This is a genomic window from Martinezella sp. CNPSo 3795, assembly GCF_057784475.1.
Genome location: NZ_JBXSOQ010000008.1, coordinates 57,486 through 282,519, shown reverse-complemented (window position 1 = coordinate 282,519; position 225,034 = coordinate 57,486). Strand labels below are relative to the sequence as shown.

At 60.4% G+C, this 225,034-nt stretch carries 220 protein-coding genes, 2 pseudogenes and 1 riboswitch; of the genes and pseudogenes, 94 read left to right on the top strand and 128 right to left on the bottom strand.

What is annotated here, in order from left to right:
• The first annotated feature begins 87 nt into the window (after window positions 1-87).
• The gene (locus AC13QY_RS22375; RefSeq protein ID WP_113331934.1) at window positions 88-390 is read left to right on the top strand and encodes a cupin domain-containing protein; all 303 of its coding nucleotides are present in this window, start codon (window positions 88-90) and stop codon (window positions 388-390) included.
• On the top strand, window positions 387-1,295 hold the full coding sequence (locus AC13QY_RS22370; RefSeq protein WP_113331935.1) for an MBL fold metallo-hydrolase: 909 nt from the start codon (window positions 387-389) through the stop codon (window positions 1,293-1,295). Before AC13QY_RS22375 ends, AC13QY_RS22370 begins: the two co-directional genes overlap by 4 nt.
• A gap of 6 nt (window positions 1,296-1,301) precedes the next feature.
• Here AC13QY_RS22370 and AC13QY_RS22365 read toward each other — a convergent pair whose 3' ends face one another.
• A complete protein-coding gene (locus AC13QY_RS22365; RefSeq protein WP_145633056.1) occupies window positions 1,302-2,234 on the bottom strand; it encodes a DUF1499 domain-containing protein in 933 nt (310 codons plus the stop codon).
• Window positions 2,235-2,475: 241 nt separating this feature from the next.
• On the opposite strand from AC13QY_RS22365, the gene AC13QY_RS22360 reads away from it, so the two are divergent.
• A complete protein-coding gene (locus AC13QY_RS22360; protein WP_113331985.1) occupies window positions 2,476-2,892 on the top strand; it encodes a hypothetical protein in 417 nt (138 codons plus the stop codon).
• 91 nt (window positions 2,893-2,983) lie between these two features.
• The gene (locus AC13QY_RS22355) at window positions 2,984-3,265 is read left to right on the top strand and encodes a hypothetical protein (RefSeq protein ID WP_113331937.1); all 282 of its coding nucleotides are present in this window, start codon (window positions 2,984-2,986) and stop codon (window positions 3,263-3,265) included.
• A gap of 24 nt (window positions 3,266-3,289) precedes the next feature.
• Here AC13QY_RS22355 and ppdK read toward each other — a convergent pair whose 3' ends face one another.
• The 7 genes from ppdK to AC13QY_RS22320 form a co-directional block, all read right to left on the bottom strand.
• Complete coding sequence (ppdK, locus tag AC13QY_RS22350) at window positions 3,290-5,956, bottom strand: pyruvate, phosphate dikinase (protein ID WP_488493936.1); 2,667 nt, start codon at window positions 5,954-5,956, stop codon at window positions 3,290-3,292.
• Between the two features lie 168 nt (window positions 5,957-6,124).
• Window positions 6,125-7,450, bottom strand: a complete 1,326-nt coding sequence (locus AC13QY_RS22345) for a hemolysin family protein (protein ID WP_488493935.1) — start codon at window positions 7,448-7,450, stop codon at window positions 6,125-6,127.
• Window positions 7,451-7,575: 125 nt separating this feature from the next.
• On the bottom strand, window positions 7,576-11,037 hold the full coding sequence (gene smc / locus AC13QY_RS22340; protein WP_488493934.1) for a chromosome segregation protein SMC: 3,462 nt from the start codon (window positions 11,035-11,037) through the stop codon (window positions 7,576-7,578).
• Between the two features lie 186 nt (window positions 11,038-11,223).
• Window positions 11,224-11,913, bottom strand: coding sequence for a DsbA family protein (locus tag AC13QY_RS22335; protein WP_069613791.1), 690 nt, complete (start codon window positions 11,911-11,913; stop codon window positions 11,224-11,226).
• Between the two features lie 183 nt (window positions 11,914-12,096).
• Complete coding sequence (locus tag AC13QY_RS22330; RefSeq protein WP_112724546.1) at window positions 12,097-12,369, bottom strand: type II toxin-antitoxin system RelE family toxin; 273 nt, start codon at window positions 12,367-12,369, stop codon at window positions 12,097-12,099.
• A complete protein-coding gene (relB, locus tag AC13QY_RS22325) occupies window positions 12,353-12,577 on the bottom strand; it encodes a type II toxin-antitoxin system RelB family antitoxin (protein WP_069613789.1) in 225 nt (74 codons plus the stop codon). The genes AC13QY_RS22330 and relB overlap by 17 nt, the downstream gene beginning before the upstream one ends.
• An 83-nt stretch (window positions 12,578-12,660) precedes the next feature.
• Window positions 12,661-13,155, bottom strand: coding sequence for a DUF721 domain-containing protein (locus tag AC13QY_RS22320; RefSeq protein ID WP_113353934.1), 495 nt, complete (start codon window positions 13,153-13,155; stop codon window positions 12,661-12,663).
• 95 nt (window positions 13,156-13,250) lie between these two features.
• Here AC13QY_RS22320 and mutY point away from each other — a divergent pair, with 95 nt between their 5' ends.
• From mutY to AC13QY_RS22305, 3 genes are read left to right on the top strand one after another with little or no spacing between them, the layout of a single operon-like run.
• Window positions 13,251-14,366 carry an A/G-specific adenine glycosylase gene (gene mutY, locus AC13QY_RS22315; RefSeq protein WP_173004620.1) on the top strand — a complete coding sequence of 372 codons (1,116 nt, stop codon included), beginning with the start codon at window positions 13,251-13,253 and terminating at the stop codon, window positions 14,364-14,366.
• A complete protein-coding gene (locus AC13QY_RS22310) occupies window positions 14,363-14,977 on the top strand; it encodes an HAD family hydrolase (protein ID WP_113353932.1) in 615 nt (204 codons plus the stop codon). The genes mutY and AC13QY_RS22310 overlap by 4 nt, the downstream gene beginning before the upstream one ends.
• 4 nt (window positions 14,978-14,981) lie before the next feature.
• Window positions 14,982-15,347 (top strand): nuclear transport factor 2 family protein, encoded by a 366-nt coding sequence (locus tag AC13QY_RS22305; protein WP_113353931.1) that lies wholly within the window; start codon window positions 14,982-14,984, stop codon window positions 15,345-15,347.
• Between the two features lie 130 nt (window positions 15,348-15,477).
• Here the strand turns inward: AC13QY_RS22305 and AC13QY_RS22300 are convergent, their stop codons facing one another.
• The 3 genes from AC13QY_RS22300 to AC13QY_RS22290 form a co-directional block, all read right to left on the bottom strand.
• Window positions 15,478-16,608 (bottom strand): site-specific DNA-methyltransferase, encoded by a 1,131-nt coding sequence (locus tag AC13QY_RS22300; RefSeq protein ID WP_113353930.1) that lies wholly within the window; start codon window positions 16,606-16,608, stop codon window positions 15,478-15,480.
• 157 nt (window positions 16,609-16,765) lie between these two features.
• Complete coding sequence (locus tag AC13QY_RS22295; RefSeq protein ID WP_488493933.1) at window positions 16,766-17,113, bottom strand: antibiotic biosynthesis monooxygenase family protein; 348 nt, start codon at window positions 17,111-17,113, stop codon at window positions 16,766-16,768.
• A complete protein-coding gene (locus tag AC13QY_RS22290; RefSeq protein ID WP_113353928.1) occupies window positions 17,110-17,439 on the bottom strand; it encodes an NIPSNAP family protein in 330 nt (109 codons plus the stop codon). Before AC13QY_RS22290 ends, AC13QY_RS22295 begins: the two co-directional genes overlap by 4 nt.
• A gap of 72 nt (window positions 17,440-17,511) precedes the next feature.
• Between AC13QY_RS22290 and AC13QY_RS22285 the strand changes: the two are divergent.
• Window positions 17,512-18,192: pseudogene (locus AC13QY_RS22285) on the top strand (ArsR/SmtB family transcription factor); the annotation flags it as partial.
• Between the two features lie 56 nt (window positions 18,193-18,248).
• On the opposite strand, the gene AC13QY_RS22280 reads toward AC13QY_RS22285, so the two are convergent.
• The 3 genes from AC13QY_RS22280 to AC13QY_RS22270 form a co-directional block, all read right to left on the bottom strand.
• Window positions 18,249-18,674: a DUF1284 domain-containing protein gene (locus AC13QY_RS22280; RefSeq protein ID WP_152095975.1), complete on the bottom strand. Its 426-nt coding sequence runs from the start codon at window positions 18,672-18,674 to the stop codon at window positions 18,249-18,251.
• The gene (locus AC13QY_RS22275) at window positions 18,671-19,261 is read right to left on the bottom strand and encodes a biotin transporter BioY (RefSeq protein WP_145633078.1); all 591 of its coding nucleotides are present in this window, start codon (window positions 19,259-19,261) and stop codon (window positions 18,671-18,673) included. The genes AC13QY_RS22280 and AC13QY_RS22275 overlap by 4 nt, the downstream gene beginning before the upstream one ends.
• Before the next feature lie 264 nt (window positions 19,262-19,525).
• Window positions 19,526-20,194, bottom strand: a complete 669-nt coding sequence (locus tag AC13QY_RS22270) for a GntR family transcriptional regulator (protein WP_152095974.1) — start codon at window positions 20,192-20,194, stop codon at window positions 19,526-19,528.
• Between the two features lie 243 nt (window positions 20,195-20,437).
• Between AC13QY_RS22270 and AC13QY_RS22265 the strand changes: the two genes are divergently transcribed.
• Complete coding sequence (locus AC13QY_RS22265; protein ID WP_113331986.1) at window positions 20,438-21,130, top strand: HAD family hydrolase; 693 nt, start codon at window positions 20,438-20,440, stop codon at window positions 21,128-21,130.
• 96 nt (window positions 21,131-21,226) lie between these two features.
• Here AC13QY_RS22265 and AC13QY_RS22260 read toward each other — a convergent pair whose 3' ends face one another.
• Window positions 21,227-21,847, bottom strand: coding sequence for a hypothetical protein (locus AC13QY_RS22260; RefSeq protein ID WP_113331952.1), 621 nt, complete (start codon window positions 21,845-21,847; stop codon window positions 21,227-21,229).
• A gap of 313 nt (window positions 21,848-22,160) precedes the next feature.
• Between AC13QY_RS22260 and thrC the strand changes: the two genes are divergently transcribed.
• From thrC to AC13QY_RS22240, 4 genes are read left to right on the top strand one after another with little or no spacing between them, the layout of a single operon-like run.
• Window positions 22,161-23,558 carry a threonine synthase gene (gene thrC, locus AC13QY_RS22255; protein ID WP_152095973.1) on the top strand — a complete coding sequence of 466 codons (1,398 nt, stop codon included), beginning with the start codon at window positions 22,161-22,163 and terminating at the stop codon, window positions 23,556-23,558.
• A 20-nt stretch (window positions 23,559-23,578) separates the two neighbouring features.
• Window positions 23,579-24,877 (top strand): M16 family metallopeptidase, encoded by a 1,299-nt coding sequence (locus tag AC13QY_RS22250; RefSeq protein WP_113353923.1) that lies wholly within the window; start codon window positions 23,579-23,581, stop codon window positions 24,875-24,877.
• Window positions 24,878-24,927: 50 nt separating this feature from the next.
• Window positions 24,928-25,542 carry a GNAT family N-acetyltransferase gene (locus AC13QY_RS22245; protein WP_113331954.1) on the top strand — a complete coding sequence of 205 codons (615 nt, stop codon included), beginning with the start codon at window positions 24,928-24,930 and terminating at the stop codon, window positions 25,540-25,542.
• Window positions 25,539-28,451, top strand: coding sequence for a sensor domain-containing phosphodiesterase (locus AC13QY_RS22240; protein ID WP_371864889.1), 2,913 nt, complete (start codon window positions 25,539-25,541; stop codon window positions 28,449-28,451). Before AC13QY_RS22245 ends, AC13QY_RS22240 begins: the two co-directional genes overlap by 4 nt.
• A gap of 39 nt (window positions 28,452-28,490) precedes the next feature.
• Here AC13QY_RS22240 and AC13QY_RS22235 read toward each other — a convergent pair whose 3' ends face one another.
• From AC13QY_RS22235 to AC13QY_RS22225, 3 genes are all read right to left on the bottom strand, one after another.
• Window positions 28,491-29,546 (bottom strand): zinc-binding metallopeptidase family protein, encoded by a 1,056-nt coding sequence (locus tag AC13QY_RS22235; protein ID WP_145320884.1) that lies wholly within the window; start codon window positions 29,544-29,546, stop codon window positions 28,491-28,493.
• A 137-nt stretch (window positions 29,547-29,683) separates the two neighbouring features.
• Window positions 29,684-29,875: a CsbD family protein gene (locus AC13QY_RS22230; RefSeq protein ID WP_069613771.1), complete on the bottom strand. Its 192-nt coding sequence runs from the start codon at window positions 29,873-29,875 to the stop codon at window positions 29,684-29,686.
• Window positions 29,876-29,970: 95 nt separating this feature from the next.
• Entirely contained in the window at window positions 29,971-30,576 is a 606-nt protein-coding gene (locus AC13QY_RS22225; protein WP_069613770.1) for a YqgE/AlgH family protein, read from the bottom strand.
• A 140-nt stretch (window positions 30,577-30,716) separates the two neighbouring features.
• Between AC13QY_RS22225 and AC13QY_RS22220 the strand changes: the two genes are divergently transcribed.
• Both AC13QY_RS22220 and AC13QY_RS22215 read left to right on the top strand, forming a co-directional pair.
• Complete coding sequence (locus AC13QY_RS22220; RefSeq protein ID WP_113353920.1) at window positions 30,717-31,544, top strand: protein-disulfide reductase DsbD domain-containing protein; 828 nt, start codon at window positions 30,717-30,719, stop codon at window positions 31,542-31,544.
• Between the two features lie 83 nt (window positions 31,545-31,627).
• Window positions 31,628-32,113, top strand: coding sequence for a peroxiredoxin (locus AC13QY_RS22215; RefSeq protein ID WP_113353919.1), 486 nt, complete (start codon window positions 31,628-31,630; stop codon window positions 32,111-32,113).
• Between the two features lie 86 nt (window positions 32,114-32,199).
• On the opposite strand, the gene AC13QY_RS22210 is transcribed toward AC13QY_RS22215, so the two are convergent.
• On the bottom strand, window positions 32,200-32,568 hold the full coding sequence (locus tag AC13QY_RS22210) for a VOC family protein (protein WP_113353918.1): 369 nt from the start codon (window positions 32,566-32,568) through the stop codon (window positions 32,200-32,202).
• Window positions 32,569-32,663: 95 nt separating this feature from the next.
• Here AC13QY_RS22210 and AC13QY_RS22205 point away from each other — a divergent pair, with 95 nt between their 5' ends.
• From AC13QY_RS22205 to AC13QY_RS22190, 4 genes are read left to right on the top strand one after another with little or no spacing between them, the layout of a single operon-like run.
• Entirely contained in the window at window positions 32,664-32,900 is a 237-nt protein-coding gene (locus AC13QY_RS22205) for a hypothetical protein (protein WP_152095972.1), read from the top strand.
• Window positions 32,897-33,679, top strand: coding sequence for a metal ABC transporter ATP-binding protein (locus AC13QY_RS22200; RefSeq protein WP_113353917.1), 783 nt, complete (start codon window positions 32,897-32,899; stop codon window positions 33,677-33,679). Before AC13QY_RS22205 ends, AC13QY_RS22200 begins: the two co-directional genes overlap by 4 nt.
• Window positions 33,676-34,548, top strand: coding sequence for a metal ABC transporter permease (locus tag AC13QY_RS22195; protein ID WP_113353916.1), 873 nt, complete (start codon window positions 33,676-33,678; stop codon window positions 34,546-34,548). The genes AC13QY_RS22200 and AC13QY_RS22195 overlap by 4 nt, the downstream gene beginning before the upstream one ends.
• Window positions 34,549-34,567: 19 nt before the next feature.
• Window positions 34,568-35,470: a metal ABC transporter solute-binding protein, Zn/Mn family gene (locus AC13QY_RS22190; RefSeq protein ID WP_113353915.1), complete on the top strand. Its 903-nt coding sequence runs from the start codon at window positions 34,568-34,570 to the stop codon at window positions 35,468-35,470.
• A gap of 56 nt (window positions 35,471-35,526) precedes the next feature.
• Here AC13QY_RS22190 and AC13QY_RS22185 read toward each other — a convergent pair whose 3' ends face one another.
• Together AC13QY_RS22185 and AC13QY_RS22180 are read right to left on the bottom strand one after the other, a co-directional pair.
• A complete protein-coding gene (locus AC13QY_RS22185; RefSeq protein ID WP_113331963.1) occupies window positions 35,527-35,835 on the bottom strand; it encodes a Dabb family protein in 309 nt (102 codons plus the stop codon).
• A 120-nt stretch (window positions 35,836-35,955) separates the two neighbouring features.
• Complete coding sequence (locus AC13QY_RS22180; RefSeq protein WP_113353914.1) at window positions 35,956-36,855, bottom strand: LysR family transcriptional regulator ArgP; 900 nt, start codon at window positions 36,853-36,855, stop codon at window positions 35,956-35,958.
• Between the two features lie 100 nt (window positions 36,856-36,955).
• On the opposite strand from AC13QY_RS22180, the gene AC13QY_RS22175 reads away from it, so the two are divergent.
• Window positions 36,956-37,564 carry a LysE/ArgO family amino acid transporter gene (locus AC13QY_RS22175; protein WP_113353913.1) on the top strand — a complete coding sequence of 203 codons (609 nt, stop codon included), beginning with the start codon at window positions 36,956-36,958 and terminating at the stop codon, window positions 37,562-37,564.
• Window positions 37,565-37,675: 111 nt separating this feature from the next.
• Window positions 37,676-38,566: a dihydrodipicolinate synthase family protein gene (locus AC13QY_RS22170; RefSeq protein WP_488493932.1), complete on the top strand. Its 891-nt coding sequence runs from the start codon at window positions 37,676-37,678 to the stop codon at window positions 38,564-38,566.
• 45 nt (window positions 38,567-38,611) lie between these two features.
• On the opposite strand, the gene rnhA is transcribed toward AC13QY_RS22170, so the two are convergent.
• The 5 genes from rnhA to AC13QY_RS22145 all read right to left on the bottom strand — a co-directional run bounded on the left by rnhA (window position 38,612) and on the right by AC13QY_RS22145 (window position 42,400).
• Window positions 38,612-39,052, bottom strand: a complete 441-nt coding sequence (gene rnhA / locus AC13QY_RS22165; protein ID WP_113353911.1) for a ribonuclease HI — start codon at window positions 39,050-39,052, stop codon at window positions 38,612-38,614.
• Window positions 39,049-40,014: a homoserine kinase gene (locus AC13QY_RS22160; protein ID WP_113353910.1), complete on the bottom strand. Its 966-nt coding sequence runs from the start codon at window positions 40,012-40,014 to the stop codon at window positions 39,049-39,051. Before AC13QY_RS22160 ends, rnhA begins: the two co-directional genes overlap by 4 nt.
• Window positions 40,015-40,047: 33 nt before the next feature.
• Window positions 40,048-41,055 (bottom strand): 4-hydroxy-3-methylbut-2-enyl diphosphate reductase, encoded by a 1,008-nt coding sequence (gene ispH, locus AC13QY_RS22155; protein ID WP_112722479.1) that lies wholly within the window; start codon window positions 41,053-41,055, stop codon window positions 40,048-40,050.
• A gap of 171 nt (window positions 41,056-41,226) precedes the next feature.
• Complete coding sequence (locus AC13QY_RS22150) at window positions 41,227-41,988, bottom strand: SURF1 family protein (RefSeq protein WP_488493931.1); 762 nt, start codon at window positions 41,986-41,988, stop codon at window positions 41,227-41,229.
• Window positions 41,981-42,400, bottom strand: a complete 420-nt coding sequence (locus AC13QY_RS22145; RefSeq protein ID WP_069613871.1) for a DUF983 domain-containing protein — start codon at window positions 42,398-42,400, stop codon at window positions 41,981-41,983. Before AC13QY_RS22145 ends, AC13QY_RS22150 begins: the two co-directional genes overlap by 8 nt.
• Before the next feature lie 148 nt (window positions 42,401-42,548).
• Between AC13QY_RS22145 and AC13QY_RS22140 the strand changes: the two genes are divergently transcribed.
• Window positions 42,549-43,199 carry a chloramphenicol phosphotransferase CPT family protein gene (locus AC13QY_RS22140; RefSeq protein WP_152093603.1) on the top strand — a complete coding sequence of 217 codons (651 nt, stop codon included), beginning with the start codon at window positions 42,549-42,551 and terminating at the stop codon, window positions 43,197-43,199.
• Between the two features lie 61 nt (window positions 43,200-43,260).
• Here the strand turns inward: AC13QY_RS22140 and AC13QY_RS22135 are convergent, their stop codons facing one another.
• The 6 genes from AC13QY_RS22135 to coxB form a co-directional block, all read right to left on the bottom strand.
• On the bottom strand, window positions 43,261-44,139 hold the full coding sequence (locus AC13QY_RS22135) for a cytochrome c oxidase subunit 3 (RefSeq protein WP_113331971.1): 879 nt from the start codon (window positions 44,137-44,139) through the stop codon (window positions 43,261-43,263).
• Between the two features lie 63 nt (window positions 44,140-44,202).
• On the bottom strand, window positions 44,203-44,814 hold the full coding sequence (locus AC13QY_RS22130; RefSeq protein WP_488493930.1) for a cytochrome c oxidase assembly protein: 612 nt from the start codon (window positions 44,812-44,814) through the stop codon (window positions 44,203-44,205).
• Between the two features lie 9 nt (window positions 44,815-44,823).
• Window positions 44,824-44,961: a hypothetical protein gene (locus AC13QY_RS22125; RefSeq protein WP_085999192.1), complete on the bottom strand. Its 138-nt coding sequence runs from the start codon at window positions 44,959-44,961 to the stop codon at window positions 44,824-44,826.
• Window positions 44,961-45,920 (bottom strand): heme o synthase, encoded by a 960-nt coding sequence (locus tag AC13QY_RS22120; RefSeq protein WP_488493929.1) that lies wholly within the window; start codon window positions 45,918-45,920, stop codon window positions 44,961-44,963. Before AC13QY_RS22120 ends, AC13QY_RS22125 begins: the two co-directional genes overlap by 1 nt.
• A gap of 58 nt (window positions 45,921-45,978) precedes the next feature.
• Window positions 45,979-47,673, bottom strand: coding sequence for a cytochrome c oxidase subunit I (gene ctaD, locus AC13QY_RS22115; protein WP_113331974.1), 1,695 nt, complete (start codon window positions 47,671-47,673; stop codon window positions 45,979-45,981).
• A 14-nt stretch (window positions 47,674-47,687) separates the two neighbouring features.
• Window positions 47,688-48,578 (bottom strand): cytochrome c oxidase subunit II, encoded by an 891-nt coding sequence (gene coxB / locus AC13QY_RS22110; protein ID WP_113353905.1) that lies wholly within the window; start codon window positions 48,576-48,578, stop codon window positions 47,688-47,690.
• A gap of 336 nt (window positions 48,579-48,914) precedes the next feature.
• Between coxB and AC13QY_RS22105 the strand changes: the two genes are divergently transcribed.
• Window positions 48,915-49,538, top strand: coding sequence for an invasion associated locus B family protein (locus AC13QY_RS22105; RefSeq protein WP_069613870.1), 624 nt, complete (start codon window positions 48,915-48,917; stop codon window positions 49,536-49,538).
• 63 nt (window positions 49,539-49,601) lie between these two features.
• Entirely contained in the window at window positions 49,602-51,017 is a 1,416-nt protein-coding gene (gene tldD / locus AC13QY_RS22100) for a metalloprotease TldD (RefSeq protein ID WP_113353904.1), read from the top strand.
• 13 nt (window positions 51,018-51,030) lie between these two features.
• Here tldD and AC13QY_RS22095 read toward each other — a convergent pair whose 3' ends face one another.
• Window positions 51,031-51,336 carry a nucleoside triphosphate pyrophosphohydrolase family protein gene (locus AC13QY_RS22095; RefSeq protein WP_113331988.1) on the bottom strand — a complete coding sequence of 102 codons (306 nt, stop codon included), beginning with the start codon at window positions 51,334-51,336 and terminating at the stop codon, window positions 51,031-51,033.
• Window positions 51,337-51,442: 106 nt separating this feature from the next.
• A complete protein-coding gene (locus AC13QY_RS22090; RefSeq protein WP_113353903.1) occupies window positions 51,443-52,762 on the bottom strand; it encodes a D-alanyl-D-alanine carboxypeptidase family protein in 1,320 nt (439 codons plus the stop codon).
• 227 nt (window positions 52,763-52,989) lie between these two features.
• Here AC13QY_RS22090 and AC13QY_RS22085 point away from each other — a divergent pair, with 227 nt between their 5' ends.
• Entirely contained in the window at window positions 52,990-54,042 is a 1,053-nt protein-coding gene (locus tag AC13QY_RS22085) for a polysaccharide deacetylase family protein (RefSeq protein WP_113353902.1), read from the top strand.
• A 3-nt stretch (window positions 54,043-54,045) separates the two neighbouring features.
• Here AC13QY_RS22085 and pdxH read toward each other — a convergent pair whose 3' ends face one another.
• The gene (pdxH, locus tag AC13QY_RS22080) at window positions 54,046-54,666 is read right to left on the bottom strand and encodes a pyridoxamine 5'-phosphate oxidase (RefSeq protein ID WP_112605952.1); all 621 of its coding nucleotides are present in this window, start codon (window positions 54,664-54,666) and stop codon (window positions 54,046-54,048) included.
• 64 nt (window positions 54,667-54,730) lie between these two features.
• Between pdxH and AC13QY_RS22075 the strand changes: the two genes are divergently transcribed.
• The 4 genes from AC13QY_RS22075 (at window position 54,731) to AC13QY_RS22060 (ending at window position 58,223) form a co-directional block, all read left to right on the top strand.
• Window positions 54,731-55,189, top strand: coding sequence for an RT0821/Lpp0805 family surface protein (locus tag AC13QY_RS22075; RefSeq protein WP_069613743.1), 459 nt, complete (start codon window positions 54,731-54,733; stop codon window positions 55,187-55,189).
• Between the two features lie 315 nt (window positions 55,190-55,504).
• Window positions 55,505-56,668, top strand: a complete 1,164-nt coding sequence (locus AC13QY_RS22070) for a DnaJ domain-containing protein (RefSeq protein WP_113353901.1) — start codon at window positions 55,505-55,507, stop codon at window positions 56,666-56,668.
• 122 nt (window positions 56,669-56,790) lie between these two features.
• Window positions 56,791-57,609: an enoyl-ACP reductase FabI gene (fabI, locus tag AC13QY_RS22065; protein ID WP_069613741.1), complete on the top strand. Its 819-nt coding sequence runs from the start codon at window positions 56,791-56,793 to the stop codon at window positions 57,607-57,609.
• Between the two features lie 17 nt (window positions 57,610-57,626).
• Window positions 57,627-58,223: a histidine phosphatase family protein gene (locus tag AC13QY_RS22060; RefSeq protein WP_113353900.1), complete on the top strand. Its 597-nt coding sequence runs from the start codon at window positions 57,627-57,629 to the stop codon at window positions 58,221-58,223.
• A gap of 217 nt (window positions 58,224-58,440) precedes the next feature.
• Here AC13QY_RS22060 and AC13QY_RS22055 read toward each other — a convergent pair whose 3' ends face one another.
• The gene (locus AC13QY_RS22055; protein WP_015339036.1) at window positions 58,441-58,701 is read right to left on the bottom strand and encodes a DUF1344 domain-containing protein; all 261 of its coding nucleotides are present in this window, start codon (window positions 58,699-58,701) and stop codon (window positions 58,441-58,443) included.
• Between the two features lie 309 nt (window positions 58,702-59,010).
• Between AC13QY_RS22055 and aroC the strand changes: the two genes are divergently transcribed.
• Together aroC and ribB are read left to right on the top strand one after the other, a co-directional pair.
• Window positions 59,011-60,108: a chorismate synthase gene (gene aroC / locus AC13QY_RS22050; protein ID WP_113354078.1), complete on the top strand. Its 1,098-nt coding sequence runs from the start codon at window positions 59,011-59,013 to the stop codon at window positions 60,106-60,108.
• A gap of 10 nt (window positions 60,109-60,118) precedes the next feature.
• The gene (gene ribB, locus AC13QY_RS22045) at window positions 60,119-61,222 is read left to right on the top strand and encodes a 3,4-dihydroxy-2-butanone-4-phosphate synthase (RefSeq protein ID WP_069613738.1); all 1,104 of its coding nucleotides are present in this window, start codon (window positions 60,119-60,121) and stop codon (window positions 61,220-61,222) included.
• 98 nt (window positions 61,223-61,320) lie between these two features.
• On the opposite strand, the gene AC13QY_RS22040 is transcribed toward ribB, so the two are convergent.
• The 3 genes from AC13QY_RS22040 to AC13QY_RS22030 all read right to left on the bottom strand — a co-directional run bounded on the left by AC13QY_RS22040 (window position 61,321) and on the right by AC13QY_RS22030 (window position 64,276).
• Entirely contained in the window at window positions 61,321-61,857 is a 537-nt protein-coding gene (locus AC13QY_RS22040; RefSeq protein WP_488493942.1) for a GNAT family N-acetyltransferase, read from the bottom strand.
• A gap of 84 nt (window positions 61,858-61,941) precedes the next feature.
• Complete coding sequence (locus AC13QY_RS22035; protein ID WP_113353898.1) at window positions 61,942-63,000, bottom strand: dipeptidase; 1,059 nt, start codon at window positions 62,998-63,000, stop codon at window positions 61,942-61,944.
• Window positions 63,001-63,085: 85 nt separating this feature from the next.
• On the bottom strand, window positions 63,086-64,276 hold the full coding sequence (locus AC13QY_RS22030; protein WP_186450301.1) for a winged helix-turn-helix domain-containing protein: 1,191 nt from the start codon (window positions 64,274-64,276) through the stop codon (window positions 63,086-63,088).
• A gap of 107 nt (window positions 64,277-64,383) precedes the next feature.
• Between AC13QY_RS22030 and AC13QY_RS22025 the strand changes: the two genes are divergently transcribed.
• Genes AC13QY_RS22025 through AC13QY_RS22015 form a run of 3 tightly spaced genes read left to right on the top strand, consistent with a single transcriptional unit; the run spans window position 64,384 to window position 66,249 of the window.
• Window positions 64,384-65,061, top strand: coding sequence for an energy-coupling factor ABC transporter ATP-binding protein (locus tag AC13QY_RS22025; protein ID WP_113333627.1), 678 nt, complete (start codon window positions 64,384-64,386; stop codon window positions 65,059-65,061).
• On the top strand, window positions 65,061-65,663 hold the full coding sequence (locus tag AC13QY_RS22020; RefSeq protein ID WP_113333628.1) for an energy-coupling factor transporter transmembrane component T family protein: 603 nt from the start codon (window positions 65,061-65,063) through the stop codon (window positions 65,661-65,663). Before AC13QY_RS22025 ends, AC13QY_RS22020 begins: the two co-directional genes overlap by 1 nt.
• A gap of 28 nt (window positions 65,664-65,691) precedes the next feature.
• Complete coding sequence (locus tag AC13QY_RS22015) at window positions 65,692-66,249, top strand: biotin transporter BioY (protein WP_069613734.1); 558 nt, start codon at window positions 65,692-65,694, stop codon at window positions 66,247-66,249.
• Between the two features lie 7 nt (window positions 66,250-66,256).
• On the opposite strand, the gene AC13QY_RS22010 is transcribed toward AC13QY_RS22015, so the two are convergent.
• Complete coding sequence (locus tag AC13QY_RS22010) at window positions 66,257-66,658, bottom strand: acyl-CoA thioesterase (RefSeq protein WP_113353896.1); 402 nt, start codon at window positions 66,656-66,658, stop codon at window positions 66,257-66,259.
• Window positions 66,659-66,825: 167 nt separating this feature from the next.
• On the opposite strand from AC13QY_RS22010, the gene AC13QY_RS22005 reads away from it, so the two are divergent.
• Both AC13QY_RS22005 and AC13QY_RS22000 read left to right on the top strand, forming a co-directional pair.
• The gene (locus AC13QY_RS22005; RefSeq protein ID WP_113353895.1) at window positions 66,826-67,767 is read left to right on the top strand and encodes a histone deacetylase family protein; all 942 of its coding nucleotides are present in this window, start codon (window positions 66,826-66,828) and stop codon (window positions 67,765-67,767) included.
• A gap of 2 nt (window positions 67,768-67,769) precedes the next feature.
• On the top strand, window positions 67,770-68,021 hold the full coding sequence (locus AC13QY_RS22000; protein ID WP_069613731.1) for an exodeoxyribonuclease VII small subunit: 252 nt from the start codon (window positions 67,770-67,772) through the stop codon (window positions 68,019-68,021).
• Between the two features lie 75 nt (window positions 68,022-68,096).
• Here the strand turns inward: AC13QY_RS22000 and AC13QY_RS21995 are convergent, their stop codons facing one another.
• The gene (locus AC13QY_RS21995) at window positions 68,097-68,630 is read right to left on the bottom strand and encodes a hypothetical protein (RefSeq protein ID WP_113353893.1); all 534 of its coding nucleotides are present in this window, start codon (window positions 68,628-68,630) and stop codon (window positions 68,097-68,099) included.
• Between the two features lie 150 nt (window positions 68,631-68,780).
• Between AC13QY_RS21995 and AC13QY_RS21990 the strand changes: the two genes are divergently transcribed.
• On the top strand, window positions 68,781-69,704 hold the full coding sequence (locus AC13QY_RS21990) for a pirin family protein (protein ID WP_152095963.1): 924 nt from the start codon (window positions 68,781-68,783) through the stop codon (window positions 69,702-69,704).
• 125 nt (window positions 69,705-69,829) lie between these two features.
• A complete protein-coding gene (gene dxs / locus AC13QY_RS21985) occupies window positions 69,830-71,746 on the top strand; it encodes a 1-deoxy-D-xylulose-5-phosphate synthase (RefSeq protein WP_113353892.1) in 1,917 nt (638 codons plus the stop codon).
• Window positions 71,747-71,818: 72 nt separating this feature from the next.
• Here the strand turns inward: dxs and AC13QY_RS21980 are convergent, their stop codons facing one another.
• Together AC13QY_RS21980 and AC13QY_RS21975 are read right to left on the bottom strand one after the other, a co-directional pair.
• Entirely contained in the window at window positions 71,819-73,801 is a 1,983-nt protein-coding gene (locus AC13QY_RS21980; protein WP_152093615.1) for a methyl-accepting chemotaxis protein, read from the bottom strand.
• A gap of 224 nt (window positions 73,802-74,025) precedes the next feature.
• Window positions 74,026-75,033: a DUF4424 domain-containing protein gene (locus AC13QY_RS21975; protein ID WP_488493928.1), complete on the bottom strand. Its 1,008-nt coding sequence runs from the start codon at window positions 75,031-75,033 to the stop codon at window positions 74,026-74,028.
• A 112-nt stretch (window positions 75,034-75,145) separates the two neighbouring features.
• Between AC13QY_RS21975 and AC13QY_RS21970 the strand changes: the two genes are divergently transcribed.
• Window positions 75,146-75,886 (top strand): TlyA family RNA methyltransferase, encoded by a 741-nt coding sequence (locus AC13QY_RS21970; RefSeq protein WP_269244411.1) that lies wholly within the window; start codon window positions 75,146-75,148, stop codon window positions 75,884-75,886.
• Complete coding sequence (locus AC13QY_RS21965) at window positions 75,883-77,133, top strand: class I SAM-dependent RNA methyltransferase (RefSeq protein ID WP_152093618.1); 1,251 nt, start codon at window positions 75,883-75,885, stop codon at window positions 77,131-77,133. The genes AC13QY_RS21970 and AC13QY_RS21965 overlap by 4 nt, the downstream gene beginning before the upstream one ends.
• A gap of 392 nt (window positions 77,134-77,525) precedes the next feature.
• On the opposite strand, the gene AC13QY_RS21960 is transcribed toward AC13QY_RS21965, so the two are convergent.
• Together AC13QY_RS21960 and AC13QY_RS21955 are read right to left on the bottom strand one after the other, a co-directional pair.
• Window positions 77,526-78,278 carry a crotonase/enoyl-CoA hydratase family protein gene (locus AC13QY_RS21960; protein ID WP_488493927.1) on the bottom strand — a complete coding sequence of 251 codons (753 nt, stop codon included), beginning with the start codon at window positions 78,276-78,278 and terminating at the stop codon, window positions 77,526-77,528.
• 10 nt (window positions 78,279-78,288) lie between these two features.
• Entirely contained in the window at window positions 78,289-80,067 is a 1,779-nt protein-coding gene (locus AC13QY_RS21955; RefSeq protein WP_488493926.1) for an acyl-CoA dehydrogenase family protein, read from the bottom strand.
• A gap of 289 nt (window positions 80,068-80,356) precedes the next feature.
• Between AC13QY_RS21955 and AC13QY_RS21950 the strand changes: the two genes are divergently transcribed.
• Window positions 80,357-81,358, top strand: coding sequence for a transporter (locus AC13QY_RS21950; RefSeq protein WP_113330486.1), 1,002 nt, complete (start codon window positions 80,357-80,359; stop codon window positions 81,356-81,358).
• Between the two features lie 70 nt (window positions 81,359-81,428).
• On the opposite strand, the gene AC13QY_RS21945 is transcribed toward AC13QY_RS21950, so the two are convergent.
• Window positions 81,429-81,896 (bottom strand): BA14K family protein, encoded by a 468-nt coding sequence (locus AC13QY_RS21945; RefSeq protein WP_113354077.1) that lies wholly within the window; start codon window positions 81,894-81,896, stop codon window positions 81,429-81,431.
• A 306-nt stretch (window positions 81,897-82,202) separates the two neighbouring features.
• On the opposite strand from AC13QY_RS21945, the gene AC13QY_RS21940 reads away from it, so the two are divergent.
• Complete coding sequence (locus tag AC13QY_RS21940) at window positions 82,203-83,153, top strand: glycoside hydrolase family 25 protein (protein ID WP_233788610.1); 951 nt, start codon at window positions 82,203-82,205, stop codon at window positions 83,151-83,153.
• A 94-nt stretch (window positions 83,154-83,247) separates the two neighbouring features.
• Here AC13QY_RS21940 and AC13QY_RS21935 read toward each other — a convergent pair whose 3' ends face one another.
• On the bottom strand, window positions 83,248-84,336 hold the full coding sequence (locus AC13QY_RS21935) for an FAD-binding oxidoreductase (RefSeq protein ID WP_113353883.1): 1,089 nt from the start codon (window positions 84,334-84,336) through the stop codon (window positions 83,248-83,250).
• 2 nt (window positions 84,337-84,338) lie between these two features.
• Window positions 84,339-85,583 carry an aromatic ring-hydroxylating oxygenase subunit alpha gene (locus tag AC13QY_RS21930; protein ID WP_113353882.1) on the bottom strand — a complete coding sequence of 415 codons (1,245 nt, stop codon included), beginning with the start codon at window positions 85,581-85,583 and terminating at the stop codon, window positions 84,339-84,341.
• A 96-nt stretch (window positions 85,584-85,679) separates the two neighbouring features.
• A riboswitch (cobalamin riboswitch) is annotated at window positions 85,680-85,883 on the bottom strand.
• 348 nt (window positions 85,884-86,231) lie between these two features.
• Here AC13QY_RS21930 and AC13QY_RS21925 point away from each other — a divergent pair.
• From AC13QY_RS21925 to AC13QY_RS21915, 3 genes are read left to right on the top strand one after another with little or no spacing between them, the layout of a single operon-like run.
• Window positions 86,232-86,849, top strand: a complete 618-nt coding sequence (locus AC13QY_RS21925; protein WP_113353881.1) for a DUF6656 family protein — start codon at window positions 86,232-86,234, stop codon at window positions 86,847-86,849.
• A gap of 59 nt (window positions 86,850-86,908) precedes the next feature.
• Window positions 86,909-87,883, top strand: a complete 975-nt coding sequence (locus tag AC13QY_RS21920; protein WP_113353880.1) for an L-threonylcarbamoyladenylate synthase — start codon at window positions 86,909-86,911, stop codon at window positions 87,881-87,883.
• Between the two features lie 33 nt (window positions 87,884-87,916).
• On the top strand, window positions 87,917-89,347 hold the full coding sequence (locus tag AC13QY_RS21915; RefSeq protein ID WP_113353879.1) for an FAD-binding oxidoreductase: 1,431 nt from the start codon (window positions 87,917-87,919) through the stop codon (window positions 89,345-89,347).
• Window positions 89,348-89,350: 3 nt separating this feature from the next.
• Here AC13QY_RS21915 and phnF read toward each other — a convergent pair whose 3' ends face one another.
• Window positions 89,351-90,085, bottom strand: a complete 735-nt coding sequence (gene phnF / locus AC13QY_RS21910) for a phosphonate metabolism transcriptional regulator PhnF (protein WP_113353878.1) — start codon at window positions 90,083-90,085, stop codon at window positions 89,351-89,353.
• A gap of 72 nt (window positions 90,086-90,157) precedes the next feature.
• Between phnF and AC13QY_RS21905 the strand changes: the two genes are divergently transcribed.
• The gene (locus tag AC13QY_RS21905; RefSeq protein ID WP_113353877.1) at window positions 90,158-90,709 is read left to right on the top strand and encodes an MOSC domain-containing protein; all 552 of its coding nucleotides are present in this window, start codon (window positions 90,158-90,160) and stop codon (window positions 90,707-90,709) included.
• A gap of 299 nt (window positions 90,710-91,008) precedes the next feature.
• Here the strand turns inward: AC13QY_RS21905 and AC13QY_RS21900 are convergent, their stop codons facing one another.
• Both AC13QY_RS21900 and AC13QY_RS21895 read right to left on the bottom strand, forming a co-directional pair.
• On the bottom strand, window positions 91,009-93,693 hold the full coding sequence (locus AC13QY_RS21900) for a DNA translocase FtsK (RefSeq protein WP_442967289.1): 2,685 nt from the start codon (window positions 93,691-93,693) through the stop codon (window positions 91,009-91,011).
• A gap of 511 nt (window positions 93,694-94,204) precedes the next feature.
• Window positions 94,205-96,721, bottom strand: a complete 2,517-nt coding sequence (locus AC13QY_RS21895; protein WP_152095496.1) for a DUF1217 domain-containing protein — start codon at window positions 96,719-96,721, stop codon at window positions 94,205-94,207.
• Window positions 96,722-97,039: 318 nt separating this feature from the next.
• Here AC13QY_RS21895 and AC13QY_RS21890 point away from each other — a divergent pair, with 318 nt between their 5' ends.
• Window positions 97,040-97,606 (top strand): DUF6101 family protein, encoded by a 567-nt coding sequence (locus tag AC13QY_RS21890; RefSeq protein ID WP_069613709.1) that lies wholly within the window; start codon window positions 97,040-97,042, stop codon window positions 97,604-97,606.
• A 69-nt stretch (window positions 97,607-97,675) separates the two neighbouring features.
• On the opposite strand, the gene AC13QY_RS21885 is transcribed toward AC13QY_RS21890, so the two are convergent.
• The 3 genes from AC13QY_RS21885 to AC13QY_RS21875 form a co-directional block, all read right to left on the bottom strand.
• Complete coding sequence (locus AC13QY_RS21885) at window positions 97,676-98,131, bottom strand: GNAT family N-acetyltransferase (RefSeq protein WP_488493925.1); 456 nt, start codon at window positions 98,129-98,131, stop codon at window positions 97,676-97,678.
• A 40-nt stretch (window positions 98,132-98,171) separates the two neighbouring features.
• Complete coding sequence (gene ubiA / locus AC13QY_RS21880; RefSeq protein WP_152095498.1) at window positions 98,172-99,134, bottom strand: 4-hydroxybenzoate octaprenyltransferase; 963 nt, start codon at window positions 99,132-99,134, stop codon at window positions 98,172-98,174.
• A 74-nt stretch (window positions 99,135-99,208) separates the two neighbouring features.
• Window positions 99,209-99,994, bottom strand: coding sequence for a MipA/OmpV family protein (locus AC13QY_RS21875; protein ID WP_371864869.1), 786 nt, complete (start codon window positions 99,992-99,994; stop codon window positions 99,209-99,211).
• A gap of 294 nt (window positions 99,995-100,288) precedes the next feature.
• On the opposite strand from AC13QY_RS21875, the gene AC13QY_RS21870 reads away from it, so the two are divergent.
• On the top strand, window positions 100,289-100,723 hold the full coding sequence (locus AC13QY_RS21870) for a hypothetical protein (RefSeq protein WP_152095499.1): 435 nt from the start codon (window positions 100,289-100,291) through the stop codon (window positions 100,721-100,723).
• Between the two features lie 89 nt (window positions 100,724-100,812).
• On the opposite strand, the gene AC13QY_RS21865 is transcribed toward AC13QY_RS21870, so the two are convergent.
• Window positions 100,813-102,072 carry a cyclopropane fatty acid synthase gene (locus AC13QY_RS21865; protein WP_488493924.1) on the bottom strand — a complete coding sequence of 420 codons (1,260 nt, stop codon included), beginning with the start codon at window positions 102,070-102,072 and terminating at the stop codon, window positions 100,813-100,815.
• Between the two features lie 144 nt (window positions 102,073-102,216).
• Complete coding sequence (locus AC13QY_RS21860) at window positions 102,217-104,526, bottom strand: Tex family protein (protein ID WP_269244416.1); 2,310 nt, start codon at window positions 104,524-104,526, stop codon at window positions 102,217-102,219.
• 246 nt (window positions 104,527-104,772) lie between these two features.
• Between AC13QY_RS21860 and purD the strand changes: the two genes are divergently transcribed.
• From purD to AC13QY_RS21845, 3 genes are all read left to right on the top strand, one after another.
• Window positions 104,773-106,041: a phosphoribosylamine--glycine ligase gene (gene purD, locus AC13QY_RS21855; protein ID WP_269244417.1), complete on the top strand. Its 1,269-nt coding sequence runs from the start codon at window positions 104,773-104,775 to the stop codon at window positions 106,039-106,041.
• 214 nt (window positions 106,042-106,255) lie between these two features.
• Window positions 106,256-106,684, top strand: coding sequence for a plant virulence effector HPE1-like domain-containing protein (locus tag AC13QY_RS21850; protein WP_488493923.1), 429 nt, complete (start codon window positions 106,256-106,258; stop codon window positions 106,682-106,684).
• Between the two features lie 359 nt (window positions 106,685-107,043).
• Window positions 107,044-108,858: a methyl-accepting chemotaxis protein gene (locus AC13QY_RS21845; protein ID WP_145322679.1), complete on the top strand. Its 1,815-nt coding sequence runs from the start codon at window positions 107,044-107,046 to the stop codon at window positions 108,856-108,858.
• A gap of 75 nt (window positions 108,859-108,933) precedes the next feature.
• On the opposite strand, the gene AC13QY_RS21840 is transcribed toward AC13QY_RS21845, so the two are convergent.
• The 10 genes from AC13QY_RS21840 to AC13QY_RS21795 form a co-directional block, all read right to left on the bottom strand.
• Window positions 108,934-109,428, bottom strand: coding sequence for a 2-thiouracil desulfurase family protein (locus AC13QY_RS21840; protein ID WP_113330466.1), 495 nt, complete (start codon window positions 109,426-109,428; stop codon window positions 108,934-108,936).
• Window positions 109,429-109,442: 14 nt separating this feature from the next.
• A complete protein-coding gene (gene glyS, locus AC13QY_RS21835) occupies window positions 109,443-111,557 on the bottom strand; it encodes a glycine--tRNA ligase subunit beta (RefSeq protein WP_488493922.1) in 2,115 nt (704 codons plus the stop codon).
• Window positions 111,558-111,642: 85 nt separating this feature from the next.
• A complete protein-coding gene (locus tag AC13QY_RS21830) occupies window positions 111,643-113,577 on the bottom strand; it encodes a DUF2207 domain-containing protein (protein WP_145322673.1) in 1,935 nt (644 codons plus the stop codon).
• 94 nt (window positions 113,578-113,671) lie between these two features.
• Window positions 113,672-114,928, bottom strand: coding sequence for a 3-phosphoshikimate 1-carboxyvinyltransferase (locus tag AC13QY_RS21825; RefSeq protein ID WP_488493941.1), 1,257 nt, complete (start codon window positions 114,926-114,928; stop codon window positions 113,672-113,674).
• A gap of 87 nt (window positions 114,929-115,015) precedes the next feature.
• The gene (locus tag AC13QY_RS21820) at window positions 115,016-115,567 is read right to left on the bottom strand and encodes a LemA family protein (protein WP_113330989.1); all 552 of its coding nucleotides are present in this window, start codon (window positions 115,565-115,567) and stop codon (window positions 115,016-115,018) included.
• 126 nt (window positions 115,568-115,693) lie between these two features.
• Window positions 115,694-116,653 carry a glycine--tRNA ligase subunit alpha gene (locus AC13QY_RS21815; protein WP_047627810.1) on the bottom strand — a complete coding sequence of 320 codons (960 nt, stop codon included), beginning with the start codon at window positions 116,651-116,653 and terminating at the stop codon, window positions 115,694-115,696.
• 119 nt (window positions 116,654-116,772) lie between these two features.
• Entirely contained in the window at window positions 116,773-116,964 is a 192-nt protein-coding gene (locus AC13QY_RS21810) for an NfeD family protein (protein WP_113330988.1), read from the bottom strand.
• A gap of 16 nt (window positions 116,965-116,980) precedes the next feature.
• A complete protein-coding gene (locus AC13QY_RS21805; protein ID WP_145322663.1) occupies window positions 116,981-117,841 on the bottom strand; it encodes a S49 family peptidase in 861 nt (286 codons plus the stop codon).
• A 109-nt stretch (window positions 117,842-117,950) separates the two neighbouring features.
• Window positions 117,951-118,727 (bottom strand): tRNA1(Val) (adenine(37)-N6)-methyltransferase, encoded by a 777-nt coding sequence (locus tag AC13QY_RS21800; RefSeq protein WP_113353861.1) that lies wholly within the window; start codon window positions 118,725-118,727, stop codon window positions 117,951-117,953.
• Window positions 118,728-118,735: 8 nt separating this feature from the next.
• Window positions 118,736-118,966, bottom strand: coding sequence for a putative signal transducing protein (locus AC13QY_RS21795; RefSeq protein ID WP_069612438.1), 231 nt, complete (start codon window positions 118,964-118,966; stop codon window positions 118,736-118,738).
• A 108-nt stretch (window positions 118,967-119,074) separates the two neighbouring features.
• Here AC13QY_RS21795 and AC13QY_RS21790 point away from each other — a divergent pair, with 108 nt between their 5' ends.
• From AC13QY_RS21790 to moaB, 4 genes are all read left to right on the top strand, one after another.
• Window positions 119,075-120,091, top strand: a complete 1,017-nt coding sequence (locus tag AC13QY_RS21790) for a polyprenyl synthetase family protein (protein WP_069612437.1) — start codon at window positions 119,075-119,077, stop codon at window positions 120,089-120,091.
• A 124-nt stretch (window positions 120,092-120,215) separates the two neighbouring features.
• On the top strand, window positions 120,216-122,072 hold the full coding sequence (locus tag AC13QY_RS21785; protein ID WP_113353860.1) for a tetratricopeptide repeat protein: 1,857 nt from the start codon (window positions 120,216-120,218) through the stop codon (window positions 122,070-122,072).
• 7 nt (window positions 122,073-122,079) lie between these two features.
• Window positions 122,080-122,994: a 4-(cytidine 5'-diphospho)-2-C-methyl-D-erythritol kinase gene (locus tag AC13QY_RS21780; RefSeq protein WP_113330984.1), complete on the top strand. Its 915-nt coding sequence runs from the start codon at window positions 122,080-122,082 to the stop codon at window positions 122,992-122,994.
• Window positions 122,994-123,548 carry a molybdenum cofactor biosynthesis protein B gene (gene moaB / locus AC13QY_RS21775; protein ID WP_113353859.1) on the top strand — a complete coding sequence of 185 codons (555 nt, stop codon included), beginning with the start codon at window positions 122,994-122,996 and terminating at the stop codon, window positions 123,546-123,548. Before AC13QY_RS21780 ends, moaB begins: the two co-directional genes overlap by 1 nt.
• A 31-nt stretch (window positions 123,549-123,579) precedes the next feature.
• Here moaB and AC13QY_RS21770 read toward each other — a convergent pair whose 3' ends face one another.
• Window positions 123,580-123,888 (bottom strand): hypothetical protein, encoded by a 309-nt coding sequence (locus AC13QY_RS21770; RefSeq protein ID WP_069612433.1) that lies wholly within the window; start codon window positions 123,886-123,888, stop codon window positions 123,580-123,582.
• A gap of 278 nt (window positions 123,889-124,166) precedes the next feature.
• A complete protein-coding gene (locus AC13QY_RS21765) occupies window positions 124,167-124,685 on the bottom strand; it encodes a glycosyl transferase (RefSeq protein WP_113354075.1) in 519 nt (172 codons plus the stop codon).
• A gap of 240 nt (window positions 124,686-124,925) precedes the next feature.
• On the opposite strand from AC13QY_RS21765, the gene AC13QY_RS21760 reads away from it, so the two are divergent.
• Together AC13QY_RS21760 and rnhB are read left to right on the top strand one after the other, a co-directional pair.
• The gene (locus tag AC13QY_RS21760) at window positions 124,926-126,083 is read left to right on the top strand and encodes a PA0069 family radical SAM protein (RefSeq protein ID WP_113330981.1); all 1,158 of its coding nucleotides are present in this window, start codon (window positions 124,926-124,928) and stop codon (window positions 126,081-126,083) included.
• Window positions 126,084-126,188: 105 nt separating this feature from the next.
• The gene (rnhB, locus tag AC13QY_RS21755) at window positions 126,189-126,848 is read left to right on the top strand and encodes a ribonuclease HII (protein WP_113330980.1); all 660 of its coding nucleotides are present in this window, start codon (window positions 126,189-126,191) and stop codon (window positions 126,846-126,848) included.
• A gap of 4 nt (window positions 126,849-126,852) precedes the next feature.
• Here rnhB and AC13QY_RS21750 read toward each other — a convergent pair whose 3' ends face one another.
• The 12 genes from AC13QY_RS21750 to AC13QY_RS21695 form a co-directional block, all read right to left on the bottom strand.
• A complete protein-coding gene (locus AC13QY_RS21750; protein WP_113353858.1) occupies window positions 126,853-127,617 on the bottom strand; it encodes a phosphotransferase in 765 nt (254 codons plus the stop codon).
• A 117-nt stretch (window positions 127,618-127,734) separates the two neighbouring features.
• Window positions 127,735-128,226 carry a F0F1 ATP synthase subunit B gene (locus AC13QY_RS21745; protein ID WP_069612429.1) on the bottom strand — a complete coding sequence of 164 codons (492 nt, stop codon included), beginning with the start codon at window positions 128,224-128,226 and terminating at the stop codon, window positions 127,735-127,737.
• A gap of 3 nt (window positions 128,227-128,229) precedes the next feature.
• On the bottom strand, window positions 128,230-128,823 hold the full coding sequence (locus AC13QY_RS21740; RefSeq protein ID WP_069612428.1) for a F0F1 ATP synthase subunit B: 594 nt from the start codon (window positions 128,821-128,823) through the stop codon (window positions 128,230-128,232).
• 78 nt (window positions 128,824-128,901) lie between these two features.
• Window positions 128,902-129,129, bottom strand: a complete 228-nt coding sequence (locus tag AC13QY_RS21735) for a F0F1 ATP synthase subunit C (RefSeq protein ID WP_015338972.1) — start codon at window positions 129,127-129,129, stop codon at window positions 128,902-128,904.
• A gap of 66 nt (window positions 129,130-129,195) precedes the next feature.
• The gene (locus AC13QY_RS21730) at window positions 129,196-129,948 is read right to left on the bottom strand and encodes a F0F1 ATP synthase subunit A (protein ID WP_092709533.1); all 753 of its coding nucleotides are present in this window, start codon (window positions 129,946-129,948) and stop codon (window positions 129,196-129,198) included.
• 78 nt (window positions 129,949-130,026) lie between these two features.
• Window positions 130,027-130,371 (bottom strand): AtpZ/AtpI family protein, encoded by a 345-nt coding sequence (locus AC13QY_RS21725; protein ID WP_113353857.1) that lies wholly within the window; start codon window positions 130,369-130,371, stop codon window positions 130,027-130,029.
• A gap of 313 nt (window positions 130,372-130,684) precedes the next feature.
• Window positions 130,685-131,863, bottom strand: coding sequence for a cell wall hydrolase (locus AC13QY_RS21720; protein WP_113353856.1), 1,179 nt, complete (start codon window positions 131,861-131,863; stop codon window positions 130,685-130,687).
• Window positions 131,864-132,032: 169 nt separating this feature from the next.
• Window positions 132,033-133,898: a potassium transporter Kup gene (locus AC13QY_RS21715; protein ID WP_371864861.1), complete on the bottom strand. Its 1,866-nt coding sequence runs from the start codon at window positions 133,896-133,898 to the stop codon at window positions 132,033-132,035.
• Window positions 133,899-133,951: 53 nt separating this feature from the next.
• The gene (locus AC13QY_RS21710; RefSeq protein WP_113330975.1) at window positions 133,952-134,929 is read right to left on the bottom strand and encodes a magnesium transporter CorA family protein; all 978 of its coding nucleotides are present in this window, start codon (window positions 134,927-134,929) and stop codon (window positions 133,952-133,954) included.
• Between the two features lie 414 nt (window positions 134,930-135,343).
• A complete protein-coding gene (gene apbC / locus AC13QY_RS21705) occupies window positions 135,344-136,504 on the bottom strand; it encodes an iron-sulfur cluster carrier protein ApbC (RefSeq protein WP_113353855.1) in 1,161 nt (386 codons plus the stop codon).
• Window positions 136,505-137,126: 622 nt separating this feature from the next.
• Entirely contained in the window at window positions 137,127-137,867 is a 741-nt protein-coding gene (locus tag AC13QY_RS21700) for a helix-turn-helix transcriptional regulator (protein WP_442966469.1), read from the bottom strand.
• A 321-nt stretch (window positions 137,868-138,188) separates the two neighbouring features.
• Window positions 138,189-139,004 carry an IclR family transcriptional regulator gene (locus tag AC13QY_RS21695; protein WP_113330973.1) on the bottom strand — a complete coding sequence of 272 codons (816 nt, stop codon included), beginning with the start codon at window positions 139,002-139,004 and terminating at the stop codon, window positions 138,189-138,191.
• Window positions 139,005-139,123: 119 nt separating this feature from the next.
• On the opposite strand from AC13QY_RS21695, the gene AC13QY_RS21690 reads away from it, so the two are divergent.
• The 5 genes from AC13QY_RS21690 to AC13QY_RS21670 all read left to right on the top strand — a co-directional run bounded on the left by AC13QY_RS21690 (window position 139,124) and on the right by AC13QY_RS21670 (window position 143,377).
• Entirely contained in the window at window positions 139,124-139,894 is a 771-nt protein-coding gene (locus AC13QY_RS21690; protein ID WP_113353854.1) for an SDR family NAD(P)-dependent oxidoreductase, read from the top strand.
• A gap of 37 nt (window positions 139,895-139,931) precedes the next feature.
• Window positions 139,932-140,864, top strand: coding sequence for a 2-dehydro-3-deoxygalactonokinase (locus tag AC13QY_RS21685; RefSeq protein ID WP_113353853.1), 933 nt, complete (start codon window positions 139,932-139,934; stop codon window positions 140,862-140,864).
• Complete coding sequence (locus AC13QY_RS21680; protein WP_113353852.1) at window positions 140,864-141,499, top strand: 2-dehydro-3-deoxy-6-phosphogalactonate aldolase; 636 nt, start codon at window positions 140,864-140,866, stop codon at window positions 141,497-141,499. Before AC13QY_RS21685 ends, AC13QY_RS21680 begins: the two co-directional genes overlap by 1 nt.
• 3 nt (window positions 141,500-141,502) lie before the next feature.
• A complete protein-coding gene (locus tag AC13QY_RS21675; RefSeq protein WP_113353851.1) occupies window positions 141,503-142,390 on the top strand; it encodes an SMP-30/gluconolactonase/LRE family protein in 888 nt (295 codons plus the stop codon).
• 351 nt (window positions 142,391-142,741) lie between these two features.
• Complete coding sequence (locus tag AC13QY_RS21670; RefSeq protein ID WP_113330968.1) at window positions 142,742-143,377, top strand: PRC-barrel domain-containing protein; 636 nt, start codon at window positions 142,742-142,744, stop codon at window positions 143,375-143,377.
• An 87-nt stretch (window positions 143,378-143,464) separates the two neighbouring features.
• On the opposite strand, the gene AC13QY_RS21665 is transcribed toward AC13QY_RS21670, so the two are convergent.
• Both AC13QY_RS21665 and AC13QY_RS21660 read right to left on the bottom strand, forming a co-directional pair.
• A complete protein-coding gene (locus AC13QY_RS21665; protein ID WP_113330967.1) occupies window positions 143,465-144,820 on the bottom strand; it encodes a putative bifunctional diguanylate cyclase/phosphodiesterase in 1,356 nt (451 codons plus the stop codon).
• A gap of 127 nt (window positions 144,821-144,947) precedes the next feature.
• Window positions 144,948-146,681: a response regulator gene (locus AC13QY_RS21660; protein ID WP_113353850.1), complete on the bottom strand. Its 1,734-nt coding sequence runs from the start codon at window positions 146,679-146,681 to the stop codon at window positions 144,948-144,950.
• 344 nt (window positions 146,682-147,025) lie between these two features.
• On the opposite strand from AC13QY_RS21660, the gene mutL reads away from it, so the two are divergent.
• A complete protein-coding gene (gene mutL, locus AC13QY_RS21655) occupies window positions 147,026-148,858 on the top strand; it encodes a DNA mismatch repair endonuclease MutL (protein WP_113390230.1) in 1,833 nt (610 codons plus the stop codon).
• Between the two features lie 162 nt (window positions 148,859-149,020).
• Window positions 149,021-149,251 carry a DUF2093 domain-containing protein gene (locus AC13QY_RS21650; protein ID WP_069612411.1) on the top strand — a complete coding sequence of 77 codons (231 nt, stop codon included), beginning with the start codon at window positions 149,021-149,023 and terminating at the stop codon, window positions 149,249-149,251.
• A 29-nt stretch (window positions 149,252-149,280) separates the two neighbouring features.
• On the opposite strand, the gene lpxK is transcribed toward AC13QY_RS21650, so the two are convergent.
• The 6 genes from lpxK to AC13QY_RS21620 all read right to left on the bottom strand — a co-directional run bounded on the left by lpxK (window position 149,281) and on the right by AC13QY_RS21620 (window position 155,150).
• Complete coding sequence (gene lpxK, locus AC13QY_RS21645; RefSeq protein ID WP_113390231.1) at window positions 149,281-150,330, bottom strand: tetraacyldisaccharide 4'-kinase; 1,050 nt, start codon at window positions 150,328-150,330, stop codon at window positions 149,281-149,283.
• Window positions 150,331-150,414: 84 nt separating this feature from the next.
• The gene (locus tag AC13QY_RS21640) at window positions 150,415-151,146 is read right to left on the bottom strand and encodes an HAD family hydrolase (protein ID WP_113353848.1); all 732 of its coding nucleotides are present in this window, start codon (window positions 151,144-151,146) and stop codon (window positions 150,415-150,417) included.
• Window positions 151,147-151,158: 12 nt separating this feature from the next.
• Window positions 151,159-152,478: a lipid IV(A) 3-deoxy-D-manno-octulosonic acid transferase gene (waaA, locus tag AC13QY_RS21635; RefSeq protein WP_113330962.1), complete on the bottom strand. Its 1,320-nt coding sequence runs from the start codon at window positions 152,476-152,478 to the stop codon at window positions 151,159-151,161.
• Between the two features lie 178 nt (window positions 152,479-152,656).
• Window positions 152,657-152,902 carry a DUF4170 domain-containing protein gene (locus tag AC13QY_RS21630; protein WP_015338950.1) on the bottom strand — a complete coding sequence of 82 codons (246 nt, stop codon included), beginning with the start codon at window positions 152,900-152,902 and terminating at the stop codon, window positions 152,657-152,659.
• Between the two features lie 61 nt (window positions 152,903-152,963).
• Complete coding sequence (locus tag AC13QY_RS21625; RefSeq protein ID WP_113390232.1) at window positions 152,964-153,770, bottom strand: 3'(2'),5'-bisphosphate nucleotidase CysQ; 807 nt, start codon at window positions 153,768-153,770, stop codon at window positions 152,964-152,966.
• A gap of 27 nt (window positions 153,771-153,797) precedes the next feature.
• On the bottom strand, window positions 153,798-155,150 hold the full coding sequence (locus tag AC13QY_RS21620; protein WP_113330960.1) for a TldD/PmbA family protein: 1,353 nt from the start codon (window positions 155,148-155,150) through the stop codon (window positions 153,798-153,800).
• Window positions 155,151-155,300: 150 nt separating this feature from the next.
• Between AC13QY_RS21620 and AC13QY_RS21615 the strand changes: the two genes are divergently transcribed.
• On the top strand, window positions 155,301-157,121 hold the full coding sequence (locus AC13QY_RS21615) for a monovalent cation:proton antiporter-2 (CPA2) family protein (RefSeq protein ID WP_488493921.1): 1,821 nt from the start codon (window positions 155,301-155,303) through the stop codon (window positions 157,119-157,121).
• Between the two features lie 54 nt (window positions 157,122-157,175).
• Here AC13QY_RS21615 and AC13QY_RS21610 read toward each other — a convergent pair whose 3' ends face one another.
• The 3 genes from AC13QY_RS21610 to AC13QY_RS21600 are packed head-to-tail and all read right to left on the bottom strand — an operon-like array spanning window position 157,176 to window position 160,556.
• Window positions 157,176-158,042, bottom strand: coding sequence for a patatin-like phospholipase family protein (locus AC13QY_RS21610; RefSeq protein WP_113330958.1), 867 nt, complete (start codon window positions 158,040-158,042; stop codon window positions 157,176-157,178).
• Between the two features lie 18 nt (window positions 158,043-158,060).
• The gene (gene rsmD / locus AC13QY_RS21605; protein WP_113330957.1) at window positions 158,061-158,627 is read right to left on the bottom strand and encodes a 16S rRNA (guanine(966)-N(2))-methyltransferase RsmD; all 567 of its coding nucleotides are present in this window, start codon (window positions 158,625-158,627) and stop codon (window positions 158,061-158,063) included.
• A 6-nt stretch (window positions 158,628-158,633) separates the two neighbouring features.
• Window positions 158,634-160,556 carry a pseudouridine synthase gene (locus AC13QY_RS21600; RefSeq protein ID WP_269244422.1) on the bottom strand — a complete coding sequence of 641 codons (1,923 nt, stop codon included), beginning with the start codon at window positions 160,554-160,556 and terminating at the stop codon, window positions 158,634-158,636.
• A 72-nt stretch (window positions 160,557-160,628) separates the two neighbouring features.
• On the opposite strand from AC13QY_RS21600, the gene AC13QY_RS21595 reads away from it, so the two are divergent.
• Window positions 160,629-161,087 carry a nucleoside deaminase gene (locus AC13QY_RS21595; protein WP_113421452.1) on the top strand — a complete coding sequence of 153 codons (459 nt, stop codon included), beginning with the start codon at window positions 160,629-160,631 and terminating at the stop codon, window positions 161,085-161,087.
• A 95-nt stretch (window positions 161,088-161,182) separates the two neighbouring features.
• On the opposite strand, the gene AC13QY_RS21590 is transcribed toward AC13QY_RS21595, so the two are convergent.
• The 8 genes from AC13QY_RS21590 to AC13QY_RS21555 all read right to left on the bottom strand — a co-directional run bounded on the left by AC13QY_RS21590 (window position 161,183) and on the right by AC13QY_RS21555 (window position 171,066).
• Window positions 161,183-161,812, bottom strand: a complete 630-nt coding sequence (locus tag AC13QY_RS21590; RefSeq protein WP_113330954.1) for a hypothetical protein — start codon at window positions 161,810-161,812, stop codon at window positions 161,183-161,185.
• 134 nt (window positions 161,813-161,946) lie between these two features.
• Window positions 161,947-164,829 (bottom strand): isoleucine--tRNA ligase, encoded by a 2,883-nt coding sequence (gene ileS, locus AC13QY_RS21585; RefSeq protein WP_488493940.1) that lies wholly within the window; start codon window positions 164,827-164,829, stop codon window positions 161,947-161,949.
• 299 nt (window positions 164,830-165,128) lie between these two features.
• Complete coding sequence (gene mctP / locus AC13QY_RS21580) at window positions 165,129-166,604, bottom strand: monocarboxylate uptake permease MctP (protein ID WP_113330953.1); 1,476 nt, start codon at window positions 166,602-166,604, stop codon at window positions 165,129-165,131.
• Window positions 166,594-166,791: a DUF3311 domain-containing protein gene (locus tag AC13QY_RS21575; protein ID WP_068391887.1), complete on the bottom strand. Its 198-nt coding sequence runs from the start codon at window positions 166,789-166,791 to the stop codon at window positions 166,594-166,596. Before AC13QY_RS21575 ends, mctP begins: the two co-directional genes overlap by 11 nt.
• 267 nt (window positions 166,792-167,058) lie before the next feature.
• Window positions 167,059-167,700 (bottom strand): two-component system response regulator MctR, encoded by a 642-nt coding sequence (gene mctR / locus AC13QY_RS21570; RefSeq protein WP_113330952.1) that lies wholly within the window; start codon window positions 167,698-167,700, stop codon window positions 167,059-167,061.
• Entirely contained in the window at window positions 167,697-169,073 is a 1,377-nt protein-coding gene (mctS, locus tag AC13QY_RS21565; protein WP_113330951.1) for a two-component system sensor histidine kinase MctS, read from the bottom strand. The genes mctR and mctS overlap by 4 nt, the downstream gene beginning before the upstream one ends.
• Before the next feature lie 145 nt (window positions 169,074-169,218).
• Window positions 169,219-170,202, bottom strand: coding sequence for a bifunctional riboflavin kinase/FAD synthetase (locus AC13QY_RS21560; RefSeq protein WP_113330950.1), 984 nt, complete (start codon window positions 170,200-170,202; stop codon window positions 169,219-169,221).
• Between the two features lie 15 nt (window positions 170,203-170,217).
• Window positions 170,218-171,066 carry a TIGR01459 family HAD-type hydrolase gene (locus AC13QY_RS21555; RefSeq protein ID WP_488493920.1) on the bottom strand — a complete coding sequence of 283 codons (849 nt, stop codon included), beginning with the start codon at window positions 171,064-171,066 and terminating at the stop codon, window positions 170,218-170,220.
• A gap of 424 nt (window positions 171,067-171,490) precedes the next feature.
• Here AC13QY_RS21555 and groES point away from each other — a divergent pair, with 424 nt between their 5' ends.
• The 3 genes from groES to AC13QY_RS21540 all read left to right on the top strand — a co-directional run bounded on the left by groES (window position 171,491) and on the right by AC13QY_RS21540 (window position 174,526).
• Complete coding sequence (groES, locus tag AC13QY_RS21550) at window positions 171,491-171,787, top strand: co-chaperone GroES (protein WP_004109735.1); 297 nt, start codon at window positions 171,491-171,493, stop codon at window positions 171,785-171,787.
• 74 nt (window positions 171,788-171,861) lie between these two features.
• Window positions 171,862-173,502: a chaperonin GroEL gene (gene groL, locus AC13QY_RS21545; RefSeq protein WP_113330948.1), complete on the top strand. Its 1,641-nt coding sequence runs from the start codon at window positions 171,862-171,864 to the stop codon at window positions 173,500-173,502.
• Between the two features lie 577 nt (window positions 173,503-174,079).
• Window positions 174,080-174,526, top strand: a complete 447-nt coding sequence (locus tag AC13QY_RS21540) for a hypothetical protein (protein WP_233788597.1) — start codon at window positions 174,080-174,082, stop codon at window positions 174,524-174,526.
• Window positions 174,527-174,583: 57 nt separating this feature from the next.
• Here AC13QY_RS21540 and AC13QY_RS21535 read toward each other — a convergent pair whose 3' ends face one another.
• A complete protein-coding gene (locus AC13QY_RS21535) occupies window positions 174,584-175,291 on the bottom strand; it encodes a glutathione binding-like protein (RefSeq protein WP_113353839.1) in 708 nt (235 codons plus the stop codon).
• 214 nt (window positions 175,292-175,505) lie between these two features.
• On the opposite strand from AC13QY_RS21535, the gene AC13QY_RS21530 reads away from it, so the two are divergent.
• Window positions 175,506-175,949 (top strand): DoxX family protein, encoded by a 444-nt coding sequence (locus AC13QY_RS21530; RefSeq protein ID WP_113353838.1) that lies wholly within the window; start codon window positions 175,506-175,508, stop codon window positions 175,947-175,949.
• Window positions 175,950-176,025: 76 nt separating this feature from the next.
• Here the strand turns inward: AC13QY_RS21530 and hisG are convergent, their stop codons facing one another.
• The 3 genes from hisG to hisS all read right to left on the bottom strand — a co-directional run bounded on the left by hisG (window position 176,026) and on the right by hisS (window position 179,558).
• On the bottom strand, window positions 176,026-176,721 hold the full coding sequence (gene hisG, locus AC13QY_RS21525; RefSeq protein WP_113353837.1) for an ATP phosphoribosyltransferase: 696 nt from the start codon (window positions 176,719-176,721) through the stop codon (window positions 176,026-176,028).
• The gene (locus AC13QY_RS21520) at window positions 176,721-177,839 is read right to left on the bottom strand and encodes an ATP phosphoribosyltransferase regulatory subunit (RefSeq protein ID WP_113353836.1); all 1,119 of its coding nucleotides are present in this window, start codon (window positions 177,837-177,839) and stop codon (window positions 176,721-176,723) included. The genes hisG and AC13QY_RS21520 overlap by 1 nt, the downstream gene beginning before the upstream one ends.
• A gap of 195 nt (window positions 177,840-178,034) precedes the next feature.
• The gene (gene hisS, locus AC13QY_RS21515; protein ID WP_113353835.1) at window positions 178,035-179,558 is read right to left on the bottom strand and encodes a histidine--tRNA ligase; all 1,524 of its coding nucleotides are present in this window, start codon (window positions 179,556-179,558) and stop codon (window positions 178,035-178,037) included.
• A 126-nt stretch (window positions 179,559-179,684) separates the two neighbouring features.
• Here hisS and AC13QY_RS21510 point away from each other — a divergent pair, with 126 nt between their 5' ends.
• The 3 genes from AC13QY_RS21510 to copM all read left to right on the top strand — a co-directional run bounded on the left by AC13QY_RS21510 (window position 179,685) and on the right by copM (window position 181,094).
• The gene (locus AC13QY_RS21510) at window positions 179,685-180,212 is read left to right on the top strand and encodes a 2'-5' RNA ligase family protein (RefSeq protein ID WP_113353834.1); all 528 of its coding nucleotides are present in this window, start codon (window positions 179,685-179,687) and stop codon (window positions 180,210-180,212) included.
• Between the two features lie 30 nt (window positions 180,213-180,242).
• On the top strand, window positions 180,243-180,653 hold the full coding sequence (locus AC13QY_RS21505; protein ID WP_233788598.1) for a hypothetical protein: 411 nt from the start codon (window positions 180,243-180,245) through the stop codon (window positions 180,651-180,653).
• Window positions 180,654-180,725: 72 nt separating this feature from the next.
• The gene (gene copM / locus AC13QY_RS21500) at window positions 180,726-181,094 is read left to right on the top strand and encodes a CopM family metallochaperone (RefSeq protein ID WP_113353833.1); all 369 of its coding nucleotides are present in this window, start codon (window positions 180,726-180,728) and stop codon (window positions 181,092-181,094) included.
• Window positions 181,095-181,133: 39 nt separating this feature from the next.
• On the opposite strand, the gene AC13QY_RS21495 is transcribed toward copM, so the two are convergent.
• Window positions 181,134-182,018, bottom strand: a complete 885-nt coding sequence (locus tag AC13QY_RS21495; protein ID WP_246661100.1) for a LysR family transcriptional regulator — start codon at window positions 182,016-182,018, stop codon at window positions 181,134-181,136.
• 84 nt (window positions 182,019-182,102) lie between these two features.
• Between AC13QY_RS21495 and AC13QY_RS21490 the strand changes: the two genes are divergently transcribed.
• A complete protein-coding gene (locus AC13QY_RS21490) occupies window positions 182,103-182,399 on the top strand; it encodes a YciI family protein (protein ID WP_113330149.1) in 297 nt (98 codons plus the stop codon).
• Between the two features lie 20 nt (window positions 182,400-182,419).
• Here the strand turns inward: AC13QY_RS21490 and AC13QY_RS21485 are convergent, their stop codons facing one another.
• The gene (locus AC13QY_RS21485) at window positions 182,420-183,319 is read right to left on the bottom strand and encodes a LysR family transcriptional regulator (protein ID WP_113353832.1); all 900 of its coding nucleotides are present in this window, start codon (window positions 183,317-183,319) and stop codon (window positions 182,420-182,422) included.
• Between the two features lie 110 nt (window positions 183,320-183,429).
• Here AC13QY_RS21485 and AC13QY_RS21480 point away from each other — a divergent pair, with 110 nt between their 5' ends.
• Window positions 183,430-184,455 carry a zinc-dependent alcohol dehydrogenase family protein gene (locus tag AC13QY_RS21480; protein WP_113353831.1) on the top strand — a complete coding sequence of 342 codons (1,026 nt, stop codon included), beginning with the start codon at window positions 183,430-183,432 and terminating at the stop codon, window positions 184,453-184,455.
• A 48-nt stretch (window positions 184,456-184,503) separates the two neighbouring features.
• Here the strand turns inward: AC13QY_RS21480 and AC13QY_RS21475 are convergent, their stop codons facing one another.
• Entirely contained in the window at window positions 184,504-185,553 is a 1,050-nt protein-coding gene (locus AC13QY_RS21475; protein WP_113353830.1) for an aldo/keto reductase, read from the bottom strand.
• Window positions 185,554-185,855: 302 nt separating this feature from the next.
• Here AC13QY_RS21475 and AC13QY_RS21470 point away from each other — a divergent pair, with 302 nt between their 5' ends.
• Complete coding sequence (locus AC13QY_RS21470; protein WP_015338919.1) at window positions 185,856-186,560, top strand: HAD family hydrolase; 705 nt, start codon at window positions 185,856-185,858, stop codon at window positions 186,558-186,560.
• Between the two features lie 3 nt (window positions 186,561-186,563).
• Here the strand turns inward: AC13QY_RS21470 and AC13QY_RS21465 are convergent, their stop codons facing one another.
• Together AC13QY_RS21465 and AC13QY_RS21460 are read right to left on the bottom strand one after the other, a co-directional pair.
• Window positions 186,564-187,058, bottom strand: coding sequence for a hypothetical protein (locus tag AC13QY_RS21465; RefSeq protein WP_173002507.1), 495 nt, complete (start codon window positions 187,056-187,058; stop codon window positions 186,564-186,566).
• Between the two features lie 29 nt (window positions 187,059-187,087).
• On the bottom strand, window positions 187,088-187,717 hold the full coding sequence (locus AC13QY_RS21460; RefSeq protein ID WP_113353829.1) for a DNA-3-methyladenine glycosylase I: 630 nt from the start codon (window positions 187,715-187,717) through the stop codon (window positions 187,088-187,090).
• A 302-nt stretch (window positions 187,718-188,019) separates the two neighbouring features.
• Here AC13QY_RS21460 and AC13QY_RS21455 point away from each other — a divergent pair, with 302 nt between their 5' ends.
• The 4 genes from AC13QY_RS21455 to AC13QY_RS21440 all read left to right on the top strand — a co-directional run bounded on the left by AC13QY_RS21455 (window position 188,020) and on the right by AC13QY_RS21440 (window position 191,115).
• On the top strand, window positions 188,020-188,802 hold the full coding sequence (locus tag AC13QY_RS21455) for a L,D-transpeptidase (RefSeq protein WP_113330142.1): 783 nt from the start codon (window positions 188,020-188,022) through the stop codon (window positions 188,800-188,802).
• A gap of 217 nt (window positions 188,803-189,019) precedes the next feature.
• Window positions 189,020-189,718, top strand: a complete 699-nt coding sequence (locus AC13QY_RS21450; RefSeq protein WP_113353828.1) for a L,D-transpeptidase — start codon at window positions 189,020-189,022, stop codon at window positions 189,716-189,718.
• Between the two features lie 302 nt (window positions 189,719-190,020).
• A complete protein-coding gene (locus AC13QY_RS21445) occupies window positions 190,021-190,692 on the top strand; it encodes an outer membrane protein (RefSeq protein WP_113353827.1) in 672 nt (223 codons plus the stop codon).
• A 75-nt stretch (window positions 190,693-190,767) separates the two neighbouring features.
• A complete protein-coding gene (locus AC13QY_RS21440) occupies window positions 190,768-191,115 on the top strand; it encodes a DUF6881 domain-containing protein (RefSeq protein ID WP_113353826.1) in 348 nt (115 codons plus the stop codon).
• 48 nt (window positions 191,116-191,163) lie between these two features.
• Here AC13QY_RS21440 and glcF read toward each other — a convergent pair whose 3' ends face one another.
• The 3 genes from glcF to AC13QY_RS21425 form a co-directional block, all read right to left on the bottom strand.
• The gene (gene glcF, locus AC13QY_RS21435) at window positions 191,164-192,483 is read right to left on the bottom strand and encodes a glycolate oxidase subunit GlcF (protein WP_113353825.1); all 1,320 of its coding nucleotides are present in this window, start codon (window positions 192,481-192,483) and stop codon (window positions 191,164-191,166) included.
• Window positions 192,484-192,714: 231 nt separating this feature from the next.
• Window positions 192,715-193,914, bottom strand: a complete 1,200-nt coding sequence (locus AC13QY_RS21430; protein WP_113353823.1) for an FAD-binding protein — start codon at window positions 193,912-193,914, stop codon at window positions 192,715-192,717.
• Window positions 193,911-195,350, bottom strand: a complete 1,440-nt coding sequence (locus AC13QY_RS21425; RefSeq protein WP_113353822.1) for an FAD-linked oxidase C-terminal domain-containing protein — start codon at window positions 195,348-195,350, stop codon at window positions 193,911-193,913. The genes AC13QY_RS21430 and AC13QY_RS21425 overlap by 4 nt, the downstream gene beginning before the upstream one ends.
• A 120-nt stretch (window positions 195,351-195,470) precedes the next feature.
• Here AC13QY_RS21425 and AC13QY_RS21420 point away from each other — a divergent pair, with 120 nt between their 5' ends.
• Window positions 195,471-196,367: a LysR family transcriptional regulator gene (locus tag AC13QY_RS21420; protein ID WP_112409939.1), complete on the top strand. Its 897-nt coding sequence runs from the start codon at window positions 195,471-195,473 to the stop codon at window positions 196,365-196,367.
• Between the two features lie 28 nt (window positions 196,368-196,395).
• The gene (locus AC13QY_RS21415) at window positions 196,396-196,959 is read left to right on the top strand and encodes an O-acetyl-ADP-ribose deacetylase (protein ID WP_113353821.1); all 564 of its coding nucleotides are present in this window, start codon (window positions 196,396-196,398) and stop codon (window positions 196,957-196,959) included.
• Window positions 196,960-196,962: 3 nt separating this feature from the next.
• Here AC13QY_RS21415 and AC13QY_RS21410 read toward each other — a convergent pair whose 3' ends face one another.
• Together AC13QY_RS21410 and AC13QY_RS21405 are read right to left on the bottom strand one after the other, a co-directional pair.
• Window positions 196,963-198,126 (bottom strand): adenosylhomocysteinase, encoded by a 1,164-nt coding sequence (locus AC13QY_RS21410; protein ID WP_113353820.1) that lies wholly within the window; start codon window positions 198,124-198,126, stop codon window positions 196,963-196,965.
• 127 nt (window positions 198,127-198,253) lie between these two features.
• Window positions 198,254-199,162: a LysR substrate-binding domain-containing protein gene (locus tag AC13QY_RS21405; RefSeq protein WP_113390235.1), complete on the bottom strand. Its 909-nt coding sequence runs from the start codon at window positions 199,160-199,162 to the stop codon at window positions 198,254-198,256.
• Between the two features lie 302 nt (window positions 199,163-199,464).
• Here AC13QY_RS21405 and AC13QY_RS21400 point away from each other — a divergent pair, with 302 nt between their 5' ends.
• The 3 genes from AC13QY_RS21400 (at window position 199,465) to AC13QY_RS21390 (ending at window position 202,364) form a co-directional block, all read left to right on the top strand.
• Window positions 199,465-199,923 (top strand): NUDIX hydrolase, encoded by a 459-nt coding sequence (locus tag AC13QY_RS21400; RefSeq protein WP_113390236.1) that lies wholly within the window; start codon window positions 199,465-199,467, stop codon window positions 199,921-199,923.
• 96 nt (window positions 199,924-200,019) lie between these two features.
• Complete coding sequence (locus AC13QY_RS21395) at window positions 200,020-201,555, top strand: inorganic phosphate transporter (protein ID WP_113353819.1); 1,536 nt, start codon at window positions 200,020-200,022, stop codon at window positions 201,553-201,555.
• Between the two features lie 71 nt (window positions 201,556-201,626).
• Complete coding sequence (locus AC13QY_RS21390; protein WP_113353818.1) at window positions 201,627-202,364, top strand: 16S rRNA (uracil(1498)-N(3))-methyltransferase; 738 nt, start codon at window positions 201,627-201,629, stop codon at window positions 202,362-202,364.
• A 4-nt stretch (window positions 202,365-202,368) separates the two neighbouring features.
• On the opposite strand, the gene AC13QY_RS21385 is transcribed toward AC13QY_RS21390, so the two are convergent.
• Window positions 202,369-202,983 (bottom strand): LysE family translocator, encoded by a 615-nt coding sequence (locus tag AC13QY_RS21385; protein ID WP_269244430.1) that lies wholly within the window; start codon window positions 202,981-202,983, stop codon window positions 202,369-202,371.
• 243 nt (window positions 202,984-203,226) lie between these two features.
• Between AC13QY_RS21385 and AC13QY_RS21380 the strand changes: the two genes are divergently transcribed.
• From AC13QY_RS21380 to AC13QY_RS21370, 3 genes are all read left to right on the top strand, one after another.
• Complete coding sequence (locus AC13QY_RS21380) at window positions 203,227-204,600, top strand: glutamate--cysteine ligase (RefSeq protein WP_269244431.1); 1,374 nt, start codon at window positions 203,227-203,229, stop codon at window positions 204,598-204,600.
• 247 nt (window positions 204,601-204,847) lie between these two features.
• Window positions 204,848-205,717: a DUF937 domain-containing protein gene (locus tag AC13QY_RS21375; RefSeq protein WP_113395715.1), complete on the top strand. Its 870-nt coding sequence runs from the start codon at window positions 204,848-204,850 to the stop codon at window positions 205,715-205,717.
• Between the two features lie 127 nt (window positions 205,718-205,844).
• Window positions 205,845-206,723: an aldo/keto reductase family oxidoreductase gene (locus AC13QY_RS21370; protein WP_269244432.1), complete on the top strand. Its 879-nt coding sequence runs from the start codon at window positions 205,845-205,847 to the stop codon at window positions 206,721-206,723.
• A 7-nt stretch (window positions 206,724-206,730) separates the two neighbouring features.
• Here the strand turns inward: AC13QY_RS21370 and AC13QY_RS21365 are convergent, their stop codons facing one another.
• Window positions 206,731-208,329 (bottom strand): ABC-F family ATP-binding cassette domain-containing protein, encoded by a 1,599-nt coding sequence (locus tag AC13QY_RS21365; protein WP_488493919.1) that lies wholly within the window; start codon window positions 208,327-208,329, stop codon window positions 206,731-206,733.
• On the opposite strand from AC13QY_RS21365, the gene AC13QY_RS21360 reads away from it, so the two are divergent.
• A complete protein-coding gene (locus AC13QY_RS21360) occupies window positions 208,328-208,465 on the top strand; it encodes a hypothetical protein (RefSeq protein WP_488487098.1) in 138 nt (45 codons plus the stop codon). The genes AC13QY_RS21365 and AC13QY_RS21360 overlap by 2 nt on opposite strands.
• Window positions 208,466-208,478: 13 nt before the next feature.
• On the opposite strand, the gene AC13QY_RS21355 is transcribed toward AC13QY_RS21360, so the two are convergent.
• Together AC13QY_RS21355 and AC13QY_RS21350 are read right to left on the bottom strand one after the other, a co-directional pair.
• Window positions 208,479-209,057, bottom strand: coding sequence for a dienelactone hydrolase family protein (locus AC13QY_RS21355; RefSeq protein WP_145633240.1), 579 nt, complete (start codon window positions 209,055-209,057; stop codon window positions 208,479-208,481).
• A gap of 191 nt (window positions 209,058-209,248) precedes the next feature.
• Window positions 209,249-209,548, bottom strand: a complete 300-nt coding sequence (locus AC13QY_RS21350; protein ID WP_488493918.1) for a YjiS-like domain-containing protein — start codon at window positions 209,546-209,548, stop codon at window positions 209,249-209,251.
• A 201-nt stretch (window positions 209,549-209,749) separates the two neighbouring features.
• Here AC13QY_RS21350 and AC13QY_RS21345 point away from each other — a divergent pair, with 201 nt between their 5' ends.
• The gene (locus AC13QY_RS21345; protein ID WP_069612360.1) at window positions 209,750-210,703 is read left to right on the top strand and encodes a LysR substrate-binding domain-containing protein; all 954 of its coding nucleotides are present in this window, start codon (window positions 209,750-209,752) and stop codon (window positions 210,701-210,703) included.
• 34 nt (window positions 210,704-210,737) lie between these two features.
• Here AC13QY_RS21345 and AC13QY_RS21340 read toward each other — a convergent pair whose 3' ends face one another.
• The 5 genes from AC13QY_RS21340 to guaB form a co-directional block, all read right to left on the bottom strand.
• A complete protein-coding gene (locus tag AC13QY_RS21340; RefSeq protein WP_145633244.1) occupies window positions 210,738-211,370 on the bottom strand; it encodes a TetR/AcrR family transcriptional regulator in 633 nt (210 codons plus the stop codon).
• Between the two features lie 209 nt (window positions 211,371-211,579).
• Complete coding sequence (locus AC13QY_RS21335; protein ID WP_488487099.1) at window positions 211,580-212,461, bottom strand: dienelactone hydrolase family protein; 882 nt, start codon at window positions 212,459-212,461, stop codon at window positions 211,580-211,582.
• A gap of 144 nt (window positions 212,462-212,605) precedes the next feature.
• Window positions 212,606-213,028, bottom strand: a complete 423-nt coding sequence (locus tag AC13QY_RS21330) for an MAPEG family protein (protein WP_113353810.1) — start codon at window positions 213,026-213,028, stop codon at window positions 212,606-212,608.
• A gap of 98 nt (window positions 213,029-213,126) precedes the next feature.
• On the bottom strand, window positions 213,127-213,717 hold the full coding sequence (locus AC13QY_RS21325; protein WP_113390245.1) for a hypothetical protein: 591 nt from the start codon (window positions 213,715-213,717) through the stop codon (window positions 213,127-213,129).
• A gap of 3 nt (window positions 213,718-213,720) precedes the next feature.
• Window positions 213,721-215,205, bottom strand: coding sequence for an IMP dehydrogenase (guaB, locus tag AC13QY_RS21320; protein WP_488493917.1), 1,485 nt, complete (start codon window positions 215,203-215,205; stop codon window positions 213,721-213,723).
• A 326-nt stretch (window positions 215,206-215,531) separates the two neighbouring features.
• Between guaB and AC13QY_RS21315 the strand changes: the two genes are divergently transcribed.
• The 3 genes and pseudogenes from AC13QY_RS21315 (at window position 215,532) to AC13QY_RS21305 (ending at window position 217,607) form a co-directional block, all read left to right on the top strand.
• The gene (locus AC13QY_RS21315) at window positions 215,532-215,903 is read left to right on the top strand and encodes an NIPSNAP family protein (protein WP_113390246.1); all 372 of its coding nucleotides are present in this window, start codon (window positions 215,532-215,534) and stop codon (window positions 215,901-215,903) included.
• Between the two features lie 15 nt (window positions 215,904-215,918).
• Window positions 215,919-216,590: a glycerol-3-phosphate 1-O-acyltransferase PlsY gene (gene plsY, locus AC13QY_RS21310; RefSeq protein ID WP_113390247.1), complete on the top strand. Its 672-nt coding sequence runs from the start codon at window positions 215,919-215,921 to the stop codon at window positions 216,588-216,590.
• Between the two features lie 99 nt (window positions 216,591-216,689).
• A pseudogene (locus AC13QY_RS21305) lies at window positions 216,690-217,607 on the top strand (alpha/beta fold hydrolase).
• 29 nt (window positions 217,608-217,636) lie between these two features.
• Here the strand turns inward: AC13QY_RS21305 and AC13QY_RS21300 are convergent.
• On the bottom strand, window positions 217,637-218,509 hold the full coding sequence (locus tag AC13QY_RS21300; RefSeq protein ID WP_113353805.1) for an MBL fold metallo-hydrolase: 873 nt from the start codon (window positions 218,507-218,509) through the stop codon (window positions 217,637-217,639).
• Between the two features lie 347 nt (window positions 218,510-218,856).
• Between AC13QY_RS21300 and AC13QY_RS21295 the strand changes: the two genes are divergently transcribed.
• Window positions 218,857-220,287 carry an MFS transporter gene (locus AC13QY_RS21295; RefSeq protein ID WP_113353804.1) on the top strand — a complete coding sequence of 477 codons (1,431 nt, stop codon included), beginning with the start codon at window positions 218,857-218,859 and terminating at the stop codon, window positions 220,285-220,287.
• Between the two features lie 77 nt (window positions 220,288-220,364).
• Here AC13QY_RS21295 and AC13QY_RS21290 read toward each other — a convergent pair whose 3' ends face one another.
• The 5 genes from AC13QY_RS21290 to AC13QY_RS21270 all read right to left on the bottom strand — a co-directional run bounded on the left by AC13QY_RS21290 (window position 220,365) and on the right by AC13QY_RS21270 (window position 224,867).
• Window positions 220,365-221,102, bottom strand: coding sequence for an RlmE family RNA methyltransferase (locus AC13QY_RS21290; RefSeq protein ID WP_113353803.1), 738 nt, complete (start codon window positions 221,100-221,102; stop codon window positions 220,365-220,367).
• Window positions 221,099-222,676: a Ppx/GppA phosphatase family protein gene (locus tag AC13QY_RS21285; RefSeq protein WP_113330115.1), complete on the bottom strand. Its 1,578-nt coding sequence runs from the start codon at window positions 222,674-222,676 to the stop codon at window positions 221,099-221,101. The genes AC13QY_RS21290 and AC13QY_RS21285 overlap by 4 nt, the downstream gene beginning before the upstream one ends.
• 145 nt (window positions 222,677-222,821) lie before the next feature.
• Window positions 222,822-223,625 carry an anti-sigma factor family protein gene (locus tag AC13QY_RS21280; RefSeq protein ID WP_113354069.1) on the bottom strand — a complete coding sequence of 268 codons (804 nt, stop codon included), beginning with the start codon at window positions 223,623-223,625 and terminating at the stop codon, window positions 222,822-222,824.
• A complete protein-coding gene (locus AC13QY_RS21275) occupies window positions 223,618-224,262 on the bottom strand; it encodes an RNA polymerase sigma factor (protein WP_113330114.1) in 645 nt (214 codons plus the stop codon). Before AC13QY_RS21275 ends, AC13QY_RS21280 begins: the two co-directional genes overlap by 8 nt.
• Before the next feature lie 62 nt (window positions 224,263-224,324).
• Window positions 224,325-224,867, bottom strand: coding sequence for a tetratricopeptide repeat protein (locus AC13QY_RS21270; RefSeq protein WP_069612348.1), 543 nt, complete (start codon window positions 224,865-224,867; stop codon window positions 224,325-224,327).
• Window positions 224,868-225,034: the final 167 nt, after the last annotated feature.

Here is a 225,034-nt window from a genome sequence, read left to right as displayed (position 1 = left end):
TAAGTGATGTGCGGATGCATATTTCTGTGTGCTTTCTGCGCGGCTATGATAGGTCTTGTTGCATCGCATTTGAAGTGAAGAGGTCCGATGAGCCAGTTTCGCGCCCGCCCTCCGGCCATGCCCACCGTGCTTCTCGACGACGCTGTCTGCCGCATCACGCGCTGGGATTTCGAGCCTGGCGCCGATACCGGGCATCATGTTCATGGCCTTGGCTATGTCGTGGTGCCGATGACGGATTGCCAGTTTCTGCTGGAGGAGCCCGGCGGTATCAGGCGGGTCGATATCGCCAGGGGCGCTGCCTACCGGCGCGAGGCGGGCGTGGAGCACAATGTCGTCAATGCTGGCTCCGAGCCGATGTCATTCATCGAAATCGAATACAAGCAATCATGAGCACGCCTGACTTCGACCTCGCCTTCGAACCCGCCTATGGCCGCGCCATCCCCGTCGTGCCTGGCATCGAGCGGATGACGGTCAACAATCCCAGCGCCTTCACGTTCCACGGCACCAACAGCTACATCGTCGGCGGCTCTTCCGTCGCCATCATCGACCCGGGCCCGGAGAATGAAGAGCATTTCGCTGCCCTGATGGCGGCGCTGAAGGGGCGCGAGGTCACGCATATCTTTGTCAGCCATACTCATCGCGATCACTCTCCGCTGGCGAAGCGGCTGAAGGAGGCGACGGGGGCGCTGACTGTCGGCGAAGGGCCGCATCGGGCTGCGCGGCCGCTGCATCAGGGCGAGATCAATCCCTTTGCCGAAAGCTCCGACATGGAGTTTCAGCCCGATATCGTGCTCGCCGATGGTCAAAACGTCTCTGGAGACGGTTGGACGATGACGGCGCTGCTGACGCCTGGCCATACGGCCAACCACGCTTGCTTCGCGCTCGAGGGCACGGGCATCGTCTTTTCCGCCGATCATGTCATGGCCTGGGCGACCTCGATCGTCGCGCCTCCTGACGGATCGATGGCGGATTACATGGCCTCGCTGGAGCGGCTTCTCGCCCGCGACGACCGGCTGTTCCTGCCCGGACATGGCGGGCCGGTGAAGGAGCCGGCCTCCTTCATGCGCGGCCTCAGAACCCACCGGCGCATGCGCGAGCGCGCCGTGCTGGAACGCATCAAGGCCGGCGACCGGCTGATCCCGGACATGGTGAAGGCCATCTATCGCGATACGGACCCGCGCCTGCATGGCGCAGCAGCACTTTCGGTGCTGGCGCATCTGGAAGACTTGGTGGAGAAGGGGCAGGTGGAAACCGATGGGCCGCCGGCGCTGTTGGGAACATATCGACCGGCTTGAGCCGTCTCAGCTTCCGGCGATACCGAGCAGTTCGGCATCCAGCGCCTTCAGGTAGCCATCGGCCAGATCGGCGCTGACCCCGAGATCATCCTGGCCGTAGCGGGAGGCAACACGGATATCGACCAGCGTCGTTTCCGCCTCCTCGCGAATGCGGATCAATATATCGCATGGCAGGCCGAAGATGCGGGTTCGCACCTCGCCCTGCAGAATGACGTCGGTATTCTGGCGGATGAGTTCCGCCACTCCGTCACGGAAGGGACGTGGCGTCGGCACAGGAACGATAGCGGGCACATCGCCGGCGGCGCTGTCATCCTGGGCTGGATTGACGGTCTGCGGGCGTCCACGCCGCTTCGGCCTCACATTGCCATTCGGATCGGCCACATCGGCGCCTTCGGCCTTGACGATGGTGATGTGATAATCATGCGCAACCTTGCGCACCGCCTCCAACACACGGTCGGCAGCGCCCTCGTAGCGGCGGCTGATCAAAGCGGGATAGGCATCGAACTGCGCCTCGCGTTCCTGCTGCGTCACCAGATGGCGCGGCGGCAGCCACAACTGCCGCGCATCCGGCGTCGCCAGCCATTCCGGCGGATCGTTGAGATCGGTCGAAATCTCGTAGATATGCGGCCGGGTCCAGTAGCGCTCGGCACCGAAACCGAAAATCGCCAGCGGCAGGGCGGCATAGACGAGCGCCTTGACGGCGGAGACACCACCGATGGCGGCACTCTGCCAGAGCTGAGCAAGACCGACCAGCGCGAGCAGCACCGCCAGGATGGCGCAGCCGGCAGAAATCAGGAGCAGCAGAACGAAGTAAGGCGTTTCCAGCGGGCCGAAACGGTGGCCGATCAGCGTCACTCCGCAGAGAACCAATGCAAACGAAGCGATCAAACGCGCGGCGCGGGCGGCATGTGAAACAGGACGGTCGAAACGAATGGTCATCAAAGGCTCGTCGGCGCGTCGGATCGGAAGCCGGATGCACCGAATCCCAGAAAGCGACTTATGTTTAGATCAAGAAATGCCGAAAATAAATCGAATGTCACGGCATCGGTGTCCAATGTTTTGTCCAAGCTCAAACCAGTAACGCCTAGACCAAAAACGTGAGCACTTGCTTAAATTCCTAAAAAAGGCCATTCTTTAGCGTTTTATCGAGGCTGTGAAAGGACTTGATGAGATGGAACCGATGCTTTCTCAAGACGTCACTGCCAAATCAGTGCCGGGAGCGGCGATTGCCGGAACCGATACGATCGACCCGTTCCTGCCGCTGGAGCTGCTTGAACTGGAGCTTTCGCTTGAGGGTTTTTCCGGCGGCGAACCTGGCTTCTGCGAAGCCGTGCGCAAGGCCGCTTCGGCCGTGCAGGGCGACTTCCTGTTCGATCTGCCGGCTGAAGGGCTGATACCCGATTGCCGCAGATTGGCGGTGCTGCGAATTCCCGAAGGGAATGCAACGATGCGCACCCTCTTTGCCGCTCTGGACGAAGACGGTGCGGAAATCCGCCTGCTGCAGCCGGATGAAGACACCGCGCACCTGCTGCGCTTCGCCGATGCCTTTGTCGATCTCTTGCAGCGGATGCCGACAAAGCCAAAGGAAGCGGCCTAAGCAACCTGGCTGCGGCGGTAATACGTCTTTCGCGCCACCACGCGCGACGCTATAGTCTGTGCCTGTAAATCCGCATTCAGGATAACATGTCATGCGTATCGCAGCTTCCGCACTATCTCTTCTCGCCATCGTGCTTGCACTCTCCTCCTGCCAGACGGCCGAAGAAATCCGGGCGGCCGATGCGTCAAGATGCAGCGGCTATGGCTTTAAACCAGGCACCCAGAACTTTGCCAATTGCCTGATGAATCAGGATCTTAGCCGGCGCGCGGATCAGCGGGCTTTCATGGAAAGCAATGACGACTTCTTCTGGGGTCCGACCATCGTCGTCGGCGGTCCGGGATATTACTACCATCGCGGCTACTGGCGCCACTGACCTGCATATTTCAGAATTTGAGAATCAGGCTCGCCCCTTGATCGCGGCTTGCGCCGCCGCAAGCCGCGCGATCGGCACGCGGAACGGCGAACAGGATACGTAATCCAATCCGATATCCTCGCAGAAATGGATAGACGCGGGATCGCCGCCATGCTCGCCGCAGATGCCGAGCTTCATGTCGTTGCGCGTGCGGCGGCCGCGCTCCGACGCGATGCGGATGAGTTCGCCGACCCCGTCGAAATCGAGCGATATGAAGGGGTCATGCTCGATGATGCCCTTGCGCTGATAGGTCGGGATGAAGGCGGCAGCGTCATCGCGTGACATGCCGAATGTCGTCTGCGTCAGGTCGTTCGTACCGAAGGAGAAAAATTCGGCAGCCTCCGCGATGATATGGGCACGCAAGGCCGCGCGCGGCAGCTCGATCATCGTGCCGACGAGATAGTCGATCTTCATTTTCGCTTCGGTCATCACGGCGCGCGCCACCTCATCGATGCGGGCCTTGACGTAATCGAGCTCCGAGCGCAGACCGACGAGCGGCACCATGATTTCGGGCACAACGGCAGCCCCCGTCTCGCGTGCAGCGAGGACCGCCGCCTCGAAGATGGCGCGGGCCTGCATTTCGACGATCTCCGGATAGGAAATCGCCAGGCGACAACCGCGATGGCCAAGCATGGGATTGAACTCGTGCAGCGCATCCACCCGCTGACGCAGCGCGGCCGGCTCCATACCCATGATCCCGGCCACTTCGGCGATTTCCTCATCCGTCTTCGGCAGGAATTCGTGCAGCGGCGGATCGAGCAGGCGGATCGTCACGGGCAAGCCATGCATGATGGTGAAAAGGCCGGTGAAATCAAGCCGCTGCATGGGCATGAGCTTGGCGAGGGCGGCACGGCGCCCCGTTTCGTCCTCCGCAAGGATCATCTCGCGCATCACATGAATACGGTCGCCTTCGAAGAACATATGCTCAGTGCGGCAAAGGCCGATGCCTTCGGCGCCGAAGGAACGGGCCGCGCGCGCATCGGCAGGTGTGTCGGCGTTGGTGCGCACCGTCATGCGGCGCGAGCGGTCCGCCCAGGCCATGATGCGCCCGAAATCACCTGACAATTCCGGCTGTATCATCGGCACTTCGCCCTTCAGGACCTGGCCGGTAGAGCCGTCTATCGTGACGATATCGCCCCTCTTCAAGGTGACGCCAATACCGATCAGCTTCTCATTACGCATGTCGATGCGCATGGTGCCGGCGCCGACGACGCAAGGAATGCCCATGCCGCGGGCAACGACGGCCGCGTGACTGGTCATGCCGCCGCGCGTGGTCAGGATCGCCTCAGCGGCATGCATGCCGTGAATATCTTCGGGGCTCGTCTCGATCCGTACGAGAATGGCTTTGCGGCCTTCTTCCTCGGCAATGATCGCCTCTTCGGCGGTGAAGACGATTTCGCCCGTGGCAGCCCCTGGAGATGCGGGCAGGCCGGAGCCGATGACCTCGCGGTGGACGCGCGGGTCGATCGTCGGATGCAGAAGCTGGTCCAGCGACGTCGGATCGATGCGGGAAACAGCTTCGTCTTCGGTGATCAGTCCCTCATCGACCATGTCGACGGCGATCTTCATCGCCGCCTTGGTGGTTCGCTTAGCATTGCGCGTCTGCAGCATCCAAAGCTTGCCGCGCTCGATGGTGAATTCCAGGTCCTGCACGTCTTGGTAATGCGCTTCCAGCTGCGCGCAGATGTTCCGGAACTCGGCAAAGGCTTCCGGCATCAGCTTTTCCATCGACGGCTTGTCATAGCCCGACGCGATCCGGGCGACTTCCGTGATGCTTTGCGGCGTGCGGATGCCGGCAACGACATCCTCCCCTTGCGCATTGACGAGGAATTCGCCGTAAAGCTCCTTCTCGCCCGTCGACGGATTTCGCGTGAAGGCGACGCCTGTCGCGGACGAATTGCCGAGATTGCCGAACACCATCGCCTGGATATTGACGGCGGTACCCCAGGCCTCTGGAATATTATGCAGATTGCGATAGGTGACGGCGCGCGCGTTCATCCAGCTGGCAAAAACGGCACCGACAGCGCCCCAGAGCTGAACTTCCGGCTCCTGTGGGAAGGCCTCGCCCAATTCTTCCTCGATGACTGCCTTGTAGATCGAGACGACATGCTGCCATTCGACGGCGGTCAGATCGGTATCGAACTCATGACCGAACCGGGCCTTCTCATCCTCCAGGATCTCTTCGAAGACCTCATTGTCGAGACCCATGACGACATCGGCATACATCTGGATGAAGCGGCGGTAGCTGTCCCAGGCAAAACGAGCATCGCCGGCATCGTGGCCGAGCGCCTGCACTGTAGCGTCATTAAGCCCGAGATTGAGAACCGTATCCATCATGCCCGGCATAGAGGCGCGGCCGCCGGAGCGCACGGATACCAGCAGCGGTCGTTCCGTATCGCCGAACTTGCGCCCGGTGATGGCCTCCATTCGCTGCAGACCTCGCATGACCTGCGGCTTCAGCTCTTCAGGGATTTTACGGCCGTTCTTGTAATAGAAGCTGCAGACATCGCTGACGATCGTCAGTCCCGGTGGAACCGGCAGGCCGAGATTGCACATTTCAGCAAGATTTGCGCCCTTGCCGCCGAGCCGTTCAAAATCGCCGGCGCCCCCCTCGGCCTTACCGTCGCCGAATGTGTAGACCCAATTCGTCATCGTCTCTGTCCAACTCCTCCGGTTGAACTTAATTCACTGCAGCACAAATGAAAATCGACAAATACGGCGAAATGTTGCGCTGCACAATAAATATGACGCGGAGGCTCCCGATTTCAGTCGATTGATCGAAATCGAGAACCTTCCGGTCCATCCAGAGTGATTCGGCGGCTAAGCTTGCGGCTCGCGCTTGGCGAGAATCTTGTCGATGCGCATGCCGTCGAGATCGATGATCTCGAAATGCCAGCCGCCGAAGGAGAAGCTTTCGCCCACTTCTGGCAGATGGCCGAGCTGGTAAAGCGCAAAGCCTGCGAGCGTGTGGAAATTGACGTCCTCGTCGCTGAAGCGCAGCCCCAGCCGCGCGAAGGCGTCATAGACCGGCATCATGCCTTCCATCAGCAGCGATCCATCGGCGCGCTCAACGACATCGGGCGTTTCGTTTTCCATGTCGGGCAGATCGCCGGCAATCGCTTCCAGCAGGTCCGTCTGCGTGACGATTCCCTCCAGGCTGCCATATTCGTCGATAACCATGGCGAGGCGGACGGGCGCGCGCTTGAAGTTTTCAAGCACCTTGAAGACAGCCGTCGATTCATGAACGACCAGGGGCTGGCGGATGACGGCCATCGGGTTCAGCGGCTCGCCGTTCAGAAGCTGGTCAAGCAGATCCTTCTTCAGGATCATGCCGATCGGCTCGTCGATCGATCCGCGACCCACAAGAAGCTGCTCGAAGCGGCTTTCACGAATGGTCTTCTGCATTTCCTCTGGCGGATCGTCGGCATCGATCCACTCGACCTCGAGCCGCGGCGTCATGATGTCGGAGACGTCGCGGTCGCCGATATTGAAGACGCGTTCGACCAGATCCTGCTGCGCCTGTTCCAACAGACCAGCCTCCTGGCTTTCGGCGATCAGGAGCTTGATCTCGGCCGGCGAATGCAGCGAGCCCTCGCCGGCACCGGGACGCAGGCCGAAAAGGCGGAGCACGAGATTGCCGAGGCCGTTCAGCACGGTAATGGCCGGACGCAGCAAGAAGAGGAACAGGCCGAGCGGACGCACGACGCCAAGCGCGGTGCCTTCGCTGCGCTGCAACGCCAGGCTCTTCGGCGCAAGCTCGCCAAGCACGATATGAAGCGCCGTGATGATGATGAAGGAAATGGCGACGGCGATCGCATGCGACCCAGCCGCAGCCCATGTTCCGGGCAGAAAATCGAGCAGCGGCTCGAGCAGATGAGCAAGAGCGGGTTCGCCGACCCAACCGAGGGCAAGCGAGGAAATGGTGATGCCGAGCTGCGTGGCGGCGAGATTGGCATCGAGATTATCGACCGCCTTCTGCAGCGCCTTGGCGTTCATGCGCCCTTCGGCAACGAGCTCCGTCACGCGGCTGCGGCGGACGGACACCAGAGAAAACTCCGCCGCAACGAAAAAGCCGTTGGCGGCGACGAGCAGCAATACGGCAAGTATTCCGAGGATATCGAAAATACCGCCAGTCGAGTCAGACATACTTCCCTTCCGAGCGGATCAGCGCCCATGTTGTTGATTTAAAGACGACGCTAGCACGCTTTAGGGCTGTGCGGCAGACGACGGAGCAATTTCTTGTCGAAACGGGAACAGTTTTATCATCGCTCTCAAGCGATTTCGCGCAGCCGTTCGGCGGTCTGCAGGTCGACGGAGACGAGCTGCGAGACGCCCTGCTCCGCCATGGTGACGCCGAAGAGGCGATCCATGCGGGCCATGGTGATGGGATTGTGGGTGATGACTACGAAGCGAGTCTCAGTAGAGGCCGCCATCTCGTCCATGAGGTTACAGTAGCGCTCGACATTGTGGTCATCGAGCGGCGCATCCACTTCGTCCAGAACGCAGATCGGCGCGGGATTGGTGAGGAACACCGCAAAGATCAGTGCCATGGCCGTCAGTGCCTGCTCGCCGCCGGAAAGCAGCGTCATGGTCTGCGGCTTCTTGCCGGGCGGCCGGGCGAGAATTTCGAGGCCTGCCTCCAGCGGATCGTCGGATTCGATCAGCTGCAGTTCGGCCGTGCCACCGCCGAAAAGATGGGTGAACAGCCGCTGGAACTGCGCATTGACGATGTCGAAGGCGACAATCAGGCGTTCGCGGCCCTCGCGGTTGAGGCTCTGGATCGCGCCGCGCAGCTTCCGGATGGCGTCGATGACGTCATCGCGTTCCTTGATCAGCGCCTGCAGCCGCTCTGTCAGCTCCTTGCTCTCTTCCTCGGCGCGCAGATTGACGGCACCGAGACGCTCGCGCTCGATCTTCAGCCGCTCCAGCTCGCGCTCGACTTCGCGGAGGTCAGGCACATTTTGCGATACTGAAAGGCCGGTCAGGCGCATCGCCTCATACGGCTCGACGTTCAGGGCTTGGCGGATGCGCAATTCGCTTTCCTGCCGACGCTCACGCGCCGACACCAGCCGCTCCTCGACGCGGCCGCGCTTTTCCCGGCTTTCGGCGAGCTCGGAGAGTGCCGTCGCCGCATGGCGATCGGCTTCGCGCTGGATGCCTTCAGCTTCGGCAAGACGGTCTGCGGCCTGCCGGCGGGCATCCTCGGCCTTCTGCAGCTCGTTCATCAAGGCGCGGCGCTTGTCATCGAACTCATCGGGTGCCAGATCGAGCTCAGCCGCCTCTTCGCGCGCTTCCTCTTCACGGTCGCGCAGCGTCTGAATGTGCTCCTCGGCGCTGGCGGCGCGCTGATGCCAGGTGTCGCGCTCCTGCTGGATCGCCAGGATACGACCTTGCCGCGCCTCGTTTTCGCGGTTCAAGCCCTCATGGCGGGCGCGTGCTTCGGCCAGCACGCCACGATCCGTTGCGACTTCGGCCTGCTGGTCGCGCAACTTCAGATCGATGGCGTCGAGATTCGGCGCGTCTTCCAGCTCGATGCGGGCATTTTCATCCTGCATGACAACGTCTTCCAGCTGCTCCTGCAGCCGGCTGACGGCCTCAATGATGACGTCACGGCGGCGGATGAGATCGCCGGAAGCGCGCTCTGCGGCAGCGAGCGCTTCGCGCGCCTCGGCCAGATGACGGGCAGCAAGACGGCTTGCGTCACGGGCAGTCGTGAGATGACCTTCTTCTGCGCGGATCGCATCGGCGGCTGCTGACAGGCGCTCCTCGGCCTCGGCTAGCACATCGCGCGCAAGCTCCGCTTCGGCTTCCAACTCAGAAAGACGGTTCTTCTGGGCAAGCCGCAGGGCAGCCGCACTCGGCGCATCCGCTCCGGTCACGTGACCGTCCCAGCGAAACACGGCGCCATCCCTGGTCACTAGCCGCTGTCCCGGCTTCAGCTCGGGCATCAGCCGCAGCGCGTCTTCCACCGAGACAATGCCGATCTGGCGCAGACGCCGCGTCAATGCCGCCGGCGCGCCGACATGGGTAATCAACGGCGCGGCACCTTCCGGCAAGGCCGGGTCGTTCGCACCGCTGCCATTATCCGACCAATAGACGGGTGCCTCGGAGCTGAGCGAGGATTCCAGATCATCGCCAAGGGCTGCGCCAAGCGCCGTTTCGAAGCCACGGTCGACACGCAGCTCTTCGGCGACAGGGGAAAAGGCACCGGACGTATCGCCCGCCGCCAGCATCTTGGAAATGGTCCGCGCCTCGGTTTCCAGCGCATTCAGACGCGCCCGCGCCTGCTCAACGGGGCCCCGCGACAGCGCCTCGGTTTCACGCGCCTTGGCAAGAACGGCTTCGACACGCTGGATCTCGCTTTCCGCATCCGCAACGACGTTTTCCGCCGCCTCGACCATGTCGCGCTTTTCACTCGGGTCGGGCAGATCGGCCATCTTTTCGTCGATGGCGGCAAGCTCGCGGTTCGCTTCATCGGCCTGTCGCTCGAGCCGCATCTTGCGATCGGCCAGATCGCGGATGGCGCGCTCCAGCTGATTGCGAGCGGCGGCAGCTTCAGCACGTTCTGCGGTCAGCGTCGTAAATATCCGCTCGCTGTCGGCGAGCTTGGTGGCCGCTTCCTCGAAGGCTAAGCGCGTTTCTTCGGCAAGCCTGCCGGAATCGGCAAGAATATCGGCGAGATCGGCTTCTTCCGCGTCGAGTTTTGCCAAAATAGCAGCGTTGTCGGCGACAAGCCGCTGCTCGCGGCTGATGTCCTCCGCCAGCTGTGCCAGCCGACGAATCAATTCATCCCGCCGGCGGAGGATGCGGTTGACATCTTCCTCCAGCTGGGAGCGGGCGATCTGCAGACGCTGCAAAGCGGCGGCGGCTTTCGCCTCTTCGTCGCGCAGTTCCGGCAGCTTGAAGCTGGCAATGCCCTGTGCCTTTGCCGCTTCCATCTGGATTTGCGCCTTTTCGGCGACGAGCACTGTTGCCTGGTTGAGCGCGCTGTCGGCGTCGGCTTCGGCTTCCTTGGCCTGCACCCAGTGGATATGCAGCAGCATGGCCTCGCGGGCGCGGATATCGGCCGAGAGCATCTTGAAGCGATTGGCCTGCCGCGCCTGCCGCTTCAGGCTCTCGATCTGGCTTTCGAGCTGCGAGGTCACATCGTCAAGCCGCTCGAGATTGCCTTCGGCGGCGCGCAGACGCAGCTCAGCTTCATGGCGGCGCGAGTGCAGGCCGGAAATGCCCGCTGCCTCTTCCAGCAACTGGCGACGCGCCTGGGGCTTCGCCTGGATCAGCTCGCCAATACGCCCCTGCCCGACCATGGAAGGCGAACGGGCACCGGTGGAAGCATCGGCAAACAGCAGCTGCACATCCTTGGCGCGCGCTTCCTTGCCGTTGATACGATAGACCGAGCCCTGCTCGCGCTCGATGCGGCGCGTGACCTGGATTTCGTCGCTGTCATTGAAGGCGGCGGGCGCGGTGCGATCGCTATTGTCGAGGTAGAGGCCGACTTCGGCGGTGTTACGGGCCGGGCGATTGCCGGATCCGGAGAAGATCACGTCATCCATGCCGGACGCGCGCATGTTCTTGTAGGAATTCTCGCCCATGACCCAGCGCAGCGCTTCGACAAGATTGGACTTGCCACAGCCATTCGGGCCGACGACACCGGTCAGGCCACGCTCAATGACGAATTCCGCCGGTTCGACGAAGGATTTGAAGCCGACAAGTCTCAGCCTGTTGAATTTCATCGGCTGATCTCCACCCTCCCCTTGAAGGGCAGAGTCGGACCCAAGATCCAGGGCGGGGTAATCATGCGTTCACCCCGGAAATCACCCCCACCCGCGCGTTCCACGCGACCTCCCCCCTCGAGAGGGAGGTAATGGAAAACAGGCGTGCGATCTCGGCCGCCCGCCTGTGATGTAAAAAGGCGCGGATCAGAGCAGGCTGTCGATAAGCTTCGACATGGCAGCAACAGACATGTCCCCTGCATAGCGCTTGCCATTGATCAGGAAGGTCGGCGTCGCATTGACGCCGAAATCCTTGGCTGCGCGTTCCCGTACGGAATTGACATCATCCAGAAGCTTCTGGTTCGTCAAGCATTTCGTGAAGCTATCCTCAGTAAAACCAGCGAGTTTCGACATTTGGAGCAATGCGGCACGGCCGTCGACATCTGGAGAAGCCCAAGCGATCTGCTGCTTGAAGAGCATTTCGACCATCGGCATGTACTGTTCCTGCGGGGCGCAGCGGGCCAGCATGAAGGCTGCGGCAGCGCGCGGATCGAAGGGGAATTCGCGGATGATGAAGCGAACCTTGCCGGTATCGACATATTTCTGCTTGATCGTGTCGAAGGTCGTGACGGCAAAATGCGCGCAGTGCGGGCAGGTCAGCGACATGTATTCCACGATCTTGACCGGCGCATCTTCCTTGCCGAGTGCGATCTCCGGCAGCGGGCCGGGCTTCAGCACTTCATTCATGTCGACATTGCCGTCCGACGGCGGCACTTCGTCTTCTGCAGTTGCGGCGGATGCGGTGCCTGCAACGGCAGAGAACGCCACGGAAAGGGCTGCAACGGCAGAACCGCCCAGCAGGTGGCGTTTGGTCAAGAGCATGTCGGACATCGGCATAGAGTCACCCGTCGTTGAAAGAGGTCTTCGAATGTTTCATGCGATATAACGGCAGCTTGCCGCTAACAAGGCACGGTTGGCCAACTTTCTTCAAAGAATTGTGACCGGGGAAAGACAAAAAGCTAAAATTGCTGCCGGAATCGCAACGAGACAATTAGCTGTATCGAATACAGCATGGTCGGATTATTTTCGATAGACTTCACGTCTGTTGCCGATTCGAACGATCAGTATCCGCACGGCTCTATCTTCTATGTGCGCGATAATACGATAATCCCCTACTCTGTATTTCCAGAAATCGCCGAGTTCCGAGCCCTTCAGCGCCTCTCCGATGGCACGCGGATCATCCAGCTTGGCAACACGGTCGTAAAGAAACTTCAAGATTCGTCGGGAAACCTCATGTCCGAGTTTGTCTAGTTCGCGCTCGGCGGCTCGTTGAAATTCAATCCGCCACGCCATAACGCGCCATCAGTTCGGCCAGCGAAACGGTGTCACTCTCACCACGGCGAAGCTCTTCGAGACGCTTTTCCGCCAAATAGATATCCTCAAGATCATCGAGATGCTCGAGAATTGCTTCGCGCGCATAGAAGCTCTTGCTGCGCCCCGTACGCTTGGCGAGCTCATCGAGTCTTGCTTCAATTTCCGGCGGAAGCCTTAAGGCCAGCATCACATCTAACTCCGTTCGCTATACAAATATAGCAAACGGGAACGGATATCCAATCCGGTTTCGATATTCAGTACTATTATCTCCTACCGCCGCTTCCACGCCATGGCCGTACCCAGGCGCTGGACGGCGGCCCTGATCTTCTCATCCTCGATGCCGTTCATCATGTCGGCCAGCTTGCGCGCCGCCTCGCCCTTCAGCGGCGGCGGCGTGCGGGAGCGTTTGGAGGCAACCGAGACCGGCTTCTGCACGATGCGGATCTGGTTGACGGCATAGAAGCCGAAGAAGCTGTTGATGCGCTGGATGAGTTCGCCCTGGGCATGCGTCAAGAAGAGCGCGCGGGCGCCCTCGCAGGCGATCGTCAGCACGCCAGGCTGATAGCGGTCGTCCATGCCGGGACCGCTTCGCTTCGCCCACGCGATCTTCTCCGGCCGTGTGCAATCGGCAAAGTCCTCGCCGGCGATCTCGTCCCAGCAGCCGAGCAGCGTTGTATTGATACCTGCGCGCTTTGCCAGCACGGGATCGACAATGCCGTTGGTCAGCTCGGAAATCTGCTTTTCGCCTTTTCGGGGATAACTCATTTCAACTGGGTCTCTACACAGGCTTTATGCGTCCGGCACCTTGATCGCCCGACACAGCTTGGCCAAGTATAGAGCACTTCCCCTCGACGCGGCAAATCATGACGACGACTTTAGAATTCCCCACGGCCGCATCGCTGCTTGCCTGGTACGACCGCCACCACCGCGACCTGCCCTGGCGCGTCTCGCCGCCGATGGCCGCGCGCGGCGTGAAGCCCGATCCCTATCGCATCTGGCTCTCGGAAGTGATGCTGCAGCAGACGACCGTGCCGGCGGTCAAATCCTATTTTGCGAAATTCCTGGAGCGCTGGCCAACCGTCAACGATCTCGCCGCGGCTGCGAATGAAGAGGTCATGGCGGCCTGGGCGGGGCTCGGCTATTATGCCCGCGCCCGCAACCTGAAGAAATGCGCCGAGGCGGTTGCAGCGAAGCATGACGGCCGCTTTCCCGATACCGAGGAGGGTCTGCGAGCGCTTCCCGGTATCGGCGATTATACATCCGCCGCCGTCGCTGCCATCGCGTTCAACCGCCAGGCGGCAGTGATGGACGGCAATGTGGAGCGCGTCATTTCCCGGCTCTATGCGATTTCGACACCGTTGCCTGGCGCCAAGCCGTTGATGAAGCAGAGAGTGGCCTTACTGACGCCCGCCGACCGGCCGGGCGATTTCGCCCAGGCGATGATGGATCTCGGTGCGACGATCTGTACGCCGAAGCGTCCGGTCTGTTCGCTCTGTCCCTTCAACGGCGCCTGTCAGGCGCTGGCTGCACATGATCCCGAACGTTTCCCGGTCAAGGCAGCCAAGAAGGAAAAGCCGGTACGCCAGGGCGCGGCCTTCGTCGCCGTCAATGATGAGGGGGAAATCTTCCTGCGGCGGCGTGTGGAAAGGGGGTTGCTCGGCGGCATGACCGAGGTTCCGACGACCGGCTGGACGGCGCGGATCGACGGCGAGACCGGCATCGAGGCCGCGCCCTTCCCTGCCGACTGGCAGCCGGCAGGCACGGTGACGCATGTCTTCACGCATTTCGAATTGAGATTGTCGATTTGGCGTGCCAAGTCGGTGACGCAGAGTGACAACCATGACGGATGGTGGGCGCCGGTTACAAATCTTGAAGAGCAGGCACTCCCGACAGTCATGAAAAAAGCAATCGCTCAGGCTATTCCCAATGCGTTCGCAAAAATGCGTTTAGACCAAAAATCAGGAATTCATTCATGACGACGGAAATACGGCACATCGTTTTCGATATCGGCAAGGTTCTCCTCCACTATGATCCAAACCTTCCCTACAGCCGGATCATTCCGGACGATGCCGAGCGTGAATGGTTTTTCGCTAATGTCTGCACTCATGAATGGAACCTTGAGCAGGATCGCGGCCGCACCTGGAGCGATGCCGAAGCGTTGCTGATCGCCGATCACCCCGAACGGGAAGAGCAAATCCGCAGCTTCCGTAAATGTTGGCATGAGATGGTTCCGCATGCCTATGACGACAGCGTCGCCATTCTGGAACAGTTTATCGCGGAAGGCCGCGACGTCACCATGCTGACCAATTTTGCCTCCGATACCTTTCGCGAGGCGCAGGAGCGCTATCCCTTCCTCAAGAAGCCGCGCGGCGTGACGGTTTCGGGCGATATCGGCCTGATCAAGCCGGATGTCGCGATTTATGATACCCACGCCAAGAGCTTCGGTCTTGACCCGGCCTCGACGATCTTCATCGACGATTCCTATCCGAACGTCGAAGGCGCGCGCGCTGCCGGCTGGCATGCTGTTCACTTCACCGGCGCCGGGAAGCTGCGCAGCGATCTCGCCGCCCATGGCATAAAGGTTTAAGCCGATGACCTTCGATCCCGCAGAACGCATTGAGCTGTTCCATGGCGCGATCAACCGCCTCGACTATGAGGCGATCGAAAATTTCTTCGCCGAGGATGCGACCTATGTCTCCAACGGCGTCGGCAGCCTTGCCGGCCGCGCGGCGATCATGGAAGCCTTCCGCGGCTATTTCGACACCTATCCGGATCAGACCGCATCCAACTCGCTGGTGGAGACGCTGACCCCACTGTCCGGCCGTGCCGTTTGGTCTGTCCGCGCAACCAATAGCAAGACGGGCAAGCCGCTGATCCGCGAAGGCGAGGAAACGATTACCTTTAACGAGGACGGCCGCGTCGTGCGCGTGGATGTCACGGATTACCAGGACTTCTAAAATCTGAAACTAAAGACGCGCAGGGCCTTGCCGGATAGATCGTCCGGCAAGGCCCTGCGCATTTCACCTTCTTCCCTGACTGGAGGTACACGGCGGAAGAAGGCGGATATGTTGCGGAAAATGGCTGAGGCTATTCAACCTTGGCCAGATCGCTGCGGATGATGGCTCTGAGTTCGTCGATCGGACGCAGGGAACGGCCGTCGTCGAAATGCCAGAACATCCACCCATTGCATGCATCAAGGCCCTGAACTTTCGCGCCAAGGCGATGAATGGAACCGGCCTCGCCGCCGGAAGCGACCGTGCCATCAGCCCGCACGATGGCACTATAGCGGCGCTTTGCATCGGTCAGCACCTGACCGGGTTTGATGAGGCCGCTTTCGATGAGCGTATTGAAGGCGACGCGCACTTCGGCCTTCTTACCGGTCATGACGGTCAGCTCGGCCTTGCCGAGCGGCTCGACGGCGGCGATACGGGCGCTGGCCGCATCGATATAATCCTGCTCGCGCTCGATGCCGACGAAGTGGCGGCCGAGACGCTTGGCAACCGCGCCCGTCGTGCCCGATCCAAAGAAGGGATCGAGAATGATGTCGCCAGGCTTCGACGAAGCCATAATGACACGGGCCAGCAGCGCTTCCGGCTTCTGCGTCGGATGCACCTTCTTGCCGTCGTCGCCCTTCAGCCGCTCATTGCCGCTGCAGATCGGAAACAGCCAATCGGAGCGCATCTGCACATCGTCGTTGGCGGCCTTCATCGCATCATAGTTGAAGGTATAGCCCTTCGCCTTGGCGTTCGGGCTCGCCCAGATCATCGTCTCATGCGCGTTCTGGAAGCGGCGGCCCTTGAAATTCGGCATCGGGTTGGTCTTGCGCCAGACGATGTCGTTGAGGATCCAGAAGTTCAGATCCTGCAGCGTCGCGCCGACGCGGAAGATGTTGTGATAGGAGCCGATGACCCAGATCGTGCCCGTTGGCTTCAGCACGCGGCGGCAGGCGAGCAGCCAGGCGCGGGTGAAGGCGTCGTAGGCTTCGAAAGAGGCGAACTGGTCCCATTCGTCATCGACTGCATCGACAAGCGACTGGTCCGGACGATGCAGCGTGCCGCCAAGCTGGAGGTTGTATGGTGGGTCGGCGAAGATGACGTCGACGGATTGATTGGGCAGTGCCTCAAGAGCGGCCACGCAATCGCCCTTGATGATCGTGTCGATCCAGGACCCCGGAACGGCTGAAGTCCTGAGGTCGGCAAGCGGGAAAACTGACGCCATGTGATACTCGCTGTTACACTTACTCGGTGCTCTTAACTGAGTGTTATGGTTACCTAACTTGGTTACCAAAGGCTAAAGCGGCGTCATATTTTCTGCATTCCCAACGAAGCCGCCGGGAATGCAGGCCTCATCGTAAGGCGCTATTGCGTTGAAAGCCCTAGATATCGTGGACTGCGTGACTGTCGTCGGGCGCTTCCGCGCGTTCCGTCATACCGTAATCGCGAAGCACCTGCGCGACACGCAAACGATAGTCGGCAAAGACTGTATTGCGCCCCGCTTTCTGGGCGGCGCGATGCGCCTCGCGGTTTCGCCATTCGCGAACGGCGGCCTCGTCGCGCCAGAAGGACAGCGACAGGATCTTGCCCGGCTGGGTCAGGCTTTCGAAGCGTTCGATGGAGACGAAACCGTCGATCGCTTCCAGTTCCGAACGCAGCCTTGCGGCAATATCGAGATAGTGCTGGCGTTCGTCGGGATGGGGAATAACTTCGAAAATGACTGCGATCACGGCGATATCCTCGGAGCATGCGGCAGCGAGACATTCTTCAGGAAAATGCGGTCTTCCTGCAAGATGAAGCGCTCGCGGCGAGCAAAATCGAGATTGGCCTGCGCCAGCGGATCGGCGGCTAGGCTCTTGCGATAAGCCTCGTAGGCGGCGAGATTTTCGATGTTGTAGATGCCATAGGCTGTTGTCAGCGAGCCTTCATGCGGAGCGAAATAGCCGATCAGGTCCGCGCCATTGCGTGGGATGACCTGGCCCCAGGCTTTGCCATACGCTGCGAAGGCGTCCTGCTTGAACGGGTCGATCTGATAACGGATGAGACAGGTAATCATGGGTTTTCTCCTTTGCTGATGCCGCTGTTTTCGCACATTGCAGCACGGAGATGGTTCGGTTACGATCGAAGTATGAAAGAAGGTCCAGACATAGCACAGATCGGCTCGCTGATCGGCGATCCCGCGCGAGCGAACATTTTGACAGCGCTGATGGGCGGCCGGGCGTTGACGGCAACGGAACTGGCGGCGGCTGCCGGCGTGACGTTGCAGACCGCCAGCGCCCATCTTGCCAAACTTGAAGCGGGAGGCCTGCTGGCACAACGCAAGCAGGGCCGGCATCGCTATTTCACGCTGGCGGACGATCGCGTCGGCAAGCTGCTTGAGGGTATCATGGGTTTTGCAGCCAGCCGTGGCCATCTGCGCCATCGTCCCGGCCCGAAGGAGCCGGCCCTGCGCAAGGCACGCATCTGCTACGACCATCTAGCCGGCGATTACGGCGTGCGCATGCTCGACAGCCTGATCGAGGCCGGGTCGATCTCCGCGGTCGGCGAAGGTCTGAGCCTGACGGACGATGGCGAAAGGCATCTTGGAACGATCGGCATCGACGTCTCCGGATTGCGCTCGAGCCGCCGCCCGCTTTGCCGATCCTGCCTGGATTGGAGCGAGCGGCGCGCGCATCTTGCAGGCAGCCTCGGCAAGGCGCTGCTTTCGAATTTTCTCGACAAGGGTTGGGCGCGGCGAACCGAAAACAGCCGCTCGATCTTCTTCACGCCCGAGGGCGAGCGCCGCTTTTTGGCGCTCTTTCCACTTGAGTTGAGCGATGGCGCCCGGCAGCCAGAGGCCTCACAGCCAGAGCTGGATAACACGCCTCAAGCTGCTTTGATCAGGACACCGCTGAAATTGCTTGCAGCAATGCGGCTGCAGAGGTCGCCCCATTCGCAGCCGATGCAGGCATGACGGATTTCACCGCCGGCGAAATTGCGGCGAAGCTTAGAAAGCAGGATGGCATCAGGCACCAGCACCGTGCCTATGCCGATCTCTTCGCCCAGCAAGGCCGCGACATCGGCAAGGGCAGTTGCATCCCGCTCGATGACCGAAGCCTTGAAGCAGTGTGGCTCCTCCCCGTTCAGGAGCGGAGCGCAGATGTCATCGGGGCCGGAGACCAGTTTGATCTTCTCCCCTTCCGACAGCCGCTCGGCGATGCGGCGATAATTGTCGGTGAAGGCTGAGGTATAGCCTTCACCAACGAAGGTCAGCATGCAGAGCAGATGATGGGCGCGAAGCCTGACGGTCAATTCAGACGCGCCTTGCCGCTATAGACCTGAATGGTCTTCAGCACTGCGGCTGCAAGCGCGGACTTGAGGACGGCGCCGAGGATGAAGGGCGCCACGCCAAGCAGCCAGCCTTTTTCCGCACCGATCAGCGCTGCAAGCCATGCGCCGCCGATCGCAAGGCAGAGAATGTTAGCCGAGAGATGCGCCAGAAAGCTGCGCACGACGCGGTTGCCGCTCCAACCTCGCTCGCCAAGCCAGCCGACGAGGGCTGCGATGATCGGGAAGGATGCGAGATAACCCGCCGTCGGACCCATGAAGGGCGCAATGCCGCCTGCCCCGCCGGCGAGCACCGGAAAGCCGATCGCGGCTTCGCCCAGCCACGCGAGAACCGTAACTGCGCCAAGACGCCAGCCATAAAGAGCACCGATCATGGTAATCGCGAATGTCTGCATGGTGATCGGCACCGGTATCATCGGCACCGAGATTCGCGATGCGAGTGCCAGGATCAGTGTTCCGGCGAGAACGAACACAGTCTTGGCAACAAGCGAACGCTGACCAAGGCGAAGCGGATCGAAAGCGACTTCATCGTGATGCTGCAACAGGGACATAGGCTCTCCTTTCAAAATTATAGATAATTTTTGAGTCTCATCTATTTTATGAGAGAGATTGCGAAATCAGGCAAGTGGCAAGCTCCGGATATTTTGAGTAAGCGCGAAATCCCATTGAAAAATAAGAGTAATAAATCCGGAAAGCGCGGCGAACCGCAGCTGAAATGCTGATCGAGATGCAGCAGCGGCAAAACGAAGAAACTCCGCGCGGAGCACAGCTCGCGAGGCATGCCCTACAAGGCATCTCAAAATTATCTATAATTTTTAGCCGACGATTGCGAAGGCGTCGCGTGTCGATCCGGTAGGTGTGCGCACCGGCGCGCGGCCAATCCATTGCACATGCTTCTGCAGAATAGCAGCCGCCTCGTCGGCCCGCCCTTGGCGCAGCGCCGCCAGAATGGCGCGGTGGTCATAATCCGTGCGTTTTTCCCAGCCGGATTGCCAGGCAGAAAAGAGAAAGCGGGCGCTCGCCGCATGCAAATCATCGATGGCGGCAAGAAGACGCGCCATACCGCAAGGCGCCAGGATCAGGCGATGGAAACGGCGGTTTGCTTCCTCCCAAGCGTGGACATCACCGGCGGCATCGCCATCGCGTGTCGCCTGCTCAGCCTCGTCCAGAATGGCCGACGTCAGATGCGGGGCCGCATGCTTGAGTGCAAGACCTTCAAGGGCTGCGCGCATCTCCGCGACCTCGCGAACCTCCTTGAGATCGAAGGAGGCGACGCGCACGCCGCGACGCGGAAGGCTGATCGCCAGCCCCTGCGCCTCGAGCCGCCGGAACGCCTCACGCACGGGCACATGGCTGGTGCCAAACTCCTCGGCGATGTGATCCTGCCGCAAGCGGGCATCGGGTGCGATCTCGCCGCGGATGATGCGGTCGGCAAGCACCCGGCTGATGCGGCTGGCAATGGTGTCGTCGCGCTCCTTGGCCATGGCCGATCCTTAAAGGCGGGCCAATCCGATGTCGAGGGCCGATATCGAGCGACAAGAAATCGTCATCACCTCTTTTGCGCATTTCGACCTTTTCGCTCACTGCAGCGCAGCCATGCCCGCCAATTGGTTGAGCTTTGCCGACATATCGTGTAAAGCCCGGCGGTCATTTTTCAGAGCATGCTCCGAAACACCAATGGTTTCCTGGAGTGTGCCGAACTCAGCCACATCAAAGGCAGCAATTTCATGAGCAATGGCTTCGACCTCATCATCTTCGACTGCGACGGCGTTCTGGTCGATTCGGAAATCATCGCGGCACAAGTCGAATCCAAACTGCTGACCGATGCGGGCTATCCGATCAGCACCGAGGAAATGGGTGAACGCTTCGCCGGCATGACCTGGCGCAACATCCTGTTCGAAGTCGAGCGCGAGGCCAGTATTCCCCTCTCCGCTTCGCTGCTCGACAAATCGGAAAAGCTGCTCGACCTGGCGCTTGCCAGCGACGTTCAGCCTATCCCTGGCGTTCCGCTGGCGCTGTCACGCCTGCCGATACCGCGCTGCATCTGCTCGAATTCCAGCTTCGCCCGCATCGAGATGATGTTGACGAAGGTCGGCTACCTCAAACTGTTTGCTCCGAATATCTTTTCCGCCAAGGATCTCGGCGCCGACCGCGTCAAGCCCAAGCCGGACATCTTCCTGCATGGCGCCAAGCAGATGAATGTCAGCCCGGCCAATACTATTGTCGTCGAAGATTCGGTTCACGGCGTTCAGGCAGCGCGCGCCGCCGGCATGCGCGTCATCGGCTTCACCGGCGCATCGCACACCTATCCTTCGCATGCCGACCGTCTGACCGATGCCGGCGCCGAAACCGTCGTCAGCCGCATGGCCGACTTGCCGGGCGTGGTCATGGCGCTCGCCGAATGGGACGGCGTGCTCTGAGGCAATAGGCAATAGGCAAGATGTTGCGGCCATAGTGCCGGCGGCAGCAGGGACAAGGTGATCTTTTCCTACTGCCTACTGCCTACTGCTCCAACCTTAGTGACGCTTCTTGCGCGCTGGCTTCTCGCCCTTTGCCGGCTTCTGCGGGCCTTGATCGAAGCCGATCTGGACGATGGTGAAGCCGCCCGAGCCACCAGCAACTTGAATATCGTCGTCGGTGAAGAGGAACTGCGCCGTGCTTTCGCCCGGCGGGATTTCCGCCGTATACATAATGGTCTTGCTATAGAGCGCGTTGTCATTGTCCATGACCGCAACATGGATCGGCAGGGTTACCTTGCCGGAGCTGCCCATGGGACCAGCAACCAGGCGCCCCTGCGCCACGACGTGAATGCCGAGGCTTGTTCCATCGGTGGTGCACTGGCGGGTCGCCTGCGCCAGCGAAGCCTGATAGACCAGCTGGTTCGGATCGTCCTTGGCGCCCTTGGCGTAGGTGCGATAGACCGAATCCTCGTCGCGGATGACCGCCTGCGGGCACTTGCCGGCGACATAGGTCTGGCCGCCCGTAGGTGCGGCAGTCGTGGCTCCGGTTTGCGGCGCTACCGTTACATCCGTTGCCGGCTGTTTTTCACTGTTGCCGCCGATGCCGAGAGTGCTGCAACCCGTCAGGAATGCCAGAAGCGAAGCGGAGAAAAGACGACGCGAAACCTTGCCAAACACTATAATTCCACCCTCTCCATATATTTCATATAATCGGCCTGCAGCCTGTCAAACGGGCCTTTTATGACACTTGGCGATGGTCTATACCAGCGACGCAGCGAAAAATCGATTGGGTAGACACCGTTTTGGCTCACTTTTCGAGATCGACACATTGCCACAAACAGACGCCACATGGCGCCGATCCCACGCGCCTTGCGCAAACGCGAAAACCCCGCGGCTGATCCGACGCAAAAAGACCGGCCGTCGTCTCTTCGTTCCTCTACCCTCTCAATCGATCACTCAGGCAATTTTGCGACCAAAGGAATTCTAGACCGTGGACTATATTTCAACGCGGGGAGAAGCCCCTGCCCTTGGCTTCTGCGACGCCCTCCTGGCCGGCCTTGCTCGTGACGGCGGGCTCTATGTTCCCCGTGAATGGCCGGTCCTGACGAAGAAGGAAATCCGCGCCTTTCGCGGCAAGAGCTATCAGGATGTCGCCTTCGCGGTGCTTTCGCCCTTCACCAATGGCGAGATTCCGGCAGATGTCTTCCGCGGCATGATCGACGATGCCTACGCCACGTTCCGGCATCCGGCCGTGGCGCCGCTCGTCCAGACCGGGCCGAACAGTTTCGTCATGGAGCTTTTTCACGGCACGACACTCGCCTTCAAGGATGTCGCCATGCAGCTGCTGGCGCGGCTGATGGACTATGCGCTGGAGAAGCGCGGCCAGCGGGCGACCATCGTCGGCGCGACCTCGGGCGATACCGGCGGCGCGGCAATCGACGCCTTTGCCGGCCGCGAGCGCACCGACATCTTCATTCTCTTCCCGCATGGCAAAGTCTCGCCGGTACAGCAGCGGCAGATGACCACGTCGACGGCAGCGAATGTGCATGCGCTGGCCATCAAGGGCAATTTCGACGATTGCCAGAACCTCGTCAAAGCCATGTTCAACGATGCGCCCTTCCGCGACAAGGTGAGGCTCTCCGGCGTCAATTCCATCAACTGGGCGCGAATCATGGCGCAGGTGGTCTACTATTTCACCACCGCTGTTGCTCTCGGCGGCCCGGATCGGAAGATTTCCTTCACGGTGCCGACGGGCAATTTCGGCGATATTTTCGCCGGCTACGTCGCCAAGCGCATGGGCCTGCCGATCGAAAAGCTGGTCATCGCCACCAACGAGAACGATATTCTGGCGCGCATGCTGAAGTCAGGCCGCTATGAGATGCGCTCGGTAAAAGCCACCACCTCGCCGTCGATGGATATCCAGATCTCCTCCAATTTCGAGCGCCTGCTGTTCGAGGCCAACGGCCGGGATGCCTCCAAGGTGCGCGCTGCCATGGAAAGCCTGAAGCAGTCGAACGGATTTTCAGTCAGCGAAGAAGCCCTGAAGCTTATCAAGAAGGACTTCCGAGCCGGCCGCGCCAGCGAGAAGCAGGTGGCCGAAACGATCCGCAAAACCCTTGTCGACACAGGCTATTTGCTCGATCCGCATACGGCGATCGGCGTCTTCATTGCGGACAAAAACGAGCGTCCCAGCAGCCCGATGGTGACGCTTGCGACAGCACACCCGGCAAAATTCCCCGCCGCAGTAAAATCCGCATCCGGTATTGACCCGGCGCTTCCGACGTGGCTTGCTGGTCTGATGACCAGGGAGGAGCGTTTCGACATTCTCGATCCGGAACTTAAAGCCGTTGAAAGCTTTATCGGCAAGCATGCCCGGACCGGCGAATAACAGACGCGGAAAGACAGGCGATGACAGTGGAGTGCACCCGGCTAGCGTCCGGGCTGACAGTAGCGACCCAATCGATGCCACACCTCGAAAGCGTGGCACTCGGCGTTTGGATCAAGTCGGGTTCGCGTAACGAAACCGAGGCAGAACACGGTATCGCGCATCTGCTCGAACATATGGCGTTCAAGGGCACAGCGCGGCGCTCCGCCCGGCAGATCGCCGAGGAAATCGAGAATGTCGGCGGCGAAGTCAACGCCGCCACCTCGACGGAAACCACGTCTTATTATGCCCGCGTGCTGAAGGATCATGTGCCGCTCGCCGTCGATATCCTTGCCGATATCCTAACGGAATCCGCTTTCGACGAGGAAGAGCTGGCGCGCGAAAAACAGGTCATCCTGCAGGAAATCAATGCCGCGAACGACACGCCCGACGATGTCGTCTTCGACAAGTTTTCCGAGGTCGCCTATCGCGGCCAGACGCTTGGGCGCGCCATTCTCGGCACACCGGAGACTGTCGTCTCCTTCTCGCCAGAACAGATCCGCCATTATCTCGGCCGCAACTACACGACCGACCGCATGTTCGTCGTGGCGGCCGGCGCAGTCGACCATGAAAGCTTCGTGCGGCAGGTCGAGGAGCGCTTCTCCAGTCTTCCGACGAAACCGTCCGCTCCACCCGTTATCGAGCCGGCGCGTTATATCGGCGGCAACATTCGCGAAACCCGCGATCTGATGGATGCGCAGATCCTGCTCGGCTTCGAAGGCCGCGCCTATCATACCCGCGATTTCTACTGCTCGCAGATCCTCGCCAATATCCTCGGAGGTGGCATGTCCTCGCGCCTGTTCCAGGAAGTGCGCGAATTCCGCGGCCTCTGTTATTCGGTCTATGCCTTTCATTGGGGCTTCTCCGACACGGGCATCTTCGGCATCCATGCGGCGACCGGCGGCGAGAACCTGCCGGAACTGCTGCCCGTCATTGTCGACGAGCTGCATAAATCCTCGCATGACATTCAGCAGCAGGAAATCGAGCGCGCCCGCGCCCAGATCCGCGCACAGCTGCTGATGGGCCAAGAAAGCCCGGCCGCCCGCGCTGGCCAGGTCGCAAGACAGATGATGCTTTATGGCCGCCCCATCCCGAACCAGGAGATGCTGGAGCGCCTGGAAGGCATCACGATCGACCGCCTGACGGATCTTGCCGGCCGCCTGTTCTTCGATACAGTACCGACGCTTTCTGCGATCGGGCCGCTGGAGCAGCTCGCGCCGATGGAGGACATCGTAACCTCGCTGTCGGCGCCGGTCCCTGCCTCCAGAAGCGCAAGCGGCTAAGGGCACGCCGCGGGCCTATGGGTGCAATTCTCGGGGGAGTGCTTGGCGGCATGCAAAAATCTGTCTTTCGGTTTCTCTCACGTCATACGGACGCGGTTGAACTCGAAAACGACAATTATTTGCTGCGTTTGCCGCGCTACTCCGATTTCAATCAATGGCATAAGCTTCGGGCGGAAAGCCGGCGCTTTCTCGAACCCTGGGAGCCTACCTGGCGACACGACGAGCTGACTGAGGGCGCCTATCGGGCACGCATCATCCGCGGAAAGCAGGAATACAGCTCCGGCCAGGCCATACCGCTCTTCATTTTTCTCAGGGAAAACATGACGCTGGTTGGCGGCATCACGATCGGCTATATTCGCCGAGGTGCTGCGCAGAGCTGCATGATCGGATATTGGATGGGCGAGCGCTACTCCGGTCAGGGCCATATGTTCGCCGCACTTCAGTTGGTTATACCCTATATCTTTTCCGGACTTGAGTTGCACCGAATTGAAGCAGCCTGTATTCCGGATAACGAGCGTAGCATGCGGCTTTTGGAAAAAGCCGGTTTCCAGCGGGAAGGTCATTTGCGCGGTTATCTTAAAATCAACGGTCAGTGGCGCGACCATGTGATGTTTTCAAGGTTGGCATCCGACACCAACCCGAACCGAAGCTTCGACCAGCGATGATCGCTGGAATGATGCAGACGTGGCCAACGGCCCGCCGGCTATGCGCCGTGATCGCAACGCTCGCGGCCGCCATGCTGCTGTTGACCGCCGGGATGGCTGATGCAGCCGAGCCCGTGAAGATCTCGCGCGACGATACTGCTCTCGATCTCACAGCGACGACCGAAATCTACACCAATCAGGGTGAAGCCTTCCAGGTTTCGACAGCGGCCGGCGCCGACGGCATCCGCCGCCGCATCGAGGTTCGCTCCTCTTCACCCAATCATCAGGGCGACTGGGCGGTTTTCGCGCTCGCCAACGTTTCCGAAGAGCAGCTTGAGCGCGTCATCGTCGCGCCGCATTTCCGTCTCGTGAATTCAAAGGTCTTCTGGCCCGATCTCGGCTCGCAGCGCATCGTCGCGATCACGCCGAGCGAAGGTTTTGCGCTCGATCGTCAGCCGAGCGACGAGGCTGACGTCTTCCGTATCACGTTGAACCCCGGCGCCGTCGTCACCTTCGTTGCCGAACTTTCGTCACCGAACCTGCCGCAGCTCTATCTCTGGGAACCAAACGCCTACAAGGATACGGTCAACGCCTTCACGCTCTATCGCGGCATCGTGCTCGGGATTGCCGGCCTGCTAGCGGTGTTCCTGACCATTCTTTTCGTCGTCAAGGGCACGTCGATGCTGCCGGCCACGGCGGCGCTCGCTTGGGCGGTGCTCGGCTATATCTGCGTGGACTTCGGCTTCCTCGGCAAGCTCATCAGCATCACGTCAAGCGACCAGCGAATATGGCGCGCCTGTGCGGAAGTGGCACTCGCGTCGAGCCTGGTGATCTTCCTCTTCACCTATCTCAATCTCAATCGCTGGCACGCCCATCTCGGTTATGTGACACTTGCCTGGGTGCTTGGCCTTGCCCTCCTCTTCGGCGTGGCGATCTACGATCCGTCGATTGCTGCGGGCATTGCGCGGCTGTCGCTGGCGCTGACGGCAACAGCCGGCCTGCTACTCATCATCTATCTCGGCTTCAGCCGTTATGACCGGGCCATCCTGCTCGTGCCGGCCTGGGCGCTGATCCTCGTCTGGCTGTTCGGCGCCTGGATGACGGTCATGGGCAAGCTCGACAATGACATCATCCAGCCGGCACTCGGCGGCGGCCTCGTTCTCATCGTCCTGCTGATCGGCTTCACCGTCATGCAGCACGCCTTTGCCGGCGGCGCCTTCCAGCAGGGCCTGTTCTCGGATCTGGAGCGGCAGTCCCTGGCGCTGACGGGCTCCGGCGATACCGTATGGGACTGGGACGTGGCGCGCGACCGCGTAGTGACGACGCCCGATATCTCGGTGAAGCTCGGCCTCTCGCCCGGAACCATGCATGGCGCGGCGCGCAACTGGCTGCCGCGGCTGCATCCCGACGACCGCGACCGCTTCCGAGCGACGCTCGACGTCCTTCTGGAGCATCGGCGCGGTCGATTGAACCATGAATTCCGCATCCGCGCGGAGGATGGACATTTCCACTGGCTGTCGATCCGCGCCCGGCCGGTGCTGGGGTCGAACGGCGAGATCATTCGCTGCGTCGGCACGATCGTCGACATTACCGAACAAAAGAATTCAGTCGAACGATTGCTGCACGACGCTGTGCACGACAATCTGACCGGGCTCCCGAACCGTCAGGTCTTCCTCGATCGCTTGCAAGCCGTTCTGACGCTGGCTTCCGATGGAAATCAATTGCGGCCGACGGTTATGGTCATCGACATCGATCGCTATAAACTCGTCAACGATACGCTTGGCTTTGCCGCAGGCGACAATATCCTAATCGCATTGACCCGTCGCCTTCGCCGCCTGATGAAGCCGCAGGATACGCTGGCGCGTCTTTCGGGCGACCAGTTCGGCCTCATCCTCGTTTCCGAACGCGATCCCGCCAAGGTCGCCGACTTCGCCGACGCGATCAGCAAGGCGATCATGGTGCCGATCAATTTCGCCAACCGCGAGATCATTTTGACGGCATCGGTCGGGTTGACCTCGTGGGTCGACCAGCAGGAAAATGCGGCCGGGATGCTGAGCGATGCGGAACTCGCCATGTATCGCGCCAAGCGCGCCGGCGGCAACCGCGTCGAACCTTTCCAACCTGCCTTCCGCAGCTTCGGCACCGACCGGCTGCAGCTCGAAACCGATCTGCGCCGCGCCGTCGAACGCAAGGAGCTTTCGCTCGTCTATCAGCCGATCGTTCGGCTTGAGGATGCAGAAATCGCAGGTTTCGAGGCGCTGATGCGCTGGGAGCATCCGAAGCGCGGTAACATTCCGCCATCGGAATTCATCCCGATCGCGGAGGCTTCCGACATCATCGGTCCGCTCGGCATGTTCGCATTGGAGCAGGCAACGAACGACCTCAAGGCATGGCAACGACAGACTGGCGACTTGCCGCTGTTCGTCTCCATCAACCTTTCCAGCGTGCAGCTGCTCAACAACGAGCTTTACGACGATATCCGCGCCCTGCTCGCCAAGACCCATTGCGATCCAAGCCGCATCAAGCTGGAGCTGACGGAATCGCAGGTGATGGAGAATCCGGAACAGGCGCGGCTCGTGCTCGACAAGCTACGCGAAGCCGGCATCGGTTTGGCGCTCGATGATTTCGGCACCGGCTATTCCTCGCTCGCCTATCTCACCCGCTTCCCCTTCGATACGATCAAGCTCGACAAGGCGATGGTCCGCGACGATAGCGACAAGAAGGCTGTCCTGTTGCGCTCGGTCATTTCCATGGCGCGCGAACTCAATATGCGGGTCGTCGCCGAGGGCATCGAATCGGAAGAGGATGCGCTGGAGCTCGCCAAGATCGGCTGCAGCTACGGCCAGAGTTTCATCTTTGGTCCGCCGATGGGCTCGGATTCGGTGATCCGTCTGCTCAAGGAACGCTTTCCGCTGACGAAGCGCGCCTGAGGCCTTCGCGAACCGCCTTCGACGATGTGCGGCGCCTCATCAGGCGTTGTCGATCAATTCCCTGATATAGTCGAGCTTCGCGACCACCGGCGGCGAAAGAATGAAGGGATAGGAATCCGGCTGCCCCATGCTGCGCTGGATGGAATTGATCGCTACGCTCAAAGGGATCCAGGCGCTGACGAGCTGCTCGGCGCTTTCTGCCTTGTAAGGATTGAAATCCACCTCGGCCGCCATGTCGTGATAGCGATGGGGATCGATCGCCAGGCCGAAGGAACGCGCCGTTTCCAGCGTATCGACGATGTGCAGATAATGCGCAAAGCATTCGGCGAAATCCTCCCAGGGATGGGAGCTGGCATAGGCGCTGATGAAACTTTCCTGCCAGCTTGCAGGCGGGCCATGGTCGTAATGGGCCTGGAGTGCGGCGCCATAATCGGCGCGCTCGTCGCCGAAGACGGCGCGAAAGGCATCGAATTGTCCACGATCGCGGACAAGCTTGTTCCAGATGAAATGACCGGTCTCGTGGCGGAAGTGGCCGAGCAAGGTGCGATAGGGCTCGTTCATCAAGGTGCGCGCCTGTTCGCGCGTCACATCGTCGGCCTCGGCGGCCCGAATGGCGATCAGTCCCTCCTCGTGACCGGTCATCGCCGGGACCACGGTATTGCCCTGCACCTCATCCTCCAGGAAATCGAAGACGAGCCCACCTTCGGGGTCCTGCTGCCGATCGGGATGCGGCAGGTTCCACCGCAAGAGCGAATAAAACAAATGCCGCTGCGCCTGGCTGATGCGCCGCCAGCGATCTATACCCTGTTGCGTGCCGGTGTTCGGCACGAGACGATTGTGCCGACATGCAACGCAATAGGGCTGCGGATCGTCCGCATCAATGAGCCAATTGCAGATATCGAGTTCGGCATTCGCGCAGAAGCGAACATGCCGGGTCTGTTCGGAGACCGGGTACCAGTTCGTCTCAGTTTCTGCTTCCAGGGCATATATCGCCAAGCGATCCGGGACGAAACCGAGCTGATGACCACATCGAATGCATTGCCTGTTATCGAAATGAACAGGCTGTCCGCAATGATCGCACGTGAAAAGCCGCATGCTCCCCTCGGAAAACTTATTGGCAGGCAATAAAGAGCCTGCCACGTTTCCGTAACAGGCTCCTCCTCCCAACATCGCCGCTTCGACGTCAATTCAGACGGAGCAGCGACCATGGATTGACAAAAACAAGCAGCCGGTCACATCCGGTCCACCGCTCCCTTGACCTTATCCTTGGCCTTGCCAACGGCGGTTTGCACCTTACCCTTGGCTTCCTGTGCAGCGCCCTTGGCGCGCATTTCCTTGTCATTCGTCGCCTTGCCGGCCATCTGCTTGGCCTTGCCGGCAATTTCGTTCGCCTTACCGGACACCTTGTCGGTCGTGCTGCTCATGTCTGACGCCTCCTTGGCTGCGACAGCGGAATTGCCGTCGCTCTGTCGGGAAAACGTCACGCACGCTACTTCGTTCCAAAACAACGCAAATCGGCTCAGCTATGGCCGGCATGCGGTGACAGCATGACCGGATTGATACCCATGAGAGCCAGCGCACGATCATACTTGTTCTCGAGGCTGCGATCGAAGATCAATTCTTCGTTTGCAGGGCAGTTCAGCCAGCCATTGTTGCCGATCTCCGCCTCAAGCTGGCCAGCGCCCCAGCCGGCATAGCCGAGCAACATCGTCGCGCGCTTCGGACCGCTCCCCTTGGAAATGGCCCTGACGATATCGAGCGTCGCCGTCAGGCTGATATCGTCACTGACCGGAATGCTGCTGTCGCTGATGTAATCGTCGGAATGCAGGACGAAACCTCGGCCGCTTTCGACGGGACCGCCGGTCTGGATCGGGAAATCGCGCGCCATCTGCGGAAGCACGATAGCATCGTCGTCCTTGATCATTTCGAGATGCAAGAGGACGTCGGTGAATGTCAGCTTCTGAGCCCGGTTGATGACGAAGCCCATGGCACCGGCATCGGAATGGGCACAGATATAAACAACCGTGCGATGAAAGTTCCGATCCTCCATGCCGGGCATGGCGATCAGGAACTGACCGTCGAGAAAACCTCTTTCGCGTCTATTCTTCAGCGTCGATAGGGACATCGTGCCTCCTGACCGCAGTTCGCAACTGCGCCGCCTAATACCAAGATGGGGCAATGTCATAAATCAATCAACTGAAAATGATCATTTACCTCTTCAGTCGTGCTGGCTCCCGGCGACCCAATCCGCTAAATCCTTGTTCCATGATCGAAATAAGTACCGTTGCCCGCCTGTCGGCACTTCTTGCCACTTTGTTTTTCAGCACCGTGGCGGCCCATGCCGCAACGAGCGAGTGGATAGACAATCAGGGCGGCAGAATGCGTCTGATCGCACTGGCGCCGGACGCAGAAGGGCATATCCGCGCCGCCTTGCAGATCGAACCGGAGCCGGGCTGGATCACCTATTGGCGCGAGCCGGGCCAGGGCGGAATTCCGCCACAAATAACACCGGCAGCCGGCAGCGGCGTAACACTCGAAAGGGCAGACTACCCGATACCAAAATCGATCCGACTCGGCTCTATCCAGGAAATCGGCTATGATGCGCCGGTCACGTTTCCGCTTGCTCTGCGCGTCACCGGCAAGGCGCCTGCAAAACTTGAGCTGACTGCTTTCATCGGCCTCTGCAAGGATATCTGCATTCCTTTCCAAGCCGAGTATTCCCTGCCCTTGCCAGTAGATGTGCAGCCGACTTCGCATGAGCTGGCTTTGCTCGATGCGGCGAAGGCCGTGCTACCACAGCCTCCCTCTCCGGATTTCGCCGTCGAGAACCATAAGATCTCCACCGACGGCAAGAGCCTTTCCCTGCATCTGACGCTGCCGGAAGCGAGCGGAAAGATGCCAGAGATCTACGTCACCGGGCCGTCGGGCTACGTGTTCTTCCAGCAAGCGAATGCGAAGCGGGAGGGAACTGCCTTCTCGGCCGATATAGTGATCGGCAAACTGCCGAAGGATTATGATACGAAGGGCAAAAGCTGGGGCATTCTGGTCGTCGATGGCGATCGGGCGATGGAAACCACCCTTGCGCTCGAATAGGCCGGATCTATAGTCCTCAGAACCGTCTTCATGCCATCGGCGGCCGTTCGAGCGCCCCGAGACAACGACCCAAGGAGAGAGACATGACTATCGCCATCGGCGACACGCTGCCTGCCGCCACCTTCAAGGAAAAGACCGCCGACGGCCCGGTCGAGATCAGCACCGAACAGCTCTTTGCCGGCAAGCGCGTCGTGCTGTTCGCCGTTCCCGGCGCATTTACGCCCACCTGCTCGCTCAATCACCTGCCGGGCTTCCTCGAAAACCGCGACGCCATTCTCGCCAAGGACGTCGATGATATCGCCGTCGTTTCGATCAACGACTGGCACGTCATGGGCGCCTGGGCGCAGTCGTCCGGTGGTCTCGGCAAGATCCACTTCCTCGCTGATTGGGACGGCTCCTTCACCAAGGCGCTCGGCCTCGACGTCGATCTCTCGGCCGGCGGCCTCGGCATTCGCTCCAAGCGCTATTCCATGCTGGTGGAAAACGGCGTGGTGAAGACGCTCAATATCGAGGAAAGCCCCGGTCAGGCCACGGTTTCGGGTGCGGCTGCGATGATCGAGCAGCTTTAGGATTTTTGATGGATTTGGAAAGGCTGGGCGCCCTGAGCCCGGCCTTTTCCAACTAAAGGTAAGGCGCAAGCCCTTCCTCATTTCTTCTACCTGCTTGTTACCCGGATATAATAGCCATCCGGATCTGCGATACGGAAATCGCGCAACCCCCATGGCTGTAGGGCAAGCTCCGATACTGTATGGCCGCAGGTTCTGGCGGCGTCATAAAAACCTTCCACATCCCCAACGCTCAGCACGATTTCGACACCGAGGCCCGGTCGTTCGCCATTGACCGCCCGAAGGGGATGATCAGGCCCAAGAGCCTCCCGCTTGTTAACGGAAATGATAGCCTCGCCATTCGAGAGCATCGTGTATTGCTCGCCTGTTTCGCCAACCACCTGGAAGTTCAGTGCCCGTTGATAGAATTCTATCGACGCCGTCACATCGGCAACAAACAGCTCAAGCCTTAGCTTCATGATTTTGTCTCCTACCCGTCTCGTAAATTTTGTCGCTCGATGCTGCGTGAAAATACAACTGTCGTGAGCGTCATGGCGATAAGGCGCGGACATTATTGCCGGTAAATATTCCAGCCTTGTTTACCGCAGTTCACCGCCGCCTCTTTTTCGCCGCATTTCATCGGCTACAACACGTAATGTTATTACATAATGAAAGCCCTGAAATGCCTTTTGACCGTGATCCCTTCGCTTCGTCCCTCATGGGGCGCTCGGCTTTGATGCGCCTTGCCTATGTGGCGGTGGGCATTGCAGTGCTTTGGGCTGCTATCGGCTGGGCGGTGGCTTTGGCATGAATGATCTGATCCGCCTCAACAATCTCACCGTTACCTATGAACGTCATCCAGCCGTACACCATCTCTCTGGCGGCTTTGCTGCTGGCAGCCTCACGGCGATCGCCGGGCCGAATGGTGCCGGCAAGTCGACCTTGCTCAAGGCAATCGTCGGAGAGTTACGTCCGGCGGAAGGGTCGATCGATCGTGGCAAGCTGACGCGCAACGATTTCGGCTATCTGCCGCAAGTGGCCGATATTGCCAGACGCTTTCCGATCTCGGTTGCCGATACCGTCATGCTCGGTGCTTGGAAGAATGCCGGCGCCTTTGGGCGGTTCTCGCGGAAAGACGCCGAGCGGGCGCGCGAGGCGCTCGGCATCGTCGGGCTTTCGGGCTTCGAACGGCGTCATATCGGCTCGCTTTCGGCCGGACAGTTCCAGCGCGTGCTGTTTGCGCGGCTGTTGCTGCAGGATGCCCGCGTCATTCTGCTGGATGAACCCTTCACCGCGATCGACCAGCGTACGACGCGCGATCTTCTCGGCCTCGTGCTGCGATGGAACCGGGAGGGACGCACGGTCATCGCCGTACTGCACGATTTCGAGCAGGTGCGAAGCTATTTCCCCGAAACGCTGCTGATCGCCCGCAAACTCGTGGGATGGGGCAGGACGGAAGATGTCATGAGCCCAACGAACCTCATCAAAGCGCGCGCCATGGCCGAGCGCTGGGATGAGGAGGCCGCGACATGCCTCCCCGAAGAAGAGCACGACGAAGGCGGCCTCGTGAAGCGGGAGCCGGCCGAATGACCGTCTACGATACCTTCCTCGCACCCTTTGCGGACTATGGTTTCATGCGGCGCGCGCTGATTGCCTGCGTCTGCCTCGGCCTCGGCTCCGGCCCGATCGGCGTCTTCCTGATGCTCAGGCGCATGAGCCTGATGGGTGATGCCATGAGCCATGCCGTTCTGCCTGGCGCCGCTATCGGCTACCTCATTGCCGGCTCGCTGTCGCTGACCGCGATGGGGCTTGGCGGGCTCGTGGCCGGCCTTTCGGTGGCGCTGCTCTCCGGGCTCGTCAGCCGCGCGACCGTGCTGCAGGAGGATGCGAGCTTTGCCAGCTTCTATCTGACCTCGCTGGCGCTCGGCGTCCTCATCGTGTCACTACGCGGCTCCAACATCGATCTGCTGCATGTGCTCTTCGGCACTATTCTCGCGATCGATGCGCCGGCTCTCTACCAGATCGGTGCGATTACGACGGTGACGCTGCTGGCGCTCGCCGTCATCTACCGGCCGCTTGTCATGGAATGCTTCGATCCGGGTTTCCTGCGTGCTGTCGGCGGGCGCGGACCGCTCTATCATTTCCTGTTTCTGCTGCTGGTCGTGCTCAATCTCGTCGCGAGCTTTCAGGCGCTCGGTACGCTGATGGCCGTCGGGCTGATGATGCTGCCGGCCGCCGTGGCTCAGCTCTGGTCGCGCAGCCTACCCGCCATGATGATGATTGCGACGGGAACGGCGATAGTGGCAGGCTATCTAGGCCTCATCGCATCATACCATCTCGAATTTGCATCAGGCCCGACCATCATCATCACCGCCAGCCTGATCTACGGCTTCTCCATTCTCTTCGCACCTTCGGGCCTTGCCCGGCGGCTCTTCCCCCGTCCCCATCTCCGGGGCTAATCTGAACAAGGAGACCCACATGAACAAACAGAGACTGCTTCTCTCAGCCGCCGCGGCAGCCTTCGTCGCCTTCGGCGTCGCTGCACCAGCCTCCGCCGAGACACTCAATGTCGTTGCGTCCTTCACCGTGCTTGCCGATGTCGTCAAGCAGGTCGGCGGCAATCATGTGAAGGTGTCGAGCCTCGTCGGCCCGAATGGCGACCCCCATGAATTCGAGCCCTCGCCAGCCGATGCCAAGACGTTGAATGCCGCCAAGGTCGTCTTCGTCAGCGGCGAAGGCCTGGAAGGCTGGATGGACCGGCTGATTACCGCGTCCGGCTACAAGGGAACGCCCGTTGTCACCTCCGAAGGCGTCAACACCCGCACCATGGTCGACGATGGCAAGACCGTCACCGATCCGCATGTCTGGAATAGCCCGGTCAATGTGAAGGTCTGGGTCGCCAATATCGAAAAGGCTCTTTCCGCCGCCGATCCGGCTGACGCCGCCGACTTCAAGGCCAATGCCGAGCGCTATACGAAGGTGCTGACGGAGCTTGACGCCTATGCGCACGGCAAGTTCGACAAGATCCCGGACGATCGCCGCAAGGTGCTGACCAGCCACGACGCCTTTGGCTATTTCGGCCGCGAATACAAGGTCAACTTCCTCTCGCCGCTCGGCGTTTCGACGGAGACGGAGGCGTCGGCCGCCGACGTCGCCAAGCTGATCGAGCAGATCAAGACCGAGCATGTGAAGACCTATTTCTTCGAGAATTCGAACGATCCGCGCCTCGTCAAGCAGGTCGCCAAGGCAACCGGCGCCGAGCCGGGCGGCGAGCTCTATGTCGAATCGCTGTCAAAGGCCAACGGGCCGGCTTCGACTTACGAAAAAATGTTCCGTTATAACGTTGACCAGCTCGCCGCTGCGATGGCGAAATCGAGCTGATCGACCGGATCCGGTCGCAGGCTTACCCCGTCTGCGGCCGGATCCTGGCGGCTATTTCAAAGATTGAAATCAAAAACCATTAGGCCGGCCAGACCGCCGTCGGTGGAGGAAACGATGCGTTCGCCGACAGCCACATGTTCGGGATGGATGAGATAGGCATCACGCGCCTCCACACTCTCGAAGGTGACGGCAAATCCATCGGCGAAGCCGCCATGCAAGCCTTCGGGCGATACGTTTGGCCCATATTTCACATCGACAATGCCCGGAATGACCTTCTGCAAGGCGACGACAGAGTCGAAGAGCGCGGTCTTCTCATCCTGTGTCAGGGCGGATTTGAGTCTAAGAAAAACGCAATGCAGGATCATAAAACAATCTCCCTGGAAGTCGGGGGCAGCATAGAGGGAAAGGACAGCCGGGCAAGGCACCAATTCGCGAACATTGCGTTCCGGCAGCGAGGCGAATGGCAAGGTGTTTAGAAGCATTGCTCATGCTGACAGATGAGCTTTGGCTGCCGCTGTGATCTCGCGCGTCAGCTCGGCAAGCCGGTCGGCTGCGAGACGATTCACTTGCCAATATAATGGAATGTCCAGCGGCGTGTCGGGGATCAGTTCCACCAAGCGCCCAGCCTCCAGATGCTCCCGCACAAGCTGAATGGGATTCATGCCCCATCCCATGCCTGCAAGGCTGGCATCGACGAAGCCCTGCGTCGACGGCAGCCAATGGCTCGGATAGGCAAAATCCTCTCCGAAAGTCTGGCGTAACCACCGGCTTTGAAGCCTGTCCTTCTGGTTGAAGGTCAGGGCCGGCGCATTCCGGATCGCTTGCGGGGTAACGCCCTGTGCAAAATGCCGGGCAACGAAATCCGGGCTTGCCGTCGCATGGTAGCGGAGGGCGCCGAGGGACATGCGCCGGCATCCCTGGATCGGCTTCTCCAGGCCGGTGACGGCGGCGATGACCCGGCCGCGCTGCAGCCATTCGGCGGTATGATCCTGGTCGTCGATGGCGATATTCAGCAGATAGGGGGAGCGTTTGGCAAAACCCGATATGGCTTCCACGAACCACGTCCCGAGGCTATCGGCGTTCGTGGCGATGTGAAGCGTAACCCTTTGCTTGGGCTCCTCGGGATCGATGAGTGCCGGCAAACGTCCGAAAAGCTCGTCTTCGAGCATGCCGACATTCTCCATATGGCGGCAGAGCCATTCGCCCTTCTCCGTTGCGGTGCAGGGATTACCCCTGACGATCAGGACGATGCCCAGGCGTTCTTCCAGCTGCTTCACCCGCTGCGAGACGGCCGAAGGCGTGACGCTGAGAAGGGTCGCCGCCTTTTCGAAACTGCCTGTCTGGACGACCATGGAGACGGCACGGAGAGCAGAATAATCGAGCATGGATTAGTTTTTCTTAATCAGGATTAGCAACATTAACTAGCCTAAATCTTCTTGTGCCGATACCGGAAATGCTCATTGATTTTGGAGCATTTCGGCTAGGATGAATTTTTCGATCTATATGACGGGCCTGATGATGGGGCTCAGCCTGATTGTCGCGATCGGCGCGCAAAATGCCTTCGTCCTGCGTCAGGGCCTCCGCAACGAGCATGTCTTAGCCGTATGCCTTGCATGCGCGCTCTCCGATGCCGCGCTCATCATCCTCGGGGTGACGAGCTTCCGCCAGATCTCGGCGCTGTTGCCCTGGCTCGATCCTGTCATGCGCTATGCCGGGGCAGCCTTCCTCATCTGGTACGGAGCCAGGAGCCTCTACTCCGCCTTTCGCTCGTCCGCGGTGCTGGCCGCCGGAGAAGCGAAATCATCGAGCTTCCGGCAGACGCTTGCCATGTGCCTGGCGCTCACCTGGCTCAACCCGCACGTCTATCTCGATACCGTCGCGCTGCTCGGCACGATCTCGACCCGATTTCCGGGAAACGAGGCTTCATTTGCGGCGGGGGCCATGACCGGCTCTTTCCTGTTCTTCTTTTCGCTTGGCTTTGGCGCGCGATGGCTAAGGCCGATCTTCGCGAAGCCCGCCTCCTGGCGCGTTCTGGAAACGCTCATCGCGCTTACCATGTGGATGATCGCCACAAAGTTGCTGAGCGGAGTATGATTTTACAACATATTCCATCGACAGCTACACGGTACTCAGCATAGGACGATTTCAGGTTCTGTTTTTCGACCGCTACCGCTGCTCATGGCCTGACAGAGAAGGAAAACAATTGTGACGCTCTTTACAGGACTTTCGGCCTTTCCAATTACTCCGACCGACGCTTCCGGACGCGTGGATGTTGCAGCTCTCACCCACCTGCTTGAACGCATTCAACGGGCGGGCGCGGATTCCATCGGGTTGCTCGGCAGTACGGGCGGTTACGCCTTTCTGTCACGCGACGAGCGCCGGCGGGCAGTACAGGCGGCGATGACAAGTGTCGGCGGCAAGATCCCGGTCATCGTCGGTGTCGGAGCGCTGCGGACCGACGAAGCGCAGGTATTGGCGCGTGATGCCAAGTCGGCCGGCGCGGATGGGCTACTGCTGGCCCCGGTATCCTATACTCCACTCACGGAGGAAGAGGTCTACCAGCACTTCGCAGCCGTCGCGGAGGCCGGCGAGCTGCCACTCTGCATCTACAACAATCCCGGCACAACGAAATTCACATTCAGCGATCGACTGATTGTACGGCTGGCAAAGGTGGCGAACATCGTGGCGGTGAAGATGCCTCTGCCGCAAGATGGCGATTTCAAGGGAGAGATAGCGCGCCTGCGCCAGGAAACGTCAAAGGGTTTCGCCATCGGCTATAGCGGCGATTGGGGGGCCGCAGCCGGGCTACTGGCCGGCGCCGACGCCTGGTACAGCGTGATCGCCGGCCTCCTGCCCGCCGAGGCGCTGGCGCTCACACGGGCCGCCCAGGCCGGCAACGTCGCCGAAGCCGAACGGCTCGATCAAAAATTCCAGCCGCTATGGAGCCTGTTCAAGGAGTTCGGCAGCTTCCGTGTCATGTATGCGATTGCGGAAGCACTCGATCTTTGCCGGATCGATCCACCGCGCCCAATCCTGCCCCTCTCCGCAACCGAAAAGCCAAGAGTGAGAAGCGCGCTCGATCATATCTTAGCGTGATCGAGTTCTATGTGACGCGGCTAGTCCGAGTTTATTGCCGACGAGCTACTTCCGCTTAAACGGCTCCATGCCCTTGCGGGCCAGCTCGTCGGCCCGCTCGTTCTCCGGGTGTCCTGCATGCCCCTTTACCCAGTGCAGCATCACCTTGTGTCTGTTATAGGCCTCGTCCAGCGCCTGCCAGAGCTCGGCATTCTTCACCGGCTTCTTGTCTGCGGTCTTCCAGCCGTTCTTCTTCCAGCCGAAGATCCACTTGGTGATGCCGTCCTTGACGTAGACGCTGTCAGTATAGAGATCGACCTCGCATGGGCTCTTCAGGGCGCCGAGTGCCGAGATCGCGGCCATCAGCTCCATGCGGTTGTTGGTCGTCTCTGCCTCGCCGCCGGAGAGTTCCTTTTCCACCTCGCCGTAACGAAGCACGGCGCCCCAGCCGCCGGGGCCGGGATTGCCGGAGCAGGCGCCGTCGGTAAAAATATCGACGTGCTTCATGCCTTCAGCCCATATTCGGCGGCCGCGGCAATCTGGCGGTGGAAGCGCAGCTTGCGCAGATATTCGATCGGATCTTTCTTGGTGACGAGAGCGCCGGCGGGGGTCGTCAGCCAGTCGTAGAGACGTGTCAGGAAGAAGCGCAACGCCGAGCCGCGGGCCAGCGTCGGCAGGGCGGCGATTTCAGCCTCGCTCAACGGCCGCACGCTCTGATATCCCTCAAGCAGCGCCATTCCCTTGGTGATGTTGTAGGCGTGATCTTTCTCGAAGCACCAGGCATTCAGGCAGATCGCGACATCGTAGGCGAGCTGATCGTTGCAGGCGAAATAGAAATCGATCAAGCCGGACAGGGTGTCGCCGAGGAAGAAGACATTGTCCGGGAAAAGATCGGCGTGGATGACGCCTTCGGACAGACCCTTCGGCCAATGCTTTCCAAGGAAATCGAGTTCGCCGCGGATCTCACCCTGCAGGCCGGCCTCGACTTCGTCGGCGCGGGCCTCTGATTTTTCCCAGAGCGCTTGCCAGCCCTCAAGCGACAGCGCGTTCGGGCGGCGGATCTCGAAACCCTCACCGGCAATATGCATAGCGGCCAGCGCTTTGCCGACTTCGCGGCAGTGATGTGCCTCGGGCTTGCGCAGCCACATGCCCTCGAGGAAGGAGATCAGGGCGGCAGGACGCCCGGAGAGATGACCGAGCAAGGCACCGTCACGGCGCGGCAGGGGTAGCGGGCAGGACAGGCCGCGGCTCGCCAGATGCTGCATCAGCCCCAGGAAGAACGGCAGATCGCCCTTGTCGACGCGCTTCTCATAAAGCGTCAGGATCAGCGGATCGCGGCTCGTATGCAGCAGGAAGTTCGAATTCTCGACGCCTTCGGCAATGCCCTTGTAGGAGAGCAATTCACCGACATCATATTCGGTCAGGAACCACTTCAAATCGTCTTCGGTAATATCGGTATAAACGGCCACGAAACAGTCCCGAACTTGAGCGCCTTAGGTCGGCTATTCGCCGTTGACGAAAGCCATGTCTGCTGTCGTCAGCTCTATACTGCGAAGCTCGCGATTGACGAGGAAATTCTCGGTTTCCTTCACAGTTTCAGCGAGTTCCACCACAGCATTATAGCGGGCGCGGAAAGCTTCGATAATCTCGTTGACGATGACTTCTGGCGCAGATGCACCAGCCGAGAGGCCAACGGTCTTGATATCGCCGATATCGTCCCAATCGATCTCGGCGGCGCGCTGGACGAGAACGGATTTCTTCGCCCCTGCCCTCAGCGCCACTTCGACGAGGCGCTTGGAATTCGACGAATTCGGCGCACCGACGACGATGAAGAGATCGCAGCCCGGCGCCGCCTCCTTTACCACTTCCTGGCGGTTGGTTGTGGCATAGCAGATCGAGTCGGCAGCCGGTGCTGTCAGATTGGGGAAACGCTCCTGCAGCCGCGCGATGACGCCGGCGGTATCGTCAACAGAGAGCGTCGTCTGCGTGACGAAGCCGAGATTGTCGGGATCATCAGGCTGGTAGACGTCGGCATCCTCCACCGTCTCGATCAGCGACACGGCACCTTCCGGCAGCTGGCCCATAGTACCGATCACTTCCGGGTGGCCGGCATGGCCGATCAGGACGACGTGGCGGCCAAGGCGATTGTGGCGCATGGCCTGCTTGTGCACCTTGGAGACAAGCGGACAGGTGGCATCGAGATAGAAGAGATTGCGCGCATCGGCATCGGCCGGCACAGATTTCGGCACGCCATGCGCCGAGAAGACGACGGGCTGGGCGCGATGCTCGGCCGGGATTTCATCCAGCTCCTCGACGAAGATGGCGCCCTTGGCTTCCAGCCCCTCGACGACATAGCGGTTGTGAACGATCTCGTGGCGGACATAAACCGGCGCGCCATAGGCCTTCAGCGCCAGAACGACGATCTGGATGGCGCGGTCGACGCCGGCGCAAAAGCCGCGCGGCCCGCAAAGCCGGATGGTCAGGTCAGGTTTGGAAACAGCTATGTTCATATCTCTTCCGAAATGCGACAGAGGCTCGAGCCATAGATAGGGCTGCCCTGCCGCCTGCTCCATTCAGTCCGCATGATCCCAAAAACCGCTGCGCACTTTTTGGGATCATGCTCTAGCGGAATATTCCATCGAAATGAAGCTATTCTATTGCATGTCTCTATTGTGGGGCCTCTATTGTGAGGGCGCGTCCGGATGGTGTTTGCGCCACCAGGATATGGCGACGATCGCTGCCAGCGCCACCGCCAAGCCATACCAGGTCACCGCATATTGCAGGTGATTGTTCGGCAGATCGATGATGGTGACGCCGCCGATCGGCGCCCCTCCTGGATTGGGTGTCTTGTCGGCGTCGATGAAGAAGGGCAGCACCTTGTCCTTCGGCAGGCCGACGCTGGCAGCCATGGCATCCAGATCCTTCCAGAAGAAGATGTTCTTGCCGAGATCATTGTCCGGCATGCCGTCTGGCCGCTCGGCAAGTTTGGCGCGGGCAAGACCGGTGACAGTCTGTTCGCCCGTCAATTCACCCTGTTTGCGCTTTTCGGGGTCCTTCGCCTCTGTAGGAACGAAGCCTCGATTGACGAAGATAAAGCGACCGTCGCCCAGCTGCAGCGGCGTATAGATGTGGTAGCCGGGATCGCCGTCATAGGTGGCGAGGAAATGCCGCTCCTTGTCGTTGAGGTAATGGCCGGTGGCGGTTACGACGCGATATTCGATATCGCCGCCGGATGCCGCCATCGTCTCGATCGCCGACAAGGGCATAGCCGGTGCGTCCTTGCGGGCCGCGATGTCAGCCAGCAGGCCCTCTTTCCATTGTAGCCGCTCGACCTGCCATGTTCCAAGCCCGATGAGGATGACGAGCGCCGCGAGAAGAAGCAGTGCCTTGGCGATCTGCCACAAGGGATTGGCGCGACGCACGGGCACTGCGGACTCAGTCACGATGGACGCGCCCTTCGGCGGCGTTGTTGCGATATTGCAGGGCGATCAGGATGCCCTTGCACCAGCGTAAAGATAGAAGCGAAAGGATGATCGTAAGCGGCGCGAACAACACGATATAGACCCAGATCGGCGGCGCATAGTTGATCTGCATCCACAGGACCGAGCCGATAATGATAAAGCCGACGATCAGGATGACGAAGACCGCCGGGCCATCGCCCGCATCCGCGAAGGCGTAATCGAGATCGCAGGCCGCACAGCGCGGTTTCAGCGACAATAATCCATCGAAGAGCTTGCCTTGGCCGCAACGCGGGCAACATCCCTGTATGCCGACCTTAAAGGGATCGACGGGCGCAAAGAGGGCGCTGTCGCTGTGGGATGCCTCGTTTGGCGTCTTGTCTTGCTCTGAGCTCAAAGTTCTGTCTCGATCAGCCTAAAATAGCGGGCGATCACATGAACCTCGCCCCTATCATTATAACTAACTGCGAAGCATGCATCCGTCCAATCGAAAAGCTCTCAGCTCCTCCTCATCAGCCTCAAAACAAGCAAAGGGGATCGAATTCATGCCATTCAGCGAAAGCCGGCCGGCTGGCCAGATCGTCATTCTCAACGGTGCGCCGCGATCCGGAAAAAGCAGCATCGTCGAGGCGATACAGGCCGATTTTGAAGGCGTGTGGGTGAATCTCGGCGTCGACGCCTATGTGCGGCATATCACGCCTCCACGCTACCGTCCGGGCATCGGCTTGCGTCCCGGCGGCGAGCGGCCTGATCTCGAGCCGCTGGTTGCGCGCCTTTATGCCGCACTCTATGCCTCCATCGCCGCACATAGCCGCATGGGATTGAATGTCGTCGCCGAGTTCGGTCATCATGAAAGCTATTCGCAGCCGCTCGGCATTCTTGCTGATTGCGCCCGGCTGCTGACGGGGCTGCCCGTTCTGTTCGTCGGCGTGCGCTGCCCACTCGATGTCGTGATGGGGCGGCGGCTGGCCGAAGGGCCGGAAAGACAGGGCACTTACGTGAAGGTCGAGGCTGGCATGACTGTCCCTGCGCCAGTCATTGCCTGGCAGGAACAGGTACATCGGCCCGGAATCTATGATCTGGAGGTCGATACGTCGGTGAAAAGCCCCAAGGCATGCGCCGAGCAAATCAGACAATTGCTCGCTGAAGATCTGCCTCATCCGACGGCATTCGAGAGGATTGCCTCAAGGGATTGAGGCCAAAAAATAAAAGGCGGTCGTCCAGCGCCCGCCTTTTGTTTTCAGAGATCGATACCGATCAGCCCGCCGCGACCGGCGCGCCCCAGCTGCCCCAAACATAAATGCAGAAGAACAGGAAGAGCCAGACCACGTCGACGAAGTGCCAGTACCAGGCGGCCGCTTCGAAGCCGAAATGCTGCTTCGGCGTGAAATCGCCGCGGATGGCGCGGACCAGGCAGACGATCAGGAAGATCGTGCCGACCAACACGTGGAAACCGTGGAAGCCGGTCGCCATGAAGAAGGTCGCGCCGTAGATCGAGTTTCTGAACTCGAACGGCGCATGGGCATATTCATAGGCCTGGACGCAGGAGAACAACGCGCCGAGCAGGACGGTGAGCGTCAGGCCCTGGATCAGGCCCTTGCGATCACCATGCAGCAACGCGTGGTGAGCCCAGGTGACGGTCGTGCCCGACAGCAGCAGGATGATGGTGTTGTAGATCGGCAGGTGCCAGGGGTCGAGAACCTCAACGCCTTTCGGCGGGAACTGGCCGCCAAGGAAGGCCGTGCGCGACGCCTGGATCGCCTCGTTCGGGAACAGGCTGACATCGAAATAGGCCCAGAACCAGGCGACGAAGAACATCACTTCGGAAGCGATGAACATGATCATGCCGTAGCGCAGATGCAGCGACACGACGCGGGTATGCGCGCCCTCATGCGCCTCCTTGATCGTGTCGGCCCACCAGCCGTACATGACGTAGAGGATCACGGCGAGGCCGATGAAGAACAGCCAGGGCTGCGCGAAATTGATCCCGAACAGATGCACCGCGCCGCCATTCAGGTAGCGCATGAAGCAGACGCCGCCGAAGGTGATCACGAAGGCCCCAAGGGCCGCAATGATCGGCCACGGGCTGGGATCGATAATGTGATAATCGTGTTTTCTCTGATGCGCCTCGGCCATATCAGCAATCCCCGAATAACTTTTTCCCATATTGCTTCCGGTCAAACCGAGAAGCACTCTCCATCAAAGTTTCTTTTCCACCGGCTTCGTACCGCCGTCATTGGAAGCCACGGGCTTTGCGCCTTCCCGTGGGTAATAAGTATAGGACAGTGTCAGCGCATTGATCGTCTTGGTTTCCACAGCCTTGGTGATCTCAGGATCGACATAGAAAACCACCGACATCTCGCGCTTTTCGCCGGGCGCAAGATCCGTCTCGTTGAAGCAGAAACACTGGACCTTGTTGAAATAGACCCCGGCTTCCAGCGGCGTGACATTGAAGATCGCCTGGCCGCGCTCCATCTTGTCCGACTTGTTTTCGATCTGGAACTTGACCTCGACCGTCTCGCCGATCTTCGGGTTCACCGACTTCTGCAGCGGCTTGAAATCCCACGGCAGGCCCGGCGCGACATTGGCGTCGAAGGAAACCTGGATCTGCTTGTCGAGAATAACGTTCGAGACCTGCTCGACGCGCTGCGTCGTGCCGTTATAGCCCGTCACCTGGCAGAACATGCGATAGAGCGGCACGGCAGCAGCGCACATGGCGCTCATGCCGACGACGAAGCTCAGGCACATGGCAACGATCATGCCGTTGTTACGGCCGTCGCTTCTCGTGCTCTTTGTGACCTCCCCCTCCATGACGCCTCCTCAAACGTGTCCGGAACCGACCTTGATGATGGTGATTGCGTAAAACAGCACCACCAGACCGGCAAGCACCAGCCCGAGCGCGATATTGCGCCCTCGCCGCGATTTCTTCTGCGCCTCGGTCAGCTTGACGAGTTCGATCATAGCCAGCCTCCGGCACCGCCCGACATCAGCACAGCAACGAGCCGGTCGATCAGCAGCGCGGAAAAGATCGCGAAAAGATAGAAAATGGAGAAGCCGAAGAGCTTCTTTGCCGGCACCATCTTCATGTCGCCATCGGCCATGCGCCAGACGGCGATGGAACAGTGCACGAAGATCACGCCGAGGATCGCGGCAACAACGCCATAGCCAAGGCTCGCAAAGCCCATGAAGGCCGGCACGACGCCGACGATCGCGGTCAGCATCGCATAGACGACGATCTGATTCTTGGTTGTCTGGATGCCTGAGACATTCGGCAGCATCGGCACGTCGACGGCCTCGTAATCACCCATCTTGAAGAGCGCCAACGCCCAGAAATGGGCCGGCGTCCAAAGGAAAATGATGAGGAAGAGCACGATGCTCTCGACCGGCACGCTGCCGGTGACGCAGGCCCAGCCGATCACGGGCGGGAAAGCGCCGGCTGCGCCGCCGATGACGATGTTTTGCGGCGTCGAGCGCTTCAGCCACATCGTGTAGACGACGGCATAGAAGAAAATGGTGAAGGCAAGAATGCCGGCGGAAAGCCAATTGATCGCAAGACCGAGGATCGTCACCGAGAAGCCTGACAGCACCAGGCCGAAGGCCAGGGCTTCCGACGGATTGATACGGCCTGAAGGTATCGGCCGGCTCTTGGTGCGGGTCATGACGGCGTCGATATCGGCGTCGTACCACATGTTCAAGGCACCGGATGCACCGGCACCGACCGCAATGCAGAGGATAGCGATGAAGCCGAGAACGGGATTGATGTGGCCGGGGGCCAGCACCAGGCCGGTGAAGGCAGTAAAGACGACCAGCGACATCACGCGTGGCTTCAGAAGCTCGAAATAATCGCGCGCACCCGCTTCCGACAGGCCGGTTTCGCCTTGCTTTGCGAGCGCTTCGTGATTGTCGATGACCGTCATTCTCTCTTCCAATTATCCGTTGAGCCGGACGCCGCTGATCACGGCGTCCGGAAATGAGCTACTTGATGCGCGGCAGCTCTTCCCACTGGTGGTGGGGTGGCGGCGACGACAGCTGCCATTCCAGCGTGGTCGCACCATCGCCCCAGGGATTATCGCCTGCGACGCGCTTCTTCGCGAATGCATCTATAACGCCCCAGAAGAAGAAGCAAAGGCCTACGGCTGCGACATAGGAGCCGATGGAAGAGACGAAGTTCCAGCCGGCATAGGCATCCGGATAGTCGATATAGCGGCGCGGCATGCCCGCACGGCCCAGGAAGTGCTGCGGGAAGAACACCATGTTGACACCGATGAAGGTGATCCAGAAGTGCCAGTTGCCGATCCGCTCATTGTACATGTAGCCGGTCATCTTCGGGAACCAGTAGTACCAGGCGGCGAAGATGGCAAAGACGGCGCCGAGCGACAGAACGTAGTGGAAGTGAGCCACCACGTAATAGGTCGCATGCAGTTCGCGGTCGAGGCCGGCATTGGCGAGCTGGACGCCAGTGACGCCGCCGAGCGTGAACAGGAAGATGAAGCCGAGCGCCCAGATCATCGGCGTGCGGAACTGGATCGAACCGCCCCACATGGTCGCGATCCACGAGAAGACCTTCACGCCTGTCGGAACCGCGATGACCATCGTCGCGAAGACGAAGTAGCGCTGGGTGTCGAGCGAGAGGCCGGTCACGTACATGTGGTGGGCCCAGACGACGAAGCCGACGGCGCCGATCGCGACCATGGCGTAGGCCATGCCGAGATAGCCGAAGATCGGCTTGCGCGAGAAGGTCGAGATGATGTGGCTGATCATGCCGAAACCGGGCAGGATCAGGATGTAGACTTCCGGATGGCCAAAGAACCAGAAGAGGTGCTGATAGAGCAGCGGGTCGCCGCCGCCTTCCGGCGCGAAGAAGGTCGTGCCGAAGTTGCGATCCGTCAGAACCATGGTGATGGCGCCAGCCAAAACCGGGAGCGACAGCAGCAGCAGGAAGGCGGTGATCAGAACCGACCAGGCAAACAGCGGCATCTTGTGCAGCGTCATGCCGGGAGCGCGCATGTTCAGGATCGTGGTGATGAAGTTGATCGCACCGAGGATCGATGAGGCACCGGCAATGTGCAGCGCGAAGATGACCAGATCGATCGCCGGGCCGGGATGGCCGACGGTGCCGGACAAGGGCACATACATCGTCCAGCCGCCGCCTGCGCCGTAGGCGCCTGCCGGGCCTTCGACGAACATCGAGAGAATGAGCAGCAGGAAGGCCGGAACGAGCAGCCAGAACGAAATGTTGTTCAGGCGCGGGAACGCCATATCGGGCGCGCCGATCATGATCGGCACCATCCAGTTGGCAAAGCCGCCGATCATCGCCGGCATGACCATGAAGAAGATCATGATCAGCGCGTGGGCGGTGACGAAGACGTTGTACATCTGCTTGCCGCCATCAATGGCGGCATCGCCCGAAAAGCCGTAGACCATCGACGCCAGACCGCTGAAGATCTGGATGCCGGGCTCCTGCAATTCCATGCGAATGGCAACGGAGAGGAGGAAGCCGATCACGCCCGCGAAGATCGCGAAGATCAGATAGAGCGTGCCGATGTCCTTGTGATTCGTCGAAAACAGCCAACGTTCGGCGAAGGTCTGCTTGTGTGCGTGATGATCGTCATGCGCGTGAGCGTCGTGAAGCTCATTCGAGTGATCGTCGTGTGCCTTGGATCCAGCCATTGTTCCTACCCCTCTTACTTCGCCGTGTTTTCCGCGACCTTGACGGTCGTCGGTTGATCGACGGCGGCCATCAGAGCCTTGTTCGCCTTGCCGACGTCGGTTGCAGCAGTGGCAAGCCACTGCTTGTACTGATCATCGGAGACGACGCGGATGGCGATCGGCATGAAAGAGTGATCCTTGCCGCAGAGCTCGGAACACTGTCCATAATACAGGCCTTCGCGGTCGGCATTGAACCAGGTTTCGTTCAGACGGCCCGGAATGGCATCGATCCTGATGCCGAAGGCGGGCATGGCGAAGGAATGGATGACGTCGGCCGGTGCGGCGGTGACAAGAAGGCGAACGTTCTTGCCGACAGGTACGACCATTTCATTGTCGACAGCAAGCAGCCGCGGATATTTCGACTTGTCGTCCTTGCCGGCGGCGGTGCGGTCCTGCTCCTTCAGCATGAAGGAATCGAAGGCAACCGGCGTCGCACCACTGCCTTCATATTCATAATTCCACTGCCATTGCGTCGCTGTCGCCTTGACGGTGACATCCGTCTTCTCCGGGAAGGTCAGCTGATCGGTCAGTAGATTGAAGGAGGGAATGGCCAGGAAGAGAAGAATAAGGACCGGTCCGATGGTCCAGATGACTTCGATCAGCGTGTTGTGACTCGTCTTGGACGGAACCGGGTTCTTGGAGGCCCGGAACTTGACCATGACCACCACCAGGAGGGCCAGAACAAGCAGCGTGATCGGAATGATAAACCAAAGCGTGTATGCCTCAAACCAGCGGATTTGATGCATGTTGCCGGTTGCCGCCTGCTGCATACCGGTTTCCCAAGGTCTCGGCTGATCGGCGTAGCTACCTGTCGCAAAAAGCAGACAGATCATAGCCGCCAGAGCCGCGTAAGCTCTCTTAATCACGATGTCTCTCCCTCCAGCGTTTGATCCCAGATCTTCCTCAAACGCAGTATCCCTACAATCCATTGCGCTTCAAACCACAGTTTGGGGTACTCCGCAACAACTCAAGACATTTGTTAGTGCGGCATTTTTGCGCGAATATCCCCCATGCTTGTCCCGGACATGGCAAGCATTTCATCATCATACGAAAAATTGCATCGCGGTCCATGGCGCCGCCGGGACAAAATGGAGTAGACGTCGTATTTCCGCCGTAGTCGGTTGGAATCCAGCAGCCGGGGCTTTTCATTTGCCGGCCTGGGCTTCAACAATAGCGGCACTGATTCGAATCTAGAGGTTTCCATGGGTTTTCGTTCCCTCGCCCGGCTTTTGCTTGTTACCGGCAGCGTCGCTGCCGCAGTTGCCGCACCCGCATGGGCGCAACAGGCACAGCAGACTCAGCCGCCGGCGCAGCAGACCCAACAATTGCAGCCTGACCAGCCGGGCCAACAGCAGCCGCATACACAGCAGGTGCCAACGAGCCAGGTTCCGCAACCGCCGGGTACGGTTCGCTCCAGCCATGGCGCATGGTCCGTCGTCTGCGACAAGCCGGCAGGCGCCTCGACCGAGCAATGCGCGCTGATGCAGAACGTGATTGCAGAGGACCGCCCGGAAATCGGTTTGTCCGTCGTCGTGCTGAAGACGGCTGACCGCAAATCCAAGATCCTGCGCGTGCTGGCGCCGCTCGGCGTGCTGCTGCCCAACGGTCTCGGCCTCAATATTGATGGTAAGGATATCGGCCGCGCCTATTTCGTGCGCTGCTTCTCCGACGGCTGCTACGCCGAAGTCGTGCTGGAGGACCAGTTGCTGAAGACGCTGCGCAGCGGCGCAACGGCAACCTTCATCGTCTTCCAGTCGCCGGAAGAAGGGATCGGCATCCCTGTGGACTTGAAGGGCTTCGCGGACGGCTACGACGCCCTTCCCTGACCGGATGGGCTTGCTCTTGCGCGGTGCGAAGCCTACATCGGCTCTGAACGGAGCACCTGACCCATGAACACCGATCTCCTTACCCTTTTCGATGCCGATGAAGCCAAGCTGCGCGGCATCGTGGCCGAGGCGCTGTCCGGCGCCGACGACGGCGAACTCTTCGTCGAGCATGTCCAGGCGGAATCGCTGACCTTCGACAATGGCCGTATGAAGGGCGGCAGCTTCAACACCGAGCAGGGCTTCGGCCTTCGCGCCGTTGCCGGCGAAGCGGTGGGCTATGCCCATGCGGGCGACCTGTCCGAAGCCGCCCTGAAGCGCGCCGCCGATGCAGTACGTGCGGTGACATCGGGCTATGCCGGCTCCTATGCAGCCGCGCCACAGCGTACCAACAAGGTGCTCTACGGCGACGAGAACCCGATCGGCACGCCGAGCTTCGAGGAAAAGGCAAAGCTCCTGCAGCGGATCGACAGCTATCTGCGCGACAAGAACGACAAGGTGCGCCAGGTGACGGCATCCATCGCCGCGAGCTGGCAGGTGGTCGACATTCTGCGCGCCGATGGTCATCGCGTCCGCGATGTCAGGCCGATGACGCGCGTCAATATCTCTGTCATCGTGGGTGACGGCGACCGGCAGGAATCCGGCTCCTTCGGCACTGGCGGCCGCATCGGCTTCGGCGATTTCGTCACAGAAGACAATTGGCATCACGGCGCCGACGAGGCGCTTCGCCAGGCGCTCGTCAATCTCGAGGCGATCGAGGCACCCGCCGGCACGATGGATGTCGTGCTCGGCTCCGGCTGGCCGGGCGTCATGCTGCACGAAGCCGTCGGCCACGGGCTGGAAGGCGATTTCAACCGCAAGAAGACATCGGCTTTCGCGGGGCTGCTCGGCCAGATGGTCGCCACTCCCGGCGTTACCGTCGTCGATGACGGCACGATCGAGAACCGCCGCGGCTCAATCACCGTCGACGATGAAGGCACGCCTTCGGCCTACAACGTGCTGATCGAGAATGGCAAACTGGTGGGCTACATGCAGGACCGACAGAATGCCCGGCTGATGGGCATGAAGGCGACCGGCAACGGCCGCCGCCAGGGCTATGCCCATACGCCGATGCCGCGCATGACCAACACCTATATGCTTGGCGGCGACAAGACGCCGGACGAAATCATCGCTTCGGTGAAGAAGGGCATCTACGCCGTTTCCTTCGGCGGTGGTCAGGTGGATATCACCTCAGGCAAATTCGTCTTCGGCTGCACCGAAGCCTACCTCATCGAGGATGGCAAGGTCGGCGCTCCTATCAAGGGAGCCATGCTGATCGGCAACGGGCCGGATGCGATGAAGCGCGTTTCGATGATCGGCAACGACATGAAACTCGATACCGGCATCGGCAATTGCGGCAAAGCCGGCCAATGGGTTCCCGTCGGCGTCGGTCAGCCGCATCTGCGCATGGACCAGATCACGGTGGGCGGCACCAAGGCTTAACCGCCCCGGCCTGCTACGCCTGAGGGCGAAAGAGCCACTTGCGCTCGACGGCAGCCGGCAGATCGAGGCCGTTGCGATGCGCGAATAGAAGAATATGGCCGAGCACATCGGCCGTTTCATCGGCAAGCGCCGTCGCAAGATCCGCGTCGCTCATGCCCTTGCGCCGCCCGCGGCCGGTGACCTTGTTCCAGATCTGGACCAACTCGCCCATTTCTTCCTGGAGTTTCAACACGAACCAGTCGTCGTCGCGCTCCATGCCGTTGTCGGCGGCGTAGCGTGCCGAAGCCGTTTCGAATTGCTCCATCAGATCTTTCAGCATCGAAATCGTTCCCTTTATGTTCCATTCAAATGAACGATTCCCGCAAAAAAGTCGAGCCGGCGGAGATTTGCTCCGCCGGCTCGCTTCTATCCAATCAAGATTGTGTTCAGCCCTTGCTCGGCAGGAGCATGCAATCGAAGTCCTTGCGCTTCAGAGCGGAGCAGGCCGAACTTGCATCGTCGCGGCTTGCAAAGCCGGTGAAGCGGGCGCGATAGACCGTGCTGGCGCCCTTGCCGACGGCTTCGGTATAGGGCGAGGCATTGGCGAGCGCATTGCCGGCCTTGGACTTCGCTTCCGAGAGCAAATCCTTGGCAGCCTGAGCGGTTGGCGTCGCCGCGATCTGCACCTGCCAGCTTCCGGATACCATCGGCTTGCTGGCGGCTGCCGCCTGCTTGTTGTCGACGAGGATCTCGTCCATCGCAGCCGGGCGATCCATCGGCACGGTGACGTTCGAGGTGGCGGCGAATGCCATTGGGACAACCTCGGTACGCTTGCGCGCCGGCGCAGGTGTCGTCGTGGCAGTGGTTTGGGCATCGACATCGACGGCAACATCGTCCGATGCAGACGCCACTTCAACCTGCTTGCCCATCTTGCCGCCGCCGACGCTCGCCATCAGGCGCGATGTTGCGATGGGGGCTGCCTTGGGCACATAGCGGTCCAGCAGCGACGCCATCATCGCGTCGCGACCGCGCGCCGTGGCGCCGCCCATGACGACGCCGATCACGCGGCGATTGCCCTGGCGCACGGCGCTGACGAGGTTGAAGCCGGAGGCATTCGTATAGCCGGTCTTGATACCGTCCATGCCCTCATAGCGATACATCAGGTTGTTATGGCCGCGCACGTAGTGGCCGCGGTAGTTGAAGCTCGTCTGCGAGAAGAGCCGGTACTCCTGGGGATAGTTGTTGATGAGCGCGACGGCGAGCGTCGACATATCTCGCGCCGTCGTCCACTGCTGCATGTTCGGAAGACCGGATGCATTCAGGAAGGTGGTGCGGCGCATGCCGAGTTCGCGTGCTTTCTGCGTCATCATCCGCGCAAAACCGCTCTCGCTGCCGCCGAGCGCTTCCGCCATGGCGGTAGCGGCATCGTTGGCGGACTTGATGATCATGCCATCGACGGCTTCGCGGACAGTCACCGTACCACCGGGCTTGAGGCCCAGCTTGGTTGGCGGCTTGGCGGCAGCGAAGCGCGAAACCAGGATCCGCGTGTTCCAGCTCAGCTTGCCGCGATGGATCGCCTCGAAGGTCATGTAAAGGGTCATCATCTTCGTCAGCGATGCCGGATGGTTGAGGTCATCCGCATTGCTCGACGCCAGCACTTTGCCGGTCTTCGCATCCATGATGAAATAGGCGCTGCCGGCGAAGCTCGCTACAGGAGCGCTCAACAGCAAGACGGCCGCAGACAAAGCCATCAGAAGTCGTTTCATAATTGTCCCCAACCGAAAGAATGCCAACACACCGCATCAATCCCTGTATGATTTTGCGACAAAAAGCCTGATACCGGTGCGATATTGAGGCAACAGCCTCGATAGTTCTTCAATTTTGCCTTTCCTGGTAAAATAAGCATTAACGCATTGGAAATTATGACGAAGATTCAGTAAGGTTTAACGGGAATGCGCTACAGCGTTGACATTGGTCAACCGGGTCGAGCCGCATGGAACAGGGCATCAAGGTCCGCCTCAAGCGCACGATGATCTCAAGCGGGCTTGAGGCTGCCGCACTTTTGAAAGGTGCGGGGCTGATGCGCGATGTTGCCGGCCTCGGCACGATCTTCACCCTTCATCACGTCCGCCCTGCCCTCCCCTGCCGTTTTACACCCAATGCGCATCTGGAGGTCTCGCCCGACTTTCTCGATCAGGCGATCGCCCGGCTAAAACGGGACGGTTACGAGTTCATTGCACTCGACGCTCTTCCGTCACGGGCAAAAGAGGCCGGCAAGCCACCCTTCGTCGCCGTCACGCTCGACGATGGCAATCGGGACAATCTTGAACACGCCCTGCCAATCTTCGCACGCCACGATGTGCCCTTCACCGTCTTCGTCGCCCAGGGGCTTTCGGAGCGGACGCATAGTTTATGGTGGGAGACGCTGGGCGAACTGCTTGGCCGGCTTGATCGCCTGACATTCGATTTCGGGTCAGGAGAAGAGTTTCTGCCATTCGGCAAGGATAGCCAGAAGCATGCGGCATTTGCCCGCTTCGCCGCCTTTGTCCATAGTCATGAAGAAAGCGAAGCCGTCGGCCGGATCGATGAGCTTGCCCGGCGTCATGGTCTGGAACCGGTCGATATCGTCCGTGCATCTATCATGGATCGAGATGAATTGCGGCAGCTCGCTCGCCATCCCCTTGCCTCGCTCGGCGCCCATACGGTGAGCCATCGGGCCTTGGCAAGGCTCCCCGAAGCGGAGGCTGTCGCGGAGATGGCGCTTTCGGCCGATTATGTCGCCGACATCACCGGAAAGCGGCCAACCACGATCGCCTACCCCTATGGCACGAACGAGGCAGTCTCGGCGCGCGAGGGACGGCTTGCGGCTGAACTCGGCTTCTCCGTCGGCGTCACGACCCGCCCCGGCACGATCACGGCAGCAAACGGCAACTCCCTGCTATTGCCGCGGCTATCGCTGAACGGCCATTACCAGAAGCCCCGCTATGCGTCGGCGCTTGCATCCGGCATCCCCATGCGGCTGATGGGGCGCCGGGAAACGGCATAGGATTTACGGATACATCCGCACCTTTTGCCAGGCACCCTCCGGTACGTCACGGCGAAATTCGATGCGATCGTGCAGGCGGAACTGGCGGTCGTGCCAGAATTCGATCGACAGTGGCCGGATGCGGAAGCCGGACCAGTAAGGCGGGCGCGGAATATCGCCGATCGCGTAACGGGCGGTATATTCGGCAACGGCCTTTTCCAGCGCGAAGCGGCCTTCCAGTGGTCGCGACTGCTTTGAGGCCCAAGCGCCGATGCGGCTGCCGCGAGGCCTTGTCTTATAATATTCGTCGGCTTCCTTATCGCTCACCACTTCAACCAGGCCACGCAGGCGCACCTGGCGACGCAACGACTTCCAGTGGAAGCACATGGCCGCTTTCTTCTGGGAAAGAATTTCTTGGCCTTTCTGGCTCTCGAAATTTGTATAGAATACGAATCCGTCGCTATCGAAACCTTTCAGAAGAACCATGCGGACATTTGGCAGGCCATCCTTATCCACCGTTGCCAGCGCTACCGCATTCGGATCGTTCGGTTCGGTGGTCTCCGCCTCACGCAGCCAGGACGCAAAGAGACTGAAAGGTTCATTCTGCTCAGTGAAGTCACCGCTTGTTAACTCGTTTTCCGACATATTAATTCAAAAGCTCCGCAATTCCTAATAACCGCCGGCCCCTCTGGCTGGCCAAGACGTTCGGGTGGAAGTCATAGCAAAGTCGATCGTTCATACAAAGCGCAAGCTTGCAAAAGGCGTGACGATGGCTGTCGCCCTAGTCTCCCTTTTCACCCTTGGCGGCTGCGTCGGCGGCGGCATGGACTATCTGAGCTCGGCCAAAGTGGATCGCAGCGTATCGACGGGCACCGTGCCGACGGCCCCCGTAACGACGGACAGCATCTCCGACGAGACCACGGTGCGCAATGCCGTTACCTCGGCGGATCTCCACAAACTCAACGGCCAGCCCATACCCTGGGCAAACACCTCAACCGGCAGTGCCGGTGTCATCGACACGATTGTCGAAAGCAATGCGTCCGGCGTGGTCTGCCGCCAATTCCGCACCAGCCGGCACTCTTATCAGGGCGTCGCCAACTTCTCCGGCAGGACTTGCCTCGTCGGGCTTGGTGAATGGCAGTTGCTCAGCTTCCAGCAGGCGGGCTGATCGCCGCCCTCCTGTTTTTCGGCGCCTCTAAAGCATTTTGGTTCCGCACGCATGATGTTGACATCTGCGCCCACGATTTGGCTGCGAATTTCGGGCATCATCTGTTAGCGATTGGCTAACCATGCCTCAAAATGGGGATCTGCTGCCCCTCTCCCTCGTAACGCCTGATTAGCAACTCCTCCCGCAGGATCGGCTCATCGGCGCACCAGCCTTGCCTCCCATGACGGGGGCAGGATGGCGAAGCGCTATCAATTGGTTCTTTGCTTGGGGTGCTGCGATGGGGCTCGGCACCACCCACGAATGATGGCGGGAAAGATGCGCGATCCGTATAAGGTGCTGGGCGTTAGGAAAGATGCGGGGACGGACGACATCAAATCGGCCTGGCGTAGCTTGGCCAAGACCGCGCATCCCGATCACAATCCTGGCGATCCGACCGCGTCGGAACGGTTTGCCGAAATCGGCCGGGCTTACGAGACGCTGAAGGATCCGCAAAAGCGCAGCCGCTACGACCAGATCGCACGTATGGCCGAGGCAAAGGGTCAGAGCCAGGAACAGACGATCATGCAGCAGCGGCAGGCGGCTCGCGAGGCTGCCGAGCGGGCCAAGGCCGCGCGCGCCAATGCCGACAAGATCATGGAAGAGCTCGCGCGGGCCAACGCCCGCAAAGCGGCAGCCTCTGCTGCATCCGGCCAACAGGGCAATGCCACCGAATCTCCGGAAGACATGGTCGAACGCATTTTCGGAGTGAAGACCGGCCAGGCGCAGCAGGCACCGGCCACGGCGGCAACAGGCGTAAAGCAGGCGGAAAAACCGCAGGAGCAACCCGATACCGCGGCACCGGAAGAGCCGCAGGTGGAAGAGGAGCAGCTTGCCACGGTTTCAGCAGCTGCCGGCTCGCGCTCCGCCTTCGGCATCCTCGGCTCTCTGGTACGACGCATCACGGGCGGCAGTGCGCCCGAAAAGCCGCCGGAGAAAACCCCGGAGGTCGCCGCCGAAGCCACGGTAACGCTCGACGACATGCTGAAGAGCCGCTGGATTGCCGTTCCGCTGCCCGACAACCGGGAGGCGCGCTTTCAGGCGACGACTGATATCTCCAATGGCCAGGTGCTTCACCTCAAGGGCCAGGGACTGAAACTGCAGGGCATGTTGCGCGGCGATGTCGCCGTCACCGTTCACCTATCGACCGACGGACGCTTCACGCTCGACGGAAGCGATGTGCGTACAATATTACCCATTACGATAGAGAATGCCGTTCTAGGTTGCGAAACCACGGTCGAAGGATTGAACGGACCGGTCAGGATCACGGTGCCGGCCTGGTCCGGTTCGGATCAGGTCGTGCGCATTTCCGGCGAGGGATTGCCCGACGGCAATGGCGGAAAAGGCGATCTCATCGTCGAATTGCGGCTGATGCTGTGGGAAAAACCCGACGATAAGGTCACGGATCTCATGCGCAGCATGCGCGAGGGGCTTTTCCTGTGAAATTTTGGTGACAACAGCACCCTTTGTTACGATCCCTAACAGTTGATGATCTTTACGATGCTTGAACAGGGGAACGGCCTATGCCATAGGCAGGGTCATTCGAAAGTTCAAGGGAGCAGAATATGGCTCAATCCACTGGCCTCATGGCAGGCAAACGCGGCGTCATCCTCGGCGTAGCAAACAACCGTTCGATAGCGTGGGGTATTGCCAAGGCCTGTTCGGATGCCGGAGCCGAAATCGCATTGACGTGGCAGGGCGATGCCCTGAAGAAGCGCGTCGAGCCGCTTGCTCAGGAACTCGGCGCATTTATGGCTGGCCATTGCGACGTAACCGAGCCGGCAACGATCGATGCCGTCATGGACACGCTTGAGGCGAAATGGGGCAAGATCGATTTCGTCGTGCATGCCATCGCGTTTTCCGACAAGGACGAGCTGACCGGCCGTTACCTCGATACCAGCCGCGACAACTTCACGAAGACGATGGATATCTCCGTCTATTCCTTCACGGCGGTTGCACAGCGCGCCGAGCGAATCATGAATGACGGCGGCTCGATGATCACCCTCACCTATTACGGTGCGGAAAAGGTCATGCCGCACTACAACGTCATGGGTGTCGCGAAGGCTGCTTTGGAAGCCAGCGTGCGCTACCTCGCAGTCGATCTCGGCAGCCGCGGTATTCGCGTCAACGCGATCTCGGCAGGTCCGATCAAGACGCTCGCAGCGTCCGGCATCGGCGACTTCCGCTACATCCTGAAGTGGAATGAGTACAACGCACCGCTGAAGCGGACCGTCACGATCGACGAAGTCGGCAATTCCGCCCTCTATCTGCTGTCCGATCTGTCGACGGCCGTGACCGGCGAAATCCATCACGTCGATTCGGGCTATCATACGGTCGGCATGAAGGCCGTGGACGCGCCCGACATTTCCGTCGCGAAGGACTGACCAACAGGAAGCTGACCGTGTCGCCCATCCTCTATGTGATACGTCACGGTCAGACCGACTGGAATGCCGAGCGTCGCCTGCAGGGGCAGAAAGACATCGATCTCAACGCCATCGGCCGCGAACAGGCGCGGCAGAACGGCATCGATCTCGCCGAAATCCTCGCATGCGAAAACCGGCCCTTCGATTTCGTCGCCAGCCCCTTGCGGCGCACGCGCGAAACCATGGAAATCGCCAGAGATGCCATGGGCCTGCCGCCCAAGGACTATGCGACCGACGACAGGCTCGTCGAACTGTCCTTCGGAGCCTGGGAAGGCTTTACACTCAAGGAATTGAAGGCAACAGCGCCCGACCGGCTCGCGGAGCGCAAGGCGAATAAATGGGACTTCATCCCGCCTGGCGAAGATGCCGAAAGCTATGAAATCCTCTCCTGGCGCGTCGGCTCATGGCTGGCATCCGTCGACCGCCCGACGGTCTGCGTCACGCATGGCGGCGTCATCCGTACGCTGTTCCGTCTGATCGGCGATGTCGAAAAGGAAGAGGCGGCGGAAATCCCGATCCATCAGGACCAGATCCTGAAGGTCGATCCGCAGATGAAGATCATCGGTTGGATGTAGACGGTTCCCGATTAAAGCATGTCGCGCAGAAGTGTGCAGCGGTTTGGGACAATGACATACCCAAATCAAAGATCTAAAGCGCAAGAAGCGAATCCGAAAGATCGCGATGCGCTTCGGGCGCGGATGGCTGCGTGATTTGGGAGCGAGCGAAGAAGAATAATCACCTTGAAGGCGGGAAAACCGTCCAAGACCGCCGGCTGCCCGGCGGCAGCGCTATCTACTGGACGATATCGAGATCGTTGACGACGCGCTTGCCGTCGACTTCCGTATAGAAGACCACCACCTTCACACCGGCCTGCAGGCCACTGAAATCGAAATCCTCCGGCACCTGATAGCTCTTTCCGTCATCCAGCGTGATGTTGAAGTTCTTCGCGTCGACCTTCTTGATGACGGCTTCGACATCGGCGCTTTCAGCAAAACCGGCGACAGGAGCAAGCAGGCTTGCCGTGGCCAAAAGCGTCGCTACAAAGAAGCGCATCGTCGTCACCCTTCAGGTAAATTGATTATGATTTCTTATGCGGTCTAGAAAACACGTCGAATATGGCGGAAGTTGCCCCCAATAATGACTTCGCCCGCCCAAATGGTGAATGCTTCGTCACAATCCACAATTCGGATTAATCTTTGTTTACCATGCCGGTGCTTGAGTAGGAAAAAGGGCCGGTCGCCGTTTCCGAGGCAAGTGAAAGAAAGATTTTGTCTTGTCGGCATTTTGGCCTATGAGTGGGCCGAAATTGCAAGAGACAAGACGCGGCCTGTCGGTCAGGCTGCGCTAATCCGGTCGTTTTACATGTCGCATAATACATTCGGTCACCTCTTCCGCGTCACCACCTGGGGCGAAAGCCACGGTCCAGCGCTCGGCTGCGTCGTCGACGGCTGCCCTCCAGGCCTCCGTTTCAAGCTGCAGGACATTCAAACCTGGCTCGACAAGCGCAAGCCGGGCCAGTCGCGCTTCGTGACGCAGCGGCGCGAGGACGATCTCGTCAAGGTTCTGTCGGGCGTCATGACGGACGAGGACGGCGAGACGATGATCTCGACCGGCACACCGATCTCGATGCTGATCGAGAATACCGATCAGCGCTCGAAGGATTACGGCGAGATCGCTAGGCGTTACCGCCCCGGCCATGCAGACTACACCTATGACGTCAAATACGGCATTCGCGACTACCGCGGCGGCGGCCGCTCATCAGCCCGCGAAACCGCGGCGCGCGTCGCTGCCGGCGGCATCGCCCGTCTCGTAGTGCCCGGCGTGACGATCCGTGGCGCGCTGGTGCAAATCGGCAAGCACAAGATCAACCGTGCCAACTGGGATTGGGCGCAGGTGGATCAGAACCCGTTCTTTGCGCCTGATCCCGAAATCGTGCCTATTTGGGAAGACTATCTCGACGGTATCCGCAAGGCCGGCTCCTCGATCGGTGCCGTGGTGGAAGTGGTGGCGGAAGGCGTGCCGGCCGGTCTCGGCGCTCCGATCTATGGCAAGCTCGACCAGGATATCGCCTCGCTGCTGATGTCGATCAATGCCGTCAAGGGCGTCGAAATCGGTGAGGGTTTCGCCTCCGCTGAACTCACAGGCGAGGAAAATGCCGATGCCATGCGCATGGGCAATGACGGCAAGCGCATCTTCCTGTCCAATCATGCCGGCGGCATCCTGGGTGGCATTTCCACCGGCGAGCCCATCGTCGCGCGCTTTGCCATCAAGCCGACCTCCTCGATCCTGACGGAACGCCAGTCGATCGATGCCGATGGCAACAATGTCGATGTCCGCACCAAGGGCCGCCACGATCCTTGCGTCGGCATTCGTGCCGTGCCGATCGGCGAGGCGATGGTCGCCTGCGCCGTTGCCGATCATTATCTGAGGGATCGCGGCCAGACGGGCCAGCAGAGGTAGGAACTTCGAGATGTCTTACGACCAGAAGCGTGTTGTCGATGCCATAAGGGCTTTCGAAGCCGGCGAGATCGTCGTCGTCATGGACGACAATGACCGCGAGAACGAAGGCGATCTGATCGTTGCCGCCGTTCACTGCACGCCGGACAAGATGGCTTTCATCGTCCGGCACACGTCCGGCATCGTCTGCACGCCGATGCCGCGCGAAGAAGCCAAGCGGCTCAACCTCAATGCCATGGTCGCAGAAAACGACTCAGCACATACGACGGCCTTCACCGTTTCCGTCGATTTCAAGCATGGCACCACAACAGGCATTTCCGCCGACGACCGGACCCTGACGGTTCGAAACCTCGCCAATCCGAATGTCGGGCCGACGGATTTCGTTCGTCCGGGCCATATCTTCCCGCTGGTTGCGCGCGAAGGCGGCGTGCTCATGCGTTCGGGCCATACGGAAGCCGCCGTCGATCTCTGCAAGCTTGCCGGCCTGCCGCCGATCGGCGTCATCAGCGAGCTCGTCAATGATGACGGTACGGTGACGCGCGGCCAGCAAGTGGTGGAATTCGCCGAGCAGAACGGGCTGAAGCTCGTTTCCGTCGCCGACCTCATCGCCTATCGCCAGCGCAAGGAAACCCTCATCGAGCTCGGCACCAGCTTCGACATCGAAACACCGTTCGGCAAGGCGCGCGCCCATACCTATTCCCTGCCCTGGGACCCGATGCAGCATCTTGCCGTCGTTTTCGGCGATATTCGCGACGGCGTCGATATCCCGGTTCGACTGCATCCGGAAAATGTCGCCGAGGATCTGTTCGGCAAGCGCCGTCCGGTCGATTTCTACATGAAGAAGATCGCCGAGGAAGGCCGGGGCGTCATCGTCTATTTGCGCGAAGGCTCCGTCGGTGTCGGTCATTTCGACAATGGTCGCAAGGCGCGTCAGGCCGAGCGCGAGAGCCACGCCGAGGCACAGGCGCGCGACAGCGAATGGCTGGAAATCGGGCTTGGCGCGCAGATCCTGAAGGATCTCGGCGTCAGCTCGATCAAGTTGCTCACCAGCCGCGAGCGGCACTATGTCGGCTTGGAAGGGTTCGGCATCAAGATTGCCAAGACGGAGATCTGCTGATCTTTGTCCTCCCCTCGAGCAGGAGGGGTCTGGGTGGGGTGATGTCTGACGGCACTCATGGGTCATTCCACCCGCGCGCTCCGTGTGACCGCCCCCCCTCAAAAGCGATGTGATGAAAACTCGCGATCCAACAGGCCCATCATGATGTCGTCGTGCCAGCGGCCATTGACGTAAGCGGTTTCCCGCTCCCTGCCTTCGACGATGAAGCCGCATTTTTCATAGGCGCGGATGGCGCGCTTGTTGTAGGCGAGCACGCGTATTCCGATGCGATGCAGTCTCATCTCGCTGAAGGCATGATCCAGCAGAAGCATGATCGCTTCCGTCCCAAAGCCCTTACCAAGCAACGCCGGATTATAGATCCCGATTGCCATCGTCGCGCGCCGGTCCTGGCGATTGACGTTGTCCAATCGGATTATGCCGGCAAAGACGCCGTCGATTTCGATAACCCAGGCATGAGGGTGATCGGCAAGGCCCTGAACCCATCGCGTTGCGCCCTCCCGGGTGATGGGCTCGATGTCCTCCTTGTTAACGCCATACATCTCCGCGATCTCGGCATTCGTACCTAAAGCGAAGCGCACATCGGCGTCCTCGGCACATGGCGGGCGGAGCCTAACATTGCGGCCTTTTAGAATCAGCGACGACAACGAACTCTCCTCTTCGGGTGTTCTTCTGCCTATTGGACTCTGTTAGTTATGTCCCTTCAAGGGGGGTGACAAAGCTTACGATCGATCCGACCATGTGGCATCGAATAGGCGAAGCCAATTGTCATAGGCGAATTTTCGCAGGGTTAATTCATCGAATCCGCTTTGGCGCATGGCCTCCACGAGCCGCGGCAAGCCGCTTGCGTCTCCGATCTCACGAGGCATGACGGCGCCATCGAAATCCGATCCAAGCGCGACCCCATCCGCGCCGATGCGGGCGCTGAGATAGTCGATCTGGCGAACGACCGCTTCGAGCGGGGTATCCTCGTCAAGATTGGCATCCGCGCGGATATCGTTGACGGCAAGATTCAACCCGACGACGCCACCTGTATCGCGGATGGCGTCCAATTGCCGGTCGGTGAGGTTTCGGGTCGACGGGCATATGGCATGAGCGCAGGCATGCGTGGCGACAAGCGGAGCGGTGCTCAATGCGGCCACGTCCCAAAATCCGCGCTCGTTCAGATGGGAAACATCGATCATGATCCCGAGTTCGTTGCACCTTCTGACCAGACCCTTTCCCAAATCCGTGAGGCCGGGTCCAGTATCTGGCGATCTCGGATAGGCGAACGGAACGCCGTAACCAAAGATATTCGGGCGGCTCCATACGATGCCCAGGGATCGAAGGCCGGCATTGTGGAGGCTATCCAGATAGCCGAGATCGGGGCCGATGGCGTCGGCGCCTTCCATATGGAGTACGATGGCGAATGCGCCGTCATATTCAGCCGCCTTGATCTCCCTTACGCTCGTTGCCACACGGATTTTATCGCCCGAGCGTCCAATCAGCTTCCTTATCGCCGCAAGCTGCCCGTCGATTTGCCGACGGGCATGGTCCTGATGCAAAGCTTCGGCATAGCGAACTTCGTAGCCATTTTGGGTGATCGTCAGATCATCTACCGGCTCATGCTCCGGCGCGGCGTACATCGCAAACAATCCGCCGGCTAAGCCTCCTTCGAGTGCTCGCGGAAGATCGAGATGCCCAGCCTCGGACCGGGCCAAAAAATCACGGCCGTCAGGCTTGTAATCCAGCATGAACTGGACCGCATCATTATGCCCATCGAAGATTCGGATAGTGTTCATGCGATCGCAGTCCCGATAGGTCAGAGGCAGTTTCGCTCTCGCGTCAACGCAATTCGCTGCCGATTCCCCGAAAAAGGAATATCGGTTATCCCCGCCAGCCGTCGAGAAACACGACCTTCTCGACGCCGGTGAAACGGGCAACACGTTCCAGCTCCGCTTCCAGCTTCTCCAGCCGGCCGGCCGATGCCTTGACGCCCGGCTCCAGCCACAGGCGTTTGACATCGAGCGTCCCCGCCTTGCGGTCGGCCTTCATGTCGATCCGTCCGATCAACCGGTCGCCCTCCAGCAATGGGAAGACGTAGTAGCCGTATTCGCGCTTCGGTTCGGGCACGAAAATCTCGATGCGGTAGAAGAAGCCGAAGAGACGTTCGGTCCGATTGCGATCGCGCAGAGTCGGATCGAAGGGGCTCAGCACGCGGATGCGCGCCGGTGCCTCGGCATGACTGTCGAGCGTGTCATGGAAATCGAGGAAGGCGAAGGACGAGCGCGGCTTGCCGCCGGCGGCAGGCTCGACCAGTACTTCGGTCAATTCGTCTCGATGAGTCTCGACCCAGCTCTTGGCTTCCTGCGGCGTGACCAGATCCCAGAAGGCGGCGATTTCGCCCGAGGTGGCAAAGCCGAGGCGCTGCAGCGCGCTTCGGCAAGCCCAGTCGACAAATTCGTCATGCTCCACTTCGGGCTCATGGAAATGGGCCGGAAGGACGCGTTCGACGAGGTCGTAGACCTTTTGAAAATTAGTGCGGCCGGCGATGGCAAACTTGCCGGTGCGCCAGAAATATTCGAGCGCCGTCTTGTTTGGGTGCCAATTCCACCAGCCGCCGGAGACATGATCCTCCGCCTTGACCTCGCGGGCGGTGATCGCGCCGTTCTTCAGCACGCGCTCGTAGGTTTCCTCGAAAGCCGCCTCGAAGCCCTCCCCGCGCCATTTGCGCCAGCGTGCGATGATTGCCTCATCCTCGCGGCGGAAGCGGTGCTTCCAATAGACGAAGAAGGCGCTCGGCAGGATGGAGGCATCATGCGTCCAGTTCTCGAAGAGTGCACCGTCCTTCTCCAAGAGTTCGGTCAGATGTTCACGCCGATAGGTCTGGTTGCGCGAAAACAGGATCTGGTGATGGGCGCGCTCGACGGTGGCGATACTGTCCACCTGCACGAAGCCGATGTCGTGGATGAGCTGCAGCAGCCCCGCCTTGGTCAAGGCGCGGTTCGGCGGATTGGCAAGACCTTGCTTGGCAAGGAACACGCGGCGGGCGTCACGATTCGAAAGCAGATTCGTCATTGCAGGATCATAGGCATAAATTCCCATGCTTTCAAAGAGGCGTCGATTTGATAATTCGATGCAATGCGCTATAGCTCCGCGATCACACTACCGAACAGGAAAGCCGCTTGGACATCCGCTTCGAAACCGCTGGCGTCGATTATGGCAAGCGCACTGCGCTGTTTCCTCTGAATCTCACGCTTCAGGAGCGCCGCATCGGGGTGATCGGCCTCAACGGTTCCGGCAAGACGACCTTCGCGCGGCTGATCAACGGGCTCATCAAGCCAACAACGGGGCGCGTCGTGGTTGATGGGCTCGACACGGTCGGCGATGCTGCCAAGGTGCTCGGCAAGGTCGGTTATATCTTCCAGTCGCCGCAAAACCAGATCATCCTGCCCATTGTGCGCGACGACATCGCCTTCGGCCTCAAGGCGCGCGGATATGACAAGGCGCAGATCGATGCGGCGGTCGAGGGCATTCTTGGCCGCTTCGGCGTCGGTCATCTCGGCGCGCGGCGGGCACATGAGCTCTCCGGGGGCGAATTACAGATGGCTGCCCTTTGCTCGGTGCTGGTGACTGGCCCGGATATCCTCATTCTGGACGAGCCGACGAACCAACTCGACCTCAAGAACCGGGCGCTGGTGCAGAAGACCATGATGGGGCTGCCGGAAAGTGTCATCGTCATCAGCCACGACCTACCCCTGCTCGAAGGTTTCGAGCGGGTGCTTTTGTTCGACCAAGGCCGGCTCGTCGCCGACGCTCCGGCAGCGGAGGCGATTGCACGCTATAGGGAGATGGCGGGCTGATGCAGACGCTGCATGTCGATGTCGATACCTGGCTGCACCGGCTTTCGCCGCGCGTGAAGCTGCTGGTACTGACCGCATTCGGCATATTGCTTTTCCTGACGCAGTCCATCGCGGTGCTTGCCTGCGCAAGCCTTGTCGGCGCCGCCCTTTATCTTCGCAGCGGTCTGCCGGTCGGAGACGCATTGAAGCGGCTGCGGCCGATCCTGATCTCGATTGCCGTGCTCGCAATTTTCGCAGCGCTCGTCGGCCCGCTTCACGCCGCCATCGTCACGGCGCTCAGACTGACAGCGCTGGCAATGTTCGCCGCCACGGTGACGGCCACGACCTCGATGGCCGCCTTTATCGATGAAATCACCGCGCTTGCCATGCCGCTCGAAAAGATCGGCTTGCTCAAGGCCGCCGATATCGGACTTGCGATCGGCCTCGTTATTCGTTTCGTCCCCGAGATCCTCGATCGTTATCATGCGATCCGCGAAGCGCATCAGGCGCGCGGGATCAAGGTTCGCCTGGCAACCACGCTCGCGCCGCTCATCATCCTGACGCTGCGCGATGCGGACAATATTGCGGCGGCGATTGACGCGCGGGGCATTCGGCGTCAATGAACATAGGTCTTTTTCGGAAGGAGCCGCCATGAACACCCGCGATCTCGTCCTCTCGGCGCTGTTTGCCGCCATCATCGTGGCGCTCGGCCTGTTGCCGCCGATCCCCATCGGCATCATTCCGGTTCCGATCACCGCCCAGTCGCTCGGCGTCATGCTCGCCGGCGTCGTCCTCGGCGCCAAGCGCGGGACGATCGCGGTGCTGCTGGTAGTGGTGCTTGTTTCGATCGGCCTGCCGGTCCTTTCCGGCGGCCGCGGCGGCCTTGCCGTCTTTGCCGGCCCGACAGCCGGCTTCTTCGTCGGCTGGATCTTCGCTGCCTTCATCACCGGCTATCTCTCGGAACGATTGGTGAAGCCGGAACAGAGCGGCCTGGTTCAAGGTGTCGGCTTCTTCATCGCTGCTGTTATCGGTGGGGTGGTGGTGCTGTACGCGTTCGGCATTGCCTGGCTCGCCATCAATATCGGTTTCAGCAAGGCGTTTATCGGGTCCCTGGGCTTCGTGCCGGGCGATGTCATCAAGGCCGTCGTCGCAGCCCTGGTCGGCCGCGCTGTCATGGTCGGCTATCCGCTTCTGCCGCAGCGGAGCTAAATCGAGACTAAGCCAGATATTTGTAGAGCCAGTCGCGCGTGTCTTCCGGCAGTGGCACCGGGTCATGCTCATCGCCACGCACCGCGAGCCAGAGGATTTCCACCTCCGCTGCCAATTCGTTGCCAGTTTCAACCGCGACAACGAAACCGATCGACTTGCCGCCAATCTTGTTGACGCTGATCGAGTAACGGGCAAGGTCGTCATAGTGCAGGGCGCGGTGCAGCGAGCACGATGCCTTCTTGGCGATATAGAGAGGCTCGTCGTCGACCAGCGGCCGCGTGCGCCAAAAGTTGGAGAGTGCGGTCTCGGCTTGCGAGATGTAGGAGGCGATAAACATCTGGCCGTGCCGGTCGACATCACGCGGCGGCACCCTTACCTCGATGACATCGGATCGTTCTACTCTCGCCATCACGCAACAACCCTGGCCGACGCCGTACTGACCTTAATGAAAGCTTAACACCGCGCCTCGATAAGTAAACGGCGCCACTTCAAAGTGGTTAAGATGGATTGTTGACATTGTAGTGACATTGTCCATGTCCTGTAATAGGCGTCATACCTCGTTTATAGATTGGCCCCATGAGCACACGTCTTTACGAACATCCGATCTTTCTTGAACACATCGTTCCTCCTGGCCATCCGGAGCGACCGGACCGGCTTCGCTCGCTGAACATTGCGCTGGAGCATCCAAATTTCGAGAGGCTGGACCGGCGAAAGGCGCCGCCCGCGCATGAGGATGCGATCCTGCTTGCGCATCCCGAGGAGCATCTGGATTTCGTGCTGCGTTCGATGCCGGACAGAGGTGACGAGGGCGAGATCAACCAGATCGAGGCGGATACCTATGCCAGCCCGAAGACGCTGCAGGCGATCATGCATGGCGTCGGCGGCGCCATGGCGGCGGTCGACGACGTCTTCTCCGGTGCGGCCGACAATGTCTTCGTCGCGGCCCGGCCGCCCGGCCACCATGCCGAGAAGACCAAGGCCATGGGTTTCTGCTTCTTCAACAATGCCGCGATCGCCGCCCGCCATGCGCAAAAGGCTCATGGTGCCGAGCGCGTCGCCATCGTCGACTGGGACGTGCATCACGGCAATGGCACGCAGGACATTTTTTGGGACGATCCGTCCGTGCTCTTCTGTTCCACCCACCAGATGCCGCTCTATCCCGGCACGGGCAAGAAGGACGAACGCGGCGCGCACAACACCATCGTCAATGCGCCGCTTTCGCCCAATACTGGCGGCGATCATTTCCGCGAGGCCTTCAAGTCCCGCGTGCTGCCGGCGCTCACCGACTTCCGGCCCGACCTCATCATCATCTCGGCGGGCTTCGATGCCCATCACCGCGATCCCCTGGCGCAGCTGAACTTGACGGGCGAGGATTTCGACTGGGCGACGGGGCGACTGCTCGAGGTTGCCGACCGCAGCGCCAAGAACCGGGTCGTCAGCCTGCTCGAAGGCGGCTATGATCTGGAAGGTCTCGCCGAGTCGGCGGGGATGCATATTCTACGCATGATGAAAGGTTGACGATGAGCGAGAACGCCAAGGCAGATGTATCAGGCTATTCCTTCGAGAAGGCCGTGGCGGAGCTGGAAAGCATCGTTGCCCGGCTCGAACGCGGCGATGTGGCGCTGGATGAATCTATCGCCATCTACGAGCGCGGCGAAGCACTGAAGAAGCATTGCGAGGCTCTGCTCTCGGCTGCGGAAAACCGCATCGAGAAGATCAGACTCGATCGCGCCGGCAAGCCGCAGGGCACGGAAGCGCTGGATGGCGCGTGAAGCGGGCGGCTGCACGCGCCTACCGGAATCGCCATGAGTCTCGCGCAGGCGCTTTGATGCGGATGAACGATTTCGTCAAGGCGACATGAACTGTATGTAACCATCGTGGTTGAGCGAAAACCCGAAGCTGGTCCGCTTTCCGTTTATGGATACGTGATACTCTCTGCCTCTATCGCCAATTTTGAACGCATCCGGATATTTTGTTTTGATGACGTCTGCGAATTGGCGTTCGATCGTCTCATCGTCTGCCATCCCTGGATGACGGCGATACTTCGTATCACATAGTCCGTCTGGATTGATGATAACAATCAGCGATCGATCGTCCGTTGCCCCCTCGAAATATGTATACTTGCCAGAAATCAAACTCGAACCTTGCTTGGTTTGAAACGACTTAACCCCATAGCGGGCTGCAGCCGCCCGAGCCTGCGTATAGGGCGCGCTAGAAGCAAAGCAAATATCTCGAAACGCAGCAACCGCAGGTTCAATTGCCGTCGGATCGGCAGCTTTTTTAGCAAACTGCTGCTCAGGCCGGTCACCCGTCGTGGTGCATGCGGCCAGCATTCCTCCCAAGAGAAAGGCAAACAGTACTTTGCTTCCGCGCATGTCCATGCTTATTCGTCTCCAAAATTACCCCGCTGTTCACATAGCGCGCAATGTTAAACAACCCTTTGAAACAATCCTTATAAACGCCTGGACAGCGGAATTTGAGTTTCCCAACCTTTCTCGCTAGGTTGAGCCCCAACCGAAAGGAGAGCCTTCATGTCCTTCTTCCCAGGAAACGATCCGCAGGCGGGTGACGCCTTCGCCTGCGATGCGATCGAGAATCTGATTATCCCGCGCACCAGCGACCTCGGCGGCTTCTCCGTGCGGCGCGCGCTTCCGAGCAGCCGGCGCCGGCTGGTGGGACCGTTCATCTTCTTCGACCGCATGGGGCCAGCCATTTTGCGGCCGGGCCAAGCGCTCGATGTGCGCCCACATCCGCATATTGGCCTTTCCACCGTCACCTACCTCTTCGACGGCGAGATCCGCCATATGGACAGCCTCGGCACGGCCAAGGTGATCCGTCCCGGCGACATCAACCTGATGACGGCCGGGCGCGGCATCGTGCATTCCGAGCGCACGCCGGAGAACCTGCGCGACCATCCATTTTCCATGTCCGGCCTGCAGACATGGCTGGCGCTGCCCGACGACAAGGAGGAGATCGATCCCTCCTTCACCCACACGGAAAAGGACGAGCTGCCTGTCATCGCCGATGGCGGCGTGAGCGGGCGCGTGGTGATCGGTAATTTCGAGGGCCTGGAATCGCCGGTGAAATCCTTCTCGGACACTCTCTATGTCGATCTTCAGCTGCAGCCGAACACGACGTTTCCTTTCGGAGCAGCCCATGAAGAGCGCGCGGTCTATATTCTCTCTGGTTCGCTCGTCGTCGCCGGCGACCGTTTCGAACAGGATCAGCTTCTCGTCTTCCGCCCCGGTGACGCGATAACGCTGGGGGCCGGCGAAAAAGGCTGTCATCTCATGCTTTTTGGCGGTGCAGCGCTTAATTCGAAGCGCTATATCTGGTGGAATTTCGTCTCGTCCTCGAAGGAGCGTATCGAAAAAGCCAAAGAAGAATGGCGCACGGGCCGCTTCGATATCGTGCCGGGCGACGAGGAAGAGTTCATTCCCCTGCCGGAGGGCTAACGGGTTCATAACACTCCCACATGTTTCTTGTTCGGGAGCACCTTGAATTCGGCGCCTTTTGTCGCAATCTGTTTTGACGTAAAGGCGGACAACCGCCCAAGAATAGCAAGAAAGAGGCATCAGCCTTGACACAAATGCCAGAGACGCCCCTGCTCGACCGGGTCCAATATCCCTCCGACCTGCGAAAGCTGGAGGACCGGGAACTGCCGCAGCTCGCCCGCGAAGTCCGCGACGAGATGATCGACGCGGTATCGCGCACCGGCGGACATCTTGGTGCCGGCCTCGGCGTGGTCGAATTGACCATTGCCATCCACAGCGTCTTCGATACGCCGAACGATCGTTTGATCTTCGATGTCGGGCATCAGTGTTATCCGCACAAGATCCTGACTGGGCGTCGCGACCGCATTCGCACGCTGCGCCAGGAAAACGGTCTTTCCGGCTTCACGCGCCGGGCCGAAAGCGAGTACGATCCTTTCGGCGCAGCGCATTCCTCGACTTCCATTTCCGCCGGCCTCGGCATGGCTGTTGCCGCCGAGCTCGAAAACAGCGACCGCCGGGTGATCGCCGTCATCGGCGACGGTGCCATGTCAGCCGGCATGGCTTATGAGGCGCTGAACAATGCCGGCGCGCTCGATGCCCGGCTGATCGTCATTCTCAACGACAATGACATGTCGATTGCCCCGCCGACGGGAGCGATGAGCGCCTATCTCGCCCGCCTCGCCTCCGGCCGCACCTATATGGGCTTCCGGGATTTTGGAAAGAAACTGACCGCTTATCTCGGCAAGAAGGTCGACCGCGCCATCACGCGGGCAGTCGAACACGCACGGGGCTATGTAACCGGCGGCACCATGTTCGAGGAGATGGGCTTCTACCATATCGGTCCGATCGACGGCCATTCCTTCGAACATCTGCTGCCCGTGCTGCGCAATGTGCGCGACAATGCACAGGGACCGGTGCTGATCCATGTCGTGACGCAGAAGGGCAAGGGCTATCCCCCAGCCGAAGCGGCTGCCGACAAATATCATGGCGTCAACAAGTTCGACGTCATCACCGGCGCTCAGACGAAAGTGAAGCCGAATGCGCCGAGCTACACAAGCGTGTTTGCGGACGCTTTGGTGCAGGAAGCGACGCTCGACGACAAAATCGTCGGTATCACCGCCGCCATGCCGAACGGCACCGGCCTCGACAAGCTGCAGGAGTTCTTCCCGAAGCGCTGTTTCGATGTCGGAATTGCCGAGCAGCATGCCGTGACTTTCGCCGCCGGCCTCGCTGCAGAAGGTTATAAGCCCTTCGCCGCCCTTTATTCCACCTTCCTGCAGCGCGCCTATGACCAGGTGGTGCATGATGTGGCCATTCAAGGGCTGCCGGTCCGTTTCCCGATCGACCGCGCCGGCTTCGTCGGTGCCGATGGCCCGACGCATGCGGGCTCCTTCGACACCGCTTTCCTCGCGACTCTGCCGGGCTTCGTCGTCATGGCCGCGGCAGACGAGGCGGAGCTGAAGCACATGGTGCGCACCGCTGCCGCCTATGATCTGGGTCCGATCTCCTTCCGCTATCCGCGCGGTGAAGGCGTCGGCGTCGATCTGCCGGAACGCGGCCAGATCCTCGAAATCGGCAAGGGTCGCGTCATCAAGCAGGGCACGAAGGTCGCCCTACTCTCCTTCGGCACGCGTCTCGCCGATAGTCTTGCAGCCGCCGAGGATCTCGATGCCGCCGGTCTTTCGACGACAGTTGCGGACGCGCGCTTCGCCAAGCCGCTCGATCACGACCTCATCCGCCAGCTTGCCGCCCATCACGAGATGCTGATCACCATCGAGGAAGGTTCGGTCGGCGGCTTCGGCAGCCAGGTCATGCAGTTCCTTGCCAATGAGGGCCTGCTGGACAACGGCCTGAAAATCCGTTCGCTCGTCATGCCCGATATCTGGATGGAACAGGCAAAGCCTGAAGCCATGAATGCCCGGGCCGGTCTCGACCGTGCCGGCATCGTGCAAACGGTCTTCCGCACGCTCGGCCACGGCCGCATCGTCGAAGCTGCTGGATAGCTTTACCTCCCCTTGTGGGCTGGGCTATCGCATACGGGCGATAGCTCTGCCATCAAAGGGAGGGTTGCTTAATCAGAATTCTTCCCAATCGTCCTGGGGTGCGGCGGCGGAAGCCGTTGCCTTACCGGCAAAGGCCTTGGCGACCGTACGCCCGAGAGCGCGGGCCGGAGACATGGCCGGCTTCGAATGCGCCGTTGCCGCGACTGGCCGTGCCGGCGTTGCCGATATGGGCCGGGCGGGCATTACCCGAGCAGGTGCAGCCTGCACGGAATTGCCGAGACGGAATTGCTGCAGCAGCTCGTTGAGTGCAGCTGCTTCGCGGGCGAGCGCATGGCTTGCCGCCGTCTGCTCCTCGACCATCGCGGCATTCTTCTGGGTGCCCTGGTCCATATTGTTGACGGCCGTGTTGATCTCCTGCAGGCCGGTCGACTGCTCGCGGGTCGCCGTCACGATCGCGCCGACATGGCGGTTGATCTCTTGCACTTCGGATACGATCAATTCCAGCGCCTTGCCGGTCTCGCCGACCAGCGACACACCCGTATTGACCTGATCGCTCGATGTCGTGATGAGCGACTTGATTTCCTTGGCGGCATTAGCCGAACGCTGTGCAAGCTCGCGCACTTCCTGGGCGACGACGGCAAAGCCCTTGCCGGCATCTCCGGCACGTGCTGCCTCGACGCCGGCATTCAGCGCCAGAAGATTGGTCTGGAACGCGATGTCGTCGATGACGCTGATGATGTTGCTGATCTCGCCCGAGGATCTTTCAATCTGCTGCATGGCCGCGACGGCTTTGCGAACCACTTCGCCCGATCGCTCCGCACCGAGGCGGGCGCGTTCGACGAGATGGCCAACATCCTCGGCGCGCTTGGCAGAGTCACGAACGGTCGTCGTGACCTGTTCCAGTGCTGCGGCAGTCTCCTCGACAGCGGCAGCCTGCTGCTCGGTGCGATGCGCCAGATCATCGGCGGCCGCACGGATTTCGTCAGCACCTGCATTGATGGCGCGGGCATTGGAGCCGACAGACTGCAGGGCGGCCTCCAGCTTCTCGACTGCATTATTGAAATCAGCGCGAACGCTGTCGAATTGCGGTGCAAAGCTGTTGTGAAGGCGGGTTGCGACATTACCCGACGATAGAGCCGAGAGGCCGCCGGCGAGCGCTTCCATGGCGAAGCGGATTTCGCCTTCTTCACGCGCCTTCTGCTCGTCATTCATCAGGCGCTGACGTTCGGCATCGTCACGCATGCGCTCGGTCTCGCCGGCAAGACGCAGCTTCTCGATGCCGGCCTCCTTGAAGACGAGGACGGCATCCGCCATACGGCCGATTTCGTCGCCGCGGCCGACAGCCGGGACTTCGATATCGTGCTCGCCGTTTGCCAGACGGCCCATGGCCGCCGTCATGCCGACGATCGGGCGCACGATAATGCGCGAGAGCAGCCAGGCAAGCACAGCGGCGGCTAGCGAGGCGAAGATACTGCCAAGAATGAGGGTCAGGCGAAGATCGCCATTGGCATCATCCTGCATGGCTGCGAGGCTGCTTGCCTTGGAGCGGGCAGCCTGCTTGATCTTGGCGGCAGCTTCACGGAAGCCGTCAAGCTGACCCTTGGTTTCGTTCTGGCCGATCTTGACGATCTGATCGAGCGGCATCTCGGTTTCCTTGCGCGCCTTGGCCTGTGGCTCCGCGAGCTGATGGAAATAGAGATCAGCAGCTTTCTGCATGTTGTCGATCGCCTGCAGCAGATCCGGAGAATCGGCGGCCGCCTCCTTGGCGGCTGCGATGCTCTTCAGCATCCGCTCGCGATTGTTGAAGATATCGCCGTAGGTGCTTTCGCTGCGCAGAAGCAGAAAACCGCGCAGATTGACAGCCTGTTCCAGCATCGACTGCAGGGAGTCGTCGATCAGGCTGACGAGCTGCTGCGATTTTGCCTGCTCGTCGGCGGCTCCGGCCGAGACGTCCTGCTTTGCATAGACGAAAGCGGAAACACAAGCAAAAATGGCGATCAGGGCCGTAAATGTAATGGCAAGCTTGCCATTCAAAGAGAGTTTTTTCGCAAACATGAGCGAGCGCCTCCTGAGCGCCGGTCCTAGCGAGCATCGTCCGGCCGTCATTGGGAGGGAGTACGGCCGATGCTCGAAGAATTCAGGGAGGGCATGATTGGGACGCAGACGCGTGAAGCCTTCATGGCAGGCGGTGATCTGGAAGCGGATCACCGCAATCCTCGGCATGAGTAGAGGTTTCGGCTTTAAATTTATTTAATTTGCGCGGACTGCTCAGCTTAGCGCTAGTTCACCGCCGCCGCGGCCAGGATCAGGATTTCCAGATCGTGCTCCGGGTAAAAATCCTGCGCTGTCATCTGGAACGTCGTCGCGCCGATCTTCTTCACATTCGTACCGCAAAAGCTGATGTAGTTCTCGGGACTGCCCTTATCGACTGTCAGCTCGAAATGCTTGATCGGGCCGGACCAGTTGGCACCTGTCGTCAGCACATAGGAGATCCAGCTTTCGGTATAGCCGCGACCACCCTTGTCGGCCGCTGTGGCAAGCTTGACGGCCGTCTTCAAAAAGGCCTCATCGAGGCAATATTTGGCGCGATAGTTCTGCAGCTGCTGCTTCTGGTAATCTTCGTCGCCGGCAAAGGTGATGGCGACGGTTCCGCCGACGCTCGGCTTGTAGCGATGCTCCACGCCGATCCTGGCCTTGGCCGGAAACTTGGTGCGCCACCAATAGGTCGTGTGCAGCGTCCACATCGGCGTCGGATGATGTTTCATGCCCTGGCCGTCGGCGTCGTATTCATCATCGGCGATCAGTCCGCGGGCTGTCCAATCCTCGAGCACATCGACGGGCAATTTAGCGACAGCATCCGTCGCCGCCTTGCTGAGCGGCAGCAGCGGCACGCCGTGAGCCTTCAGTTCGTCGGTCATGTCGACTCCGGCAACCGATACGCGCTGCTGCAGGATCGGCGTGATGGCCTTGCCGTCCTGTGTGACGGTGAAGCCGAGGAAATTGTCGGAATCGACATTTCCGGCATCAACCATGCTGTCGATGTCGCCCTTGATATCGGGCATCGGAAAGGCGACGACGCTTTCGACGTCCTTGTCGGACGTGTTTTCAAAGACGTAATCGACACGGACCTGTTCTGGCGAAATGAACAACTTTTCCTGATCCATGCTGATATCGCCGGTGCGGACATAGGCGAGACCGCCCGTCTTCAGCTCGGCCATCGTGTCGTTTGCCATAGCCGGAGCCGCTGACATCGCCATCAGCGCAGCATAGCCACCAATCTTCCACATGATGCCCCTCGCCCATTGATCGCGGCGATTATGGCTGGCCGCTATCCGACGTCAACGCCGATTACAGCATAAAAGGCTTGCAACATAATGCATTGCCCGGCAAGGACAGCCCATGTCCGAACCGCAACGCCTCGATCAGCTTCTTGTCACCCTTTCGCTCTTCGCCAGCCGCTCGCGCGCTCGCGATGCGGTCCAGCGCGGTACGGTCACCGTGAACGGCAAGATCGTGACGAAGCCGGGAGCACTTTTTTCCGAAAATGCCAAGATCAGCATCGACGATCCGGCGCAGGATTATGTTTCCCGCGCGGCCTTGAAGCTGGTGGCGGCGCTCGATCATTTCGGTCTCGATCCGCGCGGACAGCATTGCCTCGATGTTGGCGCATCGACAGGCGGCTTTACCGAAGTGCTGCTTCAGCGCGGCGCTACCCATGTCACGGCAATCGATGTCGGCCACGACCAGATGCACCCGCGCATAGCGGACGATCCACGCGTGACCAATATCGAGGGGCTGAACGCGCGCAAGCTGACGGCGGAAGATATCGGCGAACCTTTCTCCTTCGTCGTTTCCGATGTCTCCTTCATTTCGCTGAAGCTGGCTCTCGCGCCGGCGCTCGCGCTCGCCGAACCCGGCGCGCGGGCGGCGTTGCTCGTAAAACCGCAATTCGAGGCGGGCCGCGATGCGATCGGCAAGGCCGGGCTTTTGAAAGACCCCTCCTCCGCTCCGGCTGTGGCCGCCGAACTCGAGCGCTGGTTCACCGAAGACATGGGTTGGCAAAGCCTCGGCCTCATCGCCTCGCCGATCGCAGGCGGCGACGGCAATCAGGAGTTTCTTCTCGCAGGGATCAAGCCATGAGCACCGAAACCATTACCATTCAAAAGCTCGGCGCCCAGGGCGACGGCATCGCGCAGGGCACCGATGGCCCGATCTACGTGCCCTTCACCCTACCGGGCGAAAACGTCGCCATCGCGCGGGTGAAAAGCCAAGGCACGTTGATGTCGATTACGACGGCCTCACCGGATCGCCAGGAGCCGCACTGTCGGCATTTCGGCCCACATGGCGTCAACGGCGCCTGCGGCGGCTGCACCCTGCAACATTATGCCGATGCGCCCTATCGCGCCTTCAAGCGTCAGCTCGTGGTCGATGCCCTGCGCTCCAAGGGCCTCACGCCCGAAGTGGACGATATCGTCGCCGCGCATCCGGGCGAGCGCCGCAGGGTCGTCTTCGCCGCGCGCAAGACTGAAAAGGATATGCTGATCGGCTTCAATCAGGCCGAAAGCCACCACATCGTCGCCATAGAGGAATGTCCCATCGCCTCGGCCGGCATCATGGCCAGGCTGCCCGCCATCAAGACGATTGCAGCGGCAATCGCCATCAATGCCGAAGCCTTCCGCATCTCCGTATTGGAGACGCAGACGGGCCTCGACCTTGCCGTCGACGGCATCAAGTCTCTTTCGGACAAGCAGCGCCGTAGCACGATCGAAACGGTGCTGTCGCTTCGCGGCATCGCCCGCGTCTCGCTAAACGGCGAGATCCTAGTGGAGCCGGTAAAGCCGATGATCGATTTCGGCGGCGTTCAGGTTGCGCCGCCGCCCGGTGCCTTCACACAGGCGACCAAGCAGGCCGAGGACGCCATGGCGGAGCTGGTTGCAATCCACGTCGGCAAGGCCAAGCGTATCGCCGATCTCTTCGCCGGCAGCGGCACATTCTCGCTTCGCCTGGCGCGGATCGGGCGGGTGCATGCGGTCGAAGGTGAGGCCAAGCCGCTTGCCGCTTTGGATCATGCCGCCCGCAACACGCAGGGACTGAAGCCAGTCATCGTGGAACGCCGCGATCTTTTCCGCCGGCCCTTGATGGCGCAGGAATTGAAGGTCTACGATGCCGTTGTCTTCGACCCGCCGCGCGCCGGCGCGGAATTCCAGAGCAAGGAACTGGCGCGCTCCCAGGTCAAGAAGATCGTTGCCGTCTCCTGCAATCCGCTGACCCTCGCCCGCGATCTCGCTATCCTGGTCGAGGGCGGCTACCGCATTACGCGGGTGACGCCGATCGACCAGTTCCTGTGGACCTCGCATGTCGAAGTCGTTGCGGCGCTGGAGAAGTAGCTCTCTTCGCCAGAAGTTTGGTGGTCGGCCCTCGTGGTTCGAGGCTACGCCCTCTGGGCTTCGCACCTCACCATGAGGGCGGAGTCGCTCACGATCGAGATGCGCCAGAGATTAGCCTTCATGCTGAGGAGGCCCGAAGGGCCGTCTCGAAGCACGAGGGCGGGCAGGGCTATCGCATATGGAGGCGGATGAGCACCATAAACTCCTTCTCCCCTTGGGGAGAAGGTGGCCCGAAGGGTCGGATGAGGGGGTTATCGATTTGAATTCATGGATTTTTGTGGTCTTGGCGGGCACCCCCTCATCCGCCTGGCGGCACCTTCTCCCCGCTGGGGAGAAGGGGGACAGCGGCGATCTCCGCTCATATGCGATAGCCCTGCGAGGGCGGGTGAGCTTCACCGCTTCATGAAGGCTTCGAAAGCCGCGCGGGCCTCGGCGCTTTTCAGCTGGGCGGCGAAATGTTCGGCTTCATCCTGGATGCGGTCGAGGACGGCATCGGTTGGGCCTCGCATCAAGTCACGCGCAATCCGCAGAGCCTCGGGCGGCTTGGCGGCGAGTTTTGCAGCCAGCGACAGCGTTTCGGTCTCCACCGTTTCCGGTGATGCCATCTTCCAGATCAGGCCCGCCTCCTTCGCTTCGGCAGCGGAAAAGCCTTCGCCAAGCGCAAGCAGGGCGAAGGCGCGCTGGTGGCCCATGATACGCGGTGCGATCAGGCTCGACGCCGCCTCGGGAACGAGGGCGAGATCGACGAACGGCGTCTTGAACAGACTGCGATCGGAAGCAATCGTCAGATCGCAATGCAGATGGATCGTCGTGCCGATGCCGATCGCCAGACCATCGACGCCGGAGACGACGGGCTTCTTTGTACTCGCCAGCGCGACGAGGAAATCGATGACTTCACGCCCCATATTACCGCTCATGGCGAAGGCGAGGAAATCGGCTAGGTCATTGCCGGCGGAAAAACAGCCTTCGGTGCCGAGGAAGACGTGGACGCGGATATCCGGCGCAGCTTCCGCTGCCTTGAGCGCATCGGTCATGGTCTGATACATGGCGCGCGTGATGGCATTCTTCTTTTCCGGCCGGTTGAAGCGGATGATCTGGACCTGCGGCGCAGTCTCGGGGCGTTCGATCAGGATGTGGTCGGTCATGGCTTTTTCCTTAGGCTAGTGCAGCGCGGGCGGCTTCGAGGCTGGATGCGCCGGCGATGACCCGATCAGAGAGAGCGGCGGTCTCGGCCAGAAGATTTTCGGCAGCGAACCGGCAGAGTGCGATGCGCTTGGCGCCTTCGCCGTCGCCTGCATCGGCAAGGCCACCCTTGGCCAGATACGAGCCGGTCAGCACCAGGCCGAAAAGCCGCTGGTAAGGCGTGGCGCCCGCCAGAGCTTCAGCAACGGCGCCTTCTGCCTGTTTCGACAGGAGCCATTCGCTCGTCTTTTCGAGATCGGCAATGGCCGCCTGCAGCCGCGGCGCCGTTTCACCGAAGCCTTCGAGATTGGATTTCGCGACACTATCGGCAATCTCACGCAGTTCGGCAATGACGCCGCGCACATGATCGCCATTGCCGATTGTCAGCTTGCGCGTCACCAGATCGATCGCCTGGATGCCGTTGGTGCCCTCGTAGATCGGTGCGATGCGCGCATCGCGCAGCAGGCGTGCTGCCCCCGTCTCCTCGATGAAGCCCATGCCGCCATGAACCTGTATGCCAAGCGATGCGGCATCGACGCCGGCATCGGTGGAAAAGGATTTGGCGATCGGCGTCAGCAATGCTGCACGCTCCTGCCAATATTTCGCCTTCTCGGGATCGCGATGCGACATATCGATCGCCTGTGCACAGGCGTAGCAGATCGCGCGCGAGCCCTGCGTCAGGGCTTTCATCGTCAGCAGCATACGCGCGACATCGGGATGTTCGATGATGGGGCTCATGCCTGGTACGGCCGTGCCCGGCGCGCGGCCCTGGGTGCGCTCCCGGCTATAGGCGATGGCCTTCTGGGTGGCCGCTTCGGCAATCGCCACGCCCTGAATGCCGACAGCCAATCTGGCATTGTTCATCATCGTGAACATGCAGGCGAGGCCCTTGTTCTCCTCGCCCACCAGCCAGCCGACGGCGCCCTTTTCCGCACCATATTTGCCATCGCCATAGATCATCGTGCAGGTCGGTGAACCATGGATGCCGAGCTTATGTTCCAGCGAATGCACGAAAAGATCGTTGCGGGCGCCGAGCGAACCATCCTCATTCACAAGGAATTTCGGCACGAGAAACAGCGAAATACCGCGCGTGCCGGCCGGCGCATCCGGAAGGCGGGCGAGAACGAGATGGATGATGTTCTCGGTCGCTTCGTGATCGCCCCAGGTGATGAAAATCTTCTGGCCGAAGATGCGATAGGTGCCGTCATCGCGGCGTTCGGCGCGGGAGCGCAGAGCACCGACATCGGAACCCGCGTGCGGCTCCGTCAGATTCATGGTCCCCGTCCACTCGCCCGAGACGAGCTTTGCCAGATATGTCTTCTTGAGGTCTTCGCTGCCGTGAGCCCGCAGCGCTTCGACCGCTCCCATGGTCAGCGTCGGCGCGAGGCCGAAGGCCATCGAGGCGGAATTCCACATTTCCAGCGTCGCGATGTTCAGCATGTGCGGCAGACCCTGCCCACCGAACTCCTCGGGCGCGGTCAGGCCATTCCAACCGCCAGCGATCCAGTCGCGGTAGAGCTTCTCCCAGCCATCGGGAAGAACCACCTTGCCATCCGCCAGCCTTGCGCCTTGCTTGTCGCCATTCTCGGCAAGCGGCTCCACCTCCTCGCCGGCGAAACGCCCGGCTTCCGACAGGATGGCATCGACAAGATCGGTGCTGAGATCGCCGAGAACGCCCTCTTCCATGGCGCGCTCCATGCCAGCGACATGTTTCAGGGTGAACGCGATTTCTTCGACAGGCGCCTTGTACATGATGATTTCCTCCGGATCGATACTGGCGATGGCCCGCCTCATCCGGACCATTGGCCATTTGTGGTTATAGCTAATTTATTTTTACGTAAACGTCAATTTTCTCAAATTGCAGGAAGCATCGATTTCCATCATCTCGCGAACCCGAACGTGACATGTGTCTTACGCGTGCCGAGCGGCCGTGACATCGCCGCCTATATCCGCGATTATTCCGCCAAAGCAGCGACTTGCATAAACAATCGTCATGAACGAAGACTAAGGCAACTGTTCAGACAATGCGAATGATGCCCCCATGAACACGCTCACGTCAGCCAACACCATACCAGGCTTTATCTGGGCATACCGTCTCCGTCCCGGCGAAACCAAGCCGGAGCGCCTACCTGACGATACCGATCGTTCGAGGCTGTTCGGCGACGACGGCTTTCTCTGGCTGCATCTCAATCTCGTGGATGCCCGGGTGCCGGCCTTCCTCGAGGATGCGCCGGGGCTGAACGAAGCCGCCCGCATAGCGCTGACCACGCATGAGACACATGCAACGATTACGGTCGACGAGCAGATGCTTTTCGGCACATTGGTCGACTTCCAGCGCGACTTTGCCCACAACACCCACGACATCGGCTGGCTGCATTTCGCACTGACCGATCGCCTGCTGATAACAACCCGGCTGCAGCCGCTGCGCAGCCTGGACCGGACCCGGGTGCTGATCGAAAAAAACGCCGCACGATTTTCCAATCCCGTTGATATTTTCGAGCTGATCGTCGTCGAGTTCCAACGAACCCTGATCTCCGTCGTCATCGAAATCAGCGAAGAGCTGAATGGCATCGAGGATTTCGTCCACGGCAATACGTCGCGCGACGAGCGTGCCAAGCTGCCGCCCATCCGCAGGACGATCGTGCGCCTGCATCGCCATCTGCGGACCGTTCTCTCGTTGATGCGCCACGCCGCTGCCTCCGACGACGAGGAAATGCCGCTCGGCTTCGAGGATGTCGCCGGCCGGCTGACGGGACGCCTCGAAGCGGTCGAGCACGACGTCTATGCACTGCAGGAACGGGCGAGGCTGCTGCACGAAGAGATCGATTCGAAGCTTGCCTCCGAGATCAATCGGCATCTCTACATCCTGTCGATCATGACCGCGTTTCTGCTGCCGCCGACGCTGGTGACCGGATTCTTCGGGATGAACACATCAGGGTTGCCGCTGGCGAGCGGTGCAAGTGGCACCGGATATGCGGTTGGCTTCATCATCGCCTCCATGCTGCTGGCATGGTGGCTACTCAAGCGGGTCAATATTCTCTGACGTCGAATTATGCAAAAAGCCGCCCGGCGAAAAACCGGACGGCTGGCATTGGTCGTTCTGGAAACGCTGCTTAGAAATACGGCGAATAGCACTGACGGCGCGGGCCGGAATTCGGCTGGAAGGTATTGTCGTAGGCGCGATAGGAGCGATAGCGTGACTCGCACCAGGCGACATGGCGCGGGTTGATACCCGCGGACGGAGCCGGAGCCGGCTCATAGTAACGCGGCTGGCTGGCGATCGCGCCGCCGATCAGCGCGCCTGCGCCGAAGGCAGCCAGCGGGAACCAATAGCCGTCATGATAGCGATAGCCATGACGATACCCTCGATAACCACGATAGCCGCCATACCAGCCGCGGCGGTAGTAGCCGCCATGGCGCCACTGCACCTTTTCGACATTACCAGGCGCGGCCTGGGTGGGTGCGGACTGTTTTACGATCGGTGCGGCCGGCATCTGCATGGCAAAAGACGGTGTGAAGCTCGTCATGGCGACGGCAGCCGTTAAGGCGACTGTCGCGATTTTTGCACGGAAACCAAGCATTTTCATCTCCATTCCCTGGTTCGACCTGATACTCAAGCCTGTAGCGTTTCATGTCGGGAATGCTTCCCGAGCAAGGTTTCGCCGCCTGCTTCGTCGCATATCCGAATAGACGGCAAGAAACGCGGCAGCGCGTTATTTAGTTCCTCAAATCCCTACCGATTTAAGGAGTTACGAGGGGCTCCACGATGAACTTATAGTGATTGCTTTCTTAACCCAAGATTAACCAGCAATCCTTACTATTATTTCATGAAAGGATACCGAAAGAGTAACCTCCTCATTTACAGCTTGCTGACGATCCTGGCCCTGATGGGGCCGGTCTCCAAGCCGTCGGCCGGCGAAAGCCAGCCCTGGGGCGATCCAAAAAACGCCCTGATTGTCGATGCTTACGAGCTGAACACCATCGACTGGAACGCGTTTCTGCAGGACAAACGGATAGCCGGCTTCATCTCCAAGGCGTCCGACGGACTTCCTGAAAGCTTCAGTTGCACAGGCGATCATGGCGGCGATACGGTGGCCCATTGCAGGACGATGTGGCGAAAATACGCGGTCAGCCGGGAACTGTTTCAAACCCGCCGCATGCTGGCAAAGACGAATGGCCTGTTATGGGGCGCCTATCATCTGGGGCGCCCGGGCAATCCGATCGATCAGGCCAATCATTTTCTCGACTACGCCAATCCCCAGCCCGATGAATTGATGGTGCTCGATATCGACGGCATGGACGCGACGCAGTTCATGTCGCTGGATGACGCGCAGATCTACGTCGCCCACATCAAGGTCAGGACGGGGCGCTACCCCATTCTCTACGTCAATCACAACACGGCCAGATACATAGCCGACCATCGCGGCACCTATCCGCTGCTGTCGCGGCTGCCCTTGTGGTATGCGCGCTACAAGCCTGATGTCAAAGGCACTTTTCCACTCGGCAACTGGGACAATTATGCCATCTGGCAGTTCGCTTCTTCAGACAATTGCTCGGAGAAAAGCTGCCCCTATCGCGTGCCGGGCACGCTCACCGATATCGACGTCAATGTCGTGCCGATGACGAAGATTCAGCTTGCCAAGATCTGGCCGCAAGGTGATCTCCTGCCGGCCAAACCCCTGCCCGCGCCGGACGTGACGATCGCGCTCGCGCAGATGTGCAGCGGGCCGCGGCAGACGCTCGTTTCGCTCATGGCCGACGTCGACCCAGTCGTCACTGCCTCGACCCCGCAATCGAAGCCGGGCGAGATCAACGAGCTGAATTACCAGGATTTCTAGAGTATCTTCGCTTTTCCTCAAATCGCGAAAACGCTCTATCTTCTTGTTTGTTTACGCATTCCGGACGGAAAACCGCTGCGCACCTGGAAATGCTCTACGCCTCGATCTGCACATCCGTCTTCGGACGCGAACAGCAGGCGAGGATATAGCCCTCGTCGATCTCGTCATCGAGGATGCCGCCATTGTGGCTCATCTCGACTTCGCCGGAGAGCTTCATGACCCGGCATGTCCCGCAAAGACCGGATTCGCAGGCGGCACCGATGCGCACGCCGGCGCCACGGGCCGCCTGAAGCACGGTTTGTCCCGCTGCGCAGGCCACATCCTTGCCCGCCATGGTGAAACGGATCGTGGTCGCCGCCTCGCCCGATGCATCATCGGAAACTTCTGCGAGCGGTGTCGCCGCATTGGCCGGCTGGAAGCTTTCCTGATGGTAGCGCGACATGTCGAAGCCATGGGCTTCGAGCATGGAGCGCACGGCGTCCATGAAGACTTCCGGGCCGCAGCAGAAGATCGTCCGGTCCATGAAATCCGGCGCCAGCAGACCGATCTTCGCCTTGTCGATGCGGCCCTTCAAACCCGACCAGAGATCGGTGCGGCCGCAGCCCTCGACGATGAAGCCGAGGTTGAGGCTCGGCATGAAGCGGGCGAGATATTCGAGTTCGGAGCGGAAGATGATATCCGTCGGGCTGCGCGAACAGTTGACAAAGGTAATATCAGACAATGGTGCGATATCGGACATATACCGCGTCATCGACATCATCGGCGTGATCCCGGAGCCGGCCGAGACGAAGAGATATTTCTCGCCGGGATGGCGGATATGGCTGAAATCGCCGAGCGGGCCGAAAGCCTTGATGCGCATGCCGGGCTTCAGGTTCTCGAACATCCAGCGCGTGCCGATGCTGTCCTTCTGCGCCTTCACCGTCACGGCGACCGAGAAGGGCCGCGACGGCGTCGACGACAGCGTATAGGTGCGCATGACCGGCTCCGGAGCCGTCGGCAGCTCCAGCGTCACGAACTGTCCCGGCAGATAGCGGAACCAGTTGTCCTTGTCCGAGCGGAACGTGAAGGTCATCACGTCGGGCGCTTCGGGCGTGACCGAGAGGCATTCGAGCACATGCTGCCTGTCGTTCCAGGGCTGCATCTGGTCGAGGTGTCGATGCGGGTAGGAGACGGTCATGTTCATACTCAGGCAACCGCAGACAGCTTGGCCTGGTCGCCCTGCAGCCGGTTGATCATGAACGTCGTGTACCATTCGACGAACTGCATGACTCCCCCTTCATGGACCTCCGAATAGGGACCGGGCTCATAGGCCGGCGAGCGGATGCCGAAGGCGTTTTCCTCGACGATGCGGCGGTCCTGATCGTTGGTTTCGGTCCAGACGTGGGTCAGCTCTTCCAGATTGTAGTCGACACCTTCGACGGCATCCTTATGGACGAGCCACTTCGTGGTGACGGCGGTTTCCTCGGCGCTGATCGGCAGGACACGGAAGGAAATCGCGTGGTCGCCGAGCATGTGGTTCCACGTCGTCGGGTAGTGGAACAGCAGCATGGTGCCGATGCCGTTGATCGTCACGTCAGATGAAAGCGGCCGCCTGACGGCATTCTGGCCGGACATGGTGTAGCTCTCGGCCCCTTCGATCAGCGGCATGCGGGCGGCGCGGAACTGTCCATCCGGCGAGATCTTGAACTCGCTCGGCAGGCCGGCAGCTTCGCAGCGCTGCCAGTGTTCAGCGATAACGGGGTCGTTCATCGCGCCCTGCACGCCGGTGACGGTCGGAGCCTCCGGGAAGGTGCGGCAAAGTTCCGGGTGATTGGCCGCGCAATGGTAGCATTCGCGGTTGTTTTCCCAGACGAGCTTCCAATTGCCCTTTTCGATAATGGTGCTCTGGAAGGCGACCTTGGCTTCGCTGATGCGGTGCGGCGCCATGTAGGGCTCGATCGTCGCGCGAACCGGGGCAAAATCGGGAGCGTTCTGCGCGAGGCAGATGAAGATGTAGCCGCCGACGCTTTCGCAGTGAACCGGCTTCAGCGAATACTGGCTCTTGTCGAAATCCTCCGCCATCTGGCGGGCAAAGAGCAGCGAGCCGTCAAGTTCGTAGGTCCACTGGTGATAGGGGCAGACGAGCTTTGCCGAGGAGCCGCGCTCCGTCGTGCAGACGCGTGAGCCGCGATGGCGACAGCTATTGTGGAAGGCGCGGATGACCTGATCGCGGCCGCGGACGATGACGACGGGATAATCGCCGATCTGGACGGTGAAGTAATTGCCCGCACGCGGCACTTCGCAATCATGGCCGATGAAGAGCCAATCGCGATAGTAGATCGTCTCCATGTCGAGCATGAAGTAATCCGGATCGGTGTAGAAGGGTTGCTCCAGACTGAAACCCGTCCGGTGGTTCTTCAGTTGCCGCAGAACTTTGCTGCCGATGTCCATTTGCCTATCCTTAGCAGTACCAGGAGGCGGGCAAAGGACATGCACGGCCGATTGGGAGCGGCCAAAAGCAATGTCCCGACCACCCGCCGCGGTCAGTAAACCTATGTGCCCAAGGCTGGTTTCCGGGCTCTGGAGCGGCCCTGTTTCCAGAGCCCCATGGCACCTTCCCAGGTCGATCGACCCAGTGGCTTTATCCGCCATGCCTCACTCCACCACCGTTGCGGGGGCAGCGCCGGATTTTGACCGGCTTCCCAATTCTCCGTCTCCCTAGCGGACGGCACCTTGAGATTGATGGCATCATAGCTCCCGGCTCCGCCAGCCGCTGCGCTGCAATGCGACATCGGCTCCGAAATTGACGACAGGCGAAACGGGACGCCGGGACGGTTGCGTGCCGTGAGAATATTGACTGGCAATTCAATCGCTTGGGCGCTTGCATTGGAGATGCTGCGAGCATCGCATGTGCGTTCGACCAATGACGCTTTATCCTGATTGCGACAGGTCCGCAAACGGCCGATAATCGGAAGACTAGTTGCGCGGCGGAGAGCGCCGCAGAGCCGCCATCGGGGGCCTTCGGTCCAGCGCGCGATCAAGCTCGGCTCAAGCTCCATAGTCCATCATGTCGCGAAGAGTTTTATAGCGAGATCCGGCATGGCCAAACTCAGATATTTCGACGCTGGGAAGCCCGCCGAGCCCGAACCGGCGCCACCGGTATCGACGACGGGCTACAGCGAATTCCTGCGCACCGGCCGCATCAACCGCAACAGGCCACATTGGCTGGCGGAAGAGCGGGAATATCTTACCCATGAGCAGGTGGCTGTGCGCACGGCACAGAAGCTCAGGGATGCCGGCGAAAAGACCCATGACCGGCTCAACAGCTTCCACAAGTCCATTCGCTTTCCGAAGCTCATCTTTCACCACACGCTGAAGGACACGCCGCATCTCGGCTATTGTCACGTCACCGCGGCGCGGACGCAGTTCGCGCATTATGAGGACGTGAACTGGGCTTTCTATATCGCCAATTTCTTTGCCCGCATCGGCCAGGAAGAGAATTTCTTCGAGGACATCAGCCTCAAATATTCGCGGATGTATTTCGCCGTCGCCATCCATCCGGACAGGCAAGCGGAAGACAAGAAGCTGACGATCAATCGCGACGTCAGAGGCAACGGCGTGCTGTTCCATACCCACGATCCGCAGATCGCCATCCGCAATGTTCTTCTCCTCGGCGCGCGCAACGAGCAGCTTCGCGACATTATTCGCCAGCTTTGACGATTGATCCGAAAACTCGAAGAGCATAAGAAACGGCCTGAACTGCAAGCAGGCAGGCCATGGCACGACACATAGACATTCTCGAACATCCGCAAACGGCGATCGAAGTCGCGACAGCGACTCTCGCAGAGGGTCTGCCGATCGGGCTGCCGACGGAGACGGTCTATGGTCTTGCCGCCGATGCCACCAATCCCGCCGCGATTACCCGGATCTACGAGACGAAGGGTCGTCCGCGTTTCAATCCGCTGATCTGCCATATGAGCGATCTCGCCATGGCCGAACGCTATGCGGTCTTCGATCCTATCTCCCGTAAATTGGCGGAAGCTTTCTGGCCCGGCCCGCTGACGCTGGTGCTACCGCTCAAACCCGACAGCGGCATCCATCCGCTGGCGACTGCCGGGCTCGACACGGTCGGCATCCGCGTGCCGCAAGGCTTTGCCGGCGATCTGATCCGCGCCTTCGACAGACCGCTTGCTGCGCCGAGCGCCAATACTTCGGGCAAGATCAGCGCCACAAGCGCCGATCATGTCGATGACGACCTTGGGGAGCGGATCACGCTCATCCTCGATGCCGGGGCCTCGGTCGTCGGCGTGGAGTCGACCATCGTCAAGGTCGAAGATGAAGAGATGCGCCTGCTGCGGCCCGGCGGGCTGGCGGCCAGCGAGATCGAGCGGGTGGCCGGCAAGGCGCTGAAGCGCAAGAAGAAAGCCTCGGCTGCCATCGAGGCTCCGGGGATGATGGCTTCGCATTATGCACCGGGCGCAGCCGTGCGCCTCGACGCGACTGAGGTTTCCGCGAACGAAGCGCTGATCCGCTTTGGGACACCAGATATTCCCGGCAGCGAAAAGGCCATTGCCGTGCTGGACCTGAGCGTCAGCGGCGATCTCGCCGAAGCCGCAGCAAACCTCTTTGACTTCATGAAGCGCGCCGATGCTACGGGTGCTGCGACCATTGCCTTTTCGCATATTCCCGACGAGGGCCTCGGTGAGGCCATCAACGACCGGCTGCGCCGCGCCGCCGCGCCCAGAGAATAAATCAGCCCGACATCATCAGGCAAAGGACACGCCATGAGCAGCTCCGTCCCCTCTTCCGACCTTCTCGATCGCTTCGCCGCCATCGTCGGCGAGAAACACGCCGTACGTGACCCGGCGGAAATTGCGCCGCATCTGGTGGAAAACCGCGGGCTCTATCACGGCGCCTCGCCCATGTTGCTGAAGCCCAGCTCGGTGGAAGAGGTTTCGGCCATCCTCAAGCTTGCTAGTGAAACCGGCACGGCCATCGTTCCCCAGACCGGCAATACCGGCCTTGTCGGCGGGCAGACGCCGCGCGAGGGTGGTTCCGACATCATCCTGTCGCTGGAGCGCATGAACCGCATCCGCGATATCGATCCGGTCGGCAACACCATGATCGTCGACGGTGGCTGCATTCTCGCGGATGTCCATAAGGCTGCGGCCGAGCATGGCCGCATGTTTCCGCTTTCGCTTGGCTCCGAGGGTTCCTGCCGTGTCGCCGGCAATCTTTCCACCAATGCCGGGGGTACGGCCGTTCTCGCCTATGGCAACATGCGCCAGCTTTGCCTCGGCCTCGAAGTCGTGCTGCCCACGGGCGAGATCTGGAACGGCCTGCGCCGTCTTAAGAAGGACAATACCGGCTACGACCTGCGCGATCTTTTTATCGGCGCGGAAGGCACGCTCGGCGTCATCACCGGCGCGGTGCTGAAGCTTTTCCCGCAGCCGCTTGGCCATCAGGTGGCCTTTGCCGGCCTGCAATCGGTCGATGACGCGCTGACTTTATTCAAGAATGCCTCCAGCCTCTGCGGCACGGCACTGACTGGTTTCGAGCTGATGCCGCGCATCGGCGTCGAGTTCACCACGCGGCATATTCCGGGCGTGCGCGACCCGCTCGACACAGCCCATCCCTGGTATGTCCTGATCGATATTTCCACCTCGGATTCGGCTGAGACCGCCGAGCGGATGATGACGGCGCTGCTCGAGCAAGGCTATGAGGCCGGACTGATCCAGGATGCGACCATTGCCAGCTCGGAAGCGCAGCAGAAGGCCATCTGGCATATGCGTGAGAGCATGTCGGACGCACAGAAGCCGGAAGGCGGCTCGATCAAGCACGATGTTTCCGTGCCGGTGGCGCAAATCCCGCAATTCATGGCGGAAGCCGAAAAGGCCGTTGTCGGTGCCATGCCGGGCGCGCGTGTCTGCGCCTTCGGCCATATGGGCGACGGCAATATTCACTACAACATCTCGCAGCCCGTCGGCGCCGACAAGGCGGAGTTCATCGGCCGGTGGCGCGAGATGAACAAGATCGTGCATGGTCTGGTGCTACAGCATGGCGGCTCGATCTCGGCCGAGCACGGCATCGGCCAGCTGAAGCGCGACGAGCTTGCTTCCATCCGCTCGGAGATCGAAATCGACCTGATGCGCCGGATCAAGACGGCTTTCGATCCGGCAGGCATCATGAATCCGGGCAAGGTCCTCAAGGTCTGAGGCTCAAACCGTCACGACGACCCGCTCCGAAGCAAAGCAGCCAATCTGGCAGGAAATCACATTGCCATCGGCATCGATGTCTTCGCCGGCATAGGCAAGCACTGGCGCGAGGCGCGATTGCTGCAGCAGACGGGCTTCCGCTTCAGTCGGCATGCGCGCGGTGATGTCGGTGGAGCGTCGCCAATAGTCGGCCACGCCATAATCCTTCAGCGCCGCCGTGAATGAGCCCATTACGGTGAATTTCTCTGCCAAACCGGGGAAGCGCTTGGCCGAGCAGCTGCGCATCACGACCGAGACGGGAAGCGCATCGGCATAGGCTACCAGGCACATTTCCAGCACCGCCTCGCCCGGCTGAAGATTGAGCCGCGTGGCGATATCGGCAATTGCCGGAACTTCCCTGGCCGAGACAACCTTGCGCGTGAGGTTCGCATCCGTCGCGGTCAGATCCTTGGTGAACCGTACCTTGTCGCCCAACTGGAAACGAACGGGCATATCGGCACGGACATAGGCGCCGCTGCCGCGCGCCACGCGCAACAAGCCCTCCCCTTCCAGCTCTGCGATCGCGCGCCGCATCGTCACCCGGGAGACACCGAATTGTTCGGACAAAGCGCGCTCGCCCGGCAGCCGGCTGCCGGGCGCATGCGTGCCCGCATCGATGGCATTTCTCAGCTTCGCGGCAACGGCCGCCCAGCCTCCCGCGGCCCTTACGCCTTTGTCCTGTCGATTTTTCTCTTCCATCACCAATCTATTGCCTTGAAATTGGTATATACCAATTTATAAAGATCCAGCTCGTTTATGGAAGGGTTCGGCATGGGCGACAAGCGGATATATGTCACGTCAGTTAGCAGCAGCGGTGTTCACGAGTTCAGCAAGCAGACCAAGGATCATATTCAATTGTTGGCCGGACTTGGCGTGGAAGGCGATGCGCATATGGGGGTGACGGTGAAACACCGCTCTCGCGTCGCGGTCGATCCAACCCAGCCGAATCTGCGCCAGATACACCTCATCCAGGAAGAACTGTTCGACGAGCTCACCGGAAAGGGTTTCTCCGTTTCGCCGGGCGACATGGGCGAGAATATTGCCACCCGAGGGATCGATCTGCTTTCTCTGCCGCAAGGCACGCGCCTGCATATCGGCGCTGAAGCGATCGTCGAGGTGACGGGCTTGCGCAATCCCTGCAAGCAGATCGACAATTTTCAGAAAGGCCTGCTGCATGCGGTGCTCGACAAGGATGCCGATGGTGGGCTGATCCGCAAGGCGGGCATCATGGGCATCGTCGTGCAGGGCGGCCGTGTGCAGCGCGATGACGAGATCCGTATCGAGTTGCCGCCGCTGCCGCATGTGAAGCTTGAGCGGGTTTGATAACAAATCGAGCTGATGCTCCGCACAGCGAGAAGTCGGTTCTGAGTGCGCCGAGCCTATGATACCCCCCTCTGTCACTTACGTGACATCTCCCCCACAAGGGGGGAGATTGTTGGGAGTATGTCGCACCGCTTTGCCAAATCATCGTGCTTTGGTTTCTGCGGGCGGGAGGTTCGTTTGCGGCGACAAAGTGCTACGGGCCGCCAATCTCCCCCCTTGTGGGGGAGATGTCCCGATAGGGACAGAGGGGGGTGCGCACTCTCCGCAACAACCGCGGCAAGCGTCATCCCCCAACTATATCAATCGAAATCCTCATTGCCCGAATTGCCGCCACCATTGCGGTTGCCGGAGATGATCTCGCGTTTGCCGACATGGTTGGCGGGGCCGACGAGACCGTCCTTTTCCATGCGCTCGACCAGCGATGCCGCGCGGTTGTAGCCGATGCCGAGGCGGCGCTGGATGTAAGAGGTCGAGCACTTCTTGTCGCGCATGACCACCTTGATCGCCTGCTCGTAGAGATCGTCGCCGTCTTCCGAGGCAATCGCGCCCTTGTCGAAGACGGCTGTGTCTTCTTCCTCGTCTTCCTCATCCTCGTCGGCGGTCACCGTGTCGAGATATTCCGGACGGCCCTGCAGCTTCAGATGTGCCACGACCTTCTCGACTTCCTCGTCGGAGACGAAGGGACCGTGGACGCGGGAGATGCGGCCGCCGCCTGCCATGTGCAGCATGTCGCCCTGGCCGAGGAGCTGTTCCGCCCCCTGCTCACCGAGAATGGTGCGGCTGTCGATTTTCGACGTCACCTGGAAGGAGATACGCGTCGGGAAGTTCGCCTTGATCGTGCCGGTGATGACGTCGACGGACGGACGCTGCGTCGCCATGATCAGATGGATACCTGCGGCACGCGCCATCTGCGCCAGGCGCTGGATCGCACCTTCGATCTCCTTGCCGGCAACCATCATCAGATCGGCCATTTCGTCGACGATGACCACGATATAGGGCATCGGCGTCAGGTCCATTTCCTGTTGCTCTTCGATCGGGGCACCAGTGCCCTTGTCGAAGCCAGTCTGAACCATGACGTGGATCGTCTCGCCCTTTTCCTTGGCGGAGGCAACGCGGCTGTTGTAGCCGTCGATGTTGCGCACGCCGAGGCGCGACATCTTCTTGTAGCGATCCTCCATTTCGCGCACGGCCCATTTCAGCGCCATGACGGCTTTCTTGGGATCGGTCACGACCGGGGTCAGCAGGTGCGGAATGCCGTCATAGACGGAGAGTTCCAGCATCTTCGGATCGACCATAATCAGGCGGCACTGTTCCGGGGTCATGCGATAGAGCAGCGACAGGATCATGGTGTTGATGGCGACGGACTTGCCCGAGCCGGTGGTGCCGGCCACGAGCAGATGCGGCATCTTCGCGAGTTCTGCGATAACAGGCTCGCCGCCGATCGTCTTGCCGAGGCCGAGCGCCAGCTTGTAGCCGCTCTTCTCGAAATCGGGCGAATCGATCATCTCGCGGAAATAAACCGTCTCGCGGTTGACGTTCGGCAGTTCGATGCCAATGACGTTGCGGCCCGGAACGACAGCAACGCGAGCCGAGAGGGCCGACATCGAACGGGCGATATCGTCCGCAAGGTTGATGACGCGCGAGGATTTGACGCCGGGCGCCGGCTCGAATTCATAAAGGGTGACGACCGGGCCTGGACGAACATGGATGATCTCGCCCTTGACGCCGAAATCCTCCAGCACGCTTTCCAGCAGGCCGGCATTCTGCTCAAGCGTTTCCTGCGTCATGATCACACCGGAACGAGCAACAGGCTCCTGCAGCAATTCACGCGGCGGCAGCTCGTATTCTCCATCGGCGGTGCGGGCAATCGGGCGCCATTCGGGCGGCGTCAGGGAGACGGGACGGCGCGGCGAGATCGGCGAAGGCGGCGCGTCGATCAAACGCTGAGCAGCGGCCTCGACGGCGGGAATGGTGGATATAGCCTTGGCAACTGGTTCAGCAGCAGCCGGAGCGGCGACCTTCGCCGGCATCGGTGCCACGACCATGACGGGAGCGGGGCGCGTTTCGACGGCCGGAGCGCTTTCAGCACCATAAACGGCGGTGACGAAGGCAGGCGGAACGAATGTCTCGGCTGAGGCCTCAACGACAGGCTGCGGCTCCGGCTGCGGCGCTTCCTCAGAAGCTGCCACAACTTCGATGACCGGAGCCAGAATGGCAGCCTCCAGCGCTGCGAGCTCGTCCATGGCAGGGTTGCTCAGATCTGCCGCCGGCTGGCTGGAAATGGTTTCGACTGGTGCTGGGACCTCTACTGACGGAGGCTGCACGGCAACGGGCTGCGGCTCGATGGCCGCTGCCGGGCGGCGGCACTCGACGACGCGGAACTTTGCGATGATCGATTCGGCATCGACTTCCGGCCTGGACGGCGCGGGCTGCTTCGGCTCACCCCTGAGGGCAGAAACGAACTCGCCGTCGAACGGCATCGCGTCCCAGAAAGCGAAATCGGAAAGATGGGCAAGACGCGACTCGACCACAGGCGCGGCTACGGACTCGGGAACACTTGACTGTACAGGGGAAGCATCCAGCGCGATCGCGGGAGCTTTCGAGAATGCGGTAGCGATAACGGTCATCTCCAATGCGTCCGGCTCGGTTGCCGGGGAATTCTGAATTACTGTCGGAATATAGCCTTCCACCACCAGCGGCATGTCTTCGAGCGGTGGCAGATGGAACTCGTCCTGCCGCACGGGCGGGACGACAATGGCTGCAGCAGGTGCTTCGGCCACAACAGGCGGCTCCATCACCCGCATCGCGGCATGCGCGGAAGCTTGCGGCCGGATCTCGGGCTTCGGCTCGGCAGGCGGACGGCGGCTGATGATTTCGTTTTCACGCGTGCGGGTAAAGCGCACGTTCGGCCCCATCAGGAAGGCATTCTGCCAACCTGGAGACGCGAGATCTTCCGCAGAGATCCCCTGCGGCAGAACCGGCATTTCCTGTTCGCTCGTAACCGCAGCGGCTTGCAACGCCTCTACAACGGGCGGTGGCGCAGCGGCGGTGCGCTTCCTCACCTCGTCGGCAAGGCGCTTTTCCTCGGCTTGGCGCTGCTCTTCCGCCTTGCGCTTGGCTTCGCGGGCATTGCGAATCTTCTCTTCCAGAAACGCGCGGCGAGCAGCGATCTGCTCGGCCCGGCGGGCCTCTTCGGCCGCCTGCTCCGGGTCGAGATCCCCCTCCGGCTGGACGCCTTGCGAGGCATTGGAAAGTGTCGTTCGGGAAAGACGCATGAGACCTGCAACCCAGTCATTGATATTGCCGTTGGCTTCTCAAATCGAATAGGGCAAGGATGGTTAATAAGTTCCTTCCTGCCGTTGTGGAAAGCTGCCATTCCACACCCGAAAAACACGTCCGAATATGCTCAGAAACCCTGCGAAAACAAGGGTATGGCAAGCCCCTGCCGCGCGGAAGCGCAACGGGGAGACAGGTTAGATTTTTTGCGGGAACCTTTTACCGCGACGAGGACAGCTGCGCGATGGAAAGCAGCGTATCGGCGCTGATGCCGGAGCTCGACGACGAGCCCGTGAGAATCGATAGCGCCGGCGATGTCGAGGAGGTCGTATTGTTCTCCATGTCATACATCGCGGAGAATCGCTGTAGCAGCTGATTGACCTTATCCGGGTCCTGCAGATCGCTCACATTGACGAACTTGCTCAGCATGCTGGCCTGGGTATCGACATCCATATTGGAGATCGAGCTTGGCAGGTTGTAGGTGGTGGTGATGACCTCATAAAGCGCCGAATCGCCCATGATGTCATAGATCGAGTTGATATCGGGCGCCTTGCGCTGGAAGTAGAGCGCCAGTCGCACGCCGGGATTGGTCTCGCCTTGCTGATCTTCCAACGTTTGATGCAGAAAGAGATCATTGGTCGCCGCAAGGGCGCCCTGGTTTTGCGCGGTGCCGAGCTTGCTGTCGGTCAGGTTGCCGTCGGTGCCGAAATTGAACGCCTCGACGATGCTCTTGAACTTGGCGCCATCGGTCGTGTTGATGAAGCTCTTCGAATCGGACGGATCGGAGGCGAAAGCCTTCTTCAGCGTCGCCGTATCGACCGTCTTCGGATCGATGCCATTGGCCGTCAGGATGAAATTCGTAAGCTTGCTGTCGGCCAGGAGATCCGTGACGCTGGTCACCTTGACGATATTGGTGGCGAAATAGGTGCCTGCGGTCTTGGCATCGCTGGTGGCTTTGGTCAGTTCGGCGCCCGACAGCCCCGCCGTGGTGCGGCTGGAATATTCCGAGATATAGCTGTTGATTTGCGTTTGCGACAAAGACTGCACCGGAGGCTTCAGATTGCCTTTACTGTCGAAATTGAAGGCCTTGGCAAGCGCGGTAAAACGAGAGTCCTTGAGCGAGTTGACATAGCTCTTCGGATCGTAAGGATCGCTTTCGAGAATCTTCGTCAGCTGAGACTTCGTGACTTCGTTCTCGCCGATGCCATAGGCACGCAGCGCCATCTGATAGAGTTCCGGCGCACTGTCGTTGGAGGTATCACTGTCGGACGTATTGCTCGCAAAGAAATCCTTGATGGTCTTCACGTCAGCGATGCGGTTCTTGTAGTTGTTGACCGCATCCGTGGTCAGGGTCGATTGCGACGACTGGTAGTTGTTCATATAGGCCTTTGAGGCCGCGTCGATCTCAGACTGGGACTGCGCCGTCTGACCGGAAGCAAGCGTCCCGTCCGACTGGAAATTGAATTGGGAGACGACGTCGGTCAAACCGAAGATGGCGGCGGTCGTCGAATCGCCGAAGGCGTTCTTGAAGACGACGGCTGGCGTCGTCGGATCGATGCCGTAAGCCGTCTTGATGTAATCGAAAAGGCGCGTGTCCGATGTCAGCTGGTCGACCGACGTGATGGAGCCGATATGATTCTTGTAATAGAGATCGTTGTCGGCTGCGCCGACGCTCGTCGTGAACGAAGGCACGGTGGAATTGTAGGCGCTCATCACATCGGCCTGCTGACTGAGCGTCTGCGGCCCTCCGGGATAGTTCGCGGTATAGCCTCCCGTGGTGGCGCTTATCTGGTCAGATGTCTGTGCTTGTGAACCGGATGCGACGGTGCCGTCGCTCTGGAAGTTGAATTCCGCCATGACGGCGGTCAGCCCGTTCGAACTTGCGGTGCTGGCATCCTTGGCCGAAGCATTGAACTGATCCGCCGTAATATAGGATGGGATATTGAATGCCGTCTTGACGTATTGGAACAGCTGCGGATTGGACGTCAGCTGATCGACCGAGGTGACGCTGCCGATATTGGCCTCGTAATAGGCCGTGTCGCCGTCCGGCGTCGATGTCTTGACCGTGCCATCGGCATTGAAATTGAATTCCGCCACCAGAGCCTTGTCTGCGGTACCGCCATTCTGGTTGACGTAGCTGTTCGGATCGCTGAGATCGCTCGTCAGCATCTGCTTCAGAGCCGAATTCGACACATAGGTCGGGTCGATACCGTACGCCTGCAGCACATAATTACGCAGGCGGGTATTACCGAGGAGATCATCGACCGTCTTAACCGAGCTGATATTCTGGCTGTAATAGGTCGTTTCGGTCGCCGCCGACGTCTCCTCATTCGTAAAGGACTGTTGGTAAAGCCCGATGAGGTCGTCTTCCTGCGTGCTGGTTTGTGCCGTATTCGTCGTACCCGTCGCGCTCGTGCCGAAATTGAACGCCGCAGCGAATTCTTTGTAGCGCGGATCGGTGAGCTTATTGGCGAAACTGCTGGAGTCGCTGAGGTCGCTGGTCAGGACCTGTTTCATAAAGGCCTTGGCATAAGTCATGTCGGAAAGCCCGTAGGCTTCCATTGCGTAACTGTATAATTGATAGTCATTCAGGAAGCTGTCGACGTCAGTTACTTTGCCGATATTGGCGTTGTAATAGTCGATCAAACGCTTGTTTTGCGACTGCTGCGCCACCTGGTTGAGTGAGGTCGCCATATCTCTGGTTGCGATCGTATAACCAAGATAAGTGGAAATCATCAGCAGAATCCCAATAGATCTCTAATAAAGGGGGCGAATCTGGCTGACATTATTTCATACAAACCTTACCTGAGACTTACACGCGCTCACCTTATGCGTGCACTATACTGACGCACCACCCTGCCCTGTGTTCACCTTATGGAAACCCTGATGCATTCGAGTTTGCTAACCATTTGAGGACGCAAAGTTTTCTTAACCTCGATTTTTAAGCTGTCTGGAAGGGACGGCGCCTAATCTGCCCAACAACGAGAGGACAAAAGTTCTCCGAGAGAAGACCGGAACAACCGGCTCTCAGGTAAAGCAAGGGTAGAAAAATCGATGACTAATACCGTCCTGAAGCCCGACTGGGCTGGAACCACACTGCGGCTTGATCCGGCGCGCTTCCCGCAACAGGTCAGCTACGCCATGCGAGGTGCCGAAGGTGATGTCACCATTACGATCGACGAGCGCGGCGCAGTGCTGCGCAAGATCCTGCCGTCCAGCGGCCTGCCGCTGTCCGTTGCCTTGCCCAAGCGTGCATTCCAGGGTGTAGCCGCCCGCGCCATAGATCACGGCGACGGCGAAGTCACCGTCACGCTGGAACTACATCACTCCGATCCGGACCTCTGCATCCCCCTTCTCGTGGCCCACGATTTGAGCGACATCGCCGCCGACTGGCGCTCCTGGTCGGAAGCCTTCCGTATTCCGATGCTGATGATCGAAGCCGACGGCGTGGCCCGTCCGCTGGAAGAACATCTCGGCGGTGTCCGCTCGCAGGACAGCCAGCCGCGTCGCCGCCATTCCTACTTCGCAAATCGCCGCCCACGCTTCCTCGTGCGCCGCACGACCGGCAAGCTCGGCATCAAGATGAAAATTCAGGGTCGCGAGATCATCGCCAGACATTAAGCCGATAAGGCTTGAAATCGAATATCGCCAGAAACCGGCCGCGGGAAAACCGATTCCGCGGCCGAAATCTTATGGTATCAGCGAGCGCTCCATGATGATCGTTCGTTCATCGCCATGGAAACTCTCGCCGACAGCATGGAAGCCGAGCTTTTCGTAAAAGCCCTGCGTAGTGATCGACGAGGGGACGGACAGGGTGGTATTGCCACCTGCCCTCGCCGCCCGTTCGATTGCCGCCATCAGGTAGGCGCCAATGCCACGTCGCTGCGCGGAGGGAGAGACGAACACCGTGCGCACGACGGCGCGGTCAAGGCTCGCGGTGCCGACAATGCTTCCATCTTCGACCGCCACGAAGACCGTTCTGCTGCTCATGAGCCTGCGCACGCCAGCGGGACTAAAGCTTTCGGCAACGCGCGCGATGATATCGGGAGAATAGTCCTGTGCGTTGCTCTCGTGAAGTGCGGTCAGGATTACGCCGCTGATCGCCTCGGTGTCCGCCTCTGAGGCCAGACGGATTTCGCATGCCATGACGCCCTCCTCTGGAACCTGATGCGGCGCATCCCTTCCTTCAGGGAGCAAGAAACAGGAACGACAGGAAAAGACCGGCGAAGATGATCAGCCCGACCCGATTGTTTGATTTGAAGAGGGCCAGGCATTGTGCGCCGTCGTTGATATCGAGCACGGCGATCTGATAGGCGAACATGCCGCCGGCGACGGCCAGGCCGAGATAGGCCAGCCAGCTTGTACCTGCAAGCGCAAAGGATAGCAGCATCAGAAGCAGCGTCGCCCCATAGAGCCCGACCAGCCAGAGGCGCGTCTGATCGCCGAAAAGCCGGGCGGTCGAGCGCACACCAATCAGCTCATCATCCTCTTTGTCCTGATGCGCGTAGATCGTATCGTAACCGATGGTCCAGAGGATGGCGGCGAGATAGAGCACGATCGGGGCAAGCGACAGGCTGCTGAAGAGGCCGGCCCAGCCCATCAGGGCGCCCCAGGAAAAGGCAAGGCCAAGGAAGAATTGCGGCCAGTCGGTAAAGCGCTTTGCAAAGGGATAGAGCGCAACGATGCCGAGCGACAGGACACCGAGCACGACGGCAAACCAATTGAACTGCAGGAGCACCAGCAAGCCGACGAGAGCCTGCAATGCGATGAACACTTTGGCCTGAAGGCGCGTTACGCGGCCCGAGGGCAGCGGGCGCGAGCGGGTGCGCGCCACCGACATGTCGATCTCGTGGTCGACCAGATCGTTGTAGGTACAGCCGGCACCGCGCATCGCGACGGCGCCGATGAAATAGAGGGAGAGATGGTAGATCACCACGAAGCCGGGGGAGCCATGTCCCAGGGCGACGGAGGCATTGGCCGCAAGCGCGACGGACCAGAAACATGGCCACATCAGGAGCTGCCAGCCGATCGGCCTGTCCCAGCGTGCAAGCTGGGCGTATGGCCAAAGCGTCGGGGGCAGAACGCGGTAGACCCAGTTGCCGGATGGCGCGTCAGCGACGCGCCCGTTGATGTCGCCTGTGTTTTGCATAGGCGAGTAGTAGTGATATCCGGCACCCGAGGTCAAGCGGCGAGGCCATAACGAGACATGACCTCGTCCGTTGCTCAGTTCATCGTGAAATTGAACTTGTAGCTGGCGGAAACCCCGATCAGCAGCTGGTTACGGTCGCCACGCTCGCGCACGAGGCTGCTGTCGGCAGCCGGGCCGGTGAGCCGGGTATATTCGAGGAAGGTGCTGGTGGTCCAGTTCTGCGAGGCCTTCCAGGTCAGTGCGCCGCCGAAACCGACCGATTTGACGCCGCCGCCGGGCTTGTAGCCGCTGAGGCCGGAGGCAGCCGATTCGCGCGCATTGACGCCATAATAGGTGTCGAAATAGTCGCTGCTGGCGAGCGTCATGCGTGGACCGGCCGAAGCGCGAAGCTCCGGTGTGATGTCGGTAAAGGCATCCACCGCGGCATCGGCGACGACGCCGCTATGGGCGCGAATGCCCTGGCGAACTTCGACGCGGGCGCGCAGCCAATCCGTGGGATAGGCCTCGGCAAAGCCGCCAGCTTCCACACCCCACTTGACCTTCTTCAATCCCCTCAGCTCGTGCCCATCGCTGCTGTCGCGGCTCGGTACGAACTTGCCGACGATGCCGACGCGGAATGCATCGCTTTCGATCAGGGCGAAGGAGGGATTGTCGTTGCGCGAGGAAAAGCGAGGGCCAGGACCCTGCCGGCCGATGGATACCAACGGCGACCATTGCAGCTTGTTGTGCTTGCCGCCTTCGAATTTCGGTGCAGAGAAACCGGCCGCACCGACGCTTAGGTACCAGTCACCCGACCACAAATGCTGGCCGTCGCCCGCCTCAGCAGCGCCGGCGTAGGCGATAGCGGAGAGGCCGCCAATGAAAAGGAACCTTAACTTTGCAAACACAACGAAACTCCATGATACGCAATACAAAGGGCCTGAGGACCCGAGAGTTGCCTCAAATTATGCGGATCGCGTTACCGCTCCCTTAACCACAAGACGCCGAATCCAGTCAGAACATCAAATTCAGGTTGCTCTAACCGGATGCCATTCGACATGCGCAGGCCTATCGTGCTGATTTAATTTCTGTATAGATACTCAATCGTGGGTAATGGTCGCAATTGCCAAGTGCCTGCCATCTCATAGCCCCCAATTTCAAAAGATGAGAAACGAATGAAGAACATATCCCTGATCTCCTTAGGTCTGATCCTGACTGCCGGCGTGGCGCTTTCCGGCTGCGTCGGCACTCCGATCGGCGGGGCGAAACAAAGTCATTTTTCGGGAAGCGTCGCCCCCGGCAAGAAGACGAAGATTACGAGTACTTCGCTCGTGAAACAGGACTGCACCTTTGCGGGATTTCCCTATACGGGCGTCATCAAGCAGCCTGCCCACGGCAAGGTTGACGTCGAGCATGGCCCGGTCGCGGCAAAGTTCCCGAAAGACAGCAATGCCTATCTGTGCTCGGGCAAGACGGTCCAGGGGAACATTGTCTACTACACGCCGAATCCCGGTTTCTCGGGCACCGACCAATTCACCCTGCGCCTTGCGGGACTGAATACGGATGGTACGGTGCAAGACGGCACCTTCACCGTCCATGTCGGCAAGTAGCAACTTTGATGACGTGCAGGCATGAATAGAAAAGGCCGAACCGTGGCTTTCCGCGGTCCGGCCCCGTCAAACGGCGCGATGACGGAGGCTCAGAACGTCACCTTCTCCAAAGGTGCGCGCCCCGCCTCGAATTCCTTCAGCTTCGCCTCGCGTTCCGCGATGTAATTGCGGTTGTCGGGGACGGCGAACTGGTTCTTGGTGATCTGGAGCTGCATGATGAAGAGCTCATCCCAGCGGAAGCCCATTTCGGAGCCGGCCAGATAGAACTCCCACATGCGGAAGAACTTCTCGTCGTAAAGCGCGACGGCATCGGCCTTGCGCGCCACGAAGCGGTTGCGCCAGTGCCTTAGCGTATAGGCATAGTGCATCGGCAGGGTCTCGACATCCCGCGTGAGCAAGCCGGCCTTTTCCAGCGGCGGCGTGGTCTCGCCGATCGACGGAATGTAGCCGCCGGGGAAAATATACTTTTCGATGAAGGCGTTGGTGGCAAAGCTCGACTTCGGGCGGGCAATGGAGTGCAGCAGCATGACGCCGTTATCATCAAGCAGCTCCGAAACCTTGCGGAAGAACTTGCCGTAATCGCCGATGCCGACATGCTCGAACATGCCAACCGAGACGATACGGTCGAATTTCTTGCCGGACATGTAGCGATAGTCCTGCAGTTCGAAGCGGACGCGATCGGAGAGGCCACGCTTGGCCGCCCGCTCACGCGATACCTTGAGCTGCTCTTCGCTGAGCGTGATACCGGTCACGTCGAGGCCGGGATAGGCCTCGGCGAGATACATGGCCATACCGCCCCAGCCGGAGCCGATTTCCAATACCTTCTGGCCGGGCTCGACCAGCAGTTTGGCAGCGATGTGCCGTTTCTTGGCGACCTGCGCTTCATCCAGGCTGATGCCAGGCGGATTGAAATAGGCGCAGGAATATTGCCAGTCCTCATCGAGGAAGAGGTCGAAGAGCTTCGCTGAGAGATCGTAGTGATGCGCAACATTGTGCTTGTTGCGATTGATCGGCGAGCGGCTCTTGATCTGCTGCCAGGCGATACGACCGATCAGCAGCGCCGCCATGCGGAAGTCGAAGACCTCATTGGTGGTATTCTGCTTCACCAGCGACAGGAATTCGTAAATGTCGCCCTGCTCCAGGATGAAGCGGCCTTCCATATACATTTCGCCGAGCTTGAGCGTCGGATCGCGCGCGACGGCATCTTCAGCCTGCTGATCGGCAAACCGGACGGCTACCGTCTCTCCGGTTCCGTCGCCGACCACATGGGTCTCGCCGGATGCGAGCGTAAGCCTGAGTGAACCTTTACGGATGATTTTCTGGACGAGAGGAAAAAGGGTCGACGCCATGGACGCCTCGAATGTTATGACATGACATTAAGGCAACTTTAACGCCTCACAGCGTTGTGGCAAGCGCACCTTTCCACAGTCATTGGCACTCTGGCAACAACGCTGCCAGAGTGTGACATTCTTGCACGAAGTTCCGCTAAGTCCTTATTTTCGTTTGAGTGCATCGGCCAAGGCGGCGCCAAAACTACCCTGCTGCTCGGCCTTGGGACGGGTATTTCCCTTAACGCCAGCGTTGCGCGCACCACCCTGTTCGCGTGTATCCCGCCCGGACGGGGCCGCCACAGTGCTGCCATTTTTGCGCATGGAGAGGCCGATTCGCTTACGCTTTGCGTCGACTTCCACGACCCTGACCTTGACGACGTCGCCGGCCTTCACGACCTCATGCGGGTCCTTGATGAAACGGTCCGCCAGCTGCGAGACATGCACCAAACCGTCCTGGTGGACGCCTATGTCGACGAAGGCGCCAAAGGCAGCGACATTGGTCACGGTTCCTTCCAGCAGCATTCCCGGCTTGAGGTCGCTGATCTCGTTGACGCCCTCCGCAAAGGTTGCGGTCTTGAAGCTCGGACGCGGGTCTCGGCCCGGCTTTTCCAGCTCGGCGATGATGTCACGCACGGTCGGCAGGCCGAATTTGTCGTCGATGAATTGCCGGGGGTCGATAGCCTTCAGCGTTGCCGTATCGCCCATCAGCGTGCGGAGATCACGGCCGCAGGCAGCGACGATCTTCTTGGCCACACCATAGGCCTCCGGGTGCACCGAGGAAGCGTCGAGCGGCTCCTTACCATTCGGGATGCGCAGGAAGCCGGCGCATTGCTCAAAGGTGCGCTGGCCGAGACGGGCGACCTTCAGGAGATCACGCCGTGTCTCGAATGCGCCTTCGACATCGCGATGCTTAACGATGGCGTCGGCGATCGATGGCCCGAGGCCGGAGACACGGGAAAGCAGCGGCGCCGAGGCCGTGTTCAGGTCGACACCAACGGCATTCACCGCATCTTCGACCACGGCATCCAGCGAACGCGACAGCTTCTGCTGGTCGACATCGTGCTGGTACTGGCCGACGCCGATCGACTTCGGTTCGATCTTCACCAACTCGGCCAGCGGATCCTGCAGGCGGCGGGCGATGGAGACGGCGCCGCGCAGCGAGACGTCGAGACCGGGGAATTCAAGCGCAGCCGTTTCCGAGGCAGAGTAAACCGATGCGCCGGCTTCGGAGACGATGACCTTGGTCGGCTTCGGCGCCGGCAGTTCGGCCAGCATGTCGGCCACCAGCTTTTCGGTTTCGCGGCTGCCGGTGCCGTTGCCGATCGCGATCAGTTCGACCTTGTGCTTGCGGATGAGCGAGGCAAGTGCGGCCTGTGTGCCGCGCACGTCGTTCTTCGGCGGAAAGGGATAGACCGTCGTCGTCTCTAGCAGCTTGCCCGTACCGTCCACCACGGCGACCTTGACGCCGGTGCGGATGCCGGGATCGAGGCCCATGGTGGCGCGGGAACCCGCCGGCGCTGCCAGTAGCAGATCCTTCAAATTGCGGGCGAAGACGTGGATCGCTTCTTCTTCGGCACGTTCGCGCAGTTCGCGCATCAGGTCGAGCGACAGCGACATCGAAAGTTTGACGCGCCAGGTCCAGCTTGCGACTTCCGTCAGCCAGCGGTCGCCGGGCAGGCTGGCGCCGATATCATAGGCCGCAGTTATCATGCGCTCGACCGGCTTGTTGGGCGAGACGGCATCCGTATCAACCTCAATGGTCAGCGTCAGCACCTCTTCGTTCCAGCCGCGCAGCATGGCGAGCGCCCGATGACCGGGCGCTGTCGCCCAACGCTCCTGATGGGCGAAATAGTCGGAGAACTTGGCGCCTGCCTCCTGCTTGCCGTCGACGACAGCGGCCTTCAGCGTGGCATGGGTCTTCATATAATTGCGCAGCTTACCGAGCAGATCGGCATTTTCAGCAATGCCTTCGGCGATGATATCGCGCGCGCCTTCCAGCGCCGTCTTCACGTCAGGCACATCGGCCGTGATAAAGCCCTCGGCCAGCACCGTGGGATCCTTGGAGCGATCACCGAGGATCGTGTCGGCCAAGGGGCCGAGGCCGCGCTCCCTGGCAATCTCGGCGCGCGTGCGGCGCTTCGGCTTGTAGGGCAGATAGAGGTCTTCCAGCTCGGACTTGGTGGCGACGGTGCCGATCTTGGCCATCAACTCGTCGGTCATCTTGCCCTGGCTGGTGATGGATTCAATGATGGCCGCACGGCGAGCCTCGAGTTCACGCAGATAGACGAGACGTTCCGAGAGCGTGCGAAGCTGGGTATCGTCGAGGCCACCGGTTACTTCCTTGCGGTAGCGCGCGATGAAGGGCACGGTCGCGCCTTCGTCCAGGAGTTCGATGGCGGCCTTGGCTTGATCCGGGCGGGCATTGATCTCGGCGGCGATGGTTGCGGCAAGGGAACGGATATCAGCGGCCATGTGTCTCTCTGAACTGAACGAGCGTGATGGGACCATAAGCATGATCCCGCGGACATAAGAAGCGGTTTTCGCCACGCAACACGCTAATCCCGGCGCGGAGATGGCGTGGAGGGCGAAAGCCGTTTCCGCTTTAGCGGGATAAAAAGGCATGGCAATGTTGCCGGCCCTGCCTCCACAGGATTTGCCGCTTGACCTTTGGCTCAACCCCGCTTAACCGCGCAAAAGGACGCAACGAAAGGGCAAGCCATGAGAGTTCTGTTGATCGGATCGGGCGGACGCGAGCACGCACTGGCCTGGAAACTGGCGCAATCGCCCCTGATGACGGAATTCTACGCCGCACCCGGCAATCCCGGCATTGCCGAGCACGCGACGCTTGCGGCGCTCGACATCGACAATCATGACGCCGTTGTCGCCTTCTGCAAGGACAAGGCCATCGACTTCGTCGTGGTCGGCCCGGAAGCGCCTCTGGTCGCCGGCATTGCCGATGCGCTGCGCGCCGCCGGCATAGCCGTCTTCGGCCCTTCCGCGGCGGCAGCCCAGCTCGAAGGGTCCAAGGGTTTCACGAAGGATATCTGCGCCCGCTACGATATTCCCACAGGGGCCTATCAGCGCTTCAACAATGCACCGAAGGCGAAAGCCTATGTCCGCGCGCAAGGGGCGCCGATCGTGGTGAAGGCGGACGGTCTTGCGGCGGGCAAGGGCGTCACTGTCGCCATGACCATCGACGAGGCGCTTGCTGCGATCGACGATTGCTTCGAGGGCGCTTTCGGCGAGGCCGGGGCGGAAGTGGTGATCGAGGCCTATCTCGACGGCGAGGAGGCAAGCTTCTTCTGCCTTTGCGACGGCAAGCATGCGCTGGCGCTTGCGACCGCCCAAGACCACAAGCGCGTCGGCGATGGCGATACCGGCCCGAACACTGGCGGCATGGGCGCGTACTCCCCTGCTCCCGTGATGACGCCAGACATGGTCGAGCGCACCATGAAGGAAATCATCGAGCCGACGATGCGCGGCATGGCGGAAAGCGGCCATCCCTTCAGCGGCGTCTTCTTCGCCGGGCTGATGATCACCGCCAAGGGGCCAGAACTGATCGAATACAATGTCCGCTTCGGCGATCCCGAATGCCAGGTGCTGATGATACGGCTGAAGAGCGATCTGCTGCCGCTGCTTTATGCCTGCGCCAACGGCACCCTGGATCAGATGACGGCCGAATGGAGCGACGACCCGGCGCTGACCGTCGTCATGGCCTCGAAGGGCTATCCCGGTTCCTATGCCAAGAACACGCCGATCACAGCGCTGCCCGCGGATGGTGAAAACGAGAAGGTGTTCCATGCCGGCACAGCCCTGAAGGACGGGGCGCTGGTTGCAACCGGTGGTCGGGTGCTGAATATTACCGCAACGGGCAAGACAGTGGGCGAAGCAAAGGAACGCGCCTATGCCCTGGCCAGCAAGGTGAAATGGGATAACGGCTTCTATCGCAATGATATCGGCTGGCGTGCAGTGGAGCGCGAAAAGTAAACATCCCTGCGGCTCTGCAATTGCAAGTCCATTAAATTTTTACCTAATCTCCTGACGGGATGGAAATAAAGCGACAATAATGTCTTCGTCACTATAGAGCCATTGCGCTTTTCTTCGAAACGCGAAAATGCTCTATCCCTTTGTTTTTACGCAATTCCGGACGGAAAACCGCTGCGCACTTTTCCTGGAATTGCTCAAGGCGGAGTTCTTGGTTATGCGTTCCTTTTTTCTGACCTTGGCGTGCGTACTAGCCGGCGGCTCCGCCATGGCTTCGTCGATTCAGCCGATCAACGGCACGATGATCGGCGGCAAAGGCAGCATTATCGACAAGAGCTGTGCCGAATGCCCTCCGCTGAAGCCGCCGGTCACGGAAAAGGAATATACCGTGCCGGCGCTGGAGCCTGGCACCCAATCCGTGGTCGTGCGCAATATCGATGGTCAGAAAAGGGTCGTCCGCACCGAAGCGTGGATGGGCGGCTCGCCTGTTAACTTCGTCAGCAAACCGACGCCAGAAGCGCTTGCTGCGGCCGGTGAACCTGCCGATGGGATCGACATGACCGCTCAGACGGCGGCTTTGCCCAACTCCTCCGTAGCTCGCGAACCTGCGCCGCTCGATATCTCCGGCTTCCAGCTTCGCCAGTAATCTTCACAAGGCGTTCCCGCGTTTGGGCGCTTGCGAAATGCCGACTATATTCATACTTCGAAATATATCATTTTCATATTCGGCAGAATTAAATAATCCTTCACAAAACCTAAGTTTCACTTGTGTGATCTTCAAATATAATTACGTATTACTTACAATGATTGCGCATATCTGCGGTTTAATTCGAAATTAAATACAACCAAACCCAGCAATTAAAGCTTTTTTAGACATAAACAGCGATTTTACTGTCACCGGACAGCAGCATGTCATTTAAGCGGCGGCAAGCGTATTGGGATTCTCTCAGGCGATCGCACAGGCGGTAGGAAACCGCACCGGTATTCACCCCTGTGGGAGGCACCATGAAGAATCTCAAGATATCGCATCAATTGTTTGCCCTGCTTGGCGTCCTGATGGCCGCCTTCGCGGTGGCCACTTATTTCCAGATCCGGTCCCAGGCCGATTCCATTTACGACGACCGCTTCGACATGCTGCGCACGCAGGTCGAATCCGGCATCTCGGTTTTGAACCAGTATTATCAGCGCGAAAAATCCGGCGAGATGACCCATGAGGCGGCCCAGGCCGAAGCCTTCAAGGTTCTCTCGCATGTGACCTTCGCGCCGGCAGGCTATCTCTTCGGTTTCGATTACAATGTGATCCAGCGCATTCATCCGAGCCCCGTCAATATCGGCAAGGACATGTCCGGCCAAGTCGACAAGAATGGCACCCATTTCAGCAAGGAAATGGTCGAGAAGGGCATCAAGGGCGGCGGCCGCACCATCTATTACTGGAACAAGCCGGGTCACTCCGACAGCGAGTTCTTCCTGAAGGGCAGCTATTCGGCAGCTTTCGCTCCCTGGCAGATCGTGCTCGGCTGCGGTGTCTACATGGATGACCTCGAGGCACAGATCAATGCCACGATGTGGCGTGCTCTCATGATCTGCGGCATCGTCTTCCTGATCGGTATCGGTGCCGCCTTCTACTTCATCCGCGGCATCACGAAGCCGCTGACCGACGTCCACGCAGCCCTGAAGGCCGTCGCGGACGAAGACGTGAAGACCGCCATCCCGCATACCGAGATGCGCAATGAAATCGGCCTGATGGCGAAGGCGACCCAGGCGCTGCAGGAAAAGGTTCGCGAACGTCATGCGCTTGCCGACCGTCAGGCGGCACAGGAGCTGGAAATCAGCAACGAACGCGAACAGAACCTGCGCCAGCAGCAGGACGAGGCCCGCGAACAGGCTCGCGTCGTTGCGGTCATCGGCAAGTCGCTCGAAGAGCTTGCTCGCGGCGATCTGACGGTGCGCTGCGGCGATCTCGGCGCCAGCTATGCCGGCCTTCGCAACAACTTCAATGAGGCACTGTCGCACCTCGAAGCCGCGATGGGACGCGTCAATGCCAAAGGCAACGACATCGGCCTCAGCAAGGAAGAAATCCGTCGCGCCTCCAACGAGCTGTCGCAGCGCACCGAGCGACAGGCCGCAAGCCTGGAAGAAACCTCGGCAGCGCTCGACGAACTCACTGTCGCCGTCCGTCAGACCGCGGAAGGCGCCGATGAGGCCAGCAAGCGCGTCCATGCCGTCAGCGCCGAAGCATCGCGCAGCGATGCTGTGGTTGCTCAGGCGATCGAAGCGATGAGCGGCATCGAGAAATCTTCGGCCGAAATCGGCAAGATCATCGGCGTCATCGACGAGATCGCCTTCCAGACCAACCTGTTGGCGCTCAACGCCGGTGTGGAAGCGGCTCGTGCCGGCGAATCCGGCAAGGGCTTTGCGGTCGTCGCCCAGGAAGTGCGTGAACTCGCCCAGCGCTCCGCCGCAGCCGCGAAGGAGATCAAGGACCAGATCGCCCGCTCTTCCGGTCAGGTCGATCAGGGCGTTCGCCTTGTCGGTGAGGCAGGCGAAGCGCTGAAACGCATCTCCGGTCAGATCAAGGCAGCCAATGAGATCGTCTCGAAGATCGCCCACAGCGCCTCCGAGCAGGATACGACGCTGCGCTCGATCTCGTCCTCGATGAACCAGCTCGATGCCGCCACGCAGCAGAACGCCGCCATGGCTGAGGAAACCACCGCATCGGCCGAGACGCTCGCCGCCGACACGGAAGATCTTCTTGCCCTCATCCGCGGCTTCCGTGTCAACGAAGGCCGCGCAACCATGGATCATCGCCGCGCCGCCTGATCAGTACAGCTGCAAAAATGGGAAACCGCCGGCCTCGCATCCGGCGGTTTTCTTTTGAGCAAAGCTTTTGCTGCGTCAGTCTGCGACCTTCAACCGCTCGACCAACCTGTCGATCTCGCGATCGGAATAGACCTCGATGCCGGCCTGCTTGAGCAGCGCCGCCGTGACGCCGCGGCCGTTCTGCTTGCCGCCGGAAAATGTACCGTCATAGATGAAGCCCGAGCCGCAGGACGGGCTGCCGTCGATCAGCAGAGCGTAGCGACAGCCGGTTTCCGTTGCGAGCGCCAGCGCATTTTCCGCCGCCTGACGGAATTTCGCCGTGACATCGCCGCCGGTGATTTCCATTACCCGTGCGGTGCCGGCAAGCACATCCTCGCCCGTGGCACCGCCTGCGATTTCGGCGGGAGGTCTTGGAACGGCCATGCCGGCGGACATTTCCGGGCAGATCGTCACAAGCCGCCCCTCCTCGCGCCAGCGATCGATTGCCGGATGGACAAGCGGCTTGGAACGGCCGTCATAGCGGACGGCATGGCCCATGAGGCAGGCGCTGACGAGGATCTTTCCGGTCATCGCGCCCCCATGTCTTATCCCGCGATCTTCGAGAAGTCGGCGACGGTGCCGGTTGCTTCGCGAATCAGGCGCAGCAGCGCCAGCCTGTTAGCGCGAATGGCGGCGTCTTCATCGTTGACGAGCACGTCCTCGAAGAAGCGATCGACTGGCGCGCGCAGCTTGGAAAGAGCTGCCATGGCCGAGCGAAAATCTTCCTTGGCGATCGCAGCGGAAGCCTCGGAGGAGGCGGCCTTCACGGCAGCAAAGAGATCCTTTTCGGCATCGAGCTTCAGCAAGGCTTCCGAAACGCCATCGGCAACGACGGTGCCCTTCTTCTCCTCAGCGGCGAGAAGCTGCGTGGCGCGCTTGGTGCCGGCGAGCAGGTTCTTGCCATCCTCGGAGGTGATGAAAGCGGTCAGCGCCTCGACGCGGCGGGCGATCATCAGCAGATCGTCGGCCTCCGGCGTCAGCACGGCGTCGATGAGATCATGGCGAGCACCGAGATCGCGCAGATAAACCTTCAGGCGGTCATGGAAGAAGGCAAGCAGATCGGCATCCCTGGTGGTCGCCAGCAGCGGCAGGCGCACGCCGCGCTCCAATAGGATACGGACGACACCGAGGGCTGCGCGGCGCAGTGCATAAGGGTCCTTCGAGCCCGTGGGCTTTTCATCGATCGCCCAGAAGCCGACGAGCGTATCCAGCTTGTCGGCAAGCGCAACCGTGATCGCAACCTTGTCCTCGGGGACACGGTCGGACGGACCTTGCGGCTTGTAGTGGTCTTCGATAGCCGTTGCCACAGAAGCGCTCTCGCCCTGTAGCGATGCGTATTTGCGGCCCATGACGCCTTGCAGCTCGGGGAATTCGCCGACGGCTTCGGTGCGCAGATCGGCCTTGGCGAGCACGACGGCGCGGTCGACCAGAGCGGCATCGGCGCCGGTGATCTTGGCGAGGTCAGCGGCCAGCGCGCGGATGCGGGCGACGCGCTCGCCCTGGCTGCCAAGCTTGGCATGGAAGGTGACGTTCAGGGCATCGAGCTTGGCCATGCGCTGATCGAGTGGCTTCTTCAGATCGAGACCGAACTTTTTGGCGGAGGCTTCCAGCGTCTCAAGATCGGGCAGATCGCCCTGGTCGCGCTTCCAGAAGTGCAGCGCGTCGGACAGACGAGCGCGCACGACCTTGCCGTTGCCGTGGACGATTTCCTTGCCGCCATCCGTTGCCTGGATATTGGCGACGAGAATGAAGCGGTTGGACAGCGTCTCGCCGGCCGGTGGCCGCGTGACGAAACACTTCTGATTGGTCTTGATGGTCAGGCGGATGATTTCCGACGGAATCGAGAGATAATCCTCCTCGAAGGAGCCCATCAGCACCTGCGGCCATTCGACGAGGCCGGAAACCTCCTCCAGCAGGCCTTCGTCCTCAACCAGTTCGAGGCCATTGGCAAAGGCGACATCGCGGGCATCATGCAGGATAATGTCCTTGCGGCGCTCAGCATCGAGAACGACATAAGCCTTTTCCAGGCTCGCGACATAATCATCGAAGCGCTTGACCGTGATCGGGCCTGGCGCATGGAAGCGATGGCCATAGGTCACATTCGAGGCGACGATGCCGTCGATCTCGAAGGGGATGACGACGGTTTCCTCATGCTCGGTGCCGTAGACGCAGACGATCGATTGCAGCGGGCGCACCCAGCGCAGCGAGCCGGGCTTTACTGATGCCTTACCCCAGCGCATCGATTTCGGCCAAGGGAAGTTGCGGATGATATCGGGCATCACGGAAGCGACAATCTCTTCCGCGGCGCGGCCGGGCTTGGAAATCACCGCAACGTAGAAATCGCCCTTCTTCGGGTCGCTTTGCACCTGCGCCTCGGCAATGGAGGACAGGCCGGCGCCGCGCAGGAAGCCTTCGATCGCCTTTTCATTGGCATCGGTGCGCGGACCCTTGCGCTCCTCGCGCACGTCGGCGGAGCGCGCCGTCAGCCCGCGAATGTCGAGCGTGAGGCGCCGCGGCGTCCAATATTCCCTGGCGCCCTCATAGGACAGACCAGCCTCGACCAGCGCATCGGTCACCAGCTTCTTCAGGTCGCCGGCAGCCTTGCGCTGCATACGGGCGGGAATTTCCTCGGAGCGGAGTTCGAGAAGGAGATCGGGCATGGGAGCTGTCTTTACGTTGAGGCAGAAATGATCCGGGCGGACTTAGCAAGCCCGGCGGCAAAAGTCACCAAGGCAAACGGCGAATTTACCACCCTCCTCCGCCTCCACCGCCTCCTCCACCACCGGAAGATCCACCATCGCCGCCTCCACCGCCGAAAGCGGAGGATGAATTCGATGCCGGTGCAGGAATCGTCGAGGCTATGGTCGACGCCATGGAAGAGGAAAAGTCGCCGATCGTGCCGCCGATATTACCAGGGCGGAAATCGCCGGAATACCAGACCGGTGCGTAGGCTGCCGCGGCTGCACCTGCGGCGGTCGCAAGCCAGGTCTCGAAAGCGCTCGACCAGGGCTTTTCGACACCGAGCGCGACCGCATAGGGCAGCAGTTTTTCGAAATGCTGCGGCGACATCTGCGGCGCGCCCTGCATGTTCATCCGGTCTCGTTCGGCGAGCGTCAGATATTGCCGGAGGCCGGCGATGCCATCCATCATCTTGCGTCCAAGCGGTGTCGGCGCGCCCATCAGGAAATAGAAGACGACGTTGAGCGCAAAAATGCCGACGATGCCCGCCACTAGCGGCAGCAAGCCCGCTTCCCACAGCGGCACGACCGCGGCGGCAAAGCCGTTGACCGCGACGGATACCAATACGAAGCCGAAGAAGGCGCAGATCAGAACGGAAAGAATTCGCTGGCCGAGACTGGCGTTGGGACGCCGGAATCTTCGACCGATGATATTGGTAAAGATGGTCACGAAAATCGACAGGACACCGGGCATGACGATCAGCGGCACCGCATTTTCATGCAACCGCCCGAAGATGATGATGGATGCCAGGATCAAAACCGAGAGAGCAACACCGACCACGACATAGAGCGAGTTGGCCTTGTAATACTCGCCGCGATGATCGCGCTCGATCGCGCTGCGAAACTTCGCACCCAAACCCTGCACCGCCTCGCCGTTTTCCTTGTCTATGACGAGCGGAGAAAATGGTCCGACGGCCTGCATCAGCACCTTGTCGCCGCCGCTGAGATCGCCGCCGGCCTTGCCGGTCGGGCGGACAACGACCTTTTCCTTCAGATCATCGAGAATGACATAGCCGCGCACGGCAAGGTCGATTGCCGTCGCAGAGAATGCCGTCCAGCCGGAACTGGCGAAGCCCCTGTTATCGATATAGTTCACGAGCGCTGGCGAAATGCCGTCAGGCGGATCCCAGCGCGGGACCATGACACCTGCAGGTGGATCTCGGCCGACCGCGATCCAGCTTCGCATGTAATAGGCAAACAGCAGGATCAACCCGCCGATGGCTATGATCGTATCGAGATGATCCCGAAGGAACCAGCCCCATTGCTGGCTGTCGCTCGGCGGCGCAATCGCTCCTTTGGCCAGCTTGATGGCGATCGTCAGGCCCTCGGCGGTGGCGAGCGGCCTGGTTGTCGCGAAGGTAACAATATTGCCCTGTTGGCTCGCACTTGCGTTCTTGCCCGTAGCGCCGAGCGGCCCCGTAAAGAAGGCAAGCTGCTGCGGCTGCACGCCGTCGGGCAAGGTGACGATTGCCTTCGCGTTGATGATCGGGAACAGCCAGCCGTTGCCCGTCACGTTCCAGTAAAGCTGGTCGTGATCACCGAAATAGCGCATCTGCCTGTTGGTGTCATACGTCAGGCGAAATGTATGCGGGCCTGGGTTCAGGATACGATCGGCCTTGCCGATATAGATGCGTTCGCCGCCGCTGATACGCTCGCTGCGCCAATCCTCCGGCTGGCCGTCACGCTCGACGGAGACCACCTTGAAATCCACCTCGATTTCGCGGCCGTTGGCATCTGTCATCGTCAGCGGGAAATCCCGGAAGATGCCGCGGCGGATATCACGCCCCTCTGCATTTACGGAGATCGTCTCGACAACGCGCATGGAGCCGTCACGATGCAGCGCGATTGCCTGATCGAAATTGGTGATGAGCTCGGCTGCCGTCACCGCCGTCGCACAGAGCAGCAGGCACAGGGCCAGAAAGAATCCGCAAAGCCGTGTCATCACTCCCCCAAAGGATGGCCGCGGCGCCGCTGCTACCGGCACCGCTTTGCGTCATGATTATTCCGCGCTCAGCCTCCCTTGAGATGGCGGAGCGTCAGTCTTCGTAGGTGACCCCCAGCGAAGCCAGCACGTTCCAATAGGACGGGAAGGTCTTGGCGACACAATCGGGGTCGAGAATGGTGATGCCGCCGATCTTCAGGCCGGCAAGCGCGAAGCTCATGGCAATGCGATGATCGGCGAAACTGTCGATCTCCGCCGGCAGCACTTTGCCCGCCAGGCTTGGGTCGGATGCCACGATCAGATCGTCGCCCTCTTCGGTGCCGAGGTTCGGAACGATGCGCGACAGGCCGCTCGACAATGCGCGGATGCGATCGCATTCCTTGACGCGCAGGTTTTCAATGCCGACGAAGCGCACCGGCGTTTCATTGAAGGCAGCGAGAACGGCAAGCGTCGGGATGGCATCCTGCATCTGCGAGCCGTCGATGACGGCCGGAAGATGCGGAAACTTCGAGATCAGGTCATACGCCTTCGCATCCGGCTGCGAGAACTGTTCCGCCGGCGTGCCGAGATCGATCTTGCCGCCGCTGAGAACTTCGGCCGCCCAGAGATAGGTTGCGGCGGACGCATCCGGCTCGATCAGGAAATCGGCCGCATGATAGCCTGTCGGCTCGACGCGCCAAGCGACCGGGCTCACGCGCTCCACCTTGGCGCCGAAAGCGCGCATGGCCGCAACCGTGAGATCGATATAGCCGAGGGCACCGATATGTTCGCCGAGCAGCTCGACATCGACGGCGCGGTCGCCGCCGGCGGCCATCATCAGAAGCGCAGAGACATACTGGCTGGACAGGCCGCCATCGATCTGCACACGGCTTGCTTCGAAGCGGCCGGTGCCGTTGATGGTGACAGGCGGGCAGCCGGTTTCCGTGGAGGCATCGATGCCGAGCGAGCGCAGCGCGTCGACGAGCGGGCCGATCGGCCGCTTGCGCATGTGAGCGTCGCCGTCGACGACGACCTTGCCCTCGACCAGCGCGGCAGCGGCCGTCAGGAAGCGCGTCGCGGTGCCGGCATTGCCGAGAAAGAGAGGGGCAGCAGGCGCCTTCAGCTTGCCGCTACCGGTCACGATGAAGGTCGTGTCGTCGGGCTCGTCGATGACAACGTCCATGGCGCGCAACGCTTCGGCCATATAGCGGGTATCGTCGCTCTTTAGCGCGCCGGTCAGCCGGCTCGTGCCCTTGGCAAGGCCAGCCAGCAGCAGTGCGCGATTGGTAATCGACTTCGATCCGGGCGGCATGGCGCGTCCGGTCAAAGGCTTGCCCGGCGGGATAATCGTGAGTTTGGCTCTACCCATCATCATTCTCTTTGGTCAGTCAGGAAGCCGGCCGATGGCCGGCGGTCGGCATCCTTTACCGCCTCGCATGAAAAACCGATAGCGGGAATCTCAGAACTTTACCGTAGGAACGGCGCGGTCGGCTTCGTTGGTGATCTCGAAATAGGCCTTCTTGGTAAATCCGAAGGGGCCGGCGATGAGATTGTTTGGGAAGGTCTCGACCTTGACGTTCAGATCGCGCGCAGCGCCATTGTAATAGCGGCGGGACATCTGGATCTCGCCTTCCACGCCCTCGAGTGAGCGCTGCAGTTCCAGGAAGTTGGTATTGGCCTTGAGATCGGGATAGGCTTCGGCGAGCGCGATCACCCGGCCAAGCGCCTGCGACAACAAACCTTCCACTTGACCACGTGCCGCGACATCCCCTGCTGGCACCGCCTGCGCCTTGTTCCGCAGTTCAACAACCTCTTCCAAGGTTTGGCGCTCATGCCCGGCATAGCCTTTGACCGTCTCGACCAGATTGGGGATGAGATCGGCGCGGCGCTTCAACTGCACATCGATGCCGGACCATGCCTCTTCCGCGACCTGGCGTGCGCGGACGAGCCCGTTGTAGATGAAGACGACATAGAGTGCGGCCAACACTATGATCGCGAGAAGAACAAGCATCTGAAATCCCCCGTGGCGACTGCAACCCAAGGGACACTAGGCAGATTTCACGCCAATGTCACCCGGCTTTAACGGTAGCGCAGAGCCAAGATAGGGCCGCAATGCCCAATCCTGGGGAAGCTTGCCTCAAGCGGCCTGCTGGTTCCAGTTGACGCCGCCGGCATCTGTCAGCAGGAAAGCTTCGCCGCAAGCCTTGGCGAGCGTGCGCACGCGCAGGATGTAGCTCTGGCGTTCCGTCACCGAGATGACGCCACGGGCGTCGAGCAGGTTGAAGACGTGGCTCGCCTTGATGCACTGGTCGTAAGCCGGGAAGACGCATTTGTGCAGGCGATGGTTTTCGCTGTCGCCGGGGGCACCGGCTGCCAGCAACGCCTGGCATTCCTTTTCGGCATCGATGAAGTGGCGATGCAGCATCTCGGTATTGGCATATTCGAAATTATGCCGGGAATATTCCTGCTCGGCCTGGAGGAAGACATCGCCGTAGGTGATCTTGTCCTCGCCTTCGAGGCCGTTGAAGTTCAGGTCATAGACGCTGTCGACGCCCTGAACATAGGTCGCAAGACGCTCCAGGCCGTAGGTCAGCTCACCGGCGACGGGAGCGCATTCGATGCCACAGACCTGCTGGAAATAGGTGAACTGCGAGACTTCCATGCCATCGCACCAGCATTCCCAGCCCAAACCCCAAGCGCCGAGCGTCGGGCTTTCCCAATCGTCTTCGACGAAGCGGATATCGTGCAGAAGCGGGTCGAGGCCGATTGCCTTCAGCGAACCGAGATAGAGCTCCTGCAAGTTCGGCGGATTGGGTTTCAGGATGACCTGATATTGGTAATAATGCTGCAGGCGGTTGGGATTCTCACCGTAACGGCCGTCGGACGGACGGCGTGACGGCTGGACATAGGCAGCACGCCAAGGCTTCGGACCCAGCGAACGCAACGTGGTGGCCGGATGGAACGTGCCGGCACCGACTTCCATGTCGTAGGGCTGCAGAACCGCGCAACCCTTGTCGGCCCAATAATTGTGCAGCGTCAGGATCAGCGCCTGAAAGGAGCGCTTCGGGTTCATATGGTCGGGCACGTTGGCAGTCATGGGAACTGATTTCTTCCGCTAGCGAATTGTTTGGCGGACAGGTGCCACGGCGTGGCGAATGGGTCAAGGCTTTGCAGCACAAACGGCGCTGCAGCCTATCTCACCGAGGCATATGAGTCTTATTCATCCTCGCGCTTCACATGATACTCGCCGGTTTTCGGGTCCTTGACCAAGGTTCCCATCGCGCCGGTACGGCGTTCCGTTTCGGCGCGGCGGGATTTTTCGGCGAGCTTCTGGGCATCGCGCACGAAACGCCGATAGAGCAGCCAGAGGCCGCCGACGGCGACGACAAAGAAGATGATCTGGGGCATTACCCAGCGCTCCCGCTTACAATCCGTACCGGCTCCACAATGCCCTTTCCTCTGCCGCTTCCGCAAGCCCGGATGCAAGCCCGGCGCCGAGGCCATCCATGCTCCCAAGCGAGATGCCCGGAGCCTTGCGGCCGAAAAGGCTGCGCGGCGTGGTGATCAACATAGGCTTGACCTTGTCGCCGAAGCGCTTCCTCAGCTCCTGGCGCATGTCGCCGAGACCATCGATCAGGCCGAGCTCCAGCCCGCGGCTGCCGGTCCAAAACAGGCCGGAGAACACCGTTTCGTCAGCCGAGAGTTTTCCTGTACGACGCTCGAGCACCATTTCGATGAAGACCTTGTGGATCTCCTGCTGCAGGCTCTTTAGATATTCAATGTCCTTTTCCTTCTCCGGCTTGAAGGGATCGAGGATCACCTTGTTCTCGCCGGCGGTATAGACGCGGCGCTCGACGCCGATCTTCTTCAGGAGCTCCGGAAATCCGAACCCGCCGGAAACGACGCCGATCGAGCCGACGATCGAGGTGGCATCGGCAATGATCTCGTCGCCGGCCAACGCGATCATGTAACCCCCGGAGGCCGCAACGTCCTCGACGAAGACAAGGACCTTCTTGTTTTTCTCGGCGGCCAGATCGCGGATGCGATTGTAGATCATCCGCGACTGCACCGGAGAACCGCCCGGCGAATTGACGATAATGGCGACAGCCGGCGCCGGCTTCATACCGAAGGCTTTTTCAAGAGCCTGGGATGAGCCTGCCAGATTCAGCGATTGCCGCAGCGGCCCTCCCCCGGAAGAGATGACGCCGCTCAGGCGGACGACGGGGATGATCACCTCCTCCTTGCGGAAGCGCTTCGGAAGCATGCGTCTCAAGAACCCAACCATTCGTCATCCCTGTTTCATGATGTTTGTTGCCCGTGATGTATGCATGGAAATGGCAAACGCAATATTGCGGATTGTATTTGATGCTCTGACGCTGAGGGCAGCCGAATGGCTATCGGCGCGGATACGAAGCGCGGCCGTTGTTCATATCATCGACGAAATCGGTGAATTTATGCGTCCCTTCGCCATGCATGATCAGAGGTGCGCGCAGCGCCAGCCTCGCCCTCGAACCCTTGATCGCCGTCACCAGGATGCGCACCGCACTCTCGCCTTCGCGGGGATGGATCGGTGTGATTTCAATGCCGCCGAAGCGGCGACCGCAGGCGGCGATGATCTCGCCGATCGACTCCGGCCGGGCGATCAGCGACAGCTGCCCACCAGGGATCATGATCGCACCTGCCGTGCGAATCCATTTCTCGAACAGTCCGTCCGTCATGGCATGTGCCTCTGCCTTCAAGGCGTCGGGCGTCAACCGGTCGCTGGCATCGTTGAAAGGCGGGTTCATGATGACATGGTGGAAGCTGTCGTCGACAAGCCCCGCCTCGTTGCGATCCTTGCCGGTCAGCGTCACGTCGGCCTCGATAACGGACACGCGGCCGGCAAAACGGGCATTTTCCGGCAACGAAAGGCTCCTGCGCGCGAACTCGGCCATGTCGGACGAGCGCTCGAACAGCACGACCTCCGCCCGGTCGAGTCTCGAGGCCACGGCCATTCCGGCTGCTCCAGCACCTGCGCCGAGATCCGCCACCCGGATCGTCCGCTCATCTGCGACGAGGGCCGCCAGCAACATGGCATCCATACCGGAGCGGTGCCCCCTGCCTTTCGGCTGCACGACATGGAAAGCGCCGCGGTGGAAGGCATCGATGGTTTCGGAGGGCTTGCCGGTCATGGCCGACCTCAGGTCCGCACCGGGCGCAGTTCGTCACCGAGACCGGCATCAATGAGGATGCGGCGGGCCAGATCGGCACGCTCTTCTTCCACCAGAAAGCGGCGGGGCAGCATGCCGAGCGAACCCTCCAGAACGCTCATCGCCTGATCCGCCACCAGGCAATGGATTCCTGCATCCTTCATCAGACTCTCCGCAAATGAGAGAAGGACCGGGTCGTTGGTGCGGATCAGCTCGTGCATAAGCCTTAGAATTCCTGTCAAATTTACGCGACGAGACAATTCGCCTCTTGCCGCCTCTTTCGCCCCTTCTTATTGTGCTTTGCAGGAAATGAACAGGAGTCCGGATCGTTGGGCGTCGTGATACCGCTGGAAGAAAGCAAGAATAAACTGGCATCCATCAAGCCTTTGGTGGACCTGACCAAGGCGGACATGGAACGCGTCAATCAGCTCATCCTGTCCAAGGCCGGCTCCGATGTGCAGATGATCCCCGAGGTTGCGGAGCACCTCATCTCCTCCGGCGGCAAGCGTTTGCGGCCGATGCTGACGATCGCGTCCGCCGCACTTTACGGCTATCAGGGCGACAATCACATCAAGCTCGCGACATCGGTCGAATTCCTGCATACGGCGACGCTGCTGCACGACGACGTCGTCGATGAAAGCGATCTGCGCCGCGGCAAATCCACGGCCCGGATGATCTGGGGCAACCAGGCGAGCGTTCTGGTCGGCGATTTCCTGCTCGGCCAGGCTTTCCGCATGATGGTGGAAGTCGGCTCGCTCGAAGCGCTCGACGTACTCTCTTCGGCAGCCTGCGTTATCGCGGAAGGCGAAGTGCTGCAGCTTTCCGTTTCCAAGAACATGGAGACGACGGAAGACGATTATCTCTCGGTCATCCGCGCCAAGACCGCGGCGCTCTTTGCCGCCGCGGCCGAAGTCGGCCCGATCGTCGCCAATGCCGGCAAGGCGGAGCGCAATGCGCTGAAATCCTACGGCACCAATCTCGGCCTAGCCTTCCAGCTCGTCGACGATGCGCTCGATTACGGCGGCAAGGCTGCCGACCTCGGCAAGAATGTCGGCGACGATTTCCGCGAGGGCAAGATCACGCTTCCGGTGATCCTCGCCTATCGCCGCGGCACCGAGAAGGAACGCGCCTTCTGGCGTGAGGCCATCGAAACCGGCGATAACAGCGACGAGAATCTCGAAAAGGCCCTCGGCCTGATCACGAAATACGGCGCGTTGGCTGACACAATTGCCCGCGCCGTACACTACGGCACGATTGCCCGCGACGCCTTGGCGCCATTGCCGGAAACGCCCTGGAAATCGGCACTTCTGGAAGTGATCGATTTCTGCATCGAACGCGTTAATTGATGGCGGTGGCCTGAATTTGTTGCAGGGCCGCTTCAAAAAAGCCATCCTGTTGTGAATCAGTTGACACGAATGCGTTGTGCCGCCGGCGAAGTCGCCGGCCATTCCCTTGATGAAAGGCTTTCTAATGCGGCAGAGACTTGCCATCCGTTTCCTTTCGGGCGTAGCCTTGGCGGCAATCCTTTCGGTGTCCGCCCTGACTGGCGCGCGCGCAGAGGATAAGCCGGCAGCGCCGGAGGCCAGTGCTCCGGTCACTTCTTTCGATCCGGATAGCGTCGATACGTTCGCAGGCGCGTTCCTCGCCGCCCGTACCGCAGATGTCGATCATGACTACGATACTGCCATTGCGCTCTACAAAAAGGCACTGATGATCGATCCGAGCAATCCGGAAATTCGCCAGCGGCTGATGATCTCGCTGCTGCTGAACGGCAATCTGGAAGAAGGCGTCAAATACGCCAACGAGTTGAAGAGCGATCCTTCGGTCGAGCGTGTCACGACGATCGTGCGTGGCATGGATGCCATCCGCCGCCATGAATACCGCACCGCGCAGGAAATCCTCAAATATAACGGTCCGAACGATCTCGACCGGATGATGACCAACCTGCTCGCCGCCTGGGCGCGTGCCGGATCCGGCCGCGGCAAGGAAGCAATCTCGATGATCGACAAGATGAAGGGCCCGGATTGGTTCAACATCTTCAAGAACTATCATGCCGGCGCCATTGCGCTGACGCTGGGCGACCTGAAGTCGGCACGCTCTCACCTTAACGATGCCATCCTCGACAAGACCGGCGGCGCGACCGCACCTGACACCTTCATGCGCGCCGTCATGGCGCTCGCACGCCTCGAAGCCAAGGCCGGAGACAAGCAGAAGGCCCTGGATGCGATTTCCGTCGGCGACAATCTCGTCAGCAATTATGCGCCGCTGAATGCACTGCGCGACAGCATCAGCAAGGGCGATACGCCGGATCAGCAGGTGACGAACGCCAGCGAGGGTGCGGCCGCCGTTCTCTTCACCATCGGTGCCGCGCTGAACCGCGACGGGGCCGAAGATGTCGTCTCGCTCTATCTACAGATTGCCAATTCTCTCGACCCGAAGGCGGCCGATACGCTGGTCCTGCTCGGCGGGCTGGCCGAAAAACAGGAGCAGACCGATCGCGCGATCGCCTTCTACAAGAAGGTGCCCGATAATTCGCCGATGGCCCGCATCTCCGAGCTGCAGCTCGGCCTCGCACTCGCCCAGGCAGGTAAAATCGACGATGCACGCAAACATCTGAAGGCACTGATCGATTCCGATCCCAACGATGTCCGCAGCTATCTCGCCTACGGCAGCGTGCTTTCCGACGCCAAGGACTTCCAGTCCATGGCCGATAATTACGACAAGGCCGTGCAGATCATCGGCCCAGTGCCGAAGCGCAGCGACTGGGCGGTTTTCTTCCAGCGCGGCATTGCCTATGAGCGGCTGAAGAAATGGGCGGATGCCGAGCCGAACTTCAAGAAGGCCCTCGAACTCAATCCGGACCAACCGCAGGTGCTGAATTATCTGGGCTATTCCTGGGTCGACATGAACATGAACCTCGACCAGGGTTTGGACATGATCAAGAAGGCCGTCGATCTGAGGCCGGATGACGGCTATATCGTCGATTCCCTTGGCTGGGCCTATTTCCGCCTCAACCGTTTCGATGATGCGGTGAGCGAATTGGAGCGGGCAGCGCAGCTCAAGGCCGGCGATCCGACGATCAACGACCATCTCGGCGACGCCTACTGGCGCGTCAATCGCAAGCTCGAAGCCGTCTATCAGTGGAACCGGGCGCTCGCCTCGAAGCCGGAAGAGGCCGATATTCCGAAGATCAAGGAGAAGGTCGAGAAGGGCTTGCCGCCGCTCGACAACGACCCGAAGACTGTTGACAAAAGCAAGCTGCCCGATCCAGCACCCGCGCCCTCGCCCGACACGAACGCTCCGGCGCCGGTCGACAAGAAGTCCTAAGATTTCCATGAGCACGATCTTGGCTGCGGGCGATTTCGACCTCACGGAAGAAGCGCCCGCAAAGATCAATCTTGCACTGCATGTCACGGGCCGCCGAGCCGATGGCTATCATTTGCTCGATATGCTCGTCAGCTTTGCCCGCCATGGCGACCGTCTTTTCTTTCGCGCAAGTGCGGATGACGATTTCAGTCTCTCTGGACGTTTTGGCCCGTTGCTTTCGGCCGATGCCGAGGCCGGCGACAATCTCGTTCTCAAGGCGCGCGATCTCTTGCGGCAGGCAGTCAACTCGGCCGGCTTCGATGCCCCCCCTGCCCATATTCATCTGGAAAAGAATCTACCGATCGCATCCGGCATCGGCGGCGGCTCGGCGGACGCGGCGGCGACCTTGCGCGGGCTGATGCGGCTATGGCGCGTTACCCTGCCGGAGGCGACGGTCAAAACCATCGCCTTGAAACTCGGCGCCGATGTGCCGATGTGCCTTGCCAGCCAACCACTGGTCGCGCGCGGGATTGGCGAGGCGATAGACCTGCTGCGGGGATTTCCCGCCTTTGCCGTGGTTCTCGGCAATCCGCTTGTCGGCGTCTCGACATCGGATGTGTTTCGGCAGCTCACCCGCAAGGACAATCCGCCGCTCTTGTTTCCATCACAGATGCCGCAGGGACACGGCGAATGGATCGACACGATCAAGACCCTGCGCAACGATCTGGAACCGCCGGCACGCTCGATCTGCGGTGAGATTTCAGCGCTCTCCGGCCTGATCGAAAGCCAGGGGCCGATCATGACGCGCATGTCCGGTTCCGGTGCGACGTGCTTCGGTATTTTCAACGATATCGAACAGGCGACGGCCGCCGCCGCTTCGCTTCACAGGCAGCGGCCGGACTGGTATTTCCAGGTAACCGAAACGATCGCGGGAGAGGCATGATGGCAGCGTTAGGCAACGAAAGATCCTTCATTCCCGTCGGCATCGCCGTGCTGACCGTTTCCGATACACGCACGCTCGCTGACGATAAATCCGGCGATACGCTGGTTGCCCGCATTGCAGAGGCGGGTCACAGGCTTGCCGCCCGCGCCATCGTGCCAGACGACAAGGAGCGCATCCGCGCGCAGGTGGAAGCCTGGACGAAGGACGATGCGATTGATGTGGTGATTACCACCGGCGGGACTGGCTTTACCGGCCGCGATGTCACGCCCGAGGCGCTGGAGCCGCTGTTCGAGAAGCGGATGGATGGGTTTTCCGAGGTCTTCCATCGCATTTCCTACGACAAGATCGGCACGGCGACGATCCAGTCACGGGCGACCGGCGGTGTGGTCAATGCCACCTTCATTTTCGTACTGCCGGGTTCGCCTGGCGCCTGCAAGGATGCATGGGACGGCATCTTGAAGGCGCAACTCGACTATCGCCACATGCCCTGCAATTTCGTGGAGATCATGCCGCGCCTCGACGAGCATCTAAAGCGCGGCGCCGGCTCGAGATAGGTCTTCTGCTCAACGCGATATTGCGCGTCGATCATGCCTTCGGCAGAACAGGAATTGATTCCCAAGAATCGCCGGTGAGAATGATGCAGCTCCGGCCGGATACGTCGCTCATCAGCAGTGTCCAGTTGCCGCTCTCGGCGGCGTAGATCTCAACAATCGTGCTCTGATCGAGCTTGCCGACGGCCGAAAGCTTTTCCGAAAGATGGTCGCCAAGAAACGCGACGATATCGACGCGTTGAGCGCAGGCCAAGGTCACCTGAGCGGCGGCAATGCCGGGGAAAAGAGTTGCACTTGCAACGAAGATCGTTGCCATGAGGCGGTAGAGCATCGTGCGTTTCATAACGCACCTCCTTTCGCCGAAATCCCGGCAGAAAAGGAGAGTTCCGCTGACCAGTTCCGCCTGATATCGGCATCTTCATGGTCGGCCGCCTGACGCGACACGCATAAGGTGCCGCCACATGCAAATTATCGCAGCTATTCGCGCGTTTACAAATGGAATCTGCGGAACGCTAGAGCAGTTCCAGCAAAAGTGCGAAGCGATTTTGCGTCCGGAGCTGCGTAAAAACAAAAAGATGGAGCGTTTTTGCAATTCGAAGAAATGCGGAAATGCTCTAGGCCCTATCGCGCCGCGCGTGCCACCCAGGACGGAATGAGCTCGCTTGAAAGCCGTCGGCCCTTCTGTCCCTTGGCGAACTCCGCCAGCCCCATGCCCGACCTGGCGACGGCGATCGCCTGGTGCTTGGAAAGCAGTAAACCCAGTTCCAGCGGCGCCGTACGACGGCCGATTCGCTTCAGAAACGGGCGACGATAGCCGCGCGATGCTGTAAAGCGCGCCGGCACCTTGTTCAGCGAGACATATTCGGCGATCTCATCGATCCAGCCGGCTTGCGGCCGTGCGCCCGGCTCGATCAGCAGCAACCATTCGCCCCTCGCAGACCGCAATATATCCTTGATATCCCACTGCGAATAAAAGCGGCAGCCGGCGGCATCGGCCACCTTCGATGTGCCGTCCCTGGAACCGTGATCAAGCACGACCACGTCGCTGACCAGCCCTTCGACCGCTCCTGCCACCAATGCCGCCAATGTCTGCGCCAGCTCGGGTTCGTGATCCTGGCATTCGATGATGACCGTCAACATTGCCCATTTATAGAGCGGCGCATAATTTATTGCCAGCACCTAACCCTCAGGCTCGAGCGTTTAAGAAAAGCATCATAAGCGGCCGAAATTCTCACGGCCGGCGCCGCCGAATACCTCCCGTGAATGAGATGGAAAATGACGGTCGCGGATTTTTGTTCTTGCAATGTTCTCATTTGTCGGATAGGAATTTAATCATCTTAGACGCGGCATGCGATGGCATGAGCCGCCCTGGAGCTACCGATGAACGAGCAGTCCCTTGCAGGGCAGGCCGCTTTCGCGCCTGCCAACACGGCAGATGTTGCCAATGCTTTGATCGCCGATGCCGGTCTCAGGGTCGACGTCGAGCGCCGGCGTGGGCGCGGCGCCGGATTGAACCCGAGCGGCCGGTTCGAGCCGCAGCAGCGCGAAGCTTTCGACGACGGCTGGCAAAGCTGGGAAGAGTTGCCGCCATTCAAAACCGAAGTGCAGGTGGAGAAGCCGCGCACGGCCATTACCCGCAACGAATCCCCCGATATTCCCTTCGACCGATCAATCAATCCTTATCGCGGCTGCGAGCACGGCTGCATCTATTGCTTCGCACGGCCGACGCATGCCTATATGGGACTGTCGGCGGGGCTGGATTTCGAATCGAAGCTCTTTGCCAAGCCGGATGCCGCCAAACTTCTGGAGCGTGAGCTGGCAAAGCCCGGCTACAAGCCGCGGGTGATTGCCATCGGCACCAATACCGACCCCTATCAGCCGATCGAGAAGGAATGGCGGATCATGCGCCAGATTCTCGAAGTGCTGAACCGGGCGAACCATCCGGTTGCCATCGTCACCAAGTCGGCGCTGATCATGCGCGATATCGACATTCTGAAAGAGATGGCCGCCAAGAACCTGGTGCGCGTAGGCCTGTCGGTGACGACACTCGACCGCAAGCTCGCGCGCACCATGGAGCCGCGAGCCGCGACGCCGCCGCGGCGGCTGGAGGCGATCCAGGCTTTGAGCGAGGCGGGGATCCGCACCTCGATCATGGTGGCACCAATCATTCCAGCGCTCAACGACCATGAGATCGAGCGTATCCTCGACGCCGGCAAGGCGGCCGGTGCGCTGGAGGCAAGCTATGTCATCCTGCGGCTGCCGCTGGAAGTAAGCCCGCTCTTCCGCGACTGGCTGCTGCAGCATTATCCGGATCGCTATCGTCACGTCATGTCGCTGATCCGCTCGATGCGCGGTGGCAAGGATTACGATGCCGAATTCGGCAAGCGCATGAAGGGTGCCGGACCCTATGCCTGGCAGATCAGCCGCCGTTTCGAGATGGCGACCCGCCGGCTCGCGCTCACACGCCGCAATATTGCGCTACGCGACGACCTGTTCGTGCCGCCGGATGGCAGCGGCGTGCAGCTGTCGCTGCTCTGACGATCCCTGCGGGTTTTCCCTGTACCCGCTGGAAAAGCCCCTGGCTTCGCCGCCATGATCCACCGGGGGCTTGCAGGAGATCGGGTGGTGTGCGAGCTTCGCCGCATGTCACGCCGTGCACCACCCGATTCTCCAATGCTGTTCGAGGATGTTCCGCTCGTCCCCACTTTCGAGCTGGAACTGATTGCGCGCCGTGCCGGCCATTGGCCGGTTGCCGGGGCCGATGAGGCAGGCCGAGGCCCACTTGCCGGACCGGTCGTGGCGGCCGCCGTCATTCTCGATCCAGAGCGTATCCCGAACGGGCTAAACGATTCCAAACAGCTGACAGCCGCTAGACGTGAGGAACTGTTCGTCGAAATCCTGGCGACGGCAACCGTGTCCATCGCCTCGTCGAGTGCCGGCCGTATCGACACGACCGATATTCGCAAGGCAAGCCTCGATGCGATGCGCCGTGCCATTTGCGGGCTTGCCGTGCCGGCGAGCTATGTGTTGACCGATGGGCTCGACGTGCCTGTTGGGCTCGCCTGCCCAGGAAAAGCCGTGGTCAAAGGTGATGCGCGCTCCTTCTCCATTGCTGCCGCTTCGATCGTGGCCAAGGTGACACGCGACAGAATGATGGCGCGTGCTGGTGTCGTTTTTCCGGCCTATGGTTTCGCGGCCCATGCCGGCTATGGCACGGCGCAGCATCGTGCAGGTATCGAGGAGCATGGTCCCTGCCCGCTGCACCGCATGAGCTTTCGCCCCTTGCGCAAAGAGGTCATCTAAGCACTCAGCCCGTCAGCCCCGCGGCGATTTCAGCCGACCGCTTTCTGATATATGCAACATCTTCTCTGTAGACGCGGTCATGTCCCTCGTGGAGATTCCGACGATATCTCTCGATGCCGCGGGCAGCTTCCCGTTCCATGAAGGCCAAAAGAGCCTCGAGCCGCTCGACGATGACGTCAGGCAATGAGGGACGCTCGGCAATGGACAGGCCATAGGCATCGACAAAGACGCGGGCGCGACCAACTTGGGCGGCAAGTGTGTCCATTCCGTCGACGGCGACGCTGGAGGACAGCGGCGCCCAGCGATAGACGGCATAGGCCAGATCCCACATTCGCGAACCGGGATGCGCAGCCTCGAAATCGATGATACCGGTCACTTCGCCATCGTTCAGGACGACATTGTAGGGAGCAAAATCCCCATGGCAGATGACCTCGCAAGGCGAGCGGGCCGGCAGTTGCCAGGTGTGATCGGCCTCAAGGTCCTTTGCGAACAAGCGGGAACAATCGTGATAGCGACGCAGCAGCGATGCAGCCGACCGCAGCGCCATTTCGCCGCGCATATCAATGCAGTCATCGAGATCGCCCGTATCCCCGAGCAGATAGGTTACCCGCTCCCAGGCCTCGTCATATCCAGCCGAAATCGGAGCTGCATCGAATCCGTGCCGATGCAGCGCAGCCAGCAAGGCGTGGACGCCGGGTGTCCATGCCGCAGCCGGTCTCACGATGAGATCGCCTTGACGAAACGGTTCGCCGCCTGTCGCTGCCTGCATCCATCCCTCCTCAATCTCATGATTTTGCTGTTGGTTCCGGCAATGATCAAGCCAGCAGGAGGGAAATAAAAAACCCCGCCGAAGCGGGGCTCTTTCGAATTTCGATATTCCCAGGGCTTAGTTCAGCCGCGTCTTCACTTCCTTGACGGCATCGCTGAAGAGACCGGACTGGACGTTCCCATCGGCCTTCTTGGCAAGCACCGATTCAGCAGCGGCGATCGCGAGGTCGACAGCAGCGGAGCGGACCGCCTTCATCGCATCGGCTTCAGCCTGCTTGATCTTCTGCTCGGACAAAGCCGTGCGGTTGGCAACGAATTCCTCGGTCTTCTTGCGAGCCTCGGTCGTCAGCATTTCCGCTTCGCGCTCAGCTGCGGCAACGATGTGTGCTGCCTCAGCCTCGGCTTCCTTGCGCTTGCGCTGATATTCGGCCAGCAGATGCTGGGCCTCTTCACGCAGGCGCTTGGCTTCCGCCAGCTCGTTGCGGATCTGATCTGCGCGGTCGTCCAGCGACTTTGCCATCATGCCCGGAACCTTCAGGTAAACGATCAGGCCGAGGAAGATGAGAAGGCTGACAAAGGCGAAGAAGGTGTTGTCTAAAGCGAACTCCATGGATCACCCCTCCTGCTTGGCGGCGGCGGCTGCAACCGCAGAGGCGACATCGGCCTTGCCGGCGACATTGCCGACCAGCTGCTCGACGACAGCGCTAGCCGTCTCCTCGGCAATCGCACCGACATCACCGAAGGCTTTCGCCTTGATTTCAGCAATGCGGCCTTCTGCGGCCTTGAGCTTCTCAGCCAGGCTTGCCTCGATCGCCTTGCGATCCTCTTCGGCCTTGGCCTTGGCGGCATCGCGGGCAGTGGCGCCGATGGAATTCGCCTTGGCGCGCGCAGCGGCCAATTCGCTTTCATAGGTCGCGACGGCGGCATCGGCTTCAGCCTTCAGACGCGAGGCCTCTTCGATATCCTGGGCGATCCGGTCGTGCCGGCTTTCCAGAATGCTGCCGACGCGCGGAATAACGATCTTCTGCATGGCCACGTAGAAGATGACGAAGGTGATCACCAGCCAAAACAGCTGTGACGGATACGTCGTATGGTCAAACGGCGGGAATACGCCGCCGTGATGGCCTTCATTCGGCGCACCCGTTTCCGTGTGCACCGCTCCGGCGGCCGGCGGTGCTTCTTCAGCATATGCCGGGGTCACAAACATGCTCACCTCCAGGTGGTCTGCAAATACAAAGAATCACGGCTCGCTGCCCGCGAACCGTGATCTATGACGCCGCTGATATCAGACGGCGAAGAGCAGGAGGAGAGCGACGAGCAGCGAGAAGATGCCCAGAGCTTCCGTAACGGCGAAGCCGAATACCAGACGGCCGAACTGGCTGTCAGCAGCCGACGGGTTGCGCAGTGCGCCGGACAGGTAGCTGCCGAAGATATTGCCGAGGCCGAGAGCCGTGCCGGCCATACCAAAGCAAGCCAAACCTGCGCCGATGAACTTTGCTGCTTCCGCGTCCATGTTGAACTCCTTTGAAATGGTTGTGCGGTGAATGACTGACGCCGTTAGACGCCAATGTCTTTATCCTTAGTGGCCGCCCGGATGGATTGCGTCGTTGAGGTACATGCAAGTCAGCACCGCAAAGACGTAAGCCTGAAGGAAGGCGACAAGGAACTCGAGACCGGTGAGGGCGACGGTCATGATAAGAGGGAGAACAGCCCCGCCGATACCAAGCGCGCCGAGTGCTCCGAGCGAGGCGACGAAGCCCGCGAACACCTTAAGCGTGATATGACCGGCCAGCATGTTGGCGAAAAGACGAACGGAGAGCGAAACCGGACGGGACAGGAAGGAGATGATCTCAATCGCCACTACCAGCGGCAGAAGAACACCCGGAACACCCTGCGGGACGAAGATCTTGAAGAAGCCGAAACCATGCTTGATCAAGCCGTAGAAGATAACGGTGAAGATGACAAGCAGCGCAAGCGCCAGTGTCACGATGATCTGGCTGGTGACGGTGTAGAAGTAAGGAACAAGGCCGAGCAGGTTTGCCGTCAGGACGAACATGAAGAGAGAGAAGACCAGCGGGAAGAACTTCATTCCCTTTGTCCCCGCCCCCTCTTTCAACATCGAGGCAATGAACTCATAGGCCATTTCCGCCACCGACTGCGAGCGCGTCGGGATGACGCCGCGCGGCGCACTGGCGAAATAAAGGAAGCCAGCGGAGAGAACTGCGGAGGCAACCATGAACAGCGAGGCGTTGGTGAACGAAAAATCAATTCCGCCGATATCGATCGGGATAATCTTGAAGATCAGGAACTGATGGGTAGGATCGTTTGCCACCGCTTGTTCTCTTTCATTTTTCCGCTCCACCGAGCGGATGCTTCTCATCTGGAAACAGCGCCGCAGCGTTGCCTCCGCTCATTTCTTATCAGGCCTACCCTCGCCCGGCACCGGTGTCGCCACCTTGCCCGCAGAGCGCAGCACATTCAAAACGCCGGCACAAAATCCGAGAAGCAGCAAGATAATCATGCCCCACGGCGTCGTACCGACAAAACGGTCGAAGACATAGCCCAGAACGGCGCCAACGATGATTGCGGCTATGAACTCGCTGGAAAGCTTCATCGCCTGAGCGTAGCCCTTACGGCTTTCCTCGGCGCGAACCTCCCCGCGTTCATCCTCTCTCACCGCAGCGCGCTTGGTCGCCAATTCGGCTTCCAGCTGCGCCCGCCGCTGTTCCAGACCTTCGTCGCGGTCATCCGTCATGGTGGCATCCTCCCCATTTTCGTTGCGCGTAATCCCTGTACCCCGGTCAACGCGTAAACGAACAGCAGGTTTCGCCACCTTTCGGCCCGTTTTGAAGTCGCGCGCAACATAGTTTTAGGAAAAAGCATAGTCAAGGCGTAGGCGTCATCTGTCCAGCCATAAATTAGCCCAATTAAATCATGATCTTAGAGCGAAAGAGCCATATTGACCGAAAACTGAGCCGAAGAATCCTCTTCAGCCCGCGCTTTCCTGTGGCTTTTTTGCCAGGAGAAGCGACCTCGCCCGCGGTGTCAATCTGCCGGAACCGGGCGCATCAGCTCCAGCCGCCGCCATAGGTCCTGTAAAAGATGTGCATGCCTATGCGGCCGACCTTCACCATTTCGGCAGCCCATTTCGGCCGGACATAGACAGCATGGTAATGAGTGGCGGAACCGACTTCCGGCAGCCAGATCTTGCCGGCGGTCACGGCCATGGCGACCTGACGGGCAATGCGCCAGTGTTCGGGAGAATTGACGCGCTCCTTGACGTTGTCGCAGGCGAAGGAAAACTGGCAAGCGTTGGTCCAATCCTCGTTCTGATAGACGACGCCGCAAATGGTCTTCGGGTAGGCCGGGTTGCGGACACGATTGAGGATGACCTGGGCAACGGCCGCCTGTCCTTTCACGGACTCGCCCCTCGCCTCGAAATAGATGCCAGTGGCAAGGCACTGCTGCTCGTCGGGCGAGAAAACCGATGGCGGCAGGACATTGGCGGCCCAGGCATGATCCTTCGGGCCGATCTGCGGCACGAAGCGGCCTTCACCGTCCTGATCCCTGGCGAGAATGGAATCGAAGGGCGAGACACGGGCATAGTCCGGCGCCGGCGAGGCATAGGCCGCGGCCAGAACATCGGCATTCTGATTGGTGACCAGATTGGCGATATAGGCCGGCACGCTATCATCAGGCTTTGGCGGCTCTTTCTTGTAGAAGGCGGTGGCAATCTGGATTTCCTTGCCGCCGAGCTTCGGCTTCAGGAAGGCGGTGCGCTCGCCAGTCGCAGATTCCGGCCGAAGCAGCATGCTCTGGCGCTGCAGCACCGAGCCTGCGGAAAAATCCTTCGGCGGCTGCATCGGCGTGATGGCCACCACCCTGCCTTTCTTGTCCTGCCGGTTGATGCGGTCTTCATCGGGCCGGGGATCGCTGCCCTTGGCTTCGGATTGGAACGCGACGCGGCGCCCGTCCGGCAACACCAGACCGCCATCTCCAATGGCGGCAGAAGCCTTGACATCACCGAAGGCCAGTTCCGCCTGATGGGTGGAGCCGGCCGGCGAGTCCGTCATCACCATGCGCCAATTGGCCCCTTCCCTGTCGATCCCGGCAAGCAGGCCGGCAAGGTCGCCATAGGCTGCTGTCGATGGAAAAATAAGCCAGGCGCAAAGCCCGAAGACGGCTGGAGAGGTCCAATTTTGTGGCAGGAACCGCGACTTGCGGCTAACGGAACGCGAGCGAGACAACACCGGACTCCAAACGGCACTCGAAACTAGGAGCCGGAATAATCTCCCATTAACCTTGATGGATGGTTAATTCGGACGAATCTATGGTTATGCAGGTGGTGAACCGAAAACAAAAAAGGCCTGGCGGAGATCCGCCAGGCCTTTTGAACGAACAGCACGAATATCTGCGTCAGATGATGACGTGCGAACCCAGTTCCACAACGCGGTTGGCAGGCAGGCGGAAGTAGTCGGAGGGGTCGGTCGCGGCGTTGGCGAGCGCGATATAGAGCCGGTCCTGCCAGTGCGGCATACCGGATTTCGCATCCGGCACCAGCTTGCGGCGGCCGAGATAGAAGGAGGTCGACATGATGTCGAACTTCAGGCCCGTCTTGCGCAGGGTTGCGAGCGCCTGCGAGACATTCTGCGATTCCATGAAGCCGAAGCGCAGCTCGACGCGCGAGAAGCGCTCCGAGACCTTCTCGACCGAATAGCGATCCTCCTGGGCGACGCGCGGCTTGTTGATGGTGCGGATCGTCAGGATGACGTTCTTGTCGTGCAGGACGTGATTGTGCTTCAGATTGTGCAGCAGCGCGGCGGGCGCAGATTCCGGATCGCTGGTCAGGAAGATTGCCGTACCGGGCACATGCGCGGGCGAATGATCGCTCTTGCGCTCGATGGAGCTGACGAAGGACGACAGCGGGATATCGGTGTGCCGCGTCTTTTCCATCAAGATCGAGGTGCCGCGGCGCCAGGTCCACATGATCACCGTGAAGGCCGTTGCGATCATGACGGGAACATAGCCGCCGTCGTGGATCTTCAGGAGGTTGGCGCCGAGGAAGACGAATTCCAGCAGCAAAAGCGGTGTGAGCACGGCAACCGCCATCGGCAGCGTCCAGTTCCAGCGGACTCGGACGAATTCAAATGCCATGATCGAGGTGACGACCATCGCGCCAGTCACCGAAATACCATAGGCCGTTGCCAACGCATCCGAGGTCTTGAAGGCCAATACGAGGAAGATGACGCCGAAGAACAGGACCGTATTGACCGATGGCAGGAAGATCTGCCCGGTATTGGTCTCGGAGGTAAAGAGGATTTCCATACGCGGCAGGAAGCCGAGGTGAATCGCCTGACGCGTGAGCGAGAAAGCACCCGTGATGACGGCCTGGCTCGCAATGATCGTCGCCATCGTGGCGAGAATGACCACCGGCAGAATCGCCCAATGCGGATACATCAGGAAGAACGGGTCCGACATGGCCATGGGCTCGCGCAGCACCAGCGCGCCCTGACCGAAGTAGTTCAAGGTCAGCGACGGAAACACCAGTACGAACCAGGCCCACTGAATCGGGCGGCGGCCGAAATGGCCGAGGTCGGCATAGAGCGCTTCCGCGCCCGTCACCGTCAGGAACACAGCACCGAGAACGACGACGCCGAGGAAGCCCTCGCGCATCAGAAAGCTCACCGCATACCAGGGATTCAGCGCTGCCAGAATGCTGTAATCATCGGAAATATGCATGATGCCGGCAAGACCCATGACGATGAACCAAAGCGCCGTGATCGGACCGAAGAAACGGGCGACGGCACCGGTACCATGCGACTGGATCGCGAAAAGCAATGCCAGGATCGCCACCGATATCGGGACGATATAATCCGACAATTGCGGGGTCACCAGCTTCAGACCCTCGACAGCGGAAAGAACGGAAAGCGCCGGAGTGATCATCGCATCACCGAGGAAGAGCGCGGCACCCAAAAGGCCCAGCAGCATCAGGATGGCCGTGTGGCCATTCGCCGTCTTCATCAACAGCGCCAGCAGCGACAAGGTGCCGCCTTCGCCGTCGTTGTCCGCACGCAGCAGAAAAAGGACATATTTGATCGTGACGATGATGGTCAGCGTCCAGAACATCAGCGACACGACGCTGATGACTTCGCCGCGCGTCAGACCATCGGCGGCCACCGGCTTCAATGCTTCGCGAAAGGCATAAAGCGGGCTCGTACCAATGTCGCCATAAACAACGCCGATCGAGCCGAGGGCGAGGTATGCGAGCTTACGAGCGTTCATTTTCCCGTCGGGAGAATGATGGGTTTCGTTAGACATTCAGGATCACTAGACTCTCAGAGCCAGCCTTTCCAGCGAAAAAAGAAAAACGGAACGATGGCGGAAACCACCATCAGCAACAACGATGTCGGGTAACCGTAGGCAAAGTGCAGTTCGGGCATATGCTCGAAATTCATGCCGTAGACGGACGCCACGAGCGTCGGCGGCAGAAATACCACCGAAGCGATCGAAAAGATCTTGATGATGGCATTCTGCTCGATATTGATCAGCCCAAGCGATGCATCCAGCAGGAAGGTGATGTTTCCAGCGACGAAGGATGCATGCTCCGACAGTGACTGCACATCCCGCGAGACGTTGCGACACAGTTCCCTGGCCTCGTGGTCCTGCTGCATGGCGGGGATGGTATGAAGAAAGGTCAGCAGCCGGGACAGCGAACTCAGACTGTCACGCACCTTGCTGAGCGTACGGTGATAGCCTGCGATGTCCTTGAGCTTTTCTTCCAGATAGTTCGCCGGGCGGCGGATCTTCTTTACGCGATCGCCGAACACGTGCACCGACAATATATCGATACCCGCCACGGTCTGTTCAAGGACCTCGGCGGTACGGTCGACGATGGTTTCGAGAAGCTTGGCAAGAAGCGCGACACCCGTGCGCCGCTCCTGCGGAATACGCTGCAGCGCTGCGATGAAGAGTGCGAAGGACTTCGGCTGCGCATAGCGGATGGTGACCAGCCGATGTCCCGTCAGGATGAAGGCGACATCGGTGAGCATCGGCAGATTGGTGTCGGCCTTCCACAGCAGCGAGGCCGTGAGAAAGACAGAGCCGTTTTCGACATAGAGGCGGCTCGACGGCTCGATGTCCTTCATGTCCTCGCGCGTGGGCACCTCGAGCCCAAGCAGGCGCTCGATATTGGCCTCTTCCTCACGCGTGGGATCGACCATATCGATCCAGACGGCATTGTCAGGCAAGCGGTCGGCGGCCGAAAGATCGGGCAGCTGAAGCGGCTTGGAATCTGAGCAATAGGCAGTTATCAACTGCTTGCTCCCACAGCAGCGGAGAGGAAGCCGCCATCAAGGCGCCTTGCGCGCTCTTGCCGCGATCCCACCAATGGCCAATGAAAAAAGCTCATAAAACCCCGGTCGTATCCCGCCGGTCCGGCCGGGAATCCGTGTCCATGTTCCATTGCGCTGCTGTACCAATCCTTCGCCCGTCCTGGCGAAGCCGCCTGCTCGGACGAAATAAAACCACCATGCGGCGGAGGGCGGTCATCGGAAATGCCCGACCAGTTCCACGCCGGCGGCGCATATGCAGCAAAGCTCGCAAAGAATCAAGTCACAACCTCTTCATTGCGCGATTTCACCGCAGTTTGGCTAAACTTGCGAAGTCATAGCACAGGACGCCGACAAGACAATCCGTCACTATACGGAAAGCAGACATGTCTTTGTGAATTATTCAAATACGATCGATGGCGCCGCGCGCTGCGGTGCGCCTGCCACTTGCTTCCAGACATTGGCTGCGATCTCGCGATAAATATTCGCAACCACCCCATTTGGCTCGGCAGCGACGAGCGGCGTGCCGGCATCCGAAGTTTCGCGGATGCCCATGGTCAGAGGCACCTCCCCCAGGAAAGGCACGCCGATGCGTTCTGCCTCCTTGCGGGCGCCACCATGGCCAAAGATATCGTAGCGCGCACCGGTATCCGGCGCGATGAAATAGCTCATGTTCTCGACAATGCCGAGGACAGGAACCTCGACCTTGCGGAACATGTTCAGGCCCTTGCGCGCATCGATCAAGGCCAGATCCTGCGGCGTAGACACGATAACGGCACCGGCAAGCGGCACCTGCTGCGCCATGGTGAGCTGCACGTCCCCGGTGCCGGGCGGCATGTCCACCACGAGCACGTCAAGCTCGCCCCAGGCGACCTCGCGCAGCATCTGCAGCAGAGCGGACTGCACCATCGGCCCGCGCCAGATCATCGCCGTTTCCTCTTCGACGAGGAAGCCCATCGACATGACCTTGAGGCCGTAGTTCTCCATGGGATTGATGATGCGCCCATCGATCTGGGTGGGCCGTCCGGAAATCTTCAGGAGGCGCGGCATCGAAGGACCGTAGATATCGGCATCCAGGATGCCGACCTTCAGGCCGTTGGCAAGCAGCCCCAGCGCCAGATTGACCGCCGTCGTCGATTTGCCGACACCGCCCTTGCCCGAGGCGACCGCGATGATGGCCTTGACGCCCGGAACACCGATCTTGGCGGCGCGGGGCGGCTGTTGCGGCGCGTGCTGATGAGGATGCGAATGGGAATGGCCTCGCGGGGCAGCTTGCGCAGGCGCGGCCCGGGGCGCCGGAGCGCCAGCCTTCTTGTCGGCCGTCAGCGCGACCAGGGCGCCTTTGACACCGGGCATATCCTTGACGACACGCTCGGCGGCAAGACGCATCGGCTCCAGATCCTTGGCGCGCTCGGCGGGTACGGTGATGGAGAAATAGACCTTACCATCGGAGATGAAGACATCCGACACCATGCCGAGTTCGACGATGTTGTGCTCCAGGTCCGGGCCGCGAACCGTCTTCAACGTTTCCAGCACCTGTTCCTTGGTGATGTCTGCCATTTCATCCTCACTGCAGAATCCTTTTCGGCAGCGCCGCAGGGAGCGCACGCTTTCCGAAATCATTCTGGCTTAGATAGTAGAGAGGCGGGACTTCGCCAAACGAAATTCGGAACGCCGTCGATAAAATGCGTCTTCGTTGCGGCCGGCAGGTCCGCCGGGTCCATAAAGAACCCTTACCAGCCGCAACGCGCTCCCAATTCGGGAAGACATGATCGCGGGCCGAGATAGAACACTCGTCTGAAAGGAATAGGGCAAAGGCGCGAAAATCGTCCCACAAGCGCGCCCGAAATTGCTAAGCGTGTTAAATAAGCAACAACCGCCGCCGACCCCCTCGCCGGGAGAAGCTATGGCGACGGGGCATCGGCGACGGTCGTTTGATCCGCGCACGTTTCATCGGCGCTGTTATCAAAGTCCCCTCTGGACCTCTGTCTTTTTATAAGCAGGAAGCGTGCCAGTTTTCAGAAAACCAGGGAAATAACGGTATTTCAATTTGTTAGTCGCTGTCCGCCTGGATCGGCATGATCGATCATCGCCATAGGGTTCGTCATATTTTATTCGCAGCGCACAAAATTCATTCACACGCTGCTCGAATCTCGATCATCACGTGGAGACGACAACGTCATTATTTGATCAATCCAACGCGCAAAGCCTTGGCGACGGCCTGAGTGCGGTTGACGGTGTCAAGCTTCTTGGTGGCGCGGTTGAGGTAGTGATTGACCGTATGTTCGGACAGAGACAGGATTTCGGCGATCTCGGCGCTGGTCTTTCCGGCCGCTGTCCAGTTCAGGCAATCGATCTCCCGGTCGGTCAGGGCATCGACGACGCGAACATCGAGATTGCGGATTTCCGCAAGCCGGTCATAGACGTGAACTGCTATATAGAAAAGGTCCTTGACCTCCTCCATCGAAAAGAGCTCGCGATCGCCAGCCAAACAAACCGCGCCGCGAAGACCGGAGGCATCGTGCGTCGGGAAATAGACGAAGCGCGTCATGCGGAAACGTTCGAACAGAGCCACCACGAGCTGCGACTTGCTCTCCTCGCGATTGGGGCTTGTTGTCACCTCATAAAGAAAGGGCAGCGTGGAGCCGCGCAGACGCTGCAGCGGGGGGCTGGTCGACAACAGGTTTTCCTGATCGTAGATCGACAGCAGCTCTGCCGGCCAATTGTTGATGACTGAATTGCTCTGCAGGTCCGAGGACGTAATAGGCGGCAGATTGAGCACCATGAAGGCCCGGCAACGATAGGCCTCCGTCAGGCCCTTCATGAAACGGAACACATCGAACTGCGTCTTAAGCCTGCTGATTTCCTCGATAAAGTCCTCGCCACGAGGGGACATGCCCGCCTGTATCAATGCCGCCATCATCAGTCTTCTTTATGTAAAAGAGGAAGAAAATACGAAACTTCCGTCTCTTGTCCCTCACGATTATCGTACGGCAGCCGGTCTCAGCCGCTCGGCAAAATATAAGTTTTCCAAAATCACGACTGCATCAACGCCCGTTACTATTATGTCCGCCCAACACCTCGCCAAATCCTGTATGGTTCCAATAATCACTTGCGGATAATGGCAGTTCTTCCGCATATCTCAACAGTAAAATTCAAGATAAACGAGCAATTTCGCTAAGATCAGGCACCGACAGCATTAAATCCGCGAGTTTCCGACAGCCGTTGCGCGAAATTTATGGAGTCAGCGCTTAGGCCCCATGCGGTTGCGCATGTCCGTCATGATCGAATCAGCAGCAGCAACCACCAAAGGCGCCCATGCCTTCAACTTTTCCAGTGTGACGCGATAGGCCGGGCCGGTCACCGAGACGCCGGCCAGCATATGCCCATCGTCGGAACGGATCGGGGCGGCAACGCAGCAAATGCCGCTTTCATGCTCCTCGAGATCGAAGGCATAGCCTCGCTTCCTGATTTCCGAAACATCGAAAAGCAGCTCCGAGACATTGCGAAGCGTATGCTCGGTATAAGGGCGATATTCGAGGCATGAGATTCTCGCATCCAGCTCGGCATCGTCGAGCGCGGAAAGCGCCGCCTTGCCTACACCGGTACAATAGGCCGGAGATGCATTGCCGACCTGCGAATACATGCGTACGGATTGGCGACCCTCGACCTTGTCGAGATAGATGACCTCCGTGCCACGCAGGACGCCAAGATGGACGGTTTCGCCGGTCACCTCCTGCAGGCGGTGCAGATGTGGCTCAGCAACCGCGCGAAACTCGTTGCGCGCCCAGCTGCGCGAGGCAAGCGTCAAGAGCCGCAATCCAATCAGATAACGACCATCGCGGTCGACCTCCAGCAGCCCTTCCTCGACAAGGTGCGACAATTGGCGATGCAATGTGCCGCGCGGCTGATCGGAGAGCGAAAGGATGTCGGTAAAGCGCATCGGGCCATCGGCGAGCGCGACAAGATCGAGCAGGGAGACGAGCTTTCCCAGCGTTCCGGTTTCCCGGTCGCGATGCCCTTTATTTTTTCCACCCTCTGAACCCAGATCCACGTTCATTCATTTATCTCTGGCAGAGCCGCACTATCCTTGACACCGCGCAAGGGTAGATCGATAATTCCATATAGTCAAATTATGTTCCGAATAATGGAACTTTCGATTGATCCGGGAGGAGACATTTGGTGGATACTCAGGCGCAATTTCCCGATCTGAAAGATCGCACCGTCCTCATCACCGGCGGCGGCTCCGGCATCGGCGCAAGCCTTGTGGAGGCCTTTGCCAATCAGGGCGCAAAGGTTGCCTTCATCGATATCATCGAAGAAGCGAGCAAGGCACTGGCGGCCAAGCTTTCGACGCAATCCGCCCATCCTGTTTCCTTCTATCACGCTGACCTGCGTGATATCGGCGCGATCAAAAGCGCGATTGCTGCGGTTGAGTCCGATCTCGGGGCGATCCGTGTCCTCGTCAACAATGCAGCCTGGGACGACCGGCACGATATCGACACCACGACCGAAGAATACTGGGACAACAATCAGGCAATCAACCTGAAGCAGGTCTTCTTCGTCTCGCAGGCGGCTGCACCCGGCATGCGCGCCGCCGGCGGCGGGGCCATCATCAATTTCTCCTCGATCGTCTTCAAGATGAACCCGCCGCTGCTGTCCTCCTACGCGACCGCGAAGTCCGGTATCATCGGGTTGACCAAGAGCTTTGCCGGGCGCTTCGGTCCCGAGAACATCCGCGTCAATGCCGTCCTGCCGGGAATGATCGTCACCAAGCGACAGCTCGACCTCTGGCTGACCGAAGAGGGCATGGCGAAGACGATAGACCGGCAATGCCTGAAGCGCGTGCTGAGCGCCGACGATCTGGTCGGGCCGGTGCTCTTCCTGGCTTCGGACTGCTCCGGCGCCATGACCGGACAAGCTATCACCGTCGACGGCGGTATTTTCTAATCTCAAGAGTTCTGACGTAAGACTTGGAGCATTTCTCATGACGAAACCCGCATATGTCGCGGTGGACTGGGGCACCAGCAGTTTCCGGCTGTGGCTGATCGGCGAAGACGGCAGCATACTGGCAGAGCGCCGCAGCGGCGAAGGCATGACCACGGCGGCCCAGATCGGCTTTGCCAAGGTCTTGCAATCGCATCTCGATGCCATATCCGCACCGGACGCCCTTCCCGTCATCGTCTGCGGCATGGCCGGAGCGCGCCAGGGCTGGGTGGAAGCCGGATATATCGACACGCCGACCTCACTTGCCGCCATCCTGACAGGCGCCGTTTCCGTGCCCGGACAATCCCGCGACGTGCGCATCCTGCCGGGTCTCGCACAGCGCAGCCAGCAGATGCCCGATGTCATGCGCGGCGAGGAAACGCAGCTGCTCGGCGCGATTGCCGCCGATGCGAAGGGCGAACAGCTCGTGTGCATGCCGGGAACGCATTCGAAATGGGTGCGCGTGCTGGATGGCCAGGTGACAGGTTTTTCCACCTTCATGACGGGCGAGCTTTTCGACGTCATTACCAAGCACAGCATCCTGTCGCATGCCGTTGCCGGCGCTGCGGACATGCCGCCCGACACGAAGGCGTTCGAGGCTGCCCTCAAGACGGCCCTCGACAAGCCGGCCCTCGTCACCAACCTGCTGTTCACGGCCCGCTCCGGCCAGCTCCTGAACGGGCTTACGGCCGCCGGCGCCCAGGCACTGATCTCGAGCACCCTGATCGGTGCGGAAATCGCCGGCGCGCTCGATTCGGCGGGGCAGAATGCGGCCATCACGCTGGTCGCTTCCGGCCGCCTCCAGGCTCTCTATGAAGACGCCTTCCGCACCCTTTCCCTCAATTACAAGACCATCGATGCCGATGCCGCCGTCCGTCGCGGACTGTCCGCTGCGGCCGAAGCGATCTGGTTCAAGAAAGAAAGCAAAAGCTGATGACGACCCGCATTCCCTTCCCGCCCATGAAGCGCCCGCTCATTGCCATTCTTCGCGGCATCAAGCCGGAGGAGACGGCCGATATCGTCGGCACGCTGATCGAGACAGGTTTCACGGCAATCGAAATTCCGCTGAATTCGCCGGAACCGTTCCGCTCTATCGAGATCGCCGCCAAGATGGCGCCTGCGGATTGCCTGATCGGCGCAGGCACGGTGCTGACGGTGGAAGACGTCGACCGGCTGGATGGCGCCGGCGGCAAGCTCTTGGTGACACCGAATGTCGAGCCCACGGTCATCAGCCGCGCCCGCGACAAGGGCATGGTGACGATGCCCGGCGTCTTCACCGCCACGGAAGCGCTTTCGGCCGCCCGCGCCGGTGCCACCGGTCTCAAATTCTTCCCCGCCGGCGTGCTCGGCGCCTCCGGTATCACAGCCATTCGCGCCGTCTTGCCGCCCGAGCTCGTCATTGCGGCGGTCGGCGGCGTTTCGGACAAGAATTTCGCCGATTACACCAAGGCCGGCGTGCTCGCCTTCGGCCTCGGCACCAGTCTTTACAAGCCGGGAATGACGGCTGCAGAGGTTGCCGAACGCGCCAAGGTCACCATTTACGCCTATGATGCAGCCGTAGGAGCCTGATCTATGACCGATATTCATGATTTCCAGGGCAATATTCTCTGCAACACGTCCTCCGTCCTGGGAGAAGGCCCGACCTACGACCCCGATACAGACACCGTATGGTGGTTCAACATCCTCGGCAAGGAACTGCACGAACTGCACCTGCCGACCGGAAAGAAACAGGTTCACGAGCTGCCGATGATGGCAAGCGTGCTGGCTCGCGTCGATGCGGAGCGGCAGATGATCGCCACCGAGCAGGGACTGTTCCTGCGCGATATCGCAACCGGCGAATTGAGCTTCTATACGGCCATTGAAGCAGACAAGCCTGAAAACCGTTCCAATGACGGGCGCACGCATGTTTCCGGATCGCTCTGGATCGGCACCATGGGCAAGCGCGCCGAGATGCAGGCAGGCGCGATCTATCATGTCGCCGGCGGCAAGGTTACGAAGATCTTCGACCAGATCAGCATTCCGAATTCCATCTGCTTTTCTCCCGATGGCACGATCGGCTATTTCACCGATACCCGCGTCAGTCAGCTGATGCGCGTGCTCGTCGACCCCGAGACGGGACTCCCGACCGGCGAGCCGATCGTCATGGTCGACAGCATGGAAGATCCTGGCGGCCTTGATGGTTCGGTCTGCGACGCGGACGGCTATATCTGGAATGCGCGCTGGGGTTCCGGCTTCGTCGACAAATACAGCCCGGACGGCCTGCGCATCGAGCGCTATCGCGTGCCCGCCATGCAGCCCTCCTGCCCCGCCTTCATCGGCAAGAATGCGGACCGGCTGGCCGTGACGACCGCCTGGGAAGGCTTGGATGAGGAAGCGCGCTCCATGCAGCCGCAGGCGGGTGCTCTTCTGGAACTCGGCCTGACGGTGAAGGGCGTTTTCGACCCTCCATACAAGCTTTGATTGAAATCCCTCCTCAGCCGTTCGATGCGGAAGAGGAGATTACTTCTATGATCGATGCGATATCCAGCTTTTCCGGCTTGCGAAAAAACCGCGATCCGCATCGATCCATTCTCTAATTCGGCCAATCCCCAGGTTGTTTCTCAAAACGTCGACCCGCTGTTTTCATGCTATATTCCGTCCGTTTTCAACTTCCGCCTGTTGGCTTCTGCAACTTTTGACGGAACCAAAACCTCACTAATCCATTTGCCCTTATGACCGGTACGATGAAGGCCGGCAAACGGAGGTTTCACCGCGCTGGTCAGCATGCGCGCCCGATAAAGCATGCCCATCGGAATGAAAGGTAGGTTCACGATGACTGGGAAACTCTTCACTTCTGTCGCTGCAGGCGCAATCTTCGCCACGGCCTCGGTACTTTCGCCGATGGCGTTCGCTCAAGCGCAACAACCGTCGAACGGGGGAGCCGGCAATACCGGCAACAATGCGCCAATGACGCAATCCGCCCCGGCGACACCGGATGCCACAAAGCCGAGTAACCCGACGCCGCAAACCAAGGCTCAGGCACCCGCACCGTCGCCAGGCGCCGAACAGGCCGGCGGCTATATGACCACGCAGTCGGCCGATCAGATCAGTGCCAGGACCTATATGGGTCAGTCTGTCTATAACGGCCAGAATGAAAGCATTGGCAGCATCAACGACCTGATCCTGCAGAAGCAGGGCGGTGTTATCGCCGCGGTCGTCGGCGTCGGCGGTTTCCTTGGCCTCGGCCAGAAAAACGTCGCCGTACCGTTCGACAAGATCAACGCCACGCAGAATCCGCAGGACGGCACCGTCAAGCTCACGACGACCGAAACGGCCGACTCGCTGAAGGCTGCCCCAGAATTCAAGACCCTGTCGATGCAGGCTTCCGAAAAGGCGGCTCAATCGTCCGGTACGTCGACAATGCCGGCCACCGACAACACCACGACTTCGTCGACCACCAACAAGTAACTATCGACAAAGGTTGGACGAAATACAGAAGCGGCGGCCTTATGGGCCGCCGTTTTCTTTGACCATCTTTCACCCTGCTTTTTAGGATTAGGCAATTTCGCGTTCGTGGCTGAGATCGAAATAATGGGTCTGCAGGTAGCGAAGCGTCGCAGCGCTATCGACCGGCTTTCCAAAATAGTAGCCCTGCCCCATGGCGCAGCCCAGTGCCTTCAGCTTCGCCGCTTCAGCATGGTCCTCGATACCTTCCGCGACCACACGCAGGTCAAGCCCTTCGCACATGGCAAGAACAGCCTTGATGATGTGCTCGGAGGCCCTGTCCGAATTCATGCGCGAGACGAAGGCCCGATCGATCTTGACCTTATCGAAGATGAATTCGCGCAAGCGTCCAAGGCTGGACTGACCGGTGCCGAAATCATCGAGAGAGATGCGCACGCCGACCGCTCGAAGATCGGCGATGATGCGATGGGCGGTATCGGCCGAGCTCATGACGGCCGTTTCCGTGATTTCAAGTTCGAGGCGGTGCGGGTCCAGACCGGCGCGTGTCAGGATGGCGAGAATGCTGCTGCTGGTGCCGGGATCCATCAGCTGCGCCGAGGAGAGATTGAAGGACAGAAACAGTTCGCGCGGCCACGAGAGCGCCGCCTCCGCCGCTTTTCGCAGCAGCGTTTCGGATAGCGCATCGATAAAGCCTCGTTCCTCGGCAAGCGGCACGAAGACAGCCGGTGAGACAAAGCCGAGATCCGGATCGTTCCAACGCGCCAGGGCCTCGAAACCGAGAACCATGTTGTTGGCAAGCGAGACGATCGGCTGGAAATGCACATCGATGGAGTCGGAAATGATGGCGTTGCGCAGCGCCTGCTCCAGCTGCGTCGCACGCTTCATCTCCTGCGCAATCTCTCTGGAATAGACGGTGATCTGGCCGCGGCCGCGACGCTTGGAGCGATAGAGCGCCGTATCCGCATTTTTCAGGAGATCGTCGAATTCTTCTCCGGCGAAAGGATGAATGGCAAAGCCGAAGGATGCGGAAAGGCGGACATTGCGATCGCCAAGATCATAGGGCGCTGACAGCACTTCGCGGATCATCTGCCCGAATTTCTCGGCGCCGACGCGTTCGAAGACAAGCGGCAGTACAAAGGCGAATTCATCGCCGTCGTGACGCGTCACCAGTGCGCCGTCGGGTATGCAGGCCTTCAGACGGTGAGCAACCTGGCAGAGGATCTCATCGCCCGCGTCGACGCCGAACAGGTCATTGATCGGCTTGAAGGCATCGAGATTGACGATGCCGATCGTAAAGGGTGCAGGATCGCCGGCACGCTCAAGCGAAAGCGCGCGCGCACGCTCGCGCATGCGATGGCGATTGCCCAACCCGGTGAGCGGATCGGTATAAGCGATTGCCTGCGGCTGCTGATTGACTGGCCCCGGCAGCATCTCAGTCGATTTCATATTTGGTTCCGGCCTTTTCTCCACCCGGGGGAAGAGCATGCCGAGGAAGTCTTAACAAAGGATGCCAAGATGACAGTCATTCGGCGTCGGCGATAAGTTGCCGTCGGGGGTGATATCATTGTAACATTTATCTATTTTGCGCCTTCAGGGCACCGCGCATATGCTTCTGAAATACCGTTTCGATGATATCGGGACTAACCGGTTTCAGGATGACGTCGTCCATGCCGACATCGGCGCACTCCTTGCGGTCGCGCTCGAAAGCCTGCGTCAGAACACCGATGATCGGCGTATAGGAGCCGGTACCCTTTTCCGCGCCGCGGATCAGCCGGGTGGATTCAAAGCCGTTCAGTCCCGGCAACGAAATGTCCATCAGGATCAGTTCCGGACGATGCTCCTGCCACAGGCGCACCGCCTCGTCACCACTTGCGGCGATCACATAGCTGTATCCCAAGCCCTCGAGGATCTGCGAGAAGACGATCTGGTTGATATCATTGTCTTCAGCGACCAGAATCTGCGCCCGGCGCTCCTCGCCGGTCGCACGCCGCCATTCGGGCGCGAGCCCCGGCTCCATGCTCTCGCCAGGCTCGCCACGGATGTTGCGATTGAAATGGCGCGCGATCAGGAAGGCAAGCTCGGTTGCCAGCTGCGATCCGTTCAGCGACAACGCGGCTAGGTTCTGCCGCTCGGCCAGCTCAATTCCGCGCTTGCCGAGCTGGTTGTCGACGATGACCAGATCGATCTTGACGCCATGCGCGCTTGCCACGTCCAGAAATGCCGCCTCTTCATTCTCGTTGTGCACGACGCAGGCTTCGAAGCCGTATTTCTCGAGCGTCTTCAGAGCCGCCGTTTCGGCAGCGAAATCCGGCGTCACGACGAGCACCTTGCGGCCGCTGAAATTCTCCGGAACGAAGGTCTCCATCGCCGCCGGACGGCGCGAAATGGTCTGTAGCGCGACCATCGGAACATAGGCGCGGCGATAGGAGCGATCGCCGTTTTCCCGAATGCTCGACGCGAGCGCGAACTCGTCGAAGTCGCCGCCATCCTTGGGCAGGTCCTGCATGGTGCAGACCAGGAAATAGCGGCCCGGCTTGCCGATGCGCTGCTTGCGGGTGACGATGTCGCGCTCGACACCGTCGCGGGCGATCTGACGCTGCCGCGAGATCGACATTTCACCGGTCTCGATCACATGCCGATCGCTCTCATAGAAGCGATTGGCAAGGTCGGTGGAAAAGATATCGATGCTCTTGCGACCGCGCACTTCGTCAGCCGCCGTCTGGTACTTGTCGCAGAACGCCCGGTTGACTGCGACGTAGACGAGATTCTGGTCCTTGACGAAAACCGGAAAGGGCAAGTTGTCGAGAATATCCTCGGTCAGCTGCACGCGCTCCATGTCGACGCGCCATTGATCTTCGCGTTTCCTGGCTTCGGAAACATCGGAAATGATGCAGAAGCCGATGCCCGAGGATAGTCGTCGGTTGAGGATGCGCACCCAGCGGTCGTCGGCAAAATGCTCGGTGGTCTCGTAGCGTTCACGCCAATGGGTGGCTATGCGCTGCGATATCCAATCGTCGCGGCTCGCAGCTGTTTTGGTCTGATGCCGCTGATAGGCTACTCCAGTATCGAAGACGGCGCCTAGAAAATCGCGCAGCCGCGTGGAAGGTTGCAGGAAATCAGGCGTGATTGGGAAGAAGTTCAGAACCTGACGGCTGGCAAACAGCAAGAGGTCGTTCTTGTCGTAGGCGAAAAAGGCGCTGGAAAGACCATCGCAAAAGGCATCGAAGAACATCGTCTGCAGACTGCCGCCGAAAGGGGCATCAGCCGTCATCATTGCCAAAGCTGCCTTTTCAGTCTCGGCAGTCATTCGTCGGATTCCTACGCTCAACCAGTTTCACAACACGGCAAATCGACAGGGCGGCATTCGCTCTGCAAGGCAAGTTCATGGGAGTTGCATGCTGGCCTTGGCACTTGAAGCAGATGGCACCTGGCTCCATTTTGACTGATGGCCACCAACCTGCCATCGAGAGCCGTCAGCATGCACGAAACGCGCCACCTGCGGTCATTTCAAGTTCTGTCTCCGCAACCTGTCATCATTCCCTTAAACATTGATTAAATTTCTTAACAAAGTCCCCATGTAAACGGGTGGATCAAGGCCGTAAAATCGCCTTTCCTCTTCCCTCGCCGCCGCGAATCCACGAGAATGCAGCCATGGCCATCAAGCAACTTTCCGAGACCCTGATCAATCAGATCGCCGCCGGCGAAGTCATCGAACGCCCGGCGAGCGCCGCCAAGGAACTGATCGAAAACGCGCTCGATGCCGGTGCAACCCGCATCGAGATCGCGACCGCTGGCGGCGGCAAGGCTCTGCTAAGGGTGACCGATAACGGCTCGGGCATGGAGGAAACCGACCTCGAACTCGCGGTACGGCGCCACTGCACCTCGAAGATTTCCGATACGCTGGAAGACATTCGCACCCTCGGTTTTCGCGGCGAGGCCTTGCCCTCCATCGGCTCGGTGGCGAAGCTTTCGATCGCAAGCCGCAGAGTGGGTGCGGCCGGCGGCGCCGAGATCGCGGTTGCAGGCGGCAAGGTTCTGCATCTGCGCCCGGTGGCCGCCAATCCGGGCACGATCGTCGAGGTACGCGACCTGTTTTTTGCGACGCCGGCGCGCCTGAAATTCCTGAAGACCGAAAAGGCGGAGGCGGCCGCGATCACCGAAGTCGTCAAGCGCATGGCAATTGCCTTTCCGCGCGTGCGCTTCGTTCTGTCGGGCACCGACCGCTCGACGCTGGAATTTCCCGCGACGGGCGATGATCATCTCGCCCGCATGGCACAGATACTGGGTGCCGATTTCAAGGACAATGCTATCGCGCTCGATGCCGTGCGTGAGGATGTGAGCCTTACCGGTTTTGCCGGCGTGCCGACCTTCAACCGCGGCAACTCCGCGCATCAATATGCTTTCGTCAATGGCCGGCCGGTGCAGGACAAGCTGATCCTCTCGGCGATCCGCGGCGCCTATGCCGAAACCATCCCCGCCGGACGTTATCCTGTCGCGGTCCTTTCCCTGCGGCTCGATCCGGCGCTGGTCGACGTCAACGTACATCCGGCGAAATCCGACGTGCGCTTCCGCGATCCAGGGCTGGTGCGCGGCCTGATCGTCGGCGCCGTGCGCGAAGCGCTGGCGCGCGAGGGCGACCGCGCGGCTACCACCGGCGCAGACGGCATGTTGCGCGCCTTCACCGCCGGACGATCCGCCTTTCAGCAGGGTTGGCGACCCTCGCCAGCGCCGACCCCTTGGACGGCCGAAACGTCGCCATCCCGTCCCTACGAAAGAGCGGCGGCAGCGGCAGGCTACGGATTTGCCGAAAGACCGCAGGCTGCCTTCGACGGCCTTGCCATGCCGACCGCACGTGCCGAAGTCGCCCCGCCGCTGCAATCAGCACGTGCCGAGGAACCCGCTCGCTTTCCGCTGGGTGCTGCCCGGGCTCAGCTGCATGAAAATTATATCGTCGCCCAGACGGAAAACGGCCTTGTCATAGTCGATCAGCATGCGGCGCATGAGCGGCTGGTGTTCGAGGCCATGCGTAAGGCGCTGCATTCGAAGCGGCTGTCCTCGCAGGTACTGCTGATTCCGGAAATCGTCGACCTGCCCGAAGAAGATTGCGACCGGTTGATGGTATTTGCTGAAGAACTCGGCGAACTCGGGCTCGCGATCGAACGCTTCGGCCCCGGCGCAGTCGCCGTACGGGAGACGCCGGCGATGCTCGGCGAAGTCGATGCGCAGGGCCTGATCCGACAGCTGGCCGACGAGATCGCCGAATGGGATACAGCCTCTGGCCTTGCCGCCAAGCTGGAATACGTGGCCGCGACCATGGCCTGCCACGGTTCGGTGCGATCCGGCCGGCGCCTGCGCCCGGAAGAGATGAATGCGCTTTTGCGCCAGATGGAGGCAACGCCAGGCTCCGGGCAGTGCAATCACGGCAGGCCGACCTATATAGAGTTGAAGCTTACAGACATCGAACGACTGTTCGGGCGCAGCTAACCTCAGCCATTTCCAAAAGGAACTTTTCCGGGAAATAGTCTGGAAAAGTCGCGTCTGCTGCGTAATTTTAAAGTGTCACAGCGACCTTTGCGCGTCATATTTGACGTGCGGCGCTGTAGTGCGGTATGGCAAATAGATGACAGAGATCAAGGACGGCATCAGATGAATCTTTTCGAAGGACATGGAAACCGCGAGGCGAAAGTTCGCTATCTCGACGGCGATTTCCAGATCCTGATGCCGGGCTCCTATGTCGTCTGCGCCATGACTGGCAAACATATCGCTCTCGATGAGCTGCGCTACTGGAGCGTTGCCCGGCAGGAACCCTATGCCGATGTCATCACCTCGCTCGAGGCCGAAAAGCGCGCTGGCGCCCTTCCCAATCAAAAGCGCTGACTTTTCGCCGCTGAATAGTCAGACCTGTTTTAAGCCGCCTTGCTGCCGCGCTTTTCCTTCAAGCGTCGCTCGCGCGCGGCGGCAATAGCCCTGTCGATGATCAGCGCCGGCGCTTGCGGATCGGCAAAGACCATGTCGATCTCGACCACCCTGCAGCGCTGCAGCAATTCCTCGGTGCGGCCATGATGGCCAATGAGGCGGACATAATCTTTCGAGGTTGTGACGATCTCGAGCCCTTCGCGCGAGGCGATGTCGAGCATGTCGGAGACGTCGTCTTCGCCAGGATGTTCGTGATCTCCGAAGCTGCGCCGGACGGCGATCTCAGCCCCTAGCGTCTCCACTGTGCGGAAGAACTTGGCGGGATCGGCGATGCCGGCGAAGGCAAGTACCTTGCGGCCGCGCATATCCTCCTGCCCGCGCACCCTGACGCTTGCGGAAAAGAAGGGCTTCCCCGCCCTTGCCGCAAGGCGAACGACGCGATCGGCGGCAGTACCCTCGCCGACTTTCAGCAGGCCGGATGCAAAGAGGAGTTGCGTGCGCAGCGGCGCGCGCACAGGACCGCCTGGAACGAGGTGCCCGTTGCCGATACCTCTGCCGGCATCGATCACCACAAGGGCATAGTCGATGGCGAGCTGCGCGCTCTGGAAACCGTCATCCATGATGATGATGTCGGCGCCCTCGCGCACCAGCCTTTCCGCGCCATCGGCCCGACGACGGGCAATGACCGTCAGCGCCTCGCGGGCAAGCAGCAGCGGCTCGTCGCCAACAGCCGTGGCATGATGGTGCGAGGGATCAACGATCGTGGTGACATCGAGCGAGCCGCCATAACCGCGGCTCAGGAAACCAGGCTTCAGCCCCTTCGCCTTCACCGCCTGGGCAAGTGCAAGCGCCGTCGGCGTCTTGCCGGCGCCGCCAACCGTGAAATTACCGACGCAGATAACAGGCACCGGCACGGAAGCCCGTTTGCCATTCACCATGCGATGCCCGGCGATACGGCCATACAGGAACGAAAAGGGTAAGAGCCCCCAGGCACGCCAATCCGGCTTTCGCCACCAGAAAGGTGGGGCTTCCGATACCATGCGTCTAATCCAGCCCTATTCTTGTGCCCGCGACAAAGCGGCAAGAAAGGCCAGATTGCGTGAAAAAGCAAGCCATTGCCAGGATCAGGCCGATTGTGCCACAGGCAGGAGCAGGCTTTCCAGCTCGGTAATGTCGTTGAGGCAATAGTCCGATGCCGCCGTCAGCGTTTCGCGCGAGCCGGTGCCCGTCAACACGCCGACGGTCAGGCCCACACCGGCATTGCGGCCCATGTGGAGATCATGATTATTGTCGCCGACGACGGCGACCTGTGCCGGCGAAAGGCCGGTCGCGGCGTAAAAGCCGAGTACCATTCCCGGCTCCGGCTTGGTGCCGAAGCCGCTGTCGTAGCCGGCGATATAATCGACATAGTCGATGAAGCCGAAGCGGCGCGCCGTCTGGCGGATGGAGCGCTCATTATCGCTGGAGGCAACGCCGAGTTTGTAGCCGCGCTCATGCAGGCGCCGGAAGAAGGCGGCGAGATCTGTCACGGGCGAAGAGAAATCGGCTGCATGTGCAAAAAGCGCGTCGAGTTTTTCCACCAGCTCCGCGACATCCACTTTCGAGCCGGCGGCCACCAGGCCCTCGGAAATCTGCCTGGTATTGCCGGCGGCAAGCAGGCTGTCGGGCACAATGTGACCGGAAATCGGGTCCATGCCGCAGGCGGAGAGAAGGTGATCGGCGAGGATAGGATCGTCTTGAGCAGCGATGCGTGCGAGCTCACGATTGACCGGCAGCCAGCTCTGGTCATAGTCGAGCAACGTGCCGTCCTTGTCAAAAAGAATGCCCGCAATCGCTCCCAGCTTGGCCGCTGTCATGCCCTTCCCTTCTTATCCGTTCGCCATCGTCTTCGGCATCAGCCGTGCCTTGACCGAAAGCGGATTGATATAAGGCTCCAGCCCCTTCACCGTTGCTGCCAGTGCACCACGCATTTCATGCACGGCTGCGAAGCCGGCATCGATCATGCTGCGTCGTGCCGTGTCGTTGGTGAGCAAATAATGGACGCCCCGCGCCAGCATCTCGGTATCGCGCACCATGCGGGCGCTGCCGCGGCGGGCGAGCAGCTGATAGGAATCGCGGAAATTCTGGACATGACCGCCGGTCAGGATCGCGCAACCGAGCATGGCCGGCTCAAGCGGATTCTGGCCTCCTTCATTGAACAGCGACTTGCCCATGAAGGCGACTTCGGTCATCCGCAGATAAAGCCCCATCTCGCCGATGGTATCGCCAAGGAAGACATCGACATCGGACGAAAGGATATCGTTGCGAGTGCGGCGCGCCACTTTGAGACCCTGTTCAGCGAGCATAGCCTCGATCGCGTCGCTGCGCTCGGGATGGCGCGGCACGATGATGGTAAGCTGGCCGTTATGCTCCTTGAGCATCGAATGGACGGAGGCTGCAGCACCCTCCTCGCCCTCGAAAGTGGAGACCGCGGCCCAGGTCTTGCGGTCGCCGATCTGCTTCATGTAGCCGGCGAGCGTCGGTGCATCATATGACGGTGCATCCGTATCCACTTTGAGATTGCCCGATTTCAGAACCTGCAAAGCGCCGAGATCGCGGAAGCGTTCGGCATCGAGGTCGGACTGGGCCACGACCAGGGCCAGATTTTCAAACAACGCCTCGGCAAGCGAGAGATGCCGGCTCCAGCGTTCAAAGGATCGATCCGACATGCGGGCGTTGACGAGGATCTGCGGAATGCGCTTGCGGCCAAGCTCCATGATCGTCGTCGGCCAGATCTCGGATTCGGCAAAAATGGCGCAATCGGGCTGCCAGTAGTCGAGGAAGCGCTTGATGGCGGGCTTGAGATCGAGCGGCACGTATTGATGGATGACCTCTTCGCCAAGACGTTGCTGTGCAACCTTGGCCGAGGTCATCGTGCCCGTCGTCAGGATAACGTGAATGTCGCGGCGACGGATCTCGCGGATCAACGGAATGACGGCCGAGGTTTCCCCCACGCTCGCGGCATGGAACCAGATCAACGGCCCCTGCGGGCGGTTGGCGCTCGCATAACCCGAGCGCTCCAGTTTGCGGGAACTATCTTCCTTGCCCTTGGCCGCGCGAACCGCGAGATAAGGCCCGATGAATGGATAGACTGCGATTCCGCCAAAGCGATAGGCGCTCAAGGCAAGACGCGCCCTGAGGCTACTCATTTCGTTCGCCTCCTATCCCAGCTGATCACCATCAATGCCAAATCCCGATTATCAACCGGCCGAATAAACAGCCGAATTTTCGTTCTTATTGTGTCAAAGATACTGCTTCATGACCGGATTTAAAGCGACGGGGCTGTACCGGATAGAGATATCAAATGCAAAATTCGGTGCGAGGCGCTTAGGATGCCGCTTTTTCCTGCGGATCGAGCAAACGATGCAGGTGGACAATGAAATAACGCATATGGGCATTGTCAACGGTCTGCTGCGCCTTGGACTTCCATGCCACCAGCGCGCTCGCATAGTCGGGATACATGCCGACGATATCGAGCTCGTTGAGATTGCGGAACTGGACCTCTTCGAGGTTTTCCAATTCACCGCCGAAGACAAGGTGCAGGAGCTGCTTTTTGCCGCTGGTATCAGTCATTTTCGTCTCTTTCTACTGTCGTCCCCCTCCGTCCTTCATCTGCGGGATTTTGACGGAAAGGTCAACCGTCTCGTCGGTTCGATAGTTGACGAAGAAACTCCGGTAATTGCGCTGCCGATGCACCGCAAAGCTCGTCATGCGATACTTCGGCGCGATTGTAGCTGAGGGCATTGCCCGAAAGGTCCACGAGCGCGCCGCCGGCCCGCTCCAGAATAAGATCGGCGGCGGCCAGATCCCAGTCATGCGAGTTGCGCTTGACGATCGTTCCTTCGAGGCGCCCGTCCGCCACCATGGCGAGGCGATAGGCGAGCGACGGCACGTGCTTCACCCGCTCGACCGTCTTGCGGAAATCCGGATCGACGCCCTTCAGCATATCCTCGCCGGTCGCCAGCCGATGGATGTCATCACCGACTCTCTGAGACACGCGGATCGGCTTGCCGTTCTTCAGGGCCTCCCCACCAGCCGTCGCCACGAAGAGCTCGTCAAGCGCTGGCGCGTAGAGCACGCCCGCCACAGGCCGCCCATCGGTGACGACGGCGACGCTGACGCACCAAAGATCCAGGCCCGCAAGAAATCCCCTGGTGCCGTCGATGGGGTCGACGACGAAGACGGTCGCGTGCTTCAGACGCTCGGCATCGTCGTCGGTTTCCTCGGAAAGCCAACCATAGTCCGGGCGCGCCGAGCGCAATGTGACGGCAAGGCTTTCGTTCGCCGCAAAATCGGCAGCACTGACCGGGGACTGGCCGTTGTTCTTCCACCAGACCTCTGGCGATTGCCGGAAGAAACCGAGAGCGATCTTGCCCGCCTCGAGCGCGGCACCCACGATCAGGTTCACGTCGCTCAATTGGCCGGCCTTGCTATCGATCATTGATTAATTCCAATCTCCGCTCGTTTCTCAGCGGCCTGCCAGCGTTATGCCCTCAATGGCAAGCGTCGGAGCAGCGATGCCGAAATCGCGGTCGATGTCGTTTGCCGGCGTCACGCGCATGAACATGTCCTTCAGGTTGGAGGCGATCGTCACCTCTGAAACCGGGAAGGTCAATTCGCCGTTCTCGATCCAGAAACCGGTGGCGCCGCGGCTGTACTCGCCTGTTATCATGTTGACGCCCTGGCCGATCAACTCGGTAACATAGAAGCCGGTTCCGACGTTGCGGATCAGGTCCTCCGGCGAAATATCGCCCGGCTCCAGCGCCAGGTTGGTGGACGCGGGTGATACGGACGTACCGCCGCGCACGCCGCGGCCGTTGGTCTTCAGTCCGCCGCCGATTTCCCGCGCGGTTGCCGTGGACAGGAACCAGGACTGCAGCACGCCGTCCTCGATCATGACGAGCCGCTTGCCCGATACGCCCTCGCCGTCGAAGGGGCGCGAGGATGGGCCACGCACGATCAGCGGATCGTCCGTGATCGAGAGGCCCGATTTCAGCACCTGCTGGCCCATCTTGTCGCGCAGGAAGCTGGTCTTGCGGGCGACGGAAGCGCCATTGATCGCGCCGGCAATATGGCCGACGAAGCCGCGGGCGACGCGCGGGTCGAAAACGACGGTGACGTTCTTGCCCGTCGGAACCTGGCGCGGATTGAGCCGTTTGACGACTCGTTCGCCGGCGCGGCGGCCGATCTCCTCGGCCGCATCAAGATCGGCGAAATAAAGGCGGCTGTCGAAATCATAGTCGCGCTCCATGCCGGTGCCTTCGCCAGCAATGACGCTGACCGAGCGCCCGAAGCGCGAGCCCATATAGTGGCCGGCAAAACCATGTGAGGTGACGAGCACGAGGCCGCCCATGCCGGCCGAAGCGCCGGCACCGGAGGAGTTGGTGACGCCAGGAACAGCGAGTGCCGCAGCTTCGGTCGCAAGGGCCGCTTCACGCAGCTGCTCCGTGGAGACCTCGGTCGGATCGAACAGTTCGAGATCGGGATAGCTCTTGGCGAGGTCCGCTTCGTCAGCGAGGCAGGCAAAGGGATCTTCCGGAGAAACCTTGGCCATGGCGACCGCGCGTTCGGCAAGAGCGTTGAGATCGAAGCCGGGATTGGCCGAAACGCTCGCCACGCGATTGCCGACGAAGACCCTCAGCGAGAAGTCGTCGCTCTCGGAGGATTCCGTGCCTTCGACCTTGCCGAGACGGACGCTGACGGAATGGGCTCTCGACCGCACCACGACGGCATCGGCGGCATCCGCACCGGCTTTCCGGGCGAGGTCGATCAACTGGCTGGCACGGGAAAGCAGAGTGGCGGAATCGATTTCAGAGGTCATGACTTGGCCTTTCCTTCGCGTTCCATTTATTGTGCACTACATAAAGCATCAAGGGCGGCAAAGCCGATTCTTGTTCTAATCCCTTCACGCATGGTTGTTTATCATGACCAAGCGTCGCAACACCGCCTGCCCCACCGAAAGAAACAGACGATGTCCGCCCCCAATACGCTTTTCACTGAAACCCTGCTGCTGCTCGGCGGTGCCGTCGTCACGGCGCCTATCTTCAAGAAACTGGGGCTTGGCACCGTGCTCGGCTATCTCGCCGCCGGCGTTGTGATCGGGCCGATTCTCCACAGCATCAGCGACAGCGAGGCCGTGCTGGCCGTGGCCGAACTCGGCGTCGTCTTCCTGCTCTTCATCATCGGCCTGGAACTGAAGCCGTCCCGCCTCTGGCAGATGCGCCGGGATATTTTCGGCCTCGGCACGGCACAGGTGGTTCTCAGCGGACTTGCGCTGATGGTGGCCGCCTATTTCGGGGGCATTGCCGGCTGGAAGGGCAGCATCATCATCGGTTTCGGCCTGGCGCTTTCCTCGACCGCCTTCGCGATGCAGATCCTCGAACAGCAGGGCGACGTCAACACGAAATACGGCCAGCGCTCCTTCTCGATGCTGCTGCTGCAGGATCTTGCCATCGTGCCGCTGCTGGCGCTGATCACCGTTCTCGGCGGCGTGCAGGAAACCGCCAATCCACTGCCAAGTCTCGCCATTGCCATCGGCGCAGTGGCAGCGATGATCATCGCAGGGCGCTATCTGCTGACGCCGCTGTTTCAGGTGATCGCACGCACCGGCGCACGGGAAGCGATGATTGCCGCCGCCCTATTCGTCGTCATGGGATCGGCAACGCTGATGCAGCTTGCCGGCCTCTCCATGGCGATGGGTGCCTTCCTCTCCGGTGTGATGCTGGCCGAATCCTCCTATCGGCATGAGCTGGAAGCAGATATCGAGCCCTTCCGCGGCGTATTGCTCGCCATTTTCTTCATCGCAGTCGGCCTATCGCTGAAACTCGACGTCATCCTCGACAACTGGGTGATGATCGTGCTCGCCGTCCCGGTAATGATGGTCATCAAGGCGGTCGTGATCTATGCGCTCTGCCGGGTCGCAGGCTCGCCGCACAATGATGCCGTCCGTATCGCGGGGCTGCTGCCGCAAGGCGGCGAATTCGGTTTCGTGCTCTTCAGCGCGGCCAGCGCCAACGGCAATCTTTTCTCGGCGAACACGGCATCGATGCTGATCGCCATCGTGACGCTGTCGATGGCGCTGACACCGCTCAGTTCCGCGCTGGCGAAACGGCTTGTGAAGGGCGATACGCAGGAAGAACTGGACGAGGATTTCGAGGGCGCCGGTTCCGATGTGCTGATGATCGGCTTTTCGCGTTTCGGCCAGATTGCCGCACAGATCCTGCTTGCCAGCGGCCGCGACGTGACCGTGATCGATTTCTCCGCCGACCGCATCCGCCAGGCATCGAGCTTCGGCTTCCGGATCTATTTCGGCGACGGCACTCGCAAGGACGTACTGCGCGCGGCCGGCATTGACCGCGCCAAGATCGTCGTCGTCAGCACGCATCTGCGCGAGGTGACGGACAAGATCGTCGAACTTGTGCAGACGGACTATCCGCATGCGCGCCTTTTCGTCCGCTCTTATGATCGTATTCACTCGATCGAGCTGCGTCACAAAGGCGTGGATTATGAGCTGCGCGAGACGCTGGAATCCGGCCTGCTCTTCGGCCGCCGCACCCTGGAAGCACTTGGCGTCAGCGAAGCCGAGGCCTATGAAATCGGCGAGGATATCCGCAAGCGCGACGAGCAAAGGCTCGTACTACAGGTGAGCGAGGGCCTGCAGGCCGGGACAGACATGCTCTATTCGCGCCCGGTCAAGCCCGAACCGCTGGTCAAGCCGAAGCGTGCCGCCGACACTTACAGCGACGCCGACGATCTGGTGGCATTGCCACAAGAAGAGCCGGAGCGGGTTTAGTCGCTTCGTTTGCATAATCCTGGCGAAACACAGCCAGCGGCTTATTGGCGGATACTAATTCTTCGCGGTCATCACCCGGTCGAGCGCGAATTTCAGCTCGTCCTTGATGCCGGCCGACATGGCGAGAATGTCGCGTGCCTTCAGGAAATCGAGGACGCCGGTGCGGCCGACGGCGGGGCGCAGGAAGATTTGAGGTGCCTGCAGGCGCAGCTTCAGGGCAATATTGGACTGCATGGTGAGCTGGCCGGCACCGAACAGGCTCTCGATACGGTTCGGAACCTGTCGACCGCTGCCTTCCGGCCCGCCGACGACGTCGATGCCGATGATGATATCGGCAAGACCGGCCAAATGTTCATAGGGAACCGGATTCATGATACCGCCATCGATCATTACGCGGTCTCCGAGCTTGACCGGCATGAACACGGCGGGAATGGCCGCAGAAGCGGCGAGCACGGGGAAGAGTTCGCCCTTCTCGATGACGACCTCCGCCTGGTCGTAATAATCGGTCGTGACCACCTTCAGCGGGATGTGCAGCTCGGAAAAGCTTTCCGGGATGGCCGGCGGCAGGAAGGTGCGCAGAATGCGTTCGAGATTGAATTGACCGAAGCGGATGCTGCGCATGCTGACCGGCCGCAGGCTCCAGATCTTGTTGAGAACGGCCGGGCGATTACCGACGGTTGCCAGGGTATAATCGCGGATCTCAGCACCGCTCATGCCGACGGCCATGGCCGCGCCCATAATCGAACCGATGGAGGAGCCTGCTATGGCGACGGGGCGAATGCCGAGTTCGTCCAGCGCCTCTATGATATGAATATGGGCGAGACCGCGCGCACCGCCGCAGCCGAAGGCGACTGCGACGCTCGGCGTGCCGGAGGCGGCGAGCGGATAGTCGCTGCCGACGAAATCAGCATAATCGCCCATAGTGTTCTCCTTCCTCCGTCAGGCCGCCAGCGGCTGGTAACGGAAGAAATGCATCTTGCTGTCGCCGAAGATTCGCTCCTCCAGAAACAGGAAATCAGACGGCGCGGCAACTGTGACATCGGCGCGCTCCTCGAGGATCGCCAGAGCGCCCGGTACCAGCCAGCCACCGGCGGCAGCGGCCGCGAAAGCCTTCTCGCCCAGCCCCTTGCCGTATGGCGGGTCGGCGAAGAGAAAATCGAAGGGTTCGAGATTGCCGACGCTGCCGAGGTCCGTCGCATCACGACGCAGCATGCGCGTGCGGCCATGCAGGCCGAGCGCATCGATGTTCTCCCAGAGAAGGCCCCTGCCCTCGACGCTGCTTTCCACGAAGAGCACGTGACGGCAGCCCCGCGAGGCTGCCTCCAGCCCGACGGCGCCGGTGCCGGCAAAAACGTCCATCATCCGCGTGCCATCGATGGCCTCGGGATAGGCGTGGTTCAGGATGTTGAACAGGCTTTCGCGCGTGCGATCCGCCGTCGGACGAATATCGTTCGACTTCGGCGTTGCAAGCGAGCGACCGCGAAACTCACCGCCGACGATCCTCACCGCGCGTCAGCCCCTGCCGCCCTTGGGGCCGCCCCTGCCGGGGCCACCCCGACCGGAACCGCCGCGCGGACCGCCGGATGGGCGACCTGCGCCACCCGGCTTGCCGCCAAAGCCACGCGAGCCACCGGGCTTTCCGCCCGGCTTACCGCCAAAGGATTTGCCGCCAGGCTTCTTGCCGAAGGGCTTGCCGGCCGGCCGATCGCCGAAGGGTCGGTCACCACGGGGCGGACGATCACCAAACGGGCGATCGCCGCGGGGGCGTTCGGAGCGCTGTTCACCGCCGAAAGACTTGTTGCGCGGACGCTCGTCTCCCTCGGCACGCGGACGCCGGTCGCCACGAGGCTTGTCGCCGAAAGGCCGGTCGCCGCGCGCAGGTCGATCTCCGAAGGACCGTTCGGAGCGGGCTTCACCCTGGAAGGACTTCGCACGAGGACGGTCACCACTCTCCGACCGAGAACTGCGTTCGCCGCGCGGACGATCGCCAAACGCCCGATCGCCGCGGGGACGATCACCAAACGGTCGTTCCCCACGGGCGGGACGATCACCCTGGGGGCGATCGCCGCGCGAGCGCTTGCGATCAAAGCCCTCGTCGTCGCCACGCGACCTGCGCGGCGCTTCCTCGCTCGAACGAATCCATTCGCCATCGCCTTCGTCGACGCGATTGATGCGGACGCGCGGGCCTTCATCCGCACGGTCGAAGCCGCTGCGCTGTGGGCGTTCAATCTCGCCACGGCGGAAGGCGGTCTTTGCATTCTTGGCGGCCTTCGCTGCCGCCTTTTCACCGAGCGGGCGGGCGCCTGGCGCCATCCAGACGTTGGCGCTGCGGCGCGGGCCGAGCGGCTGGCGCTTCGCCCGGTCGTCGTCCTTGTGGCCGCCTTCGCGGCGATCATCACGCTTGGCATCGCGCTTGGTGTCCAGACGGCTCAAGGCGCGCTCGCGCTTATCCTCGGGACGCTCGCGACGCGGGCGCTCTTCCTTGGCCGTGCGAGCCGGCTTCCCAGCATCCGCCTCTTCCGGCTCGGCCACGGCCGGGGCGTTATAGAGCGGCGCATCGAAATTCGCCTTGGCATCTTCGACTAGGCGCGGACCGAGCTGATCGCGCAGCGTGCGGCCGCGCACCTCGAGCACATGGCCTTCCGGCAACTCGCCGAGCTGGAACGGGCCATAGGAGATGCGGATCAGGCGATTGACCTCGAGGCCGAGCGCGCCGAGCACGTTCTTGATTTCGCGGTTCTTGCCTTCGCGCAGGCCCATGGTGATCCAGACGTTGGACCCCTGCGTGCGGTCGAGCGTTGCGTCGATCGAGCCGTAAAGCACGCCATCGACGGCAATGCCCTCCTTCAGCTTGTCGAGCGCTTCCTGATCGATCTCGCCATGGGCGCGCACGCGATAGCGGCGCAGCCAGCCGGTGGTCGGCAATTCCAGAACACGGGCAAGGCCGCCGTCATTGGTCAGCAGCAGCAAACCTTCGGTGTTGATGTCGAGACGGCCGATCGACATGACGCGCGGCAGCTCGTCCGGCAGGTTGTCGAAAACGGTCGGACGCCCTTCCGGATCGGCATTGGTGGTCACCAGGCCTGCCGGCTTGTGATAGAGCCACAGACGGGTGCGCTCGATGCCACGGATCGGCACGCCGTCGACCTCGATCTTGTCGGCGAGCGTCACATTGACCACGGGCGTATCGAGGAGCACGCCGTTGAGCTTGACGCGGCCATCCAGGATCATGCGCTCGATATCGCGGCGAGACGCTACGCCGGCGCGCGCCATCACCTTGGAAATGCGCTCGGCCTTTCCATCCTCGACCGCGGTCGCTTCCGCAGCTTTGACGGCTGCTACCTTCGCAGGCTTCGCGCCATCCCGTTTTACCGTCTTCTTGTCGCCAGCAAAGGGTTTAGACCCAGGCCGCTTGGGCTTGTCATTCATCGTCATTTGTTGTTTGCCTGAATTTTTAACGCGTGTTCCTATCAGGTCACGCCCTTGCGGTTAAGTGGAAAAACTTGAATGGCGGCTACAAATCAATTCATGGAGCTTGCTTTGGTCGAAGCGCGCCGCGCTGGAGAACGTGGCGAAGTGCCGATCGGCGCCGTCGTCGTGCTCGACAACAAGGTCATCGCGGCGGCCGGCAACCGCACTCGCGAGTTCAATGACGTCACCGCCCATGCCGAAATCGTCGCCATCCGCCTGGCCTGCGAGGAACTGGGCCAGGAACGTCTTGCGGGCGCCGATCTCTATGTGACGCTGGAACCCTGCACCATGTGCGCCGCCGCCATTTCGTTCGCGCGCATCCGCCGTCTCTATTATGGTGCCGAAGATCCGAAGGGCGGCGGTGTCGACAATGGCGTGCGCTTCTATCGTCAACCAACCTGTCACCATGCGCCGGAGGTCTATTCCGGCCTCGGCGAAACCGCATCCGCCGACATCCTCAGAGCTTTCTTCCAAGCGAAACGCTCCGAAGACTGAAAAGCGGCGCTGTAACACTTTAAAATTCTGCATAATCTTCCCTTAAATCGATTCCGATTCAAGGATTATGCAGCTGCCGCCGCCTTGAAATCTTTTTACTGGAAAGGCTTCCACCAGCTGCTGTTGTTGGTCTGCTGCGCAGCCTCGGCATCCTTCTTGCGCTTCTTTTCCTTCTTCGACTCGGGCGTGCCGAGATCGTTCAAAGCAGCCTGATCGGATACCTGGCGATATTGCTGCGGCGGGTCGATCAGATAGCGACGCTGATCGATATAGGTGCCGGCCTGGTCCTGACGGGCAGCGCGATAGGCAGCCGTCTGCTGCGCTTCGCTCAGATGGTTCTTGGCGCTGTCGGCCTGAGCCAGCGGCGAGCGATAGTTGACGTCGTTCTTCTTCTCGTCGGCTTCTGCGGCAAGGCGCTTGCGGGCATCTTCCGGCGATTCCAGCCAGGCCGGGTTGTCCTTGCTGGCCAGCGACTGCTGCGGCTGAGTCAGGGTGTTCTTGTCGCCACCAATAACCAGGCCTGGTCTGTTCGGGTATTTTACACCCTTGTCTTTCGGCGTTGCGGCAGAAACGGAGGCGATATCGCCGAGGTCATCGAGGAGCTGGACGCCGGCCGTCTTGTCGGTGCCGTAAGTCGGGCTGCTAAGGCAACCGGACATGGCGCCGCAGCCAACCACAAGTGCCGCCAAGCTGACGCCGACACGAACCTTATGCATCGCTCTCATGAAAACCCTTCCCAGCCATGCCGGAATAAACGCAATAGGACCCCATTCAACGGCAACTGCCGTAAAATTCAGGCCATTTTCAGGCAGCTTTTACCGGATGAATGCCGCAAAGGCAATTCATCCGGCAACTTTCTTCAGTTGACAGCCATCAGCTCGCGCAGTGCCGCCGCATCGCGAGCCGACACATCCGGGTATTCCGGATCCGAGCCGACATCCGTGGTGATGCGCCACGAACGGGCGCATTTGCGGCCTTCGGCAAGCTTGGGCACGACGCTGACCTTCGCGGCGTCGTCGAGACGGAAGGCATCCGCAGGCCCCTGTTCGCCAAGGATGGTGATACCGGAGGTGATGCAGATTTCGGAGAAGTCCTGCCCTTCGAGCACCTTCAACAGCTCGGGATCGGCGACGTAGACCACCGGGGCAGCCTCCAGCGAGGAGCCGATGCGCTTGTCCTTGCGCTCGATTTCCAGCGCGCCGGTGACGACGCTGCGCACAGCGCGGATCTTCTTCCACTTCTCGGCCAGCGCCTCGTTCTTCCATTCGGCCGGAACGGTGACGAACTGCTCGAGATGAACGGAAACCGCCGACGGATTGCGCGAGAGCCAAGCCTCTTCCGTGGTGAAGGGCAGCATCGGCGCCAGCCACGTCACCATGCAATCGAAGATCGTGCGGATAACGGCGAGAGCGGCACGGCGGCGCAGGCTCGACGGCGCATCGCAGTAGAGCGCATCCTTGCGAACGTCGAAGTAGAAGGCCGACAGCTCGACATTGGCGAAATCGATCAAGGCGCGGGCGATGCGCTTGAAGTCGAAGGCGTCGTAGCTTTCGCGCACCAGCTCGTCGAGCTCGGCGAGACGGTGCAGCATCAGCTGCTCAAGCTCCGGCATGTCGGCATAGGCGATCACTTCGCCCTTATCGTGCGCCAGCGTGCCGAGCATCCAGCGGATGGTGTTGCGCAGCTTGCGATAGGCATCGACATTGGTCTGGATGATAGCCTTGCCAAGGCGCTGATCTTCCCAGTAGTCCGTGGTCATGACCCAGAGGCGCAGGATATCGGCGCCAGCGTCCTTCATCACGTCCTGCGGGGCAACGACGTTGCCGAGCGACTTCGACTGTTTGCGGCCCTGTTCGTCCATGGTGAAGCCATGCGTGACGACTGTATCGTAAGGCGCACGGCCGCGGGTCGCGGCACTTTCGAGCAGCGACGAGTGGAACCAGCCGCGATGCTGGTCGGAGCCTTCGAGATAGACATCCGCCGGCCACTTCAGGTCCGGGCGGTCTTCCAGCGTGAAGGTGTGGGTCGAACCGGAATCGAACCACACGTCGAGGATGTCCATGACCTGCGTCCAGGGCTCGTTGGCCTTCTCGCCAAGGAAGCGCTCGCGCGCACCTTTGGCAAACCAGGCATCAGCACCTTCCTGCTCGAAAGCCTCGAGGATGCGGGCGTTGACGCCGTCATCCTGCAGGATGTTGCCCTGCTCGTCGACGAAGATCGCGATCGGCACGCCCCAGGCCCGCTGGCGCGACAGCACCCAATCCGGGCGCTGCTCGATCATGGCGCGCAGACGGTTCTGGCCGGCAGCCGGCACGAAGCGGGTGTCGTCGATCGCCTTCAAGGCGCGCGAACGCAGCGTCGAACCATCCGCAAAGTCCTTGTCCATATAGACGAACCATTGCGGCGTGTTGCGGAAGATGACCGGCTTCTTCGAGCGCCAGGAATGCGGATAGGAATGCTTCAGCCTGCCGCGGGCGAAAAGCGTGTTCGTCTCGATCAGCGCCTTGATGACGAGATCGTTGGCATTGCCCTTCTTGCCGTTGTCGTCCATGACGCGGCCGCCTTCGAAGCCCGGGGCGTCGGCGGTGTAGAAGCCGGCATCATCGACCGGGAACGGGATGGCGGAGGAGATGCCACGCTTTTCAAGATCGCGTGCATGCGACATCCAGGCGTCAAAGTCTTCGCGGCCGTGGCTGGGTGCGGTGTGCACAAAGCCCGTACCGGCATCATCGGTGACGTGATCGCCATCGAGCAGCGGCACCTTGAAGCCATAACCGAGCGAGACAAGCGGGTGCGCGCAGGTGACTGCGGCCAGATCGGCAGCGGTCACATCCGCCAGTCGCTTGTATTGCAGCTTTGCCTTGGCGAAGGACTCTTCTGCCAGCTTGTCGGCGAAAACAAGCTTCTCGCCGGGACGCGGGCCGAAATCATTGGCGGCTTCCGTGACCTCATAGAGGCCATAGGAGACGCGCGAGGAGTATGCGATCGCGCGATTGCCGGGGATCGTCCAGGGGGTGGTCGTCCAGATGACGACGAAGGCACCTGCAAGATGCGCCGGGCCTTCAGCCACCGGGAACTTCACCCAGATCGTGTCACTCTCGACATCGGCATATTCGACTTCGGCTTCGGCAAGCGCCGTGCGCTCGACCACCGACCACATGACCGGCTTGGAGCCGCGATAAAGCTGACCGGTGCGGGCGATCTTCAACAGTTCGCCGGCGATGCGGGATTCCGCATGGAAATTCATGGTCAGATAGGGATTGTCGAAATCGCCCGTGATGCCCAAGCGCTTGAACTCCTCAGACTGGATCTTGATCCAGCCGGCGGCAAAGTCGCGGCATTCCTGGCGAAACTCGTTCACCGGGACCTCGTCCTTGTTCTTGCCCTTCTCGCGGTACTTTTCCTCGATCTTCCATTCGATCGGCAGACCGTGGCAATCCCAGCCGGGAACGTAGTTGCTGTCATAGCCGCGCATCTGGAACGAGCGGGTGATGACGTCCTTCAGGATCTTGTTCAGCGCATGGCCGATGTGGATATGGCCATTGGCGTAGGGCGGGCCGTCGTGCAGCACGAACTTTTCGCGGCCGGCGGCGGAAGCGCGCAGCTTCTTATAAAGGTTCATCTCCTCCCAGCGCTTCACCAGTTCCGGCTCCTTCTGCGGCAGCCCGGCGCGCATCGGAAAATCGGTTTCCGGCAGGTAAAGGGTCTTGGAGTAATCCATCTTTTCAGCGGTATCGGTCATAGTCGTGACAATTGCCTTGGTGTCTCGGGCGTCTTGCGCCTGAACTGGCGCAGCCATATGGGGATTTTTCGGCGGCGGAAAGCGCCTCTTGAACGAGACGCCAAAAACCCGGACCTTCCGGCAGCTTAGAGCGCGCGGAAGGCCGGGCCAATAATTCGTATCGATAGGCTCAGCCGAAATTGGGTCATGGTCGCCGGTTCATAGGCGTTTTTTCCAAGGAAAGGAAGAGGAAACAACGCAGCCGGCATAGAGAATGGCCGCGAACGTTTCCATCCGCGGCCATAAGGGCATTGTTCGGATCAGGCCCGTGCTTCCGCCCGCGCCGGCATCACCGCATTGACGATGATCGCCACGACGATATTGGCAAGAAGCGCCAGCAGTCCGGTGTAGACAGTGAAACCCGCTTCGCCGAGGGGGACCATATGCAGCGGCTTCCAGCCGGCATCCCAGACGAGATAGGTGCCGCCAAAGAAGCCGACGAACCAGCCGACAAGCAGAGCCGGCGCACGGAACCACTTGGTATAGAGGCCGAAGACCAGGGCCGGCAGCGTCTGCAATATCCAGATGCCGCCCAAAAGCTGCAGATCGAGCGCGAACTGCGTCGGCAGGAAAATGATGACGAGAAGCGCGCCGACCTTGACGACGAGCGAGGTCATCTTGGCAACCTTTGCCTCGCCGGCATCGGAAACCTGCGGATCGACATAGGCCTTCCAGAAGTTGCGGGTGAAGAGATTGGCAGCGCCAATGCTCATCACGGCCGCGGGAACGAGCGCGCCGATGGCGATGGCCGCGAAGGCGAAACCTGCAAACCAGCTCGAGAACAGCGTCTGGAATAGCGCCGGAACGACATCGTTCGGGCTATCCAGCTTCAGTTGCGCCGCATGGCCCATATAGCCGAGCAGTGCCAGGAGACCGAGCAGCAGCGTATAGGCCGGCAGCAGCACCGCATTCTTGCGGATGGTATTACCGCTGTTGGAGGCGAAGATGCCGGTCAGCGTATGCGGATACATGAAGGCCGCCAGCGCGGAGCCGAGCGCCAAAGTCGCGTAGGCGACGTACTGGTTGCCACCGAGCAGGAGGCTGCCCGCGCCCTTGGCCTTGAAATCCGCATCGGCGGCCGCAAAGACATTGGCATAACCGCCGAGCTTGGCTGGAATAAGCGCAATCGCCGCGATCACCACGATATAAATCATGATGTCCTTGACGAAGGCGATCAGCGCCGGGGCGCGAAGGCCAGCCGAATAGGTATAGAGCGCCAGGATGATGAAGGCGACGGCAAGCGGCAATTCGCCATGAAGTCCGAGCGCCTTGAACACCGCCGTCATGCCGACGAGCTGCAGGGCAATGTAGGGCATGGTGGCGATGACGCCCGTCAGAGCGACCGCCAGTTCCAGCGCCCGCGAGCCATATTGCCCGTGGACGACATCGCCCGCCGTGACATAGCCGTGGTCCTTCGCACGCCTCCAGAGAAGCGGCATGACCATGAAGACGAACGGGTAGACGACGATCGTATAGGGCAACGCGAAGAAGCCATAGGCACCGACAGTGTAGACCAGGGCTGGAACTGCGATGACCGTATAGGCGGTGTAAAAGTCGCCGCCGACGAGGAACCAGGTGATCCAGGTGCCGAAGGTGCGGCCGCCAAGACCCCATTCATCAATATGGGCAAGAGTCTTCGGTCGGCGCCAGCGGGCAGCGACAAAGCCCATGACGGTCACGAGGGCCAGGAAGAAGATGAAGACGGCAAGAGCTGTCGGATCGATATCAGTCATCATGGCGCATGCTCCGATAGGCGATCCAGGTCAGGAAGGCGGTGATCGGCACCCAGGCCAGCTGATACCAGTAGAAGAAGGGGAAACCCAACAGCACCGGATCGTGGCTGTTGTAGAAGGGGACCCAAAGCAAGCCTATGTAGGGAATGACGAGCAGCCAGCAGGCCGCCGTCCCGAAACGTTTGTCCATGTCCGATACCTCTCACGCGGTGTCTGCGCGCCACCTTGTTGCAGTTGTCAGAGTGGAAGGGGTGCATCAGTCTGCGATTGCAATGTGCGCCCTAGGGCCGAAGCCGAGGAGCTTTGGCCATGCAGGGCCAGACCAACGGATGTGAATTCCTCCCAACGGCCCGCCTGCGGGCAGCCGCTGATAAAGTCCTACGGCGAGTCTACCGTCCGAACAAGATATTAGCTGATGCGAAATCGTCAAACCTACCCAGAAGTGGGTAGGCGGACGTCAGCCCGCCGCGGTTGCGATGCCGTGGTCAAGCGCGTAGCGGATCAGACCGGCGGTCGTTGCGATGCCAAGCTTCTTCTTCAAATTCTTGCGATGCGTTTCCGCCGTCGCGGGCGTGATCTGAAGCTCTTCGGCAATCTCGCGATTACTCCTGCCTGTAACGATCAAGCCCAGAATGCGCCGCTCGCGCGGGGTCAGAGGATCAGCCTCATTTTGCGCCGTGTCTGCCACCAGTATGTCGCGAACGCCGGACGAGAAATAAGTCCCGCCGGCTGCTACCGTCTCGATGGCGCAGACGACTTCATCCGTCGAAACATCCTTGAGGATATATCCGACCGCACCGCGCATGATCGACGAGGAGATGTATTCGCGGCTGTCATGCATGGACAGCATCACGATCCGCGTCTCCGGAAGCTCCCGGCGAAAGAGCTCGATCGCCTCGATACCGCTCAGCTTCGGCATATTGATATCCATCAAGGTAACCTGCGGGAGCGTCCGTCGTCCGACCTCCAGGCCGATCTGCGCAAGGTTTGCCGTCCCGACCACCTCTATGTGGTCAAACGTCTCCAGCACGGCTTTCAATCCGTCCAACACCACGGGATGATTGTCGATCAACAGAACACTGATCCTGTCGCTTTTCATGCCGCATCCACCTTTGCTCTTGGCGAGGCATTGGCCGATTTCGGCAGCATCGCAATCAGTGTCGTACCATCGGCCTTGCTCTGGACGAGAAGCAGGCCGCGGAAATGTGCCATCCGCTCCTGCATGTTCCTCAGCCCAAGTCCGCCTTTGCCGTCGCCAGTGCCGTCAAAACCAATGCCGTTGTCCGAAATTCTCAAGCGTGCACGCCCGCGATCACTCCAAAGTTTGATCGCAAGAACCGTCGCCCCGGAATGGCGCTCCACATTGTTCAAGGCCTCCTGCGCGACACGGTAGAGCGCGGTATTGGCTTCCGGCTTCAGCATGCTGGTGAAGCCGGAAGCCTCGATCTCGGTTGCGATCCCGGTCCGCTCGGCGAAATTGTTCGCGAGCGCGGTCAGCGCCGCCGTCAAGCCAAGATCATCGAGCACGCGGGGACGCAGATCATGCGAGAGCCGCCTGATGTCCTTGATTGCGCTGTTCAGGGTATCGATACCCTTCTCGATCGTCGTGGCGGCATCATCGACCTGGTTTCGTACCTTGCGGTTGGCAAGGTCCATGACATAGCGCACGCCGAGGAGATTCTGCGACACGCCATCGTGCAGTTCACGCGCAAGGCGGGCGCGTTCCTCCTCCTGCGTATCAATCACTCTTTGCGTCAGCTCCTTCAGCCGACCATCGGCCATGCGTCGCTCACGGAAGGTCAAGAGCATGCAAGTCGTGAAGACGACCAGAACAGCAGGGACGGCAATGAGTGTGACGACGACAAAGGTTCCTTTTATGTTTGCCCGCATGGCGGCATTGGCCGCAGCAGTCTGGGTAAAAATATCATCCAGATAGACGCCGGTTCCGACAACCCAGTGCCATTTATCAAGGCCGACAGCGAATGAGAGCTTATCGGCGACACGGCCGGTGGAAGGCTTCTCCCATTTGTACTGGTGCAGGCCCCCGCCGGCTTTTGCGGTCTTGATGAGCTCCGCGATGACCTTGTCGCCGTCCGGATCGGTCAAATCGATCCAATTGCGCCCGTTACGAAATCTCTCGCGCGGATGAACGATGTTGTTGCCATCATAGTCGTAGACGAAGAAGTATCCGTCCGGTCCATAATCAAGCGACGTCAGGATCGCGGCTACCTTGTCCTTAGCGGCTTGATCGTCCGGGGCTGCGTCCCGATAGATCGCCTGAATGGCCGACACGGCAAGATTTGTAAGGTTGACGATCTCCGTTTCCTTCGCCCTCAGCATGTTCTGTTCGAAGGTTTCGATATTGCTCTTGGTAAGATTGGTCGACTGCCAAGTAATGAAGGCAGTGATTGCCAGGATCGAGATGACGAGAGGCGCGAGCGCGAGCGCAATAATCTGGTTGCGTAGTGTCAACGATTGCTCCTCCCAAAAACCGGCGCGGAACAATGATCCTTGTCGGGCATGAATTCAACAGTCTCTTGGCGGCGTTGATGTCAGCCCGAAATCGGAGCGATGATACGAGGCGGAAAACCTTTTCCACCCCATCACTTCGCGAATATCAGTCGAAGGCGATGGCGCGATCAAGCTCGCTGAGCGGCTGGACGCCGGCAAGCAGCGCGCGTGCTTCGTCCTCATCCTTGCGGATCTGCGCGACCAGCGGGTCGAGACCTTCGAACTTCAGTTCGGGGCGGAGATAGCCGAAGAAAGAGACCGAACAGACCTGTCCGTAGAGATCGCCGCTGAAATCGAAGACAAAGGTCTCCAGCAGCGGCGCGCCGTTATCCGTTACCGTCGGACGCCGGCCGTAGCTGGCGACCCCATCGCGGACGACGCCATCGGCCGTTCGGAAGCGAACCGCATAGATGCCTGCCCTCAGCGATGACTCCGGCGGCAGCTGCATATTTGCCGTCGGGAAGCCGAGCGTGCGGCCGAGCTTCTCGCCGCCGATAACGGGCGCCTGAACGGTATAGCGATAGCCAAGCAGACCGGCGGCTTGGGCGACATCGCCTTCCGCGAGCAGCGCACGAATGCGGCTCGACGAGATGACCTCCGTGTTTTCGTCGCGGAAGGCATCGATCAGCGTCACGCCGAAACCATTGTGACTACCGGCATTCATGAGGAAGGCGGGGCCTCCCTGGCGATCATGGCCGAAATGGAAATCGAAGCCAGTGACGACTTCCGACGCGTGCAGCCAGTCGATCAGGATCGAGTGGACGAACTCGTCCGCCGAACGCTGCGAGAAGGTGCGATCGAAGGGATATTCGATGACGGCGTTGAAGCCGAGCGCTTCGAGGAGACGTGCTCGGAGCGGCGCAGGCGTCAGACGGAAAACAGGCTGATCGGGCTTGAAGACGGTGCGCGGATGCGGCTCGAAGGTGAGCACCAGCGCCGGCACGCCGCGCTCCCTGGCGATCTCCAGCGCACGTGTCAGCACAGACTGATGGCCGCGGTGCACACCGTCGAAATTGCCGATGGCGACCACCCCGCCCTTCAGGGCATCGGGAAGCGGCTCGCGGGTTTCGTTGCGATGGAAAACGGTCATCGACTGCCACTCTCCTCAGACAAGGCGCGGCATCCACCACTTCGGCGAGGCCTGCTCGCGCGCCAGGAAGGCGCCGAGCGCGGCCTCATCCGTATGCCCCTCGACGACATATTCGCGGGCGTGGATGCCATGGCTGATATAAAGAAGATCGAGGCCGTAATCGAGTGCGCCGCGCACGTCGGTCGGCATGCCGTCGCCGATCGCCACGACACGCGACAGCGGAAACTCGCTTTTCACCTCGCGGGCCGCCGCGATCGCGGCATCGTAGATCGGCTGGTGCGGCTTGCCGGCGATGCGCGTCTGGCCACCAAGCCGCTCATAATAGGCGGCCATAGCGCCGGCGCAGGGGATCATGCGGTGGCCGCGCTCGACCACAAGATCCGGATTGGCGCAGATCAGCGGCACCTTGCGAGCCGACCAGGCCGTCAGCATGTCGGTATAATCGTCAGGTGTTTCGGTCTCGTCGTCAAAGAAACCGGTGCAGACGATGCTTTCGGCCTCGCCAGCGTCGACGCGCTGAACGTCAAGGTCTTCCAGGATGCCGATGTCACGCTCGGGGCCGAGCAGAAACACCTTTTTCGGTCCCTCGGCAATCAGCCTGCGGGTGACATCGCCCGAGGTGATGATGCGATCGTAAACGCTGTCGGGAACCCCGATCGCACGCAGCTGCTCGACGACCTTCGGAGCGACGCGTGGAGAGTTGGTGATGAGGACGACAGCAAGGCCTTCGCCGCGGGCCGCTTCGAGCGCGATGGAGGCCTCCTTGTAGGCGGTGACGCCGTTATGGAGCACGCCCCAGACATCGCAGAGCGCAACATCATAAAGTCCGCCGATGTCGCGAAAGCTCTCGATCCGTTTGCCCATGCCATCCTCGCATCAAATAAATCACGGGCTGACATCGCAAACCGGCCGGCAAATTACAAGAGCGGCATGCAAGGTTTTTGCGGCGCACAAGGCCTGAGAAGCAGACATGTGCAAGCTCGGCGAGCTGCAAGATTGCGCAGCGGAAGCAACAGCATGACGCTCTCGAAAAGGTGCGACCTGACCCTTTCTGAAGAGGGGAAAATGAGAGGAACTTCGCAACGACGTGCTACACGCCACTGCCATGGGCGTTAATCATCCTCAAAACAAGCCGTTACGCGCCGCAAAAAATTCACAGTGCTGTCCTTGACTCGTCCGGAAGCCACCCCTAAATCACCGTCGCTAGCACTCTCCAAGGATGAGTGCTAACAAAATCCATACGGATCTCCGCTGATCCGTGAATGTCATTTGATCGAGGGATTAGACAATGGCAAGCACCAATTTCCGCCCCCTTCATGACCGCGTCGTCGTTCGCCGCGTCGAGTCGGAAGAAAAGACCAAGGGTGGCATCATCATTCCCGATACCGCCAAGGAAAAGCCGCAGGAAGGCGAAATCGTCGCCGTCGGCTCCGGCGCTCGCGATGAATCCGGCAAGGTCGTAGCACTCGACGTCAAGGTTGGCGATCGCGTTCTGTTCGGCAAGTGGTCCGGCACCGAAGTCAAGCTCAACGGCGAAGACCTTCTGATCATGAAGGAAGCCGACATCATGGGCATCATCGGCTAATCCGGCCGGTTCCCTTTTCCGATACAGCTGACGGGCCTTAAAGCCCGGAAAACGCGAATTCAGGAGTTTCAAACATGGCAGCTAAAGAAGTAAAATTCGGCCGCAGCGCCCGCGAAAAGATGCTTCGTGGCGTCGACATCCTCGCTGACGCAGTGAAGGTCACGCTCGGCCCGAAGGGTCGTAACGTCGTTATCGACAAGTCCTTCGGCGCTCCGCGCATCACCAAGGACGGCGTTTCCGTCGCCAAGGAAATCGAACTCGAAGACAAGTTCGAGAACATGGGCGCCCAGATGGTGCGCGAAGTCGCTTCGAAGACCAACGATGTTGCCGGTGACGGCACCACCACCGCAACCGTTCTTGCCCAGGCAATCGTACGCGAAGGCGCCAAGGCTGTTGCAGCCGGCATGAACCCGATGGATCTGAAGCGCGGCATCGACCTCGCTGTTGCAGAAGTCGTCAAGGACCTGCTCGCCAAGGCCAAGAAGATCAACACTTCGGAAGAAGTTGCCCAGGTCGGCACGATCTCCGCAAACGGCGAAAAGCAGATCGGTCTCGATATTGCTGAAGCCATGCAGAAGGTCGGCAACGAAGGCGTCATCACGGTTGAAGAAGCCAAGACCGCCGAAACCGAACTCGAAGTCGTCGAAGGCATGCAGTTCGACCGCGGCTACCTCAGCCCCTATTTCGTAACCAACCCGGAAAAGATGGTGGCCGACCTCGAAGACGCCTTCATCCTCCTGCACGAGAAGAAGCTCTCGAACCTGCAGGCCATGCTCCCGGTTCTCGAAGCCGTCGTTCAGACCGGCAAGCCGCTCCTCATCATCGCTGAAGACGTCGAAGGCGAAGCTCTTGCAACCCTCGTCGTTAACAAGCTGCGTGGTGGTCTGAAGATCGCTGCTGTCAAGGCTCCGGGCTTCGGCGACCGCCGCAAGGCCATGCTGGAAGACATCGCCATCCTGACGGGCGGCACTGTCATCTCCGAAGATCTCGGCATCAAGCTCGAGTCTGTCACCCTCGACATGCTCGGCCGCGCCAAGAAGGTTTCGATCTCCAAGGAAAACACCACGATCGTCGACGGCGCTGGCGCCAAGTCTGACATCGAAGGCCGTGTTGCCCAGATCAAGGCCCAGATCGAAGAAACCACCTCTGACTACGACCGCGAAAAGCTGCAGGAACGCCTTGCAAAGCTCGCTGGCGGCGTTGCCGTTATCCGCGTTGGCGGCTCGACGGAAATCGAAGTCAAGGAAAAGAAGGACCGCATCGACGACGCTCTGAACGCGACGCGCGCTGCCGTTCAGGAAGGCATCGTACCGGGCGGCGGTACCGCTCTGCTGCGTTCTTCCGTCAAGATCTCGGTCAAGGGCGAAAACGAAGACCAGGAAGCTGGCATCAACATCGTTCGCCGCGCTCTGCAGTCCCCGGCTCGCCAGATCGCTGAAAACGCTGGTGACGAAGCTTCGATCGTTGTCGGCAAGATCCTCGACAAGAACGAAGACAACTGGGGCTACAACGCTCAGACGGGTGTTTACGGCGACATGATCGCCATGGGCATCGTCGACCCGGTCAAGGTCGTTCGCACGGCTCTGCAGGACGCAGCTTCGGTTGCTTCGCTGCTGATCACCACTGAAGCCATGATCGCCGAACTGCCGAAGAAGGATGCCCCTGCTGGCATGCCGGGCGGCATGGGTGGCATGGGCGGCATGGACATGATGTGATAGGCCAACAGGCCTAATCGCAGGAATGTCCATAAAGCTTCGCCCATGCACTTTAGTGCTTCAGGCCGCCAAGCGGCCTGAAGTGGCGGCATGGACATGATGTGATAGGCCAACGGCCTGTTGCGATTGTTCAATCCGACATCCAGAATTGATGAAGGGCGGCCCTCGGGTCGCCCTTTTTAATTGTGCCGAAACTGTACAACTGCAATTCCTGCAAGATTCTGTCGTATTGCAAATTTTGCAACTTGCCCATTGCTGTTTTCGAAAAAGCCCCTATAACTCGCAGCGCAGCGATTTTGGAGAGTTAGCTGCAATACACGTAATTTTTACTTCTTTTGGACAGGCTTAACCTGCGGCTTGGTATGATCATGACCTTGAGCGCTGGCACTGTCCGGATTTATTACTTGAAATGACTTCATAAACTGGAACGCCATCCCGAAAAGCATTGTCAACAGCGAAGCAGCGGAGGCACGCCTCGACCATAAGCTGCGGCGCAAAATGCAAGGGGACCTTCCATCCGGGGAAATACGGAATTGAAGTGAGGCGCGGGGAACCATGCGCTCTTGTGGGGATCATCTTGTTCAAGATTGCCAAAGCCAATTTTTCCGCACCGTTTGCTCCCGGCTCGCTGGAGTTCGAAGGCCATGACCCCGATCTTCTGGCACAATTCTGTGTTTCCGAGGGATGGACGGGCGATCTTTCAAGCGGCATCATCAAACTTGGGCAGTGGAGCACGATGCTGCACGGGCTGAGCTTCTCGGAATGTGGCTTGCTGAGCCTCATGCATTGCTATGATCCGCACGATCGAGCGCGTATCCTCGATCTCTTCGAGCAGGCGGCAACCGCAAACTCTTCTTTCTGTTATTCCACGACAACGCTCGGCACCGGCGGCCATCGCCAGCCGGTCTTGTGCGTTGGCGAATCCGTTGCTGCCGACAAGCAACGTGCCGGCAGCATGGTCGGCGTCTTCCTGTTTCCACGCTTCAAGCTGGAACCGGGCAGCCAGCTCGCCACCCGGCAGTAAACGGCTGTCGATGATGGTCGGGTGAGTTCACCTGACCAATTACTTGGTTCAACCTGATCAATCCCGCTTGGGAATGCTGAGACCACGCTGGCTTGCCGGGCGCGCAAGGGCTCGCTCCAGCCAGGCCATGACCGAAGGGAAACTTTCGAACTCCAGAACCTCGCGGCCGCCATAGAAGACGTCGACGCCGCGAACCCAGGGGAAAGTGGTGATGTCGGCGATGGTGTATTCATCACCCATGATCCATTCGCGCCCCTGCAGGCGGCTCTCCAGCACGCCGAGAAGGCGCTTGGCCTCGTCGCGATAACGCTCGACCGGATAGGGGTTATTGGCGACCTTTTCGGCAGCGAATTTGAAGAAATGGCCGAACTGCCCGAACATCGGACCGACGCCGGCCATCTGGAAGAAAACCCATTCCAGCGTTTCGTAACGCCTAGCTGCGTCGCTTGGCATGAGCTTGCCGGTCTTCTCCGCCAGATAGACCAGGATCGCGCCGGATTCGAACAGACCGATCGGCTTGCCGCCGGGACCATTGGGATCGATGATTGCCGGAATGCGGCCATTCGGATTCAGCGAAACGAATTCAGGAGACTTCTGGTCGTTGGTGCCGAAGGAGATCAGATGCGGCTCATAGGGCAGACCAAGCTCTTCCAGCGCGATCGACACCTTGACGCCGTTCGGCGTCGGCAGCGAGTAGAGCTGGATAATATCCGGATTGCTGGCAGGCCAGCGTTTCGTGATCGGAAAGGACGACAGATCGGCCATGGGCTTGCTCCTGAAGGCTATGATTTGACAACTGATTTGCCGCCACAATAGCCGATAGGGCTTGTATGGGAAGTGTTATCTCAGCGGCCCATTGTTCAATGATTGTGAACTAATTGTGCGCAGTTGTTTATCTTTCCAACCTCCCAAAAATCACGAATATCTGTCTCCAGAAATTGTCGCCACCCGATCCCGAGTGAATTTACTGGAGACTGTCATGTCCAATACCAACAACGTCATCATTCTTGTGGCGCGCATCCTGCTCGCCTTCATGTTCATCTTTGCCGGCTTCGGCAAGCTGACCGATCCTGCAGGTACCGCCGGCATGATTGCCGGCGCCGGTATGCCTGCCGCAACGCTGCTTACCTATCTTGCCGGCGCGTTTGAATTCGTCACCGGCGTCTGCGTCCTCATCGGCTTCCAGGTCCGTATCGTCGGCTGGCTTCTTGCCCTCTTCTGTGTCTTCACCGGCGTCGTCTTCCACCTGCCGACCGTCAATGTTCCGGACTTCCCGGCTGCCGCCAACGGCTGGATCAACGGCCTAAACTTCGTGAACTTCCTGAAGAACATCACGCTCGCCGGCGCCTACATCATGCTCGCCACCAACGGCGCAGGCGTCTACTCGGTCGACGCACGCCGCGGTGCCTACGCAGCCGCCTGATTGCTGCATATTTCCCAAGAAAAAAGGCCCGCCGGAATTCCGGCGGGCCTTTTCGCATGAATAGGAAATTGGAAAATCAGAGCGCGCTGCGCACGGCAGATATGATGCGCTCAACCATCGGATCGCCATTGTGGCTCTCCTTGCGGGCACGCACCAGACACGCCTCAGAGCGCAGGATGACGCCATCCGACAGGACCTTCAGATGGTTCGCCTTAAGCGTCGAGCCGGTGGAGGTGATGTCGACGATGATGTCGGCCGAGCCGGCAGCGGGTGCCCCTTCCGTCGCACCGAGACTTTCGACGATGCGATAGAGCTGAATGCCATGCTGGCTGGAGAAGAACTGCTGCGTCAGCCGCCAGTATTTGGTCGCGACCGTCAGCCTGCGGCCGTGACGAGCGCGGAAATCGGCGGCGACATCGCCGAGATCGGCCATCGTGTCGACATCGAGCCAGATATCCGGCACGGCGACGACGACATCGGCATGGCCGAAGCCCAGCCTGGCGCAGAATTCGACGCGGCGATCAGCCTCCGCCATGCCCTCGCGCACGAGGTCTTCGCCGGTGATGCCGAAATCGACGCTGCCATTGCCGATCTCTCGCGAGATTTCCGAGGCCGACAGGAAGGCGATCTCGACACCTTCAAAGCCTTCGACACGGCCGCGATAGGAACGGTCATTGCCGACGGCGACGATCGGCATGCCGGCGCGCTCGAAGATCGCGGCGCAATCGTCCTTCATCCGGCCCTTTGAAGGAATCGCTATCGTAATGGTCATCAGGCTGCCCTCACGGTTTCGATACGGTCGAGCCAGAGCGCGAAGCCGACAGCCGGGATATGGTCCTTGGCACCGAGCAGGGTCATCAACCGGTCGAAGCGGCCGCCGCCGGCCAGCACCGCGCTCGACCCTTCCACCGTCACCTCGAAGACGAGACCGGTATAGTAGTCGAGCGGGCGACCGAAGGCGGCACGATAGTCGATCTTGGAAGCATCGACACCGGCGCGGGCCAATGCCGCGACGCGGGCGTCGAAGCTTTCCAGGGCCTTCCCCAGCTTCAGACCTGCCGCGTCGGCAAAACCCGCTAGTGCGACGGAAGCATCCGAGAGCGGTACGCTCAGGGACAAGAACTCCTCCAGCACGCGGAAGGCCGCATCGTCGAGCCGCGTTTCCGATAGGACCAGCTTCTCACGAAGGCGGCGAGCGATCTCCTGCGGCGAGCGGCTGGCATTGGTGGAATAGCCGGTTGCGTGCATGGTGGCATCGATATGCCTGACCAGCCCCTGTTCGTCGCCACGGCTCAGGAAATCGAGCACATGGGCATCGAGCCCGGTGACCGGCTGCGGGCTTGCAAGATGCGCCAGCAAGGTTTCGAGCTGCATCATGTTGCCAAAAGCGTGGATCAGGCGCTTCTGCCAGCCGGATGGCAGGCCGAGCGCCTGCACAACGGCCTCGAACACGGCCTGATCGCCAAGCGTCACGGAGAGCGGTTTACCGGGCACCACGCGATCGAGGATACCGATGGCATCGCTGATGGCGCGAGCATCGGCGCTCGCCGTATTGCCATCACCCAAATCCTCTATGCCGGCCTGATAGAACTCATGGCCGCCTTCGCGGCGCTGGCGAAAGATCTCGCCGAGATAGGAGTAACGCTTCGGGGTGCCGGTGGCGGTCTCGATATGGCGCAGACAGACGGGAATGGTGAACTCCGGGCGCAGGCAAAGGCTGGCACCGGTTTCGCTTTCGGTCATGAAGATGCGCCGGCGGAGATCCTCGCCGGCCATATCGAGAAAGGGCTCGGCCGGCTGGATGATGGGCGTATCCACCCTCTCCGTCCCACGAACGGAAAATTCGTCCAGCAGGTCGCTGGCAAAATTCGGGAGGTTGATCAGAGGCATGGGGCTATTCTCCCCTTCTCCCCGGCGGGGAGAAGGTGCCCGACAGGGCGGATGAGGGGGCCGAGGAACGAAGTGACGAGGATTCTGAGCGCCAACGTACGAATAGCTCGCGTGAGCCCAGAGCCCCCCTCATCCGACCCTTCGGGCCACCTTCTCCCCGAGGGGAGAAGGGGAAAGCGAGACTGCTCGATCCACTCAGACATTGCCGAGCGCCCTCTTCCGGTCTTCCGCCTGTGCCGCCAAGATAGCTTTGACCTTCTCGATCAGCTCGGCTTCCGGCACGGTTTCCTGGGCCACGCGGGCTTCGCGCCAGCTGGCATTGTCCTCGATCTCGCCGGAAAGGCGCTTGCCTTCAATCAGATCCTTGATCTGGACGACGCCCTGGGCACGCTCGTCGCCGCCCTGGATGATGGCGATCGGGCAGCCGCGGCGATCGGCATATTTCAGCTGATTGCCGAACTTCTTCCAGTTGCCCTGGAACATCTCAGCGCGGATGCCGGCGGCGCGCAGATGCTGCGTGAAGCGCTGGTAGCGTCCCATGGCATCGACATCGCCGTCCATGACGGTGACAAGCACGGGCTCGATCACCTCGTCCATGCCGAGCTTGCCGAGATTCTTCAGCGCCGTCATCAGGCGCGACACGCCGATGGAAAAGCCTGTGGCCGGCACCGGCTGGCCCATGAAGCGCGAGACGAGCCCGTCGTAACGACCGCCCCCACCCACCGAGCCGAAGACGACCTTCTCGCCCTTCTCGTTGGTGACGTCGAACAGCAACTCGGCTTCGTAGACGGGGCCGGTATAATATTCGAGACCACGCACGACGGACGGATCGATCTTGATGCGATCCGCTCCATAGCCGGCGCTTGTCACAAGGCTGCCGATGAAATTCAGCTCCTCGACGCCTTCGCCGCCTTTGGACGTGCCGGCGACAAGCGCGGCAAGCTGGGCGGCACTTTCGGCATAGTCCTTGATGCCAACAAAGAAGAGCACCTTCTCGATCTGGTCGCTGTTGAGGCCTGCACCCTTGGTGAAGTCGCCGGACTCATCCTTGCGGCCGGGGCCGAGCAGCAGCGCCACGCCTTCCGGACCGAACTTGTCGAGCTTGTCGATGGCGCGCAGCACGTTCAGCCGCTGGGCAGCCTTGTCATCGCCACCGAGGCCGATGGCTTCCAATACACCATCGAGAACCTTGCGGTTGTTGACGCGAACCACATAGTCGCCCCGCTTGATACCCAAGGCTTCCAGAGTGTCCGCCATCATCATGCACATTTCGGCATCGGCCTGTACGCCCGGCGCGCCGACGGTATCAGCGTCAAACTGCATGAACTGGCGGAAGCGGCCCGGGCCCGGCTTCTCGTTGCGGAAGACATAGCCGGCGCGATAGGTGCGGTAGGGAAGCTGGATCTCGTTGAAATTCTCAGCGACATGACGGGCGAGCGGCGCCGTCAGATCATAGCGCAGCGACATCCACTGTTCGTCGTCATCCTGTAGCGAGAAAACGCCCTCGTTCGGCCGGTCGCTATCGGGCAGGAACTTGCCCAGCGCATCGGTATATTCGAACAGCGGCGTTTCGACGGGATCGAAGCCATAATGCTCGTAAACTGCCCGGATCTTGGAGGTCATCTCGTTAACGGCGCGAATGTCGCTGGCCGAACGATCGACAAAGCCGCGCGGCAGGCGGGCCTTGAGCTTCTGCAGTTTCTTTTGTTTGTCGCTCATCTCTAGGGTAATCCGGTATGGGAACAGTCGCGGTTAACTAGCGGATTGGGCTGAATGCGGCAAGGATTGTTATATGTTAGCGGCCGACAAAACCGAGAAAAGCCGGAGAAGGCAGCATAGGGAACCATGCCACACGCAATCGTTTTGAAATGCACGGATAACAGCGCCGGTCCGGTTCTCGATCTCTGGCGGGAGGCGAGCCGGTTCGAAACCTCTCCATCGATGCTGGCACTCAACTATCCGCCGCATCTGACATTTGCAGTCTATGAAGACATTGCCGTTTCCTCCCTCGTCGCCGCCGCTCAAAAGGCCTTCGCGAACGTGCCGCCGCTATCGGTCGAGTTTTCGGGGATCAGCCATTTTCCGGACGAGATGCTGGTGCTTTGGGCGCGCCCAGCCGACGATCGCGTGCTGAGATGCATACACCGCGCCATTCACGACGAGATCGACCCTAGCCTTTGTCATGAGCATTCCCGCCCGGATCGCTGGCAGCCGCACTGCACCATTGCGATGAAGATCCCGGCGAACGCGGCGGAAGAGGCTCTGAGATGGTCGGCCGCAAGGCCAGCCCAGTTTACGCTCACCTTCGATGTGGTGGATTGCATCCGCTTTCCGCCGATCGAAATCATCAGGGAAGTCAAACTGCTGCCTTGATCGCCTTCCAGTGTCCGGGGAATGCAATTCATGCTTGCTTTCACGGATTGCACGGCTAGGTTTCTGTTTATGCGCGCGCTTGCGATCCTGACAATGCTGATTGCCTGGTTGCTTTACGGTGCCATGCCGGCGCTGGCGAATTGCCCTGTCTGCGCTTCCGCCATGTCCCTGTCGGCGACCATGAGCATACATGATGGCATCACCGATATGCCTGGCATGGCCGGTCACGGCAACATGGGCAAGCCCCAGCAAACGAAGCCGGAAAATCCTTGCGCCGGCGGCATGGCGCATGTGGCGTCTTGCGCTGCCTGCCTTGCCTTGATGCCGACCCTTGCAGTCGAAGACGGCAAACACGCCATCTCCTATCCAGTGCCGGCGCCCGGCCAGCGCCTTGCCGGTTCCCTGCCGCAGCCGACAGCGCCCCCTCCCCGTTTCACCTGACGATCTCCTGCATTCAATCGACGAGCGCTGCCGCTCAAATCCAGATACCGTTCAGAAACGGAGAGAATCCCTATGTCTACTTCAAAATCGCTGATGCTTGCCGGCGTATTCGCCTTTGCGATCGCCCTTCCTGCCCTTGCCGACGACATGAAGAGCATGGACATGAGCAAGCCGATGGGCGACCAGAGCGCTTCCAGCAAGGCGTTCAACGACGCCATGGGCAAGATGCACAAGGACATGATGATCCACTATAGCGGCGATGCCGATGCGGATTTCGTCCGCGGCATGATCCCGCACCATCAGGGCGCGATCGACATGGCGAAGATCGAGCTGAAATACGGCAAGGATCCCGAACTGCGCAAACTGGCGGAAGCCGTCATTACCGCGCAGGAAGCCGAGATCAAGGAAATGAAAGCCTGGCTGCAGAAGCACGGCAAGTAATTCACCCGATCACGAGAGGCGGCATCCCTGCCGCCTCTCTTACCGCTCCGAATGCGGACGGCGGAATATCCCATCCAACCAACCGGAAACGGCGCGAATGCGCACGAGTGGACGAAGCTCGGCATGCATCAGCAGCCACATCTCTCGCACCGGCAGATTGCTGTCGCCGCTATTGACGCGGCAAAGACCTCCCACATTCCCGGCCAGGATTTTCGGCAGCAGTGCGCGCCCCAATCCTGAAGCTGCGGCCTGCAGCAGAGCCTCGGCATCGTTGACCGCAAGCTGGCTGGAACGACCTGACTTTTCTGCCTGTGCGGCAATCCAGCGGGCATGCGGCAGATGCGCCATTGCCTCTTCATAGATGATCCACGGCAAATCTTCTGCATGCCTCTCCTGCCCGGCAGCGACGTAGACAGCATAGTCAAGCGTCGCGATCCGCCTGGCGACGACTTTGCCGTTTGTCATATCGGCAGGTCTTGCAAGGCGCAGCGCCATGTCTGCCTCGCGCCGCGTCAGGTTGAGATTTCTGGAATCGCCGATGAGTTCCAATTGCAGGCCGGAATGCTGCGCCAACAGGCTGGGTAGCGCGGGGATCAACAGCCGGCTGATGAAGGATGGCGCCGCCGTGAGGCGTACCTTGCCGAGTGCCATGGGATCGGCTGCATCCAACGCACCCGACAGCGCCATGACTTCGGCCTCGATCGTCTCGGCCTTCGCGACCGCGATCTCGCCCGCTGGTGTCGGCAATAGGGCGCCACCTCCATCGCGCGCAAACAGCGTCGTGCCGAGGCGTTTTTCCAGAATGCGCAGGCGGCGACCGACCGTCGTCGCATCAGTGCCAAGCACTCTGCCGGCGGCGGCAAAGGATCCACCCCGCGCGAGCGCCAGAATATGGCGCAGGTCATTCCAATCGACGTCGTGCAATTTTGCAGCTCCTTACGGCAAACTTACCGCGTGTATCGGCATTATTGCAGTCATAGACTGGAAATATCCAGTAAGGAGATAACGATGACCCTGTTCGCTGTCCTGTTCGAGGATGATCAACAAAACGCCGCCGCGATCCGCAAGGAATATCTGCCTCGTCACTTCGCTTTCCTGGAGGCGAATGCCGCTTCCATCAGGACGGCGGGACCACTCAGCCGGGAGGGCGATGCTTTTGCCGGCGGCCTGTGGCTCGTCGAAGTGGAGACCGCCGATGCCATCGATCGTCTGGTGAAGGAAGATCCATTCTGGGCGGCAGGCCTGCGCAAATCCGTCAAGGTCTTTCGTTGGAACCAGGTATTTGCGGAGGGCGCACTCCTTTAACCGGAGGCATCGTCACATGCTCAGTCCATGATTGCAGGCAGGCGCGCGGCGAGCAGGTCGATGACCACGCGCATCTTCAGCGAAAGCTGTGGCACCTGCGGCCAGACGGCATAGACGTTGACGGGCCGGCTGGAGACATTGAGCACCTGCATGAGCTTACCGGCGCGCACATAGTCCCGCACCAGCCAACAGGGCAGCCACGCAATGCCCATCCCCGCGGCAGCCGCATCCGCAATGACCTCCAGGTCATCGAGACGCAACCGCGTCTGCGGAAAATAGTCGACGGCCGCTCCATCTTCCTGCAGGAAGGTCCATCTCTTGGCTTCTCCCGATCTGGCATAGACGACGAGATCGTGGCTATCGAGATCGGCAATGGTCTGGGGCGTACCTCTGGCGACTAGATAATCCGGCGAGGCGCATAGCGTCATGCGATGGAGGGCGATCTTGCGCGCGGCAAGGCCGGCTTCGTCCCGCAACACGCCGTTGCGAATGGCGAGATCGAAACCCTCGTCGAAGAGATCGACCACGCGATCGCTGAAGGAAAGGTCGAGCTCAAGTTTGGGGTGGATACGCGCCAATTCCAGCAACAGCGGAGCAGCGCAGCGACGACCGAAAAGGACAGGCATGGAGATACGAAGACGTCCGGTAACCTCCCGCTTGCCCGATTCCAGCATAGCCTCGCCAGACTGTATCTCATCCAGCGCCCGGCGGCAGCGCTCATAAAAAGCTTGGCCTTCGTCCGTCAGGCTCTGCATGCGGGTGGTGCGGTGAAAGAGGCGCACATTCAGGCGCCGCTCCAGTCTGGCGATGGTCTTGCCGATCGCCGAGCGGGAGAGATTCATGCGCGCCGCCGCGGCCGAAAAGCCGCCGGCTTCGACCGCCTCCACGAATTCGGGAATGCCGTTGAGCATGTCATTCATGATGATTGCTTCCCTTAAGGAACCAGTAAGCGGAAATAATATCGCCACTGGCGATCAGAAAGCAACGATATGCTCGGTCCATTGCTTCCAATTTCTCTCAGGAGATCATGATGACGAAGACTATGAAGCGCTGGACTCTTGATACGATTGCCGTCGGTGCTCCCTTGAACCTCACGGAAACGGCAGTATCCAAACCCGCGCGCGGCGAAGTGCTTGTGCGAGTCAAAGCCGTTTCACTGAACTATCGCGACAAGCTCGTGCGTGAGACCGGCATGGGCCTACCGATCCAATTTCCCTTCGTGCCGGCCTCCGATATGGCGGGCGTCGTCGAAGCGGTGGGAGACGACGTAACCAGATTCTCCGTCGGCGACCGGGTCATTTCGACCTTCCACCCCGGCTGGATCGACGGCAAGCCGCTCGGCGATGCACGTACACCGCCCTACAAGACGCTTGGCGGCTTCTATCCCGGCGTGCTCTCCGAATATATCTCCATGCCGGAAGGATGGTTCGTATCGGCACCCAAGAGCCTCGATTATGCCGAGGCAAGCACCTTGCCCTGCGCCGGCCTTACGGCCTGGTTCGCGCTGGTGGAACGCGGCAAGGTCAAGCCCGGTGACAGCGTATTGGTGCAGGGAACGGGCGGCGTGGCGCTGTTTGGTCTGCAGATCGCCGCGGCCCAGGGCGCCGAGGTCTTCGTAACCTCCTCTGGACCGGAAAAGCTTGAGCGGGTCAAGGCTTTGGGCGCTCATCATGGCATCGACCGCAACAAAGCCGATTGGGTGGAAGAGGTCTATCGCCTCACCAACGATCGTGGCATCGACCATATCATCGAAATTGCCGGTGGCCCGAATTTCGGCCAGTCCCTGAAGGCGGTGGCGCCTCATGGCCAGATCTCCGTTATCGGTGTCCTCGAGGGCTTCGACATCTCCGGTCCGGTGGCACCGCTGCTGCTAAAGTCTCCCACCGTGCAGGGCATCGGCGTCGGCCATCGCCGCTCGCTTGAAGACTTCGTGCTCGCGGTCGACAGCATCGGCCTGAAGCCCGTCATCGGCCATCGCTATGCACTCAGCGAGGTGCCGGCCGCCTTCGACCAGCTCGATCGCGGCCCCTTCGGCAAGATCGTCATCGAGCTTTGACGTGGAGCCGGGCCGCCGCGAGAAGCTGCGGCCCGGCTTTGAACGATATCAGGCCTTCGGTTCGAAGGGCTGCGGCACGCGTTGGGCACCCTGACGGGCCAGCATCCAGCCGGGATATTCGGGCGCAAGCGCGCTGACCTCATCGAGCTTGGCCATATCGTCGGCATCGAGCTTCAGCTTGACGGCCGCCAAATTCTGATCGAGCTGATCGAGGCGCTTGGCGCCGATGATGATGCTCGTGACGAAGGGCTTCGCCAGGATCCAGGCAAGTGCCACCGTGGCGACGCTTGCACCATGCTTCTCGGCAACTTCGCGCATGGCGGCGACGCAGGCCCAGGCTCGATCCTTGTCGACGGGCGGGAAATCGAAGCTCGCACGCCGGCCCTCGCCGTTGCCCGGGGCGCCCGGGCCATACTTGCCCGAGAGCAGACCACCGGCGAGCGGCGACCAGACCATGAGCCCGAGCTTTTCCTCAGCCATGACAGGCACGATTTCACGCTCCAGATCGCGGCCGGCGATGGAATAATAGGCCTGCACCGTCTCGAAGCGGGCGAAACCGCAGCGCTCGGAAATGCCGAGCGCCTTCGCGATGCGCCAGGCCTGCCAGTTGGAGACGCCGACATAACGCACAAGACCGCGCGAAACGAGATCGTCCAGCGCCCGCAGCGTCTCGTCGATCGGTGTCACGATATCGGTGCCGTGGATCTGATAGAGATCGATATGATCGGTCTGCAGCCGGTCAAGACTTGCTTGCACCGAGTCCATGATATGGCCGCGCGAGGCGCCGCGATCGTTCGGTTTGTCGCCCATGACGCCATAGACCTTGGTGGCGATGACGACATCCTTGCGGGGAACGCCGAGATTCTTCAGGGCTTGGCCGAGCAGCTTTTCGGAATTGCCGAAGGAGTAGACGTCGGCGGTGTCGATGAAGTTGACGCCGGCGGCAAGCGAGCCTTCGACGATCTTGTCGGCCAGAGCCTGGTCGACATCTGCGATCGAGCCCCAGGGCGTGTTGGGATTGGCTTCACCGAAGGTCATCGTCCCCAGGCAGAGTTCGGAGACGAAAAGGCCGGTATTGCCGAGTTGATTGTAACGCATAGGAGAAATTCCCTTGTGGTCAGCCGGAAGACTCTTCCGGCCGGTGAACGCTATCTTTTCGCTATGAATTGGCCTCGGCACGGCAGCCGCTGTCGGCACTGCCCTGGGAGGTCATAAGACAGTCGTCGAGGCCGGGCTCTGGCTCCGCGGCGATCGAGACAACAAGGACATAATGCACCGGAAACCGATTTCAACGCGAGACCTCGGACCGATCACGATGCGGTGACCGACGCTTGCTCTTGCGTCCGACCGGGCGCGGATTAGACTCCAGCCTTCATATCATGCGCAGAACGGATAGATCGATGACGCAACGTCCCCTAACGACAATCGGCTTCGACGCCGATGACACGCTCTGGCAGAACGAACAATTCTATCGGCTGACGGAACTGCAGTTTACCGAGTTACTCGCCGATCACGCCGCAAGCGACGTCATTTCCGCGCGCCTGCTGGAGGCGGAAAAGCGCAATCTTCGTCACTACGGCTTCGGCATCAAAGGTTTCACCCTCTCGATGATCGAAACAGCCATCGAGATCACGGAGGGCGAAGTGCCATCGACCGTCATCGCCCAAATCCTCGATATCGGCCGCGATCTCCTCGCCCACCCGGTCGAGACATTGCCGCATGTGCGTCAAACGCTGGAGGCCCTCTCGGGAAAGTATCTGTTGGTGCTGATTACCAAGGGCGATCTTTTCGATCAGGAGCGCAAGCTTGCGCAATCCGGACTCGGCGACCTCTTCGATGCGGTCGAGATCGTCTCGGACAAGAATGCGTCCACCTATCGCCGCATCTTTTCCAAGGTGGGCGACGGGCCGGAACGGGCCATGATGATCGGCAATTCACTGAAATCGGACATCGTGCCGGCGCTTGCTGCCGGCAGCTACGGCGTCTTCGTGCCCCACGAACTTACATGGTCGTTCGAGCATGTCGAGGAACCGACCGACGCACCACGTTTCCGCAAGATCGGCCATCTCGGCGAATTGCATGGCGTGATCGAAGCGTTGCAATAACCCTTACTGTCCCTGCTTCGAACGCGGCGGAAACAGCATCGGTCCCTGATCCTTCTGCTGATCAGCCGGCGCCTGCTGCGCGGCCGGCGGATTGGGGTCGATGAGGATCTCGTATGGCGCACCGAGACCGCGCCGGCGCGTGACGCGCGAATAATAGGGCTTGATCAGCCAGGTCGTATCCTCATTGACGGTGACGTCGGCGGTGTTGCCGTCTTCATCCGTGCCGAAGAAGGATTCATCCTCGCTCGACGAGAGGTCGAAGATCGCCATATAGGCATATTTGCTCTTCGAGCTGAAGGTAATCCGCACATGCTGGCCCTTCTTCAGCGGCAGCATGTAGACCTTGCCCTTGCCGAATTTCGTCCAGCCCGTCAGCCGCTCGAGGACGGCCGGCAGGGCGATCTTTTCAAGCTTTTCGCCACGATCGAGCTGCGGCAGCTGCTGTTGCTGGGTATTGCTTTGCGCATGGGCCACTGCGGCGTTGAACAGCGCAACCATCGTCAGCGAAAGACCAAGAAGCACAGCTCTCACGGTCGCACCAATGCGCAACGCATCGCCTCCACCTCTTTCCGGCAATAGCAGCCCTCGATGTGGTCGTTGACCAGGCCCATGGCCTGCATGAAGGCATAAACTGTGGTCGGGCCGACAAAGGTCCAGCCGCGTTTCTTCAGATCCTTCGAAATCCGCACCGAAGCCGCTGTGGTCGGATTGGCGCGCAGATGGGCAAGGTCAAAGATCTCCGGGCGCTCGGCGGCGGTCGGCTCATGGCTCCAGAAATAGCGGGCGAGCGAACCGAATTCGTCGCGCATCTCAATGGCGCGGCGAGCATTGTTGATGGTGGAAACGATCTTGCCGCGATGGCGGATGATGCCGGCATCGCCGAGGCAGCGCTCGATATCAGCCTCGCCAAACTTGGCGACTTTCTCGAAATCGAAGCCCGCAAAAGCGGCGCGAAAATTCTCGCGCTTGCGCAGTATCGTCAGCCAGGACAGGCCCGACTGGAAGCCTTCGAGGCAGATCTTCTCGAAGAGTCTGATGTCATTGACAACAGGCCGACCCCATTCCTCGTCATGATAGCGCTGATATTCCGGCAGATTGCCGTGCCAGAAGCAGCGGTCCTTGCCATCTTCGCCGGTGATAATGCCTGTTTCGGCCATTTTCGCGTTTCGTCCCCTATTTCAGCAGGCGCTACCGGGAGCCGGTATGCAACTATCGGATAAATTGAGATCAATCAAACGCTTAAATTCATAGACTGACTTCGACGACCGCGCATTCCGATTCATGATTTACCACTTGCAAACCATCTGTCCAAACCAAGCGGTAACCCTGACAAAGCTTTATCGGCTTCGCGGCATTTTGATGAATAGATGTTTACCATTCGCTCGCGTGCAAGTGGCACCATGGTTTCGACCGGGTGCTTTCGCGCCCATCTTCGGCCCATGTGTAGAGAGTTTGTCCGATGATGAAACATGCCGTCCTGTTTGCCGCGGGCGCTCTAAGCCTGCTTGCCTCCACCGCCTTTGCCGACGATCGCTATCAGTCGCGCCCGCCCGTCATCGTCAGTCCCGATCTGACCGCCCCCTGGGTGATGCAGCTTGGCGGCGGCAACGTGCAGCCGGTCGTCTATCCCCGCCCGATGGCGCGCCGCGCCGCCGATCCCAGAATGGAGCAGCAGGCCAATCCGCAGGTGCGCCAAGTCGTGCAGCCGCGCGGGCTGTTTGCACGTCCCGCCGTGCAGCAGGTCGCCATGGCTCGTCCGCAATATCCGGCAATCCGTGGCCAGATCGATCCGCAGTTCCTGCCGCAGATCGTCGACTATCAGACGAAGGAAAAGCCCGGCAGCATCGTCATCGATACCAATAACCGTTTCCTTTATCTGGTGATGGATGGCGGCAAGGCGCGACGCTACGGCGTCGGCGTCGGCAAGCCGGGCTTCGAATGGGCCGGCGCTCACACCGTGACCCGCAAGCAGGAATGGCCGGACTGGACGCCGCCGGCCGAAATGATCTCCCGCGAAGCAGCCAAGGGCCATTATCTGCCGGCGCACATGGAAGGCGGTGAAGGCAATCCGCTCGGCGCCCGCGCCATGTATCTCGGCTCCACCCTCTATCGCATCCATGGCACCAACGCGCCCTGGACGATCGGCAGTGCCGTCTCCTCCGGCTGCATCCGGCTTCGCAACGAGGATGTCATCGACCTCTACAACCGCGTCAAGGTCGGCACCCGCGTCACCGTCATGTAATCTTGAACGACGGGGGACCTGTGCGGCGATACTATCCCATCGAAGGGGCAGTATTCGCCGCACCGGAAAGCCCTCCACTATAGTTCAGACTATAGTCTGATCCGCGATAGAAGAGAGGCCGGTTCTTCCAGGCCATTCTCCTCATCGGGCATTTTGATCTTGATCCCTTCGTCGGTTCCGGTAGTTTCCTAGCGAATTCAACGAGGGGAATGCCATTATGAAAGCAGCATTGTCGATCGTGACGACAGGTGTCGTTGCGGCGTGTCTTCTTGCAGCATCGAACGCAGCAGCCTTCACCGCTTCAGCACCCATTGCGACGTCGGCCACGCGCGCCGACGTAATCAAGGTGGCGATGGAACCACAGGGCCAGGTGAAGCCGCAGTTTCAGCGGCGCATGGTGCGGCTGGCAACGAACGAGGAGCCGGGCACAGTCATCGTCGACACCAACAACAAGTATCTCTACCTCGTCGAAGGCAATAATCGCGCAAGACGCTACGGCATCGGCGTCGGCCGCGATGGCTTCGGCTGGTCGGGCGTGGTCAAGGTCGGCCGCAAGGCGGAATGGCCCGGCTGGACTCCGCCGCCGGAAATGATCGTTCGCGAAGCCAAAAAGGGCCACAAGCTGCCGGCCTATCAGGAAGGCGGCGAAGATAACCCGCTCGGCGCGCGCGCCATGTACCTCTATCGCAACGGTAACGACACCGCCTTCCGAATCCATGGGACCAACCAGCCATGGAGCATCGGCCTCAACATGTCCTCCGGCTGCATCCGCATGATGAACAAGGATGTGATCGATCTCTATGACCGCGTTCCGGTCGGCACGAAGGTCATCGTCGTCGGTCCCGGCAACAAGCAGGGCGAGGTCAGCTACCAGGATCGCGGCGTCGATGTGCTGAGAACCCTGTTCGGCGGCTGATAGACTCCGCCCGAATCAGGCATCAAGATAACGGGCGTCCTTTCCTGGCATGGCATCATTCACGCCACGGAAGGATGCCCGTATCACTTGTAATAGCCTATTGCATGCAGGCGCGGATGGAGACACTGTTGCGCCGGTGTTACAGCCTGAAACTTATCACGCTGCACCGCTGAAAAACGGAGCGTCGCCTTCAGTTTGACGTCAGTTTTCCCGCCTAAGCCGTACTTGCCGACCCATGACTGCAATAGAAGTGTCATGGAAGCGCGTTTAGATGGCGGCACTTTGGCATTCGGGGATTTCATATGCATCGTGCATTTCGCATCAAGCAGCCGGCATTCGCCGCGCTTGCGACTTCCGCATTCGTATTTGCCGCAAGCTCTGCCTCGGCAGAGATGCAATTTTCCGCTTACGGCGGCATACAGGGCGCGACAGGCAGCAATGTGACCACGTCGGACGGCGCCGATTTCGACCCGAACTGGTCGGGCAAATCCTTCAAGATGCCGCCCTATTTCGGCTTCCGCGGCATCTGGTGGCTCGATGAGTTCGACAAGCCGAACTGGGGCGTGTCGCTCGATTATACCCATGCGAAGGTCTATGGCGATCTCGGCAATACGCCCGGCTGGTCGCATTTCGAATTCACAGACGGCCTGAACATGCTGACGCTGAACGCGCTCTACCGCTTCCAGGATCCGAGCCGCAACTGGACGCCCTATGTGGGCTTGGGTGCCGGTATCAACGTGCCGCACGTCGAAGTCACCCGCGCATCGGGCACAACCTTCGACTACCAGTTCGGCGGTGCTTCGCTGCAGGCACAGGCGGGCGTCAGCTATCAGTTCGCCAAGCACTGGTCGACCTTCGTCGAATATAAGGGCAACTACAACTTCGTGAACAACGTCTCGATCGACAGCGGCGATACGCTGAAGACCAGGGTCTTTACGCACGCGCTCGACTTCGGCGTTTCGTTCAACTTCTGACGTCCTTCCGGCTGAAGTCGCAATCGATCCCTTAAACCGGTTCAGGCTTGGGGGATCTTGTGCTATGTTTCAGCCATGAGCTTTTTCTACTACCGATGTGACTGGATCCATCCGGAAAGCGAGGAGCCAGTCATCGTTTATTATGAAGTCGATGTCGCCGGCGATGTTCCGCGACTGATCGACGTGTTCGCGGACGGCCGCCGGCATTGTATGTCGGTTGCCGACTATGCTGCATTGGGCCGTGAGAGGCCGCGAGTCACCAGCCTTGTGGAAGGCTCGTTCTATGACGGCATCGCCGGCCTGGTGGATGGCCTCTTCTTCGAGGAAGGACAGGATCGCATCAGCATGACGCAGATTGCCGCCGACCGGTTCGAGGTCGAATGGCAGGCTCATCGCCTGCCCACGCCGGACAAGCTGCATTAGGACGCAATTCCAGACGAAAAACCGCTCTGCACTTTTCCTGGAATTGCTCTAAGCAGCAGCCGGCTGCAGGCCCTTCAGTTTCGCCGGTATCTCGCCGCCATAGGCCCAATCCAGCAATTCCACCGTATGCAGGATGGGAATGCCGGTTCCGGTGGCGATCTGGGTGATGCAGCCGATGTTGCCCGTTGCGATGATATCGGCTTTCGTCGCCTCGATGTTCCTGACCTTGCGCGCTTTCAGCTCGGCCGAAATTTCCGGCTGCATGATGTTGTAGGTGCCGGCCGAGCCGCAACAAAGATGTCCCTCCGCCGGGTCGCGCACCGTGAAGCCGGCCGCCTTCAAAAGCAGCTTCGGCGCCATTGTGATCTTCTGCCCATGCTGCATGGAGCAGGCGGAATGATAGGCGACCGCGATGCCGCGCGGCATATGTGACGGAAGGTCGAGACTTGCGAGATATTCCGTGACGTCCTTGGCAAGCGCCGAGACCCTTGCCGCCTTGTCGGCATAGGCCGGATCGAGGCGCAGCATATGACCATAATCCTTAATCGTCGTGCCGCAACCTGAAGCGGTGACGATGATGGCATCAAGTCCTCCGGCCTCGATCTCGCGCAGCCACACATCGACATTGGCGCGGGCGGCGGCGAGCGCCTGTTCCTCGCGGCCCATGTGATGAACCAGCGAACCGCAGCACGCTTCCCCCTCCGGCACGACGACCTCGACACCGAGGCGCGTCAGCAGGCGGATGGTGGCCGCGTTGATTTCGGGATCGAGCACCGGCTGGGCGCAGCCCGTCAGGATCGCCACGCGACCGCGCCGCTCCGCTTGCGGCTCGTAGCGGGCGGGCTTGGCAAAGGCAGATGGCGCTGGGATGCTGCGCGGCGCAAGATCGAGCATGGCAGCGAAAGCCTTCAATGCTGGAACGCGCTTCAACAGCCCCTTGAACGGTCGGCCAAAGTTCGCAAGCTGCAGGGCCAGCCGGAAGCGGCGGGGATAGGGCAAAACAGCGGCCAGCACATTGCGGGTCAGCCGGTCCATCAGCGGACGTTTGTAGGTATTCTCGACATGGACGCGCGCGTGGTCGATCAGGCGCATGTAATCGACACCGGAAGGACAGGTCGTGGTGCAGGCAAGGCAGGAAAGGCAGCGGTCGATATGTGTCACCACTTCGGCATCGGCTGGCCGGCCGTTTTCCAGCATATCCTTGATGAGATAGATGCGGCCGCGCGGGCTGTCGAGCTCATTGCCGAGCGTCACGTAGGTCGGACAGGTGGCGGTGCAGAAGCCGCAATGGACGCATTTGCGCAGGATCGCCTCGGATTCGGCCACATGCGGATCGGCAAGCTGTTCGGGCGTGAAATTGGTTTGCATCAGCCGAGCCCTCGATTCTTGCCTACCAGAACAAAGGCGCCCATCATATCCCGTCGAGCCCCCTCATCCGCGCTGTCGGGCACCTTCTCCCCAGGGGGAGAAGGAGGAATCCATCTTCCTCCTCCCCTGCCGGAAAGAAAATCGTGGAATCGCGGCAAACAAGGTCATTCCCTCTCCGCCGCAGGGAGAGGGCTAGGGTGAGGGGGTAACCAGCCAAAGACTCCATCCGCATCACCCCATCTTCCCCGGATTGAAAATCCCGGCCGGATCAAATTTTTCCTTCACGCGCACAGACAGCAGCGCCACCGCTTCGGGCTGCGGCTGGAAAGCCGCTGTCGTCGCGCGGTGGGCCGGGGTGGCGCGCATCAAGGTGGCATGCCCACCGCCTAAAGCATGAATGTAGCGCCTGAGCATATCGCCTTCGGGTTCTGCTTCCATGCGCATCCAGACAAGACCACCCTGCCAGTCATAATAGGCATCCACGCCTTCTTCCAGACGAAGTGCCGCGACGAGCTGGTGGCCGATGCTGGGTGCCACGGACACACGCCAAACGGGGCGCGTCGTGCCATCCGCATAGGGCTTTACATCGCGGATCTCGCGCCAGAGCCTGCGGCTGTCATCTTCTGCAAGGCGCTTCACCGACCCGAGCCGGGCCATCGCGGCGGTAAGCTTTTCGCCGCGGACCGAGACGGAGCCCGGAAGCCCCTCAATGCGCAGCACAGTCGCCTCCCCTTGCGGCAGCTTGCCGTCGAGAAAGAACCAGGCGACGGTCAGCGGCAGATGGGCGGCGCCCGATACCTCGAGCGGCAGAGCCATGGCCGCAGCCATGGCATTGGCGGCTTCCGCATCGTTGAGGCCGGAGACGACGATCGTTTCCTCCGTCTTCGGCTTTGGCGGCACGCGGAACGTTACTTCGGTCAGAAGGCCGAGCGTACCGTGCGAGCCGGCCATCAGCTTGACCAGATCGAGGCCGGTGACATTCTTCATCACCCTCCCCCCGGCCTTGACGATTTCACCCCTGCCATTGACGAAGCGGACGCCGAGCAGGCTGTCGCGCGCGGCACCGCTGACGAAACGGCGCGGCCCGGAGACATTGGCCGCGAAGATGCCGCCGATCGTCGGCTCACCTTCAGTCGCCATCAGCGGCCTATGATCCATGGGCTCGAAGGCCATCATCTGGCCGGCCTCGGCAAGAGCGGCCTCGATCTCCGCGGCCGGGGTGCCGGCGCGAGCCGTCATCACCATCTCACCTGGATTGTAGGCGACAATACCGGTCAGGTCACTTGACGAGAGCACCGCTTCGGACGCGACCGCATTGCCGAAGCCGGATCGCGTGTTGCCGCCGACGACTGCAAGAGCCGCAGCGCGCGCGGCATGATCACTGATGATGGAGGCCGCTTCCTCCTCAGTCCTGGGGTGAAATTCCGTCATGCGGCATTGCGTCCATCGAGGGGGAAGACCTTGGATGGGTTGAGGATCCAGCCCGGGTCGAAAGCGGCGCGGACCGACATCATCTGGGCAAGATCGACATCGGCATATTGATGACGCATCAGGTCGCGCTTCTCGATGCCCACACCATGCTCGCCGGTGAGGCAACCGCCGGCATCGACGCAGAGCCGCAGGATATCGTTGCCGGCCGCTTCCGCCCTGGCTGCCTCATCGGGGTCATTGGCATTGAAGAGGATCAGTGGATGCATATTGCCATCGCCTGCGTGGAAAACATTGGCGACGCGCAAGCCATAGCGATCGACGATCTCCGTCGTCTTCTGCAGGACATAGGAGAGCTGGCTGAGCGGCACGGTGCCGTCCATGCAGATATAGTCGGCAATGCGGCCAGTGGCACCGAAGGCGGATTTCCGGCCTTTCCAGATCAGCGCCGCCTCGGTCGCCGACTGGCATTCGCGCACGGTCTTGACCTTGTGGGTGCGGGCAATGGCGACGATGCTAGTCAGCATATCGTCCATTTCGGCTTCCGAGCCTTCAACCTCGACGATCAGCAGGGCCCCTACATCAAGGGGATAGCCGGCTTTGGCAAAGGCTTCACAGATCTCGATCGCCGGCTTGTCCATGAATTCAATGGCAACAGGGATGATCCCGGCGGCAATCACATCGGCCACACAGGCGCCGGCCTCCTCGGAACTGTCGAAGCCGAAGAGCACCGGCCGGGCGCCTTCTGGCTTGGCGATGAGCCGCACCGTCGCCTCTGTGACAATGCCGAGCTGGCCTTCGGAGCCGCAGACAAGGCCGAGCAGATCGTAGCCCGCCGCATCCAGCGCCTTGCCGCCGAGATCGATGACGGTGCCGTCGGTCAACACCAGCTTGACGCCGAGCAGATTGTTCGTCGTGACACCGTATTTCAAGCAGTGGGCGCCGCCGGAATTCATGCCGATATTGCCGCCGATGGTGCAGGCGAGCTGCGAACTCGGATCGGGCGCATAGAAGAAGCCGTCAGCCGAAACGCTTTCGGAGACGTGCAGGTTCGTCACCCCCGCCTGCACGGTCGCAGTGCGGTTGGCATAATCGATATCGAGGATGCGGTTCATCTTGGAGAGGCCGAGAACGACGGCATCCTCCTGCGGGATGGCGCCGCCGGAGAGCGATGTGCCGGCACCGCGCGGCACGACGGGAATGCCGTAGCGGTGACAATATTTCATGACGGCCGCCACTTCCGCCGTCGAGCGTGGCAAGGCGACGGCGAGCGGCAGGCGGCGATAGGACACGAAGGCATCAGTTTCGAAGGGCACGAGTTCGCGCTGCTCGTGGATCAGGCATTCCGGCGCGAGAAGATCCGCGAGGTCTGCAACGATCGCGCTGCGCCGCGCCAGAACATCCGCACGCGGCTCCAGAAATGAAATGGCCTCGGCCATGCGGTCCTCCTTCTGCATCCCATTACGGACGCAGCCCCTTTTAGCGCATTACAGGCTTAGCGCTTTCCCAAGTTTGGAGCAAATGATAAGCACTTATTCCAAAACAGGAAATAATTCTGCATGACCAATTTAGGGGATCTCGAAATCTTCGCCAGCGTAGTTGCGACCGGCAGCATGTCCCTGACAGGCCGCGCACTCGGCTTTTCGCCGGCCGTCATTTCCAAGCGGATCAAGCGCCTTGAAGACAGGCTCGGCACGCGGCTTCTGCAGCGTACCACGCGGCAGATTTCGCTGACGGAAGCGGGTCAGGGGTTCTACGATCGGGTGCTTGCCATTCTTGCCGGGCTGGAAGAAGCGGAAGCCTATATTGCCGGGCGCTCTTCGCAGATGCACGGCACCCTGAAAATCTCCGCTCCGACATCTTTCGGCCGGCTGCATATCGCGCCACATCTGAAATCCTTCATGCAGGCCCATCCCGAACTGGCGCTCAATCTGGTGCTCAGCGACGAATTCGTCGATATCGTCGGCGGCGGCTTCGATCTTGCCATCCGCATTGCCGAGCTCACGGATTCCAGTCTCGTCGCGCGCAGGCTCGCGCCGGTGCGTCGTGTGCTCTGCGCCTCCCCTGCCTATATCGACGCCCATGGCATGCCCGAGGATATCGACGATCTGCGCCGGCATATCTGCCTACCTGCGCACAATCTCGATCCGTGGCGGCTGGAGGGACCGAAAGGCAGCCTGATCTTCCGCCCCGAGGGCAGGCTCATCACCAATTCCAGCGAGGTCGTGCGCGAAGCCGTCATCGCCGGCCTCGGCATTGCGCTGCGTTCCACCTGGGATATCGGGCCGGAATTGCGGGACGGCCGCCTCGTTCAGGTGCTGCCAGCCTATGAAGGCTCGCACAATGTGACGCTATCAGCCGTTTACCCCAGCCGGCAGTTCCTGCCGGCGAAAGTGCGCGTCTTCATCGACTTTCTGGCGGAACTTTACGGCCCTGTTCCCTATTGGGAGCGATGAGAACCCTTATAGGATCGAGGAGACCGTCATGTCCGCGCCCGAGACCATCCGTTCCGATCTTGATCTCAACTCGAAGACGCGCCTCACCGTGATGCTTGGCGATATCACCAAGCTTTCGGTCGATGCCATCGTCAATGCGGCCAATAGCAGCCTGCTCGGCGGCGGTGGCGTGGACGGGGCGATCCATCGCGCCGCCGGGCCGGATCTCCTGGCGGAATGCCGGACACTGAATGGTTGCAAGACCGGCCAGGCAAAGATGACCGGCGGATATCGTCTGCCTGCAACGCATGTGATCCATACTGTCGGCCCCGTCTGGAATGGCGGAAACCATGGCGAAGAGGAGCTGCTTGCCGACTGCTATCGCAACAGTCTCAACCTTGCCCGGCAACACGATCTGAAGACCATCGCCTTTCCTGCCATTTCCACCGGCGTCTATCGCTTTCCCGCCGAGCCGGCAGCGGGAATCGCGATCCGTGCTACCCTTGCCGAAAGCGAGGATGGCGCGTTCGATGAGATCATCTTCTGCTGCTTCGGCGACGAAATGGCGGCACTCTACGAACGATTGCTGCCGCAGGCGCTGTCCGGAACCTGATGCCTATCGCGCCAGGTCGAGATAGGCGGAGGCGACTAGGGCATCGATGTCAGTGGGAACGGGGATGACGCAGGCTTCCTTGCCAAGGCTGCCCTTGGCGACCCTCTCCAGGCATCGCGCCTGCAGGGCAAAGCCGAGATCCATGGATTCGACGGTATTCCCCAGCGGACGCGGGCCGGCCAGATTGGCCATGTGGCCGCCGCCGAGAATGTGGAAGGCACGGCCATCTCGCATGCGGACGGTCTCGATCTGCTCAGCTTCGTACTGATCGACGCCGGCGACATCGGGACTGTCGCGGAAGCCTTCGACATCAATCTCATGCGGGAAGTGGCCGCCGTTCATCAAGATCGCGCCATCCTTGATCAAGGGCAGATCGGCAACCGTGATGATGCCTGGATAGCCTGTCACAGTGATCAGGATATCGGCAGAGCGGATCGCCGATTCACGTAGCGGCGTCGTGAAGCCGTCGAGATGTGCTTCAAGCGTCGTGACCGGATCGATATCGACAACGCTGACGGTGGAGAATGCATTGCGGAAGCATGTAGCGGTGCCCTTGCCACAGGCACCGTAACCAAAGACGGTCACATGTTTGCCATTGGTGGAGCGGTTGGTGAAGCGCAGATAGCTCTCGAAGAGGCTTTGCCCGACAGCATGCCGGTTTTCGGCGAACTGCTTGATCGGGCTGTCGTTGATAATGAGGATCGGCATGTTGAGCTTGTCGCGCATCGGCATCAGCCGGGTGCGGCCGGATGTGGTTTCCTCGGTGCCGCCAAGCAGATTAGCATAGGGCCTGTCGGCCGCGCGGGCGAAGAGATCGCCGCCATTGTCGAGCAGCAGGTCCGGCTTTTCCGCCAGGATCGCGTCGAGACTCGCACCATGCTCCTCAGCGTCGCGGGTCTGTGTCGCAAAGACCTTGATGCCCTGAGCGCGCAGATAGTCCACCGTTTCCGGCTGGGTGCTGTTGAGATTGCCGGTGCAGACGAGATCCGCGCCGCCGGCACGCAGCGTCATCAGCAGCGCAACGGTCTTCGGCTCGAGGTGAATGCCGGTGCCGATTGTGAGGCCGGCAAAGGGTTTTGTGTCACGAAATTCCGCTGTTGTGGCCGCCAGCAGACGGCAGCTGCGCGCCACCCAGTCGATACGCGAAAGAGAAGAAGGCTGATCCATGATGCGCTCCTGCCGGTTGGTTCGATGCCGCGATCTGGCATGATCCCGAAGGAGGTGTCGATGGACATTGCACTGCGTTGCATGGCAGAAAATCTGCCATATGAATGCGTCTCTCTTTGATGTTGTGCTAAGCTGGTTCGGCCCCCGCCTTGCTTAGCCAATCCGCCAATCGCACCAACGCCGGGTCCTTCACATCGCTGCTGCGAAGGCTGAGGCTATAGCCCGCCGGCCTACGGATGAAGCCGAATGGCGCGACCAAAGTACCGCGATCGAAATCCTCGCCAATGGCGGTGCGCGGGGCGATGGCGACCCCGAGACCCGAGCGGGCGGCGCCGAGCGCAAGCAGCAGGTCTTCAAATTCGCGACTGCCGGCAAAGCGGATGGGGGCGTGACCGCTTTCGGCAAACCAATCCTCCCACAGGCTCGGGGCGGAACGGCTTGCAAGGGCAACAGCTCCGGCAAGTGCCGGAACACCGTTGGCAAGTCCGAGGCGATCGGCGACATCGGGCGTTGCGATGGGACCGAACTCATCCTCCATGAAGCGGATAGCGGTGATATCGCGCATCGGCCGGTATTCGCCGCCCATGATGACCGCTTCCAGGTCGGGGCGCTTGGCAAGCGGCTCGACTGTCGCCATCGGCACGATGTCGATATCGATATCCTGAAGTACCGTCTGAAGCGCGGCGACGCGCGGCATCAGCCACCAGACGGCAAAAGCCGAGGGAACGCCGAGTCGAATCGACCGCGGTTCGCCAACGGAAAGTTCGGCGGAGGCCCGCGTGAGGATGCCAAAGGCGACACCAACGGAATCGGCGAATGCCCTGCCCTTCGCCGTCAACACCAGCCTGCCATTCTCCCGGTCGAACAGGGGTACGCCAAAATGTGCCTCCAGCAGGTTCAGCTGTTGCCTGATAGCCCCGCGCACGACGCCAAGCTCATCGGCCGCCTTCAGGATGCTGCCGCAGCGCGCAACCGCATCGAAGGCACGCAGCGCGTTCAAGGGCGGCAGGCGTCGAGGCGGGATGCGTTCGGACATAATAAGTTTTTTCTTTCTTTCCAAAACGATAGCAGCCACATCCATACGATTGCGCCATCTGCGGCACGAAAATGCTGTTGAATGTCGCTTTCAGCACAATCGCTGGCGAATATCAGAAGACAAATCTTTGCATTTTTCTCTACGCAACACTCAATAATTTTGTGGGGAAATACCATATAGCCTTATATGGAGCGCAAAATTTTTCCGCACCGTGATAATATAGATTCCAGCCTTCACTCCAACTCTCAAAGGTGAACCGACAATTGGCCTTTCTCAGCCGCATAGCAAATGATGTGCAACTCATGTTTCGGCGTCCGCCGCGACAGCAATATGCTGCGCTTTGTTATCGGGTGAAAAAGAAAACCGGTCATCTTGAGATTTTGTTGCTGACCAGCCGCGACACCGGTCGCTGGGTCATCCCCAAGGGATGGCCTATGCCCGGCAAGCTCTCCCATGAAGTTGCTGCTCGCGAAGCCTATGAAGAGGCAGGCGTGCGCGGCGTGGTGGAAACTGAGCCGCTCGGCTCGTTCGGCTACGACAAGGTGCTCAAGGACGGCATCCAGGTGCCATGCCGCGTGCAGGTCTACGCTCTCGAAGTCAACGAACTCGTCAAGAACTTCAAGGAAAAGGGCGAGCGCTCCATGGAGTGGGTCTCCTGCGAGGAAGCAGCCGAACGCGTTCGCGAACCGGAACTGCACGATCTCATTCTCGCCTTCGCCCGCCGGATGCCGGCCGCTCCGGTGGTTTCGCAGGCCGAGTAAGCCACATTACTCACAAAAAACTGTGCCAGTATGCTTGGTGGATATTGCGCGCCTTATCGGTCAGCGCAATAGGAGAGTTTTGATTCAGAGAATCGCATGCCCGACCGACCGGCCACACCTGTAAAAAGGACGCTCGACAAGGACCTCGACAAATTCACCTATGTCGAGGACGCGACGCATCACGTCACGAGGCGTCTGGTGGCGCCGGGTATCGGCCTAATCTTCCTCGGTCTCGCCATGGTCTTCGCCGGCATCTACGTTTTCAACCAGCCGCGCGCGACGCTGATCTTTGCCGCCGTAGCCCTTGCCGGCTACATGGCCATGAACATCGGCGCGAAAGACGTCGCCAACAATGTCGGTGCGGCGGTCGGTGCGCGCGCGATCACCATGACGCAGGCCCTCGTCATGGCCGCCATCTTCGAGATCCTCGGCGCGACGATTGCCGGCGGCCCAGTCATCAATACGATCTCGACGCATATCGTCGATACCAATCGCATCGTCAGCATCGGCAAACTTGCCTGGCTGATGATGGCGGCCCTGCTTGCCGCAGCACTCTGGATCAATTTCGCCACCTGGCTGAAAGCGCCGGTTTCGACGACACATACGATCGTCGGCGCCGTCGTGGGTGCAGGCTTTGCCGCTGTCGGCCCGGAACTCGTGAACTGGAACACGCTGGCGGCCATCTCGGCCGGCTGGGTGATAACACCCTTTCTCGGCGGCACCATCGCGGCCAGCATCCTCTACTTCATCGAGACCTTCATCATCTATCGCGACGACAAGATTGCCGCCGCCAGATATTGGATTCCGATCCTGATCGGACTGATGGCCGGCGCCTTCTCGGGCTATCTCGTGGTCCAGCTCGAACCCAAAGGTACGATACCCAATATCCTCAATCTTGCGATCGGCCTCAGTGTCGGCATCATCGCGTGGCTCGGCGCATGGCCGCTTGTGGCGGCGCAATCGGCGGGATTGGAAAACAAGAACAGCTCGTTGCGCAAGCTTTTCCGCCTGCCGTTGATCTGCTCTGCAGCCCTGATGTCCTTCGCGCATGGCGCCAACGACGTCGCCAACGCCATCGGCCCGCTCGCTGCGATCGTTCGCGATGTCGGGCTTGGCGGCTCGCTCACCGTGCTGGCCGAGACAAGCACGCAGAAGGCGCCCTTCTGGGTCGTCATGATCGGCGGCTGCGGCATCTCCGTTGGCGTTCTGCTCTATGGGCCGCGGCTCATCCGTCTGCTTGGCGAACAGATCACCAAGCTCAATCCGATGCGTGCCTATTGCGTCGCCGTGTCTGCGGCCCTCACCGTCATCGTCGCCGCCTGGTTCGGTTTCCCCGTGAGTTCGACCCACATTACCGTTGGCGCGGTCTTCGGCGTCGGCTTCTTTCGCGAGTGGTCCACCGTCCGTTCCAAGCGGCGATTTGACTATATGCGTAAAAAGGCCGAGGCGGCGGGCATACCCTGGAGCGAGCCGGAAGCCACCGATGAGCGCAATCCCGATGAGGTTCATCGCCGCCGGCTCGTGCGCCGCTCGCATTTCATGACCATCATCGCCGCCTGGGCGATCACCGTGCCGGTCGCTGCCCTGCTTGCCGCCGCCGTATATTGGGTTATGGTCGCGCTCTTCATTTAGAGCGGTTCGGCTTCTCGCCGGATCTTCGAGCCGCTCCATCTCAGTGTTCCAGTTAATTCCGGGGGTAATCCATGCGCGCCAATTTCCGCATGCAGCGGCTGTACGTGACGGCAGACATCAAGGCTGGTACCGCCATCGAGGTTGACCAGGATCAGTTCAACTATCTCGCCAACGTGCTGCGCATGGAGGATGGTGCTGAACTTCTTGTCTTCAACGGCCGCGACGGAGAGTGGAAAGTCCGTGTCTCCTTCCCCACCCGCAAGCGCATCCTGCTGACGCCGGTCGAGGAGACACGCCCGCAGCCGGCCCCCTCCGACCTGCACTACCTTTTCGCGCCTCTGAAAGTCGGGCGATTGGATTATCTCGTGCAGAAGGCGGTCGAAATGGGCGCCGGCCTCTTGCAGCCGGTGATGACACAGCATGTGCAAGGCAAGATCACCAACCTCGACAAGGTCAGGGCCAATGTCATCGAGGCGGCAGAGCAGTGCGGCATCCTCGGCATTCCCGACGTAGCCGAACCTGTGAAGCTTGCCGATCTGCTCGCCCGCTGGCCGCGCGAGCGCCGCATCATCTATTGCGACGAGGGCGATGCCGGCCAAAATCCGCTGCCGCTTTTGACGCGGGTAAAGGAGAAGCATCTGGCGCTGCTGGTCGGCCCCGAAGGCGGTTTTTCCGAAGAAGAGCGCTCCCTCTTGCGCAGCCTCGATTTCGTCACCGCCATTCCGCTTGGCCCGCGTATCCTGCGTGCCGATACGGCGGCTGTTGCGGCCATGGCGGTGATCCAGGCCGCGATCGGCGACTGGAACTGAGACGTCACTCCAGTATAGCAGCGACGGTTGCAACGATCAGCAGGATTGCCAGCGAGATGTTGACGATCCGCGAGATCTTCGGATCTTGAAGGAAACGGGATAGTGAAGCACCAACGAGAAGCCAGGCCATATGGATGGCGACGATCATGGCTGTGAGCAGCGCGATCTTGGCGGCGGCGTCGAGCAGCCTCTGATCCTGAAACAGGCTGACACCGGCAAAGACGGCTGCGATCGCGAGATAGGCCTTGGGATTGGCGACGGCCAGCAGGAACCCACCGGAAAAGGCAGGCGCCGCGATCTGATCGTCGCGGCGAGACAGCGGCGGCGCGGTGGCGATCTTGAAGGCGAGATAAAGGATATAGAGCGCCGAGACCACAGTCAGCAGGAGGGCACCATGCGGCACCGACAGCAGGACGGCAACGACGCCAGCCGCTACCGCGAGCAGAACAGCCACGGTGCCCGCAATAAGGCCGGAGACGTAACCGAGCGACCGTCGGAAGCCGTAGGCCGCTCCCATCGCCGTCGCGCTGATGGTCGAGGGACCGGGACTTCCCATGATGACGAGCGAAGCCAGAAGCAGCGTCAGTATAGGATAGTAAAGGTCGTTCGGACCGTTCATCGATATGCTCCGCCTGATGTCAGTGGAAGCAAAGCTATCGGCGTGACTAGCGGGATGTCTTGAACGCTTGTGCAAATATGCCGGTGGCTGACACGGCTGTGATGCAGTTGCGAGACATAAAATCCTATTTTTTTGAACGACCCTTGAAAGAAATTCACTTGCACCGTACCTCAATCCGCGTCAATCACCCTCCTATTGACCTGCGGCTTGCGCGGGTTCTTCTCCGAGATCTAAGGTAATACCATGGCGCGCGATACTACCGACCAGACTCCGCTCTCCTCGGTCTCGGAAATGACGGCCTATCTGGCCGCAGGCTGCAAACCGCAGGAGAAATTTCGCATCGGCACCGAGCACGAGAAATTCGTGTTCTTCCGCGCCGACAACAGCCCTGTGCCCTATTTCGGCGAGGCCAGCATTTCCGCGCTCCTCACGGGGCTGCAGAAGAAGAGCGGCTGGGATCCCATCATGGACGGTGACAACATCATCGGGCTCGGTGAACCCTCGGGCATGGGCGCCATCTCGATCGAGCCGGGCGGGCAGTTCGAACTCTCCGGCGCGCCGCTCGAAACCATTCACCAAACCTGTAAAGAATCGAATGCCCATCTCGCGACGGTGCGCGAAATTGCCGAGCCGATGGGCATCCGCTTCCTCGGCATCGGCGGCAGCCCGAAATGGACGCTCGCCGAAACGCCGCGCATGCCGAAATCGCGTTATGAGATCATGACCCGCTACATGCCGAAGGTCGGCACCATGGGTCTCGACATGATGTACCGCACCTGCACCATCCAGGTGAACCTCGACTTTTCGTCGGAAGCCGACATGCGCCGCAAGATGCGCGTGTCGATGAAACTGCAGTCGCTGGCAACGGCGCTCTTCGCCTCCTCCCCTTTCACCGATGGCAAGCCAAACGGGCTTTCCTCCTGGCGCGGCGAAATATGGAAAGATACAGACAACCGCCGCGGCGGCCTGCTCGATTTCACCTTCAGGGATGATTTCGGCTTCGAAGACTATGTGAAGTGGGCGCTCGATGTGCCTATGTATTTCGTCGTTCGCGACGGCCGCTATCACGACTGTACGCACGTCACCTTCCGCCAGTTCATGGACGGTGCGCTGAAGGGTGAGATCGCCGATTGGGAGCCGACGATGGGCGACTGGACGAACCATCTCTCGACGCTGTTCCCCGATGTCCGCCTCAAGCGCTTCCTTGAGATGCGCGGCGCGGACGGCGGCCCCTGGCGCCGCATCTGTGCGCTGCCGGCCTTCTGGGTCGGCCTGCTCTATGACGACGAGGCACTGACAGCCGCCGACGAGCTGACCAAGGACTGGAACTTCCAAGAGGTCAATGCGCTGCGGAACGTCGTACCGGCACAGGGCCTGAAGGCGGCGATCAAGGGCCATGGCCTCCTCGAAATCGCTCGCGAAGTGGTCGGCATTTCCCGTCTCGGGCTGAAGAACCGCAATCGCTTGAATGGCGACGGGCAGGATGAAACCGTCTTCCTCGCACCGCTCGACGAAGTGCTCGCCAAGAAGGGCACGCTCGCCGACGATCTCTTGATGCTCTACAACGGCCGCTGGAACCAGTCGGTCGAGCCGATCTTCGAGGAATATCAGTACTGATAGGCGCTTATCTGCCGTCGCTGCCCGGCGACCCCACGGCAGAAACCGGTATGCGCCCTCCCTTTTCCGCTATACTATCGGAATCAAGCGCCGCCTGATTCCGAAGCGGCCTCCTAGAGCCGGATGATTTTAGGTCTGTTCGACCTAAAATCTGAATCCGCTCTAGAATCAAAGAAATAGAGCGTGATGTCATCCGAAAACCGCCTACACTTTTCGGCATCACGCTCTAGCGGGGAAAGGGACTTCGATGCTGCCACTCTTCGACATGATGATGCAGGCACAGAATGGCGCCGCCACGGACGCCATGGCCAAGCAGTTCAATCTGGCGCAGGAGCAGGCGACGAAGGCCATGGCCGCTCTGATGCCGGCCTTTTCCTCCGGCTTCAAGCGCAGCGCCACCGATCCCTATAATTTCGTCGGCGTGATGAGGGATATCTCGTCCGGCAATTATGCCAAATATTTCGAGGACATGACCAAGGCCTTTACGCCCGAGGGCATTGCCGACGGCAATGCCGTGCTCGGACGGCTGTTCGGCTCGAAGGAGGTTTCCCGCGCGGTCGCTGCCCAGGCCGCACAGATGACCGGCATCGGCCAGGAGATTTACAAGCGCATGCTGCCGGCCATGGCGGATACGCTGATGGGCGGTCTCTTCAAGGAAACCAGCGGCCAGATCCCGCAGATGGCCAATCCCTTCCTCAACACCGATATGGGCGAGATGATGCAGGGCTGGCTGCAGAGCATCGGCTTTGCGCCCAAGCAGCAGCCGACGCCGCAGGCGAGCATCTTCGACAATCCTTTCACCCAGGCAATGGAGCTGATGTTCGGCGCCGATTCGGTCAAGCGCGAGAAGCCGGCGCCGACCAATCCTTTCCTCGACAATCCCTTCGCCAAGGCGTTTCAGGACATGATGAAGAACTTCCCGATGCCGTCAGAGCCGCCGAAGGAAGAGCCGAAGGCCAAGCCCGCCGTCGGCGTCGACATGGCGGCCTATACCGAGATGTTCAACGCCATGTTCGACAGCGGCCTCGAAGTGCAGAAGACCTATCAGAAAAACATGGAAGCGATCTTCGACAGCTATTTGAAGAGCGAGGACAAGCCTGCTCCGAAACAGAAGTGATGCTTGGCTACTCGCTTTCGATTCCTGCTCACTGTTCACAATTCCGCACAGCCCGTACGCATTGCGCCCGGTTATCATACACTGCGACTGAGCCTATTTCTGTTTTCATCTTGAAAAGGAGATAGCCATGTCCAGCATCGATCAATCCGGAAGCTTCATCCTCGGCAACCTCAAGGTCAAACGGCTCGGCTACGGCGCCATGCAGCTTGCAGGCCCCGGCGTCTTCGGGCCGCCGAAGGACCACGAGACGGCACTCGCGGTTCTGCGCGAAGCCATCGCCTCCGGCGTCGACCATATCGATACCAGCGATTTCTACGGTCCGCATGTGACCAACCGGCTGATCCGGGAAGCGCTCCATCCCTATCGAGACGATCTCGTCATCGTCACAAAAATCGGCGCACGGCGCGGCACGGATGCCTCCTGGCTCCCGGCCTTCTCCGCCGATGAGCTGAAGCAGGCGGTGCACGATAATCTAAGCAATCTGGGGCTGGATGTACTCGACGTCGTCAATCTCCGCGTCATGATCAACCCGCATCATCCGACAGAGGGCTCCATCGAGGCGCCGCTGACCGCCCTTGCCGAGCTCAAGCGGCAGGGTCTGGTGCGCCATATCGGGCTCAGCAACGTCACGCGCAACCAGATCGCAGAGGGTCGCAAGATCACCGAGATCGTCTGCGTCCAGAACCTCTACAATCTGGCGCAGCGTACGGATGACGCGCTGGTTGATGAGCTTGAGCGCGACGGGATCGCCTATGTGCCCTTCTTCCCGCTCGGCGGCTTCACGCCGCTGCAGTCCTCAGCGCTTTCCGATGTCGCTGCCCGGCTGAACGCGACGCCCATGCAGGTGGCTCTTGCCTGGCTGCTGCAGCGTGCCCCCAATATCCTGCTCATTCCCGGTACGTCGTCGCTTACGCATCTCAAGCAGAATATCGCGGCTGCGGAACTCAAGCTGCCGGAGGATGCGATTGCCGAACTCGATCGCATCGCCAGCACCAGCCACGCCTGACGCCCCTTCACCGATCCGAGGGGAATCGAGCAGGCAACTCGAGCCGCCTCTCTATGCCGATATTGTCGAGAAACACCTCATCGTGGCTGACGACCAGAAGCGAGCCGTCATAGGCCCGCAGCCCGGCCTCGACCGCCGCGATCGAATCGATATCGAGATGGTTGGTCGGTTCGTCGAGGATCAACAGCGATGGCGGCACCGTGCCGCCGAGCACGCAGGCAAGCCCGGCGCGCAGAAGCTGGCCGCCGCTCAGACTGGAGGCGGTCTGCAACGCGGCATTAGCCCGGAACATGAAGCGCGCCAGGGCAGCCCGGCAGGCATTTTCATCCGCATCAGGGTTGATCCTGCGGAAATTGTCGCGGATCGAAATCGATGGATCGAGAAGGCTGACCCTTTGGTCCAGTAAAGCGGAATGGACGACCCGCACCGTGCCGCTCCAGGGTTTTAGCGCGCCGGAGACCAGCGCCAGCAGTGTCGTCTTGCCCGAGCCGTTCGGCCCGGTGACGGCAACGCGTTCCGGCCCCGTCATGATGAAATTGAAGTCGCGCAGGATTGGCCGCTCTGGCTCGTAGCCAGCAGTGACGCCTTCCATCTTGAGGACGATCCTGTTTGCTGGCAATCCTGATGTCGGCAGCTTCACGGTCAGCGGCTGTAGAACCTCTATCTTCTCGCGGGCGGCAGCGGCATCCTGCAGAGCCTGGGCGCGGCGGCGTTCGGCGAGCCGCGTATTCTCCGCGCTTGTCATTTCAGCCCGCTCCTTCAAGCCGCCGAGCATGATGCGCGGAATACCGCCCTTGGCCGCCATCTTCCGGCCCGCCTTGTCTCGCCGTGCCTGCCGTTCGACGGCCGCTTGGGCGCTTCTTTCTACTTCGGCTACACGCTTCTCTGCCTCGGTAAAATCATGTTCGGCGGCGGAAAGCTCCAGCGCCTTGCGTTCGCGATACTGCGTCCAGTTGCCGCCATAACGGGAGGCGCCGAGCGATGTCAGTTCGACAATCGCATCCATGATGTCGAGCAACTCGCGATCGTGGCTGATGACGATGGCACCTGCCCTCCAGCCCGCAAGCAGATCGATGACAGCTGCGCGGCCGTCGCGATCGAGATTGTTTGTGGGTTCGTCGAGGATCAGGAAATCAGGATCGTCGACGATAAGGGCAGCAAGACCGCAACGGGTGCGCTGTCCCCCCGACAGGGTCGCGAGAGGCGTTTCCGGGACGACGTCCAGCCCGACACGATCAAGAGCCGCGGCGATGCGTGACTCGAGAGTCCAGTCAGCCAATGCGAGTTCATCATTGGTCGCCTCGCCGGCTTCCGCCCGCTTCAGGACAGCAAGGGCTTCGCTTGCACCGAAGAGATCGGCGACGGTTTCGTCCGCCTCCACCTGCACGCTCTGGCGCAGGATTCCCAATCGGCCGTTGAACGAGATGCTGCCGGATTGCGGCTGCAGCTCGCCGGAGATCAGCTTGGTCAGCGTCGTCTTGCCGACGCCGTTGCGTCCGACAAGGCCGGTGCGCTCGGCGCCGAAGCTCAGATCGAGATGGGAAAGAAGCGGCCGGCCGTCAGGCGTGGACCACGAGAGATTGGATAGAACGATGGATATGGGCATGAGCAAGAATGTCCTCGATGGCAAGGCTGAACGGCATTGCGGTCGAGATGGAATCCATTGCTGCACACATCCTGTTGGTATCAACTATGCTCATAAATTAGGCGAGCGGCATCATCAGTTCAAGTCCTACGAGTGAAGATGCAGGCATTTCACGTATTGGCATCGATGGCGCCAAGGAAGTCGATGACACGCTTCCAGGTGAGATCGGCGGCCTGGGCGTTATAATCCGGCAGGCTGGCATCGGTGTATAGGTGGCCGCCGCCCGGATACCGAAAGATTTCTGCCGCGATGCCGGACTTGGTGACGCCTTGCCGCCAGGTGGCAACGTCTTCCTCCGGTTCGAACGGATCGGGATCTGCCAGATGAAGCTGCAGGGGCAGACCCTTGCGGGCATTTTCGGCGATGGAGGCAATGCCATGCAGGAACAGGATGCCGGCGGTCTTTTCCCGCTTCGGCCAGAGGCTGGCGGCGACGGCGGCGCCCATCGAAAAGCCCGCCAGCACGGTCGAGGCCGGCAGACCGGCCAACGCCCATTCGGCGCGCTCGCAGATCGTTGCCCAGCCGATCTCGTCCTTGAATTCGAACCCTTCTTCGATCGATCGGGCGATCAGGCCGTCATAGAGATCCGGCGCGAAAGCCTTGTGGCCTGCCGCCTGCACACGCTCGACCGCCTCATGCTCGAGCGAGCGCAGACCATAGACGGAGTGGAAGAAGATCACGGTTGCCATCGTTGCTTCCCTATTGTTCGGATCTGGTCGTTAGATAAGACGGTTGCCGCCGTAGGCAACTTGCCCGCGCATCATCTATGACAGAAACCGGTCTTCAGAAAGAAAAAACCCGGTGTTGGCCCTTGGGCCGAACACCGGGAAAGAGGCAGGGCTTATTGGCTATCACCCTGCGGGGAAACTATTGTCCGCCATCAGCCTCTTAAGCTGCTGGAGGCAGAGAGGCGCGTGCAGCGACGCGCGGAATTGGTGAGATGGCCGGACGGATCCCCGAAGAAGGTCGAGGTGGTCAGCGCAGCGTTCAGATCCTGCCTGGTGAGGCCGATATCGTGCAGCTGACTGTCGTTCAGCTCATTCAGATATTCGATTTCCTTGCCATTTCGGATTGCGCGCCAGATCGATGCGACATTGCTCAAAGCAAGCATACCCCGTGCCGTCAGCGACAGCGATGGCGTTGCTAGGCCGAGGTCAAGGGTCCGATCTGTCGTGCGCATTTCCGTATTCCTTTTCTTTGGGCACACGCGAGCCCAGCCCCTTTTCGGCGATCCGGAAAAGGGGTGTAGGCCGGGAGGAGTTCGACAGGTGTTTCTGTTCGATTGGTATGCTGAATTACATTCAGAAGATGCCAAAGGCCTATTGATCAGTCCAACGAATGTTTCTAATGATAACTATCAAACTCCTTTATAGGTGAGCCCATGTCCGCGCCGCTTGATATCGATCAGTTGCAGACCTTCATCGCAATCGTGGATTCCGGAAGCTTCACCAAGGCGGCCGACCGCGTGTTCAAGACGCAATCGGCCGTCTCCATGCAGATGCGGCGACTGGAAGAGCGCGTCGGCAAGCAGCTTTTCATCAAGGACGGCCGCGGCAACCGCCTGACGGCGGAAGGCGACAAGCTGCTGAACTATGCCCGCCGCATCATTCGCCTGAACAACGAAGCCATCGCCGCTTTCGATGACAACCGTCTCGAAGGCACGCTGCGCATCGGCACACCGGACGATTATGCCGACCGCTACATGCCCGAAATCATCGGCCGCTTCGCCAAGACGCATCCGAATGTCGAGCTCTACATCGTCTGCGAACCCTCGGTCGACCTTGCCGAGCGCATGCATCGCGGCGAGCTCGATATCGCGCTCGTCACCCACAATCCGCGCGAACGCATGTCGGACGTCGTTCGAACGGAACCGCTCTGCTGGGTCGGCTCGGCCAACCATCCGCTGCGCGACGATGCGCCCATTCCGCTCGCCGTCGGCCGTCGTGATTGTCAGTGGCGCCAGCTCGCCTGCTCGGCGCTTGATGCCGGCGGCCGCGACTATCAGATCCTGTTCACCAGCTGGTCCTGCACTGTCGTTGCCGCGGCCGTGCTGGCCGGCATGGCGGTTTCGGTCATGCCGGAATCGGCGCTCAGGACCGGCATGAAGGTACTGACCCAAGCCGATGGCTTCCCACCGCTGCCGCCGGTGCAGATCGGCATCATGAAGCGGGCCGGCCTTTCCGTATCGCTGATGAACGCCATCACAGCGCATATCTCGGCCTGCCTCGACAACATCACGCCGGCTGCGGTGGATGACGATCTTGATGGCGAGGTGAAAACCTACACGCGCTTCTATCCGCGACTGCGCGCCGGGCACATTCTACCGGGCTGGTGAGCTCGAAGCGCACCAGCCTGTTACTTTCGAGTGGTTACTGCTCCGGCTCCGCCAGCAGGGTGGCGCGGATCACCTGCTTCCATTCGTGCAACATGCGCTTTGCCATCTCGTCGTCGCTCATGATGGCAAAACGGACGGATGCGCCGATCAGATGGCTGAACAGCTGCGTGCGCGCCTCGAGGTCGATGCGGCTTTCAGCCGGCAGAAAAGGCCGAATGCTGTCCAGGAAAATTTCGGCGACACGATTGCTGTGTTGAATGTTGAGCTGAAGGATATCCCTGTCGATGTCCGTACCTAGCCAGACGCCGAGATAGGCGGGATCGCTGCGAAACTCGTGATAATACCAATCGATCATGGTGCAGACGAGCTCGATGGCGTGATCGAGCGATGTCACGAAGGCAAAAGCCTCTCCCACCTTTAGCCTGATGCGGCTGGAATGCCGTTCGAGCAAGGCACGGACGATCGCCGCCTTGTCCGGAAAATACTGATAGACGGAGCCGATCGGGATCGCGGCAACCGCAGCCAGCTCGGTCATCTTCATTGCGCTCACCCCCTTCTCGGCGATCAGCGCGGCCGCGACCGACAGAATGGCATCGACACGCTGGATGCTTCGCTCCTGCTGTGGCCTCTTTCGGAACGTAATGCGGTCGGGACTATCCGGATTCATGCTCTTCCCGTTTCATTCTCACACTGAACGGCGCTCAAGCGCGCAGACGCTATGACACCAGACGCGTTCAATGCGCGTAAACGGGAAAAGCTCAATTTTAATCATCACTTAGGAGCCGTAATCAGACTCCGGAAAACGAGGCCGAAACATGGTTTCGCCCTCGTAACCAACCGATCGCCGACACGTCGACATCGGCGATTTGTGTCGTTCTAGGACACGTATTTCTTCAAGAATTCCACCGTCCTTCCCCAGGCGAGATCGGCTGCCTTCTTGTCGTAACGGGCGGCCGACGTGTCATTGTTGAAAGCATGATTGACGCCTTCATAGACGAAGATTTCGAAGGTCTTACCGCCTGCCTGCAGCTCCTTGCGATAGGCATCGATACCGGCGTTGATACGATCGTCGAGGCCGGCATAGTGTAGCAATAGGGCCGCCTTGATTTTCGGAACCTCGCCCGCAGGCGGCTGCGCGCCGTAATAGGCAACGCCTGCCTTCAGCTCCGGCGAGATGGTCGCAAAACGGTTGACTAGGCCACCACCCCAGCAGAAGCCGACGGCACCGACCTTGCCGTTGGCGCCATCCGTCTTTGCGAGGTAAGTCAGGCTCGCTTCGGCATTGGCGGCCGTCAATGCCGGATCGAGATTGGTGAACATGTCGCGTGCCTTGTCCTCATCCTCGGGCGTGCCGCCGAGCGGAGACAAGAAATCCGGCGCCAGCGCCACGAAACCTTCCAGCGCCACGCGGCGGGCGACATCGCGGATATGCGGGTTGAGGCCTCGGTTCTCGTGGATGACGATGACACCACCGAGCTTGTCGGCCGCATCTTTCGGGCGGGCGAGATACCCCTTCATCTCGCCCTTGCTGCCGGCAAAGGTCACGTCCTTCGTGTCCAGCCTGCTATCGTCGGCGGCAATGATCTCGGCACTCGCCTTGTTGGCGGCAAGCAGCGGCGCGATGGCGGCGGCGGCCCCGGCCGAGCCTGCGAGCTTGGTCAGCTTTTCCATGAAACCCCGACGATCGAGCGTCAGATGCGTGTATTCGTCATAGGCGTTGATCATCGCCTGCGTCACAACCGGCTTTTCCGTGCTCATGATCCTGTTCTCCCTGTTTCCCCGGCAGCAGGCAACAAACGACCGGCCACCCGCTGACAAGATAGGTCAGCGGATCTCACCGCAATGGGAAAGGAAAAACACAAACGCGTTACCGCAGGTTGCGGCTGCGGTCGTCATCCTGCATCAGGAGAAGGTGAGCCAGATGCCGAGCCAGCCCCACATGCAGACCAGGGCTGCAAAACCAAGGGCGAAGAGCGGACTGCGATAGCGCAGATCGTTGCTGGTCACATGCACGAAGGCATGAGCGTAGCGTGCCGCGACAAAAATCCAGGCGAGGATCACGGCCGCCAGATTATCGGCCTGTGTGGTGTAGAGTACGATGCAGCAGGCATGGAAGAGCAAGGGAAGTTCGAACTGATTGGCGAGGCTGTTTCGCACTACCAAGCTTTCCGCTGGCTCATCGGCTGCATGATTTTCGCGGAATTGCTCTGGCTGAATGCGGCCGGCCTTCACCAGCACACGGCGGCGCCATCCCAGGAGCGCATAGAGGATGAAAACCAGTACCGCATGCGCCACCATGGGCCAGAACATTTCATAGCCTGTCACGCGGCCAACTCCTTTGGAACTTCCGAAAGCTATACAGTAGATCTGAAATGCTGCAGCGACCTTTGCGCGTCGCATATGACGCGCGGCACTGTAGTCGATCAGGACGGTTTGGAACTGTCGCGCGATAGGTAGCGAAAAATCGCAAAACGGACCAGCAGAATCACTGTCACAACCAGCGTCAGAAATTTCAGCCTGATGATGATGGGCAGGAGGGTCGCAAGCAGCGATACCGTGGCATCGGAGGGCATTGCCGGCGGATAGAGCATCAGGCCGGCGATATTCTCGGCATAATCGACAAGCGTATAAAAGATCGGCAGGCAGAAAATGACCGTGGTCCCACCCGGTGGGATCGGCCGGCCGAAGAAAAAACCGCCGGGGCCGACCAGCCGCATCAGGCAAAACAGCAACCCGCCCAGCACCAGCGGGAAGATCAGCTCCGGCCCGAGATACATAGAATGCAGGATCGCGGCCGGATCGGGATGCTCCTTGAGATAGCGCAGCATGGCGATGACATCTTCGCTCTCATAGCCGCCGATGCGCACATCGAGCATCGACTGGCCGGCGGCGGCATCGCTGAATGCTCTTGCGAAGCCGGCATAGATCCAGGCGAAGAGTGCCAGCGAAAGAGCCGCAAGGATCGCCGCCAGGCCCTGTAAGGACCTGGCGTTGCCCGAAGCGCGATCTGCCATCAATCAGCCGCCTGCGCCCGGATAGTTCGGGCTTTCGCGGGTGATCGTGACGTCATGGGCATGGCTTTCGCGCAGGCCCGCGCCGGAGATGCGCACGAAGGTCGCGCGCTCCTGGAAATCCTTGAGGTCGGCACCGCCGACATAGCCCATGGCCGCTTTGAGGCCGCCTGCGAGCTGATGCAGCACGCCGGAGACAGGCCCCTTATAGGGAACCTGGCCTTCGATGCCTTCCGGCACGAGCTTCAACGTGTCGCGGACCTCGGCCTGGAAGTAGCGGTCGGCCGAGCCGCGCGCCATGGCGCCGACGGAGCCCATGCCGCGATAGGCCTTGAAGGAGCGGCCCTGGTAGAGATAAACCTCGCCCGGGCTTTCATCCGTACCGGCAAGCAGCGAGCCGATCATCGCTGCGGAAGCGCCGGCGGCGATCGCCTTTGCCAGGTCGCCGGAGAACTTGATGCCGCCATCGGCGATGACGGGAATGTTCTGAGCCTGCGCAGCCTCGACCGCCGACATGATGGCTGCGAGCTGCGGCACACCAACACCAGCGACGATACGGGTCGTGCAGATGGAGCCGGGGCCGATACCGACCTTGACGGCGTCAGCGCCGGCATCGATCAACGCCCGCGTGCCGTCATAGGTGGCGACATTGCCGGCCATGATGCGGACGGAGTTGGACAGCTTCTTGACGCGGGTGACGGCATCGAGAACGCGCTGCGAGTGACCATGGGCGGTATCGACGACCAGAAAGTCGACGCCAGCCTCAATCAGGCGTTCGGCACGTTCGAAACCGTCATCGCCGACGCTGATGGCGGCGGCAGCGCGCAGGCGGCCCTGAGCATCCTTCGAAGCGTTCGGGTTCAGCTGCGACTTCTCGATATCCTTGACGGTGATCAAACCGACCAGACGGCTGTCAGCGTCAACGACAAGCAGCTTTTCGATGCGGTGCTTGTGCAGCAGGCGCTTGGCTTCCTGTTGCTGGACGCTTTCTGCGACCGTGACCAGATTTTCGCGGGTCATCAGCTCGAAGATCTTCTGGGAGGGGTCGGAGGCGAAGCGGACGTCGCGATTGGTGAGGATGCCGACGAGGCGGTGCGACTTTTCGACGACCGGGATTCCGGAAATGCCGTGGGCCTTCATCAGAGCAAGCGCTTCGGCAAGCGTGGCGTCGGGGCCGATGGTGACCGGATTGACCACCATGCCGCTTTCGAACTTCTTGACCTGGCGGACCTCTTCGGCCTGCTGCACCGGTGTCAGATTGCGGTGGATAACACCCATGCCGCCGGCTTGGGCCATGGCGATCGCAAGACGGCTTTCCGTGACCGTATCCATGGCGGCGGAGAGGATCGGCAGGTTGAGCTCGATGTCCTGGGCGATGCGGGTGGCGATATTCGTCTGGCCCGGCATGACCTCCGAGTGTCCCGGCTGCAGGAGCACGTCGTCGAATGTGAGGGCATCCAACCCGGTTGACGTTTCAATAATGCGTGCCATGGCCAATTCCTTCGTCTGTGAAAAACAGGAAAGCCCGGAACGAATCGTCTACCGGGCGATCTTGCAAGTGTTGCTTGGAAGTTGGCGAGGGCTGGTAACACGTTCATGACAGGAAGGGAATAGCAAAAAGCGAGGGGCAGATATGCTAAGCCTTGGCTTCAGCGCGGGATTCGGCTCCACGTCATCGTCAGGCGCTTCCGACAGGGGCAACGGCGGCAGTCTATTCCGGAAAATTGTGCCATGACATACTGTGCCATGGCATAAGGTATCACGGTCGGCCGGACGCAGGAGCCCTTGGGCCTGCTGGTTAAAGAAATGGTCTTTCAATGCACAAAAGCCCGGTTACATGCGAAGTTCGCTACCGCATCGATCACCATAGAATTTCGGAATTCGAAGCCTATGGTCGGATTTGGATCGAACTCATCGAACGCCATGGCGGAACGCATCACGGCTACTTCATACCCAGAGACAAGCCGGCAGAGGCGGGAGTGAGCTTTCCGGGCATAGGTGAAGAAGGCTCCGGCGACATTGCGGTCGCATTATTCACATTTCCAGATGAGACAACCTACCTGCAATACCGCGAGCGTGTTGCAGCCGATCCGGACGGAATTGCCGCAAACGAACGCTTCGGTAGGAGTCCACCATTCATCAGCTACGAGCGAACTTTCTTGCGGCCGGTGCTACGGGTAAAGTCTTAAACAGAGGTGACACTCATGGGTTTCTGGATAGCAAGCGTCGCGGGATTGGCGATCGCCTATCTCTTCGGCTCCATACCCACGGGCTATCTGGCGGGGAGACTGCTCAAGGGCGTTGATATTCGGGACCTCGGTTCCAAATCGACTGGCGCAACGAACGTATTGCGGACCCTTGGGAAGTGGCCAGCCTTGGCGGTGCTCCTGGTCGATGTGCTGAAAGGGGCCGCGGCGATCGTCTTTGCCCGTTGGTTCTATCCTTGGCTCCAAACATTGCCGTCCGTGTCGCCGCCAACTGCGCTTGATCAGCAAAACTTCGTTTTGTGGGCGGTTTGCTTAGCGGGACTCGCAGTCTTGCTGGGGCATAGCCGCCCGATCTGGCTGAATTTTAAGGGCGGCAAATCCGTCGCAACGGGACTTGGCCTGTTGCTGGCGATAGCCTGGCCGGTGGGATTAGGTGCAGTGACCGTTTTTGGCATTACGCTGGCTATTTTTCGGATTGTTTCTCTCGGCTCAATCCTGGCAGCTTTGACGGCGATTGCCCTTGTCTGCGGCTTGGAGCAGCCGTTGCCATATCGATTGCTGGTGATTGCCGGTAGCCTTTATGTGATCGTGCGCCATCGTATGAATATTCAGCGACTGCTGGCAGGAACGGAACCTCGTCTCGGGCGAAGTGCCGTGATCCGGAATTGAATGCGCGGAGCTTTTGCGAATTTCGGTTGTGACCTGGAGCCGGTTTTGCCATGCTGAAATGCCTCTCGGATGCACCATTGATCGGTAGAGGAATGCCACATGAAGACAGTCACAGCCGGCGTTCTGGAAATCGCTTATCGGGAAAGCGGGCCGCCCGACGGCCAGCCGGTGATCCTTTTGCACGGCTTCCCGTATGACATTCATGCTTACGATCAGGTGGCCGAGCGACTCGCTTGAGATGGATGGCATTGCTTCGTGCCGTTCCTGCGTGGATTCGGCTCGACGCGATTCCTTTCCGACGAAACCTTCCGGTCAGGAGAGCAAGCCGCTCTCGGTTCGGACCTTCTGGCTTTCATGGACGCGCTTGGTATTTCTTCGGCGACGCTTGGCGGCTATGATTGGGGTGGCCGGGCAGCCTGTATTGTCGCTGCCCTTTGGCCCGAGCGTGTTCGCGGTTTGGTAAGCTGCGGGACGGGATACAACATCCAGAACATCACCGCCGCCGGCCAACCCGCGTCGCCCGAAGAGGAATATCGCTATTGGTATCAATATTACTTCCATTCGGAGCGTGGCCGAAGAGGACTGAGCGAGAAACGCTGCGAGCTTTGCCGTTTCATCTGGAAGCTATGGTCTCCCACATGGAGTTTTGTTGACGCAACTTACGAACAGAGCTTTGCGGCATTTGAAAATCCGGATTTTGTGGATGTCGTCATTCATTCCTATCGACATCGGTTCGGCGGTACTCCCGGAGATCCAGAGCTCCAGTCCATAGAGGCAGAACTAGCCAAGCAACCTGATATCGTCGTGCCAACCTTTGTTCTGCAAGGTGCCGACGACGGTGTCGATCCACCTGATGCAATCGACCATGCCGCGCCGCATTTCAAGGCCGCGTTTTACCAACGACGTATTATTGCAGGGGTTGGACACAATCTGCCGCAGGAGGCGCCTGCTGCTTTTGCAGGCGCCATCCGTGCCGTTACGCATCAAGATAATGGTCTCTTTCGCGACCGTTCTTGAGCTTACATCCCGCCATCAAGTCGCTGTCTTCAAACATCGAACTGGTAGCTTTTCGGAATGTAGCGAAAACCTTCCGACTGTTTTTCGACGAAGCCAACGGCGGGGAAAGGCATGTGGAAGCCGAGGAAGGGAATGCGGTCGGCGGCGATCATATCGAAGATGCGGCGGCGGGTTTTCGCGGCCTGCGCCTTGTCCGCATCGAAGCGGACTTCCCAATCCGGGCGGCCGAGCGATAGGACATAATGGTTGGCGGTATCGCCGGTCATGACGAGTTGGCTGCCGCCGGATTCCAGGTGGAAGACGAGATGGCCGGGCGTGTGGCCGGGCGCCAGCATGGCGGTCATGCCGCTGACGATCTGGTCGCCATCCCTAAGGAAGGTCATCTTTTCGGCGAAGGGCACGACATTGGCGAGGACGGCCTTATGGCCGCCTTCCGCCGGTGTTCCCTCACGCGCCGTATCGGTCCAGAACCCATATTCGATCTCGCCGGCAACGTAGCGAGCATTCGGAAAGGCCGGGCCATCCTCCTCCATCAATCCATTGATATGATCGCCGTGTAGATGCGTGAGAGCGACGACCGTGACCTGCTCAGGCGTGTAGCCGACCGCCTTCAGCCCTTCGCGAAAGCGGCCGAGGCCACGAGCGCGACCGGCGGCACCAAAGCCGGTATCGACGACGATCACGTCGGAGCCGGTGTCGATGATGGCGGGCGCGTAGCTGTTGACGAATTTTTCCGTCGGCAGGAAATTCTGCTCCAGCAGTTTGCGAACGGTGTCCGGCGCCTGGTTCGAGCCGAAAGTTTCCCAGGGGTTGTCCATGATGTTAGCGCCGTCCTTGACGACGGTGACGGTGCAGGATCCCAATTTGAACCGATGCGTATCCGGGGGCAGGACGGCAGTCATGAACTCACTCCTTATGTTGATGCGCAGCGTAAGCTGCGCCTATCGCAGCCTCCGGTGACGGCGGCCTGGAAGTTGCGCGTCTACGACCGAAAATTTGGTCATGACAACACAATCCAAATCCGCTAATAGACCGGACGACGTTTTATGCGTTTAGCATTTCCATGCTCTTAGCATATGTCAAATCCTGCGTCCCACCCGATGCGGCAGTGGATATCACGAAGACGTGATCCCCAGGCGCTGATGGAGCAAAATCCAGGATTGGCAGCAGCCTCGCATAGGACTACAGAGCGGCTGATCGCACCCTGAGCGGCGGCTTTCCGAAGACAGACCTATCAAGGCGGATGCCCATGAATCGCATCGTTCCATTGATCCTCGCCGTAGCCCTTTTCATGGAACAGATGGATTCCACCGTCATCGCGACAGCGCTGCCGGCCATCGCCAATGATCTGCATGTCGGCCCGATCACGCTAAAGCTGGCGCTGACCTCCTACATGGTATCGCTGGCCGTCTTCATCCCGATCAGCGGCTGGATGGCGGATCGCTTTGGCGCGAAGAACATTTTCCGCGTGGCCATCTGTGTCTTCGTTATCGGCTCCATCATGTGCGCCTTCTCGGGCGGCCTCGTGGAATTCGTCTTCGCCCGCTTCCTGCAGGGCGTCGGCGGCTCGATGATGACGCCGGTCGGGCGCCTTGTGCTGGTGCGCACCACGCAGAAGAGCGATCTCGTTTCGGCGATGGCGCTGCTCTCCATTCCCGCGCTCGTGGGCCCGCTTGCCGGTCCTCCGCTCGGCGGCTTCATCACCACCTACGCTTCCTGGCACTGGATCTTCCTGATCAACGTGCCCGTCGGCATCCTCGGCGTGATCTTGGCGTCAATCTTCCTGCCCGATGTGGAAGCGACAATGCCGCCGAAGCTCGATGTCATCGGTTTCCTGCTGACCTCTTTCGCCGCATCCGGCATAGTCTTCGGCATGTCCGTCATCAGCCTGCCGGCTCTACCGCCCTATATCGGCATCTCCGCCGTCGTCATCGGCTTCGTCTGCGGCTTTCTCTATATCGGCCATGCGCGCCGTCACCCGGCCCCGATCCTCGATCTCACGCTGCTGAAGAACGCCACCTTCCGCGCCTCGGTCACCGGCGGCACGCTGTTCCGCATCTGCATCGGCGCCATGCCCTTCCTGACACCCTTGATGCTGCAGCTCGGCTTCGGCCTCAATCCATTCCAGTCCGGCCTCATCACCTTTGCCGGTGCCATCGGCGCGATCTCGACGAAATTCATCGCCCGCCGGGTCTTTACCGCCGTGGGCTTCAAGACAGCGCTGCTTTCGGCCGCGGCCATCACCACCCTGACGACGATCTGCACGGGCTTCTTCCAGCCCTGGACGCCGCACCTCATCATTGTCGGCATCCTGCTGATTGGCGGCTTCTCGCGCTCCTTCTTCTTCACCGGCATCAATGCGCTTGCCTTCGCCGATATCAACGACAAGCAGGCAAGCCAGGCGACATCGATGAGCTCGGTCATGCAGCAGATCAGCCTGGCGCTCGGTGTTGCCGTCGCCGCCATGATCCTGGAAACCTCGACCTTCTTCAGCGGGACGGAACTGCAGGTCCGCGATTTCCATATCGCCTTCTTCTGCATCTCGGTTCTGACCGTACTTGCGACCATCCCCTTCATCCGGATGGATCGCAGTGCCGGTGCCATGGTCTCCGGCCATAAGGCCGGTCTCAAGCGCGTCGCCGCCCTTCAGCCGCAGGTGCAGCAGCCGGCCGCAAAATGACAACACGATCCCTACGCTTGGGCAACGCCGTAGCGTAATCGAGATCTCGCCGATTCATGGATCGAGAGCCGCCGAACTTAACGCACGGCGGCGGCTTCCGCCTCTTCTGTCTCGCCTTCCGGCTTCCGGCCCTTGAAACCCTTCGCCAGCAGGAACATTTCCACCGACTCGGCTCTGGATGCGCCGGGCTTCACATGGATGACCTGACGGAAATTCTGCTTCAGGAAGGTCAAGAGGTCACGCTCGGTACCCCCCTGGAAGGTCTTGGCAAGGAAATGGCCACCTTCGGCCAGCACCTCGACGGCGAAATGCGCAGCCACTTCGCAAAGATGCATCGTGCGCAGATGGTCGGTGCGGTGATGGCCCGTCGTCGGCGCCGCCATATCGGATATCACGAGATCCGGTGTGCCGCCGACGGCATCGATCAGCCGCTGCGGCGCTGCCGGATCGAGGAAATCGAGCTGCAGGATACTGACGCCGGGTATCGGCGCCATTTCGAGGAAATCGATGGCGGCGACGCGGATATCCTCCTCGGTCGAGTCGGTCACCTTGGCGGCGATCTGTGACCAGCTGCCCGGAGCGGCACCCAGATCGATGATGCGTCGCGCGCCCTTGAGGATCTGATGCTTCTCGTCGATCTCCAGCAGCTTGAAAGCGGCGCGGGCACGATAGCCTTCCAGCTGGGCGCGCTGCACATAGGGATCGTTGATATGGCGCTGCAGCCATTGCCGCGACGAGGCCTTCAGCTTCTTTTTCTTGACGCGCTGGCCGAGCTTGCGGCCCGTGCGGTTGCCGGCGATGGTTGGCTTGGTCACGTCTGCGGCCCCTTCATATCCCTCGGTCGATGACCCCGGCGCGAGCGGCCTCGCCGCCAAACGCCGTCGTCTGCCATCATGTCGGTCAGCAGTCCCTCGCGCAGGCCGCGATCAGCAACGCGCATGCGCGGGCTCGGCCAGCGGCGGCGGATCGCCTCTAGAATGGCGCAACCCGCCAGCACCAGATCGGCACGATCCGGCCCGATGCAGGGATTGGCGGCGCGGCCGGCAAAATCCCAGGACAGGAGCTTCGCCTGCATCGCACTCACTTCATCATCCGACAGCCAGACGCCATCGACCCGGCGCCGATCGTAGCGCGGCAGATCAAGATGGACGCCTGCAAGCGTTGTCACCGTGCCTGAAGTCCCGATCAAGTGGAAGTCGCCGCTGTCACGTGCGGCGCCATGAACCGGCGGGCAATCGAAACGCTCGAGCATGCGCTGAACCTCACACACCATCGTCTCGAACAGCTCCGGCGTTACATCGCGCCCGCCATGCCGTTCCGAGAGGGTGACGACACCGACCGGCAGCGAAGTCCAATGGGTGATGTGATTGGCCAGCCGGCTGGAGCGATTCTCGCCGATGCGGATAACGGCAATTTCCGAAGAGCCGCCGCCAATATCGAACAGCACGACCGAGCGCGCCTCCGGTCCCACGAGCGACGAGCAACCGGAAACGGCAAGCCGCGCCTCGGTTTCGCGGTCGATGATTTCGAGCTGCAATCCGGTCTCTTCGGTCACCCTTGCTAGAAACGCTTCGCCGTTGTCAGCGGCGCGGCAGGCCTCGGTCGCGATCAGCCGCATGCGCCGGATCTCGCGGGTCTTCAGCTTGGCCGCGCAGATGCGCAGCGCTTCCACGGCGCGGTCCATGGCATCGCTGGAGAGACGGCCACTGGCGCCGAGCCCTTCGCCAAGACGCACGATGCGGGAAAATGCATCAACCACTCGGAACTGACCCGGACGTGTCGGCTGCGCGATCAGCAGACGGCAATTGTTGGTGCCGAGATCGAGAGCGGCATAGAGATCGAGCGGACGAGAATCAGCCTCGGCATAATGGTGCTGCCCCTGGCCTTCACGTCGCGGCTGAGGCTGCCGGTTCTGACGGTGATCGTCGTGGGTCGGAGCGTGGACATTCGCCTGCGTATTCGCTGGAGCGACGATCTGCGCCGTCTTCTCATGCACGAGAGGCCGACCCTGCAGGCCGCGCTTGCTGCGATGCTTGCGCCGATTCTTGCCGCTCTTATGCGAGGAGGGATGGCCATGCTCAGTCGAAGCGCGATGCTCCGCCTGTGATGAAAACTGCTGTGTTGACGAAGAAGGCTGCGCGCCACCCTGGGCTGCGCCGCGTGCACGGCGGCGGCGCTTGCGCTTTCTAGCCGGCGAGCCGGCCTCATCCTCTGCTGGGCGCTGCGCCACCTGGCTGGACTTACCTGCCTGGCTAGCCTCCGCAGAATGAGCGTTCGGGCGGCCATGACCGCGCTTACGCTTCGCGCGCCGGGAGGATTTACCCTTCCTGCGCTCTGCTGCCGGCGCCCCGTCTGCCTGCGGCGCTAGGCCGCTTTCGGGGTCACTCACGTATCTTTTCCACCGCACCGCGCAAGGCCTTGGGGGCATGCTGCTGGCGCTCGTTCGATTTTCGTTGGGCAAAGAATACCAGCAGGATGGGTTTTCGCCAAATTCTTTTTGAATCACGCCATTTTAGTCGCACCGGAAACAGCCCTCAGGCGATGAGGTGCGCCCTGACATCAGCTGCAAGTTGCTGCATCCGATCGATCGGCGCGTGACCGATCAGCATGAAGGCGTGTGTGGCGCTCGACCAATAGACGACATTCATGCCGCGACGATTTTCCATGTCCGGCGCGGCCATACCCCTGGTGGACCGAACGATGCAGAGTGCCATCGGGCCGCTTTCCGGATCGAGATAGGCGATCTGGGCGAGTGGCTTGCTGTCATAATTCAGGATCTGAGCACGCTTGAACTCTATGCCCGGCATGGCAATCGCCTCGGGCGCCAGCGGCAAATCCAACTTGGCACCGACCTCATTCAACTGCGCGACCTGCTGCGCATGGTCTCCGGCCGGAGCACTCAGCGTATCCGCCGTATAGAGCGAAAGATATTCCGCCACGACGGCACGCCATTCGGCATCCTCGTCCGGCTTCGAAAGCTTACGGCCGATGCCGATCACAGCGCGGTCGATGGCGATGGCGGCTACGAAACTCGCAGCCATTGCGGCCAGGAAACCGCGGCGGCCAATGCCAGCGGCGCGGACCTTGCTTTCCTTTGACGAGGGAATGGCGGCAAGCATGGCATCAAGCTTCGCAGCCGGCGCCTTGGCGAGCATCGGCTGAAACGCTTCAGAAAAGGGCAGCGTGCTGCGCGACAAAAAATCGAAACGCTCCGCCACGTGCTCGTCGCTGGCGATTAGCCCCTCGATCCTATCGCGGTCGGCAGCATCCAGCTCGCCATCGATGAAGGCGGTGAGCTGTTCGTCCGTAACCGTCGGTCCTTTGTTCAATTCACTCATTTCCATTCCCCAGTCGCCCACCTCCGGATGCATTTCCGTCAGCCGCCACCCCCATGCCATCAGCGAGCTTCGCCCGCGCTGCCGCCAATCGGCTCATGACGGTTCCGATCGGCACATCGAGAATTTCAGCCACTTCACGATAGGAAAGCCCCTCGACATAGGCCAGGAACACGGCAGTGCGCTGTGCTTCCGGCAATGCCTGCACGCGCTGCAAGACCTGCCCGGCGAGAACACGCGTTTCGGTTTCCTGTGCGCCGTCAAATACGAGCGTCTCGTCGGCATCGACGAAGCCCTGCCCCATACGCACACGGCGCGAACGGACCTCGTTCAGCCAGATCGAATGAAGGATGGCAAACAGCCAGCGGTCGAGCCTCGTGCCGGCGGTAAACTGCGCCGCCCGCTCCAAAGCTCTGACGCAGGTCGCCTGCACGAGATCATCCGCCACGTCGCGCTGGCGCGACAGCACCACGCCGTAGCGCCACAACCGCGTCAGATGCTGGGACAGGCCTGCCCTGATATCCTCTTCGCTCGCTATGACATCCTCCGCGGCATTCGCAGGTCCGGAAACCGCCGACCTTTTCGGCGGCTCCGTTGCTGTCAGACTATAAGCAGAAATAGCACCACGAGCGACCGGCATCACTCCCATATCTCTCGCAAGGCTCCCTGCTTGCCGTCTTTATCACTGACCCGGACCTGCGATCACAGGCTGGACGGATTCATGATCGCGGCGTGGAGATCGCGATACTCCTCGCAGCTCGTATTGCCGCAGAGCGTCTTGATCGTGTTCAGCTGATCCTTGGCGAGGTCCATCTGACCCTTGATGACGTAGGCTTCGCCGAGATATTCACGAACCAGCGTGTACTTCGGATCCATGGCGACGGACTTCTGGTAATAGGAAATGCCTTCGTCAGTGCGGCCGAGCTTGCGGGTAACATAGCCGCGATAGTTCAGCGCTTCTGCCGTATTCGGGTTCTTCATCGTGTCGAGAACCGCCAGGGCTTCCTCGTAACGATGATCCTTCTTGGCGAGCGAATAGGCGTAGTCGGCGCGGTTTTCGTCGGTGACATTGGCGCTCTGCTGCTTGACGCACTTCTTCGCCTTCTGATCGTAGATCTCGCCCTTCTTGCAGGTCGGCGTCGTGCTGGAATCGTCGCCGGCGGCGAAGACGGGAACGGCGAAAGCGCCGAGGGTCAGGCCTGCACCGAGGGCGATGGAAGCCAGGCGAAATGCTTTGGTCGTCATGGAATGTCTCCTTGGCAAAATGAACGTTGCGAGGGGAGAACACACCGTCTGCATATTTTATTCGAACGACCCGAGAATTTTTTCGACGCATCCTATGTCGAGACGCCGTCACTGTTTCGTGACTGCTCTGGCATCGAATAGACCACCGCTATCGCGTGTTTCAGCCG

Bases quoted from the DNA above. Each gene is read 5' to 3' on its own strand.
- AC13QY_RS22375 (WP_113331934.1), top strand. From the start codon at position 88: ATGAGCCAGTTTCGCGCCCGCCCTCCGGCCATGCCCACCGTGCTTCTC.
- AC13QY_RS22370 (WP_113331935.1), top strand. From the start codon at position 387: ATGAGCACGCCTGACTTCGACCTCGCCTTCGAACCCGCCTATGGCCGC.
- AC13QY_RS22365 (WP_145633056.1), bottom strand. From the start codon at position 2,234: ATGACCATTCGTTTCGACCGTCCTGTTTCACATGCCGCCCGCGCCGCG.
- AC13QY_RS22360 (WP_113331985.1), top strand. From the start codon at position 2,476: ATGCTTTCTCAAGACGTCACTGCCAAATCAGTGCCGGGAGCGGCGATT.
- AC13QY_RS22355 (WP_113331937.1), top strand. From the start codon at position 2,984: ATGCGTATCGCAGCTTCCGCACTATCTCTTCTCGCCATCGTGCTTGCA.
- ppdK (WP_488493936.1), bottom strand. From the start codon at position 5,956: ATGACGAATTGGGTCTACACATTCGGCGACGGTAAGGCCGAGGGGGGC.
- AC13QY_RS22345 (WP_488493935.1), bottom strand. From the start codon at position 7,450: ATGTCTGACTCGACTGGCGGTATTTTCGATATCCTCGGAATACTTGCC.
- smc (WP_488493934.1), bottom strand. From the start codon at position 11,037: ATGAAATTCAACAGGCTGAGACTTGTCGGCTTCAAATCCTTCGTCGAA.
- AC13QY_RS22335 (WP_069613791.1), bottom strand. From the start codon at position 11,913: ATGCCGATGTCCGACATGCTCTTGACCAAACGCCACCTGCTGGGCGGT.
- AC13QY_RS22330 (WP_112724546.1), bottom strand. From the start codon at position 12,369: ATGGCGTGGCGGATTGAATTTCAACGAGCCGCCGAGCGCGAACTAGAC.
- relB (WP_069613789.1), bottom strand. From the start codon at position 12,577: ATGCTGGCCTTAAGGCTTCCGCCGGAAATTGAAGCAAGACTCGATGAG.
- AC13QY_RS22320 (WP_113353934.1), bottom strand. From the start codon at position 13,155: ATGAGTTATCCCCGAAAAGGCGAAAAGCAGATTTCCGAGCTGACCAAC.
- AC13QY_RS22310 (WP_113353932.1), top strand. From the start codon at position 14,363: ATGACGACGGAAATACGGCACATCGTTTTCGATATCGGCAAGGTTCTC.
- AC13QY_RS22305 (WP_113353931.1), top strand. From the start codon at position 14,982: ATGACCTTCGATCCCGCAGAACGCATTGAGCTGTTCCATGGCGCGATC.
- AC13QY_RS22300 (WP_113353930.1), bottom strand. From the start codon at position 16,608: ATGGCGTCAGTTTTCCCGCTTGCCGACCTCAGGACTTCAGCCGTTCCG.
- AC13QY_RS22290 (WP_113353928.1), bottom strand. From the start codon at position 17,439: ATGATTACCTGTCTCATCCGTTATCAGATCGACCCGTTCAAGCAGGAC.
- AC13QY_RS22275 (WP_145633078.1), bottom strand. From the start codon at position 19,261: ATGTCCCTGTTGCAGCATCACGATGAAGTCGCTTTCGATCCGCTTCGC.
- AC13QY_RS22270 (WP_152095974.1), bottom strand. From the start codon at position 20,194: ATGGCCAAGGAGCGCGACGACACCATTGCCAGCCGCATCAGCCGGGTG.
- AC13QY_RS22265 (WP_113331986.1), top strand. From the start codon at position 20,438: ATGAGCAATGGCTTCGACCTCATCATCTTCGACTGCGACGGCGTTCTG.
- AC13QY_RS22250 (WP_113353923.1), top strand. From the start codon at position 23,579: ATGACAGTGGAGTGCACCCGGCTAGCGTCCGGGCTGACAGTAGCGACC.
- AC13QY_RS22245 (WP_113331954.1), top strand. From the start codon at position 24,928: ATGCAAAAATCTGTCTTTCGGTTTCTCTCACGTCATACGGACGCGGTT.
- AC13QY_RS22240 (WP_371864889.1), top strand. From the start codon at position 25,539: ATGATCGCTGGAATGATGCAGACGTGGCCAACGGCCCGCCGGCTATGC.
- AC13QY_RS22235 (WP_145320884.1), bottom strand. From the start codon at position 29,546: ATGCGGCTTTTCACGTGCGATCATTGCGGACAGCCTGTTCATTTCGAT.
- AC13QY_RS22230 (WP_069613771.1), bottom strand. From the start codon at position 29,875: ATGAGCAGCACGACCGACAAGGTGTCCGGTAAGGCGAACGAAATTGCC.
- AC13QY_RS22225 (WP_069613770.1), bottom strand. From the start codon at position 30,576: ATGTCCCTATCGACGCTGAAGAATAGACGCGAAAGAGGTTTTCTCGAC.
- AC13QY_RS22220 (WP_113353920.1), top strand. From the start codon at position 30,717: ATGATCGAAATAAGTACCGTTGCCCGCCTGTCGGCACTTCTTGCCACT.
- AC13QY_RS22215 (WP_113353919.1), top strand. From the start codon at position 31,628: ATGACTATCGCCATCGGCGACACGCTGCCTGCCGCCACCTTCAAGGAA.
- AC13QY_RS22210 (WP_113353918.1), bottom strand. From the start codon at position 32,568: ATGAAGCTAAGGCTTGAGCTGTTTGTTGCCGATGTGACGGCGTCGATA.
- AC13QY_RS22200 (WP_113353917.1), top strand. From the start codon at position 32,897: ATGAATGATCTGATCCGCCTCAACAATCTCACCGTTACCTATGAACGT.
- AC13QY_RS22195 (WP_113353916.1), top strand. From the start codon at position 33,676: ATGACCGTCTACGATACCTTCCTCGCACCCTTTGCGGACTATGGTTTC.
- AC13QY_RS22190 (WP_113353915.1), top strand. From the start codon at position 34,568: ATGAACAAACAGAGACTGCTTCTCTCAGCCGCCGCGGCAGCCTTCGTC.
- AC13QY_RS22185 (WP_113331963.1), bottom strand. From the start codon at position 35,835: ATGATCCTGCATTGCGTTTTTCTTAGACTCAAATCCGCCCTGACACAG.
- AC13QY_RS22180 (WP_113353914.1), bottom strand. From the start codon at position 36,855: ATGCTCGATTATTCTGCTCTCCGTGCCGTCTCCATGGTCGTCCAGACA.
- AC13QY_RS22175 (WP_113353913.1), top strand. From the start codon at position 36,956: ATGAATTTTTCGATCTATATGACGGGCCTGATGATGGGGCTCAGCCTG.
- rnhA (WP_113353911.1), bottom strand. From the start codon at position 39,052: ATGAAGCACGTCGATATTTTTACCGACGGCGCCTGCTCCGGCAATCCC.
- ispH (WP_112722479.1), bottom strand. From the start codon at position 41,055: ATGAACATAGCTGTTTCCAAACCTGACCTGACCATCCGGCTTTGCGGG.
- AC13QY_RS22140 (WP_152093603.1), top strand. From the start codon at position 42,549: ATGCCATTCAGCGAAAGCCGGCCGGCTGGCCAGATCGTCATTCTCAAC.
- AC13QY_RS22135 (WP_113331971.1), bottom strand. From the start codon at position 44,139: ATGGCCGAGGCGCATCAGAGAAAACACGATTATCACATTATCGATCCC.
- AC13QY_RS22130 (WP_488493930.1), bottom strand. From the start codon at position 44,814: ATGGAGGGGGAGGTCACAAAGAGCACGAGAAGCGACGGCCGTAACAAC.
- AC13QY_RS22120 (WP_488493929.1), bottom strand. From the start codon at position 45,920: ATGACGGTCATCGACAATCACGAAGCGCTCGCAAAGCAAGGCGAAACC.
- ctaD (WP_113331974.1), bottom strand. From the start codon at position 47,673: ATGGCTGGATCCAAGGCACACGACGATCACTCGAATGAGCTTCACGAC.
- AC13QY_RS22105 (WP_069613870.1), top strand. From the start codon at position 48,915: ATGGGTTTTCGTTCCCTCGCCCGGCTTTTGCTTGTTACCGGCAGCGTC.
- tldD (WP_113353904.1), top strand. From the start codon at position 49,602: ATGAACACCGATCTCCTTACCCTTTTCGATGCCGATGAAGCCAAGCTG.
- AC13QY_RS22095 (WP_113331988.1), bottom strand. From the start codon at position 51,336: ATGCTGAAAGATCTGATGGAGCAATTCGAAACGGCTTCGGCACGCTAC.
- AC13QY_RS22090 (WP_113353903.1), bottom strand. From the start codon at position 52,762: ATGAAACGACTTCTGATGGCTTTGTCTGCGGCCGTCTTGCTGTTGAGC.
- AC13QY_RS22085 (WP_113353902.1), top strand. From the start codon at position 52,990: ATGGAACAGGGCATCAAGGTCCGCCTCAAGCGCACGATGATCTCAAGC.
- pdxH (WP_112605952.1), bottom strand. From the start codon at position 54,666: ATGTCGGAAAACGAGTTAACAAGCGGTGACTTCACTGAGCAGAATGAA.
- AC13QY_RS22070 (WP_113353901.1), top strand. From the start codon at position 55,505: ATGCGCGATCCGTATAAGGTGCTGGGCGTTAGGAAAGATGCGGGGACG.
- fabI (WP_069613741.1), top strand. From the start codon at position 56,791: ATGGCTCAATCCACTGGCCTCATGGCAGGCAAACGCGGCGTCATCCTC.
- AC13QY_RS22055 (WP_015339036.1), bottom strand. From the start codon at position 58,701: ATGCGCTTCTTTGTAGCGACGCTTTTGGCCACGGCAAGCCTGCTTGCT.
- aroC (WP_113354078.1), top strand. From the start codon at position 59,011: ATGTCGCATAATACATTCGGTCACCTCTTCCGCGTCACCACCTGGGGC.
- ribB (WP_069613738.1), top strand. From the start codon at position 60,119: ATGTCTTACGACCAGAAGCGTGTTGTCGATGCCATAAGGGCTTTCGAA.
- AC13QY_RS22035 (WP_113353898.1), bottom strand. From the start codon at position 63,000: ATGAACACTATCCGAATCTTCGATGGGCATAATGATGCGGTCCAGTTC.
- AC13QY_RS22030 (WP_186450301.1), bottom strand. From the start codon at position 64,276: ATGACGAATCTGCTTTCGAATCGTGACGCCCGCCGCGTGTTCCTTGCC.
- AC13QY_RS22020 (WP_113333628.1), top strand. From the start codon at position 65,061: ATGCAGACGCTGCATGTCGATGTCGATACCTGGCTGCACCGGCTTTCG.
- AC13QY_RS22015 (WP_069613734.1), top strand. From the start codon at position 65,692: ATGAACACCCGCGATCTCGTCCTCTCGGCGCTGTTTGCCGCCATCATC.
- AC13QY_RS22010 (WP_113353896.1), bottom strand. From the start codon at position 66,658: ATGGCGAGAGTAGAACGATCCGATGTCATCGAGGTAAGGGTGCCGCCG.
- AC13QY_RS22005 (WP_113353895.1), top strand. From the start codon at position 66,826: ATGAGCACACGTCTTTACGAACATCCGATCTTTCTTGAACACATCGTT.
- AC13QY_RS22000 (WP_069613731.1), top strand. From the start codon at position 67,770: ATGAGCGAGAACGCCAAGGCAGATGTATCAGGCTATTCCTTCGAGAAG.
- AC13QY_RS21995 (WP_113353893.1), bottom strand. From the start codon at position 68,630: ATGGACATGCGCGGAAGCAAAGTACTGTTTGCCTTTCTCTTGGGAGGA.
- AC13QY_RS21990 (WP_152095963.1), top strand. From the start codon at position 68,781: ATGTCCTTCTTCCCAGGAAACGATCCGCAGGCGGGTGACGCCTTCGCC.
- AC13QY_RS21980 (WP_152093615.1), bottom strand. From the start codon at position 73,801: ATGTTTGCGAAAAAACTCTCTTTGAATGGCAAGCTTGCCATTACATTT.
- AC13QY_RS21975 (WP_488493928.1), bottom strand. From the start codon at position 75,033: ATGTGGAAGATTGGTGGCTATGCTGCGCTGATGGCGATGTCAGCGGCT.
- AC13QY_RS21970 (WP_269244411.1), top strand. From the start codon at position 75,146: ATGTCCGAACCGCAACGCCTCGATCAGCTTCTTGTCACCCTTTCGCTC.
- AC13QY_RS21965 (WP_152093618.1), top strand. From the start codon at position 75,883: ATGAGCACCGAAACCATTACCATTCAAAAGCTCGGCGCCCAGGGCGAC.
- AC13QY_RS21960 (WP_488493927.1), bottom strand. From the start codon at position 78,278: ATGACCGACCACATCCTGATCGAACGCCCCGAGACTGCGCCGCAGGTC.
- AC13QY_RS21955 (WP_488493926.1), bottom strand. From the start codon at position 80,067: ATGTACAAGGCGCCTGTCGAAGAAATCGCGTTCACCCTGAAACATGTC.
- AC13QY_RS21950 (WP_113330486.1), top strand. From the start codon at position 80,357: ATGAACACGCTCACGTCAGCCAACACCATACCAGGCTTTATCTGGGCA.
- AC13QY_RS21945 (WP_113354077.1), bottom strand. From the start codon at position 81,896: ATGCTTGGTTTCCGTGCAAAAATCGCGACAGTCGCCTTAACGGCTGCC.
- AC13QY_RS21940 (WP_233788610.1), top strand. From the start codon at position 82,203: ATGGGGCCGGTCTCCAAGCCGTCGGCCGGCGAAAGCCAGCCCTGGGGC.
- AC13QY_RS21935 (WP_113353883.1), bottom strand. From the start codon at position 84,336: ATGAACATGACCGTCTCCTACCCGCATCGACACCTCGACCAGATGCAG.
- AC13QY_RS21930 (WP_113353882.1), bottom strand. From the start codon at position 85,583: ATGGACATCGGCAGCAAAGTTCTGCGGCAACTGAAGAACCACCGGACG.
- AC13QY_RS21925 (WP_113353881.1), top strand. From the start codon at position 86,232: ATGGCCAAACTCAGATATTTCGACGCTGGGAAGCCCGCCGAGCCCGAA.
- AC13QY_RS21920 (WP_113353880.1), top strand. From the start codon at position 86,909: ATGGCACGACACATAGACATTCTCGAACATCCGCAAACGGCGATCGAA.
- AC13QY_RS21915 (WP_113353879.1), top strand. From the start codon at position 87,917: ATGAGCAGCTCCGTCCCCTCTTCCGACCTTCTCGATCGCTTCGCCGCC.
- phnF (WP_113353878.1), bottom strand. From the start codon at position 90,085: ATGGAAGAGAAAAATCGACAGGACAAAGGCGTAAGGGCCGCGGGAGGC.
- AC13QY_RS21905 (WP_113353877.1), top strand. From the start codon at position 90,158: ATGGGCGACAAGCGGATATATGTCACGTCAGTTAGCAGCAGCGGTGTT.
- AC13QY_RS21900 (WP_442967289.1), bottom strand. From the start codon at position 93,693: ATGCCGGTTCTGCCGCAGGGGATCTCTGCGGAAGATCTCGCGTCTCCA.
- AC13QY_RS21895 (WP_152095496.1), bottom strand. From the start codon at position 96,721: ATGATTTCCACTTATCTTGGTTATACGATCGCAACCAGAGATATGGCG.
- AC13QY_RS21890 (WP_069613709.1), top strand. From the start codon at position 97,040: ATGACTAATACCGTCCTGAAGCCCGACTGGGCTGGAACCACACTGCGG.
- AC13QY_RS21885 (WP_488493925.1), bottom strand. From the start codon at position 98,131: ATGGCATGCGAAATCCGTCTGGCCTCAGAGGCGGACACCGAGGCGATC.
- ubiA (WP_152095498.1), bottom strand. From the start codon at position 99,134: ATGCAAAACACAGGCGACATCAACGGGCGCGTCGCTGACGCGCCATCC.
- AC13QY_RS21870 (WP_152095499.1), top strand. From the start codon at position 100,289: ATGAAGAACATATCCCTGATCTCCTTAGGTCTGATCCTGACTGCCGGC.
- AC13QY_RS21865 (WP_488493924.1), bottom strand. From the start codon at position 102,072: ATGGCGTCGACCCTTTTTCCTCTCGTCCAGAAAATCATCCGTAAAGGT.
- AC13QY_RS21860 (WP_269244416.1), bottom strand. From the start codon at position 104,526: ATGGCCGCTGATATCCGTTCCCTTGCCGCAACCATCGCCGCCGAGATC.
- purD (WP_269244417.1), top strand. From the start codon at position 104,773: ATGAGAGTTCTGTTGATCGGATCGGGCGGACGCGAGCACGCACTGGCC.
- AC13QY_RS21850 (WP_488493923.1), top strand. From the start codon at position 106,256: ATGCGTTCCTTTTTTCTGACCTTGGCGTGCGTACTAGCCGGCGGCTCC.
- AC13QY_RS21845 (WP_145322679.1), top strand. From the start codon at position 107,044: ATGAAGAATCTCAAGATATCGCATCAATTGTTTGCCCTGCTTGGCGTC.
- AC13QY_RS21840 (WP_113330466.1), bottom strand. From the start codon at position 109,428: ATGACCGGAAAGATCCTCGTCAGCGCCTGCCTCATGGGCCATGCCGTC.
- glyS (WP_488493922.1), bottom strand. From the start codon at position 111,557: ATGCCCGATCTCCTTCTCGAACTCCGCTCCGAGGAAATTCCCGCCCGT.
- AC13QY_RS21830 (WP_145322673.1), bottom strand. From the start codon at position 113,577: ATGACACGGCTTTGCGGATTCTTTCTGGCCCTGTGCCTGCTGCTCTGT.
- AC13QY_RS21825 (WP_488493941.1), bottom strand. From the start codon at position 114,928: ATGATGGGTAGAGCCAAACTCACGATTATCCCGCCGGGCAAGCCTTTG.
- AC13QY_RS21820 (WP_113330989.1), bottom strand. From the start codon at position 115,567: ATGCTTGTTCTTCTCGCGATCATAGTGTTGGCCGCACTCTATGTCGTC.
- AC13QY_RS21815 (WP_047627810.1), bottom strand. From the start codon at position 116,653: ATGACTGCCAACGTGCCCGACCATATGAACCCGAAGCGCTCCTTTCAG.
- AC13QY_RS21810 (WP_113330988.1), bottom strand. From the start codon at position 116,964: ATGCCCCAGATCATCTTCTTTGTCGTCGCCGTCGGCGGCCTCTGGCTG.
- AC13QY_RS21805 (WP_145322663.1), bottom strand. From the start codon at position 117,841: ATGGTTGGGTTCTTGAGACGCATGCTTCCGAAGCGCTTCCGCAAGGAG.
- AC13QY_RS21800 (WP_113353861.1), bottom strand. From the start codon at position 118,727: ATGACCGGCAAGCCCTCCGAAACCATCGATGCCTTCCACCGCGGCGCT.
- AC13QY_RS21795 (WP_069612438.1), bottom strand. From the start codon at position 118,966: ATGCACGAGCTGATCCGCACCAACGACCCGGTCCTTCTCTCATTTGCG.
- AC13QY_RS21785 (WP_113353860.1), top strand. From the start codon at position 120,216: ATGCGGCAGAGACTTGCCATCCGTTTCCTTTCGGGCGTAGCCTTGGCG.
- AC13QY_RS21780 (WP_113330984.1), top strand. From the start codon at position 122,080: ATGAGCACGATCTTGGCTGCGGGCGATTTCGACCTCACGGAAGAAGCG.
- moaB (WP_113353859.1), top strand. From the start codon at position 122,994: ATGGCAGCGTTAGGCAACGAAAGATCCTTCATTCCCGTCGGCATCGCC.
- AC13QY_RS21770 (WP_069612433.1), bottom strand. From the start codon at position 123,888: ATGAAACGCACGATGCTCTACCGCCTCATGGCAACGATCTTCGTTGCA.
- AC13QY_RS21765 (WP_113354075.1), bottom strand. From the start codon at position 124,685: ATGTTGACGGTCATCATCGAATGCCAGGATCACGAACCCGAGCTGGCG.
- AC13QY_RS21760 (WP_113330981.1), top strand. From the start codon at position 124,926: ATGAACGAGCAGTCCCTTGCAGGGCAGGCCGCTTTCGCGCCTGCCAAC.
- rnhB (WP_113330980.1), top strand. From the start codon at position 126,189: ATGTCACGCCGTGCACCACCCGATTCTCCAATGCTGTTCGAGGATGTT.
- AC13QY_RS21750 (WP_113353858.1), bottom strand. From the start codon at position 127,617: ATGCAGGCAGCGACAGGCGGCGAACCGTTTCGTCAAGGCGATCTCATC.
- AC13QY_RS21745 (WP_069612429.1), bottom strand. From the start codon at position 128,226: ATGGAGTTCGCTTTAGACAACACCTTCTTCGCCTTTGTCAGCCTTCTC.
- AC13QY_RS21740 (WP_069612428.1), bottom strand. From the start codon at position 128,823: ATGTTTGTGACCCCGGCATATGCTGAAGAAGCACCGCCGGCCGCCGGA.
- AC13QY_RS21735 (WP_015338972.1), bottom strand. From the start codon at position 129,129: ATGGACGCGGAAGCAGCAAAGTTCATCGGCGCAGGTTTGGCTTGCTTT.
- AC13QY_RS21725 (WP_113353857.1), bottom strand. From the start codon at position 130,371: ATGACGGATGACCGCGACGAAGGTCTGGAACAGCGGCGGGCGCAGCTG.
- AC13QY_RS21715 (WP_371864861.1), bottom strand. From the start codon at position 133,898: ATGAACGCTCGTAAGCTCGCATACCTCGCCCTCGGCTCGATCGGCGTT.
- apbC (WP_113353855.1), bottom strand. From the start codon at position 136,504: ATGGCAGACATCACCAAGGAACAGGTGCTGGAAACGTTGAAGACGGTT.
- AC13QY_RS21700 (WP_442966469.1), bottom strand. From the start codon at position 137,867: ATGATGGCGGCATTGATACAGGCGGGCATGTCCCCTCGTGGCGAGGAC.
- AC13QY_RS21695 (WP_113330973.1), bottom strand. From the start codon at position 139,004: ATGAACGTGGATCTGGGTTCAGAGGGTGGAAAAAATAAAGGGCATCGC.
- AC13QY_RS21685 (WP_113353853.1), top strand. From the start codon at position 139,932: ATGACGAAACCCGCATATGTCGCGGTGGACTGGGGCACCAGCAGTTTC.
- AC13QY_RS21680 (WP_113353852.1), top strand. From the start codon at position 140,864: ATGACGACCCGCATTCCCTTCCCGCCCATGAAGCGCCCGCTCATTGCC.
- AC13QY_RS21675 (WP_113353851.1), top strand. From the start codon at position 141,503: ATGACCGATATTCATGATTTCCAGGGCAATATTCTCTGCAACACGTCC.
- AC13QY_RS21670 (WP_113330968.1), top strand. From the start codon at position 142,742: ATGACTGGGAAACTCTTCACTTCTGTCGCTGCAGGCGCAATCTTCGCC.
- AC13QY_RS21665 (WP_113330967.1), bottom strand. From the start codon at position 144,820: ATGAAATCGACTGAGATGCTGCCGGGGCCAGTCAATCAGCAGCCGCAG.
- AC13QY_RS21660 (WP_113353850.1), bottom strand. From the start codon at position 146,681: ATGACTGCCGAGACTGAAAAGGCAGCTTTGGCAATGATGACGGCTGAT.
- mutL (WP_113390230.1), top strand. From the start codon at position 147,026: ATGGCCATCAAGCAACTTTCCGAGACCCTGATCAATCAGATCGCCGCC.
- AC13QY_RS21650 (WP_069612411.1), top strand. From the start codon at position 149,021: ATGAATCTTTTCGAAGGACATGGAAACCGCGAGGCGAAAGTTCGCTAT.
- lpxK (WP_113390231.1), bottom strand. From the start codon at position 150,330: ATGGTATCGGAAGCCCCACCTTTCTGGTGGCGAAAGCCGGATTGGCGT.
- AC13QY_RS21640 (WP_113353848.1), bottom strand. From the start codon at position 151,146: ATGACAGCGGCCAAGCTGGGAGCGATTGCGGGCATTCTTTTTGACAAG.
- waaA (WP_113330962.1), bottom strand. From the start codon at position 152,478: ATGAGTAGCCTCAGGGCGCGTCTTGCCTTGAGCGCCTATCGCTTTGGC.
- AC13QY_RS21630 (WP_015338950.1), bottom strand. From the start codon at position 152,902: ATGACTGATACCAGCGGCAAAAAGCAGCTCCTGCACCTTGTCTTCGGC.
- AC13QY_RS21625 (WP_113390232.1), bottom strand. From the start codon at position 153,770: ATGATCGATAGCAAGGCCGGCCAATTGAGCGACGTGAACCTGATCGTG.
- AC13QY_RS21620 (WP_113330960.1), bottom strand. From the start codon at position 155,150: ATGACCTCTGAAATCGATTCCGCCACTCTGCTTTCCCGTGCCAGCCAG.
- AC13QY_RS21615 (WP_488493921.1), top strand. From the start codon at position 155,301: ATGTCCGCCCCCAATACGCTTTTCACTGAAACCCTGCTGCTGCTCGGC.
- AC13QY_RS21610 (WP_113330958.1), bottom strand. From the start codon at position 158,042: ATGGGCGATTATGCTGATTTCGTCGGCAGCGACTATCCGCTCGCCGCC.
- AC13QY_RS21600 (WP_269244422.1), bottom strand. From the start codon at position 160,556: ATGACGATGAATGACAAGCCCAAGCGGCCTGGGTCTAAACCCTTTGCT.
- AC13QY_RS21595 (WP_113421452.1), top strand. From the start codon at position 160,629: ATGGCGGCTACAAATCAATTCATGGAGCTTGCTTTGGTCGAAGCGCGC.
- AC13QY_RS21590 (WP_113330954.1), bottom strand. From the start codon at position 161,812: ATGAGAGCGATGCATAAGGTTCGTGTCGGCGTCAGCTTGGCGGCACTT.
- ileS (WP_488493940.1), bottom strand. From the start codon at position 164,829: ATGACCGATACCGCTGAAAAGATGGATTACTCCAAGACCCTTTACCTG.
- mctP (WP_113330953.1), bottom strand. From the start codon at position 166,604: ATGATGACTGATATCGATCCGACAGCTCTTGCCGTCTTCATCTTCTTC.
- AC13QY_RS21575 (WP_068391887.1), bottom strand. From the start codon at position 166,791: ATGGACAAACGTTTCGGGACGGCGGCCTGCTGGCTGCTCGTCATTCCC.
- mctR (WP_113330952.1), bottom strand. From the start codon at position 167,700: ATGAAAAGCGACAGGATCAGTGTTCTGTTGATCGACAATCATCCCGTG.
- AC13QY_RS21560 (WP_113330950.1), bottom strand. From the start codon at position 170,202: ATGACCGTTTTCCATCGCAACGAAACCCGCGAGCCGCTTCCCGATGCC.
- AC13QY_RS21555 (WP_488493920.1), bottom strand. From the start codon at position 171,066: ATGGGCAAACGGATCGAGAGCTTTCGCGACATCGGCGGACTTTATGAT.
- groES (WP_004109735.1), top strand. From the start codon at position 171,491: ATGGCAAGCACCAATTTCCGCCCCCTTCATGACCGCGTCGTCGTTCGC.
- groL (WP_113330948.1), top strand. From the start codon at position 171,862: ATGGCAGCTAAAGAAGTAAAATTCGGCCGCAGCGCCCGCGAAAAGATG.
- AC13QY_RS21535 (WP_113353839.1), bottom strand. From the start codon at position 175,291: ATGGCCGATCTGTCGTCCTTTCCGATCACGAAACGCTGGCCTGCCAGC.
- AC13QY_RS21530 (WP_113353838.1), top strand. From the start codon at position 175,506: ATGTCCAATACCAACAACGTCATCATTCTTGTGGCGCGCATCCTGCTC.
- hisG (WP_113353837.1), bottom strand. From the start codon at position 176,721: ATGACCATTACGATAGCGATTCCTTCAAAGGGCCGGATGAAGGACGAT.
- AC13QY_RS21520 (WP_113353836.1), bottom strand. From the start codon at position 177,839: ATGCCTCTGATCAACCTCCCGAATTTTGCCAGCGACCTGCTGGACGAA.
- hisS (WP_113353835.1), bottom strand. From the start codon at position 179,558: ATGAGCGACAAACAAAAGAAACTGCAGAAGCTCAAGGCCCGCCTGCCG.
- AC13QY_RS21510 (WP_113353834.1), top strand. From the start codon at position 179,685: ATGCCACACGCAATCGTTTTGAAATGCACGGATAACAGCGCCGGTCCG.
- AC13QY_RS21505 (WP_233788598.1), top strand. From the start codon at position 180,243: ATGCTTGCTTTCACGGATTGCACGGCTAGGTTTCTGTTTATGCGCGCG.
- copM (WP_113353833.1), top strand. From the start codon at position 180,726: ATGTCTACTTCAAAATCGCTGATGCTTGCCGGCGTATTCGCCTTTGCG.
- AC13QY_RS21490 (WP_113330149.1), top strand. From the start codon at position 182,103: ATGACCCTGTTCGCTGTCCTGTTCGAGGATGATCAACAAAACGCCGCC.
- AC13QY_RS21485 (WP_113353832.1), bottom strand. From the start codon at position 183,319: ATGAATGACATGCTCAACGGCATTCCCGAATTCGTGGAGGCGGTCGAA.
- AC13QY_RS21480 (WP_113353831.1), top strand. From the start codon at position 183,430: ATGACGAAGACTATGAAGCGCTGGACTCTTGATACGATTGCCGTCGGT.
- AC13QY_RS21475 (WP_113353830.1), bottom strand. From the start codon at position 185,553: ATGCGTTACAATCAACTCGGCAATACCGGCCTTTTCGTCTCCGAACTC.
- AC13QY_RS21470 (WP_015338919.1), top strand. From the start codon at position 185,856: ATGACGCAACGTCCCCTAACGACAATCGGCTTCGACGCCGATGACACG.
- AC13QY_RS21465 (WP_173002507.1), bottom strand. From the start codon at position 187,058: ATGGTTGCGCTGTTCAACGCCGCAGTGGCCCATGCGCAAAGCAATACC.
- AC13QY_RS21460 (WP_113353829.1), bottom strand. From the start codon at position 187,717: ATGGCCGAAACAGGCATTATCACCGGCGAAGATGGCAAGGACCGCTGC.
- AC13QY_RS21455 (WP_113330142.1), top strand. From the start codon at position 188,020: ATGATGAAACATGCCGTCCTGTTTGCCGCGGGCGCTCTAAGCCTGCTT.
- AC13QY_RS21450 (WP_113353828.1), top strand. From the start codon at position 189,020: ATGAAAGCAGCATTGTCGATCGTGACGACAGGTGTCGTTGCGGCGTGT.
- AC13QY_RS21445 (WP_113353827.1), top strand. From the start codon at position 190,021: ATGCATCGTGCATTTCGCATCAAGCAGCCGGCATTCGCCGCGCTTGCG.
- AC13QY_RS21440 (WP_113353826.1), top strand. From the start codon at position 190,768: ATGAGCTTTTTCTACTACCGATGTGACTGGATCCATCCGGAAAGCGAG.
- glcF (WP_113353825.1), bottom strand. From the start codon at position 192,483: ATGCAAACCAATTTCACGCCCGAACAGCTTGCCGATCCGCATGTGGCC.
- AC13QY_RS21430 (WP_113353823.1), bottom strand. From the start codon at position 193,914: ATGACGGAATTTCACCCCAGGACTGAGGAGGAAGCGGCCTCCATCATC.
- AC13QY_RS21425 (WP_113353822.1), bottom strand. From the start codon at position 195,350: ATGGCCGAGGCCATTTCATTTCTGGAGCCGCGTGCGGATGTTCTGGCG.
- AC13QY_RS21420 (WP_112409939.1), top strand. From the start codon at position 195,471: ATGACCAATTTAGGGGATCTCGAAATCTTCGCCAGCGTAGTTGCGACC.
- AC13QY_RS21415 (WP_113353821.1), top strand. From the start codon at position 196,396: ATGTCCGCGCCCGAGACCATCCGTTCCGATCTTGATCTCAACTCGAAG.
- AC13QY_RS21410 (WP_113353820.1), bottom strand. From the start codon at position 198,126: ATGGATCAGCCTTCTTCTCTTTCGCGTATCGACTGGGTGGCGCGCAGC.
- AC13QY_RS21405 (WP_113390235.1), bottom strand. From the start codon at position 199,162: ATGTCCGAACGCATCCCGCCTCGACGCCTGCCGCCCTTGAACGCGCTG.
- AC13QY_RS21400 (WP_113390236.1), top strand. From the start codon at position 199,465: ATGTTTCGGCGTCCGCCGCGACAGCAATATGCTGCGCTTTGTTATCGG.
- AC13QY_RS21395 (WP_113353819.1), top strand. From the start codon at position 200,020: ATGCCCGACCGACCGGCCACACCTGTAAAAAGGACGCTCGACAAGGAC.
- AC13QY_RS21390 (WP_113353818.1), top strand. From the start codon at position 201,627: ATGCGCGCCAATTTCCGCATGCAGCGGCTGTACGTGACGGCAGACATC.
- AC13QY_RS21385 (WP_269244430.1), bottom strand. From the start codon at position 202,983: ATGAACGGTCCGAACGACCTTTACTATCCTATACTGACGCTGCTTCTG.
- AC13QY_RS21380 (WP_269244431.1), top strand. From the start codon at position 203,227: ATGGCGCGCGATACTACCGACCAGACTCCGCTCTCCTCGGTCTCGGAA.
- AC13QY_RS21375 (WP_113395715.1), top strand. From the start codon at position 204,848: ATGCTGCCACTCTTCGACATGATGATGCAGGCACAGAATGGCGCCGCC.
- AC13QY_RS21370 (WP_269244432.1), top strand. From the start codon at position 205,845: ATGTCCAGCATCGATCAATCCGGAAGCTTCATCCTCGGCAACCTCAAG.
- AC13QY_RS21360 (WP_488487098.1), top strand. From the start codon at position 208,328: ATGAGCAAGAATGTCCTCGATGGCAAGGCTGAACGGCATTGCGGTCGA.
- AC13QY_RS21365 (WP_488493919.1), bottom strand. From the start codon at position 208,329: ATGCCCATATCCATCGTTCTATCCAATCTCTCGTGGTCCACGCCTGAC.
- AC13QY_RS21355 (WP_145633240.1), bottom strand. From the start codon at position 209,057: ATGGCAACCGTGATCTTCTTCCACTCCGTCTATGGTCTGCGCTCGCTC.
- AC13QY_RS21350 (WP_488493918.1), bottom strand. From the start codon at position 209,548: ATGCGCACGACAGATCGGACCCTTGACCTCGGCCTAGCAACGCCATCG.
- AC13QY_RS21345 (WP_069612360.1), top strand. From the start codon at position 209,750: ATGTCCGCGCCGCTTGATATCGATCAGTTGCAGACCTTCATCGCAATC.
- AC13QY_RS21340 (WP_145633244.1), bottom strand. From the start codon at position 211,370: ATGAATCCGGATAGTCCCGACCGCATTACGTTCCGAAAGAGGCCACAG.
- AC13QY_RS21335 (WP_488487099.1), bottom strand. From the start codon at position 212,461: ATGAGCACGGAAAAGCCGGTTGTGACGCAGGCGATGATCAACGCCTAT.
- AC13QY_RS21325 (WP_113390245.1), bottom strand. From the start codon at position 213,717: ATGGCAGATCGCGCTTCGGGCAACGCCAGGTCCTTACAGGGCCTGGCG.
- guaB (WP_488493917.1), bottom strand. From the start codon at position 215,205: ATGGCACGCATTATTGAAACGTCAACCGGGTTGGATGCCCTCACATTC.
- AC13QY_RS21315 (WP_113390246.1), top strand. From the start codon at position 215,532: ATGCACAAAAGCCCGGTTACATGCGAAGTTCGCTACCGCATCGATCAC.
- plsY (WP_113390247.1), top strand. From the start codon at position 215,919: ATGGGTTTCTGGATAGCAAGCGTCGCGGGATTGGCGATCGCCTATCTC.
- AC13QY_RS21300 (WP_113353805.1), bottom strand. From the start codon at position 218,509: ATGACTGCCGTCCTGCCCCCGGATACGCATCGGTTCAAATTGGGATCC.
- AC13QY_RS21295 (WP_113353804.1), top strand. From the start codon at position 218,857: ATGAATCGCATCGTTCCATTGATCCTCGCCGTAGCCCTTTTCATGGAA.
- AC13QY_RS21280 (WP_113354069.1), bottom strand. From the start codon at position 223,625: ATGAGTGAATTGAACAAAGGACCGACGGTTACGGACGAACAGCTCACC.
- AC13QY_RS21275 (WP_113330114.1), bottom strand. From the start codon at position 224,262: ATGCCGGTCGCTCGTGGTGCTATTTCTGCTTATAGTCTGACAGCAACG.
- AC13QY_RS21270 (WP_069612348.1), bottom strand. From the start codon at position 224,867: ATGACGACCAAAGCATTTCGCCTGGCTTCCATCGCCCTCGGTGCAGGC.